The organism is Rahnella sp. EDr1-12, from assembly GCF_049206505.1.
Lineage (GTDB): Bacteria > Pseudomonadota > Gammaproteobacteria > Enterobacterales > Enterobacteriaceae > Rahnella > Rahnella rivi.
Map to the genome: position 1 here is coordinate 229,818 of NZ_JBLZNY010000003.1, position 230,686 is coordinate 460,503.

Below are 230,686 nucleotides of genomic sequence, written 5' to 3' on the forward strand. Positions count from 1 at the left end.
ACGTATAAGCAGTATCAAAAAATAAATAATCGTTTGGAGAATAACAATGTTGTTCGTTTCAGGGCCGTCCTTAACAGAAAGTCATACAGTGAAATCAGCCCGTAAGGGGAATAACCATTTAGGCAGGAAACTTTCGCTTTCCGTTATTGCCGTTTTTGTTTCCTCTTCGATCCATTCCGTGCAGGCTGCACCAACCGCCGCGCCGAAAGCCGCCGACGATACCGTGGTTGTCACCGGTCAGACGGGCAACGACACCGGCAGCACCGCGCAAGATTACAGCGTGCCGGTCACCACCGCAGGCACCAAAATGCTGCTGACGCAGCGCGATATTCCTCAGTCAGTCAGCATCATCAGCACACAGCGTATGCAGGATCAGCAGTTGCAAACGCTCGGCCAGGTACTCAATAACACCACCGGCATTACGCAAAACGTCGCGGATATGGATCGCCGCACGTATTACTCGCGCGGTTTTCTCATCGACAACTACATGACCGACGGTATTCCTACGGTGTTTGAGCCGCGCTGGAACCTGGGCGATGCCGAATCTGACACCGCGCTGTACGAACGTATCGAAGTGGTGCGCGGCGCAACCGGTCTGATGACCGGGCCGGGTAACCCTTCCGCGTCGGTAAACATGGTGCGTAAACACGCCGACAGCAAAGAATTCACCGGCAACGTTTCCGCCACCTACGGCAGCTGGAACAAACAGCGCTATGTTGCCGATCTGTCCACGCCATTGAGTGAATCGGGCAACGTGCGTGGCCGTCTGATCACCGGTTATCAGGACAATAACAGCTACGTCGAACGTTACGGCGCAACCAAAAAGTTCGTCTATGCCGCCGTGGATGCCGACGTGACCGATTCCACCCTGCTCTCCGCCGGTTACGAATTCCAGCAGACCGACGCCGACAGCCCGACCTGGGGCGGAATGCCGCGCTGGTACATTGACGGCAGCAAAACAAATTACCGTCGCGGGTTTAACTCCGCGCCGGACTGGGCCTACAACAATAAAGAAAGCAAAAAACTGTTCACCACCCTCAAACAGTCCTTTGATAACGGCTGGGTGGTGACGCTGAACGGCACGCATAATGAAACGCTGATCGACAGCAAACAGATGTATATCGACGGCTATTTCGATAAAACCACCGGCGCGGGCGTCTCTTCTTACGCCGGTTATCCGGTCGTGGGCGGCACCGGCTACAACACCGGTAAGCGTAAAGTGGATTCCGTGGATACGTTCGCCAGCGGCCCCTTTGAGCTGTTTGGACGCGAGCATGAGCTGATGACCGGTATCAGCTACAGCAAGCAGCAGAACACTTATTACAGCGCCTTCGCCAATATCTCCACGGAAGAGCTGGGTAATTTTAATAACTTTAACGGTCAGTTCCCGGAAACCGAATGGAGCCCGCGCAGCCTGTCGCAGGAAGACACCATTCGCCAGAAATCCGGCTATGTCGCCACCCGTCTTTCTCTCGCCGATCCGCTGCACCTGATCCTGGGGGCGCGTTACACCAACTGGAATTCACACACCCTGACGGACCAGATCGAGAAGAACAACATCACGCCTTACGCCGGTCTGGTGTATGACATCAGCGAAAACTGGTCAACCTACGCCAGCTACACATCGGTGTTCCAGCCGCAGACTTACCGCGATATCAATGGCGCGTACCTGTCGCCGGTCATCGGCAAAAACTACGAAGCCGGTGTGAAATCCGACTGGATGAACAGCCGTCTGACCACCTCGGTGTCAATTTTCCGCGCCGAACTGGATAACGTCGCCCAGGCCACAGGCCGTACCATTCCTGGCTCTACAGATGCCGCTTATGAAGGGAAAAACGGCACCGTCAGCCGTGGCGTGGAATTTGAAGTGAATGGCGCGGTGACCGACAACTGGCAGATGACCTTCGGCGGTACCCGTTATATTGCAGAAGATGAAAATGGCGAAGCGGTCAACCCGAACCTGCCGCGCACCCAGCTGAAGCTGTTTACAAGCTATCGTTTACCGATGTTGCAGGATCTGACGGTCGGTGGCGGTGTGAACTGGCAGACCCACGTCTGGGATGACGTCTCAGGCCCGGATGGCGATGGCACCCGTCATGCGGAACAAGGCAGTTATGCGCTGGTCAGCCTGTTCAGCCGCTATCAGGTCACCAAACAACTGTCGGTGCAGGCGAACGTCAACAACCTGTTTGATAAAGAGTACGACACCAGCGTGAATCAGTATGTGGTGTACGGCGAACCGCGTAACCTGTCGGTGACGGCGAACTACAGCTTCTGATAACACCAGGTAACATTACGGCGACCGGCAGCATCAATGTGGCGGTCGCCGACGTGTTGAAAATCCCTTTCCTGACTCCACCAGCCCCTCATCCCGATGTCCAATTTCTGCAAGTCTCCTTAATACTGTTCTGCTAAAAACTTCCGCAAAAACAGTGTGTGATGACTTTTTGTTAAGATAAATAGTTATTTATTACAACTTACTCACCAATATTACCCTGAGTAATATGTCATGTTTACAGTGATGGTTTTTAAATTTCTCGTGCATGCCTGAATTGATTAAATCTCATGCGGCCGCCATGAAATATTTTCGGTCCGTTAATGATATAGATATCATTAATAATTAATTAAATAACATAATCCGTGTAAATATAATTTACTCCGTTACTTAATGGACATCCCTATAATAAATAAAGAGTATTTCATGATCAGGAAAAATTCGTCTTAAAGGATAGCTTAAAAAGAATTTTATGGTAGTCTGTGCGGCCATGTAACGACCCTGGTGATTGTATTAAATCAGTTGATTCATCATGGTGATGCATATTAAATTATTTAGTAATTAATGAATAACTTCAGCATACCAGCGCTTCGTGAATGTGTTTGTCATTCACTACATCTGTATGTAAAAAAACTTTTTCCAGAAAATTGTTAGATCGTTAGATTTTAAAATGAATCCCCACCTGGCTCATTGCATGAGTCAAATAATGTCGGATAAATATATGAGCAATACACAGCATAAATTAGATAAAGCAAGGCCACCCCGCGTACAAATTACTTATGACGTGGATATTGGTGATGCACAAACCGTCAAGGAATTACCTCTGGTTATTGGCGTGATGGGCGATTTTAGTAAAACAAATGACTCCCTGCGTGAGCGCAAATTCCTCAACATTGATAAAGACAATTTCAGCGGCATCATGGCATCCATGAAGCCTGAAGCGGAGTTCCTGGTAGAGAGCGCTTTGCCTGAGCACGCCGGAAATCTGGCCGTGTCGCTGACGTTCAACAGCATTGAAGATTTTTCGCCGGACAACATTGCACGCCAGGTGGACCCGCTGCGCAAACTGATCGAACTGCGTGAGCAGCTGTGCGATTTGCGCAACCGCGCGGCCAGCAATGAACGCCTGAAAGAACAGCTTTCCGAGTTATTGCAGCAGCAAAATTTCACGTCGTTAAACCTCAGTGAAACGCAAGGAGAGCAGGAATGAGTGCTGAGCAAATTCTCAATGTGGCGGCCGGTTCTGCGCTGAGCGAAGATTATCTCGATAAAATCATTGATAACACCCAGGCCATTCGTCGCGAATCTGATCGCGGACGCATGAAGTCCCAGCTGAACAACTTCCTTGCCGAAGTGGTATCCGGCGCAGTCGTGGTATCGAGCGATCTCATCGGCAGCATCGAAGACCGTATCACGGCGATTGATGAGCTGCTCTCCAGCCAGATAAGCCTGATCATGCACGCACCAGAATTCCAGAGAAAGGAATCTTCCTGGCGTGGTCTGCACAAACTGGTGGAATCGAGCGTCACAGAAAATACCCAGGTGCGCCTGCTGCAGTGCACCAAACAAGATTTGATGAAAGACTTTAAATCCGCGTCGGATTTCGATCAGTCGATGCTGTTTAAATGCGTCTACGAAAGCGAGTACGGTACTTTCGGCGGCGTGCCTTTCTCCGCGTTTGTCGGCGATTTCCAGTTCGATAACACCCCGCAGGATATCGAACTGCTCGAGCAAATTTCCCACGTCGCTGCCGCTGCACATGCGCCATTCCTGAGTGCCATCGCGCCGGGCATGTTGTCGATGAACGACTTCTCCGACATGCCGCGCCCGCGCGATCTGGCAAAAATGTTCGACACCACGGATTACGCCCGCTGGCGTTCATTCCGCCAGACAGACGACAGCCGCTACATCGGCCTGACGCTGCCTGCGGTGCTGGGCCGTATGCCGTATGGCGCCAAAACTGTGCCGGTCGAGACATTCGGCTTCGAAGAGCAAATTCTGGAAAACGAAGTGGGCTCGGACTACCTGTGGATCAACTCCGCTTACGAATTAGCGGGCCGCATCGTCGACTCGTTCGAAGAGTACGGCTGGTGCGCCTCAATCCGTGGCGTGGAAGGCGGCGGCCTGGTCAATGCTCTGCCAACCTACCACTACGTGTCTGAAAGCGGTGAACGCGTCATGCAGTGCCCGACGCAGGTGGCCATTTCCGATCGCCGCGAGAAAGAATTGTCCGATCTTGGCTTCATTCCGCTGGTGCATTGTAAAGGCACTGACTATGCCGCGTTCTTCGCGGTGCAATCGGTCAACAAACCGCGCCTGTATAACTCGGATCAGGCAAACGCCAACGCACGTCTGTCCAGCCAGTTGCAGTACATCCTTGCAACGTCGCGTTTTGCTCACTACCTGAAATCTATCGTTCGCGACAAAGTCGGCAGCTTCATGTCACGCAGCGAATGCGAAGAATATTTGCAGAAATGGATCATGCAATACGTGGTCGCCTCTGATAACGCCGGGCCGGAAACCAAAGCCCGTTACCCGCTTCGTGAAGCGAGCGTTGAAGTGGTTGAAGTGCCTGGCTTCCCTGGCACATTCCGCGCGATTGCCTATTTGAAACCTCACTTCCAGCTGGAAGGTTTAAGTATGTCGCTACGTTTAGTCGCAGACTTGCCTGCGGCGGCCAACACGTAATTGTCATTTATAAAAGGAAATAAAAAATGGCGAAGTTAAAAGACTGTCAGTTCATCAAAATCACTATCGACGGCAAAGATGTTGCCGGTTCTTCCGAAGAGAAGAAATATAAAGGCTGGATGGAAGGTTTTTCCCCTGCGGGTCTGACCACCTATTCCGGGCCTGACGGCACCTATTTCGAGTCTTGCAGTGCTTCTATTCTGGTGACCAAAGAAACCAGCAATCTGTACGAGCAATACCTGAAACGCGGCTATAAAAAAATCGCGATCACTATTGTTCATCGTGGTTCAGATCAGTTCGACCAGGATTATGAAATTCAGCGTTCCGTTTATAACGACTGTAAGTTCAGCAGCCTGAGCTTTGATATGCGTGACAAGTTATTCATGAACCTGACATTCGGTTACGAAGGCATGGTTGAAGTCACCTTCAACGTGCCGAACGCGCTGGAATCCGGTCTGGATAAAATCGGGCCAATCAAATACGACATTCCTGAGAAAGCACTCAAGTAATCGTTATTTACAAAAAGCAGTGCGTAAGCACTGCTTTACTGACATGAGATTTCCAATGCCATCATTTTTACTTCGCCTCAGTGATAATCAGCCGCACATAGAAGAAGAAAATTACCGGAATGAAGACAAAAGCACCTGGCTAATGAACGAGCTTAAGATGCTTTTTTCTTCACGTTCGCGCTTTCCTGCCATTGAAAACATTCCACTGGTGAATGCATCAATTTTAAATTACGGCATCAATGAATCAGTTTCGCAGATTCAGGAAACCGATCGCCGGAAAATAGTCATTGAAGAACGGATTAAAAATACGTTGCAGCGCTTTGAGCCGCGATTAACTCAGGTGGAAATTATTACCAACACCAATAATCCCTCCAACGTCATATTTGAAATAAATGCATTTCATCAGGCATTGCCAATGAAATTCGCACTGGTCTGGGACGACTGTACGGGTAAGTTTTATTTCAATGAATAGGCTACTGTCGTATTACCAAAAAGAACTGACCTTTTTGAAACAGCATGGCAAAGCCTTCGCCAGCCGTTTTCCTAAAATCGCGCGCCGTCTCGGGATGATCGAAGGTGAGTCTGAAGACCCGCACGTCGAAAGAATCATCGAATCATTTGCGCTGTTAACCTCGCGCATTCATCAGCGCTTAGATGACGATATGCCAGAAGTCACCGAAGCATTGCTGACCGCCATCGCGCCGCAATTTTTGCGTGCCATGCCGTCAACCTGCATCGTGTCGGTTGAGCCTAACCGGCAAACCAGCGGCATTACCGATAAAAACACCATTGCCGCTGGGGCATCACTGTTTTCACGCCACATTGAAGACGTCGTGTGTCAGTTCCAGACAGTGTATCCGGTGGTGCTTTTGCCGCTGTCGGTAGACAAAGCCCGGCTGAACTTTAATGAAGAAGATCTTAACTGGCATCTGCACTTAGGTTTTCAGGTGTGGTCCGGCGCGGTGGTGGCGGGGGAATCTTTACGCCTGTTTCTGCACGGACCGAGTAACGCCGTGAATATCCTCTATACCCTGCTGTGCTCTGAAATCAGTCAGCTGCACGTCCATCAGGGCGAGGCATTTTACCCGCTGAAAAGCTCGGCGATAAGCCCGGCGGGTTTTACCCATGAGGAAGGATTGCTGGCACAAGATCCCCGCGTCGCGCCGATCCATGCGTTATTGCAGGACTATTTTTTCTTTCCACAAAAATTCTACTTTCTGGATATTCAGTTACCGGATTCTTTTCACGCCAGCGCCAATTCCCTGTTCAGTTTTGAAGTGGTATTTAACCGCACGCACCTCAACCAGCACCTGGAGAAGCTGGCGAAAATTATTGATGCCTCTTTCTTCAGGCTTAACTGCACTCCGGCCATCAACCTGTTCGCCCAGCGCGCAGAGCCGATCACCCTGACGGAAAACACCGCCGAATACCCGGTGATTCCCGACATCCGCCGTCAGCAGCAGATTGACGTCTGGGCGATCAACCACGTGTTTATTCAGAGTAAAGAAGATAACGAGAGAGTCTCGCTGCCCGTTCAGCCGCTGTTTGGCATCGACCATTCGCGCCTTGAAGGCGATGCGGGTATTTACTGGCAAAGTTTCCAGCGCGAAACCATGACTGCCAGCGGTGCCGGGCGGAAAGTGTTCATCGCCTTTGCGAACCGCAACACGCAGCCCGCCAGACCTGACGCCGACATAGTGACCCTCAGCCTGACCTGTACTAATCAGGCCATTCCGGGGCAGATGAAAAACGGTCATCCGGAGGGGGATTTTGACTCCGACCTGCCGCTGGCCGGGCTGAAGATCTGCGCGCTGAACCGCCCGACGCGGCCAATCTTGCCGCCGGACAAGAGCGCCCTGCGCTGGCGTCTGATTTCCCAGCTTTCCCTCAATCATATGCTGCTGAGCGGCAGTCAGGGCGTGCAGGTACTGCGTGAAACGCTGATGCTGTACAACTTCCATGACCTGCCGGCGATCACCCGTATTATCAATATGATCCTGCATCTTGACGTGCAGCCGGTCACCACCCGGCTGGTGGCGAATGATCCTCAAACGCTGGCGCGCGGGGTGTCGCTGACGCTGACCTTCACTCATGAGGCGATCAACGAACCGGAATACTACCTGATGTGCTGTTTTCTGGATCACTTCCTGGGGCTGTATGCGCCCGTCAACAGTTTCACCCGCGTCACCACCCAGATTGAAAACGAAGCGCATACCCGCCGTCTCTGGCCGGTGCGCGCAGGGAAACTGTCATGGATTTAACGCGCATCACCAGCCGGTTCAATTTTTATCAGCAGGTCAGAACGTTACTGCACAAGTTGCGGCACCGTAACGCGCCCGCAGACACGCCCTCCGCCGACTTGCTGGACGCCAGACTGCGGCTGATCTCAACACTCTCGCTGGAAGCACCGGCGGGGCAAATTGCCAGCATTGAACAGGAGACGCCGGAAGATCCGCTTCGCGTGACGGTGTGGCAGAACGGGATGACCGGTGCGCTGGGCGCGTTACCGACGGCCTACAGTGAATGGATGATCGAGCGTCATTATCGTTATGGCGACCACAGCGCAAAAGCGTTCCTTGATATGTTCGGCCACCGGCTTTACTGCCTGGATTATCTGGCCTGGCAAAAAAACCATTTATATGCCCGCGCCGAATCGGAAACGCAGCCGCCCTTACAACAGGCGACGCTGGCGCTGACCGGCCTGCTGACCTCGATGTCCGTTTCCGGCGGCGAAAACTACGCCCATTTGTTCTCCTCACCGGTGCGATCGCTGGTCAATCTCGAAGTCTGGCTCAGCCATTACTACGGCGTGCCTGTGCACATCACGCCTTTTACCGGCGGCTGGAAAACGGTCGATTCTGCCGAGCATTGCCAGCTGGGAAAACCGGGGCAAACGCTGGACACCGCGCCGATGATTGGCCGCGTGCGCTGGGAAGTGCAGTCACATTTTGACGTCACATTTGGCCCGATGGATCAGAACCAGTCGCAGCACTTTATCCCTCAGGGGAAGTTTTATCAGGAGATCTGGGGGCGCATTCAGGAGTACGTCGGGCCGGGTCTGGATTTCTCGATCCACCTCAGTATCAGCAGCCGCCACACCCTGCCCGTGCCGCTGGGCTCGGGGCAGCTCGGCCTGGGAATTTGTATTGGTCACCGCGACCCTGAGCAATTGCTCAAGGTTTGCCTGCCGGTCTACGCCGCATAACGTTGCATGCACTGCGCATTTCAAAAGGAAGATGAAAATGCTACTAACCGCAAAGCTCAAAGAAATGCAGAAAAATCATTTTCTGCACTGGAACGGCACCATCGCCTCTGACTTATTACTGCTTTCTTTGCAGGGCACGGAGTCTGTTTCCGCGCCTTTTTGCTATGAACTGCGTTCCATGACCGAAATGAATGAAAAAGGTCTGGCGGCGTTACAGGGCAAAGCGGTGTCATGCCAGATTGGCGACGGGAACCGCAACCTGCCCCAGCGCTACCTGCACGGTATTGTTACCCAGATCCAGCGTGGCCGGGATGCCAACAACCAGACAATCTGCATTCTCAAACTCGAACCTGCTTTTGCGCTGCTGCGCATGGGGCGCTCGATGCGCGTCTGGCAGAACATTTCGGTGCCAGATTTAGTCAAAAAACTGCTGGGTGAACACCAGATTAATCAGGTGGATGTGCAACTGGGCAGCACCTATCAGAAACGTGAATATTGCGTGCAGTACCGCGAGTCTGACTTCGATTTCATCAGCCGTCTGCTGGAAGAAGAAGGCATTTACTACTTCTTCAAACATCAGGCAGATAAACACACTCTGGTGCTGGCCGATCAGCCCGCCGGACATCCGGCCGCCAAAGCGGGCAGTCTGGCCTGGCATCATCAGGGCGATGTGCTGACCGGGGGTAACATTGACAGCTGGTCTTCCAGCTCGCATCTGATGCCCGCAGAAGTCGCGCTATCCGGCTACAACATGCAAAAAGCGGCCGGTGTGGCCGACAAATACGCATCAACGTTAAAGGGCCAGAGCGTTGATAATCTGAACTTTACTGACATCACGCCGTTTGCCGAACGCTCGCAGCTCACCAGCAAAGCCAGAATCGCGATGGAAGGGTTTGAGACGAATACCACGCTGTACGAGGCAACGGTCAACGCCCACTGGCTGAGCTGCGGCGAAGTTTTCACCCTCACCGGCCACCCGACTGACAACGACACTTACCGCGTCCAGTCGCTGAGCCTCGAGGCCAGCAACAATTTTGAAAGCGGCACCGGCGGTTATCGCTGTGACATTCACGCACTGCGCAACAGCGTGAAATGGCGGCCAGTCTGCACCCGCACACCGCCCGATATTGCCGGTGTGTTGATCGCCAAAGTGGTCGGCCCTTCTTCCGAGGAGATCCACACCGATGAATTCGGGCGCATCAAAATCCAGTTCCCGTGGGACAGCGAAAACAAAAACGACGATACCAGCTCGTGCTGGGTGCGCCTTTCCCAACCCTGGGCGGGCAGCAAATTTGGTTTTCAGTTTATTCCCCGCGTCGGCAGCGAAGTGCTGGTCAGTTTTATTCAGGGCAATCCGGATTTTCCGCTGGTCACCGGCTCCGTTTACAACGGCCAGAACAAACTGCCGTTCACTTTACCGGACGAGAAAACCGAATCCGGTTTCGCCTCACGCAGCACCAGCAAAGGTGGAATGGAAGACGGCCACCGCCTGAGTTTTAACGATAAAAAAGGTGAGGAAAAACTGACCATTACCGCGCAAAAGGATTTGTTGCTGACGGTAAAAAATGATGTCACCAGCGAGGTGAAGCATGAAGTCAAAAGCAAAATCGGCGCCAACCGCAACACCGAAATCACCAAAGGCGACGACACGCTGGTGCTGAAACAAGGATCGCTGCACATCACCCTCAACAAAGGCGATATGCAGCAAAAAATCACCGGCAACATGACCACCAGCCTGAGCAACGGCAACTACTCCCTCACGGCGACCGGCGGCAGCGGCAAGATCAAAACCGACAAAAGCTGCGTGATCGAATCCACGCAGTCTATCGAGCTGAAAGTCGGCTCGAACAAAATCGCGATTTCACCGAGTGGCATCACCATCAGCGGCACGATGATCAAAATCGAAGGGTCAGGCACCGCAGAACTGAAAGGCGCAATGACCACGGTGCAGGGAAGCGGCATGACGCAGATTAAGGGCGGCATCATCAACATTGGTTAAGGAGGCATCATGTCCGATTACGGTTATCCCCACAGTGCGGGGGCAGCGCACTGGCATCAGGATGCGCAGCAACACATCGCTGCCGGGCAGTGGGAAGAGGCGCTCACGCTGTGGGTTCAGCAGGCTTCGCCGCGCGCATTAAGCCTGTGGCTGATCCGCATTTTGCGCGGTTCAGCCCAACCGGCGGCGGCGTCACTGCTGGATGAAATGCAGCGCTGGTACGCCGAACCCGACGAGAAACTGCGCTGGCAGATTTTCCATCACGCCGACACGCTCGGTTTTGAAACGCCGGCGGGTGCGCTTGCGCTGTCGCTGTTCTGGTCGCAAGGCAGCATGAGCCCGGAAGGGCTGGAGCCGGTCTATCCGCAGCCCCATCTGAGCCCGGAAATGCGTCGCTGCGTCTTGCTGATGTTGGCCGCAGGCGACCCCGAAACACCGGCAGAAGGCACTCGCCAACTGCTGACTCAGTGGATCCATCAGGAGAAAGCCTAATGGCACAACCCGCAGCCCGCGTTTCAGATATGCACGTTTGCCCGATGGTCACGCCCGGATTACCGCCCATCCCCCATGTGGGTGGCCCGATCTTGCCGCCTGGCGTGCCCACCGTGTTGATCGGCGGAATGCCTGCCGCGACCGTGGGGTCAATGGCCGTTTGCGTAGGCCCGCCGGACAGCATCGTCATGGGCAGTTTCAAAGTCCTGATCGGTAAAAAGCCTGCCGCCCGCATGGGTGACAGCTGTGCCCACGGCGGCACAATCGTCATGGGTTGCCCGAAAGTACTCATCGGATAAATACGTTTTTATTGGATAAAAAAGCATGTCAGCCATTCAGCCAGAAGTAGCCGCTCTTCTGATGCCCGTCAGCCCGGAAAATCCGGCAGGCATCAACCTGGAGTATGAACAAATTTATGATGATATCCGCAAAGCGCGGGAGAGCGACCCGGACTACCTTCCGCAGGATGAATGGACGATTGCTGAACCGCGCCGCGCAGACTGGCACAAAGTGCGCACATTGTGCGTCACGGCACTGACGCAGCAGAGTAAAGATCTGCAGGTCAGTTGCTGGTTTGCCGAGGCGCTGACCCATCTGCAAGGCATTGAAGGCACGGAAACGGGCTTTCAGTTTCTCAGCGAATTCATCACCCACTTTTGGTTTCAGTGCTGGCCTGCGCTGGACGATGACGGCGCCACATTCCGCTATGGCAAGCTCAGCCGTCTTGATCGCGATATCAGCCAGGCGCTGTATGTCCGCCCGCTGCTCAGGCAGCCCGAGTCGGCGCTGGCGCACTGGCAGAAGGTGCTGGCGTTCGAGCACAAAATTTGCACCTGGCCGGATTCCCGTGACGACCTGATTGCCAAAGAAGGCGATCTGACCATGGAGAGTTTCGACAGTCTCGCGGCGACGTTTTCCTCGATTGAAATCAGTCAGCAGGATGAGATTCTGCAACGGTTGCAGCTCCAGCTCGACCGGCTGGAATCCTGCTATTTCTCGCTGAGCCAGGAAGAACCGCACGCGCTGTTTGCCCAGACCCGCCAGACGCTGAACGATCTGGCTGATTTCCTGCAACGTCTGGCACAGCGCGCCATTCCGCTGGCCAGCAACACCCTGAGCCTTAACTACGCGACACAACCCGAGGAAGAAGCGGCACCGGGTGAGGCATTTATTGCGCCCGTCAGCCGCCAGACGATGTCCAGAGACGTTGCCATCAGCCAGATGTTGTCTATCGCTCACTTCTTTCGCCAGACCGAACCTTCAAGCCCGGTGCCTTTTCTGATGGAACGTGCGGCGCGCTGGGCCAACATGACGCTCACCGAATGGCTGGAAGAGATGCTCACCGACAGCGGCAGCCTGCGGGAAATCAACAACGTGTTAAAAGGACAGCAAGAGTGAAAGCCTTAAGGACGACGTTATTACTCCTGACTCTCGGGCTGATGCTTTCGGGTTGCTCCGGCGATCAGACGAAAAGCGTCTCTGCGGAGCAGCAGGCGGCAAATCAGGTCACCGCGCCGTTTGCTCAGGGCGGGATCACCCTCAGTATTAACGCTGAACCCGGCCTGAATGCCTGGAACGAGATCGCCAACAGCTGCACGGTGTTGGTCATTCAGGCGCAAAAAGCCAGCTCGCTCAATAAGATCCTCTCAAATCCGGCCCAGCTAAAAAGCCTGTTTAACGGTGCCGGCGCCGAGGATGACATTCTGAAGGTTGACCGCTACGCCGCCATGCCCGGCCAGAAAACCACCCTGCACATCGATCGCAGCGAGAACACCCGCCAGGTCGCGATAGTCGCCGGCTACTATCCGTTCCCGAAAAAGCAGCACATGGCGATGGTCAGCATTCCGGTCACCCTGACCAGCACCGGCTGGTGGACTAAAAAGTGGACGGCAGAATTATCGCCGCTGGTCCTCGACGTCACGCTGGGCAGCCAGAGCATCACGCAGCTGATAAAGAATGCCTCACCGCAAGATCTGCAGCCGCAAACGGAACCTCAGGCCATCAAAACGCCGGACGACGCAGCCGCGAAGGGAGAGAAATAGAATGTATCCTGAACAACAGCAAATTTACTGGTACTCCGGGCTGTATCTGCAACCGCAGCATTTCCAGTCGGTGGATTTACATCACAGCTACATGCTGGCACAACAGCGCCAGCTGACGCAGCCGTGGAACGTCGGCGTGATCCAGTGCGATATCAATCCTGAAACGCTGGTGGATTTTTCTCTGAAAATCGACCACCTGCGTCTGATCCTGCCCTCCGGTTATTATCTGGAATATCCCGGTAACTGCCTGATTGAACCGCGTCAGTTCCGTGATGCCTGGAAGCAGCGCGAGAAACCCTTCACGCTGTGGCTGGCCTTGCGCCGCTTCGACCCCGGTCATCCGAACGTCAGCACAGGCACCAGCAGCCGCTGGATCAACCAAAGCGGCGATGGCGTGATGAAGGACGTTTATCACGACGGTCCTGAAAGTGCCGTGCCGCGCATCGCGTATAACGTGCGCATTCTGAGCGAGGAAGAGAAAGAAACCGCCGTCGACTGCGAATGTTTACCACTGCTGCAACTGCGCTATGACAACGACCGCGTCATGCTCGATCCGCGTTTCAGCCCGCCCGCTGTCACGCTGGCAGGCTCACCGGCGCTCAAAAATCTGCTGGAAGGGATACGCGCCGAACTCAGCAGCCGCGCCCATAAACTCGAAGAATACAAACGCCCGGAGCACCTGAGTGACATCGGCAAAAGCGCCGGTGACATCACACAGCTTCTGGCGATGCGCTCGTTAAACCGCGCGCTGCCGCTGCTCGAACATTATTGCCGCGCACCGGCCCTGCATCCGTGGCATATCTACGGACTGCTGATCCAGCTGGTGGGGGAGATTTCCTCCTTCAACGACATGTGCTCGTTTAATGGCGAATGGCATGATGGCGGCGCCGCCCTGCTGCCTTACGATCACTACCGTTTAATTGACTGTTTTAACAGTGTCAAAAAAACGCTGATCACCCTGCTCAACGGGCTGGCGCTGGAAGACAACACTTACGTCACGCTCAAACCTGATGACCAGAAGATTTACCGTGGCGAGTTGCTGACACCCAAAGCCCCGGCAGGCAGCAAGGTGCTGTTGCTGCTGCGTTCGGAAAAACTCGAATCCTGGCACGTTCAGTTCACCGGCGGCGGCGAGTTCAAAATCGCCAGCCAGGACGCCATCAGCGCGCTCATTCAGCACGCGTTACCCGGCATTTCCTCGCAATGGGAAAACCCGTCTCCGCGCGGCGTCCCCAACCGCAAAGACTCCTATTACTTCGTGCTGAACCAACATGAAAACGCCTGGAAACATGTTGAACAGCAGAAAAATATCGCTTTCTACTGGGCCGATGCGCCCGAAGATTTACAGGTACAACTGGTGTTCATGGTGCCATCACAATGAAACTGATCGACTGCTATTTACCGGTGTTTAAACTGGCCGCCCGCTTTGCCCATCAGCCCGAGCTTTTCGAGGATTACGGCACATTCCACGCGCTTTGCATCACCCTCCTCGAACAGGCGGTGCAGGAAGCGGAGCATCACGACATTTCAGATTTTGAACGGGATCAGGCGTTCTTCGCTGTGGTTGTCTGGCTGGATGAAACCGTGCTGTGTTCCACCCTGCCCTTCGCGCAGAACTGGCGCAGCGATCTGCTCCAACGCCGATATTTCCAGACCGCCATCGGCGGCGAGATGTTCTTTGCCCGGCTGAGCCATCTGAAAGAAGAGCATTTGCAGGCGCGACAGGTGTTTCTGTTCTGCCTGCAACACGGTTTTCACGGCAAATACAGCACCGGGCAGGAGCAACCGGCGCTGTCGGCGTTGATTGACAGCCAGCGGAGCCTGTGTTTGCCGCAGGAATGGCAGACATGGCCGAATGACGCAGAGATAACGCCGGTGATCCTGCGCAAACGCTCGCTCGCGTCGTCCTCAAAGAGCCGCATCATCCTTGCCGTGCTGGGTATCGCGTTGATTCACGCCACCTTGGTACTTCTTCAGACCCTTTATTTTTCATAAGAACGTATGCTGAAAAAATTATTCGTTTTCGCCGGATGGCTGCTGCTGTTGTGCCTGGTGTTTCTGTTTTGCTGCACCGTCGGGCTGTGGCTGGAATGGAGTACGGGCACCATTTTACTGGTCTGGCTGGGTGTGCTGGTGGCCGGAGTGCTGCTGTGGGGCGCACTCCTCTGGTTCACATTGCTGATCAAAGAGAAGAGAGTTAACCGTTTCTTCCAGAAGTTTCGCCTTTCCCGCCGGGAATACGTGCTGTTTGAGCACTGGAAATCCGGTGCGGCGGTGGTGAAACGCATTCAGCGCAAACGCCCGCCGATCCCCTGGTATCTGCTGCTGGGCGACCGCTGCGGCAAAACCTCTTTGCTGGCGGGTTCCGGTCTGCCGATGTTTTCAAACGACGCGGGGGATAACACCGTTGTCCCGACCTATACCCTGCGCTGGTGGTTTTTCCGCAACGTCTGTTTCCTCGATCTTTCCGGGAATTTCCTGACCGGCGCGCCTGCGTTCCAGCGCGCATGGGGAAAACTGGTTGGCTGGATGGCGAAAGTCCCCGCACCGGCAGGCGTGATGATTGGCCTGTCCGTGACCGATCTGATGAATGACGATATCAGCACGCTGCACGATAAAGCCCGCAAAATCCGTGCGCAAATCGAGCCGCTGATGCGCAAACTGAAACGTCAGTTGCCGCTGTATATCACCATCACCCAGTGCGACAAATTCCCGGCGTTCAGCCTGTGGACGCAACACCTTTCCGCCGAACAGCAACAACAGGTGCTGGGATATTACTGGCAGACGCCACCGGACATCGACGGCAAAGATGCTTCCACCCTGCTGCCGCTGGTTACCGCACTGAAAAACGGTTTCGATCTCGCCCGCCTCAGCATGGCCGGAACGCCGGTTGCGCCCGACGTGCGTGCGGCGCTGCTTGATTTCCCGGAAGCGTTTATCGGGCTGCAAAATCCGTTGCTGGTTTTCCTGGCATCGCTGTGTGAGCCCAACGCCTACTTCACCAATACCTCCCTTGGCGGCGTATGGTTTACGGCCAGCGAGCAGCAGGATAAAAACAAGAGTCGCCGTACCTCCTATTTTGTCCACGATTTGCTGATGCATTATCTGCCTGCGTTCAGCAGCACCCGCGACGTGCTCTGGCAGCACAATAAAAGAGTCCGCCTGATGGCCGGGCGTCTGTTGCTGCTCGGCTGTGTCATCGCTCTCGGCTACAGCGCGGTGAAAAGCGCCGGATTAATGCAGCGTAACTACGCCACGCTTTCCTCTGCGTCACTGGCAGAATTACTGGTCAAAAACGAAAGCCGCCACAACGCACCGCTGGTTTACCTGCCGTTTTCCACCGTACTCAATTACCAGCATCGGCTGATTGAACAGCGTCTGATGACCACGCTGCCGCCACAGGTTCTCAGCAGCGCGCAGATGATTTCAGGGTATCAGCAGGCGTTTATGGACGCTTCTGCACAGGCTCAGCGCCAGATGGTGCTTGATCTGGCGCACACCATCATCACCCGGCAGGACATGCGTGACAACGTCACCCTCGACGCGCTCAGCCGTCAACCGGCGATCCCAGATGCCCTGCGGCTCAACGCGCCAGATCCGGCGGCGACCGAACACGCACGGCTGGCGCAGGAGCGCTGGGTGATGCAACAGCCGATGAGCGCAGAGCACCTGGCTGCGCTGCACCGCCTGTTATCCACCCTGATCAATTACGATCAGTCGCTGGCATGGCTGGTGGCGCCGGCTGATTCACTGCCAGCGTTTCAGACCCGTGAATTCTGGCCGCAAACGCCGGATGAGGAGACGCTGTCAGGCATCTGGACACGTCAGGGCGAAGCGCAACTGACCGAATGGGTGGCGTTGATCAATCAGGCGGGTGGCCGGACAGAGGAACCGCTGCTCCGGCATTTCATGCAGACGTTACCGGTTCAGCGCCAGAACGCGTGGCGTGATCTGCTGCTTTCCGTGACCCCGTGGCTTCAAAACAGTGAGCCGCGTTCGCTGACGCAGAGCCAGCTGATTGCGCTAAGCCAGGGGCAGAGCCCTGGGATTAAATTCGCACAACGCATCGCCTTTGAACTCGACAACATCCCGGACAGCCATGCCCAGGTGTGGCTGAGTGAGCTGCGCCGGTTACAAAAACTTCCATCGCAGGCGGCGGTACACCCGACCCTGCAAAAAGTACAACGGGCCGATGCGAAACTGCGCGTAGGGCTGACGAAATGGTTACAAGGCGGATCTTCCGCCACGTCCGCCACGTCAGCGGTACCGCAAACCGCAGTGTGGCTGAAATGGCAGTCCGCGCTGACCGCCGCCACCGGTGAAGCACTCAATCAGGCGGCACTCAGCCCGGTGCTGACACAAGGGCTGTTCGCGACCCAGACCGATGCAAAAACTGTTAACCCGCTGGTCACCCTGTTCGCCAGTTTTGACCAGCTGCACAAAGCGATGCAAACGCACAGCGATGAAGCGGGCGTTGAAGCGGTCTGGACGCTGTATAAAAGCGATGCCAGTGCGCTGCTCTCCCACGCGCTGGCCCGTTCCGCCTGCTGGCTCAATGAACAGTGGCACAGCAAAATCATGTGGCCGATGAGTAAAAATGCCATCGGGCAGGATTACGCCTCCCAGCAAAGCCTGACCTGGCAGTATCTTGCCGACTTCGTGCGCGGGCCCGCCAAAGGGCTGCTGATCGTCAGCGATGAAGGGCCGCAGCCGGGTCAGTTCCGCGGTCAGACACTGCCGCTGAACGAAGAGTTTGTGCGGATCGCCCGCTATATGCTCAATCCTGAAGACGTGCTCGATGTTCCACAGCGCAAGAACACGCAGAACGCCGATCAGCTTTCCGTGCTGGACGACCAATTGCAGCAACTGACGCAGCAGAAAAAAGTGCTGGAGCAAAAACCTTACAGCCTCGCCATCGTCAGCGGCCCGGCAACCGTGCCGGAAGGCGCGCGCCTGATCCCAACCGGTGTCCGTCTTACGCTGGAATGCACGAACGGCAGCAAAGTGCTCGACAGCATGAACTTCGCCGAACAGGCCCAGTTCATCTGGTCTCCCGGCCAGTGCCAGACCGTCAACGTTGACGTGAAATTCCCCGCGTTCACCGCGTCTTATCGTTATACCGGAGACAGCGCGTGGCCTGATTTTCTCGAGAATTTCGCCCGTGGCGAAGCACTGCTTGATGCCCGGGATTTTGATGACAACGCAGATTCTCTGACCGCGCTGAACATCAAACATGTGCTGGTGCGCTTTAAACTGGCGGATCAGGCCATTTTGCAAAATGCCTGGGCGGGCTGGGCAAATGTTGCTGAGCAAGTGGACGCTCTCAACGAACAAAAACGGGCGCTGGAACAGCAGCAGCAAAACCAGACCCCCTCGGCAGCACTGCGCGGGCGCATGTCCGAGCTTCCGGAAAACGCGGCTGACTGCCGGTAATTGAATAAAAGGGATATTTATGAGCAGCTATTTAAAACGCATCGTTGACAAACTCACCCCGGAAAGCCGCAGCTGTCTGGATGCCGCCGTCAGTCAGGCGATTTCGCGCACCCACCATGAAGTGGACGTTGAGCATCTTTTGCTGGCGGTGATTGTCCAGCACAGCGATCTGATGGAAAGCCTGAATTTAGGCGCAGGTCTGGCGGCGGATGCCTTGCTGAGCGCCACCCAGCAGGCGCTGAACACCTTTCGCAGCGGCAACAGCCGCGCGCCGGTCTTTTCGACCGGGCTGGTTCAGTGGCTGGAAAAAGCCTGGCTGCACGCCAGCGCCAGCTGGGGACACACGCAGCTCGCCCCGGCCGCCCTGCTGGCCTGTCTGCTGGAAGAGAACACCGCACCGTCGTTAACCAGCGGCGTGCGTAAGGCGCTGAACTGCCAGCGGGATGCGGCGGAACAGCTGCTGCTTGACGCGTGCCACACCTGCGAAAATGCAGCGTCTCCGGCCACGCAGAGCAGCAACAGCGCACTCGGCAAATTTACCCGCAATCTGAGCGCTCAGGCCCGTAAGGGTGAACTGGATCCGGTGCTGGGGCGCGAAGCAGAAATACGTCAGATGATCGACATCCTGCTGCGTCGCCGTCAGAACAACCCTATTCTCACCGGCGAACCCGGTGTGGGGAAAACGGCGCTGGTGGAAGGTCTGGCGCTGCGTATCGCCGCTGGCAACGTGCCGGAGGTGCTCAGACAGATGGACGTGCTGACGCTGGATCTCGGTCTGTTACAGGCCGGTGCCAGCGTGAAGGGTGAATTTGAAAACCGTCTACAGGCGCTGATGAAAGAGATCGCCAGCGCGCCTCAGCCGGTCATTTTGTTTATCGATGAAGCCCATACGCTGATTGGCGCGGGCGGTCAGGCCGGACAAAACGACGCGGCAAACCTGCTGAAACCGGCGCTGGCGCGTGGTGAACTGCGCGTGGTGGCGGCGACAACGTGGGCGGAATACAAAAAGTATTTTGAGAAAGATGCCGCACTGACCCGCCGTTTCCAGCTGGTGCAGGTGGCTGAACCGGGTATCGACAGCGCCACAGCCATGCTGCGTGCCATTGCACCGGCCATGTCTCGCCACCACGGCGTGCAGATCCTCGAAAGTGCGATCCATGCCGCCGTCAATCTCTCCAGCCGCTATATCGCCGGGCGACAACTGCCGGACAAATCCGTCAGCCTGCTGGATACCGCCTGCGCCCGCGTGGCGGTGTCCCAGTCTCATCATCCGAAAGAGATCGAAGACATCAACGCCCTGCTCAGCAATCTGCATACCGAGCGCGAGGCCTTACAAAAGGAAGGACAGCACGATCAGCGGCTGGCGACGCTGGCGCTGCGGGAAACTGAGCTGCTGGCCGATCTCACCCATCTCCGGCCTCTGTGGGAACAGCAGAAGAGTCTGGTGCAGCAACTGCAACAAAGTCGTGATGAGAGTGCTATCGCCGCCTGGCGCAGGGAGCTGGCTGAGCTGCATGAGGCTCATGCGCTGGTGTTTGAATGCGTTGATGCCACCTGCATCGCCGATGTGGTTTCCGGCTGGACCGGTGTGCCACTTGGCCGCATGGTAGAAAAACAACAGCAACAGTTGGGCGAATTACTTCACCGCCTGGAGCAGCGGGTTATCGGCCAGCGCCACGCGCTCTCCACTATCGCCACACAAGTGCGCATCAGCCGCGCCAATCTGAACGATCCGCTGAAACCGACCGGGGTGTATATGCTGGCAGGTTCATCGGGTATCGGTAAAACCGAAACGGCGCTGGTGCTGGCAGATTTACTGTACGGCGGTGAGCAAAGTCTGGTGACCATTAACATGTCGGAATATCAGGAAGCGCACAGCGTGTCCGGCCTGAAAGGATCGCCGCCGGGCTATGTCGGTTACGGTCAGGGTGGCGTGCTGACCGAGGCGGTGAAACGCAATCCGTACAGCGTTGTGCTGCTCGATGAAGTGGAAAAGGCGCACCCGGACGTCATGGAGCTGTTTTATCAGGTATTCGATAAAGGGATGATTGAAGACGCGGAAGGTCAGTTAATCAACTTCCGTAACACGCTGATTATCATGACATCCAATCTGGCCAGCGCGAAAATCACCGCCGCCTGCGCCGAAGGGGAAACGTCGCCGGAAGCCCTGTGTACGCTGATCCGCCCGGAGTTCGAGCACGTGTTCCGCCCGGCATTGATGGGGCGCGTCACGCTGATCCCTTACCTGCCGCTGCAACCGAAAACGCTGGCGCAAATCATCAGGCTGAAGCTGGATCGCATCTGCCAGCGCTATCACGCCGCCAGCAACGGCGAGGTGCAACTGAGTTACAGCGAGAGCGTGGTGAGCTGGGTGGCAGAACTCTGTCAGGTGATGCAGAGCGGTGCCCGTGATATCGATCAGGCTCTGAACCGGCACATTCTGCCGTTGCTGACCGACACCCTGTTGCAGGATGAGAAACCCGTCCGGGGCGGCCTGAAGATTGGCGTCAGCAAGGATAAACTCGTGACATGGAGGGCTCATGACAAAAGTTAATTACAGCGTGACGCCGGGCGATGTGAAAATCAGCTGTCACGATCCCCGGCATCATCACGAGTTTTTACTGCTCAGTAACAGCGTAAACAGCTGGAAAGGCCACGTGCACGACCGGTCATGGTGGCTCACGCAGGAAAACCAGTGCCTGGAGATTTTTCAGCGCCACGGCTACGACCTGCAAAGCGGCGTCTGGTTTTGTCTGATCAGCTGCCAGCGCCACGGCTGGGCGGGTATGGCGAATGCCACACTGCTGCTGGCGGAAGGTTTTGGCAAGAAGCAGCGCCAGTGCTGGCCGCCGGTGGCCGCAACCGATCTGCGTCAGCAAATTATCGAATGGTATTCCACCCATGCTGCGACCAGCCTGTACGGTCTGCCGCTAAACAGCGCAGAAGTCGATACCCTTCAGCAACTTGAAGGGGCGGTGTCGATGATGCTGGAACATGCGCTGGCCCTGCAATCGCGCAGTCAGGCCCCCCTGCGCAATCTGCTCGACTATCTGCAATCGAGCCGACAAACGCTGCAAAAGCGCGCCCTGATGGCGAAACCGGCCGTGCCCGACGTCGCGCCTGCGCCGGTAACGCCTTCTGCAAGGGTGCCGGTGGTCAAACCGGCACCCTTGCCTGCGCCACGCCCATGGAAAGCCTGGCTTTGCGGCGGCGTCGTGGGCATTGCGGTCACGGTATGCGTGATGAGTACCCTGAACTGGCTGGCGCAACCCTCAGCGGCGATCCGCCTGAATGCGCTCTGGCCTGGGAATGCATTCTCGGCCCGCTGGCAAAATCATCACACCGAACTGAGTGCCACGTTGCCGGACATCAACAGCTGGGCGCTGGTGAACAACCAGCTAAACAGTGTCGAGCTGCGTTTGCTGGAAGCTGAACAAAAGCGCAAACCCTATATGACGATTTCTGAGCTGAAAACCGCGATATATCAGATGCGCCAGACACTCCAGCAGGGTGGCGAACCGGTGCAGGCGCAACTGGATGACCTGCAACGTAAGCTCGACAAACAGCAACCCGTCAGCAACGCCGAAATTAAACAAATTGCTGAACATCTCGAGGCGTTAAACAGCCGGTTAATACTTTTAACGAATAAACAGTAGCCGCACAGAAAAAATCACAACGTTTTGGAATCAATATGCCTGACCATTAACCCGGCGGGCATTTCCGTTTCCAAATCAAAGGAAATATCGAAAAATACATTCACCTGATGATATTCATTGAATAAGGGATATATTAAATGAAAAGATCGTTCCATCCTTATACCCGCCCTTCGGCGCTGCCTGTGAAATCAAAATTCATTACTGAACAGGTTAAAACCTTTCTGGAACCGCCTTACTTTCTTTCTGAAAACAGCAATAAGGGAAATGTTTATTTCCATTATACTAATGAAGCCGGTATGCAGGGTATCAGACGTGATAACGCTATTAACGCCAGTAATAAAAATGAACACGGCCAGCCCGCAGGTTTATGCCGGATCTATCTGACTGATATTGCGCCGGAATTGATGAGGCAGAACAGTGCCCGTTATGCCCCGCTTATTTTCGGAAACGCCCTGTATCAGTCGTGGCAAAATAAAATTCGTTATTGTTATGTTCTGAATCTTTCCGGGCTAAGCCCCGAAAAAGGGGACGGAGAACATATCTTTTACCTTAAAGATATCCCCTTCCTGCCGATACATTACAGACTCAATGGTCAGCTGATTAACAGAGTAATCGCCCGTAAAAATGTCGCAACAGGATTGGTCATATAAATGTGATGGAATTAATCCTGAAAAATGTACGGAGCAATATTTTGCTCCGTACATTGAGTATGCCCTTTCCACCGTGTTATTGAGGCAAACACGTGCCAGCCGCCGTATTCCGTGGGAAAAAATAACGCACTTTATTTCAGGTTTTGTTTAAAGAATGACGTCAGTTTTGCAAAAGGAATCAGATCGGTGCGGTCGTAGAGGTCAACATGACCCGCACCGGGTACGATAACTAACTCTTTCGGCTGACCGGCAAGTTTGTAGGCATCTTCACTGAATTCCCTGGAGTGCGCGTTTTCGCCGGTGATAAACAGCATTGGCCGCGGTGAAATCGTTTCGATATCGTTGAACGGATAAAAGTTCATAAACTTGACGTTGCTGGTCAGCGTCGGGTGCGTCGTCAGCGCAGGGGAAGATCCTTTAGGTGTGAATTCCCCGCGCGGCGTGCGGTAAAAATCGTAGAACTCTTTCGCCACCGGCGGCGTGTCCGCATCGATTTTATGCACTGTACCGCTGGTGTAGCGTATTTCTCCGCCGGTGAATTCGCTGTAACGCTGCTGCGCCGCCTGTTCAATAATGTCCTTACGCTGCGCCAGCGTGAGTGAATGATTGAGTGCGTGACGGTTCACCGCCCCCATGTCATACATGCTGACGGTAGCAATGGCCCGCATGCGCGGATCAATTTTCGCCGCGCTGATCACAAAGCTGCCGCTGCCGCAGATGCCCAGCGCGCCAATCCGGTTTCTGTCGATATCCGGGCGCGTACCGAGGTAATCCACTGCGGCGCTAAAATCTTCAGCGTAAATATCTGGCGCGACGGCGTTACGCGGCTTCCCTTCACTTTCGCCCCAGAAAGAGAGATCGATAGCCAGCGTCACAAAACCTTGTTCAGCCAGTTTCTGTGCGTAGAGATTGGAGCTTTGTTCTTTCACCGCCCCCATAGGATGCCCCACCACAATGGCCGGATATTTGGCATTCTTATCCCTGTCTTTTGGCATAAACAGATTTCCGGTGACCTCCATCTGATACTGATTTTTAAACGTCACCTTTTGCTGCGTCACTTTGTCGCTTTTGTAAAAGTTATCTGCGCCGCCAGACATATCGGCGCCGGTGGCGGCAAACGAGCTGATTAACAGCCCGACCAACATAGAAAAAATTTTCATCGAAATATCCTCAACAGGAGTGGTATGGGTTGGGCATCCGTTCGCCCGGTAAAAAGTGAATATGTCGTCAGTGTTGTGTGCGTGATGTAACAAATGTCAGACAGGCCGCCAGAGTCAGCAGAACGCCGCTGATGGCGAAGGTGGTTTGCCAGCCCGCAGAGTCAAAAGCCAGCCCTCCGGCGGTTGAGCCCAGCGCGATGGAAAGTTGCACCACCGCGACCATCAGCCCGCCGCCCGCTTCGGCGTTGTCGGGAAAGGTCCGTGCTACCCATGACCACCACCCGACCGGTGCCGCCGTCGCCACCAGCCCCCAAAGGCCCAGCAACGGCCCGACAATCCAGAGCCGGTGCCCCGTCAGCATCAGCATCACGGCAATGGCCGTCATCATCAGCGGGATCGCCATCAGCGTCAGATAAAAGCCTTTGCGCAGAAAAACACCGATGATCAGGGTGCCCATAAAACCGGCCATGCCGATGGTCAGCAAAATCAATGACAACGTGGAGACGTCAACCCGGGTCACCGTTTCAAGAAACGGGCGCAGGTAGGTAAAGAGCGCGAATTGCCCCATAAAGAAAAGCCCGCACGCCGCCATCCCGGTGGCAACCTGTGGTTTTCTGAGCAGGCGTAACACATTTCCGGCCTTTTTTTCTTCCGCCGCCGTTTTCATGGAAGGCAGGCTGACGCACTGCCAGATAAAGACCACCAGCGCGACCGGCACCAGACAAAAGAATGCGCCACGCCAGCCCATCACCGACCCCAGATAACTGCCGAGCGGTGCGGCGATCACCATCGCCAGCGCATTGCCGCCGTTGAATATCGCCAGGGCACGGGGCACCTGATCCCGTGGCACCAGCCGGATAGCCAGCGCCGCCGACATCGACCAGAAGCCGCCGATGACGACGCCAATCAGTGCGCGCCCAACCATGTAAGTCAGGTAATCAGGGGCCAGAGCTATTACCACGCCGGAAACAGCCATCAGGGTCGTCAGCCCTAAAAGCAGAATTTTTCGGTCAATATTTCCGGCCAGTGTTGAGATCAACAAACTGGTCAACACCGCCAGCGCACCGGAGATGGCGATCCCCTGCCCGGCCAGCCCCTCGCTGATACCCAGATCGCGGGAAACCGGTGACAGCAGGCTGACGGGCATAAACTCCGACGCAACCAGCGCAAATACGCACAGGGTAATCGCCCATACCCCGTTCCAGTGCGCGGCCCGATCTCGGTCAGGCAGCGCGTTTTCAACGGCAGATGTCACATTTCCTTCCTTTTTCAACGCTAAATGATGAATTTTTGGCAAGCCCCGCCCGGTTTTTATTCGCGGGAATAAAAACTGAGATAACATGAAGTTAAAGGGATAACGCCGGGCAAGTATTTCCTGTTTTGCGGACGTTATTGCTTGCCGGAAATTCTACAGGGCGGGTATATTCTTACTAGGTAATGAATCCTTAATGGGCTTATAAGCCCTGCTTATTAATAGAAGGACGGAAGCTGTGATGAAACGTAATTTCAATGATCTGATCGCTTTTATCACGGTCGCCCGTGAAGGGAGTTTTACCCGCGCTGCCGCGCTGCTCGGGGTCACGCAACCGGCGCTGAGCCAGACCATTACCGCTCTGGAAAATCAAATGGACATTCGCCTGCTCACGCGCACGACCAGAAATGTGTCGCCGACGGCGGCGGGAGAGAGGTTATTGCTGGCGATTGGCTCACACTTTGACGAGATTGAAGCCGGGCTGGATATGCTGACCGAGATGCGTGATAAACCGGCCGGCACCGTACGTATCACCTGCGGCCCGCACGTGCTTAAAACCCTGCTGATGCCAAAACTGTCGCCGTTATTACGCGAATACCCCGACATCCGGCTGGAATTTGATGCCAACCACGGCTTTCGTAATATCGTCGCCGATAAGTTTGACGCCGGTGTGCGCCTGGGTGACACCATCGATAAAGACATGATCGCCATGCCCGTCAGCCCCGCCTTGCGCATGGCGGCGGTGGCCTCCCCGGCGTATTTTGCTAAACATCCGCTGCCGCAGACGCCGCATGACCTGCTGCAACACAACTGCATGAATATGCGCCAGACCACGTCCGGCGGGCTTTATGTCTGGGAGTTTGATAACGAAGAGGGGCCGGTCAACGTGCGGGTGAACGGGCAACTGACCTTTAATACTTCCGCCCCTATGGTGGATGCGGCGCTGGCCGGTCTGGGCATTGCGTTTTTACCGGAAGAAGAGTTTGCGCCGCACATCGAAGAAGGCCGCCTGCTGCGGGTGCTCGATGCCTGGTGCCTGCCGTTTCCTGGTTACTACCTCTATTACCCCAGCAGAAAACAGCATTCACCGGCATTTTCGCTGGTGATGGCGGCGCTGAAACTGGACTGAGGGGCGCGTCACTGGCTCTCGCGCACGTTGATCACCTTACGCAGTTGCGCCACATCTTTCAGCGGAGGCAGCCCGAAAATGCGCGCATAGTCGCGGTTAAACTGCGGCACACTCCGGTAGCCCACTTCCTGAGCCACATAAGTGACGCTCTGCTGACGGCCTAAAAGCAGCGTTCGGGCATGGAGCAGCCGGACGCGTTTCTGATACTGCAACGGGCTCATGGCCGTTACCGCCTTGAAGTGCCGGTGAAACGCCGAAACGCTCATCGCCTCGCGCCCGGCCAGGGTTTCAACCACAAACTCTTCGGCAAAATGGTGCCTCAGCCACTGGATAGCGTTGCTGATCCTCGCCAGCATCGTACCCGGCGAGGCAATATCTCTGAGCATCCAGCCGTGGGGGCCTTTGAGAACATGATAAAGAATTTCGCGCTCATAGCCCGGCGCGAGAGCGGGAATGTCGTCAGGCGTTTTCATCAGACGCAGCATTCTCACCCAGGCATCAAGCAACTCCGGCGTGACTGACGCCACCGAGAACCCGCCTTCCGGCCTGCCCCTCATCTGCGAATGCGGTAAATCATCCAGCAAGGTGGCAACGCGCTGGGGGTCGATGGTCAGGCTCACGGCCAGATAAGGTTCGCCGGTCAATGCGGGGTGAACTGCGCCCACCGCCGGCAAATCCACAGACATGACAAAGTAAGAGGCGGGGTCGTAATTAAAGACCTTCTCCCCCACCGTCATGGTTTTACTTCCTCTGAGGATCAGGTTGATCATCGGCTCATAGACTGCGGCCAGCGCCGCCGCCGGGACTTTCCCCTGCACCATGGCAACGCGCGGGATCCCGGTTTCTGTTCGCCAGTTCCCGGCATGAGCGGCCAGTCCGCGCAGTTCATCAAGTTGGGATTGCAAATCCATATCCTGCCTCAGCGGTAAAGGGGTGCGGGGAGCTTAAAGCAGAAACAGGCAAGAATCGAGCAGGAACGCAGAAGCCTCAGCCGGTGCCTTTCTTTAGTCTTACTGCACACCCACACAACGAGAGTCAACATCATGAAAGTCATTCTAATCACGGGCGGAAGCACCGGCATCGGGGCAAGTACAGCAATTGAGTGCGCAGCAAAAGGAATGGGGGTGATACTGACCTGGCATCGCCACCCGGAAGCGGCGGACGAGGTGGTCAGGCAAATCGACGCCGCCGGAGGCAAAGCCGTGGCAATGCAGCTTGATGTTTCCCGTACACAGACGTTTGCTGCCTTTCGTACACAACTCGCGGCAGTGCTGGAAGATTTCTGGCAACGCCGTGATTTTGATGTGCTGATCAACAACGCCGGTTTTGGCCTGTTTAACCCGATTGAAACCGTGACTGAAAATGAGTTCGACAACCTGTTTAACGTCCATCTGAAAGGCCCGTTCTTCCTGACGCAGACACTGCTGCCGTTGCTCACTGATGGCGGCCACATTGTCAATGTGACCAGCGCCACCACACGCGTCACGACGTCCGGCGTTGCGCCTTATGCCGCCTTCAAAGGCGGGCTTGAGGTACTGACACGTTATATGGCGAAAGAGTTTGGCCCGCGTCGCATTCGCGCAAATTCGGTTTCGCCCGGCGCAATCCGGACCGGGCTGGGCGGTGGCCTCAACGATGAGCTGGAAACATTGCTGGCGTCACAAACCGCACTGGGCCGCGTCGGCGAACCGGAAGATGTAGGGAAGGCGATCGCAGGGTTGATTTCGGATGACAGCCGCTGGATCAATGCGCAGTCCATTGAAGTCGCCGGTGGCTACCACATTTAATGACTGAAAGAGATTCTATGCTCGATCACATTTTTGTTTCAGTGCGGGATGTTGACCGTTCGGTCAGGTTTTACACCGCCGCGCTGGCGCCGCTTGGCATCACCTCGCGGGTCGATTACGACGGCAAAGACGGGCCGCCGGGGCACCCTGATCTCACCGGTTTTGGCGCACATGGCCGGATATTTTTCTGGCTGCGGCAGGCAAAAGCCACCGGCGATGCCTCGCATATCGGCTTTGTCGCCAGCAGTAAGGCCATGGTGGATGAGGCGTACGCCGCCGCAATCAACGCCGGGGCGAAGGATAACGGCGCGCCGGGCGCACGTCTTTATTACGATCCGCGCTATTACGCCGCCGGTGTGGTCGATCCTGACGGCTATACCCTGGAGTTTGTCTACAAAAGCTGGCAGCACGACCTGCCCTGAAGGCGCGCACCGCTGACGTGGGGTCAGCGGTGACAACGGAGGTTCTCCTCCTGCACAAAATCGATAAATGCCCGCAACGGCGCAGGGATCAGACGGCGATCGTTGTAGTAAAGATAGGGCCCGGAAAACGACAGCCACCACGGCTGTAAGATGGGTTCCAGCTCACCGCTGGCAAAGGCGGGTTGCAGCCAGTCTTCAAACAGATAGAGAATGCCGCCGCCCGCTTTCGCGGTATCCACCGCCAGATCCACCGCGCCGCCGACGCTGACCACCAGCGGGCCGCTGACCTGTACGCTGAGATTTTCACCCTCCCGCTCAAACTCCCAGGCAGTCATGATGCCGCTGGCATAACGGCCACGCAGGCAGGCGTGCTTCATCAGATCACGCGGGTGGGCGGGTCTGCCATGACGATCGAGATAATCCGCAGACGCAGCGGCGGCAAAACGCTGACGGCGCGGGCCGATGGGGATCGCCACCACGTCCTGTTCGAGACATTCGTCATAGCGGATACCGGCATCGCAACCGTCGCGAAACACATCCTGCACATTGCTTTCGGCGATGATCTCCAGCTGGATATCCGGATAACGTCGCAAAAACGCCGGCACCAGCGCCGGAAGAATCAGGCGCGTGGCGCTGACCGGCACGTTAAGCCGCAGCGTGCCGCCCGGCGTGTTGCGATAACGATTGATGGCGTCCAGCGCGGCATCGACCTCATTCATGGCCGGTAACAGGCGTTCCATCAGCGCCCGGCCTGCTTCGGTCAGCACGACGGTGCGCGTGGTGCGATGAAACAGGCGGATGCCGAGTTGCTGTTCCGCACGGCGTACGGCATCACTCAGCCGGGAGGCATTGCTGCCGGTGACCCGCGCCGCTTCCCGAAATCCCCCGGCTTTCGCCACTTCCACCACGGCATGCAGCAGAGCGATGTCCATTGGCATTGTGCGTAACCTCGTACAGTTTGTCCTGATTTCACCGGATAGTTGCACAGCCAGTTGCCCGATACAATGAATGAACACACACAGGAGAACCCCCATGTCACAACCCTCAATGACTTATCGCCTCGGCGACCGTGAAGTTGGACGCTTAGGTTACGGCGCAATGCAACTGGCAGGCCCCGGTGTTTTTGGTCCGGTGAAAGATGAAGCGCGGGCGATTCAGGTGTTGAAAGACGCGGTTGCATCGGGCGTCAATCACATCGACACCAGCGACTTTTACGGCCCGCATGAAACCAACCGGCTGATCAAAAAGGCTTTGCATCCTTATCCCGATGACCTGTGCATCGTCACCAAAGTCGGCGCGCGGCGTGATGAAAAGGGGGGCTGGTTACCCGCATTTTCAGCACCGGAGCTGACCCGCGCGGTGGAAGATAACCTGCGCAATCTGGGGCTGGAGACAATGGACGTCGTTAACCTGCGCAGTATGCTCGACGTGTATAAGCCCGCGGAAGGTTCGCTGGAACCGCAGCTGGAGGCGCTGATCGCGTTAAAAGAGCGGGGGCTGATCCGCCACATCGGGCTGAGCAATGTGACTGCCAGACAAGTGGCCGATGCCCGCAAACTCACGCCGATCGCCTGTGTGCAGAACATGTACAATCTCGCCAACCGCAACGACGACGCGCTGGTGGATGAGCTGGCTGAACAGGGGATCGCCTGGGTGCCGTTTTTCCCGCTCGGGGGGTTCTCGCCTTTGCAGTCAACACAGCTTAATGAGGTGGCCGCTGAATTACAGGCCACGCCGATGCAGGTGGCGCTGGCATGGCTGCTCAGGCGTTCTCCTAATATCTTGCTGATCCCCGGCACCTCATCTTCACAGCATTTGCAGGAAAATCTGGACAGCGCGCGGCTGACCTTGTCGGATGAGGTGATGGCGAAACTCAACGAGATGAGCCGTTAACCCTGCCTTGCCAAAAAAAAGGCGCCTGCTGAGGGCGCCTTTGTTGTTACTGAGGGGAAATGTCGGTCAGACCGTGCCGGTACCGCCATCCGAACACCACACCTGTCCGGAGGTGTAGCTGCTTTCGCTGGAGGCTAACGCCACGTACATCCCGGCAATCTCGGCGGGCTGCCCCGGTCTGCCAAGCGGTGACTGCTCACCAAATTTTTCGACCTTTTCCTGCGGCTGGCCGCCGGAGGTTTGCAGAACGGTCCAGTACGGGCCGGGCGCAACGGCATTAACGCGAATACCGTCAGCGGCAAGCTGCTTCGCCAGACCTTTGGTGAAGGCGACAATCGACGCTTTGGTCTGTGAATAATCGAGCAGATTATCGCTCGGTAAAAATGCCTGAACCGAAGACGTATTAATGATTGCGCTGCCACGCGGCATATAGTCCAGCGCGGCTTTGGTGATCCAAAACATGGCATAGACGTTCGTTTTGAACGTGGCATCAAAGGCTTCGGTGGTCAGGTCTTTGATCGAATTACAGAACTGCTGACGCCCCGCATTGTTGACCAGCAGATCCAGCCCGCCGAGCTGTTCAGCCGCCTCTTTCACCAGCGTCTGACAGAATTTTTCCTCGCGGATATCGCCCGGTATCGTGACGATTTTCACCCCTTCCTTGCGCAGCAACGTCACCACATCTTGCGCATCCGGCTCTTCATCGGGCAGATAGTTTATCGCGACATCGGCCCCTTCACGGGCAAAGGCTATCGCCACCGCCCTGCCGATACCCGAGTCACCGCCGGTCACCAGCGCTTTACGCCCCTTCAGACGTGAACTGCCTTTATAAGAGGTTTCACCGTGATCGGGCACCGGGATCATCTTGCTTACCAGACCGGGGAACGGCTGCTTTTGCTGTTCAAACGGCGGTTTTGGAAAAGTGTCCACGTGCGGATCGTTAAGGGAAACGGGGATCGTTTTGTTGTTGTTCATACACAGGCTCCTTGTATAAAAACGAATGAAGGAACCCTAAAGGTAGAACAGATATGCCAGCCCATGTGTCATTAAGGATATTTCTGAGTCTGAGGCAGCCCTTGCCCGCCGCAGGGGAAACCCTTTCACTCATTTGCATTTCGACACAATTATTCGCCCCGCCTTACGGCCTGTTTCTCGTTATTATCCTGACCAGACTGAAAAGTACAGGCTTCGTTGCGACGACAAAGGACTGACGACGGACGTTATATTGATAGTTTTTAACGGGATATATTATGCGTTACTCAAAAATGATGATGTTGTCAGCTCTGGTTTTCTCCTCCGTGATGACGCTGTCGCACACCGCGTCTGCGGCGACCCCTTCTCATGAGATCAAATCGTTCTTCGATGACTCGACCGAATACAAACTGGGCGACACCGTGCCCGGTTTATACCGCACCAAGCCTTATGAAATTGTTGACTGGCAACAGCGCCACCTGCCCGCCCCTGACGCAGGCAGCCACTGGACCTACATCGCGGGCAATTACGCGATGATCACCGACACCGACGGCAAAATTCTCAAAGCCGAATCCGGCGATATCTACTTCCAGTAATACCATCGCCGGTTAAGCAAAAAGGGCGCGCTACCTCAGGTAACGCGCCCTTTTCTGTGTCATGCCGCCGTCAGGCTTAACGCTCACGCATGGCTTCGTTCATTTTGTTCAGCGGTTTCAGCAGATAATCAAGAATGCTTTTGTTGCCGGTTTTGATGTCCACCGTCGCGATCATACCGGGGAAAATATAAAACTTTTCATGATGCTTATTTTCCAGATAATTGGCGTTGGTCTTGATGTTCACGCGGTAATAATAAACGTCACGGCGGACCTCGTCCTGAATAGTGTCGGGCGAAATCGTGGTCACTTCTCCGTCAAAACTGCCGTAAATCGAATAGTCGTAGGCGGTGATTTTCACTTTGGCTTTCTGGCCGGGGTGAATAAACGCCACGTCGCGCGGTGAAATTTGTGCCTCCACCAGCATCTGATCGTCAATCGGCACCAGCGTCATCAGTTTGCCATTCGGCGGGATCACGCCGCCGACGGTGTTGACGTCAATGTTCTTCACAATGCCTTTAACCGGGGAGAAAAACTCCAGACGGTTCAGGGAATCTTTACGGCCTAAAACCACCGAGCGCTGGGTTTCGATTTCCGCATTGGCTTTCGCCAGCTCTTCGCCCGCCCGCACGTGATACTGAGTTTCCAGATCGGTGGCTTTGCTTTCCATTTCGTTGATCTGACGTTGCAGACGCAGCACCTCCACGTCGCTGGCCGCGCCCTGTTTCACCAGCGGCACGGTCATGCTCAGCTCGCGGCGGATCAGCGCCACGCCCTGCTTCAGCCCGGAAAGCTGTTTCTCCAGGCTGTTACGGCTGGAGTTGTACAGTTCAGTTTCTGATTTCACCAGCTCCGGTTCATCGTCAAGGTCGGCCGGAAACGTCAGCGGTGTGCCGTTGATCTGTGCGGTCAGGCGTGCCGCCGTCGCCAGCGCGGCGTGCAGGCGTGACTGGCTTTCCTGCACGCCGGACTCGGTTTTGGTGCGGTCGAGCTGCGCCAGACGCTGGCCGCGCTCCACCACTTCCCCTTCGCGCACGTCAATACTGTGAACGATACCGCCCTCCAGCGATTGCACGATCTGTTCGTGCGCCGAAGGAATGACTTTGCCGGTGCCGGTGGTGACTTCGTCGAGCGTGTAGAAATTCGCCCACAGCGTGAAGCACAACAGCATCAGCGCCAGGCTCCACACCAGCAGGGTCGAACGCGGCAAGGTATTTTCACTCAGTGGCCGGTGATGGCGTTTGTTTCCATTCATGATGTCATCTCCTTATTGACGGCTTTCGCGGCCTGGGCTGGCTGCCCTTTCGGTCTGAAATGTTTACTGAGGATCTCGTCTTTGCTGCCGTCGAGCGTGATGCGTCCGTTGTCCATCACGATAATCCTGTCCACCAGCTGCAACAGCGCCAGACGGTGGGTGGCGACCACCAGCGTTTTACCTTTACCCCACGCGGCCAGGTGAGTGATCAGATTCGCCTCGGAGATTTCATCCAGCCACGCGCTCGGTTCATCGAGCAGCAACACCTGCGGCTGCATGATGATGTGACGCGCCAATAACAGCGCCTGACGCTGGCCGCCGGAGAGGCCAACGCCGCCTTCGTGGATCAGGAAATTCAGGCCATTCTCTTTTTGCTGCACAAAGGTCAGCGCACCGCTCAACACCAGCGCCTGATGGATCTCGTCGTCCGTGGCCTGCGGTCTGCCCATGGTGATGTTGTCGCGCACCGAGCCGAAAAACAGTCTGGCGTGCTGATTGTGCAGCGCCACGTCACGGCGTAAATCCGCCGGATCGATCTGTTTGATGTTGACGTTATCCAGCACCACCTGCCCCTGCTGTACCTGCTGCATGCCGGCCAGCACCTGCAACAGCGTCGATTTACCGGCACCGTTTTTACCCAGCACGGCGATCTTCTCGCCCGGCCTGATGTGCAGGTTGTTCAGCGCCAGATTGGCTACTTTCTCTTCTTCGTCGTAATAGAACACCGCATCGTGCACCTGGTATTCACCGGCGATCTGCGCCTTATGCACCATTTTCTGCCCGTCTTCCTGATCGACAGGCCGCTGCATCAGTTCATCCAGCCCTTTACGCGCCACCTTGGCCTGCTGCCAGCGGGAGAGCACGCCGGAGATCTGCGCCAGCGGCGCGATAGTGCGGGAGGCGAGGATGGTCGTCCCCACCAGCGCACCGGTGGTCATGTCGCCGTTCATCACCAGATAACAGCCCACCAGCAGCACGATGGCGTAAACGATCGACTGCACTTCCTGCGTCCAGGTCATCAGCAGGCTGGTGAGAAAACGCTGACGCATACTGATGTCGGCGGAGACTTCGTTGCAGTGGTTCCACTGATTCTGAAAGCGCTGTTCAGCGCGCATCAGTTTGATGTCTTCCAGAGATTCCACCGCTTCCACCAGTGAGGCGTTTCTCACTGCGGATTCGCGCATGCCTTCGTTCGCCAGTCTCGCCAGCGGTTTTTGGATCAGTAACCCTGGGATCAGCAAAAGCGGGATCGCCAGCAGCACCACAAACACCAGCGGGCCGCCAATCATCCACAGAATGACCGTGAATAACAGGAAGAAAGGCAGGTCGGAAATCACGCTGATGGTGGTCGAGGTGATCAGTTCACGCACCGATTCCAGCTCACGGATTTGCGAAATAAAAGAACCGGTGGATTTGGAGCGGGCGCCGTTTTTAATGCGCAGCGCGCGGCCAAAAACGCGGTCGGAAATGCGCAAATCGGCGCGTTTCCCCACCACGTCAGAAATATGGACGCGCACCATGCGCATCACGAATTCAAACACAATGGCGATCATCACGCCGCCGAATAACACCCACAGCGTCGGCACCGACTGCGAGGGGACCACGCGGTCGTACACCTGCATGGAAAACAACATACCGGCCAGCGCCAGCACGTTGGCGATCATCGCCGCCACCATGATGTCGCCGTAGCGACGCCAGTCCTTCAGGGCCAGATCCCAGAACCAGTTCTTTTTGTACGGCTTGATGTAGTTATCAACGCGCGCATCCGGCAGGGCCTGCAAAGGGCGCAGCAGAGTGATGCTCTGCACCCGCGATAAAAGCTGTTCAGGGGTGAGCGTGGTTTCCAGCCCCTGATCCTCGGTGAACTGCACGGCGCACTGGCCGCTGGCGTCCAGATGCGTCACCACGCCCAGACGGCCATTGTCCAGCGTCAAAATAAACGGCACGGACATCGGGTCCAGATCGGCAGGATGGAATGAGCGGGTCACGCGCGCCAGCCCGAGTTTGTGCGCCATCTCATCAAGCACGCTGTCCTGCGGTGCGCCCATCTCCCAGGCGAGCGTGGCTTTCACATGCTCTTCTGAATAATCCAGACGATAGTGGCGGGCGACATCCAGCATGGCGCTCAGCCACGCGCTATACCCCTTTTGTTTCTCCGCCTGCGCGGCGCGGCCATCGAACGCCACGGCCTCCGGTGCGGTACTGCTTTTCTCTGACATGATCTCTTTATTCATCTGCATTGTTCCCTAATTCATTGTTCCTTCACGTTCATTCCAGAACATGAATATTGAGCGGGAGAAGCGGAGCAGAGGATCATCCCTCTGCCCCGCTGCTTTCCGGTTGCGGTTAGCCAACCACTAACTGATGGTTCGCCAGCAGCGTCGCCAGATCGGTGTGAACGTTGGTCAGCGTGGCGATGGTGGTCATCGACTGCGCTGTGCCGCTGCCATCCAGATCGACCTTAATGACGGTGTCGTTGCCTTCGGTGCTGACGCTCAGGTACTCCGCCAGATTGCCGACGCCAGCGCCCAGAGTGGCGACGCCGTTCACGTAGCTGGCATCTGCCGTACCGGTGTAACCGCTCGACTGCAACAGATCGCTCAGATCAAGTCGGTCGGTGTTCGCCGTGCCTTCCCATGTGCCGACCGTAAAGCCGTTGATGGTGTCGGCACCGTTACCGCCGGTGGCGTCAGCACTGTCGAGCAACTTGTACAGCAGCGTGTCGTGCCCGCCGTTGCCCAGGTTGAAGGTGTCGTTGCCGCCGCGCCCTTCGAACACGTTATCGCCCGCGCTGCCGGTGAACACGTCATCGAAGTTCGACCCGGCAATGCCTTCGATGTCTTTGAAGGTTGACGTGTTGAACCCGGTGTTCTGGGCATTGGTGTTGCTCAGATCCACGGTGACTCCGCTGGTGGCATTGCGGTAATCGACGATGTCCTGACCCCCGGTGGCGCTCCATGTCGCATGGTCTGACGTGGTGCTCCAGCCGCCGGAACCGTTGTAGATATAGGTGCCGCTTTCCGCGATAAACGTATCGTTGTAGCCGGTGCCGGTGAGGGTGCCGCTTTGTCCGCCGGTGGCGGCGTCCGCCGTTACCGAGTAGCTGCTGGTGCCATCGCCTGCGGTCAGGTCAGTCCAGGTGGCATTGGACGACACGCCGTTGATGTTGCGCACCAGCACCGCCGAATAGGTTTCATTCGGATCCAGCCCGTAGAAGTTCACCAGCGCCGAGGCGTCGTTAATCCCGATACCTGACTGGGCGTTGATGATCTGCGAGGCCACCAGTTCACCGGCTGAGTTGTACAGCTGAACGGTATTGCCGTAGAACACGTTCATCCCTTCGCCATCGAGAATGCGCAGGTGGATCGCCGTGCCGTCGGCAATGGTGCTGTTGTTGGCGATGTACACCACTTTGCCGTTAGCCTGCGACACCAGCAGATCCTGTGTTCCGTTCCAGTCGTAATCGAGGGTGGCAATCCCCGTGACGTTGACCAGTGCGGTGGCCAGCGTGCTGCTGCTCCAGTTGTTACCGGTGCCGTCATTCATAAACAGCGTGGCGGTCTGGCTGCCGGAATAGGTGCTGAACTTGATGATGTCCATATCACCGTCACCGTCCCAGTCCACGGCGGCGGAGAGATACCCGGCTGACGCCGCATTGGTCGTCGCCGCGCCCACCGCCGTTGGCGTGGTCAGCAGGGTGCCCTGCCCGCTGTTGTAATAAATCGCGCCGCCATAGTTGTACGTGCCGTTCGGGTTCAGACCGGAGGAAATGTACAAATCCATCAGGCCGTCGCCGTTGAAGTCCGCCCATGTCATCGACACCGCCGTGGTGGTGTCGGCCGCATTCGGCACAAAGACGTTGGCGATATTTTGGGTTTCTGTCAGCGTGCCGGTTCCGTTGTTGCTCACCACCGTCAGCGCATACGCGCCGTTGCGGTTGGTGTGCTGAACGATGTCCACGGTACCGTCGTTGTTGATATCCACGCCGGAGATTTCACGGTATGTCACCCCCGCCAGCCCTGCCGCGCCGTTGGTACCGTCCGCGGTCAGCACGCCGTTGTTATTGACCAGATACGTACGGGAGTCGCCGCCCGCATCGCCGTAGGCCAGATCCACCCAGCCATCGCCGGTTTTGTCGTAAGCAATCACGCCGCCGTACCAGATCAGCGTGCCGACAGCCTGCTGGCCGTAGGTGTAAGTGCCGTCCGGGTTCGCCGTCCATTTACCCTGGATGCTGCCGCCGTAGTTGGTTTCCGTCGCATAAATGTCTGACGTGCCGTTACGGTCGGTATCCGCCAGCGTATAACTCACCACAATGTTGCCGCGGGAGTTGGTCAGCGTGGTGCCGGTATAACTGTTCAGGTCGGTACTGGTGTAATCGGAGATACCGGTGACAATGTTCCACAAACCGTTAGCGTTCACGCTGAACGCCATCGCATTGGTGGTTGTTGCCCCTGCGGTAGTGGCCCAGCTGGTGTCCACGGCGGTTTCGGCATACACGATGATCGCGCTGGTGCTGATGCCCGCATCGTTACCGTTACCGGCGCTGCTTCTTACCTGCGCGGTCACGTCATAACTTGCCAGCCCCAGAGCGCCCGGCACCTGCAAATACCAGGTGTTGTTGAGCGGATCGACGACCACGGCACCGCCAGCTTCCGACGTGTAGGTCACGCCGTTGACCACCACCTGCACATACATGCCTTCGCCCAGCGCTTCGGACAAAGTCCCGCTGATGATCGGCGTGGTGTCCTGCGTAGATTCCGCTGTCACGGTGGCAATGGTGGTCGGAATGGACGTATCCACGGTCAGCGTAAAATCGGTGGATGACGTGGTGTTCCCTGCCAGATCCTGCGAAGTCGCGACGTAAACATAGGTGCCGTCAGCCAGCGCTGAATCCGAGAAGGTCCAGGCCAGACCGACCACCGTCGCGACGCCAACAAACACGCCGTTGCGGTAGATTTTCAGCACTTCACCATCGGCCAGCGCCTTGCTCAGCGTGCCGCTCAGCGTCGGTGCGGTTTCATCGGTGTAAGTGCCGGAACCGAAGGATCCCTGACGGTCGCCTTCGTCATCCGAATACTGAACGATGGTCGCTACCGCTTCCGGGTTCAGCGTGTCGATGACCACGGTCTGGCTGCCGATCGTGCCGATGTTGCCTGCCTGATCGATAACCCGGACCTGCACGTTATGATTGCCGTCGGTGAGCACGGTGCCGGTGGCGTCATAGCTCCATGACTGGCCGTTAACGATCACATCCGTCCAGGTGTTGCCGCCGTCGAGGCTGATTTGCGCCCTTTCGTCGGTCGCCAGCGTTGCGCTCAGTCTTCCCGTGAACGTCAGGGTATTGTCGCTGGTAATAAAGTCACTGGCGGAATCGCCGGTGTCAGTGCTGATCGCGCCAATGGTGATGAGTTGCGTCGGCGCGGTGGTGTCAATGGTCACCACCTGCTGCGCGGTCTGGCCAACGTTACCGGCCTGATCCACCACGCGAACCTGATACAGCGTCTGGCCGTCGGTCAGCGTGCGGCCATCCACGTAGCGCCAGGTGCTGCCCTGCAGCGTCACGGTGGTCCAGGTCGCGCCGTTATCAACACTGATTTGCACCACTTCGCCTGCGCCAAGTTCCGCGCCAATCGAACCGGTGACCGTCAGCGAGGTATCGCTGGTCACGAAGTCGCTGTCTGAAATACCGGTGTCCGTGCTGATGCTGTCGATGGTTACGGTTTTAGTGCTGTCCGGCGCAACGGTATCAACGGTAACCACTTTCGAGGTCACGCTGCCGACGTTACCCGCCGTGTCCACCACGCGGACGTTATAGGTGTAATCACCGTCCGTCAGCGTGCGGCCATCCACAAATGTCCAGCCGGTGCCGATGGTGGTCGCGTTCGACCAGGTCACACCGCCATCGAGACTGACCTGCACGAACTCGTCGGCAGCCAGCGCCGCGCCGAGCTTACCGGTGACGGTCAGCGCGGTGCTGCTGGTCACAAAGTCGGTGCTGCTCAGACCGGTATCCGGACTTATTGCATCAATACTGACGGTTTTGCTGCTGTCCGGTGCCGTGGTATCGATCGTGACCACCTGGCTGGCGGTCGCGCCGACGTTCCCGGCCAGATCGACCACGCGCATCTGGTAGTTGTAATCCCCGTCGGTCAGCGTACGGCCATCGATGTAGGTCCAGGTCAGGCCGCTGATGCTGACGTCTTGCCAGGTAGTGCCACCGTCGAGGCTGATTTGGGCATACTCATCCGCCCCCAGCGCCGCGCCAAGCGTGCCGCGCAGGTTAATGGTGGTGTCGCTGGTGATAAAGTCGCTGCTGCTCAGGCCGGTATCCTGCGAAATCGCATCGATACTGATGGTCTGGCTGGCGTCCGGTGCCAGGGTATCAATCACCACGGTCTGCGACGCCGTCGAACCGACGTTGCCCGCCGCATCAATCACCCGCACGTTATAGGTGTAACTGCCATCCGCCAGCGCGCTCCCCTGCGCATAGCGCCAGGTCGTGCCGGTCACGGTTAAGTCAGTCCAGGTCACCCCGCCATCCAGGCTGATTTGCGCGAATTCGTTGTTGCCCAGTGCCGCAGACAGCGTGCCGTTAAGCGTGATGGTGTTGTCGCTGGTCACGAAATCGCTGTTACTGCGGCCGGTATCATCGCTGATTGAATCCAGGGTGATGGTCATCGATGGCGCGGTGGTGTCTACCGCAATGTCGTGACTGGCCGCACCGACGTTGCCGATGCTGTTGGTGACCGACGCGGTGATGGTGTAATTCTCACCATCCGCCAGCGCGTTCACCGCATTGGCGCTGAGGTTCAGCGTCCAGTTCTGGTCGTTGCCGACCTGCGTGGTGTAGCTCTGGCCGTTCAGCGTCACCGTCACGATGGAACCTGCCGGTGCCGTTGAGGTCCCGGTAATCGCCAGCGGCCCGGCGTGTTCCGCCGCGCTGATCACGTCGTCCTGCGCGAAGGTGTTGATGGTGACTTCAGGCACCACACCGCTGAGGCTGACTGAAGAATCCGCCGCTGCCGGGTTCCCCGCCACATCCGTCACGGAAGCGCTGACGGTATAACTGCCGTCGGCCACACCGTTGAAATCTGCCGCAGGCACATTCACGCTCCACGTCCCTTCTGCGGTGACGGTGCCGTGGTATTCGCGGTTGTTGAAGGTCACGGTGACCGTCTGACCGGCTTCTGCCGACGTGGTGCCGCTGATGGTCTGACCCGCCTGCTGCTCGGTGGTGTTGATGATGTCATCACCGGCAATGGTGCTGATGGTCAGCGTCGGCGCAAGGGTATCGACAATCACTGACGCGCTCGCCGAGGCCGGGTTGCCCGCCACGTCCGTGGTGCTGGCGTTGACCGTCAGGGTGCCATCCTGCAAGGCTGCCACGTCGTCCTGCGGAACCTGCACCGACCAGGTGCCGTCGGCGTTAACCCGCGTGGTATAGGTGACACTGTTGAGCGTCACGCTCACCGTCTGACCGGCCTGCGCCGTGGAGGTGCCGCTCAGGGTTAATGGCTGCTCCAGCTCCGCCGCGTTCAGCATGCCGTCGGCGGTGATCGGGTTGATCAACAGCGCCGGTGCGGTGGTATCCACCAGCACGTCATGGCTGGCGCTGGCCGGATTACCCGCCGCATCCCGGGCGCTGGCGGTCACGGTGTAGTTACCGTCCGTCAGGCTGGCGACATCGGTCGCCGGAACGCTCAGCGTCCAGTCACCGTTGACATCCACCTGTGCGGTGTAGGTTTTGCCGTTCAGCACAACGGCGACTTCTGTGCCGGAAATCAGTTTTTCACTGCTGCCGGAAAGCGTCAGGCTGTTGCCGTGCTCCGCCGCATTGATGATGTCATCCTGCGCAATCGCATCGATGCTCAGGCTGACCGCATCGGTATTGACGGTGATCAGATGGCCGGTGCTGCCGGTATTGCCCGCGCTGTCGGTGATGCTCACCGTGAAGGTCGTTTCGCCGGAGGCCAGCGCGCTGATCACGCTCGCCGGTACGCCGACGCTCCAGTTGCCGCTGGCATCCACCACGGTGGTGTAGGTGTTGCCGTCAATCACCAGCGTCACCAGATTGCCCGCCTGCGTCCCGGTGCTGCCACCGGTGATCACCTGCGCCTGCGCATGTTCTGCGGTGTTCAGCACATCGTCACCGGCGACGGTGTTGACGGTGACCACCGGCGCAGTGACATCCACCAGCAGGGCGCTGTCGGTGCGGGTGCTGTTACCGGCGATATCGCTGACGCTGGCGCTGACGGTGTAAGTGCCGTCTGTGATCGCGCCCGCATCTGCCGCCGGTACCGTGGTGTTCCAGGTGCCGTCTGCCGCGACGTCGGCGGTGTAGGTTTTACCGTTAAGGGTAATCGTCACCTGCTGACCGGCTTCCGCATTTGTCGTCCCGCTCACTACCACGTCTGCGCCCGCTTCCGCGCTGTTCAGTACGTTGTCACCGGCGAGGGTGTTGATGGTCAGCGTTGGCGCGGAAGCATCCACTTCTGCGGTATTCGCCGCGCTGGCGCTGTTACCTGCCGCGTTGGTCACGCTGACGGTCGCCGTGGCGTCGCCGTCTTTCAGCGCCGCCATGTCTGCCGCCGGAACGGTCACGCTCCAGCTGCCGTCGTCGCCCACTTTGGCGGTGTAAATGTGACCGGCAAAGTTAACGGTCACGTCGCGACCGGCTTCGACGTTTTGCGTGGTGCCGCTCAGGGTCAGGTCTGCCGCTTTTTCCGCGGCGTTGATGATGTCGTCTACCGCGATGGTATCGACGGTGATCGCCACGCTGCTCAGATCAACGGTGATGTTTTGCGTAATGCTCACCGGATTGCCGGAGGCGTCCGCGCCGCTGACGGTGATCGCCAGCGGGCCCGCAGGCCAGTTCGCCACGTCCGCTGCCGGAATGGCCGCCGACCAGCTGCCGTTGGCCTTCAAGCTGGCGGAATAATCCACGCCGTTCACGGTCACGGTTACATTGCTGTTCGGTTCGAGATCGGTACTGGTGCCGCTGATGATCTGGTTTTGCTGGATTTCGATGCTGTTGACGATATCGTCACCGGCCACGGTATCCAGACGCAGGCCCGGCAGGTTGGCGTCGATAGCGATATCGCGATCTGCGCTGCCAGTATTTCCATGCTGGTTGGTCACGCTGGCGCTGACGGTCAGGTCACCGTCGCCGAACCCTTGCAGATCAGCCGATGGCACGCTGACGCTCCAGCTCAGATCTGCCTGGACTTTAGCTTCATACGTTTTGCCGCCGAGCGTGATAGTGACAGTGTCACCCTCTGCCGCGTTGGTGACGCGGCCGCTCAGGGTCTGGTCTGCCGCCGCTTCGGCAGCGTTGATCACGTCGTCGCCCGCCACTGCATTGATGGTGACGGATGGCAGCGAAGTATCGACCAGCAGGTTAGCGCTTTCGGTGATGTTGTTGCCGATATCGCTGTTGGCGCTGGCGGTCACGCTGTAGTTCGCCTCGCCCAGTGCCGCCAGTGCGCTGGCCGGAACCGTCAGGCTCCAGACGCCCGCCGCAATCTGCGCGGTATAGGTCACGCCGTTCAGCGTCACGGTAACCTGCGTGCCTTCGCTCAGGTTGGTGCCGGTGCCGGAAATCGTCAGGTCTTCACCTTTTTCAATGGTATTCAGCACGTTGTCCTGCGAAATCGCATCAATGCTCAGGCCCGGCAGGCCGGTGTCGACGGTGACATCATGCGTCTGAGAACCGGTGTTGCCTGCGCTGTCGGTGATGCTGACGCTGACGGTATAAGTGCCGTCAGAAATCCCGCTGATCACGCTGGCCGGTACGCCGACGCTCCAGTTACCGCTGGCGTCCACCACGGTGGTGTAGGTGTTGCCGTCAATCACCACTGTCACGGTGTTACCGCTGACCGTGCCGGTGCTGCCGCCGCTGATCACCTGCGCCTGAGCGTGTTCGCTGAGGTTAATGACATCGTCACCGGCGACGGTGTTGATGGTCACCACCGGCGCGGTGACATCCACCAGCAGCGAGCCTGTCGCGCCGGTGGTGTTACCGGCAATGTCGCTGACGCTGGCGCTGACGGTGTAAGTGCCGTCGGTGATCGCCCCCGCGTCTGCCGCCGGTACCGTGGTGCGCCAGGTGCCGTCTGCCGCGACGTCGGCGGTGTAGGTTTTTCCGTTAAGGGTAATCGTCACCTGCTGACCGGCTTCGGCGTTTGTCGTCCCGCTCAGCACCACGTCTGCGCCCGCTTCGGCGCTGTTCAGTACGTTGTCACCGGCGAGGGTATCGATGGTCAGCGTTGGCGCAGAGGTGTCCACTTCTGCGGTATTCGCCGCGCTCGCACTGTTGCCCGCCGCGTTGGTCACGCTGACGGTCGCCGTGGCGTCGCCGTCTTTCAGCGCGGCCATGTCCGCTGCCGGAACGGTGACGCTCCAGCTGCCGTCGTCTGCCACTTTGGCCGTGTAAATGTGACCGGCAAAGTTAACGGTCACGTCGCGACCGGCCTCAACGTTTTGCGTTGTGCCGCTCAGCGTCAGGTCTGCCGCTTTCTCCGCCGCGTTGATGATGTCATCAACCGCAATGGTATCGACGGTGATCGCCACGCTGCTCAGATCCACGGTGATGTTTTGCGTGATGGTCACCGGATTGCCGGAGGCATCCGCGCCGCTGACGGTGATTGCCAGCGGGCCCGCAGGCCAGTTCGCCACGTCCGCTGCCGGGATTGCCGCCGACCAGTTGCCGTTGGCCTGTACGCTTGCGGAATAATCCACGCCGTTCACGGTCACCGTCACAGTGCTGTTCGGTTCCAGATCGGTGCTGGTGCCGCTGATGATCTGGTTTTGCTGGACTTCGATGCTGTTGACGATGTCGTCACCGGCCACGGTATCCAGACGCAGGCCCGGCAGGTTGGCGTCGATAGCGATATCGCGCTCACCGTTGCCGGTATTTCCATGCTGGTTGGTCACGCTGGCGCTGACGGTCAGGTCACCGTCGCCGAACCCTTGCAGATCAGCCGATGGCACGCTGACGTTCCAGCTCAGATCTGCCTGGACTTTGGCTTCGTAGGTTTTGCCGCCGAGCGTGATGGTGACAGTGTCACCCTCTGCCGCGTTGGTAACGCGGCCACTCAGGGTCTGATCCGCCGCCGCTTCGGCAGCGTTGATCACGTCATCGCCCGCCACCGAATTGATGATCACGGATGGCAGCGAGGTATCGACCAGCACGTTGTGGGTGGTGCTGCCGGTGTTGCCCGCCGCGTCGGTGCTGGAGGCATTGAGGGTGTAGTTCGCTTCGCCGAGGTTTGCGACATCAGTTGCCGGAACGTCGAGCGTCCAGACGCCGCCGCTGACCTGGGTGCTGTACGCTTTGCCGTTAAGAGTCAGGGTGACGGTTGAACCGTCAGCGCCGTCGCTGGTGCCGCTGACGGTCAGCGCTTCGCCTTTTTCGATGGCGTTGATCACGTCGTCGGAGGCCACGGTGTTGATGGTCAGCACCGGTGCAGCGGTATCTACCGTCACATCGTGCGTGACGGAACCCGGATTGCCCGCCGCGTCTTGCGCGCTGGCGGTGATGGTGTAGCCGGTATCGTTCAGGGTGCTGACCACAGAGGCCGGAACGCCGACGCTCCAGTTGCCCGACGCATCCACCGCGGCGGTGTAGCTGTGGCCGTCGATCTCAACCGTCACCAACCCGCCCGCAGGCACGCCGGTGCTGCCGCCGGTGATCATCAGGTTTTGCTGATGCTCCTGCGCGTTGATCACGTCGTCGGCTGCCACGGTATTGATGGTCAGGGTTGGCGCGGTCACGTCAACCAGCAGCGAGCCGGTTGCGCCGGTGGTGTTACCGGCAACATCGCTGACGCTGGCGCTGACGGCATAAGTGCCGTCTGTGATCGCCCCCGCGTCTGCCGCCGGCACCGTGGTGTTCCAGGTGCCGTCTGCCGCGACTTCCGCGGTGTAGGTTTTGCCGTTAAGGGTAATCGTCACCTGCTGACCGGCTTCGGCGTTTGTCGTCCCGCTCAATACCACGTCTGCGCCCGCTTCCGCACTGTTGAGCACGTTGTCACCGGCGAGGGTGTCGATGGTCAGCGTTGGCGCGGCGGTGTCTACTTCCACAGTATTCGCCGCACTGGCGCTGTTGCCTGCCAGATTGGTGACGCTCACGGAAACGGTAGCGTCGCCGTCTTTCAGCGCCGCCATGTCTGCCGCCGGAACGGTCACGCTCCAGCTTCCGTCGTCGGCCACTTTGGCGGTGTAGGTATGACCGGCGAAAATCACCGTGACATTCTGACCGGCTTCAACGTTTTGCGTTGTGCCGTTCAGGGTCAGATCTGCCGCTTTTTCCGCCGCGTTGAGGATGTTGTCGGTGGTGACGGTGTCGATGGCGATCGCCACACCGGTCAGATCCACCGTGATGTCGTTAGAAATGGTGACATTGTTTCCGGCTGAGCTGGTGCCGCTGACGGAAACCGTCAGTGCGCCCGCAGGCCAGTTCGCCACGTCTGCCGCCGGAACGGCCGCTGACCAGCTGCCGCTGGCGCTCACATTCGCCCGATACTCCACGCCGTTGACCGTCACGATCACCGTGCTGCCTTCAGCGATACCGGTGCTGGTGCCGCTGATGATCTGGTTCTGGGTAATTTCAATGCTGTTGACGATATCGTCACCGGCAATGGTATCAATGCGTAAACCGGGGATCGCGGCGTCGATGGCAATATCACGCTCACCGGAACCGGTGTTGCCGCTGAGATTGGTCACCGTTGCGGAAACCGTCAGCGCGCCGTCGCCCATTGCCGCGAGATCGGCCGCCGGAACGGTCAGACTCCAGGTCAGGTCATTTTGTACTTCGGCGTGGTACGTCTTGCCGCCCACGGTGACCACCACCTGTTGCCCCGCTTCCGCATGGAGCACGCTGCCGCTGATCACCTGATCGGCGGTCACTTCGCTGGCGTTGATCACGTCATCACCGGCCACCACGTTGATGGTCACGGCCGGGCTGTCAGAAGAGGTTTGCAGCCCTTTGCTGACTGAACCGCTGTTGCCGTACTCGTCGGTGCCACGCACGCTCACCTGATACAACGCCTGTCCGAGGTTCGCCAGATCGCTGGCCGGAACGTCCGCACTCCACGCGCCGTTGGTCACGGTGCCCTGATAGTCCAGACCGTTAAGCGTGACGATAACCTGGGTGCCATCCGCCAGACCGGACACCGTACCGGTGATGGTCAGGGTGGTGAGCGCTTCGGTGGCATTAAGGATGTTGTCGCCACCGGCCATGTCATTGATGGTAAATACCGGCGCGGTCGTTTCGACGGTCACATCGCGGTTTGCAGAACCCGTGTTCCCGGCCACGTCCGTCGCCTGTGCGGTGATGGTGTAGCTGCCGTCGTTCAGACCGCTGATCACGTCCGCCGCAACGCCGACGCTCCAGTTGCCGCTGGCGTCGCTGACCGTACGGTAATCGACGTTATTGATGGTGACGATGACAACGCTGCCTGCCTCCACGCCGGAGACGGTGCCGCTGATCACCTGCGCCTGCGCATGTTCGCTGCTGTTAATGACGTTATCGCCCGCGACGGTGTTGATGGTCACGACCGGCGCGGTGAGATCTACCTGCGCGGTGCCTGTTGTCGATGCCGGGTTGCCCGCGATATCGCTGACCGAGGCGTTGATAGTGTAGCTGCCATCGCCCAGGCCGGAGAACACAGTGCCCGGTACGGTGGTGGACCAGGTGCCGTCTGCGGCAACCTGCGCAAGATAGGTATTGCCGCCGAGCGTAATGGTGACGGTCTGCCCGGTTTCAGCGGTGCTGGTGCCGGTCAGCGTGACGTCTGCATTGCCCGAAACGGCGGTCAGCACGTCGCTGCTGGTGACGGTATTAATGGTCACCACCGGCGCGGAAGCATCCACTTCTGCGGTATTCGCCGCGCTGGCGCTGTTGCCTGCCGCGTTGGTCACGCTGACGTTCGCCGTGGCGTCGCCATCTTTCAGCGCCGCCATGTCCGCTGCCGGAACGGTGACGCTCCAGCTGCCGTCGTCGGCCACTTTGGCCGTGTAAGTGTGACCGGCAAAGTTGACGGTCACGTCGCGACCGGCTTCAACGTTTTGCGTCGTGCCGTTCAGGGTCAGGTCTGCCGCTTTCTCCGCGGCGTTGATGATGTCATCCACCGCAATGGTATCGACGGTGATCGCCACGCTGCTCAGATCAACGGTGATGTTTTGCGTAATGCTCACCGGATTGCCGGAGGCGTCCGCGCCGCTGACGGTAATCGCCAGCGGGCCCGCAGGCCAGTTCGCCACGTCCACAGCCGGAATGGCCGCCGACCAGCTGCCGTTGGCCTTCACGCTGGCAGAATATTCCACGCCGTTCACGGTCACCGTCACAGTGCTGTTCGGTTCGAGATCGGTGCTGGTGCCGCTGATGATTTGGTTTTGGGTAATTTCGATGCTGTTGACGATGTCGTCACCGGCCACGGTATCCAGACGCAGGCCCGGCAGGTTGGCGTCGATGGCGATATCGCGCTCACCGTTGCCGGTGTTGCCGTGCTGGTTGGTCACGCTGGCGCTGACGGTCAGGTCGCCGTCGCCGAACCCTTGCAGGTCAGCGGATGGCACGCTGACGCTCCAGCTCAGATCTGCCTGCACTTTCGCTTCGTAGGTTTTGCCGCCGAGCGTGATGGTGACAGTGTCACCCTCTGCCGCGTTAGTGACGCGGCCGCTCAGGGTCTGGTCTGCCGCCGCTTCGGCAGCGTTGATCACGTCGTCGCCCGCCACCGCATTGATGATCACGGATGGCAGCGAAGTATCGACCAGCACGTTGTGCGCGGCGCTGCCGGTGTTGCCCGCCGCGTCGGTGCTTGAGGCGCTGAGGGTGTAGTTCGCTTCGCCGAGGTTTGCCACATCGACCGCCGGAACGTCCAGCGTCCAGACGCCGCCGCTGACCTGGGTGCTGTACGCTTTGCCGTTGAGGGTCAGGGTGACGGTTGATCCGTCCGCGCCGTCGCTGGTGCCGCTGACGGTGAGGGCTTCGCCTTTTTCGATGGCGTTGATCACATCATCAGAGGCCACGGTGTTGATGGTCAGCACCGGTGCAGCGGTATCCACCGTGAAATCGTGCGTGACGGAACCCGGATTGCCCGCCGCGTCTTGCGCGCTGGCAGTAATGGTGTAACCGGTATCGTTCAGGGTGCTGACGACTGAGGCCGGAACGCCGACGCTCCAGTTGCCCGACGCATCCACCGCGGCGGTGTAGCTGTGGCCGTCGATTTCAACCGTCACCAGCCCGCCCGCAGGCACGCCGGTGCTGCCGCCGGTGATCATCAGGTTTTGCTGATGCTCCTGCGCGTTGATCACGTCATCGGCTGCCACGGTGTTAATGGTCAGCGTTGGCGCAGTGACGTCCACCAGCAGCGAGCCGGTCGCGCCGGTGCTGTTACCGGCGATATCGCTGACGCTGGCGCTGACGGTGTAAGTGCCGTCAGTGATCGCCCCCGCGTCTGCCGCCGGTACCGTGGTGCGCCAGGTGCCGTCTGCCGCTACTTCCGCGGTGTAGGTTTTACCGTTAAGGGTAATCGTCACCTGCTGACCGGCTTCGGCGTTTGTCGTGCCGCTCAGCACCACGTCCGCGCCCGCTTCGGCGCTGTTGAGCACGTTGTCACCGGCGAGGGTGTCGATGGTCAGCGTTGGCGCGGAGGTGTCCACTTCTGCGGTATTCGCCGCGCTGGCGCTGTTACCTGCCGCGTTGGTCACGCTGACGGTCGCCGTGGCGTCGCCGTCTTTCAGCGCAGCCATGTCCGCTGCCGGAACGTTCACGCTCCAGCTGCCGTCGTCTGCCACTTTGGCCGTGTAAGTGTGCCCCGCAAAGTTGACGGTCACGTCGCGACCGGCTTCAACGTTTTGCGTTGTGCCGCTCAGGGTCAGGTCTGCGGCTTTCTCTGCCGCGTTGATGATGTCGTCCACCGCGATGGTATCGACGGTGATCGCCACGCTGCTCAGATCAACGGTGATGTTTTGCGTAATGGTCACCGGGTTACCGGAGGCGTCCGCGCCGCTGACGGTGATGGCAAGCTCGCCCGCAGGCCAGTTCGCCACGTCCGCAGCAGGGATTGCCGCCGACCAGCTGCCGTTGGCCTTCACGCTTGCAGAATAATCCACGCCGTTCACGGTCACCGTCACATTGCTGTTCGGTTCGAGATCGGTGCTGGTGCCGCTGATGATCTGGTTTTGCTGGATTTCGATGCTGTTGACGATGTCGTCACCGGCCACGGTATCCAGACGCAGCCCCGGCAGGTTGGCGTCGATGGCGATTTCGCGCTCACCGTTACCGGTGTTGCCGTGCTGGTTGGTCACGCTGGCGCTGACGGTCAGGTCGCCGTCGCCGAACCCTTGCAGATCAGCCGATGGCACGCTGACGCTCCAGCTCAGATCTGCCTGGACTTTAGCTTCATAGGTCTTGCCGCCGAGCGTGATAGTGACAGTGTCGCCCTCTGCCGCGTTGGTGACGCGGCCGCTCAGGGTTTGATCCGCCGCCGCTTCGGCGGCGTTGATGATATCGTCGCCCGCCACCGCATTGATGATCACGGATGGCAGCGAACTGTCCACCAGCACGTTGTGCGTGGTGCTGCCGGTGTTGCCCGCCGCGTCTGTGCTGGAGGCGTTCAGCGTATAGTTTGCTTCGCCGAGGTTTGCGACATCAGTTGCCGGAACGTCCAGCGTCCAGACGCCGCCGCTGACCTGGGTGCTGTACGCTTTGCCGTTGAGGGTCAGGGTGACGGTTGAACCGTCCGCGCCGTCGCTGGTGCCGCTGACGGTCAGCGCTTCGCCTTTTTCGATGGCGTTGATCACGTCGTCAGAGGCGACCGTGTTGATGGTCAGCACCGGTGCAGCGGTATCTACCGTCACATCGTGCGTGACGGAACCCGGATTACCCGCCGCGTCTTTCGCGCTGGCGGTGATGGTGTAGCCGGTATCATTCAGGGTGCTGACGACAGAGGCCGGAACGCCGACGCTCCAGTTGCCGTTCGCATCCACCGCGGCGGTGTAGCTGTGGCCGTCAATTTCAACCGTCACCAGCCCGCCCGCAGGCACGCCGGTGCTGCCGCCGGTGATCATCAGGTTTTGCTGATGCTCCTGCGCGTTGATCACGTCGTCGGCTGCCACGGTGTTGATGGTCAGCGTTGGCGCAGTGACGTCCACCAGCAGCGAGCCGGTTGCGCCGGTGGTGTTACCGGCGATATCGCTGACGCTGGCGCTGACGGTGTAAGTGCCGTCTGTGATCGCCCCCGCGTCTGCCGCCGGCACCGTGGTGCGCCAGGTGCCGTCTGCCGCGACTTCCGCGGTGTAGGTTTTGCCGTTAAGTGTCACCGTCACCTGCTGACCGGCTTCGGCGGTTGTCGTGCCGCTCACTACCACGTCTGCGCCCGCTTCGGCGCTGTTCAGTACGTTGTCACCGGCGATCACGTTAAGGCTCAGCGTTGGCGCGGCGGTGTCTACCGTCAGTTCCTGCGCCGCACTGGCGTTATTGCCCGCGACGTTGGTCACGCTGACGCTCACGCTGGTGTCGCCGTCTTTCAGATTTCTGATGTCGGCCGCCGCAACGGTGACGCTCCAGCTGCCGTCCGCCTGCACCGTCGTCTGATAGGTGCCGCCCGCGAAATTCACCGTCACCTGCTGACCGGCTTCGACATTTTGTGTGGTGCCGCTCAGCGTGACATCTGCCGCTTTTTCCGCGGCATTAAGGATGTTGTCCAGCGCGATGGTGTCGATGGCAATCGCCACGCTGCTGAGATCAACGGTGATGTTGTTGGCAATGCTGACGCTGTTGCCCGACGTGCTGGAGCCGGTCACGCTGATGTTCAGCTCGCCCGCTGGCCAGTTCGCCACGTCTGCCGCCGGAACGGCCGCTGACCAGCTGCCGCTGGCACTCACATTCGCCCGATACTCCACGCCGTTGACCGTCACGATCACCGTACTGCCTTCGGCAATGCCGGTGCTGGTGCCGCTGATGATCTGGTTTTGCTGAATTTCGATGCTGTTGACGATGTCATCGCCCGCAACGGTATCTATGCGCAAGCCCGGCAGACTGGCGTCAATGATGATTTCGCGCTCGCCGTTGCCTGTATTGCCATGCTGGTTGGTCACTGACGCGCTGACGGTCAGATTTCCGTCGCCAAGCGCCTGCCAGTCTGCCGCTGGCACGCTGACGCTCCAGCTCAGGTCGTCTGCGACGGTGGTCTGATAAGTGTGGCCGCCCACGGTGACGAGCACGGTATCGCCCGCCGCCGCATGGGTGACTTTCCCGCTGAGGATCTGGTCAGCGGTGATTTCTGTGGCGTTGATGATGTCATCGCCCGCGGTGACGTTCACCGTGACCTGCGGCAGCGCGGAATCCACCTGCACCTGATGCGATGCGCTACCGGTGTTTCCGGCCGCGTCGGTGCTGACGACGGTCAGGGTGTAATGGGCTTCGCCGAGTTTCGCCACATCGGACGCCGGAATGCTGACGGACCATTGGCCGCCGCTGACGCGGGTGGTGTAATCCACACCGTTGAGAGTCAGGGTGACGGAGGTGCCATCCGGGCTGCTGCTGGTACCGGTGACGGCCAGCGCTGCGCCTTTGGCTTCGGCGTTGATCACGTTTTCAATCGCGACGGTATCAATGGTCAGTTCCGGCAAATCGGAAGACAGTACGAGGGTCGAGGTCTGGCTGCCGGTATTGCCTGCTTTGTCGGTGATGCTGACGCTGACATCGTGGCTGCCGTCCGCCAGTGAACTGAACACGGACGCCGGTAAACCGATGCTCCATGAGCCATCCGCCGCCAGCGTTGTGGTGTAGGTCTGGCCGTTGATGACCAGCGTGACGGTGTCGCCCGCTTCCCCGCCGGTGCTGGTGCCGCTGACGATGTGCGCCTGCATTTGCTCCGTGCTGTTGAGGATGTTGTCACCGGCGATGGTATCGATGGTGACGACCGGCACGGTGGTGTCTACGCGGAAATCATGCGTGGTGGAAGTGCTGTTACCCGCCGCATCGCTGACGCTGGCGCTGAGGGTGACGTTGCCGTTCGCCAGTGCGCCTGCCTGCGCGGCCGGAACGCTCACGGACCAGTTGCCGTCTGCGCCAACGGTCGTGGTGTAGGTCTGGCCGTTCAGGTTGAGAGTGACGGTCTGACCGGCACCGGCATCCGAGGTGCCGCTGAGGATCAGGTCGCTGCCCGCTTCCGCCGCATTAAGAATGTCATCGCCCGCCAGCGTGCCGATGGTCAGCGACGGAGGGTGCGTATCCACCGTCAGCGTTGAGGCGGAAGTGATATTGTTACCGGCGCGATCCGCGCCGCTGACCTGCACGGTGTGAACGCCGTCAGCCAGAGCCTGCGCGTCTGCCGCCGGCACCTGCACGGACCAGGAGCCGTCTGCGCCCACGGTGGTCTGCCAGCTTGAGCCATTAAGGGAAACGGTCACCGTGGTGCCCGCCGCCAGGTTTTCGCTTTTACCGGAAAGCGTCACGTCGCTGCCTGCTTCGGCAGCGTTGAGCACGTTATCGCCCGCCATGGTGTCGATGCTCAGGGAGGCTTTGGCCGTGACAATGGTCAGGGTGATGGAGCCTGCGCTGGTGGTGGAACCGTTGCTTTCCTGTACCACCATGTAGGTATGCGAACCGGCAGACTGCGCGGCCAGTTGAGCGGTCCACTGCCCGTTTGCGTCAACCACGGTGGTGGCGATGATGTTACCGCTGGCATCCACAATGGCGATATCTGCCCCCGGATACCCGGTGCCGGTGAAGGTCGGACGCGTGTCGTCGGTCACCGCCTGATTCGCCAGAATGCCCTGGCTGTCGCCCTGCGTGTCGGTCACGAGGAACGTCGGCTGTGCCACTTCGACATCTTTGGTGTTATCGATGACTTTGGTTTTTTCGTCGGTGCCGCCGCTGTGACCCAGCAACGCGCCCGCCGCGCCCGCGCCCAGCACGCCGGCCAGCAGGTACGGCCATTCCACGGTCACTTCTGCCGTGCTGAGCATTAGGCTGCTCATGTCCGCCAGCGGGGTTTCCACCGCGGTGAGGGTAAATACCGGCGTATCATGAGGGGCAGTGGCGTCGGTGAAATTCACCTCGGTCATCTGCTGATTTTCATCCTGAAAGACCAGTTTATTCTCGTCTTTATCACCTATATTCTCGAAATATCCTACACAGCGAATAACCGAACCATCCTGCATATGAATAATCAGATCATTGCCGCTGCGTTCATAGCTGGCGACATTTTTCACTGCGTCATGAATAACGACCACACCGGATTCATTCATCGCGACGGATGTATTTCCTTCTGCGGTGAAAACATTTTTCAATGACGTTTTACGAGAGATAATATCCATGGTTTTGCTCATGATATTGTGTCCATTCCTTTTATATACCCAATAGGTGTTATTACAACGCCATTAACCTGGCATTGTTTTTCTGTCGGAACTGCAGGTTACTTTAAATCAGGCAGTGACTGACTCACGCCCTGGTTAATACCGAGTTGTGGCAATAAATCATTCATCGCCGTGGCGTAATTTATTTGCGAATACCAGCTGTCGTATCGGGCGCTGACCTGTGAAAACTGCGCCTGGAATACATCCTGTTCCACGCTGAGTAAGTCATTCAGGGTGCGCTGATTGAGCTTATATTCGTTTTTGTACACATCACGCGAGCGGACTGAATCCTGCAACTGATCAGCACTGGCCTGCAACTGCCCTTGTGCGCCAGCCCAGTTGGCATAAGCCACAGAGGCTTTTTGCAGTACATCCAGCTTGGCCTGATCGACCAGCGTGGCGGCAATGTTTTTATGCCCTTCCGCCTGGCTAACGCGGGCGGAAACCGCGCCTCCCTGGTAGAGCGGAGCATTCACGTGCAGCTGGATCTGATTATTCCAGTAAGGGTTATTGGTTGTTTCGTAACGGGTTCGACTGGCCTGTAAACTCAGGGTCGGTAAATAATCAGACTTGGCTTTATTCACTTCAAATGAGGCGGATTCTTGTTGCGCCTGCGCATATAACACGGACGGCACCCGCGAATAATTAATATTATCTGGCATGACCGGCGGATCTAAATTCACACCGGACACGGGCAGGTAATGATTTGCTTTCACGCCGGTCAGCGACGCTAATTGGGCTTTCGCCGCAGATAAGCTCGCCTGATATTGTTTCAGTGTTGAACGCATCCCGGAAATACGTGATTGCGCCTGCAACACATCCGAGCGGGTACTTAATCCGGCGTCGGCGCGCAAAGAAGACATTCGCCGGACTTCTTCGAGCGCATTAATATTATCCTGCACCGCCTGGGTCAGATCCTGATATTTCAGCACATCGAGATATGCCGTTGCCGTTTGTTCGGCGACGTCAGACAGTGTCGCCAGCAGTTTGTAGCGATAGCTTTCCTGCGCAGATTTTTGCTGGTGAATGCTGGCGTTGGTTTTGCCGAAATCGTAAACCAGCTGTGAGAGCGTCAGGCCGTAAGCCGCCGCATTGTTCAGACTGTTGAAGGAATCCTGCTGCGTCGAGTTACCGGTATTGGCGGTCAGCCCGATTTGCGGATACCACGCACTTTGCGCTTCGCGGATTTGCGCCTGACCAATCCCCATCTGATACGCCTGCTGGGTAACGGACGGGCTGCGTGAAAACGCCTGCAAAATGGCGGTTTTCAGATCCACCGAATCCATGCCTTTCATCGACGGCGCAGTGGCCCACTGTGGCGCTGTTTCTGAAACGGCGGCCTGTGTGATAAACGGCAGCGTCAGAAACAGAGTGAGCACGCTGCACTTTGTTACGACACTCTTAAGCATTTTTTTCATCTGACGCTCCTGTCGGTATCCTGTCGGAAACATCCTCGTGCCGCTGTCGCACTGTTTCCGAAACATCTCTTCCTTTTCACTTACGGCATCATTATTGCAATGTTCCTCACTCAGAAATAGTGGCTGAAAACCGTCGGAACGCTCTGAAACAATCGGAGGACACATTCACGCGGTGCGAAAAATCCTAAGTTTTGCATTCATCAGATGAATGAATTTACCTGTGATATCAGGGTGTTATTTTTCTCACAAAAAGATGTCGTGAAGTGACAAAAAGCACACTGAAATCAGGGGATTCGTTCACAATCGTCGGAAAAGCTTTACAAAAGTCAGGCAAATCCTAGGAATATTTGCGAAATCCTTACAAAGAAAATCACCAGAATTTGTCTTATACAGCGTGGCAGAAGGGTGAAATGAGAGAAAAGCGAACGATTATTCTGAATAATTCCTTAGGGTGTTTTGCCTGAATCACTTCAGGCAAAGGTGAAAAATCAGCAGAATAAAAAACGGCGGAATTGTTTAATGAAACTGATGTGTTGAAGGGGCATCTGCTCAGAGTTCGGCATTGCCGGGATTATCAAAACCCACACGCCCGATGAAGGGTAAACGCAGCGCCGGAGACTTAATATCAATGCCGAGATTTAGCCCTAACACATTGACCTCCACGCCCTCTTCCACGCCCATCGTGACGCCCAGAAGCCCCAGCACCGATACCTGAACGCCACGCCCCGACGGCGGTAAACCGATCGGATTGGTGATGCCGCGATAGTCTTTACCGATCGCATTAGACGGCATATCTAGCTTGAGATCCGGCACTTCACGGCCAATATGCGCCATAAAGGTGTTACTGTTCGGGCCCGGCCAGGCGTGATAGGTATGCGGATAAGGGTAATTTTTGATGGCCGCTTCGATCTGCGGGATCAGCGCCTGCGCTGACGCGCCCCGGTGATCGACCAGCTTTCTCGGCCTTGAACCAAACCAGTAGCCGTCAGGTATGGCGTAATTGCGGCGAACGACGTTGTCGCTGCCCCAGCTGACCACGTCGTAACGGGTAAAGGCGGTTTCCCCTTCACGTTTGAAAATAATCCACGGGTGGACGGCGACCAGCCCGCGCCATCCGTAAGTGGGTGCAACGTAAATCTGCACAATCGCGGTGTCTTTGAGCTTAACCGGATCGGGTGCAATCCCGGCGGAATCACGGCGTGCCGTTGACCAGTTTTGCACGGGTTCTTCTTTGGTCTGGGTCGCTTTGGCATAGCTGTATCCAAATGACAGCAGCAAAACACAGACAAAGACGAGGCTAAACCATTTAAGGGTGATCATGCTTTTTTCACCTGAGAGAATTGTTCGAAACCTCCACATTACGCACTGCGCCGGAGGGTGGCAATAACGCATGGCATTTGCGGGCGTTCAGGCGGGAGGGGGGGACGGGAATGTTGCGGGATGCGCGGCGGCGCGGGGTAAATCTGCACATAAAAAGAGGGAGATATCGCTATCTCCCTCCGGGTATAAATGACAACTGACTTAGCCGTTAATGACGCTGATGTGTAAACACCGGCTCAGGCTGAGTGCGGCGACCCAACATGCCCATCGCACCGGCCAGTACGGCTTCAACGATTAACATAAAGAAGGCGAACCAGCTGGCTTTCGCCGTGGCGGCGGCCGCTTTCTCGCCAGCTTCACGGGCTTTCTGCTCCGCCTGCTGTTTCAGTTCTTCGTATTTTGCCCGCGCCTGCTGATAGGTTTTCTCAGCCTGGCTGACAATCTGATCCACTTCCTGATCGCTTTTACCGGTACGCGCTTTGATGATATTTTTCAGCGCTTCGCGGTCAGCGGCCTGGAATGTCGCTTCATTACGGGAAATAAGGCCCTTAATAAAGTTGGTCAAATCAGTGTCGGCAGTTTGCGGATGATTCGCGGTGTCACCGGCCTGCGCCTGTGCATTATTGACTTCACCTTCCGCTTTATTTTGCAAGTTCTCCGGCTGTAATTCCGGTTTACCCGTCTGACGCAACGTGGTTTCAAGTTCATTCTGTAAACTGTCGAGGTTAATATTATTCTCGCCCAGTTTATCTTTTACCATCTGAGTCACCGGCGGCGCGGCGGCGGATATTCCGCTGCCTAACGTTTGCAACCCGGAACCCACCACGCTCATTGCGCCGCTCATGGCATTATTCACCACCACCAGCAGGAACCAGGCGCAAATCAGCGTATTGACGCCAAACATTAACAGACCATGCAGCGCCCCTTCGCGCTGGGCCAGACGGCCGCTGGCGTAAGCACCGGCCGCGATGGAGATCAACATACTGGCACCGGTCCAGATGGCCGCGCCCATACCCAGACCGTCCAGCGGATTTTGTTCTTTCAGCGGATCAATGGTACTGGCTCCGACCGCGGTACCTAATATGGACAACAGCAGATAAACCACCATTGAAATAATGACACCCGCGAATACCGCACTCCATGAAATACGTTTAAGGGGAACAGAATTTACCGGTTCAACCAGCGTATTATTGTAATGCCCTGGTGCAGGGTTAGGGTTTTCAATCATTTTGATATCTCCATTGGTTACCATACTTTTCATTAAAAAAAGCAAATAAGGTACGTTAAACTCCTGAGAACCACCGCAAAAGGCCATATTAAATATATAAACCTGACAGCAGCTTAAATAAGATTAGCCATAAAACGGGAAATTGCCTCTGTCGCACCGCGAATTCAACGTCCGTTTAAGTCAAATTCGTCAAAAACTCATTAAAAATCATTACCTGTTCGCAATGAAACTATTTTAATTATTTTATAAAACCGGTCGGTGCGTAAAACATGAAGACGTCAACCGCACACCGGGAAAATGGGACAGCAAGCCATTGCCGCCCCGCGGGCTCTGCCGCATACTGCCGCTAACATGACGAAAGGCTGAAAACGAATATCTGATATAACTCATTGAACATAAAGGATGAATATGACTAATTCTCAGAAAGCATTGATCATTGGCGCCTCGCGCGGTATCGGTTTAGGCGTGGTAAATGTTCTGGCAGAACGCGGCTGGCAGGTCACCGCGACGACGCGTGATGCGGTTCCTGCCGGCAGCCCGTCCTCTGCAGAGTGGCTGAAGCTGGACATCAATAAAGCTGATGAACGCAAGGCGGTGAAAGATGCGCTTTCAGACAGCACGTTCGACCTGATTTTTGTTAACGCAGGGGCATTCGGCCCGGATCATCAGGACGTCAATCAGGCAGATGATGAAGAGATCGTCAGGCTGTTTATGACCAACACGTTTTCCCCGGTGCGCTGCGCAACAGAATTGCTGCCTTTGCTGAAAGCGAAAACAGGTGTCATCGCGCTGATGACGTCTGAACTGGCCAGCCTGAATGAAAACGACGTCGCCACTTACCCGCTCTATTCCGCCAGCAAAGCGGCTTTGAATATGCTGACGCGTCCGCTGAAAGAAGAAACCGACAAGCAGGGTCAGACGCTTTTATCCGTGCATCCGGGCTGGGTGCAGACTGACATGGGTGGCGAAAATGCCACACTGACCATCTCTGAAAGCACCAACGGCATTGCTGATGTGTTCGAAAAATGGCGCGGCAAAGGCGGCCATCATTTTGTGGAATATTCCGGCCGCGAACTGCGCTGGTAAAGGTTCCCTCCTGTTTAAAACGGTAAACAACGGCCTCTGCGGAGGCCGTTTTGCATGGTGGCAACCCGCAGGCAGCACCGCCAAACCGCGCACAACAGCGTTGTTCACTTTGCGGGTTAAAGATTTGCCGCAGGTTTTGTGATAAATATACGACTCACCTTGTTTGTTAATTATTTGTATACACAATAATTGCCGGGCTAACGAGTCGTCACCGACCGCAGACCCGGCATCTCTCATTTTCTTCAGGGATTTGTCATGTCTGCTCTCTCCGGCCAGTCGGACTCACTGTTACAGCACCGCTCGTTTGTCGCTTTCTGGATCGCCCGTGCGGCATCCAGCTTCGGTTTCCAGATGCTTTCCATTGTGGTGAGCTGGCAGATTTACTCGATGACCGGCCGGGCGTTCGACCTCGGGCTGATCGGCCTGGTGCAATTTCTGCCGTCGGTGTTGCTGGCGCTGGTCGCCGGCCACGTTGCCGATCAGTTTGACCGCCGCCGCGTGGTGCTGCTCGGGCAAATTGCCGAGTGGGTCGCTATCGCCGCGCTGGCCTGGCTGACACTGACGCATCACGTAAATGAAGTGGTGATCCTCAGTTTGATTTTCATGATTTCCACGGCCAAAGCGATGGAAGCGCCGTCCCTGCAATCGATGTTGCCTGCGCTGGTGCCGCCGCATTTGCTGGCGCGCGCCATGGCGGCGAACAGCGTTTCCGGCCAGGCTGCGGCGATGGTCGGCCCTGCGCTCGGCGGCTTTTTGTATGTCGCGGGCGCCGGTGTCGCATACGCGGTGTGTGCCGCGCTGTATCTGTTGTCGATTGTGATGGTGAGCCGTTTACGTTACGAACATACGCCACCGCGCCGCGTACCCGCGACGTTCAAAACGCTTTTCGCCGGGATCGGGTTTATCCGCAACCGCCCCGACGTGCTGGGCGTCATTTCTCTGGATCTGTTTGCCGTGCTGCTCGGCGGCGCCACCGCCCTGCTGCCCATTTTCGCGCACGATATTCTGCATACGGGGCCGTGGGGATTAGGTTTGTTGCGCGGCGCGCCTGCGGTCGGTGGATTGATTGTCGGTTTCTGGCTCAGCCACCGGGCGCTTAACCGCAACGTCGGGAAAATCATGTTTGCCGCCGTCGCCGGTTTCGGTGCCGCGACGCTGGTGTTCGCATTTTCCACCTCGCTGTGGTTATCCATTCTGGCGCTGTTCGCCCTCGGCGGATTCGATATGGTGAGCATGGTGATCCGTGGCGCACTGGTGCAGCTCGACACGCCTGACGATATGCGCGGCCGCGTCAGCGCAGTCAATTCCATCTTCATCAACACTTCAAATCAGCTCGGCGAGTTTGAATCCGGCCTGATGGCGGCCTGGCTCGGCGCAGTGCCTGCCGCCGCCATCGGCGGTGTGGGTACGCTGATCGTGGTCGGCTTATGGATGACCTGGTTCCCCGGCCTGCGCAAACGGCAGAAGCTGGAAAACGAAGTGATTGCCGCATAAATGTATGGCGGGGATTTTCGTCACTGGAACAAATCCAAAATCCCCAATATACTCAACTCATTCATTCACCAACGTTATATAAGGAGGATTGCCATGCTGACCCGTGAAGTTTTTTTAATTTCACTCGTCCTTAGCGATCGTCACTGCTCAGGTATTTCCGGCACCGTGCCGCGATAACCCGCCTGAGCGAAGCTAACTGACAACCTGAGAACTTCCCTCCGGCTTACCGGTTATCGTCGGCGTTTCTGACGATGGGCATAGCTATGCCTGAAAACCTGAGTAAGCAACATGACAACATTATTGTCTGCACAATCCTTATCCTTTGATAACACCTTCGGCCCGCTGCTGGCTGAGATTTCCTTCGGCCTGAAAAAAGGCGACCGCATCGGGCTTATCGGACATAACGGCTGCGGTAAAAGTACCCTGCTGAAAATCCTCAGTGGCGATCTGGCCGCGTCTTCCGGCACGGTGACGCTCTCCGGCCAGTGTCTGATGGCGCGTATTGAACAGCATCTGCCGGCGGCGCTCGCCGGGGGTTCGCTGATTGACGCCGTGCTGAATCATCTGCCGGAAAGTCTGCATCAGCCGGAACGCTGGCAGGCAGAAGTGCTGCTTGCCACGCTGGGGTTTGACGAACCTGCCTGGGATCTGACCGCCGGCACGCTCAGCGGCGGCCAGCACACCCGCCTGCTGCTGGCGCGGGCGCTGATCCGCCAGCCGGATTTGCTGCTGCTCGATGAGCCGAGCAACCATCTGGATCTCCCCACCCTGTTGTGGCTTGAGCAGTTTCTGAAAAACTGGAGCGGCAGCTTTGTGCTCGTTTCCCATGACCGCAGCCTGCTGGATAACGTCACTAATGCCACCTGGGTCCTGCGCGATAAAACCCTGCAATTTATCCGTTTGCCTTGTACGCAGGCCCGTCTGGCGCTGGAGGAAAAAGACTGCGCTGACGCTTTGCGCCGCAAATCCGAGCAGAAGGAGATCGACCGCGTGGAAAAAAGCGCCAAACGGCTGGCGGTGTGGGGCAGCGTGTATGACAACGAAGGGCTGGCGCGCAAGGCCAAGCAGATGGAAAAACAGGCAGAACGGCTGAAGGACGATCAAACCGAGGTGACAGCCGGTAACCTGTGGAAATTGCGGCTAAACGGTGAAGCCTTACCGGCTGACCGCGTGCTGGCGATGTCCGGTTTGCAGGTACGCCCCGCGCCGGAGGCACCGGTGCTGTTTAAGCTGGAAGAGATGCGGGTGAAAAGTGGTGACCGTATTGCGCTGATCGGGCGCAATGGCTGCGGGAAATCATCACTTTTACATACGCTTTGGCAGGCGTTTATCCACTGGGATCCAGCCGTTCCCGGCGTGATTTTTCACCCCCGCGTGCGTACGGGTTATTACGATCAGAGCCTGCAACAGCTGCGTGACGACGACAGCCTGAGCGATGCGCTGGCACAGTTTGCTCCGCTGCTGGAGGAACAACGAAAAATGGCGCTGATCGGCGCCGGATTCCCGTACATCCGCCATCAGCAAAAGGTCAGCACGCTGAGCGGGGGCGAGCGTTCACGCCTGCTGTTTATCGGCCTGACGCTGGCGAACTACTCGTTGTTACTGCTCGATGAACCGACTAACCATCTGGATATGGAAGGCAAAGAAGAGCTGGCGGAAACGCTGAAAACCTTCAGTGGCGCAGTGCTGCTGGTGTCGCACGACCGGCGGTTGATTGAACAAAGCTGCAACCGGTTCTGGCTTATCGACAAACAGCGGCTCGAGGAGTGGCATGACCTTAAACCGGTTTACACAATGTTAGCAGGCGGGCCGCCGCCGGTTGCGTCGGCAGTCGTGAAGCAGACATCCGCAATACCGGTGCAGGTAACAGAAGAGGAACGCCTGCTGGCGATGCTGCTGGATCTGGAAAGTAAGCTGGAGGAAGACCGTGCGCGGAAGCCGAAACATCAGAAACCAGAGTTGCAAAGCCGCTGGCAGCAGCAAATCGCCGAGCTGAACGCCCTGCTGGATTTGACCTGACGATCGCAGTGCCGCAAGGACGCGGCCTTTATTTCTGGTGTATTCGTCCCTTTTTGTCAGGACGGTGCGCTTTAGAGAAGATTGTGTGCTAAAAAAACCTGTCAGCCTGAAAATCAGCCGGAGAGATTATGTTTAACGTACTGCGCGCCGCGCCTAAAACAACATTCGAATACGGCCCTTTTAAAATCAGACGTATGCGGCCAGGCCTTATTCTGCCGGACGCGGGGGATGAGGCATTCGGCCCGCTCAGCGTCATCGACCACGCCACGCTTGACGTGGGCACAATGGTCACCCTGCACGAACACAACAATGATGAAATTCTCAGCTACCTGTGGCGCGGATCGATGGTCCATGAAGACGCCGCAGGCCACCGCGTGGCGCTTTCGCCGAAAAAACTGATGATGATGAATGCCGGTAAAAGTATCTGGCATGAGGAATCCACCCCGCTCGTCGCGACGGAAATGTTGCAAATTTTTATCCGGCCGCGCAAAGCCAATTTAGAAAGCCGCGTTCAGTTTATGGAACGTCCGGAGGGTATCGGGGTGGATCACTGGACCATGCTGGCTGCGCCGGAAGGGATCAATTCGCCGCTGGAAATTCATCAGGCGGTGTACGTCTATGATATCCGGCTGGAGAAAGATTCCACCACCGCGATCCCGTCACATCCGGGTTTTGCCCAGTGGCTGTATGTCATGGACGGTGAAATTACTCTTGATGAGTACCGGCTTGAGAAAGGTGATGCGATCAGTGATGTCGCGAGTGGCCTGCCGGTGGCAAAAGCCAGCCGTGAATCGACGCTGGTCTGTTTTTTGGTGTTGCTCGGGGCAGAAGCCAGCCTGGCGGGAACCATCAGCGGAACATAAAAATCATATGGATTATATAATCACAGGATTTTGGGATTCAGAGATGCACCCGGACTTTTAATTATCACACCCCCTAAATAGAGAAAGCCCCAGTAATGAATCACCGGGGCTTTCAGGTTACTACCAAATTAATATTTAACATTCATCAACTTAATTACTTAACTCTACTTCTCATGATGCACATATTTTCACAGGATATATTTGTTACTGCTTTACTGCTGTCCTCCTAGAGTTTTATGGAATAAGCGTTCATCCTGCTAATTTCATTAAGGCATAACCTTAAGATTTGTCTTAATGAGTACATCGCCCTCGCGATATAGACTCTTTGATGCGTTGCCTTACTTTCTTCGCGACATTCTCGATTTCATACTTACGTACCCAAATCGCGAACATTACTCTTCATAACAAGGCCTTACATCATCGCGTTATGGTCCACATGATGCGATTACAGTATTCTACTTCAAGGCCTGACATCCTCTTCTCACGTGGCTTGGTATTTCAGCCCGGTGTTGAAGAACCCATACTAAATACATCGTGGCCTTCATCGCATTTATTTACAGCTCAATAACTTTGGTACTCACTACTCGGTAATACACGCCGGATAATAAATCTCTTAACCATCTCCTCTCCAGCGTTAAGTTCTAATCTACTCGTTATAAACTGCGTGTCAACACTGTATTTTAGTACAGGGTTAATCGACGTTCTGAATATTAAAAAATGTAATGAAATCTGTGATCTAAACCTTAATTTCCGATGAGGTTTCTAAGAATAATCACAGCAACCCGCCTGAGTTGTTTAATAAACAAGCAGATCGGTTAGGAACAGTACAAACGGGTGATCACACCTTTCTCATCAGACTCAATATTCAGACGTTCGGCGCGGTAATCCATCGTTACCGCCGTGTCTGGTGTGATGTTTCTCATCGGCTGCGCGAACCGCAGCGTATCAAGTGCCGAGGCCGGTTTGCCAATCAGATAACTGAAGGAACCCGCGCTGCAGGTGTCCGGCTGCTGCACGGTGGCGGCGTTTTTCGCGCGTTCATTCTTTACATCATCCTGATGGCTCTGACACCCCGTCAGGCCGATCGCGGCCAGCGCGCAGAGGGCAAGCATGTTTATCTTGATCATCATCGGGCTCTTCTTTCAAAAGTGAATCAATGTGCGCAGGTGCATAAGCGCGTAATGCCTTTTCAACAGACAGAACAGCTGCGAGCAACTGTCTTGTGTAATTCTGGGTAAAAAAAAAGCCCCCTTTAGCGAGCGGGTCATCAGCAGGCAGAGTCACGGCCCTGGCGGGCCGGCTACTGTTTCGGCAGCAGCGGGCAAGTTAATATTTTTTGGTGCCATATTTCCAGATAGCTCCACAAAAAAACCGGCTCACTGGCCGGTCTGCATTTGCAAAAACATCAGTACATATTAGCGCTAAATAACTCAGCGCTACCCTTAGGGTAGAGCACCTGGGTAATAAAGATACTAAGCTCGAAATTATTATCCCGGCAGGGATGTCATTTAAACGTGCCATAAATGTCTGTACTTGTGACAGTGCGCGCGTTGCCAGCTTCACCATTCAGAGGAAATGAAGCGAACAGGTGAACCGAACGCTATAAAGGGTTAGTACAGTTTTATTGAGGTGTTTCACCGTGAAAATGATCAACAGGCAAATACAGCTCAAACAGATGCAGAAGATAAAGGAATCAGAAGCTTCTTAAATCCGCAAACTGACGCACACTGTTAATAAAAACATGTTATTAAAAACAGTGTTGACACGTTACTAAAAATCCGTAAATTAGGTTTCAACAGCGATACGAAAGTGTATTTCTGTTAGTTTTAGTAAGATTGAATACGTTAGTTTAATAATTAATTTGGGTTAACGTAAGTTATAGTATTAAATGTAAGTAGATGTACCTGATGTACAGTCTGAAATACATGTAGTTGTGTTAATTGTAGTAATAGTTGTAGGCAAGTGTAATAAGTGTTAGTACAAACGCGATGATGTAAGGCTTTGTTTTTTATTGACTATGAGTTCGCGAAAGCAATGAGTGTCAGTAGTTTAACTATCGCGAAGGAAGTAAAGCCACGCATCAAAGAGTGTATATCGCGAAGGGGAAATGTACGAGTTGAAGTAGTTTGGCCTGACTTGGTTTTGTGTTCGTGTAAGTTGTCAGGTGGTTTTAAATCGATAAAGGAGGGAGTTATAGTTTTCAGTACCCAATGTTATCTGTAGTAACTTGTGCATTTAAAGCAGTACCAAATAGCAGTAAAAAGTAACGAAGTATATTAATGTTAAATCTTAAGTTAGCAGTACCTTAAAAGCCCTGACTCGTACAGTCAGGGCTTTTATTGTTTATGCATCAATAATGGATTCCCCCTGCCCTCATCCTGTTTCAGTGCTTCGACAGCTTAATTATTCACCGAAAATTAATCCTTGCATAAAAAATCAAACCAGGTCTATTATGACGGCATCGGTTTGGAACACAGACCTTATGAAAGCAGTTTTAGTAAAGCAGTCCTCATTTAAGCGTTATCCTAGATACCCTTCTTCATGAGCCTCCTCCTAAGTGCCCAATAAGTAAAACTCTGCAAAACAGGCCATCTTCGCTGCATAAGCGGCTCAAAAACGAAAGGAAGTATCTATGTCTAACAAAATGACTGGTTTAGTAAAATGGTTTAACCCTGAAAAAGGTTTCGGCTTCATCACTCCTGAAGACGGCAGCAAGGACGTGTTCGTACACTTCTCCGCCATTCAGAGCAGCGATTTTAAAACCTTAGACGAAGGCCAAAAAGTGGAGTTCTCTATCGAGAACGGCGCGAAAGGCCCTTCAGCTGCAAATGTTATCGCGCTGTAATTGCCGATAATTGCACTAACACTTACGGTAGCGATGAAGGCAACAGCCTGAGCAGATAAGTGAAAGTGATAAAAAACCCGCCCTGAGCGGGTTTTTTCATTTTAAGGCACTGTAAATACTCCAACAGCAGTAAAGAATGACGGTCGTTTACCCCAGCTGCTGGAGTGAAAAAATGAAGCCAAAGAGTGCGAAGCCAACAACCGTTACTGTCAGCAGAGCCAAGAGTAATTTCCAACCAAACACCTTCCCCTCCACACAGTCAGCCTGATAACCCCGAACGATATAAATAATATTTTTTCCATGGTCAACCTGGACAAGCGTCTGGAATCCACTCGATAACGTTTTCTGAAAACACTGATCAGCAACGGCTGAAGCCGTGTCTTCACGGGCGACGGGGCGCTGCGGCTCCAGGCAACTGTCTTGCGTGTGGCTATGAGACTGAGATTGGTGGTGGGTCTGCTTTGAGCGAGGAGCGGACATTTGAGTTATGTTTAAGCTATAAAAAAATTCAGGCTTAATGATTGTTCATACGTTAATTTATTTTTATATATAATTCTAAATAGGGTTTTAAATTCTTTTGAGGTGACTTTGTGCGCATTCGTCCATCATCGCGATTAATAATACTCTCGCCTGAAAATCACGTGCTGCTCTTTAACTTCGTTCATAAAGATGATGCTCTGAGTGGGAGATCCTACTGGGCAACCCCAGGGGGTGGGCTTGAACACAATGAATCTTTCGAGCAGGCTGCTTTGCGTGAGTTACTTGAAGAAACAGGTCTGAAAAGAAGTACTACGGGACCGCAAATAGCATCCAGAACCTTCCCAATGGTTTTGCCCAGTGAGGAGACTGTTCTTGCAGAAGAACGTTTCTTTATTATCAATACAGATGAATCAGATATCGACAGATCTGGGTGGAGTAGTAACGAAAAGAAAGTCATTCGCGATCATTATTGGTGGACAATAGAAGAACTCAGATGTACCAATGAAACAATCTTCCCATTGGATTTGATCCGTAACATTCTTGAAGGCAAGTTAACCGACTCGTTATCGCATAACGCCTCGCAATGTCCTTAACGTTCGCTTTTGGCACTCGGGAGACGCTCAGGCTCAGCATGATAAGAAAATGAAAAGGATATCGAAGATGAAAACAGTCGAATTTCTGCTGTACACCCTTAAACCCGGCACCGGGAAAGACTTCCACAGAATCATGACGGAGGAGAGTGCTCCGCTTCAACGTTCCGCGGGTATGGATATTATTTCTTTTGGTATATCCGCACATGACAACGACGCATACTATCTGATCAGAGCTTATAACAGCCTCTCCCAGCTCAAATCCTCTCAGGAATCTTTTTACAACAGTGAAGAATGGCGTCATGGCCCCCGGCAGGCCATTATCGATAGGATCAGCGTCAGCGTTAAATCGGTTCTCACGCTTAGCAACAGTGCAATTGAGAGTTTACGATCCCGTTAATTGTGCGGCTATGTACAATATAGCCGCGCAATCGACATTTTTTATTGCCTGCCATTAAATTCTCGCGCTATCTGGAAACAACCCTCCGTCTGTTCAATAAGGGCTGACCGCTCGTCACAACAAAATCTTTAAGTAGAACTTTTTAATACATGCCTGAGCTGTTCACTCCGTGTCTGCGGTATCTAACCGACAGCTATGCGCGTAAAGAGGACATTATGCTTACGCTTAAAGGGATACTGGCTTCATGCTATATTTACGTTAAAGCAATATAACGACTTTTTGGGAGAAATTATGTACGGACCAGATCCCGCTGATACACATCCAATGCAGGGTTTTCCACAGGTTTGTTTCATCAAAAACACCGTGACAAATCCCAACATCATTATCGGTGATTTTACTTATTATGATGACCCAGAGGACTCGCAAAACTTCGAGCGTAATGTTCTCTATCACTTTCCATTTATTGGTGACAAGCTGATCATCGGTAAGTTTTGCGCGATAGCAAAAGGTGTTCAGTTCATTATGAATGGGGCTAATCACAAAATTGATGGCTTCTCTACTTTTCCGTTTTATATCTTCGGAAACGGATGGGAAAAAAGCATGCCTCAACCCGGTGATTTACCCTACAAAGGTGATACGGTGATTGGTAATGATGTATGGATAGGTTATCAGGCGATGATTATGCCAGGCGTTAAGATCGGCAATGGAGCTATAATTTCAACGCGTTCAGTGGTTACTTCAGATGTCCCTCCATATACAGTTGTGGGCGGCAATCCCGCAAGAGTAATTAAGAAACGTTTTACTGATGATATTATTCTAGCTCTGGAAAAATTGGCGTGGTGGGAATGGCCTGTAGAACAAATTACACGAAAACTTACGGCAATAACGTCCGCTAATATTAAAGCATTGCTCGATGAATAGATTTTGCCGTTTAGCCTTTCCATATCAAAATGATGACTTGCGCATCGAGTCGGAGCAACTGCGCTACCGAAAATTGATCAAATGGCCCCGACTATCCAGCCTCATGGATTTTCCCCTGCTGGCTGGGCAACTTGAGCAATGCCTGGATATGCGCTTCCTGCGGCATGCCAATTTCGGAGCGCGCTTGCTCGAACCCGAGGCGTTGTCGTGCAATTCCAAAATCCGTCAATGGTTAGCACCTTGCGCCGACACTTTTGGATGGAACAGAAAAATGCAGCCGGAGTAGCGAGTATGGCGAAGCACCCTCTTCTATTTTGACTAATTCCAGGAAACTTCGAATGAAGAGACCCTATTCTCCTGGACGGTCACGAGTCAGATTTGCAGTAACCAGAGTCTTAATACTGGTCATGTCCGCTTCTGGCACAAAGCAGTCCACAACAACTAGTCTTAGCTACAAAGGACGATATTTTGTCAAATGTTGCGTATGGTTTTTCATTCTCGGGTGACTAATAGCCACCATTGCCATGATATGTTTCAGCTCCTAATACAAACTGAGTGCCGCAATGCTTACATACAAAATGATAATCAACGGGGAGCAGGTCAGCGAGGCCCGCAAGCGACGGCACGGCGCTCTGTGGCACACCTGCCAGATCGGGGTTTGACTTTGCATGACCACACATAACTGGGGTGGGTGGCGTAAACGGGCGAGACGGGAAGGAGCGAGGAGCCTGCGACTGTGACCCGGCGCAGCCTGATGCAGCCGGATGGGCATAAAGCCTTTCTGCTGTGGCCGCAGGCCGACTCCCCTATCATGTAATTAATGCTTTTAAATGTCTTAAACTAATATCATCAGCATCCATTTTAAGCTCATTACAAATAAGTATAGCTAAATCATATTCTCCCTTGTTTATCGGTACCTCATATTCACTTAGATGATCACAAACTGTTTCGAAGGCTAATCTCCTTTCACCATGATCTACATAATTCATTGCATCCTGAAGTAATTCATTATCTAAGCGATTCTTAAAAAGACTGCCAAAATATTTTATTTTTTCATCTAATTCAGTCATTTAATTACCTTGTGTTTTTTTATAGCTACTTGGCACTGGCGCATTATCAGGGAAAGCTGTAACAACCTTTCCTGTGGCTGGTTGATAAACAACCCTTACTCTTCTTACTCTCATTCCGTCTCTTACTTCATAAGAAACCCAGTTAGCAGGCTTACCTTTGCTAGTATAAGTGCCTCCGGTACCAGTTTGAGCGTTCCATTGAGTATTTGGTGATGTGGCAACGTCCGCTTCTGGCACAAAGCAGACATGCGGGCGTAAATGGTCCGCTTTGAGCGAGGAGCGGGCAACAAAAATAGAGCGGAAAGAGGGTAGGAAATCTCGCTGTTTTTTCAGGCCAGCCACCTGGTTCAGCTGGCCTTCATTTGAAACGTTGTTATATGGGAAGTGGTCAGGTCAGCGCGACCCTCACCTTTAGTCCAATAACGAGTGTGGCAAAAAACATTATGCAACCAGCGGTAATGAAAACACCTGTTACGCCGCTGAAACCAAAGAGTAATCCTCCCAACGCAGCACCCGCAGCAATTGAGGACTGAACTGCTGCGACTACCATGCCGCCAGCAGTTTCAGCCTGATCGGGAACGGATCGCGCTACCCAGTTTGACCACGCAACGGGTACACCACCAAATGCCATCCCCCATAACGCGACGAACAACATCAATCCTTTTTCCTCTAGTGGCAGCAAAATCATGCTTAATGCCGCTAAACCAACAAGCGCTGGCATGAGTATCAGGGTAAGACGCAGGCTTCTCTCCATCATCCACCCGGCCAGCAGCGTGCCAATAAAATTAGCGATGCCAAACCCAAGCAGTATCAAAGACAAACGATCCACATCCAGTTGGGCAATATTTTCCAGAGCCGGACGAATATAGGTAAACAGTGCATACTGACCCGTATGGGCAATCACACACCCCGTCATTCCCATCGCAATGCCTGGACGGCGGAGTAAATCCATGACAGAAGCCGTTATCATCATTTTACGCGGAGCCATTCCAGGAAGGGTAAACAGCTGAAAGAGCAGTGTCAGCACGCCTACTGCGGTTGCAGCGATAAAAGCACTACGCCAGCCATAAAGCCCCCCTAAATAGCTCCCCAGCGGGATCGAAACTACGGTACCGACAGCAATACCGCTAAAAATAACGGAGAGAGCACGCGGGACGCTTTTAGCTGGGACCAGCCGCATAGCTACGGCAGCAGCCAGACTCCAGAAGCCTCCCAGCGCGATGCCCAGCAAAATGCGCATGACTAACAGAACAGCCAGACTGGATGAAAGTGCGACAAGCAGGTTGGAGGCAATCATCAGCACGGTAAAACTAAGCAAAACATTTCGGCGATCATAATTACGCGTCAGGCGGGGAACCATCAGACCAGCAAACAGGGCCACCACAGCGGTTACCGTCACAGCCTGACCAGCAAGAGCTTCGGTCACACCGAGATCGGCAGCCATGGGTGTCAACAGGCTGGCAGGAAGATATTCTGCAGTCAGCAAGCCAAACACGCCCATAGTCAGTGAAATAACGGCCATCCATGCGGACTCTTTGGGTTCCGCACTCTTCAAACTCGCGGATACAGCTACAGTTGCTTCATTTCTCATAACACACTCTTCTTGGGGAAAAAATGACAACACCAAGTCTAGAGTTGAGCAGCTGGACGATCTATGATGCCACATCCTGATTTTTTACCCGAAACGCCGATTATGCCTGTGAATAAACATTTCGCCCTGTCATCCGAACTCATCAGTGAACTGCTGCTGGAAATGCGGCTGCGTGGTGTGCAGTATCGCCGTTTACAGACTGGCTCTGAGTTTGGCGTCGGTTTTAGCAACAGACCGGGACATGCCTATTTTCATTACATCGCTGTGGGTACTGCTCTGCTTCGCACAAACGACGGTACGTTGCACGAACTGAAAGCCGGAAGCATGGTATTCATGCCGCAGGGTGAGGATCATCAGCTTGTATCGGATGTCAGCTGTTCATTTCAACATATCGACACCTTAGGCTCTGCTCCCTTAGGTGAAGCCGTCAGCGGAATCAATACTTGCCCGAGTTCGCATCCGACACCCAGCACGGTTCTATTTTATGGCTGTATGGAGTTCGATCTCGGTGGAATGCAGGGTCTTGGTAAACTGATGCCGCAAGCCATAGTGGTTGAGGCAAATGAACAGATCTATCCGGGGCTGGTTCCCATTCTGGGCGCGATGAAATTTGAAATCTGTTCCGGACGCGCTGGCTTCGCGGGCATTCTGGCACGCCTCGCAGAAGTGGCGGCTGCCATGATTGTGCGAGGATGGATCGAAAACGGCAGTGAGAACGCCGCTGGCCTGATCGCTGCGTTACGTGATCCACGACTCGCCCGTGCAATTCTGGCCATTCATCGCGATACGGGTCGGGAGTGGTCTGTTGCCGAGCTTGCTGCCCAGTCGCATGTGTCACGTTCTGTTTTTGCTGAACGCTTCAAATCAATCATCGGCATACCTCCTCAGCGCTATGCAAGGGAGGTGCGAATGCGCATCGCAGGTCACTGGATTATTCACGAAAAGATCTCAATTGAGACTGTTGCTCTTCGCCTCGGCTATGCCTCACAGGCAGCGTTTAGCAGAGCTTTTAAGCGCATCAATGGATATCCGCCGGGCGCTATGCGTCAGCGACCAGCGCGAGGCGTTAATACAATAAATGAGTGAGTGTTGTCTTTATATTTATTGGACTCACTGTATGAGGCTGCTCACAACATTAAAAACTGAGCGGAAACGGCTTTTAACACTCAAGGTATCGTAATTTTCTTAATGTTCGCTTTTGGCACTCAGCAGACATTCAGACCCATCAAGATTCCTGCTTTGCTGGCGGAAGCAATTTTTTAGCTGCGTGAATGAGCTTTTCAATCTCTTCCAGAGGGATGCATCCTTCGTAGCAAGAAAAAGAGAACTCATGAGTGACATCGGAATAGAAGACTTCAGCAATTTGCCGGAGCGGGGATGTTCCAGCCTCAGAAAGTTCGAGGTACATACCATCACGGATGACATCGCTTCCACGGGTTAGATTGTATTGGATCTTAGCCATAAATTTAATTTTCCATTTCCCTATTAATGGGGCCTCTGTTCGAGCGCAATAAAACGTAAAACATACCCCAGAAGATAACTTGCACAGGTCCGCTGTGAACGAGAAGCGGACATTTGCATTCCCAGATCAGCACCTCTGGACTTAATAGGCGTTTGCGTTAAGCACCTCATCTGAAGCATCCATAATCCCTAGGAGTTTGTCTCCAATAGTGGACAATAAATCCACTATAGAGTATTTATATCAAATCATAATGGCAGGGCTCAATAGAGTTAATATGGATTCTTTACTTACATTTGTCATGCTGATTGCCGGAGGGGTTGCTCTGGTTATTCAGAACACGTTGATGGCCAAGATAAGTTACTCAGCATCAACAGTATTGATAGCTCTGGTGCTGAATTCTGCAGTAGGGCTTACCCTGCTCATTAGCTTACTTGCGGGAAAAACCGGTGTGACAGGGTTTTACGAGCTAATACAATCGTTCAGGGGCTGGATGCTACTTCCGGGCATTTTAGGTTCTTTTTTTGTATTTACTGGGATAACGGGTTATCAGAATATCGGTGCTTCGCGAACGATTGCGATACTGGTCGCCAGTCAGCTTGTCGCAGGTCTGGGATATGATATCTACCGCAGTGGTACAGAGAATTTAATTAAAAACGCACCAGCCATAATTGGAGCTGTGTTACTGGTTGCGGGCGCTTTTCTCGTTGCATCGCGCAAGTTCTGATCTCAAGCTTTGTCACCGGCACATCCCTGTGCCTTTTATTGCTTCTAATGTAGTGTTCTGTGAGTATTCGCTATCAGGGGAGTTCCCGTGTATCAAGGCGTAACTGCATAAACGTCAGGTCCAGCCAGCGGCCAAACTTGTTGCCTACCTCTGACATTCTGCCGGCCTCTGTGAAACCGAGTTTTTTATGAAGCTCGATTGAGGCTGAGTTTCCAGATTCAATGCCGGCCACCATGACGTGTTTCCCCTGATCGGCTGCAAGTTTGATCAGTTCTTCCATCAGTGCCTTACCTGCGCCACGCCCCCGGGCACTTTTATGCACATAAACAGAATGCTCAACGGTGTGGCGATAACCGTCCCACGGGCGCCAGTCGCCATATGAGGCATATCCCAGAACTGAATCGTTCGCATCAACAAATACGATGACGGGAAAGCCTGCATCACGACGGTCTTTCATCCATTTTATTCGGTTAAGAAAATCGACCTTATTTTCGTTCCAGATAGCCGTGGTATTAAGCACGGCATCGTTATAAATCTCAGCGATGGTTTCAGCATCGTGTTCTGTAGCAGTACGAATTTGCATAGTAGACACCCCGTCTTTCATTCACTAAAGTAGATAAACCGTACACTATTATACTTATCCATTATGTTAGATAAAATGTCCAGTAAAGAAGATGACTTGAACACTCGTATTGGCCTGAAGATAAAGTTTGAAAGAGAAAGACGGGGCTGGTCCCTGACCGATTTGGCAGCTAGCTCTGGCGTATCACGAGCGATGATTCATAAAATTGAGCGTGGTGAAAGCAGCCCAACAGCAACCCTGCTTGCGAGACTTTCTGGCGCTTACGACATGTCTATGTCCCAATTGCTTGCTGAAACGGAAGTTCGTACCGGAATGCTTGTCAGATATGAAAATCAGGCTGTATGGCAGGATCCTGAAACAGGCTACATCCGTCGCCATGCTTCACCAGGGCAGATCCCCGTAGACCTGGTTAGTATCGAGCTGCCTGCAAATACTGCCGTGCCTATGCCCGCCATCTCCTATCTTTCACGACGTCAGCTCATTTGGGTCATTGAGGGTAAGCTGACATTTGTCGAGGGCAGCACAACCTTTGAGATGCTACCGGGTGATTGTCTGGAGCTTGGTGATCCCGCTGACTGTATCTTCAGAAATGATACAGGTGACCTTTGCCGCTATGCCGTGATAGTTCTCAAGCCATCCTAATCACGAGCCTGAGAGCTGACTTTTTCATAGTTTGCGAAAAATTCATCAGGAGGTAATTCTTTAGCCTAACTGAGCATCCCATTTGAGCCTAATTTTGTAACCGTCGGAGTGATAGCCACGTTTCTGCAGGCACATAACAGTCCAGTTCGCGCAACGTCCGCTCCTGGCATTCAGCAGCCCAAAGGTATTTTATTGGGCTGCTATGAGCGATAAGCTGTTGTGCTAAATGACGCTTTCTAAGGAGCATGCAAATTATGTTCGACCATTCTACCCACCCCGACGTCGCCGAATGGTTTGCAAGGTTCGGTGTTGCCGAGGTGTTATATAGCGGGTGTTCCGTCGACCTAACCAACGAACCGCCTGAGCACTGGTTTTACAAGCGCAACAAGTTGCGGCCTGAAAGCCTGAAACTGGATTTGCGCATCCCATCTAACGGGAACTGGTTGGTCGACCTGTCGCGTCATGACAAGCTGTTCAACATTCAGTGGCGCCCAAATGATGACTTGCGCATCGAGTCGGAGCAACTGCGCTACCGAAAATTGATCAAATGGCCCCGACTATCCAGCCTCATGGATTTTCCCCTGCTGGCTGGGCAACTTGAGCAATGCCTGGATATGCGCTTCCTGCGGCATGCCAATTTCGGAGCGCGCTTGCTCGAACCCGAGGCGTTGTCGTGCAATTCCAAAATCCGTCAATGGTTAGCACCCTGCGCCGACACTTTTGGATGGAACAGAAAAAAGCAGCCGGAGTAGCGATTATGGCGAAGCACCCTCATTTATTTTGACTAATTCCAGAAAACTTCGAATGAAGATGCCCTATTCTCCTGGACGGTCACGAGTCAGATTTGCAGTAACCAGAGTCTTAATACTGGTCATATCCGCTTCTGGCACGAAGCAGACATCCGGGCGTAAATGGTCCGCTTTGAGCGAGGAGCGGACCTTACGCATCCCTGATAACATTGGCTCTGTGTAGTGGGAATTGAACTTTGCGATTCATTGCGAATTCCCTACCGCCATTGCAGCCAGCCTGATTCACCGTAACCTTTGGATTACTAACCCTAATTAATCTGTCCATTGTTTCCGTAGTAATGAAAAAACATGATGTTAGAAACCGGATTCATGGCCATAAATCACGGTCTTGTTCCCCTCAAAGTAATCGTATGAGGTCTTTATGCTGATAGCGCAGGTTTCAGACATTCACGCCTCAAACCAAAATGATCACCTGTTTCGGTTCGACCAGGTACTGAACTGGCTTGCGCATCTGCAACCGGACGTACTGGTACTTACAGGTGATCTAACGGATGGGCATTGGCAGGAAGGATATAAACAGATAGCTGACCGCCTGAATCAGCAAAATTACCCTTCATTGATCCTGCCCGGTAACTCAGACGACCGCAGTCTGATGCGTTCGGTTTGGGGTGAGAACCGATGGTTGCACAATGCCCAAGGAGAGGCCTTGCACTTAATCCATAACACAAGTGATCTTCGCCTGATTGGTTTAGATTCGACGATTGATTATAAGGATTACGGCAGTGTGACTGACCATCTGGAATGGTTGGATAATCAACTTAGCGACACAGGCGGCACTCCGTCATTGCTGTTTATGCACCATCACGTATTTGCATCTGGTATACCGACGCTTGATGAAACGATGTGCAGAGGTCTAACAGAAATGGAAGATTTGATTAGACGCGCCCCGGCCAGACTACTCGCCATTTCTACAGGCCATGTCCACAGACCAATCGCGGGTACGTTGGCAGGCATACCGGCCTACATTTGTGGCTCCGTCTGCCCGGCTAATCCTGTCTGGTTTGGAACAGTAAACGTTCCTCCTGTGAATGATCCGCCAGCGTTGATGATTCACCGCTACGTCAGTAACTCTTTTACCAGCCATCACGTTTGCGTTTAATTAGCATTCAGAAAACGCATAGACCTTATAGAAAACGACATGCTCCCCAGTGATCAACACATAATGTTCCGAGAGAGCAATATCCTCCTTTGGCACTGAGTTGCCTAAAGGGCTTCGACTGTTAGAGCCAATAGCAAACGTTACTGCCTTGGGCTACAACCAATTTTAAAGCCAAGCTGAAAAGGCTGGCAGATGGCAAATCCGAGCTGTCCGCGCTAATCTCACTGGCGACATAAGCATTGGGTCTATCACTTTTGAAAGGGTATAGGGAATGGCGGAAGAAATCAGTCTTGAGGTATGTGAAGATTCAGATGCAGCGAAATTGCTGCCAATTTAAGAAGGGCTAAATGAATTTAACGATCTTATGACGGGTATAAACGATCGTAAACCCCTTTCTGTCTTAGTAAAATCAACCAGCACGGGTAAGGTCCTTGGCGGAATGCAAGGGCGGTCTTCACTGGGACTCCTGTTTATTGATCTTTTTTATCTTCCACCAGAGTTGCGAAAAATGGGGATAGGTTCAGACATCCTCCATCGCTTTGAAGATGAAGGACGAAAAAGAGGCTGCTCTGCTGCGTTTCTCTATACAATTAGCTTTCAGGCTCCTGATTTTTATAAAAAGTACGGCTGGGAAGAGTTTGGGCGTATTGACAGTAAACCGGAAGGAATAAGCCGTATTTTTATGAAAAAATCATTATAGGACATATTGAATTTTGTCTAATATACGAACGGTGAGTTCAAAGAAAAATGAATCCCAACAGGTCATCTAGAATCTTAAGTATTATTTGCTACAAAATAGACGTCCTTTTCGCTTATAGCAACCTCAGGATAAAGGCTGTCGGTTAAAGTGCTCACTTTACAGTCCAAAAAGTGTCATTGATATCGAGGATAGGGTCAAACTGAAGCGATTCCCGTTGATTTCATATCAGACAAAAATCAACGGACCGGCAGCTCATCGGATAAAAACACATCTACAGCAAGTACATCAAAGGCAACATTTTCTGATAAAAACTGAATGCTGAAATGTCTGAACTTCGGCGATTCATGACTCGACACAAGACTCCACGTTTTCAAGTTGTCTCTCAGCCACTCTGAATCTGCAAACTCCGTCAACTTACCAAGCTTAAACTCACTTGGAACACTATCTAACTCAAAAAGAGAGCCTCCAGGGAACGGCCCCCGGATGAAACATCGCACATAGTTGAATGTAATTTCCCGCCTTAAAGCCAGTACCACCTCTTCGTTATCAACTAAAATCTCTTTTTCATAATCAATATCGAGTATTACATCTAGTCCAACGGAGTGGAACGATACCCTTGACTCACCATATCCTGGTAGCCACTCGTAGGGATCCATTATCAATCTGGGCTGACCTTTCTTCATGAAAACACCTAGTTGGTTGCTCTGCGCCTTTCAACGGCAATTTGTTAATTTTAACTGAATCTGCTACCAGAACATTTAAATAATGGCATGAAATTCTGCTCCTGGCATTCAGCAGCCCAAAAGGATTTTATTGGCCTGCTTAGAGCGATAAGCTCTTTGTGCTAAATGACGCTTTCTAAGGAGCATGCAAAATATGTTCGACCATTCTACCCATCCCGACGTCGCCGAATGGTTTGCAAGGTTCGGTGTTGCCGAGGTGTCATATAGCGGGTGTTCCGTCGACCTAACCAACGAACCGCCTGAGCACTGGTTTTACAAGCGCAACAAGTTGCGGCCTGAAAGCCTGAAACTGGATTTGCGCATTCCATCTAACGGGAACTGGTTGGTCGACCTGTCGCGTCATGACAAGCTGTTAAACATTCAGTGGCGCCCAAATGATGACTTGCGCATCGAGTCGGAGCAACTGCGCTACCGAAAATTGATCAAATGGCCCCGACTATCCAGCCTCATGGATTTTCCCCTGCTGGCTGGGCAACTTGAGCAATGCCTGGATATGCGCTTCCTGCGGCATGCCAATTTCGGAGCGCGCTTGCTCGAACCCGAGGCGCTGTCGTGCAATTCCAAAATCCGTCAATGGTTAGCGCCCTGCGCCGACACTTTTGGATGGAACAGAAAAATGCAGCCGGAGTAGCGAGTACGGCGAAGCACCCTCTTCTATTTTGACTAATTCCAGGAAACTTCGAATGAAGGGGCACTATTCTCCTGGACGGTCACGAATCAGATTTGGAGTAACTAGAGTCTTAATACTGGTCATGTCCGCTTCTGGCACTTATCGGACAGACTGACCGAGTTGAAGGTCCGTTGTGAGCGAGAAGCGGAGGCAAATTTCTCATTGGCACACTACTCACAACAGATGTATCTTATTAAAAAGAAAAAGTGATATTCAACGATTTATTTAATTATTATCAGTTAGGTTTAAAAAGGAGTTTTTGTGGCTTTATATAACATTTCCAACAAAACATTGATACCTTTAGAGAGAACTACGTTTTCTATTGAAGGGTTGCAAGAGCGTTATGATTTGCAAGAGGCAATTAAAAATAACATCACCATATTAGCACCTGATTGTCTTGTCATCGCCGAAGAATTTTCTGATTGGGAAGATAGTCGTCGAAGGATCGACATATTAGCTATTGATAAACAGGCAAACCTTGTAGTAATAGAGTTGAAACGTGACGATATTGGTGCTCATATGGAGCTCCAAGCATTGAGATATGCGGCGATGATATCTACTATGAGTTTTTCTAAGGCATGTGAATATTATCAGCTCTACCTTCATAAAAACAATATTGATATCGATGCTAAAGAAAAAATACTAGACTTTGTTGAACTTCAAGATACGGAGCTTGTCGACTTTGGAAAAGATATAAGAGTCATATTGGCATCGGCTGGATTTAGTAAGGAACTTACTACTACGGCAATTTGGTTAAGGGATAAAGGCGTTGATATTAGCTGCGTGAAAATAACACCTTATAATTTCAAAGGTGAAATTTTAATCAATGCAGAGCAGATAATACCAGTCCCGGAGCTGAACGAATACCAAGTTAGATTCAGAGAGAAGCGCATAGAGCAAATTGCCAGCTCTAAAAAATCAGAGAGGGATTATTCAAGTTATAGATATAAAGGACTTGTCCTAAACAAAAGAAATCTTGCTTTAGAAATTTTTACTGATTGGATAGATAAGAATAATCCTGCTAACTTCGATGAGCTGAGAAAAAAATTATTTGGAGTCATAAAAAACCGTACGATAGCTCTAGCTGAATGTATTAGTGATGAGAGAAAAAATCGATACCACATGAATGACGATGATCTGATTGAGCTCGAATCAGGTGAAGTAATAGTAATATCCAATCAATGGGGTATAGGTAACATTGAACGAGTTTTAGACTTTTTTAGTAAAGATGGCTTTGTTGTCGAAAAAATTGAGGTCGAATAGAAATAATAATCCTTTTATTTTTAGTATAAAAATCTGAGAGATGTTCTACTCTAAATTTATTAATGCATTATAGTGTCAATAACGTCCGCTTCTGGCACAGAGCGGACTTTACTAACTTCATTCGGCTCGTTAAGCACACTTACAGTGCTATTGATGTTTTATCCTGATGTAACATATTGGACTCAATAGATTATTTTTATTTGAACGAGGCATCCCATTTTTCTCCCTTCCTGATTATTGAATTTATAATGGTGATGATTTTGCGCATGCAGGCTACCAGTGCGAGCTTTTGGGGTTTTCCAGCGGTAAGCAGGCGTTGATAGAACATTTTAGTGGCGGGATTAAACTGCGTTGCCACAAGAGCCGCCATGTAAAGCGTTGCCCTAACACCGTCCCTGCAACCCAACATTGTTCATCTGCCTCGCTTTTTCCCTGAATCCCGGTTCAGTTGGCGGCGACGGACGACCATGCCGGTGAGTAAGGCGCGCGATTCATCCGGCAGCTCACGGAGTGTTGTCTTTCGTACCAGTGAACTAGTTCACGGTGTACAACATGGCTCATTTGCACTATATTGTCGCGCTTAAGGTCAGAGTCGCAGAATAATCACGCGCTTTCTGACGTCCTTTACCATCTCTTCTTTTACAGCAATTCGTTATATGAATCGTGATAAAAGCCACGCGAGGATCCGCACTATGGCGACGCTTTCCAGGGAAGCCCCACTCCGTTCCGTCTTTGGCGGTGCAATGATTATCGGCGGAACCATCATCGGTGCCGGGATGTTTTCGCTGCCGGTGGTGATGTCCGGCGCCTGGTTCTTCTGGTCGGTCGCCGCACTGGTTTTCACCTGGTTTTGCATGTTGCATTCCGGGTTGATGATCCTCGAGGCCAACCTCAATTACCCGATCGGCTCCAGTTTTAATACCGTAACCCGCGATCTGCTCGGTAAAGGCTGGAACCGGCTGAACGGCATCACCATCGCCTTCGTGCTGTACATTCTGACTTACGCTTATATCTCGGCCAGCGGCTCGGTTATCCAGCATACGATGCGTGAAATGTCTGTGAGCTTTTCGCCGCGTCTGGGCGGAATGCTGACCGCACTGGCCGTCGCGTTTATCGTCTGGCTGAGCACCCGTGCGGTCAGCCGGATGACCGCCATCGTGCTCGGCGCAAAAATCATCGCGTTCTTCCTGACCTTCGGCAGCCTGTTGTGGCACATCAGGCCGGTCAATTTACTCAACAGCGTGGAACTCCATCCGAGTTATATGCCCTATGTGCTGGCGACGCTGCCGTTTTGTCTGGCGTCGTTTGGCTATCACGGCAATGTTCCGAGCCTGATGAAGTATTACGGCAAGAACCCGCAGGTGATCAAAAAATGTCTGCTGCTCGGCACGCTGATGGCGCTCGGGCTGTATGTGATCTGGATGCTGGGGACCATGGGCAATATTCCGCGTCCGGATTTTATCGGTATCGCTGAGCGCGGCGGCAATATTGATGTGCTGGTGCAGTCACTGAGCCAGATCCTCAACAGCGAAGGCCTGGATTTACTGCTGACGATTTTCTCGAATTTCGCCGTCGCCTGCTCTTTCCTTGGCGTCACGCTCGGGTTATTCGATTATCTGGCGGATTTATTCAAGTTTGACGACAGCAAAACCGGACGTTTCAAAACGGCGCTGGTCACCTTCATTCCGCCGATGATTGGCGGCGTGATTTACCCGGACGGCTTCATTTATGCCATCGGTTTCGCCGGGCTGGCGGCCACGGTGTGGGCGGTGATCGTGCCTGCGCTGATGGCGCGAAAATCGCGTAAACGCTTTGGCAGCCCGCTGTATCGGGTCTGGGGCGGGAATAAAATGATTGTGCTGGTGCTGCTGTTCGGGGTACTCAACGCGGTGGTGCATATTCTGTCGAGCGTGAATCTGTTGCCGGTATACCGGTAATGCGCAGGCACCCGTTCCTGATGCGGTGTCGGGAACGGGTTCGTCTCAGGCGGGGAGAGAATCCGGGTGCCGCCAGTGCAGCCGGGGGGCTAAGTAGCAGCGGAGTTCTTCAGGCTGCTGTTCATTGATAAGACCGATCACCACGTCAAAGCAGTGCATCGCCAGCTCGCGGCAATCCTGTGCCACGGTGTCGATTTTCACTGACAACGAATCATAAAGATAATGGTCATCGAAACTGCACAGGTGAATGTCACTCTCGAGCAGTTTGTGCTGGCTCATATAACGCAACACCCCCTCCATCAGGCCGCACGAGGCAACATACAACGCTTTGGGCGGACGCCCCAGACGCGCACAGAGATTTGCAAACATCTCATAGCCGGAGCTCGGATGATAATTGCCGTACATGATCCACTCAGGCTGGAGGCTGACACCGGCACGTTCAAGGCCCAGCTGATAACCCGCCAGACGGTCACGCGTCGGGGAAATTCGCGGCTGCCCGCCGAGAAAATAAAACTCATCGGCATGGTTTTTTGCCACGCGGGCGACCAGTTCAGCGGAGGATTCGATCGCTTCGCACACCACCAGCGGCAGCTGCGTGTCCTGCATGTGGCGGTCAAAAAGCACCACCGGCAACTGCTGACTGATTTTGACGTATTCGGCGTCGTTGAGCATGCTTGAGGCGACGATCAGCCCATCCACCTGGCGCTGGATCAGGTTATTCACCACCATGGTTTCCTGACTGGTATTTTCATCGGTACAGGCGATCAGCAACTGCATACCGTTCTCGCGACACAAGGTTTCCAGCTCGTTTGAGCAGGCTGCGAAGCCATAGTTGGTCATTTCCGGCACCACCAGCCCCAGCGTGTAACTGCGCGCCGCGTTGAGTGAACGGGCGTGAATGCTCGGCTGATAATGTTGCTCAGCGGCCACCGCGAGCACGCGATCGCGCGTGACATCGGAAATGCGAAACTTTTTGCTGTGTCCGTTGAGCACCTGGCTGGCAGTCGATTTCGACACGCCAGCCAGTTCGGCTATGCCGCTGATAGTAATGCGTTTGGTCTTTTTCACTGCGCCATATTCTGTTGTCCGGAAAGACGTTTAGTCTATCACGCAATCCGTCAACGACCAGTAACGCAGCGCAATCTGCTGTGCCCCGCTGAAGGTCAGTTGCGCCGGTAACGCAGGAAAATAGCGCGACGACATCACCGCCTCTCCGTCATTGATGAAAATTTCAACGGATGAACTGTCGCACAACAGCGTCAGGGAGCGTAACGCGCCGCGCCAGACGCGCTGCTCCTGCTCGCCGCTGCGACGGTTTTTACGCGTCAGACGCAGCCATTCCCCGTCCCAGGCCAGTTGCAGATTTCCGCCCAAATCCGCGGCAAACGGCCCGGAGGTGTCGATTTCCACCTCCGCACGGCTGATGGTCCACACCGGCGCGTCCTGCGCGATGCCCCGCCACGCCTGCACTTCACCGCGTAACTGGCGCAGTTCACGCGCCGGGCGCTGAATAAGCCTGCCGTCTTCCAGCGTCAGTTCGCGCGGGCAGGTCATGGTGTGGATCCAGCCCTGCGCGACGGTCGGCTGATAAAACTCATCGCCGTCGGGAATGCCCATCCAGCCGATCAGCAAACGGCGGCCATCGTCGGTCTGAGTGGTTTGCGGGGCATAAAATTCAAAGCCGAGATCCAGCTCGCGGAACTCGCCATGCGCCAGCGTCCCATGGGCGTAATCGAGCTGCCCGACGAAATACCCGGACTGGAACGTATTCAGATAGCGATCGGCCTGTGCAGGCAGCCCCTGCGGACAGCAGACCAGCACGTCGCTGCCGGACAAACGGAACAGATCCGGGCATTCCCACATATACCCAAACTCGCCCAGCCCGTTCAGGCCGGAACCGGCGATTTCACCCAGCGATTCCCATGACAGCAAATCTTCAGAGCGCAGCAGCAGGATTTTGCCTTGCAGGCTGAGATCCTGCGCGCCCAGCACCATGTACCAGCGGCCTTCGTGCTGCCAGACTTTAGGGTCGCGCACATGGCCGGTGTAACCGGCGGGTAAATCCAGCACCGGCCCGGTTTTCTCAAACTCGCCGCGCACGTTTTCACGCGCCAGGCACTGAAACGTGGTGCGACTGCCGTCCGGGTATTTCACATTGCCGGTGTAGATCAGCGTCAGCTGACCGTTGTCCGTGACAGCTGAACCGGAATAACAGCCGTGCGACTCGTACTCTTCTGCCGGTGCCAGCGCCAGCGGCTCATGCTGCCAGTGCAGTAGATCCGCTGAGCTCCAGTGCCCCCAGAATTTTGCCCCGTGCGCGCAGGCCAGCGGATTCCATTGATAGAAAAGATGGTAGCGGCCGTTGTGCTGCACAAAACCGTTGGGATCGTTGAGCAGACCGACCGGCGGCGCGAGGTGCCAGCCGGGACGGTAAGGGTCGGCTGCGGCCTTCACCTGCCCCGCCACCACGCTGCACAACGCCTGTTTCAGCAAACTCACTTCCGACATTATTCACTCTCCGTTTTGTATTTCAGCAGCAGGGAAAGCAGGAATGCGCTGCCGAAAGCAATCACTAAGCCGATCAGGTAGCTGACCATCGAACTGGCCTGCACAATCGCCAGCCCCGGAATACCGGTCAGGCCGACGGCGGTCATGTTGACGTGCATCGCCACCACCCATGCCCCGCCGAGCGCACCGCCGGCTAAGGCGGCAATGAACGGTTTCATAAAGCGCAGGTTGATACCAAAAATGGCCGCTTCGGTAATGCCCAACATAGCCGAGAATGCCGAAGGAATGGCGATCGCTTTAATTTTCGCATCACGGGTTTTGAAGTACACCGCCAGACAGGCACCGCCCTGCGCCACGTTAGCCATCGACCAGATCGGCAACAGGAAATTCACGCCGATGTTCGGGTTGCCCAGCAGCCCGGCTTCAATGGCATGGAAGCTGTGGTGGATCCCGGTGATAACAATCACCGAATACAGCCCGCCAAAGATAAGCCCCGCGACCCAGCCCGCATGGGTGATCAGCGTGCTGAGAATAAAGGAAATGCCATCACCCAGCGCACGGCCTGCCGGGCCGATGATCAGGAAAGCGATAAAACCGGAGATAATCACCGTCAGGAAAGGCGTCAGGATCAGATCGAGCGCGTCGGGAATGACTTTCCGCAAACGTTTTTCGATGAAGCTCATAAACCAGACCGCCAGCAGCACCGGGAACACCGTGCCCTGGTAGCCGATCATCGCAATTTCCAGACCGAAGAAATTCATGGTGTGGAAACCGCTGGCAACGCCCCAGGCATTGGTCAGCGCCGGATGGGTGAGAATGCCGCCCAGCGTGGCGCCGAGGAACGGGTTACCGCCGAATTCACGCGCCGCGGTGAACCCGATCAGGATCGGCAGAATGATAAACGCCGCCGAACTGAACATGTCGAGCATGATAAAAATCGCGCTGTCCGGGTTGGCCCAGCCGTAGGTTTTCACCATACCGAGCAGCCCCATCAGCAGGCCGGAGGCGACGATGGCCGGAATGATCGGCACGAAGATATTCGACAGCACGCGCGCGATGCGCTGGAACGGATTGAGCTTTTGCGCCGCAATGTTGGCCGCTTCGGATTTGCTGGATTCGCCAATCCCCGCCACTTTAATAAACTCGGCGTGAACCTTGTTCACCAGACCGGTGCCGAAAATGACCTGAATCTGACCCGCATTGCTGAAACAGCCTTTCACGCCTTCGACTTTTTCGATGGCGCTTTTGTTGACCAGACTGTCATCCACCAGCACCAGGCGCAGACGCGTGGCGCAGTGTGCCGCGCTGGCAATATTGTCTTTGCCTCCCAGTAACGGAAGCAGTTCAGTCGCGATTGCATTGATATTCATAATGTTCCTTGTATTACCCTGAACGATAACGCCCGATGTGCTCAGGCGTATCATGGTGATTCACACCCTGCTTTTTAGAACCAGGTTTCCATCTGGATGCCGAAATTCCACTGGCCGCCGGAGGTGAAGCCGTCCGTCCCGAACGAGTCGCTGGAAGAGTAGCTGTCCAGTTTGTGGCTCCAGTCCATGTAACTGGCGAAGAAACGGATTTCAGGACGGCTGAGCATATCGCTGATATCCCCCACTTTAAACGTCGGCGCGAAGGTCAGTTTGTAGAATCCGCCTTTCACTTTGTTGTTATTCTGATAGCCCTGCGGATCGAGATCCATGTACTGATAGCTGCCTTCATAGGCCAGTTCAAAGTTTTCGGTGATCTGCTGGATAAGACGGGTGTTAAAGGTCAGCCACTGATAATCATCGCCGGAGACGTAACGGTCTTTGCTCTGCTGCGCAAGGATCGCCGGAGCGATGTTCCAGTTTTTACTCAGCGGCGTGATGCCGTAAGTGGCCAGACGTACGGTACTGGCATCGTCGGTCAGATGGCCGTCCGAGCCCAGCGCTTTCACTTCTGCCCCTAAACCGTGACCGTACAACAGCGCTGTTTTGGATGTCCCTTCGCGCAGGCCGTAGAAGCTGTCGCCGTGGTAGGCCAGCAGGGTATGGAAGCCGGTATCCGCTGCGTTGGTGACGCCCTGTGTCCCGGTGTTTTCGCGATCCTGATTGTTTTTGGCACGCAGCCCGCTGACCATCCACTGGAACGGCCCGGCGAAGTTATTCGCCGTGACGATGTAGTTCTCAATGCGGGTGTCGTCATTGCTGTTGTTGTTATCGTCCAGATCGTCGAAGTTGCGCCCGTAAAGCGAGAAGTTACTTTTCAGGTTATCGCCCCACTTCACGTCATAAATCCCGCCGCCGGTGCCCGCGAGGAAAATGACGTCGGAATCGAGCCAGTGAATATCAAAGTTATCGCGGTCAAAGCGTTTACCCGCCCACAGCGTGGAGTCTTTCCACGGACCGGTGAACGTCGGCAGCGAACCCAGTTCCACAAACGCCTGACGAATATTCAGATCGCTGGTCGCGCCGGTCCAGTCGTTATAGCTGCGCTGGCCGTCGGCAAGCATCACCTTATAACGTGAGGTGGCGCCGCTGGCCATGGTCTGGTTGTGTTCCAGATTCAGCTCAACGTAGGTGTTGTTTTCGTTACCCAGACGGCCGACCGCGCCCCCGGTTTGTCCGGCTGGCGTCACGTAAGGGCCGCTTTCCGTCGAGGTGGCGGAATCATTCATGATCACGCCGGAACGGGCGTAACCGGTGAATTTAAACCCGCTGTTATCGCTGCTGCTGGTTTTGGTATTACTGGCTAACGTTTCGGTGCGTTTTGCCACATCCGCCGTTTGCTGCTGGGTAATTTCCGCCGTCTTCGCCACCTGACGGGTTTGCTGCTCGTTGCTGGCGGTGCGTGTTTCCAGCTGCTTCACCTGCTGTTCTGCCTGCGTTGCGCGGGCTTCGGCCTTGGCGGCGCGGCTTTCAGCCTGTTGCAAACGTTTTTCCATGGCGTTGAAGCGGGCTTCAATCGCACTGGCGGAAATATCGGCCCCCTGAGCCGCAGAAGAAAGAATAAGTCCAATAGCAACAGCAAGATAGCGAGGTTTCATCATCATTTTTATCCCTCAGAAGAAATGTAATTATTATGGGGAAAACTGTTTAGCTAAATTGCTAAACTGGTTTTCCTGAGCACAATAAGCACTCCCCCTGCCTTTAGGCAACGAAGTTCGCCAGTCTTGTAGTGGAATTGTGATCTTGCTGGCAAATCGTCACTGAATCCTAATAATTCATTTGTGCTTGATTAGCTAAACCGGTTCTTCTACTTTATCGACAGATGATTATCAGGATGAGAAAAAGGGAATGAAGATGAATAAGCGGGTTTGGGTATTGGGCGATGCCGTGGTGGATTTGATCCCCGAAGAAGATGGCCGTTTACTGAAGTGCCCCGGCGGCGCGCCGGCCAACGTGGCGGTCGGCATCAGCCGTCTTGGCGGAAACAGCGGTTTTATTGGCCGCGTGGGCAACGATCCTTTCGGTGCATTTTTGCGTAGAACGCTGGACGACGAAGCGGTGAACACCGACTTTATGCACCGCGATCCGCACCACCGGACCTCCACCGTGGTGGTGGAAAACGATGCTGACGGCGAACGATCGTTTACGTTTATGGTGCGCCCGAGCGCCGATCTGTTTCTGCAATCTGTCGATATTCCTGCGTTTTCCGCCGGAGAGTTTTTGCACCTGTGCTCAATTTCACTTTCCGCTGAACCTTCGCGTTCTTCCGCTTTTTTAGCCATGGCGCAGATGAAAGCGGCAGGCGGTCAGGTCAGCTTTGATCCGAATATCCGTCACGATTTATGGCCGGATGAAAATGCACTGCGCGAATGCCTCGACCAGGCACTGTCGCTGGCAGACGTGATCAAAGTGTCTGAGGATGAACTCGCGTATCTGACCGGCGAATCGCTGCTGTCAGAAGGCATTTTGCGGCTTTGTCAGCGCCACGATCCGGCGTTATTGCTGGTCACTCAGGGAAAAGACGGCGTGTCGGTGTACCGCAAACAGGATGCCTCGCTGATGCAGTATCCCGCGCCGAAAGTGCAGGCCGTCGATACCACCGGCGCGGGCGATGCGTTTGTTGCCGGGCTGCTGGCGGGACTGGCACAGCACGGCCCGCAACCGTCACCCGAGGCGTGGCACGCCATTATCCGTCAGGCGCTCACCTGCGGCGCGCTGGCCACCACCGCACGCGGCGCAATGACGGCGCTGCCGGATGCGCAGGCGCTGGCCGCCTTTAGGGATCAGGCGTTTTAAACATGTCATCTGGCGTATAAAAAAAACGGCGCAACCGCGATGGCTGCGCCGTTTCTCTCTTAACCTCCTGTTTTATTTCAGTTCCGGCCAGTAGTCTTTATTGGCTTCGATCAGATCATCCAGAATGGCTTTGGCGACAGACGCGCTCGGGACGGTTTTCGACAGCGTGATCGCCTGCCACAGCTTCAGGTAGGATTTCTCCACCCAGGCTTCGACCACCAGTTTTTCCACCGCCACCTGCTGGCCTATCAATCCTTGCTGGAACAGGGGGATCTTACCGACCGTCAGCGGTTCCGGCCCGCTGCTGCCGACAAGACACGGAATTTCGACCATCGCTTGCGGATCGACATTGGTGATAGCCCCCTCGTTCGGCACAATCAGCAGCATTCTTGCCTGCGTGTTGAACGCGATGGCCGTCGCCAGATCGACGATGTAAGACGCGTGTTCATCGATTTCCAGTTCACCGGCGGACGATTTCCCGGCCTGAGTAATGGCGGCGCAGGCGCTGAACACATGTTTTTCGCGATGCTCCATCACCTCATTGGCGCGGGTATGGTCAGGGTTGGAATGCGCGACGACGTAATCCGGGTAGAGGTAATATTTTAAATAGGTGTTCGGGAAAGTGGACGGATCCAGCGCCCAGACATCTTTGGCTTTGGCGAAGGTGTCATTCCAGCTGGCTTCGCTTGCCTGTTCACCGGTGTGAGGAACATAGCCATATTTCGCCACATGTTCGCGGATTTTGGGCATCAGATCGTTGCCATGTGCGTCTTCGATTGATGTCCACCAGCCGAAGTGATTCAGCCCGTAATAGCGCACGCGCATCTCTTTGCGGGATTTCAGCCCGGCAATCTCCGCCATGCGCCCTTCAATGCCGATAGGCATATCGCAGATGTTGAGAATTTTGGCCTGCGGGCGCAAACGGCGCGTCGCTTCCGCCACAATGGCGGCCGGATTGGAATAGTTGAGCATCCAGGCATCCGGTGAATACTTTTCCATGTAATCGACGATTTCCAGCACGCCGCCGATTGAGCGCATCCCGTAGGCGATCCCGCCCGGCCCGCAGGTTTCCTGTCCGACCACCCCGTGACGCAGCGGGATTTTTTCATCCTTTTCACGCATCGGGTATTTACCGACGCGGATGTGCGCCATCACGAAATCGACATCCGTGAATGCCGCACGGGGATCGGTGGTGTAGCTGAACTCAATCTCCGGCGCCTGCTCTTTGAGGATCACCTTGCACGCTTCGGCGACAATCTCCTGACGTGCGCCATCATTGTCATAAAATTTGATGGCCCGCAGCGGGAATCTCTCCTGATTCGCCAGTAACATCAGAACGATACCCGGTGTAAAAGTGCTGCCACCGCCTGCCACAACGACTGAGAATTTCTTCATCATACTGCCTCCGTAAGGGATGTTTCTGTCGGGGAACGCGCCCCGGATGTGGATGATTGTGTGAAAGCGTCTTGCTTCATCAGCGTCTCTATCTGGTCGCGCACCTGAGGAACGTGCAGACCCACGATGACCTGAATGGCGTTGCCACGCCGCACTACGCCGTGTGCGCCGAGGGCTTTAAAGATGTCGTCACTTTGCGTCAGCGCCATATCGCCCAGCGTGATACGCAGCCGCGTCGCGCAGTTGTTGAGGTCGATAACATTGCCGTGACCGCCGAGCGCCTGCAGATACCCGGCGGCCTGACCCTGTGAGGAAGACGGGGCCGTGCGGTCGCCGGTCTTTTTCTGCGCCTGATAATCGGCTTTGCTGTAGAGCTTGATTTCGCTGTCTTCGCGCCCCGGCGTTTTCAGGTTCAGGCGCAGGATCACCGTGCGGAACACCAGGAACCAGATGCCGGTAAACACCAGCCCGATACCGATTTGAGTGAATATCATTGCCGCGTGATTGTGGAACATCGGGATCCAGTTTTGCGGCAGGAAAGAATCGAGCAGGCCGCCGCCCATGTTGCCGACCACGCCGGCCATGTACATCAGCGTCGCCAGCGTGGCGGCCAGTAATGCATGGAGCGCAAACAGCAGCGGAGAAATAAACAGGAAGGTAAATTCCAGCGGTTCAGTGATGCCGACCAGCACGGCCGTGAGCGTTGCCGGGATCAGCAGCCCCGCCACTTTCACGCGGTTTTGCGGTGCGGCGGTGGCATAGATCGCCATCGCAACCCCCATCGACCCGAAGACTTTTGAGTTACCGAACAGCGCAAAGCCGCCCTGCGGGAACAGGGTTTTCAGCGGTTCGGTGCTTTGGCTGAAGGCCTGCAAATGTTCAGCCCAGTAAACCTGAATGCCGCCCTCGATCGCCGCCGGGCCAAAGACAAAGGGACCGTAGACGAAGTGATGCAAACCGGTCGGGATCAGAATGCGTTCGAGGAAGGTGTAAACCCAGACGCCCAGCGAACCGGAAACCAGCATGAAATGCTGCATCGAGAGAATACCGCTCTGCACTTTCGGCCACAGCAGCAGGGTCAGCCACGCGCAGGGGATCATCAGCAGGAAACCAATAATCACCACGAAGGAGCTGCCCTGAAAAATACCGAGGAAGACGGGAAGTTGTTTATCAAAAAAATGATTGTGTATTGAGGTAACAAGACCGGAAATAATAATCGCACCAATTATGCTGGTATCGAGTGTTTTAATTCCGGCAATCATCGCCAGCCCACTTTGCCCGCCGGGCTCAACGTTGAAATTAACGCCGAAATAATCTCCCCAGGTTAATCCCATGGCATTAATTAAATAATTCCAGGTCATAAAACTGACCAGCGCCGCCAGACAGGCACGGCCTTGTGCCTGTTTCGCCAGCCCGATAGGCAGGCCGATGGCGAAAATCAGCGGCATATTGCGAAACACCGTCCAGCCGCCTTCCTCAATAATATGAACAACTTGAGCGAAAAGGTTATCAGGGGTGGTGAGCGTTTCTCCCATGAACATCGGGTTTTGAAGCATAATCGCGATGCCCACCACCATTCCCGCAAACGGAAACAGTAATACCGGCGTAAACATCGCACCGCCAAAACGTTGGATTTGACTGAGCATATATAATCCTCATTTTACTTCGGGGTCAGAGTTTTTTATTAAAATGTTTTTAATGACGTTTTTTATTTTCTGATCAGAGAGTAGGAATAATGAAAAATAAGATCGCAAAATGATTAATCGTTTCGTGATCGCATTCATGCTTTTTCTGCAGGTGAAGTGATCTACTTTTCAGGCTTTTTCTATACACTGAAATTAGCGGGTCTTAAAACCCCGCAAGGCCAGAACAGGTTATTGAGGATTTACAGGGGCGTAACCGGCTTTCAAGGCCCGGCTACGGAGATTCGCGCACGGAGAAAGAGGTCTGCCGGTGATCTACAAAACGCTTGCTGAACGCTTAAGAATTCGCATTAATTCTGCCGATTTTGGCATCGGTGATGCTTTACCCAGCGAAAAAAAGCTGGCAACGGAGTTTGGCGTCTCGCGCATGACGCTGCGTAAAGCGGTGGACTTGCTGATCGAATGGGGGCTGGTGCGGCGCTGTCACGGTAGCGGAACCTTCGTCGCGCAAAAAGATGTCCAGCATGAAACGCGCGGGCTGATGGGGTTTTGTGAACTGATGAAACAGCTGGGCCGCCCGACGGTGAGCGAAGTGCTGGAGTTTAAGATCATGGGCGCGCCCCCGGCCATCGCCAGCCAGCTGCGCATCAAAACCGATGAGCGCATCTACTATTCGCGCCGCCTGCGGTCAGTAGAGGGCAAACCACTGGTGCTGGAAGACAGTTACATGCCTGGCCGTTTATTTGGCAATCTTTCGGTGAAGCATCTTGAAGGCTCTAAATTTTCCTACATTGAAGACGAATGCCATATCTGCATTGCCGGAAACTATGAAAGCTTCAGCCCGATCCTCGCCGACAGTACCGTCGCCGCCCTGTTTCACATCGCCGAAGGCACGCCGCTGCTGCGCCTGACGTCGCTGTCTTACAGCGATACCGGCGATTACATCAATTACTCAGTGATGATCCGCAACGCCAACGAATACCATGTGGACTACCATTTGCAGCGCAACAAATCCTGTACCGGTCACATACGGCCAGCCTGAGAGGTCAGCACTGTCGGAAGCGGATGTGGGGAAAGTCATAATGCGCGGTTTGGCTGAGACGTCATCAGGAAAAAAAGGGGAGATCAGAGAGGGAGCGGAAAATAGAATCTGAAGGGGCATCGTCACGCAGCCTGCTCTGCGTAGGGAGACAACAGGCCGCGATCTTCGGTAAGGTCGTTAACGTTACGCTTTGTTCACTGAAACAATTTCTTTAATGAAGGTGAAGTTAGAATCGCCGTGGTCAGTTTTAACCGTTGGATAAATTCTTTCTCCTTTCTTCACAAAGCCAGTGACTTCGTGGGTTGAGCCGTTCTTGACAGTAAAACTATCGCCAACACTGATCGAACTTTCGACTTCGCTCATAACAATCCTTAACTCGTGGTGCATGGAACTTCAAAAAACCAGGGTACGTCTTAATGCATGGTGCGGGTCGATGGTAGGCCTTTATGTGCCAGGTAGCCAGCGGTGTAGTCATAAAACCGCCAGCTCCGGTGTATCAGCGGGTTATTTCAGATCAGTATTGGCGTTCAGCGGTTCGCCGGTGGCGTAGAACTGGCCGCCTGCGATGTAGTGCAAACTGCGCAGCGACGGATCGGCTTCTTCGAAATGCCAGTGTCCGTTTTTGAACACGCGGGTGTCCGCCCAGGCACCGACAATCTCGCCGATAAACAGATCATGCGCCTGCTGGTTATGAGGCTCCGGGATCAGCTTACAGGCCAGCCACGCAGTGCAACCGGCGACGAAAGGTAAATCCCCCTGGCCTGCCATTCGAAACAGCTCAGTGCCGCAATTCGCCAGTTTATCCGGGTCATTGCGCAGCGTACGGTTACCCAGATCGTAGGTCATTTGCAGTTGCGCGACCGTGGGCACCTGAATCACGAAGTATCCGCTCTGTTCGATAAGCTCGCGCGTTCTGGCGATCTTATCCAGCACCACGGTCAGTTTTGCCGGTCTGAAATCCAGACCACACACCCACGAGGCAGACATCACGTTGTCCACGCCATCGTGATGCGCAGATACCAGCGCGGTCGTGCCGTGGTTAATCAGACGGTAGGCTTTTTCCAGTTCAACGGGAGCAAATTGTGGGGTCATTGGCGTTTCTCATAAAAAATGTCCGGCGTGCAGCATCGCAAAACTTCCGCCGGAACACTATTCATTCGGTGCGCTGTCAGGGATTTGAGGCGGCCTGACGCGGTTTGACCGCCTTGCGCAGCAGATGCACCGTCAGCGCCAGCAGGAAAATCAGCGCCTGAATCAACACGATGGTCGGGCCGGTCGCGGCATCAATATAAAAACTGATAAAGGTGCCGGACACCGCCGCCAGCAGTGACGCGGTGACCGCCACCGCCATCATTTTCGGCAGGGTTTTACACAGCAGAAAGGCGGTGATGCCGGGGGTGATCAGCATCGCCACCACCAGCACCACGCCGACCGCCTGCAACGCGGCAACAATGGTCAGCGCCAGCAGACACAGCAGCGCATAGTGGTAAAAACGCACCGGCAGCCCGATAACCTTCGCCTGTACCGGGTCAAAACAAAACAGCATCAGGTCTTTGAATTTGATGATAATCGCCAGGGTGACGATAAACGCGATGATCAGCGTTTGCAGCATTTCGCTGTCGGTGACGCCGAGCACGTTACCGAACAGAATATGGCTGAGATGCTGCTCGGTATTCACCCGCGAGAACAGCACCAGTCCGGCGGCGAACATGCCGGAAAACACGATGCCCATCACCGAATCTTCTTTTACACGGCAATGCTCCTTGATGAAACCGGTGGCGACTGCACAAAACAGGCCGGAACCGAACGCGCCGATCACCAGCGGGATCCCCGCCAGATAGGCCAGCACCACGCCGGGCAGCACCGCGTGAGAGATGGCGTCGCCCATCAGCGACCAGCCTTTGAGCACCAAAAAACAGGAAAATATCGCGCAGACCACGCTGGTGGCCGCGGCGGTGAGCAACGCGCGTTGCATAAAGTCGAAGCTCATCGGCTCCATCAGCACATCCATCCAGGCCATCATGCGCGGCTCCCTGAACGTTTAAGACGGAAATGATTCGCCAGCCAGCCGTGTTTCGGTGCGAACAAAAATGCCAGCAGGAAAACGGTGGTTTGCAGACAGACGATCACCCCGCCGGTGGCACCGTCGAGGTAATAACTGAGCCATGCGCCCACCGCGCTGGTTACCGCGCCGATCATCACTGAGATAATCAGCAGGTGCGAAAAGCGGTCGGACAGCAGATACGCCGTCGCGCCGGGGGTGATCACCATGGCGATCACTAAAATCGCACCGACGGTCTGGAGCGCCGCCACGCTGCACGCGCTGAAAATGGTGAAGAAAATCACTTTCAGCCACAGCGGAGAAAGGCCGACCGAGCGCGCGTGCGCTTCATCGAAAAAGACCGCCAGCAGGTCGCGCCAGATGACACACAGCACCAGAAGGGAAATGCCGACGATGATTTGCACCTGCAAAATGTCGGCGTCGTCGATGCCTAAAATGTTGCCGAACAGGATCGACTGCACGTTGACGGAGGTCGGGTTCAGGGACACCAGCAGCAAGCCGAGGGCGAAGAAGGTGGAAAAAACAAAGCCAATGATGGCGTCTTCACGCAGTTTGGTGAAATGGCGTAGCAGCGTCATGGACAGCGCGGCCAGAATGCCGGTGCCAAAGGCACCAATGGCGTAAGGGAAGCCCAGCGCATACGCGCCCGCCACGCCCGGCACCACGGAATGCGATAACGCATCGCCCATCAGCGACCAGCCCTTGAGCATCAGGTACGCGGACAAAAACGCACACACCGCGCCCACCCCCGCACTGACCCAGATGGCTTTCACCATATAGTTGTAATGAAACGGCTCAAGCAGCAGGTCAATCATTTCACCCGCCTTATCGGTGACAGGGTTTCTGGCATCGCGGCCGTTTCCTGCGGGACTAAATAGCCGATATTGCGCAGTGCGCCGCCGAACGTATTCTCAAGATTCGGATGGGTGAAGGTGGTGTCAAGTGGCCCGGCGGCGATCACCGTCCGGTTGATCAACACCACGCGGTCGCAGAAATCCGGCACGCTGGCGATGTTGTGGGTCGACACCAGGATCAGATGCCCCTCTTCACGCAGCTGGCGCAGCAGATCGATAATGGCGTTTTCTGTTTTGATATCCACGCCGGTAAACGGCTCGTCAAGCAACATCACGCGCCCTTGTTGTGCCAGCGCACGGGCAAGAAACACCCGTTTTTTCTGACCACCGGAAAGCTCGCCGATCTGACGCTGTGCCAGATCGGTCAGGCCAACACGCGCCAGCGCCGACGCCACCTGTTTTTTATCTTCCTGCGAGGGAATTCGCAGAAATGACATTTTGCCGTAGCGCCCCATCATCACCACATCACGCACCAGCACCGGAAAGTTCCAGTCCACGTCTTCAGATTGCGGCACGTAAGCGATCAGATTCTGCTTCAGGGCTTTGCTGACGTTCAGGCCATCAAGCGTCACGCTGCCGTGCGTCGGGCGAATAATGCCCATGATGGTTTTGAACAGGGTCGATTTGCCGCTGCCGTTGACGCCCAGCAGCGCGCAAATCGATCCGCCGCTCAGGCGGAACGACGCATTCTCTATGGCGGTGTGACCATTGTTGTAGGTCACCGAAATGTTATCAACGTCGAGATGCAGCGCGGTATCACTCATTGGCCGAATCCTTGCGCAATGGTGCCGACCGTGACTTTCAGCAAATCAATGTAGGTCGGTACCGGGCCATCCGCCGCAGACAGGGAATCGACATACAGCACACCGCCATATTTCGCGCCTGTCTCTTTGCTCACCTGTTTGGCCGGTTTATCCGAGATGGTGCTTTCGCTGAACACCACCGGGATGTTTTGCTGGCGCACCAGGTCGATCAGTTTTTTCACCTGCTGCGGCGTGCCCTGCTCTTCGGCGTTGATCGGCCACAGATAGGCTTCTTTCAAATCATAATCTTTCGCCAGATAGCTGAACGCGCCCTCGCTGGTGACTAACCAGCGCTGCTGAGCCGGAATTTTTGCCAGACGTTCGCGCAGCGGCGCATCCAGCCGGGTGATTTTTTCGGCATAGCTTTTGGCATTACGGTCGTAGGTCGCGGCGTTCTCAGGGTCGTATTTCACCAGCGCGGCGCGGATATTCTCCACGTACACCAGCGCATTTTTCGCCGACATCCACGCGTGCGGATTTGGGTTGCCGAGATAAGGCCCTTCCTGGATCGGCAGCGGCGCGATGCCGTCGGTGACGGTCGCGGACGGCACATTTTTGATGTTGGCAAAGAAGCGCCCGAACCAGCGTTCGAGGTTAAATCCGTTCCACAGGATCAGATCGGCAGACTGCGTTTTTACGATGTCACGCGGCGTCGGCTGATAATCGTGAATTTCCGCACCGGGTTTGGTGATGGACTCCACCGTGGCGGCATCACCGGCAACGTTCTGCGCGATGTCTTGGATCACCGTGAAGGTCGTCACCACTTTAAACTTTTTTTTGTCTTTCTCCGCCGCCGTTGCATTGCCGGTGATCAGCGCCACGACCATGCCGATCAGCATCAGCCGTAAACGGAACGGCGACTGACTGAATAGTTTTACAATGTTTTGTCCATTTCCCATGAATTTTCTCCTGTCACTCTGTCCGGCTGTCGGCGGTTTATTATTCAGGTATAGCATAGGCTATACTCCATAGCCAAGGCAAAGTTCGCAGAAATTGGTAGATATGTGTTGTTGGTTTACAATGCGGTTCGTTGTCGCGCAAAGCGGCGGCGGTAAGAAACCGTTGAGCAAGAAAGAGGCAGGCGCAGTGAAAGATAAAAAATTAAATCCGTTGCTGGATGTTGAAGAACACGCTCAGGGTTTTTTACAGGTGCGCGAGGCGCACCGACGGGAACTGATGGATGATTACGTTGAACTGATTTCCGATCTGATCCGCGAGTTTGGCGAAGCGCGTCAGGTGGATCTGGCTGCTCGTCTGGGCGTTTCGCAACCCACCGTGGCGAAAACCCTGAAGCGTCTGGCGAATGCCGGGCTGGTTCATCAGTTGCCTTATCGCGGCACCTTCCTCACGCCGGAAGGCGAGAAACTGGCGGCGGAAAACCGCGAGCGTCACAATGTGGTGGAAGCGTTCTTCATTGCGCTGGGCATCAGTGCCGAAACCGCACGGCTGGATGCCGAAGGCGTCGAGCATCACGTGAGTGATGAAACACTTGAGGCGTTCCGGCGCTTTACCGCAAGTCAGAAATCCTCGTCCTGACCCTGAAGGTTTGCCCCCGTCAACAGGGGCATTCCTTCGATACATTACGCCATTACCACTGATACCCTACCCCGACGGCGGCGCCCATTTCCCCCTGCGAGTTGCTGCTGCCGGACATTTTGGTCACCCATCTGCCATTTTCAGAAATAGTGGACACCCCCAGCGCGACGGAGGACTGATCCTGATACGTCCCTCCCCCCATGCTCACCATACTGGCGCCCGGCGCGTAAGGCTGCGGCAGACTGGCCATCGCCATGGCCCCGGCGATACCGGCACTCAGCTTGTCATTATTGTCATCCACCAGATTTTTCAACGCGCCGAACTTGTTATCCGTGTATTGGTTGGCCTGGGTGACGCCCGATGTTAACTGGCGAACGTTGACCGCATCGGTACCGCGGGTGCCTGTCGCCACGTTAGTTATCTGACGCTCAGCTCCCGCAGAACCTACCGATACCGAGTTGGCGCGATCGGCAAGGGAATCCGCCCCCAGCGCAACGGAATTTGCGGCAGAAGCGCGGGCATTCGAGCCGAGGGCGGTACTGTTATCCCCGGACGCGACGGCGCCGGCGCCCCCGGCAGTGGCCTCTTTGCCGCTGGTTACAGGTTTCGCACGTTTGCTGGTATTGCTGACCTGGAACATGCCCTCTGTCCCGCTGGCGATATTATTCACCCCGGCAGAAACCGCGCTGAGCTGGGCATAATTCACCGCGTCGCTGTCCTGTGTGCCTGCCGCAACGTTAGTGAGGGTGGTCGGGTCGCCGGACAGCGTGATTTTGCTGTAATTGGTCGTGCCGTCGCTGTTGAGATCATATTTGACGGAAAGCGTATCCAGACTCGCCATGCCGCCGTTGATGTTGTTTATCGCATCCGTCACCGCGTACAGCTGGGATCCGTTGACGGCGTCGGTGCTGGTGACGTTGATCTGCCCGGCGGCCACATTCGTGATGGTGCGTTCCGTGCCGGTATCGCCGACGCTGACCGTTCCCACCGGCGAGCTGCCTGCAAAAACATAGTCTTTCCCCTGAAGGGTGATGCCGGAAGTGGCGACCGTCGCCTGTGTTTTTGCGCCATCGCCCAGCGCCACGCTGTTCGCGGTGCCCGCCTGTGCTCCGTTACCGATAGCGACCGCGTTGGTTGCGCTGGCGGCAGCACTCTGCCCTATCGCCACGGCGTCCGCCCCCGTCGCCGAGGAATCAGCACCGGTTGAATTGGCGTGGGTGTATTTCGTGCCGCTGCTGTAGATGCTGTTAATACTGTTATTGGTTTCGGTCAGCTGAGAGAAGTTCACTGCATCGCTCGGCGCGGAGCCGTCCGCCACGTTGGTCAATATTGTCCCGCCGGTGTGGGTGCTGCTGTTATAGGCGCTGCCACCTGTCGTCATGCGGTTGTAGTTCACTGAACCGTCGGCGTTGGTGTCATATTTCAACGCATGGTTATCCAGATCGGTGAAGCTGAGATTCAGATTCTCAATGGCCTGATTGGTGGCAAATAGTTGCGAACCGTTCACACCGTCGGTGCTGTCTGAACTCAGCCGCCCGGCCGCCATGCGGGTCAGCGTGCGCTCGCTGCCGAGCGCGCCAAGGCTCACTGTGCCTGCGGGCGCCCCTGCGGCGAAAACATAATCCTTCCCGCGGATCTTCGTGCCAGTTGTCGCCACTACCGGAGACGTTACCGCACCCGCACCGAGGGCCACACTGTTGTTGATTGAGGCGGTCGCACCATAGCCAAAAGCAAGAGAGGAGGTGCCGGATGCCAGTGACTGCGCACCCAACGCCACCGCCGCCTGGCCGCTGGCTGACGCACGCCAGCCAAACACTGCCGATCCGGTGCCGCTGGCGCTGGCCCCCGAACCGAAGGCCATGGTCGAGGAGGCTGTCGCACTGGCGGTATCGCCGAGCGCAATCGAAGACACACCCGTGGCTGAGGCCGCGTTGCCAATCACAACCTGATTAGCATTCGCGCCGGCAACGCTGTAGCTGCCGGTGGCATCGCCGCCGATAACCACGCTGCCTTTTGACGAACTCACCGTGGCATTTTTACCGATAGCCACGCCATTGCCTGAACTGGCATCGACGGTCGCACCCGCACCGGTGGCCAGCGAATACGCCCCCTTCGCACCATCATTGTTGTAGTTCGCTCCCGCCGTGCCGCCATCATTCACGCTGGAATAATGCGTTTTGACTTTCGTCACTGAATCATTGAGCTGATCAACGTTGACCGCATCACCGCCACTGGTGCCCGCAGCGACATTGGTGATCCGCGTTCCTCCGCTTTTGGTCGTACTGCTGTACGTTGTTCCGCCTAACGTGATGTTGTTGTAGTCAAAGGATCCGTCCGGGTTGGTATCGTATTGCACATCGCTGCCGGTGACGGCCTGCAGTTGCAGGAGGCTAAGCCCGTCGGTGGCTCGTTTGCCCGCAGCCACCTTATCTGCAGATTCCGCACCCCCTGTTGCCTGAACGGCACCCTGCGCATTGGCCGGTAAAGATATCAGCGTCGCGGCCACGATACCCGTCAGGCCACTTATCCGTTTTATCTTTTGCCCTGCCAACTCCCCCGTGACGAACCGGACTTTCGATGCAAAATTCCAGGTCAGACGAGATATTTTAATCATTTCAACTCCCTTTGTGGCTCCATGCCATGAGTAGTGTGTACAGATCATTTGCAGCGGATAAGGCCGCTGCGGCCCAAGGCGGGCATATTTCAATGCCGGTATTTACTGAACGATGAAATAATTAACGCCTGAATGCCGTTAACGTTTTTACAAACATCTCTCTCCGACATTCAGTCATGCAATAACGGCTTCACTCCTGAATTCAATGAAATAAAAAAATGAAAAATACAAAATTCACAATGCATTGATTTTATTGAACTTAACAGCAATAACACTCAGAGAATTAAAACGGATTTCAGGAGAAGCGATTATGCTATCAGACAATTTTTAAAAAGGTAAACCCGAAAAAATCAATTTTAAATTACCTGCCGTAACGCTTTAATAATATAACTTACGCAGGTAATTAAATTGTAAAATCGTTTATTTTTGATTTACACCAGTTATTATTCAGGAAATAAAATGCTTTATGAGCCGGATATTTAAGAGCGAACTTTAAGCGAGGAAAATACCGGTGAATGGCCTTCACTTTCGCTATCTTTGCGGGCGGTTGAAAGGGAGAGGGTTTTATTGCAGCGAACGTCAGTATTTCGCGTTTCCGGAATTTTTTACACACAATTGCTGACGCATCCTTGTCCTGTTCCCCCTAATTCCACGCCAACCTTTCCGCTGGCAGCAGAGTATCTTTAGCCTCAGGAGAAGTGGCTTTTTTTTACGACTCCGCGCAACGGGTTTTCTATCTCAGAGGTGGTTATGAAGAGGCTGCTGTTGTTGATGCTGACCGCTGGCGTACTGATGTCCGTCAGTTCAGCGTCGTTCGCCTATGGCTATTACGGACAAGGTTATTATGGACACGGCTATTATGGGCATGGCTATTACCGGCACGGTGGCTATGGCCGTGGCTGGTATGGTCCGAACGTGGTGATCGGCATCCCGCCGCCGGTCTATTATCCGCCGCCGCCAGTGGTCTATGTTGCGCCTGCGCAACCACAGACTTACGTTGAGAAAACGCCAAACTATGCGTATTACTGCCAGAATCCGGCGGGCTATTACCCGCGCGTTCCCGCTTGTCCGCGGGGATGGATGAAAGTGGTAGTGGGCGATTCAGCACCCCGTTAACAGGTAATAAAAGTGATGAACAGGTTTACTCCGGTGGCAATGCTCGCCCTGGCCGCAGCGCTGACGGGCTGCGTTTCGCCCCCTACCCGGCCTGATGTAATGGTGCTGCCGGGCACCGGTAAAAGTTATCAGTCGTTCCGGATGGATGAAATGTCCTGCCGCAACGCCGCTTACGGCAGTGTTAACGGCGGCGCAGAAACCGCCAGTAATAATGCGGCGGGCACGGCGGCGGCAGGGACGGTGGTCGGTGCAGCGGCAGGTGCTTTGCTCGGCGCCGCCTCCGGTCATGCCGGACCGGGAGCATTGATCGGCGCGGGCAGCGGATTACTGATCGGCAGCGCCATGGGCAGCAACAGCGCCGGTGCCAGCAGCGGCGATTTGCAAGATCAGTACGACACGGTTTACACCCAGTGCATGTATGCCAAAGGCAACAAAGTGCCGGTTGACGCCGGTTACAGTGATAATCAGTATTCCCCGCCGCAGTCGCCGGTACCGCCGGATTACAACCCGGCGCCTCAGGAGGACAGCGGCGTGCCACCTGATTACGTCCCCTGACCGCTCAGGTTCACTGACACACTGTAAACACCGCTTAAAGGCTGCCCGCTTCCGGCAGCCTTATTTCATTACTGGCCGCACACTGGCTATATTTGCACCGCTCTGAGAAATGAACCAAAAGACCCCTGGCTGATACGTTGATTTCAATCAACGGGAGGGGATATATCTTTGTAAGGTTTGTCTGCTTATGTAGGAATATTCTAGTATTCAATAAAGATTTGCAAAATAATCCGACGCCAATAATATATTTCATTCACTGTCATTTAAAATTCTTTTATTTTCAACCTGTTGCGAAATTATTTTTGAAACATTTAATGACATTTATATAATGTTTTAAATTCACTTACATTGACGGTAGGAATAATACTATATATTATAAATGCCAGAATGATGGATGAATATAACGGAGGTAAACCATCAGAGTCACAACCCGTTTATCAAATGGAATTTTTTTAATTTAAAGGAATGAATTAATGTTGCGGATTGCAATTATTGACTCATGCACGTTGACTTTTTTGGGATTGGAGAATGTCTTCTCTCTGATTAACACATCAAAGAGCATTATTTTTAATCAAATCAGCGCAGAATACGCCTTAGATAAGAATAGCCAGAAATTCGATATTTACATTATCGAACCCGGCGCAGTGAGTTTTGAATACGACATAGACAAGTTTATTTATAACTTAAAAACGAACACCAAAGAAGACTGCAAGATAATCATTCTTAGCGATAATGTTATTGTTAACAGCCGGTTGTCAGACTTTCACCTGTGCAAAAACAATGCATTATCTAAAGTGTTTTTCTTTTTCGATAGCCTGCTGACGGGGAAATATGAATCTATATTGCCTTTCATTGAGGACTTCATTCTGACGAAAAATGAAGCGATTTTACTGCGGTGTTTGTCGAAGAACGCTAAGATGAAAAATATCGAGAAAATCACCGCAATACCGGCCTCAAATCTCTATTACTACAAATACAGCGCCATGAAGAAGTTAAAACTGAAGAGTACAAAAGAGTTGTTCAACTACCTAAATAAAGTGCTCAACCACTCCATCTGACGCCACCCCCTCTCTGCCCGTGCAGTGAGGGTCCTCATCACACCCTCATCCTCACGCCCTTTCTCCGGTTACTGCATCAGGTATTTATAAAGCTCAATCGAGTTTTTCAGCCCCAGCTTTTTCATCGCATTTCTTTTATGCGTGCTGACCGTCTTAACGCTGCGTCCGAGTTTACAGGCAATGGTGGCGTTGCTTTTCATTTGCTGTATGGCACTCAGCACTTGCCATTCCATCTCGGTTAAATGCTTTTTCGCCGCGCGGGTAAAATCATTATCTTTCTGTTTGAGGAACGGGCTCACCGCCATGTGATAGTTAAGGTCGGTCACGCCGGTGATCAACATTTTTCTGAGAATAGAAAAATCTTCCTGCTCGGAGATGATCATATCTACCTGAAGTTCTGCCAGTAAACTGAGCTTCTCGGCTTTTTCTATTTTGGTCATGACAATAATTTGTGGCGGGGTGTAATAAAAGCTCAGCCTGCGCAAAAACTTTATGGCGGCATCAAAGTTTGAGGACTCTTCTTTCACTTCCAGAATAATAAAACCCACGCTCATTCCAGGCCCTGAACGAAAGAATTCCGTTAATGATGAATAAGATCGCGGCTTCACTTTTGCTTCTTTAAGAATGTGCGAAATCGCCAGCATTTCATAATGGCCGGAATGGATTATCACTGTGTCTTTCATAAATTGTTCCATTAAAAATAAACTGCAATATCAGTAATACCTTCCGCCCGCCGCGCCATGCAGGGTTGCGTAAGCGATATATAAACTGTGTTTGCCCTTCCCTGTTAAACCTTAACTAAACCAGAACCCCTTATGCGTTCTCTTTGCTGACACATTACGACATAATATGTCAGTGCCTTATTTTACTGCCTTAGGATAATTCTCTCAACGCAACAATCATAATTCTCAGTCTTAACATTGTCGAGAGCCCGTACCGGCAGAGAGCGCAATTCAGAATATTAAGAAATTTTCGCGATAATCTACAAAAAAGCCCTGCCCGCAGAATTAAAAACCGCAAAACAGAAAACGAAAGGTGAATAATGCCAGCAGGAAGGCTGTTCTGACAGATATAGTGCCTGGGGGGATTGTTGAGGAATTATTATTGCAGTCTGATTGACATTTACATGCTGAAAATAAAAGGCGTTTAAATTTAACTTGCCATTTACACTATGTCACAACACATAAACATTCTCACTGCATTCGAGCAGGCTGACTAAGAATTTTCGCGTTTTTTTCGCGAAATTTCTAATTAGTGAGATCTATAAGATTTTCCGCACGAATCGCTCACGCACAACCACGCCAGAGGGCCGTTGGCCGCTGACGTGGCTGCATGGGCTGGTCAGCCGTGATTAACGTCAAATGGCGCACGGCCATTCAGCCAGTCATCAATCACCTTCAGCACGCCCTCTTCCCGGTTGGATGGCGCACGGTATTTGGCAGCCGCTTTTGCCGGTTCAGAGGCGTTTTCCATCGCGAAACCGTATCCGGCGTAGCTGAGCATTTCCAGGTCGTTCCCGCTGTCACCGAAGGTCATCACTTCTTCATCGCGAATGTCATAACGCTGCTGGATTTTCTTCAGGCCGTTCGCTTTATGATTACCGGTAATGATCAGGTCAATCGATCCGTGGCCGCTGGTGACCGGCGCAACAATGCTGCCGAGTTGCTGGGTGATTTCCCCCATCAGCGGATACACGTCATCTTCCACATAGCTGAGCGCAAATTTAAAAATAGTGTCATCGATGTGCGCGTAGGTCGGCACTTTGCTCAGACGGTGGTAGTAATGGCTCATGCGACGGATGAACTCTTCATCGGTGCCCTCGAGCACGTAAGCCCCTTTTCTGCCGCAGACAAGGTTATTGATGCCTGGCGTGCGGCCAATCCATTGCAGGACCTGAGAGACTTGTTCACGCTCCAGGCTGGCGCAATACAGCTCCTGCTTTTTATCGACCACGTAAGCGCCACCTTCGGCGACATAGGCGATCTGGTCATCCAGCTCATCAAAGAAGGATTTCAGCTGGTAATACTGGTTGCCGCTGGCAACCACGAATTTGATACGGCGACGCAATAATTCCTGATACTGCTCGCTAAAACGCGCCTGGTTATATTCGCTATATTCATTCAGGAACGTGCCATCCATGTCGACGGCGATAAGTTTTACGGCCATTGCAGCTCCTACAGGGTCAGATGATAAAAGGCGAAAACAGAAAAAAAGCGGGCGTTTTACGACCCGCCCGCGGTTCAGTGTGACTCAGTTATCCCAAAATCATTAATATTTTAATTTGTACGCGCCGAAGGTGATGATCAGGAAAGCCGCCGCGACGCCAGAGAATGCCACGTACAGGCTTGAGAGATGCGCGATAAACCCGATCAGCGCCGGGCCGCCGAGCACGCCGAGATAACCCAGCGTCGCCACCATCGCCACCGACATATTGACCGGCATGACTTTCTCCTGCCCTGCGAGGGTGATCAGCACCGGCACGATATTCGCCGCACCAATGCCCACCAGCGCAAAACCACACAGTGGCAGGATCCAGCCCGGTAACAGCACCACCATCAGATAACCGGCAATGCCCAAAATGCCGCCCACCACCAGCACACGTTTACGCCCCAGCGCGCTGACGATGGCGTCGCCGGTCATGCGCATCAGCGACATTGCGACAGCAAAGACGGCAAAACCCCAGCCCGCATGTTCCAGTGCCAGACCACGTTCGCGCGTCAGGAATACGCCGCCCCAGTCAAGTACCGCGCCTTCGGCCATAAAGCAGATCATGGCCATCACCGCCATCAGTACCAGGCGGAAGTTAGGCCGTGGTTTGGCTTTTCCTTCAACGTGCTCTTCCTCGTGCGCGCCAAACGGCAACAGGCCACGACAGGAGTACGCGGTCACGATAATCACCAGTGCGATGGCGTAAAACGTACTGCCGAGCGGTGAAACGCCCGAGCTCAGCAGTAACGAACCGCCGCCGGCTCCGGCGATACAGCCGACGCTCCATAAGCAGTGAAAACCGGACATCAGCGGCTTATCCGCGGCCTGCTCGACCAGCGTTCCCTGCACGTTCACCGAGACATCTGCCAGCCCGATGCCCATGCCGAAAATGAACAGGCTCACCGCCAGCAGCCAGATGTCGCTAAACAACGCCAGCAGCGGCAGCATCAGGCAATACAAAATGACCGAGGCGATGATCACCCCCCGGCAGCCAAACCGGCCAATCAGCCGTCCGGATCCCAGCATGGAGAGTAACGAACCGGCGCCGAGGCACAGCAACAGCAGGCCGAGATCCCCTGCTTCCGAATGCGTGCGTAACTGCGCGTAGGGCACCAGCGCGGCCCAAAGTCCCATCGCCATGCCGGTGACAAAAAAGATTGAGCGGGTAGCGACCCGTTTGGCCGGGCTCCCGATGTGGTCAGGCGTATCAGGTAGTTCAGATGAGAGTGACAAAAGGCGTTCTCCGACGGTCAGATGAGTTATTAAAAGTCTTTTAATAAGTGCCGAGTATATTGGCGTCCGGAAACTAAAGTCAATGCGCGCCGGTCTGCGTGCTGAAGGCGACGTGACGGTTATAGTTGTTTAACGTCAGTTCGGTGATGCCTTGCAAATAATCCTGACGCATCGACGGCCTGTACACCAGTTCAGGCATATGCTCCTGTGGAATGTGCTGGTGGCAGCGCGCGAGTAATTCCGGGATGAGCGCCTGGCTGATTTTCGGGCCGGACAGCGCGATAGTCATTGGGTTGATGATCGCCGCCAGCGAGACAATGACTTTTGACATTTCGTCGGCCACCGGCAGTTTATCCATCCCGCTGAACGGCAGATTAGACACTTCACCGGCAAACTGGCTGGCGCCCTGCAAGACCTGCCCGTTGATCACCATGCCACAACCGAGGCAAGGCACTTCCGGTTTGAAAATATAGGCCACCGGCGCAGTGACTCCGGCGCAGCTGCTGCGGTAAAAACCGTAGGCGGTGTAGTTCATGTCATTGTCCACCTGCACATAAATAGCGAAACGCTCGCGCAGCTCCTGCTCCACCGGCACACCGGCGAAGGCGCTGATGTCGCAGGTCGCGACCTGCCCTTTCACCACCACCCCCGGCAACCCCAGCCCCAGCGCGGTGATGTTCGGATACTGCGCCAGGATACCGGCGACAAGGTGATAAAACCCCTGCCGGTCCTGCGGCAGAAACCGCTCTTCACCCTGCGCCAGACATCCGCCAATGGCAGTATTCACGGTCCAGACGATCTGTGCGGCGGCGTCACTTCCCTGCACATAAATACTCAGCACCGAGAAATAATCCGGGTTGTACGCATACCGCTGCGCAGGGCGGCCACCGCGCGACACCTCACGTTCCAGCGCCAGCACTTCACGGCTGCCGCTCAGTTCATTCAGCACGGTGCCGCAGGTGGCGACGCTCAGCCCCGTCGCGACCGCCAGCTCAGCTTTGGTCGCAGAGCCCAGTGATTTCAAAGCATGGGTGACCAGCACCACATTATTGATTTTCATTTCACGGGTTGTACGGTTGAGCGGAGTAAACATATGGCCTCGGGCAGACAGGTAAGAATGGCGGGTAATTTAGCACAAAGTGGAACCGGTAAGCGCCTGCGGTTACCCCATGTTCAGCACGCGTCGGGTGAGTTCTGTTTCGGCCACACCTTCGTCATGCCCGTCGGTAAAACAGGCACCGGTCACCGCTTCGCGCAGATCCGGGAAGTGGTAGACAGCATTCACGCATGACGGCCCGCCGCCAGAATGCCCCACAGACCGCCCGCTCTCGCCCATTGCGCCGCTCATCAGCCCCAGCGCGTAACCGCATTCGGTCCATGGCCGCCCTGCAAGGGCACCGCCGAGAAGACGGGTCACCTGCATGTCGGCCAGCGACGCCGCGTTCAGCAGATTGCCGCTGAATAACCCGTGCAACAGTCTGGCCGCGTCGCGCACATTGCCGGTCAGGCAGCCGTGATACACCCAGCCCGGATGGTAAGTGCCGGCGGCGGCGCAGTGAAGCCGGGCGAACTGTTCGCGGGTGGCGGCAAGGGTTATGCTGGTCAGCCCGAGCGGTGTCGTGATGAAGTCAGCCACCAGTTGGGCAAAACTCCGTCCTGAGGCGGCTTCGATGTGTTCCCTCGCCAACATGTAGCCGACATTGGAATAAGACCAGCCCTCGCCTGGCGCAAACAGCATGCCGTTGGCTAACGTGGCACTGAGTAGCCTGTCGCGTGACCAGGGTTGATCACCGGGAGCCACCGCGTCGTGATAAGCCTTCAGTGCGCCGTAATCCGGCAATCCGGCGGTGTGACTGAGCAGTTGGCGCAGCGTGTAAGCCTCGCCGTCAATCCCTCTGTCCAGATCCACCGCGCCGTTTTCACGCAGCTTCAGCGCACAAATCGCGATCGCGGTTTTGGTGAAGCTCCAGTAAGGAAAGCGGGCATCGGCATCGCCTTCGCTCCTTTCCTCACCCGAGGCGGAAATACAATAAGAATGGAATTCAGGCATGACTGACCTCATGGCATGAAAGAAAACGGGCGCTGATGAAAGCGCCCGTCGGGTTACAATACTTTACTCAAAAATTCACGTGTTCGCGGATTTTCCGGCGCGGTAAACAGTTGCTCAGGCGGCCCCTGTTCCTGAATCACGCCCTGATCGATAAACACCACGCGGTCGGCCACTTCACGGGCGAAGCCCATTTCGTGCGTGACGATCACCATCGTCATGCCTTCCAGCGCCAGCTGTTTCATTACCGCCAGCACTTCACCCACCAGTTCCGGATCCAGCGCAGACGTCGGTTCATCGAAAAGAATGATCGACGGTTCCATCGCCAGCGCACGGGCAATCGCCACGCGCTGTTGCTGGCCGCCGGACAAACTGGAAGGCCAGGCGTCGATTTTGTCGATCAGCCCGACTTTTTGCAGCAGCTTTTCGGCACGCATGACCGCTTCGGCTTTCGACAACCCTTTCAGCGACATTGGCGCCATGATCAGGTTTTCCAGCACGGTCATGTGCGGGAACAGATTAAAGCGCTGAAACACCATGCCCACGCCGGAACGCAGCGTATTCAGATTGGTTTTCGGATCATGCACCGCAAAACCGTTCACCACCACTTCACCGCCGTTGGGCTTTTCCAAGGCGTTCAGACAGCGCAGGAAGGTGCTTTTGCCGGAGCCGGAAGGCCCGATAATGCACACCACTTCTTTCTCTGCGATGTCACAGGAAATGCCGCGCAACACGTGCGTTTCGCCAAACTGTTTCTGTAAATCCTTAACGTGAATCACTTTTGCCAAACCTCTTTTCCATGTGTTGAACCAGCAGCGAGAGCAGGAAAGTCAGCACCCAGTAAACCAGTGAAATGGTCAGGTAGGGTTCCCAGTAGGTGGCGTAAGCGCCGGAAACGGTACGTGCGGCGTAAGCCAGATCGGCCAGGCCAATCGCCGAAGCCAGCGAGGAATCTTTTACAATCGCGATGGCGTTATTCCCCAGCGGCGGCAGAATGCGGCGGAATGCCTGCGGCAAAATCACTTTGCGCATGGTTTTGCCCCAGCCCATCCCCAGCGCACGGGATGCTTCCATCTGACCGTTGTCGATAGACTGAATACCCGCACGGAAAATCTCGGAGACATAGGCTCCGGCGTTCAGGGTGATCGCCACCACGCAGGATAAAAACGCGCCGTAATCAGACCGTAATGCGCGGGCAAACTCCGAAGACATCAGGCCGTTAGCGACCAGAATGCCGTCACGCGGATTGATAAACAGCGGCACCAGCGCAAAGTGAACCACCATGATCTGCACAAACAGCGGCGTACCGCGAAACGCACTGACGTAAATGCGCACCGGCCATTGCACGGCAAAGCGCAGAATGTGTTTCCACGGGCCGTCGTCGGCGCGCGCCATGCGGCCGAGGCCCAGCAGCAACCCCCAACTGGTGCCTAAAATGACGCAAATAATGGTGCATTTGATGGTCATCAGCGCGCCCTCGACAAACAGCGGCGCGTATTCTGAGATTATCTCCCAGCGAAATCCGGTCATACCTGTCCTTGTTCAGGGGCGTATTACCGCCCCTGATTAACGTTGTTCGTGTTGAAAATATTATTGAGCGGGAAGCGTTGGAACGTTCTTATCAAACCAGGTTTCGTAGATTTTCGCGTAGGTGCCGTCAGCCACGATTTTCTTCAAACCGGCGTTAATTTTACCCAGCAACTCGGTGTTGTCTTTCGCCACCGCAATACCGAAATACTGACGCTCAAACTTGCTGTCCGGCACCAGTTTCAGGGCTTTTTCAGGATGAGATTTGATGTAGTACTTCACCACGCCCACGTCGCCGACGGCTGCGCCGATGCCGTCTTCCGCCAGTTCCTGCAACATCAGCGGCGTGTTATCAAAACGTTTGATGTCGGTGCTATTTTTGCCCAGCGTGTCGGACACCACGATATCCCCGGTGCTGGAGTTCACCACGCCCACTTTCTGGCCTTTCAGCGCGGCAACGGAATCCACTTTAGAATCCACAGGCACCACGATGGACTGTTCGGCCGGGAAGTAAGGCGCGGAAAAATCGACCATCGCTTTACGTTTGTCGGTGATGGTGATGCCGGAAATGATGATGTCGCGGTCGCCGGAATTCAGCGTAGCGAAAATACCTTCCCACGGCGTGTTCACCAGTTTGATGTCAAAGTTTTCCGCTTTGGCAATGGCTTTGATGATGTCGATATCAAAACCTTCCAGCTGTTTCTGGCTGTTTTCATATTCGAACGGACGGTAAGTGCCGCCGGAACCGACAACGTAGGTCGTTTGTGCGGCAAAGGCTGATGTGATTAAAGAAGAAAGCAGACACCCGGTGAGAATTAAGGACTTAAGCATGGTCACTCCTGTGTAATTGTGTTTTTATGCATATAATTTGCATAAAAATACACAAATTGACGAAGCGCTTCAACTTAAAGTTGTGTGGCGGTTACAAACTGAAGAGAAGATTGTTCCGAGTTCCCCGTCATCGCATTCATCTCAATCCTCAGATCGGGTATATTGATACGCAGATCACAAAAATCCCTCAAAGGAAGATACCGAACTATGAGTTATCGTTTTACCCTTGCTGCCGTTGCAGCCGTTTTTGCCCTCACAGGATGCGCAAAACCGAAAACCGCCGAACAGGCACCGGCTTTCGATTTCGGCTCGACGCGGGTAACCGTGACGCATATCCCGACGAAAACCGATGATGGCACCAAACTTTACGTGACCGTGGATGACAAAGACGCCGGAGCGCTGGGCGTCGGCGAGTCTCTGGAGGTCAAACTGCCTGAGGGCAAACATAAAGTGGGCGGCTATGCCCGTTCGCTGATTGGCCGCGTGTCGATTTCCCCTGTCGACGTCACAACATCCAGCGATGTGATTAGCCATGTCACCTATTCTGTGGCGGATCTCAAACCCACCTTCTTAGTGCGTGCCGCTACACCGGTGCCAAAACCTAAGTCAGAATCCATTCCGGCAGAACCTGTGCCTTCACTGCCGAATATCCAAATGGAAGCCCCGGCAGCCGCTGAGCAAACACAAGCGGCAACGCCAGCCACACCAGCGACCACTGAGCAAACTCAGGCGGCAACGCCAGCTACACCGGCTGCCACTGAGCAAACTCAGGCCGCAACGCCAGCTACACCGGCGACCACTGAGCAAACTCAGGCGGCAACGCCAGCCGCACCGGCGACCACTGAGCAAACGCAGGCGACAACGCCAGCCGCACCGGTCACCACTGAGCAAACGCAAACTGCGACGCCAGCCGCACCGGTTACCAATGAGCAGGCGAAAACCTCACAGGAATCTGCCACGCAGGACGTCACAAACCTGACGCAAACCCCGCAGGCGTAGCCCTCTTATCACCGCGTATTCAGCCTGAATACGCGGTGATAGCCGTCAGAATTTCACCACAGCCCCCAGCTCGATCACCCGGTTCGGCGGAATATGGAATTGCTCCGGCGCGCGCAGCGAGTTGCGCTGCAACACCTGGAACAGTTTACCCCGCGCTTTCAGATACCACGGACGCGGATCGCCGAGAATAAAGGTATCGCGGGACATAAAGAATGACGTTTCGTTCATGGTACATTTCAGCCCTTCCAGCCCGCAGCGATACAAAATATCCTCTACGTTAGGTTTTTCACGCCAGCCATAATTGGCGATCACCCGCCAGAATGTCGGTGAAAGCTGTTCAATGTTCACGCGTCTCACGTTGTGCACATAAGGCACATCCGCCGTGATCATGGTCAGCAAAATCACCCGCTCATGCAGGATCTTGTTATGTTTGAGATTGTGCAGTAACACCAGCGGAACCTCGTACAACCCGCGCGACATCACCACGGCGGTGCCGGGCACCCGTTTCGGCGGCGCCTTTTCCAGCGAGGTGATCAGGGCTTCCAGCGCTTCCGGATCCTGACGCAACCGGCGCAACAACCGCGAACGCTCCGTTTTCCAGGTCAGCATAATCAGCAAAATGGTCAGGCCGATCACCACCGGCAGCCAGCCGCCGGAGAACAGTTTTGTCAGGTTCGCGGCAAACAAGGGTACGTCAATCAGCAGCATCAGCGTCATCACCAGCCCGCCAGCCCAGGTTTTCCATCCCCAGTTTTTCACCATCACAATCCCAATCAGCAAAGAGGTGATGACCATGGTACCGGTGACCACAATCCCGTAGGCCGAAGCCAGATTGCTCGAATGTTTAAAGCTGAGAATGGCGATCAGCACCGCGACGTAAAGCAGCCAGTTGACCACCGGGATGTAAATCTGTCCGGATTCGACGTCAGAGGTATAGATGATGCGCATCGGAGGCAGATACCCCATGCGCACAGCCTGACGCGTCAGGGAGAACACGCCGGAAATCACCGCCTGCGAGGCAATCACCGTCGCCAGCGTCGCCAGCACCAGCAGCGGGATCAGCGCCCAGCCGGGCGCCAGAAGGAAAAAAGGATTCTGGATAGCGTCAGGGTGGCTGAGCAGCAACGCGCCCTGACCGAAATAATTCATCACCAGCGACGGGCCAACCAGCACAACCCACGCGATGCGGATCGGTTTCTTACCAAAATGCCCCATATCCGCGTACAAGGCTTCGCCGCCGGTCACCGACAGCACCACCATGCCCAGCGCGAAGAACGACACCGTTTTGAATTCGACAAAAAAATGCAGCGCCCAGTAAGGGTTCAGCGCCTGCAACACGTCCGGGTTACGCATAATCCCGCCGATCCCCAATATCGCCAGCACCACAAACCACACCACCATCACCGGCGCAAAGATTTTCCCCACGCTGCCGGTGCCGTTTTTCTGAATGAAGAACAACAGCGTCAGCACCGCAACGGCCGCCGGAATGATAAAGCGATCGAAAGACGGCGCAATAAGCTCCAGCCCTTCAATGGCGGAAAGTACGGAGATCGCGGGCGTAATGACGCCGTCGCCATAAAAGAAACTGCCGCCGACCAGGCCGAGAAACATAATGACCGGCACCCAGCGCGGATTCAGGTGACGCACCGCCAGCGACATCAGCGTAAGGATCCCGCCTTCCCCGTCGTTATCTGCGCGCATCACAAAGCTGATGTATTTCACTGACACCACCAGCATCAGCAACCAGAAAATCAGCGACAAAAATCCGAACAGCGAACTTTGCGTCAGCGTGATCCCGGACTGTCCGGTCAGACATTCGCGCAAGGTATAAAGCGGGCTGGTACCAATATCACCATAAACGACACCGATGCAGGCGGTCGTCGCGCTGAGCAGCGACGACTTATTTTGTATGTGTTTCATGCGTCTTCGCCATGTGTTGGGGAAGCCTTTGCGGCCCCATTCACGCAGTATAGATGCTGGTGTGGATTTGCCCTGCTGCGGGCAGAAAAATGCCCATAACTCACAGAAAGAAGCGGATTTTTTCAGCGCAAAGCGTGACCGTGTTTGGTGTTTTGACAAGAATGTGTCTATTACTTTAATGCCGTTACCCTGCGGGGTGACATTGTTTGTCCGTCCTTATCGCCCAATGTCTGAGGTCAATCCCATGGTGAGCGAGAAAAGAAAACCGCCAACAATCAATTTGCCGCTGTGGAAAAGGCGTGAGGAGATGGTTGCCTACGCGCTCTCAAAAAGTGTGCCCTGGTTTGCGTTCATCAACTTCAGTTTTGCGGTCATCGTTCTGTGCCGCAGCCAGATTTTCGGCCATGCCGATGCCGCCGTTCCCCCGGTACCCGCCTCTGTGCTGGACATCATCGACATCACCATGGGCGTGGTGATCGCCCTGGCGGCGGGCAGCCTCGGCGTCGTCTTTATCGGGGAAAAGCGGCTGACGTCGTTACGGTGTCTTTTGTTCGATCTGGTGTTCCTGCTGACGGGGGCAATCTGGGCATACAGCTGCTACTACTTTGTCACCTTATGGCAGTTGCCGGTGTCGTATCCGCTGGTCATCATTCTGATCCTCACGGCACTGTCAGCACTCTACTTTTATCCCCGCGGATTATTGCTGTACGCCACTCCGCTGTGGTTATCCGCGTTACTGTCCAACATCAGTCTGTATTCAGATCTTAATTTGCGGTTTTTCGTTATCTGGTGTCTTTTCTCGCTGATTCTGATTTACGGGCGTCATATTTTGCAGCACTGGTTCGACGAAAACTGGCAACGCCATCAGGATAATCTGGTGCTGATCTCTTATCTGGACTCGCTGGCCAGCCAGGATCCGCTGACCGAAACCGCCAACCGGCGCGGAATGGAAAGCCATCTGGACATGGCGGTAGCTCAGCGTTTGCCGTTTGCGCTGATCATGCTGGATGTCGATTATTTCAAACGCTACAACGATCACTACGGGCATCAGGCCGGCGATCACTGTCTGGTGGCGATCGCCCGCGCGCTGAAAGACGCCGTGCGCACCCCGAAAGATCTGGTCGCACGCTATGGCGGGGAAGAGTTTCTGGTTCTGCTGCCAGGCGCATCCGTTGAGGAAGCCATCGCCGTGGCTGAACGTATTCGCGCCAAAATCAGCGAGCAGGCCATGCCTCACGCGCAATCAGAGGTGAGCGAACACGTCACCGTCAGCATGGGTGTGACCGGTTATGATCAGGGAAAACGCGTTGACGAACTGATTGCCGCCGCCGATGCCGCGCTCTACCGGGCAAAAGAACAGGGCCGCAACCGCTGGTGCCAGTAAGCAGCGTTGATTTTGCAGATTCAGACGAAGGGAAAACCGGACGCAGGAAAAAATCTTTCCCACCCGTCAGCGGCTCATCCGTCACCCACCGCTGCCTCCTGCTCAAAATAAGACCCGCTGCATAATTAAGCGGGCGCGTAAATTATTATGATAACTCACGTTTTTCCTCCTCAACCACCAATACCCTTGCAGTTTTGAAGCCTTTTCATACAAATATAGCCTGTGCTAACATTCTTAACGCATGCTATAACTGATTGAATATTATGGTTTTTTTATTTTATCTTCTGTGGCAAACTGCACGCCTCTTTTAATAAGGCGCCTTTTGTTCGACGAAAGGCCTGACTGGTCTGTTTTATGCAATTTTATACGGTCGTTATTCTGGCGTTCGGCATGTCGATGGATGCGTTTGCTGCGGCAATCGGTAAAGGCGCATCCCTGCACCGCCCGCCGCTGAAAGAAGCGTTACGCACCGGGATTATTTTTGGCGTGATTGAAGCCATTACGCCAGTGATCGGATGGGCCATTGGCCTTGCAGCCACACAGTTCATCATGGAGTGGGATCATTGGGTCGCGTTCACCCTGCTGTTGGTGCTGGGCAGCCGTATGATTATGCAGGGATTTAAGAAAGACACCGGCGAAGAGACAGAGATACCGCACCGTCACGGATTCTGGCTGCTGGTCACCACCGCCATTGCCACCAGCCTCGATGCGATGGCCGTGGGCGTCGGCCTCGCCTTCCTGCAGGTTAACATCCTGGTGATGGCGCTCGCCATCGGTGCCGCCACCACCATCATGGCCACCTCAGGCATGTTGCTGGGCCGTTTTTTAGGGGCTGCCATCGGAAAATGGGCCGAAGTGCTGGGTGGCGTTGTGCTGATAGGCATCGGCACATCCATCCTGGTCGAACACCTCGGGCTGCTGAACTGATCGTTCAGAACGCCAGCTGAAGACATGAAAAAAGGGAACTCCGGTTCCCTTTTTTGCGTTTTACGCCTGCTCAGATCCTGTCAGCTTTTCGCCGCGGTCACCGGCAACACCGACCCTTTGAACGTTTCACTGATGAACTGCGCCACCTGCGGCGATTGCAGGTCTTTCGCCAGTTGCTTAATCCGTGGATCGTTTTGCAGTTTCTCCGTGGTCACCAGAATATTGGCATACGGGTTGCCCTGCGCTTTCTCCAGACCCAGCGCATCCTTCGCCGGGCTCAGCCCCGCTTCCAGCGCAAAGTTACCGTTAATCACCGCCAGATCAACGTCCGGCAAAGAACGCGGGATCTGCGGGGATTCCACTTCCAGAATTTTCAGGTTCTTCGGGTTAGTGGCAATGTCGCGCGGCGTGGCCTGATTTTTAGCCGGATCGTTAAAGCCGGCCTTCAGCGTGATAAGCCCCTGGCTTTGCAATAAATACAACGCGCGGCTCAGATTGGTTTCGTTGTTAGGCACGGCGACGGTGCCGTTTTGCGGCACATCCGCATAGCTTTTATGACGGCTGGAATAGACGCCCAGCGGCTCGATGTGAACCTGCGCCGCCACGACAAACTTCACCTTCAGCGCCTTTTCCTGTGACAGCAAATACGGCACATGCTGGAAATAATTAGCGTCGATATCGCCATGCGCCAGCAGTTCGTTAGGGTTCAGTCCGCTGGGAATTTCGATCACTTTCAGATTCAGGCCGGGGTCAATTTTCTGCACATACTCCAGAATTTCGGCGTGCGGCACGGCATCAGCCTGCACCCGCAACGGCTCCGCGGCCCAGGCCGAAACGGAAGAAAGTAACAACGCCACAGCCGACAAACGCCCGGCAATGGAAACGGGGGCAGAAAACGGCAGAACAAGATTTTTCAGCATAAGCATTCCCTTCAGATAAGCCTTTAGAATAAGTGTGATGGCGGCTTTTCGCCCCGACGGGCGCACCCCAGACACACCTATGCTGACACATCCGTACAGCGTTACTTATGCGCATTTCTCTCTTGGATATCTGGAAAATTGAGATGCCACTGAGGCTGCCGTTTCACCGCCCCGCGCCGCGCACCAGCGATCCGGCGCCAATCTCACCGATGGTCTTCGCCCCGGTCAACGTCATCGCTACACGCATCTCCTTTTCAATCAGGTTAAGCAAATTAATCACTCCCGCCTCGCCCGCTGCGGCCAGCGCATACACAAAAGCACGACCAAGCAGCACGCTGTCTGCGCCGAGCGCGATCATGCGCACCACGTCCAGACCGGTGCGGATGCCGGAATCCGCGAGAATCGTGATGTCACCTTTCACCGCATCGGCGATGGCGGGCAGCGCGTGGGCGGTGGAGAGCACACCGTCGAGCTGGCGGCCACCGTGGTTGGACACCACAATGCCGTCAGCGCCGAATTTCACCGCGTCTCTGGCATCTTCCGGGTCCAGAATGCCTTTAATGATCATCGGGCCTTTCCAGAACTCGCGGATCCACTCCAGATCTTTCCATGAAATGGAAGGGTCAAAGTTCGCCCCGAGCCAGCCGATATAATCTTCCAGCGTGGTCGGTTTCCCGCGATAGGCGGAAACATTACCGAGGTCATGCGGCTTGCCGTTCAGGCCGACATCCCACGCCCATTGCGGGTGCATCACCGCCTGCAACATACGACGGGCGGCCGCGTTCGGGCCGCTCATGCCGGAATGGGCATCACGGTAACGTGCGCCCGGCACCGGCATATCCACGGTAAACACCAGCGTGTTGACACCTGCCGCCTGCGCGCGCTCCAGCGCATTGCGCATAAATCCGCGATCTTTCAGCACGTAAAGCTGGAACCACATTGGCCGGTCGATAGCCGGCGCAACCTCTTCAATCGGGCAAACGGAAACGGTGGAAAGGGTGAAGGGAATGCCTTTTTTCGCCGCCGCGCGCGCGGCCTGCACTTCACCGCGACGGGCATACATACCGGTCAGACCGACGGGTGCCAGGATCACCGGCATCGCCAGTTTTTCACCAAACAGCTGCGTCTCAAGGCTCAGATCTGACATGTTTTTCAGGACGCGCTGACGCAGGGCGATATCAGCCAGATCGGCGGTGTTACGTCTGAGCGTATGCTCGTTGTAAGCCCCCCCGTCGATGTAGTGAAACAGAAATGGCGGCAACTTACTTTTTGCCGCCGCGCGGTAGTCCGTCGATGCTGAAATGATCATGATGTTTTCTCGTTGTCTTGCGCTCTTTTTAGCGGCGCTGTAGGGGTGTCAGAAGTGTAGTTGATAAACACAACCCCTGAGAAAACAATGACAACGAATGCGGGTGTTTTTAAGGTCAGAAATACTGCGGGGTGAAGGAGAAGTTTACCGGCAGGAAATATGGGGAATTGGAGCGAAATATGAGTGCGCCACTAACGGCGCATTTTTCGGGCGATCCTGATAATCAGAAAGTACCCCGCCAAAGAGAACAGCATCGAGCATGCGATCCAGGTCAAAACCCACAAATCATCAAAATTTTCCTGATTTACATCACCATACGTCCATTCTGCAAAACTATTGGCCGTATCCAAACTGATAAATGTAGCGGGAGCAATAAGCATGGCTCCGGTGCAGAACAGGAGAACCAGGAGTGCAGACTTAGCTACCCAGCGCACAAGTGTCAGCATGGCGAAATCCACCGTAAACGACTTCTATATATCCATATGCCATGAGATCTTTCATGCAGGGCACTTCCATCAGCCTGGTATGCAGCAGCGCATTTCTCAGCTTGGCGAAATCTGAATTGTTGGCCAGTGTTATACAACCGTCAGAGAGTATCCCAGGGTGCAGGCGAAAGTGCTCTCGCTTAACGCCTTCAATCCAGGTCATATCGTCTATGCTCCGGTCATCAGGATAGAGTGCAAACCACTCTGAACGTCTAAACTCCGCGCCACTGTGATATTTGTTATAACTGTCTTTTACCCACGCGACTTTTTTTGAAAAAAAACCACCGCCCCCTCTTTCAACAACCCAATATCGGCCCGTGGGTATTGGTCCATTTCCTGCAATTTTTCCGCACCCTCCGCGATTGCGATAGGCCCCATTCCCTGAAAATGCCATGAACGTCCCCACACCACTGACACTAAGGGGGGAATAATCGGCATCGTTGATCACAAATTTCCCTTGTATAGCCATGAAAACTCCTTGTGAAATTTAGCTAAAAGAAAAACACGGTAATCACACCACAAAAAACAGGCACTTAAAATGCTTTATTTGATAATAAACTTCTGAAAAGTCAATATATTACAACATCCACTAATTGCCCAAAATGGCATTAAGGGCATAACGTAAAGCTCGTTTTTTTTAAGGAAATGACAACCATGCCAATACCCGCTTATATGTGGCTCTGCAATGACGGTGGTGCTGCTATTAAAGGTTCTGTGGATGTTGCAAATCGGGAGGGAAGTATTGAGATCATCGGTTTCAGCCACGGTCTGAATATTCCCGTCGACAGCCGTAGCGGCAGTATTACCGGAACCCGCACCCACTCTCCGATGATGCTTGAAAAAGATTTCGATTCATCGAGCCCTTATTTGTATAAAGCAGTCGCTAAAGGACAAACGTTAAAGTCCGCTGAAATCCGCTGGTATCGCATTAATGATGCCGGCAGGTAAGAGGCTTATTTTATTATGACGCTTGAGGGGGTGAAGATTACCGGCGTAAATCCGGGCATGCCCAACGTGAGAATGTCCGGAAATTCGCAGCTTAATCAGGGGTTCGGGGGCCGATGATGTAAAAAACCACTCTAACAAAGTAATTATATGAAATATGGGTATTTATTTGGCAATTCACTATTAATAGAATTCCTCCTCTCCGAATGGCTGAAAACCGGAGCTGTTTTAAGATCGGAGGCATTCCGGATACGTTCCAGCTTCTGGGAACTTAATCGACGTGATGCGTGGGATAATCTATATAACCTGCATCTCGCCCGGTATAGAACGTATCTTTATCAGGAATAGCTATCGGCCACCCATTTTTCATGCGTTTAACGAGATCTGGATTGGCTATGAAAGGACGCCCAAATGCAATTAAGTCGGCAAACCCCTCTCTGAGTGCCATTTCTGCACGCGCCTGTGTATAGCTGCCTGCGACGATAAGAGTTCCCTCGTAGGCCTCACGAAACTTTGTTAGAAAACCAGCAGGAATGGCCTGAGCTCCGAGAGATTCCTGATCGCTCAAATGCACATATGCGAGATGTCGACGACGCAGTTCGATACCTAAAGATAACCAGGTATCCTGCTCATCATCAAAGCTATGCATATCCTGCAGGCGGCCAAAGGGTGCAATACGGATACCTGTCAGATGACTCCCGATGGCTGCAGAGATAGCATCCACAGTTTCCAGCGTAAACCGCAGACGATTGGCAATATTACCGCCATAACGATCTGTTCTGTCGTTAAGTCCACCATTGATAAATTGCTCGAAGATGTAGCCGTTAGCTGCGTGGATCTCCACTCCGTCAAAACCCGCCTCGATGGCATTTTTAGCTGCCTGAACGAAATCCTGTGTCACCCGCGGGACTTCATCCGTTGCTAATGCGCGGGGCTGGCTGTGAAATACGCGTACAGACTGACAGTTATCACCAGGAATGTGAGTGGTGCAGCCTTCTGCAACGCGTGAGACGGAGCTGACCGGGGCCTGCCCATCAGGCTGGTGAGCAATGTGTGAGGAACGTCCTACGTGCCAAAGCTGGATGAATATTTTCCCACCCTGCGCATGTACTGCCTCTGTCACCTTTTTCCATCCCTCTATCTGTTCGTCAGTGTAAATTCCCGGCGTGTAAGCCTGTCCACGGCCTTCCATTGAAACAGGTGAACCTTCGGAAACAATTAAACCTGCTGTTGCGCGCTGGCGATAGTAGGTGACCATACTGTCAGTGGGAACAAGGTCATAGGCCCGCGATCGGGTCATTGGTGCCATAACGACACGATTATTAAGCTTTATTCCATTCATTGTATAGATATTCAGCAACTCACTCATTCTGTCTCCTGACGCCATTTCATGGTAAAAATCTGTTAGCAACGATCTTATCCTTATTTAAAGGCCATGATTACCTGGGCAAAAAGCCCCTCAGTGTTGAGATAAAGGAACCAATATTTGTGACGGCACAACTCAATGGCGTACAGGAATTTACTGAAGTTGTCAGAAAAGGCAGTTTCGTTGCTGCAGCTGAGGGTTTAGGCGTGACGCGCTCTGCACTCAGTAAAAGCATCAAGCGTCTGGAAATCCGCCTGGGGGTTCGCTTACTCAACCGCAGTACGCGAAGCCTGTCGCTGACGCCGGAAGGTGAGATCTATTTCAATCGCTGCACTGCTGCTCTGGATATGATTTCAGATGCTGAAAGCATAATAGAGGCGGGGATAGTGGAGCCGTCTGGACTGATGCGGCTGACGGTTCCCGTGGCCTTTGGGCATCTTTTCATTATGCCCTTACTCAATATCATGGCGTTAAAATACCGGACCCTGAACATCGAAGTTGATTTCAGTGATCGGGTTCGCGACCCGGCGACAGACGGCTTTGACCTCGCGCTGAGGCTTGGTCCCCTGCCTGACTCAGGTGATTTGGTTGCCACCCGCCTTGGCGAGCAAAAGCTTATCATTTGCGCCTCTGAGGGATATCTGGAACGAGCAGGCACCCCCATTGATCTTCGTGAGCTTTCATCACACAGATGCATTTCAGGGTTACCGTCAGACGGGCAAACTTACTGGCTAATCCGGGGCAAAGAGGGACACGTTGTAAGGCATGTTGTTTCCTCAGCCTACCGTTTTAATAATGGTCAAGCCATGCTGGAAGCGGCTATTGCCGGATGTGGGGTGACGCAACTTCCTGACTGGTTATGTGGTGATGCCATCAAAAAGGGGCAGCTTCGTGCAATTCTACCCACATTTCAGGCACCGCCCACCCCCATTTCTGCAATGTGGCCCAGGACCCACACGGTCCTTCCTAAAGTGAGAGCCTTGATTGAAGAACTGAAAAAAGAGTTGCCGGCACGCTTGTCGACCGCGCAGCGTTCATCTGTTGCGCGGTAATGCAGTATCAATGCCGGATACATCGTCTGTTGAAAGCCAGCCAGGATTATATTCGCTCCAGCAAATTGACCACTGGTTGTGAGCGTCTTTTTCCATTCCAACCCGGTAATGCGCGCCGTAGATTTTGCGACCCACTGAATCATGCGTCTTCTCGGCAATAACCCGGCCTATTATCAGGAAGGCCGACTGGCGATCTGGGTGGACACATACTTTCAGAGGTTTACCAAAATGCTGCATCCAGGGCCACGGAAGCCGGAAGGCTTTCATGGCGGCAATGATATTTCGTCTCCCGGAGATATAGCCCAGGGGGGTAAAGTTACCCGCGGCGTTTTCACTAAAGCATGTGCTGAAAAGTGTGAAATCTGCCTGGTCCAGCGCCCACGCGTAGCGATACCAGATATCGATCACCTCCTGTTCGTCACCCGTAGCACGGTGGTTTTCTGGCACAATATGCCAGGGAGCATCAAGTTCACTGATAATGGCGACTGGCGGAAATCCCTGATGCCAGCCGGACTCTTCAGCCGGTAGCTGCCATCCCGATAACAACTGTCTTGCACCTGAGGTCCAGTGTATCTGGAGGTGAAGGGTATGGATCACAGGTTGGGCTTCATCTGTGCCAGCCCTCATCACGACCGTCCCCCCGAACCGTACCGGGTTATGACGTCCGGAACCTGTGCGCGAAGCCTGTCCGTGCAGGTATGCACTGGCGACGTAATCTTTATCGTTCCTGCGCTCAACGGTGTTTGTCAGCGTAACGGACACGTTGTCCAGGTCAGCAAAGTCATTTTGCAAAAGGGCGGTGACATTTTCACGGCCGGAAACGGTTCCACGATGACTGCTGACTAATCTGACCGAGGGGGCCAGCCATTGGCTATTGTCGGAGCAAGCGTTACCGGACCAGGCTTCACAAAACGTATTCAGGCTCTGCACCGAAGAATGAAATAAACAGTTCATTTATTACCCTGCATTTATTCAGAAGGAAACTCGGGTAACACAAATTCTGCCATTTCAGCCATCACCTCGGCTGCTGGCCGTGTCAGCGGTTTCAGATTTAACGCAACGTGGTTTACTCCCTGGCGCTCCTGCTCCTTCCATAGCTTTATCAGCGCATTGCGGCCGACGGTGATGCCATTCATCAATCTGCGAAGCGGCGCGTCAGGGTTAGCATCCAGGTCAAAAAAGGTGGCATAGCCATAAGGTCTGAAACGATTGTCGTCGTAACCGCCACGCCAGAATTCAAGCAGTTCCGGGAGCGTTGAGAAATCACTCAGATGCCATATCCATCCGTCGCTTTCCTCTGCTATCCAGCTCAGGTCCTGCCGTGCTCGACCAACCACAATCATTGGAATGCGGGATTTAAAGGGTTTGGGAATAAGATCAAGGTTGCCTGAAAGCTTGCCGTAGTACGCCGTTTCAGCCACCGGGAAGGACGTCTCACAGACGGTTTTTATCAGACCAAACGCCTCGCGATAACGTTCGGCCCGGTTATCGTAATCGGCACCAAACGCAGGATATTCAACAGCGCGATCCCCGCTGGATAGCCCCAGCAAAAGGCGTCCACCACTTAGCTGGTCCACTGAGGCTGCCTGCTTGGCCAATATAATCGGGTCCCTCAGGGGTAACACCATACCGGTGGTACCCAGCGTTATGCGTGTGGTTTGAGAGGCAAGGAATCCGAGGTAGACCATGGGGTCAAGCATCTGTCCTGTGTCACCAAACTGTGGATCATAAAAGGGCACATCTCTCATCCACAGAGCGGAAAAACCGGCGTCATCAGCAAATTGTGCCAGCGCCTGATGATCCTGCAGGGTCGGAAAAGGCGAATCCGGATAACCTTCAAGCGGCATAATAAAGCCAAATGTCAGACTACCCGGGCGGAATACGCGCTTATATGCGCTATGTGAGGCAAGATCCGACGGATAGGTTGGTTGTGTCTGTAGAGGGGGCATTTACACTCCTGACGGGCGCAGTCAGCTGCGCCCGTTATTTAGTCAATCATCAATGATGATTACTTCGCTGCATCACGTAGAGCCTTTTCAATAAAGGCGACTGAACTCTCAAGCGCCTGTACCGCTTCTGGCTGCAACGTGGAGAAGAAATGCCAGGCGTGGAACATGCCCGGCCAGACTTCCAGATTTACGCGTACGCGGTTATCACCCAGATGAGTTGCCAGACGCATCGCGTCGGTCAGCATCAGTTCGTTTTCACCTATCTGAACGAGCACCGGCGGCAGGCCCGTTACATCAGCAAACACCGGTGATGCCATTGGATGGTTAGGCAATGCATCGCCGAGGAACGTACGTGCGAGAAAATCAAGACCTGCTTTGGTGTTTAGAGGATCAAGGCCTTCTCTGTTGGTCATAGAGACACCCGTGTGCTCAAGGTTAGCCCAGGGTGAAATAGCGACCCCGCCGGCTGGAAGCGGCAGGCCCTTGTTGCGTGCCGCAACCATAACGGTAACCACCATCGCGCCGCCCGCAGACTCACCCGCCAGCACGATTTTGCTGGCGTCAAAGCCCTGTTCAATCAACCACTCATATGCACGAACGGTATCGGTAACGGGCGTAGGGAAAGGATACTCCGGTGCCAGTCGGTAATCTGGCATGTAAACCCGTGCGCCCAGCATGCTGGCATAGTTGCCACCAATACCGTGATAGCCAGCAGATTCACCGACAATGTATGCCCCACCGTGGATGTACATAACGATGGCATCGGTTTTTAGATTTTCAGGAGTCACCAGCGTTCCCGGCACTCCCCCCATATCGACCTCAGTAAAGCCAACACCTGCGGGTGCAGGATTTTTAGCCAACATACGGGTATAGGCGTCACGCACTTCACTCATTGGCGTTACGGTATCTTCACCCGTAAGGATTGGTCCCAGACCGGCCAGGCTTTCTGACCATTCTTTTACGGCTTTCTTAGTTTGTTGATTCATCATCGGTATTCCTGTTTGTATTTGCGTTAAAGTGGAACAGGAATATATAATATACCAACATTTGGGGAATGTGCTTCCCATATAAGGGTACAACAACGCCCGTATTGGATGAGAAAAATATAGTATGGAGATCAACAGCATTGGTGATATCGCCGCGTTCGTCGCGGCTGTAAAAGCCGGGAGTTACACACACGCCGCAAGTTCCCTTGGGCTTACACGTTCTGCGATTGGTAAAAGTATCGTCCGGCTCGAAACGCGTATGGGGGTTCGTCTTCTTAACCGTACCACCCGAAGTCTGAGTCTCACCGATGAAGGGAGGGTCATGTTTGATCGTTGCCGCCAGATACTCGAGGACCTGGAAGAGGTCGATGCCGCCATGGCCATGCGCAGGGGTAAGCCAACGGGGACTCTCCGGCTGAGTGCGCCGCTTTCTTTTGGGCAGCGACATATCCTTCCCATTCTGGATATTTATCTGAAAAAGTGGCCGGAAATTCGTGCCGAAGTGTCCTTTAGCGACAGGTTTGTTGACCTGATAGAGGAAGGCTTTGATATTGCCATTCGTATAGGTGAACCTCGCGATGACTCACGTATTCTTACCCGCACGATTGCTTCGCAGCATATTGTCACTTGTGCATCCCCTGAATACTTATCTTCACGGGGCGTTCCGGAAACACCCGCAGACTTAACCAGGCATGACACTATTTTTCTTCTGAGTGCAGAAAAGAGACGCAGCTGGCGGTTTGCGACTCCGGAAGGCACTTTTGTTTATGAAGGGCCCGGGCGACTAAACCTCGACAATTCGGAAGCCATGCGGACGTCGGCAATTTCCGGATTTGGTATCGTTCACTTACCGACCTATTTGCTAGGGGAGGATTTGCGTAGCGGTAAGCTGATACCTGTGCTTGAGGAGTTTCCTTTCCCTCCGGAACCTATTCGGCTCATTTATCCCAGTAAACGACATTTATCACCGCGAATTCGGGCCTTTATTGACCTGCTTGTCGAAAGCTGGGAGCAAGGATTACCCTGGGAATAATGCTTTGATAATAAACTCATTATTTTTAACTTGAACCAGAAAATCACGATCCAGAAGCGCCGGTCGTTAAAGCTTAACAATTCAAGCATTATCGCAGGCGGGGGACAGGACAGACCGCCCTGGTACGATTAACGTCATTCTGATTTTTCTCGTTCGGAAGACGAAACAGGACTGCGTAATACGATGGGATATTATGAGAGTCTGATACACCGCGAAATTCGCGCGGTATGAAAGCGAATTGTCATTGGGGGATCATGGAAGACCTATCCTGTTGGAGGCACAGTAAGTGATGATGAACTCCATGATTTGAGCCTGTGGCTGAAGAAAGTTTTGGCTTAGTCAGATTGCACTTGTAGTGGTTTACTGAAACTGCCCACAATGGATGTTGACCAAATTCAGTAAACGACTACAAGTGCGTAGAAACCTGTCAGACGGTGTTAACTTTATGCTAACGCCGACATGACCGACGCGCTATCGACGTACTGCTCCATGGTCATAATTTTCCCATCCTCAAGGCGATAAAGGTGCGCAAATGATGCCGTCATCGCCTTGCCGGTTATTTTATAAACGCCGGAGTAAATCCCAAAAGCAGCAACATAGTTACCGTCAGCAAGAAACGTATGCGTCTTTGCCTGATAGTCTGTCCACTCAGTTGCCAGTCGCTGAAATACGTTAGCGATTATCTCTTCTGCACCGGTGTAAGTCCCTGCATAGGGGAACCCAGCCGCTTCAGTCCATGTCGCATTGGGGGACAGGACAGCAAGCAGGTTCTTTCCATTTTCTTCAGAGGTACCTTCATAAGTCGCGCGTATAATTTCCACATTACTCTTCATTATTCTATCCCCAACTCATTTCGCCCTTGGCGACTTTTGCACCAATTTGTAAAGCGACACTCATGCCAGAATCAGGATAACGTTTTGTCATGGCTGCAATCAGTTCGCTACTGTCGCTGGCCAGACTTAGCTCGTTCTCAAAAGCCAGAAGATAGTCGCGGGTATAGGTTATTGCTGAAATATCGGTAGCACCCTCAGGTAACATATGCCCTGCGATGACCGTAGTGGGATGTCTGGATGCCATGGTGTCCAGATTTTTTATCCAAAGTGCGCGACCCTCTGGACCTTGAGTGTCGGCGGTCCACACATGGGTACCAGAGAACACCAGTACACCGCCAAAAATGGCGTTAAGCGAAGGTACCCAGAGATAACGACGGTTAGCGAGGCCATCAGCATCAATAATTTCGAGGGCCTGGCCTTCGAGAGATAACGCATCCTCGTCAAATACCTCGGGCATAACGATGTCTGACAACGTTTGCGGGCCGTTGTCCTGGAGTTGTGGGCCCCACACTGCCAGTTTCTTATCAACACTTTTCTTAATGGCATCGATTGTCGACGATGCGGCAACGACACGAGCTTCCGGAAAGGCTGCTCTTACCGGACCGAGGCTAAAGTAGTAATCAGGGTCGCTTTGGCTAATATAGATTGTGGTCAGCTTTTTACCTGTTTTCTGGATAGCCTCTGCCAGCAGTCTGCCATCGGCGAGCGTAAAACCACCGTCAATAAGTACGGCTTCCTTATCGCCAGAGATCAGCACTGGCGAGCGATAAAAACCGTGCTCGCCGGCAGGAAAATGTGTCCAACTCAGGGGAATGTCCCTCCCTGCATCAGGGACGTTGGTTTGTAGTGTCATCGTATTTTTCGCCTTCTGTTAAAGTGGTAATTAGGTGAGCATTGCTTTCACCAGACGTTATGAATCCACTAACTGACGTACCAATTCATGAGGGTTTGAAAACAATATGCTTGAGTTTAGCATCCAGCGCTTTGAGCCGGATTCGGCAATAAAAGTGGGAACGCCGCGTGCGCCAAATTCCCGCATTAATCGTTTCGCACGCTCAGTACGAGTATGGTTTGCTTCGAGCAAGTCTGCTGCAGGATCCAACACTTTCTTCGCCGCATTTTCCAGACCCTGAGAACTTAACACACCCGCAAGAACCGACAATGACGTGACGTCAAGCCCCTCAACATAACGAGCGTGTTGTATTGCTTTCAGCGCTTCAATTTCCCGCGAAGGGTTTGACAGTGATACTGCAGTAATCGCAAGCGTGGCTGAACCACTGTCAAATTTTTTCTGCTGGCCATGAAGCACTTTTTCGCGATAAATCTCGGAAAAAGGCTGCCCGGTGATATTAGAAATTCGCTGGTCGTTTTCCCATGCAAAAGCAGCAAATTCATTGTTCATGGGACGTGCGCCGGCATCTGAAAACAGGCCGGTTGGCATGAACTCAAGTTTAATGCCCGGAATGTCATTTAGTTCAGTAAGCACAGGTGACGCGCCGTAGCACCAACCGCAAAGCGGATCGAATAAGTAATTAAGAATCATGTTCACAGGTGCCCCCTATTTTTAAAAGTAACTCATCATAGAAAACTTTTATTGGATATTAAATACATCCATGGTAAACAGCTTGTCATCTAAAAACATACAATTGGAATGCGGTAGTGAGAAAACTGGGAAATATCAGACGCCTTGCCTACTTTGTCTCCGTGGTTGAGGCTGGCTCATTTACTGCAGCTGCCGAGCGTTTGGGTATAACTAAAGCGGTAGTCAGTCATCAGGTCGCGCGTCTTGAAGAGGAGTTGAACACCACTCTTCTTATCCGTACTACTCGTACCATTCGCTTAACGGATGCGGGAAAAGTCTTTTATGAGCACTGTGCGTCTATTCTACGTGAAACAGAGGAAGCCTTTGCAGAGTTAGACGCACTGGTGGCAGAGCCTTCTGGGACATTGAGGCTGACAGCGCCTTTTGACTATGGGATCAGCGTCGTCGTTCCAGCTATCACGGCATTCAGTCAGCGCTATCCAGACTGCAAAGTTGATGCCGTGATAAGTGATAACAAGTTTGATATCGTGGACAAAGATATAGAAATAGCCATCCGTGTGGGCTGGTTAGACGACTCACATTTGCAGGCAAGGAAAATCGGGCACTTCCGGCAGTTGCTGATAGCCCCGCGCAATATGCAGCCGCAGGTAGAAAAAATTAATAAACCACAAGATATCAAACCACTGCCTTTTATAGCCAATACAGCTCTGCGTGAACCTTCTCAGTGGCATTTCACGCTGAATGGATCGGATCAACAAAGTGTCAACGTTCAGCCCTCGATATTCATTAATAACACACTGGCGGTCCGTGAAGCGGTGAGAGAAGGTGCTGGCATCTCTGTGTTGCCGGATTACGTTGTCAGTGATGATCTTATTTCTGGCCGCTTAATTCAGGTGCTCCCAGAATGGGAACTACCTTCAGGTGAGATTCATGCAGTTTTTCCCGCATCTCGATTTCGCCCGACAAAGGTTCGCTCATTTTTAAATATATTGATGGAGAAAGATAAAGAGCGCTGATTGTGCTTATCTTTTGCATGCCAGCTTAGATTCAGGAATACGCAGCATACCGGTCATCGTGGCAATTTCAGCAAACGTAGACGTGTTTTCTTCCACGAAGATGGCAATACCAGGTCATCAAGGCTGAGCGCTCGTAAGGGAGGAGTCTTCCTCAGACGACGTGGTCGATTTCCGGGAAATTAGCATTCATAATAACATCTTTATTTTCCTTTAATATTGAGTTTACGTTTGAATTTTTCGCATTCAATTTCCGGCCATCATGCATAGATGGGCCCGGATGATAATTTTTTCCGTCTATATTATTTAGTATTTTATGCTCCGACCCATGATTTTGGCTGGCTCCTTCCCGCGAAATACGCCGATAAAGCAATACACGCACTTAAAACACTGCACAAACAAAGATAGGCATTCAGGGCTGTTTCCTGGGGGAAATGATCCATCATCACACTCAGCGAAAACGGCAGCCAGTTACCCACGTATCCCACAATGTAAAGAAGGTTTATCAGGTGGTGCCGCTGACTCTGTCTGGCGACCACATTAACGATAGTGGCGGCACCGACCAGTATTGCCCCATAGGCGAATCCTTCGAGCATCACGGCTATGAAAAGAAGGAAGGGATCCGTTGTGTATACACTGCAGAGGACGAGCAAAACCGCAGAAAGTTGGGTAACAATTCCGATTTTCAGCGACGAATAATGGTGTTTTTTTCTCATCACTATCTGGGTGATACCTGCAACCAGCAGGAATACCGACAGTGAATAGCTTACCAGCTGCACGCTGGTAACATTGAAGTAGGTGCGGGCGAGGGTGGGTCCCTGGGACATAAACGTGGACGCCATCGCCCATGAAAGAAATATGGCCATGCAGCAGACGATGACGTCCCGGAAAGAGAGTACCTTATGACCTTGAGCTTTGATATTTTTCCGTTCACCGGTTACGGGTGTACTGTGCCTGTTAATCATCAGACGACTGCCCCTGATCGCAAATACTGACGCTGTAACCAGAATAAAAAGAATTACGTAGGGAGCCTTAAGTACATAAAAACCGCGATGCACGATTTCCCCCGTAATTAATGGGCCAATAGCCTGTCCAAGGATCAACGAGGCAGAAGCCGTCAATGCCGCAGTATTACTTACTTCCGTATCAAATAATTTAATCAGCGAGCGGTTAATATAGGCCATTAAAATACCTGAACCCAGACCGGTAACAAAACGGCCTAGGATAAGTATCATAAAGTTATCTGCAAGCATCATCAGTAGTGATGACAGCAAAACGCAGGCCAGACCTGCATACAGGGGTTTTGTATACAGCTCAGGCCTGATGTTAACCCTGGCGGTAAATGCAAGCGCTAAAAGGACTCCAGCCGCGTAGACGCCAAAAACCGCCATTATTTGAGAAGCGCTGAAACCATATAAACTGATGTATACGGGATAGAGAGGAGTGGGAAGACTGCTGCTCAGCATGCCGGAAAAGAAAGCCATGGCCAGTGCCATCCCTGCATGCGATGTTTGTTTGTCTGACATAGTAATATCTTCTGTCCTGGGAAATGGATTCGTTCTGTAAAAATCCATAAAACAGTAACACGATCCCTTAGCGATGGGATTCGAGCAGCAGGAATACCCACTGTGACGTATTTTCACAGTGAGTATTTAAATATGACCTTGGGGACAAGTAGTAAGGGGCTGGCTGAAAATTCAAATGCTCCAGGGATGCAGGGCTATCTGTTTTTCCATGAATTCAATAAAACAGCGGATGCGCGGGCTGAGATGCTGCCTTTTCGCGTAAATTATATAGAGCGGCTCTCTGACAGGAGACTGGAATGCCTTCAAAAGCGGTATTAATCTTCCTTCTCTGATATCCCGGTGAACGTGAAAGTCAGCCAGGCGGACGATACCTTCTCCCTGAATAGCCAGATCTCGCAGCAAATCGCCCTGCGACAGTGAGGCAACCGGTTTAACTGGGAATATAATGCTCTGATTGTCTTCGGTGAATACCCACTGGTTCCAGTGGCTATCGAAATTAAAGTGGAAACAGCGATGCTCCATCAACTCACGGGGATGGGAGGGTATCCCGTACCTGGTGATGTAGGCCGGCGAAGCGCAGGTAATCCACTGACTCTCACCGATACGACGGGCGATACGGGAAGAACTCGCAAGTACACCACCATAAATGGCGAGATCCAGCCCTTTATCAAAGTCATCCCGGTAAACCGGCCCCGTTTCAATATCAACGTCGAGGTCGGGGTAGGCGTCAATAAACGCGGGCAACCATGGAAGGATATGATAACGGGCGAAGGTGGTCATGGTACGGATTTTCAGCTGCCCGCTGATGCGTGATGGCATATCTTCTGCCAGTGAATCAGCCTCAGACATTGCGTCAACGACTGCCCGGGCACTGTTAAGATAAACGTGCCCCTCTTCGGTCAGCGTTAACGTTCTCGTCCCGCGATGAAAGAGCCTTACCTGTAATCTCGCCTCCAGCCGGCTGATGAGTTTACTCATTGCTGAAGGCGTCAATCCGTTTGCCCGCGCGGCGGCAGAAAAATTGCCGTATTCATACGCCCATATAAATGCAAGCAACTGATTATAATTATCCATTATGTCCCGGGTTATTTATGTGAAGATGTTTAGAGCTTCCGAGGCAGGAACCTGAAAAATTTTCATTTGTAGCGTCTGACCATCAGGAACGGCGCTGATGACTTTTCAACCGAAAGTAAGTTGCCCGAGAAATGCCGGTTTTCTCCATCACCAGCTTAATGGGAGTATCAAGGTGAATAAGTTCCAGAGCCATTCCCGATCTTTGATGAGGTTTTCGCCCAAACTTAACTCCTGCCGCCATCGCGACCACTCTGCCCTCGTTGGTACGCTCTAATATTCGTTCGCGTTCCGCCTCTGCAACAGCGGCAAGGATCTGAATCACCATTTTCCCCATCGTGCCTTCAGTACTCAGTCCATTCTCCAAAAATCGAATGGCTATTCCCTTTTTATAGCAAGCATCAACAATGTGGATCATATCTGCGGTATTGCGGCCAAGCCGGTCCATTTTGGTACAAATGATGATGTCGTCTTTTTCCGCTCGGGCAAGTAGCCGTTGTAGTCCTTCGCGTTCGTCCGTGGCTCCCGACATCATATCAGTAAAAATTCGATCATCTCTGACACCTACAGATTTCAGCTCTGTGATCTGCGCCGTCAGTTTCTGATGGCTGGTTGATACTCTTGCATATCCCAGTAATGCCATATTGGTCTCACAAATCGATATTGATACTGCGTAGTATCATAAGGCATAAATCACGATTTTTGATACTCATGTTTGAAGTCGTTTTGAGAGGTATCAAAACTTATAATATTTGAGATGGTAAAAAAAAGAACAGAACTCCCGTTTACGAAAGGATGCGCAATGAGTGATGACTTTCTTACCAGCGAACAGACAGAAAACTACGGTCGCTATGTGGCAGACCCAAATGAGGTTCAGCTGGCTCGGTATTTTCATCTGGATGAGCGTGACCTTGCTTTTATTAATCAGCGACGGGGAAAACATAACCGGCTGGGGATTGCACTTCAGCTGACTACGGCGCGCTTTCTGGGAACGTTTCTTCCTGATCCCCTTCAAATTCCCTCATTCATCCGTTTTTACATTGCGGCACAGTTGAACATCAGCCGACCAGAGATCCTTTCCCGGTATGCAGAAAGAGAAAATACCCGCTGGGAGCATCAGGGGCTTATCAAGCTCTATTATGATTATCATGATTTTGGTGATTTCCCCTGGTCATTCCGACTGAAGCGTTTGCTCTATACTCGCGCCTGGCTCAGCAATGAGCGTCCAGGTCTGCTGTTTGATTTTGCTACCGCATGGTTGCTGCAAAATAAGATCCTGCTACCCGCAGCCTCGACTCTGACAAGGCTGATTGGCGAAGTACGCGAACGGGCAAGTCGACGATTATGGCGAAGGCTGGCTTTGTTGCCTGACAGCTGGCAGAAAACACAACTGGACGGTTTACTTGAAATACCTGAAGGGCAGCGTATATCGGTGCTGGAGGAGATGCGAAAAGGTCCTGTCACTATCAGTGGGCCGTCATTTACAGACGCCCTGGAGCGATATACCCGACTGCGTAGCATGGAGTTTTCCCGGCTGAATTTCTCCGGTCTGCCTGCCATCCAGCTGCGGAATTTGGCCCGTTATGCCGGAATGGCTTCGGTGAAATACATTTCAAGAATGCCTGACGAACGGCGACTGGCCGTGCTTACTGCGTTTGTGAAAGCACAGGAAATTTCGGCGCTTGACGAGGCCGTGGATGTGCTGGATATGCTTATTCTGGATATCACGCGTTCTGCAAAAAATATCGGGCAGAAAAAGCGGCTCAGAACCCTAAAAGATCTTGATCGTGCCGCGCTATTACTGGCACGGGCATGCACGTTATTACTTGATGAGAACACCGATGAAGCAGCTCTGCGGCAGGCTATTTTTCGCCGCATACCAAAGGACAAACTGGCTGAATCCGTCGGCAAGGTAAATGAGCTGGCGCGCCCGCAAGATACTCATTTTCAGAATGAAATGGTGGAACAATATGGACGGGTGAAGCGCTTCCTGCCCGCGATGTTGCGTGACTTACACTTTCAGGCCGCCCCAGCCGGGGAGCACACGTTGTCAGCAATCCATTATCTGGCCGAACTGAGTGGCTCAAAAAAGCGAATTCTCGACGATGCACCAGAGCAAATCATTTCCGGCCCCTGGAAACGTCTGGTCTACGACAGAGATGGTAGGATTCTACGAGCGGGTTACTCGTTGTGCCTTCTCGAGCGCCTTCAGGATTCTTTGCGCCGTCGTGATCTCTGGCTGGAGAACAGTGACCGGTGGGGGGACCCGCGTCAAAAATTGCTTCAGGGAGCTGAATGGCAGGCACAACGCATCCCGGTATGTCGGGCGCTGGGTCATCCATCAGACGGAACTAAAGCAGCAGAACAACTGGCTACGCGGCTTGATGACACATGGAAATCAGTGGCTTCACGTTTTGCCTGCAACGCAGCGGTCAGCATAAGCAATGAAGGTAAGCATCCCTCACTGACGATTAGCAATCTGGATAAACTGGATGAGCCACCGGCACTGATACAATTGAATCGTCGGGTAAGAGAACTGATCCCTCCGGTTGATCTGACTGAGCTGTTGCTTGAAATAGATGCCCGAACCGGTTTTACCCGCGAATTCAGCCACGTCAGTGAATCAGGTGCTCGGGCGCAGGATCTCCAGGTCAGTCTGTGCGCAACACTGCTGGCAGAAGCCTGCAATATAGGGCATGAACCCCTGATAAAGCATAATATTCCCGCGCTTACTCGCCATCGTCTGAGCTGGGTTAAACAAAATTATCTCAGGGCAGAAACGCTGGTCAGCGCTAATGCACGGCTGGTTGATTTCAGTCCACGCTGCCGCTCGCGGGGTACTGGGGAGGTGGTGAGGTTGCCTCCGCAGATGGTATGCGTTTTGTCACACCGGTTAAAACGGTTAATTCCGGACCAAATCGTAAATACTTTGGTTCAGGACGCGGTATCACCTGGTACAACTTCGTCTCCGATCAGTACTCCGGTTTCCATGGCATTGTGGTTCCCGGTACGCTTCGTGATTCCATCTTTGTACTGGAAGGGCTTCTGGAGCAGCAGACCGGGCTGAATCCGGTAGAAATTATGACGGACACGGCAGGATCCAGCGATATCATTTTTGGCCTGTTCTGGTTACTGGGCTACCAGTTTTCCCCTCGTCTGGCCGATGCAGGCGGGGCGATATTCTGGCGGGCAGATAAAACGGCACATTATGGTGCCCTGAATGAGCTGGCCCGGGGATGTGTTGAACTGTCAAAAATAGAATCCCAATGGGATGAAATGATGCGAATGGCGGGCTCACTGAAGCTTGGGACCATCCATGCATCAGAGCTTATTCGTTCACTGTTGAAAAGTAGCCGACCATCTGGTCTGGCTCAGGCGATTATGGAAGTGGGCCGGGTCAACAAGACGTTGTATCTTCTCAACTATATCGATGATGAGGATTACCGGCGTCGGATCCTCACTCAGCTCAACCGGGGAGAAGGACGCCATGCAGTGGCTCGAGCCATTTGCTACGGACAACGTGGTGAAATTAGAAAACGCTACCGTGAAGGGCAGGAAGATCAACTCGGTGCTCTGGGTCTGGTGACCAATGCGGTTGTGCTGTGGAACACACTTTACATGCAGGAGGCGTTGTCACATCTTCGCAAATCGGGGGAAACACCTGAAGAGGAGCATCTGGCAAGATTATCGCCGCTGATACATGGCCATATAAATATGCTGGGGCATTATACGTTTTCGTTACCGGAAGATATTCTGAAGGGCGAGTTAAGACCGTTAAATTTCAATACAAACAATGAATTAAACTCTTAGCGTGGTTTTTTACATCATTGGACCTCGAACCCCAATCACGTGGAATCGGTATCACTGATGTACAACAAAATTACCTGGCACTACGTCGACGGCAATGTGAAGTACACCGATGAATGGAATGTCCGGTCATGAAAAATGTGGGGTTCGCGCCCCACTTTCACCGCACAATACACATCGGTTTCCCCGACGCGGGTTCGGGATAAATTTGCGCGTCGATATCGAACACCTGCGACAGAAGAGCCGGTGTCATGAGCTGTTCCGGTGTGCCCTGCGCGATAATGTTACCTGCGACCATCATCACCAGATAATCACAGTAACGGCTGGCCTGATTCAGGTCATGCAGCACCGCCACCAGCGTTTTTCCCTGCTGATTCTGGCTGCGCAGCAGGTTCATCAGCTCAACCTGATGGCTGATATCAAGATAAGTGGTCGGCTCGTCGAGCAGCATCAGCGGCGTGTCCTGCGCCAGTACCATCGCCAGAAACGCACGCTGACGCTGCCCACCAGACAGCTCGCTGACCCGCTTTTCGGCAAGATCCGTGATGTTCGTTTCCTGCATCGCCCGTTCGACGGCGGCATTATCCTGCTGCCCCAGCCTTCCCCACATATTTAGCCAGGGGCTGCGTCCATAACCCACCAGTTCACGCACGCTGATGCCTTCCGGCGCACTATGCTGCTGCGGCAGTAACGCCAGTTTGCGCGCCAGCTGGCGGCCAGGCAGCGCGGATAACGCTTCCCCGCCGAGATACAGGGTGCCGGATGCCGGGGTCAGCAGGCGTGAAAAGCATTTCAACAGCGTGGATTTACCGCAGCCGTTCGGGCCGATCAGCGCGGTGATCTTCCCGGCCGGAAGGGTCAGCGACAGGCCGTTAAGGATGTTTTTTTTGCCGTAACCGGCAGTCAGATTGTCTGCACTGAGTTGCATAATCAGCGGGTTCTCATTAATAACCAGAAGAAATACGGCGCACCAATCACCGCCGTTAATACGCCCGCGGGCAGTTCCAGCGGCGGGTGCAGGGTTCGCGCCAGCACATCCGCCAGCAGTAAAATCAGCGCCCCCACCAGCAGGGACGCGGGGATCAGCACACGGTGGCGGCCGCCCACCAGCTGGCGGGTCAGGTGCGGGGCGACCAGGCCGATAAAGCCCACCGGCCCGCACGCCGCAACGCTTATCGCCGCCAGCGCCACCGCCAGCAACAGCACCCACCGCTGCACGCGGGATACGCGAATACCCAGCGTCGCGGCACTGTCATCGCCGAGCGCCAGCACATCCAGATCGCGGCAAAACCACAGGCTCAGCGGCAGCAGAAGCAGCAACCACGGCGCGACGATCTCAACGAAATTCCAGCCACGTCCCCACAGGCTGCCGGTCAGCCACAGCAGCGCGCTGTTGATCTCCATCGGGCGAGACAGCATCAGGTAATCGGTCAGGCTGGCGTAAAAGGCGGTCAGCGCCACGCCCGTTAATGCCAGCCGCAACGGCGCAGAGCGCCCGGACACCAGCCTCAGCAGCACAAAGGCCGCAATCCCCCCGGCAAATGCCAGCGGCGGCAGCCACATGACAGAGAGCGAAGGCAGCAACATCAGCGCCCCCACCGAGGCTAATCCGGCGGCATGATTGACGCCGAGAATGTCCGGCGAGGCCAACGGATTGCGGATAACTCCCTGCACCAGCACGCCGGAAAGCGCCAGCGCTGCACCGATCAGTATTGCCAGCAGCGCGCGCGGCAGCCGGTACTCCGTCAGCGGAAAATGGTTGCTGTCAGCAGGTGAAAGCGCGAGGCGCATCTGTTCAAACGTCAGCGTGTGGGTGCCGTAGCGCAGGGACATCACGAAGGTCAGCAGCAGCAGCGCGCTGAGGATGAGGAATACCGTCAGCTGGCGGATCATGTGCGCGTCCTCACCAGCCAGACGAAGAACGGCGCGCCGATCAGCGCCAGCACCACGCCCGCCGGTAGCTCGCCCGGCCACGCCAGAAAACGTGCCAGTAAATCGGCCAGCAGCATCAGCGTGGCACCAAAGATCATGCACAGCGGCAACATACGGCGCAGGTCGTAGCCAATCCAGTAACGGGAAATGTGCGGCACCAGCAGGCCGATAAACGCCAGCGGTCCGGCGACGCTCACGCAGGCACCGACCAGCAGCAACACCATCAGATTAAGGGTCAGACGCAGACGCGGCAGGTTGACACCCAGCGTCTGCGCGCTGTCATCGCTGACCTGCAACAGGTTCAGGCGGCTGGCGAGCAGCAACACCCACGGCGCGATGATGGCGGTGAACGGAAACAGATGCCAGAACTCCGGCCAGCGGGCGTGCGCCACACCGCCGGCCAGCCAGCTGAGAATGCCGTAAGCGTGGTCTTCGGAGAGGATCAGCGTGGCTTTTGCCAGCGCGGCGCACAGCGCAGATACCGCCACACCCGCGAGGATCAACCGGCTGCGATCCCCGGCCTGTTGCCAGCCGCCGCCCATCAGCATGACGGCACCCCAGCTGACGCCGCCGCCAACTGCGGCCACCAGCGCGATGCTGAAACCGGAGAACAGCTGCGGGCTGAGCGCGCTGACCACCACCATCGCCAGCGATGCGCCCGCGTTAATGCCAAACAGCGAAGGCGACGCCAGCGGATTACGGGTCAGGGTTTGCAGCAAACTGCCCGCCAGCGCCAGACTCGCGCCCAGCAGCATCGCCACCAGACTGCGCGGCAGGCGCAGGTTCAGCACCAGCGCCTGTGCAAGGGAAACCGGCGGGCCGGGCAGCAAGGCGCGCAACGATTCCAGCGCGCCAATGGGCACCGCAGAACGGCAAAAAAGCGTCAGCCAGAAGCTGACGCTCAGAACGAGCAGAGGCAGCGTCCAGCGCCACCCCGCAAACAGGCGTTTCACTGCCATCATGGTGCGGTGTTAAGCGCCTGATGATGCAGGATCTGCACCGTGTCGCTGGCGATCTGTTCGGCGGCAAACAAGCCGCGCATCCGCGCCCAGACGTTGCTGTCCACCGACGCCACCTGTTTTTGCTGCGCGGCTTTCATCATCTGCCACAGCGGATCCTGCTGCCACTGGCGCACGATACTTTCCTGACGGTAATGCGCGACGATTAGCCAGTCAGGGTTGATCGCCAGCAGTTGCTCGAAGCTGATGTTCGCCAGCGGCTGCTGGTTCACCGGCTCCGGCACCTTCAGGCCGAGCGAGGTCAGCACGCTGCCGGTGTAGGAATCCCGCGAATGCAGGTTGAACTGCTGCTCGCGCGAGGTGCCAAACACCACCTGCGTGCCTTGTGGCAACTGCGCGGCAAACGCCTGCATACGCTGATGATGTTCCGTCAGACGTTGCTGCATTAGCGCATCTTTGCCCAGCACCTTGCCGATGATCGCCGCCGATTCCAGATTCTCGCGGTAGGTTTCGTTACGGGATTTCAGCAGCAGCGTTGGCGCAATGCCTTTCAGCGCGGCGTAAATGCCGCTGTGGCGGCTGCTGTCGGCGATGATCAGGTCCGGTTTCAGGGCGGCAATCGCCTCAAGGCTGGGCTGCGATCGCGTGCCGACCGATTGCCACACGCCGATGCGCTGACGCACCTGCGGCAAAATGCGGTCCGCATCGTTATCGTCGGCCACGCCGACCGGGCTGACATCCATCACCGCCAGCGCGTCCACAAAGGACAACTCCAGCACCACCACACGTTTTGGCGTGGGATCCAGGGTAAAGCTGCCCTGCTGATCCGTGACCGTCACGGCCTGGGCGCTACCCAGTGAAAAACATAAGCCAATAAAAAGCGCAAAGCGGGAGAAGAAAGACATAAAACCTCTGTGCGGTTAACAGGAAAAACCGGGCGCAGCGGCGCTACGCCCGGCGGGCATGGAACAATCAGAACTTCAGGGAACCCTGCATATACAAGGTGCGCGGCTGACCGGCATACAACCCTTTGTTGTTGTCGTCATAGGCGCGGGTGAAATATTCGTGGTCGAAGATGTTCTTCACGCCGAAGGCCAGATTCAGGTTCGCCATGTCTGCGCCAAACTGATAACCGGCGCGTGCGCCCCACAGCATGAAACCGGGAATGCGGCCGGTGCTGCCATCGGCACTTTCCTCAACGGTGTTAGCGTTGTCAGCAAACTGGCCGGACTGGTATTCGCTGTTGACGTTGAAGAACCAGTTACCCGGCGTGTAATCCAGCCCCAGCGTGCCTTTGCTTTTTGGCGAGAACGGCACCTGATTGCCGTGCGTATCGCCCTCTTCGCGGATCACCGCGTTGACGTAGGCATAGCTGGCGTAGGCAGAAACATTCTCCAGTGTCGGGGACAACTCTGACAGGTCGTAACGGATCTGGCTCTCCAGCCCGGTGTGACGGGTTTTACCGCGCGCCGTCACGCTGTCGGTGGTCTGGTTGGAGTCGTACTGATTGTTGAAGTTGATCAGGAACAGGCCGACTTCCGCTTTCACAATGCTGTTATCAAAGCGCGTGCCCAGTTCCCAGGTGCGGGCTTTTTCCGGCTCGATATTGCCGCTGTCCACCGCTTTGCCAATCTGGCTGTACTGCACGGTGCCGAAAGATCCTTCGGTGTTGCCGTAAATATTCCAGGCATCGTTCAGGTGATACACCACATTCAGCGCGGGCAGCGGCGCGTTGTAGCTGATTTCCTGCTTGGTGCCTTTGATGTAGTTATTCTGATACGACTGAATATGTTCGTAGCGCATCCCCGGCGTGATGGTCCAGTCGCCGACGTCGATACGGTCATCGACGTAAAATGCGTTAGCCTGCGTGCCGGACTGGGTATCGCGATCGTACGGGCTGTCGCCGGTCGGCAGGACGCCGGATTTGGCCGGGCTGTAATAGCGCAGTTCGTGGGTGGATTCGCTGACGTAGCGGTAACCTACGCCCACTTCATGCGCCGTCTGGCCGAGGTTGAAGCTCTGGCTGTAGCGCGGTTCAATGCCGCGTACCCAATACTGGCGCGGCGAAAGGGTCAGGTTTTTGCCCTGATCGAGATAGCCGCTGCGCAGGGTGTAGGTGTAGAAGCTCTGGATATTGAATTTATGCTGCTGATCCGGCTGATACTGATAGCCAAAACTCGCCAGCTGGCGGCGTCCCCAGAATTCATCGTAAGGGCGCGTGGACTGAAAACGGTTGGCGTTGTAATCGGCGCGGGACAAACCGCCCGGCATTTCAGCGCGGCCTTCGTAATATTGCAGCAGGCTGTTAAAGGTGTGGACGTCATTGGGCGCGTAACGGGTTTTCAGCATCACGTCGTCGATTTTGGTCGCACTGTGTTCACGCCAGTCGCTGCCGCGCGTGCCGGAATACAATAACGCGCCGCCGAGGCCGTTATCCGCCGTGCCGCCAATCATCAGGTTACCGGTGCCTTTCGGGTCGTTCTGGCTGGAGGTCGGGCTGTAAGTGCCTTCCGTTCCGGCTTCGATGCCGAAATCTTTCGGAATGGCGCGGGTGACGAAGTTCACCACGCCGCCGACGCTTTGCGGCCCGTAACGCACCGCGCCGCCGCCGCGCACCACATCCACCGCGTCCATGTTACCGAGCGAAACCGGCGCAAGGGAAAGCTGCGGCTGGCCGTAAGGCGCAAACGGCACCGGAATGCCGTCCATCAGCACAGTGGAACGGCTGGCGAGGCGCGGGTTCAGCCCGCGGATACCAAAATTCATCGCCATATCATGGCTGCCGGTGCCGTTATTTTCCGGCGCATTCACGCCCGGAATGCGGTTCATCACTTCACGCACCGTCGTCGCGCCGGTTTTGACAAAATCCTCACGGCGGATCACGTCGCGCGCACCGCCATGTTCAAAAACGTCGTTTTCACGCGCATCAGCCAGCCAGTCGCCGACCACGGTCAGGGATTCCGGCTCCTGAACCGGCGCCGAAATGGCCGCCAGCGTAAACGCATTGTTACCCAATGATCGGGCTTCCAGCCCGCTGTCTGCCAGCAGCGCCGTCAGGCCGTCATTGAGGGTGTAATTTCCCTGTAAACCCTTGCTGTGCTTGCCGCGCGTCAGCGAAGAATCCACCGACAGCGTGATCCCCGCCTTTGCCGCAAACTGATTGAGTGCGGTATCAAGATTGCCTGCCGCAATCTGATAGGGTGCAGACTGAACCGCCGCGGCCGCAGGCAGCGCGGTGATCAGCGCAGCAGGAAGGATCGCGCAGTGAATGGCCATCGCCAGTGGTGTTGTGTTGCCAAAAGAACGCAGAACGCGTGAGCGTGAAATGGACATACCCTCTCCAGATTTTATGTTTTTGCTGTGTGTTTTTTTCAGTGCTGCATAGGAGTCGGATGAGAATGCAAAAGGGACAATCGCGAATGCGATTATTTATCATTTTTATTTGCAGGCGGTATTACGGCAGCATTACGCGGGCACCACGTTCACCCAATAGCGGGTCAGGGTGTGGATCCTGACGGGTAACGTGCGCGAAAGAATGTTGAGGACCGCGTCGGTGTCGTTGAGCGGGAAAGTGCCGCTGATGCGCAGATTTGCAACAGCCGGGTCGCAGCTCAGATGGCCGTGACGGTAACGCGCCAGTTCAGCCACCACTTCCGCCAGAGGCCGGTCGCTGACGCTCAGCACGCCTTTGCTCCAGCTGCCCGCTCCGCCCGAAAGAGCCGTCACCTCGCCAAATGCGCTGGCGGTAAAACGGACGGTTTGCCCTTCGCTGACCTGCAAGCGCTGGCCCGGCAGCGTGATTTCCACCGCGTGTTTCAGCACGGTCAGGCGGGTCGCGTCATCAAACTGGCGGACGATAAATTCTGTGCCGAGGGCGCGCAGCATGCCCTGCTGCGTTTGCACCAGGAAAGGCCGCGAGGCGGGCTGCGTATCCTGCGCGGTGATGATGCTGATTTCGCCCTGATGCAGGCGGATCAGCCTCTCTTGCGGCGTAAAACGGATATCGGCGGCGCTGGCGGTGTTAAGCGAAAGTTGGGAGCCGTCTTGCAGACGCAGGGTTTTGATTTCGCCGGTGGCGGTGCGCGCATCCGCCAGCAGCCCTTGTCCGGCGGGCGTCTGCCACGCTTTCCAGCTGCCGCCCAGCCCGAGCAGCACCAGCAAACCTTTCAGCACGCGGCGGCGGGTGACCTCCGACTGCTGGCGCGCATGATTCAGCGTCTGATAACTGAAGCGGCCCGGCATGCTGTGCAACTGACCCTGTAAGGATTCCACCCGCTGCCACGCCCAGCGATGGTCTTCGTGCTGCGCCAGCCACCGTTGCCATTTCTGATTTTGTTGCGGCGTCACCTCGCCCGAGCACAAGGTGGCGAACCACTGCGCGGCCATTTTCAGCGCCAGACGCTGATTATCGGTAAGGGAGGAGGTCATTGCGCTCAGCCATGTTCCAGGCTGAACAGCAGACAATGCTCAGTGGCTTTCGCCATGTACTTTTTGACCGAACTGACCGAAACGTTCAGACGCCGGGCGATCACCGGATAGGTCAGCCCTTCCAGCTGGGAGAGCAGAAAAGCCTGACGCACTTTTTCGCCCAGGCCATCGAGCATCGTATCGATCTGTTGCAGGGTTTCGAGCAGGCACTGGCGCTGTTCCGGCGATGGCATATGCGCTTCCGGCATCAGCGCCAGCATGTCGAGATAAGCGCGTTCCAGCGCGTTACGGCGGAAAAAATCCACCATCACCCGGCGGGCAATGGTGCAGAGAAAAGATTTAGGTTCGCGAATTTCCTGCGCACTGTCGCCGGTCAGGACGCGCATAAAGGTGTCCTGCGCCAGATCGTCGGCGTCATTGGCCGACCCCAGTTTTAACCGGAGCCAGTTTTTCAGCCAGCGGTGGTGCGAGCTGTAGAGCGCTTCAAACGCGCGGGCGGGCGATACGGCAGCGTTGATGGACATAGAAAGTTACATAACCAGACCAGAAATTCACCATCGGATAATAATTGATAATAGTTATCATTACAATCGAGGATCCTGCGCCTTTTCCCGTCGGGTCTGCGCAAATGTGAAAAGAAAACCGACATCCCGCGCATTAACACACTAAGCTTGGAGGAGACACGCGTTACCGGTGCCTGTTCCGATATGCCTCCCTGCCCCTGACCTCTTTATCTCACTATGTGAACTCTTATCGCAGCTCAGGCAACTGCCTTCTCGGGTCCGCATAAGGAATGTTGACGTGAAAAATGCTGTCTTCAGTTGGTTCAAAAGTAAAGGAGCACCACCTGTATCACCGGCCACCCGACGTCATCGCGCCAGCGCGCTTGAACAGTCCACGCCGATCCGTGCCGAGCTTTTTTCGGCAGACCAGATGGAACGCTACGGCGGAAAACTGGCCCTCTCGCATAAGTTATCCAAGAAGAAACTCCCCTACTATCTGCTCAAACGCCTCGATGACAATGAGAAGGTCCTGACCCGCAGCTGTCTGATCCTCAGCAGTGGCGAAAAAGCCAGTATCACCCCCGCCGGTGAATGGCTGCTGGATAACTACTATCTGATCGAAGAACAAATCCGCGTGGTGCGTCAGCTGTTGCCGAAAAACTTCGGCAAGGGTTTGCCCTCGCTGGGATCACCGCATTTTTGCCCGCGCATTTACGACATCGCCACCGAGGTGGTCAGCCACAGCGACGGCCTGTGGGACATTAAAACCCTGACCCGTTTTCTCTCCACTTATCAGAGTGTCAGGCCGCTGACGCTGGGTGAACTGTGGGCGTTTCCGGGGATGTTGCGTCTGGCGCTGATAGAGAATCTGCGCCGCGTGAGCATTGAAGTCGCCAACGCTCAGAAAGAACGCAATCTGGCGGATTTCTGGGTCAATAAATTGCAGGACAGCGCCGAAAACGATCCGGCCAGTCAGATCATTGTGATTGCCGATATGGCGCGCACCAATCCGCCGCGAACCAGTGCGTTTGTCGCCGAACTGGTTCGCCGCCTGCAGGGCCACGGATCCATGCTGGCGCTGCCGCTGACCTGGGTGGAACAACGTCTGAGCGAAGTCGGCCTGACGCAGCGCGAAGTCATCGACAAATTCAATCAGCAACTGGCGGCAAATCAGCTTTCCGTCAGTAACAGCATCATGGGGTTACGCCAGCTCACCGAAATGGACTGGGCGGATTTCGCCGAAAATCTCAGCGTGGTGGAGAAAATCCTGCGCGGCGATCCGGCCGGCATTTACGCCACCATGCATTTCGACACACGTGACAATTACCGCCATCAGATTGAACGGCTTTCGCGTAACTCCCGTCATGATGAAGCCGCCGTTGCGGCCCGCGCCGTGGCGCTGGCGCAGCAGGCCGGCGGCACTTATCAGCAGCAACACGTCGGGTATTATCTGATTGGCCCCGGCCGACCGGTGCTGGAAAAAGAGTTGCAGGTGCGCTTTTCGCTGCTTAACCGCGCGCGCGCCAAACTCAGCCAGACGCCGCTGCTGTCGTGGCTGGGCAGTTTGTTACTGGTCACCACCGCCGTCACCGCCGATGCGTTGTACCGCTCCGGCCATCCGGGCAATAACTGGCTGTGGTGGGCATTGCTGGTGCCGGTAATGCTGGTCGCCAGCCAGTTTGCCCTTAATCTGCTCAGTGAAATCACCACCCGCAGCCGCACGCCGCAGCCGTTGCCGCGTCTGGAATTTGTTGGCGGCATTCCTGAAAGCGCCAGCACGCTGGTGGTGATCCCCTGCCTGCTTGGCAGCCGTAAAAATATCGACGCACTGATCAACAGCCTCGAAGTCTGTTATCTCGGCAACGTGTTGCCGAATCTGAATTTCGCGCTGCTCAGCGATTTTCACGACAGCGAGGAGCCGCACAGTGAGGACAACGATACCCTGCTGGTGTATGCCCGACAGAAAATCCAGCAGCTGAACAGACGTTACACCGTCACGCAAGGCGCGCTTTTCACTTTGCTGCACCGTGACAGCGAAAAGAATGCTGCTCAGGGCGTGTGGATGGGTTATGAACGCAAACGCGGCAAACTCAACGCGCTTAATCTCTGGTTACGCGGCCATGGCGAACCGTTTTCGCTGATCGAAGGCAGCACGCAGGCGCATTTGCAGCAGGTGAAGTACGTGATCACGCTCGACAGCGACACCGTCCTGCCGCGTGCCACGGCGCATCAGTTAGTGGCGGCGATGGCCCATCCGCTGAACCATCCGGTGTACGACGAACAGCGTCATCTGGTGGTGTCCGGTTACGCCATTCTCCAGCCGCGTCTGGCGGAAGAGATCCCCGCCAACGGCCAGGGGCGCTATGCCGCTTTGTGCAGCAGCGTGCCGGGCAATGATCCTTACTCGTTGATGTCGTCAGACATTTATCAGGATTTGTTCGGCGAAGGCTCATTTGTCGGCAAGGGGATTTACGATGTTGATATGTTTATCCGCGCCAACGAAAACACCTGCCCGGAAAATCTGGTGCTCAGCCACGATCTGCTGGAAGGCTGTTACGCCCGTTCCGGCATGCTCAGCGATGTCGTGCTTTACGAGCAATATCCCGACCATTATCTGGCCGACGTGGCGCGTAAAACCCGCTGGATCCGTGGCGACTGGCAACTGCTGAACTGGCTGCGTTTTCGTGTCCGTCAGGAGGACGGGCAGCGCTGCCGCAATCCGCTGACCACCCTTTCGCGCTGGAAATTGTTTGATAACCTGCGCCGCAGTCTGGTCGCGCCGGCCTTTTTGGTGATCATCTTTTGCACCGTAGCGCTGGTGCCAAACAAAATGTACTGGTTTGGATTTATCGCCGCGATGCTGCTGTTCCCGGTGCTGGTCGCGCTGGTGCTGGATTTACTCAATAAAGGCCCGCGCCGTTCGCTGCTCCCCCATCTGAAAAGCGTGGCCTCCGCCACTCTCAGCCGCCTGTCGCGCATTTTCGTGACGCTGATGACGCTGCCGCATGAAGCGGTTTACTCGGTGCAGGCGATTTTACTGACGCTGTGGCGGCTGAACGTCAGCCACCGTAAGTTGCACGAATGGGCCAGCGTCAACGTCAGTGAGAAAAGCCGCGCGCAGTCGCCGGAATATTTCTACCGCCGCATGTGGGCAAACCCGCTGGCCGGGATTGCGCTGGTGATGTTGCCCGCGCTGACCCATTCTTCGCTGGTCTGGGCGGCGCTGCCACTCGGCATTCTCTGGTTCCTCGGGCCGCGCGTCATGTGCTGGCTGAGCCAGCCCGCGTCACGTCCGGCACCCGATCTGGACGCACAGCAGCGTATTTTCCTGCGTCAGGCGGCACGTCAGACCTGGTCATTCTTTGAGACATTCGTCAATGAGCAGGAAAACTGGCTGCCGCCGGATAACTTTCAGGAAATCCCGCAGCCGGTGGTGGCCCATCGCACCTCGCCGACCAATATCGGCCTTTCTTTGCTGGCCAACATTACCGCCTGGGATTTCGGCTACATCACGCAGGGCGAGGTGTTACTGCGCACCAGCCAGACGCTGGATACGCTGGATAAACTCGAGCATTATCGCGGCCACCTTTATAACTGGTACGACACGCGCACGCTGGAACCGCTCAACCCGCGCTACATTTCCAGCGTAGACAGCGGCAACTTCGCCGGACATCTGCTGACCCTGAGCACCGGCCTGCACCTGTGGCGTGTGCAACCTGCGGTCAACCTTCCGCAATGGCTGACCGGCCTGGAAGACACGCTGTATCTGGCCGAAAATAAAAACGGCGCGGCCGCCATGGCAAAACTGCGCGAGAGCTGGACGCAGGCCAGTACGGCGCAGGGCGAGGAGATCTTTGTTCACCTGCGGGCCATGCGGGCGCTGATCGCCACCTCGTCGGAAGGTTATCTGCCACGGCTGGCGGAACAGCTGGATGCCGGGCTGGCCGAGTGGTCCGCGTTTTATGGCTGGCTGTCGCCAGAGGCCTGCAACGAGCCTCTGCCTTCGCTGTTATGGCTGGCGCAGCAGGATGCCCTGAGCTCGCCGCAACTTTCCCGCGCCATCGGGCTGGCGCGTCAGCGTCTGGACATTATCGGTGAGCTGGAACAACGGCTGAACGATCACGCGCACATGGATTTCCGCTTCCTGTACGACAACAACACCCATTTGCTGACCGTCGGTTACAACTGCGATGTGCATAAAATGGACAGCGGAAAATACGATCTGCTGCCGTCTGAAATTCGCCTGACCAACTATGTGACCATTGCCACCAACCAGCTGCCGCAAAAAAGCTGGTTCGCGCTGGGCCGGTTATTCACCGTGATCGACAAACAGCCTTCACTGATGTCGTGGAGCGGGTCGATGTTTGAATACCTGATGCCGCAGCTGGTGATGCCCGCTTATCCCGATACGCTGCTGGTACAAATGTGCCAGACCGCCGTTGACCGACAAATCGCCTGGGGCAAGGAGAACAACGTGCCGTGGGGGATTTCGGAGTCGGCGTACGCGGCCTTTGATCTCAACCAAAATTACCAGTATCACGCCTTTGGGGTACCCGGCCTCGGGCTTAAGCGCGGGCTGGGCGAAGACATGGTGGTCGCGCCTTACGCCACCATGATGGCGCTGATGTTCCGTCCGCAGGAGGCTTGCCTCAATCTGGTCGAACTGGAAAACTGCGGCGCGCGCGGCGAATACGGCTTTTACGACGCGCTCGATTACAGCCCGTCGCGGCTGGTTCGCGGGCAGATTTACATCGTGGTGCGTTCTTACATGGCGCACCATCAGGGGATGGGATTCCTCGCGCTGGCGAACGTGTTGCTCGATTCCCCGATGCCTGCGCGCTTTGCGGCGAATGCGGCATTCCAGTCCGCCCGCCTGCTGTTGCAGGAACGCGTGCCGGATGCGGTCGAACTTTACAGCCCGCGCCGTCACTTTGAGTCACACGACAGCACGCTGCAAAAGGTCAACGTCGAACTGCGCGAATTCACCGACGTGGACAGCCCGACGCCGGAAGTTCAGCTGCTCTCCAACACGAATTATCACCTGATGGTGACGCAGGCTGGCGGCAGCGTCAGCCGCTGGAAAGATCTGACGTTAACCCGCTGGCGGGAAGATGCGACGCGGGATCATCGCGGCATATTCTGCTACCTGAGCGATCCGGCCACCGGTGAAATCTCCAGCAATACCTGGCAGCCCGCAGGCAAACAAAAAGGCACTTATCACGCGGTGCTGACAGACTCCGGGGCGGAGTTCACCCGTACACAGGGTTCTCTGACCCTGAAAACGCACATCGTGGTGTCACCGGAAGACGACGTGGAAATCCGCCGTATGACGATCACGCACCACGGACGTCGTCCGCGTACGGTGGAAATCACCACCTATGCGGAAGTGGTACTGGCTCCGGCGGCCAACGATGCCACCCATCCGGCGTTCAGCAACCTGTTTGTGCAAACCGAACTGGTGCCTGCGCAGGAAGGGATTTTGTGCCACCGCCGCCCGCGCGAGCCGGACGAGCATTGCCCGTGGATGTTCCACATGATGGCGATCCACGGTCCGGTCGAACGGGAAACCTCGTTCGAAACCGATCGCGCGGCCTTTATCGGTCGCGGCCACACCGCGGCGCATCCGCAGGCGTTGCAACAGCCCGGCAAACTCAGTAACAGCGCCGGTGCGGTGCTAGACCCCGTTCTGGCTATCCGCCAGCGTATCCGCCTGAAACCCGGCGTGCCGGTGGTGGTCGATATGGTGTATGGCATCGGCGACACCCGCCTGCAAAGCCTGGCGCTGCTGGAAAAATACCGCGACCACCATATTGCTGATCGGGTATTCGAAATCGCCTGGTCGCACAGTCAGGTCGTTCTGCGCCAGCTCAACGCCACCGAAGATGACGCCGGGCTGTTTAACCGTCTGGCCGGTGCGTTGCTGTTCGCCAGCCAGGAAATGCGCGGTGATGCTCAGACCATTATCCATAACCGGCGCGGGCAGTCCGGCCTGTGGGGGCTTTCGCTGTCGGGCGATCTGCCGATCGTGCTGCTCACCCTCTCCAGCAGCGAAAACATCAATCTGGTGAAACTGCTGATCCGCGCGCACAACTACTGGCGGCTGAAAGGCCTGAAAGTCGATTTGGTGCTGCTCTCCAACGATCCGGGCGGTTATCAGCAGGCGCTGCAAAACCAGATCCTCGGCCTGGTGGCTTCCGGCGCGGGCTCCAGCCAGACCGATATTCCGGGCGGGATATTTGTGCGTAACGGCGAGCAGATCTCGCAGGAAGACCGCACGCTGCTGATGAGCGTGGCGCGGGTGGTGATCGACGACCGTCACGGTCCGCTGACCGATCAGCTTAACCAGCGGATGCAAATGCCGCACGCTTCCCAGCAGGCCCTGCTGCCGGTTCGCAGCGACGATGACATCAGCCCGGTGGCCGCAGAACCGCGTTGCCTGACCTATTTCAACGGCACCGGCGGATTCTCCCCTGATGGCCGTGAATATCAGATCCTGCTCAACGAAGGGCAAAACACCCCGGCGCCGTGGTCAAACGTGCTGGCGAACGCCGATTTTGGCACGGTGATTTCAGAAAGCGGTCAGGCGTATACCTGGTATGAAAACGCCCACGAATACCGTTTAACGCCGTGGGAAAATGACCCGGTCAGCGACAGTTCCGGCGAAGCGTTTTATTTGCGTGACGAAGAGAGCGGCAGCGTCTGGTCACCGGCATCGTTGCCGGTGCGCGGCGCGGGCGGTTATGTCACGCGGCACGGTTTTGGTTACAGCGTGTTCGAACACACCGAACGCGGGATCGCCAGCGAAATGACGGTGCTGGTCGCCGAACATGCGCCGGTGAAACTGATCATGCTCACCCTGACCAACGTCTCCGGCCGCCCGCGCAGGCTGTCGGTCACCGGTTATGTGGAATGGGTGATGGCCGATCTGCGCACCAAATCCGCCATGCACATCGTCACCTCGCAGGCGCGTGTGACGCAGGGCTGCGGCGTGCTGGCGACCAACCATTACACCAGCAACGGCGGCGAACGCACGGCCTTCTTCGCGGTGACCGGCGCACACTGTTCGGTCAGTGGCGATCGCCGTGAGTTCTTTGGCCGTGCCGGTTCACCGGCCTCTCCGGCGGCCATGAAAAACCAGCGGCTCTCCGACCGCACAGGCGCAGCGATGGATCCGTGCGGCGCGGTGCAGTCGGCGACCACGCTCATCGACGGTGATCAGCGCACCTTTACCTTCGTGCTGGGTCTGGGGCAAAACGCCAATGACGCCGAAGCGCTGATCCGCCAGTTCTTGCAGGAAGGCGAGGCGCAGGCCGAACTGGATCGCGTGCATCAGCACTGGCATCAGGTACTGGATAAAATTCAGGTCACCACGCCGGATCCGTCGGTGAATTTACTCGCCAACGGCTGGCTGATTTATCAGACCTTAGCCAGCCGGATCCTGGCGCGCAGCGGCTATTATCAGTCGGGCGGCGCGTTCGGTTTCCGCGATCAGCTTCAGGACACGCTGGCGCTCACCCACGCCGCACCGCAGCGCATGCGCGAGCAGATCCTGCTGTGCGCCTCGCGGCAGTTTGTTGAAGGCGACGTCCAGCACTGGTGGCATCCGCCAACCGGCAATGGCGTGCGCACGCGCTGCTCAGATGATTATCTGTGGCTGCCGCTGGCCATCAGCCATTACATCTCGGTGACCGGCGATCACGACATCGCGGAGCAGCAAATTCCGTATCTCGAAGCACGTTTGCTGGCCGCCGGTGAAGAGTCTTTCTATGAGTTGCCGGTGGTCAGTTCAACGCACGAAACCCTCTGGCAGCACGGGGTTCGCGCACTGAAACACGGCCTGAAAATGGGGCAACACGGCCTGCCGCTGATGGGCGCGGGCGACTGGAACGATGGCATGAATCTGGTCGGCCTTGGCGGTCGCGGTGAAAGCGTCTGGCTGGGCTTCTTCCTGTATGACGTGCTGCAACGCTACGGCGCACTGGCAGAAGAACGCCATGACGAAGACACCGCAGCGCTGTGCCGCGAACAGTCGGCACTGCTGAAACACAATCTGAACGAACACGCCTGGGACGGCGACTGGTATCTGCGCGGCTACTTCGACAGCGGCGAAACCCTGGGCTCACATCTGAATGACGAATGTCAGATAGACGCTATCGCCCAGAGCTGGTCTGTGCTTTCCGGTGCAGGTACGCCGGAACGCACCGCCAGCGCCATGCATTCGGTCGATCAACGGCTGGTGGATAACGACGCCGGATTGATCAAACTGCTGACGCCGCCGTTCGACGGCAACGGCCCGAACCCAGGCTATATCCGGGGTTATCTGCCAGGCGTGCGCGAAAACGGCGGGCAATATACTCACGGTGCGATTTGGGCGGTGATGGCCTTCGCCAAACAGGGCAATATCGAACGGGCATGGGAGCTGATGTCGATGATCAACCCGATCAATCACAGCCTCAGCGCCAGCGACGTCAGCCGTTATAAAGCCGAACCTTATGTGATTTCCGCCGATATTTACTCGGTGGATCCGCACAGCGGACGCGGCGGCTGGAGCTGGTACACCGGCTCGGCAGGCTGGACGTATCGTCTGATCACCGAAGCCCTGCTCGGCATCACCCGCCACGGCGACGCGATCGCCATTCACAGCCATCTGCCCGCCGCCTGGCCGGAGATCACCGTCTCTTATCAGCAGGGCAGCAGCCATTATCAGATCACCGTGCGCCGCAGCACCGGCGAATACCGCGTACTGCTCGACGGCCAGGTTCTGGAAAATGACCGAATTCCGCTGGTGGATGACGGGGCTGAGCATCAGGTGGAGGTGGAACTGGGCAGTTAGCTCATACCGATACTCTCAGAGGCCCCGCACTGCGGGGCTTTTCTTTTTTCCACACAAGCTAAGCCAATAAAGTCCGTCGCGCGGGCATCGTTCTGCTGTTAGGTTGAGAAAAAACCGAGGAGAACACCATGAGCACACTTCCTGTCGCCGTCATTACCGGCGGAACCAGCGGTATCGGGCTGGCGATTGTTCATAATCTGGCACGTGACCATCGGGTCTTTGCGCTGGGGCGGAATAAAGAGAGCCTGCTGGCGTTGCGGCTGATTGAAAACGTAGACGCGGTGGAAATCGATTTACTGGATTTTACCGCCATTGAACACTTTATCCGCGAGCTGCCGCAGATTGATGTGCTGGTCCATTCGGCGGCAATCTCCAAACCCCTGCGTGTTGAAAACGCCACCCCGGAGGACTGGCAGCAGCAATTTTCCATTAACGTATTTGCGCCTGCACAATTCACCCGGCTGGCGCTGCCCGCGCTGAGAAAACAGGAAGGTCAGGTGGTGTTTATCGGTTCGGGTTCGGGCACGAAAGCCGACGGCGGAAATACGGTGTACTGCGCATCGAAATTTGCCCTGAATGCGCTGGCACATGCTCTCCGGCAGGAAGAAAGCGAACATGGCGTGCGCGTATCCACCGTCGCGCCGGGGCCTACGGATACGCCGATGAACCGCAAAACCCGCGAAAGTCAGGGAGATTTTGCGGCCATCGATCCGCGGGATTACAGCATACCCGAATCGGTTGCTGCGGCAGTGCGTCTGGTGGTCAGTGCCAGTGACGATACTCAAATTACCGATATCGCCGTCAGGCCGCGGCGGGATAAAGCCAAACGCTGACACTGCTTGAATAATGCGCCGGGCCGGCGTGCTGGCGCATAGCTTTACAATAATAACGTCAGTCCGTAATATCCCCCCGTCTTATCTTTTTGACCTGCCTTATATTTATCAGCACGCCCGCTTCAGGGATATTCCTCATGAATATGCCAGGAAGAATACTTTATTTATATATAGCCAAAAGAATACATATAAAGTTTTTATTAAAGGAGTAATAAAAATGCGCAAACACACGCTGTTATTAATGGTTCTTTTCTCCCTGCCCCTTTTAAACCCGGCCAGTGCAATCACTATCAAACCGGGTGAATGGGCAGTCGCCAATGTCACCGGCACGCTGGGTAAAATCTGCGTATCCCCGACAGAATCACTCCTTCTTAAAACGATTAATCGAAACGTTAAATTTAAGGATAGCAATTGCGAAAATTACTATACAAATAACACCGCGCACCGGGTAGTTGTTAAGAGAACCTGTATTCTAAAAGGGGTGAAATCATCCGCGACGGTTGTCATGACTGAAATTAATGAAAATAAATTCCACGTCAAAGCCCAGGCACAAAAAGATAAAAATAACCACACCACATTCAGAGGCGGCTCAGGCGTTATACGGTTCACGTCAAACAAATGTTCTTAATCTGAAATAATCCCTTTCCGGCATTCTGACTTAAGCCCGGTTAGCGACACACTCGTCTGATCACGGCAGGGGATCCCGCGGCGCGGCGAAACGCACTCCTTGATGCAGATCATCGAAAGCGTGGTTTTGATTTGATCGAATGATAATCATTATCGTTTAATGCTCACCGATACTTGATTCTTCAGGAGAAGAAGAACCCTATGAGCTTAGACCTCACGCGCTTTTATGCTGCCGAACAGGGGTTGCCGTTTCCCGACCGCCGGGCGGTGATGCCCTGGCGGCCACAGCAACCCGTCGCGCCTCAGGATATTCCCGCGCAGTGGCAGGCGCTGTGTCAGCAGACACTTGCGGCCAATAAGCGTCTGGTATATCTGCATATTCCCTTCTGTGCCACGCACTGCACATTCTGCGGGTTCTATAAGAACAAACTCGAAGCAGAGGCGACGGCGCAATACTGCGATTATCTGATCCGCGAAATCGAACAGGAAGCTGGCTCGCCGCTGCATCAGTCCGCCCCGGTTCATGCGGTCTATTTTGGCGGCGGCACGCCCACGGCGCTGAGCGCGACACAGTTGCACCGCATCATCAGCGCGCTGCGACGCCTCCTTCCGCTGGCGCCGGACTGCGAAATCACCGTCGAGGGGCGCATTCTCAACTTTGACGATGAGAGAATCGATGCCTGTCTGGAAGCCGGTGCCAACCGTTTTTCCATCGGCATTCAGACGTTCGATACCCGCATCCGCCAGCGGATGGGCCGTCGCGCCAACCGCGAGGAGGCGATCCACTTCCTGCAAAAACTGGGCGAACGCGACCGCGCCGCGGTGGTGTGCGACCTGATGTTTGGCCTGCCGGCGCAGACGCCCGCCTCATGGCGTGAGGATTTACAGATTGTGCGTGATTTACCGCTCGACGGCGTCGATCTTTATGCGCTGAACCTGTTGCCTTCTACGCCACTGGGCAAAGCGGTTGAAAATCACCGCGTCACCTTGCCCGATGTCGCAATGCGCCGGGATTTTTATCTTGAAGGCGAAGCCTTTCTGGCGCGCGATGGCTGGCATCAGATCAGCAACAGCCACTGGGCGCGCACCACGCGGGAGCGCAATCTGTACAATCTGCTGATCAAACAGGGCGCAGATTGCCTGGCATTTGGCAGCGGCGCGGGCGGCAATCTGGGCGGTCAGTCGTACATGACGGCACGCAGTCTGGAGGCGTGGTATCAGCAACTGGATGCCGGGCAGAAACCGATCATGATGATGACCGCCGGTGCCTCTGACGAGCAGCGCTGGCGTCTCGATTTACAAGGCGGCATCGAAGCAGGCCGCTACGATTTAAGCCGCATCGTTGAAGACCCGCTTCCCCTCGAACCTTTATTAGAGCAATGGCAGCAATGCGGCCTGATGAACCGTCACGGCGCACGCTTTGATCTCACCCCCGCCGGACGTTTCTGGGCCAGCAATATGTTGCAGGCGCTGCAAGATCTGATCCCACAACTGACTTTACGGAGTGCCGCCCATGCACACGGATAAACTGCAAACCCTGATCGACTTTTTAGCCACACAACCCGATGGCACCGTGGAAGATATTGCCCGCGAATATGGCATCGCGCCGCTGAACGTGATCCAAAATTTACCGGGAAGTTATCTGTTTTCAGGCGCACATTTCGACACGGTGTGGGACAGCATCACGCAATGGGGCGAGGTGACGACGCTGGTCAACAATGATGACCTGATCCTCGAATTTCACGGTGCGCTGCCGACCGGCACACACCGCCACGGCTATTTTAATCTGCGTGGCAAACAGGGGCTGAGCGGGCATATCCGCGCGACACATTGCCAGCATATCGCGCTGGTCGAACGGCCATTTATGGGAATGAGCACAGCAAGCGTCTGGTTTTTAAACGCTGCCGGTTATGCGATGCTCAAGGTTTTCGTGGGACGCGACAGCCACCGCCAGCTTTTGAACGATCAGCTGACGGCGTTTCGCGCGCTTCCCGCCATGCTGGCTGAAAGAGAGAGTGTAATTTGACGACTTTGCTGATTTTTGGCGCCGGCAGCGGCGTCGGTGCAGAACTGGCTGCCTTATGTGTGCAAGAGCGCCCGCTGGTGGCGCTGATTCGCCAACCTGAACAGGCAAACGCCTTACGCCAGGCGGGCGTCACGGTGATTGAAGGCGATGCGCTTAACCCGCAGGACGTCTTGCTGGTCTGCCAGACCGCCGGGCCGCAGGCGCAGATTGTCTCCACGCTGGGCGGGAAACACGCTGATTATCACGCCAACCGGCTGATCATCGATACCGCCGAACAGACCGGTATCCGCCAGATGGTGCTGGTCACCTCCATCGGCTGCGGCGACAGCTGGTCTACCCTGTCTGACCGTGCAAAACAGGCGTTCGGGCAGGCGGTGCGGGAGAAATCGCTGGCGGAAAGCTGGCTGCAAACCAGTACGCTGCAAGGGTGCATCCTGCGCCCCGGTGGCCTGACGGATGGCGAAGCGACCGGCCAGGCGCAACGGCTGGAAACCGAAGCCCACGGGCGCGTTCGCCGAAGTGACGTCGCGTTGCACATTCAGCAACTGCTCAATAGCGGCGAGGGATGGGGTAAAATTTACGCCCTGATCGATCCGTCGCTGGCGGGTGCCCGGTTCTGAGAAGATGCCCCTGACGGGGCATTTTTTTCAGGCAGATAACACCTGCATCAGATAGTTTTTGTCACGCAGGCCGACGTCGGGATGCTGAATGAGCAGCGCCCGTAATGCTGTTTTTTGGTGCGCCGTCGGCTCAGTGTAAAAGCGGTTTAAGCGCGTCGTCCATTTTGCCAGCGCCTGTCTCATCGGCTCACGTTCAGCATTCCCGGCTTGCATCAGCATAAATTGCAGACCTTCCCACAACCCGAGGCGAGCGGATAATGGCAGATAGAGCCCGAGATGTTCAGCTGATGGCGCGGCCGCCTGACTGCGTAAAATCTCCTCCAGCGTCAGGAAAAACTTGCGTTTTGCATACTGCCTGCAGGCCCGTTTCGCCACGGAATAAGCCGGGTACGACATCGCCTCAAGCAACAATTCCCTGGCATTTTCCTGCAAATGTTCAACGGCAATGTCCAACGCCGTTTTGTACAGCGCGGTACTGTCGCTTTTCAGGCAATCCAGGGCCAGCGCCAGCACATCCTCATATTTCTGCTCATCCAGCGCCCTGAGTGCCACGCACCGGCGGGACAGGTTCTGAGTCGCATCGTTAAACACCGCCAGACTGTGCGCCACGGGGGAATGACCGCGTTCAGTCAGCACTCTGGCCGCACGTTTGCGCACCAGTTCGTTGTTATCATGCAACAGCGTCAGCAGCATCGTGACGGGCACGTCAGCGTTTTCATCCATCACAACAGCAAGTGCCACCTGCCTGACCGGCGCATAGCGGTCTTTAAGCAGCGTCAGCAGATCTTGTTCGTTCCGCCTTCCGGACTGAACAAGCCAGGCGCGGGTGGCGATCAGTCTGACAGACGGATTTTTATGACCCTGCGTGCGTTCAAAAATAACGTCCACCGTAAACAGTTGCTGTTCCAGCATCAGGCCAAGCACCAGTCTGGCGACATCCGGTTTGGCTGAGTTCAGGCCTTCCATCAAAACGGCGTTATTCTCTGGCCGGACGAGAAAGCGGTGAATTTCTTCCAGCAGCCGTGCATGGTCATCACGCTGGCTGCTAAGTAACTTGCCGAATTCAGGCAGACACTCCACCAGCCATCGGGCACCTTGCGGATCCATAAACTGCCGGATGCTCTGGCGTGCGGCATCACGCACCTGACTCACCCAGTCATTCGCCCGCCTGATGATTGCCGGCAATGCCTCTCCGGCTTTCATTCTTCCCAGACAGAGCACCGCCCGCTGGCGAAGATGCCCGTTATAGTGGCGGGTCAGGCATTCCAGCCGTTTCAGAGGGTCCGCTTCACGGGCATAAGCGTTATCCCAGTTAGCCGGATCGCTCATCAGCGCCTCGATTTGCTGTAATAAATAGTATTCCGTTGCCACCGCTGATCTCCTTTCCTGCCTGATTCAGTCCATCACTGTTTTCGAATACCTTACGGATAATGCTAAAGAGATGCCATAACGTTGAGTATGAAGGTATATCTGAGTATGAATACTCTGCATTGATCGCTCTCTAGCCCGCAATACAAAAAGCCGCTCATTCTCCTGAGCGGCTTTTGATTGACTTAACCGGTCACTCAATCTTTTGTCGCAAACTTCAGCAATACCACGCCGGAAAAAATCAGCAGCGCGGCGACGACCCGCAGCGGGCTCAGGCTTTCGCCAAACAGGGTCACGCCGAGGATAAAAGCGCCCACCGCACCGATGCCGACCCAGACGGTGTAAGACGTGCCGAGCGGCAGGGTTTTCATGGCAACAGAGAGCAGCGCGAAGCTGAGCAGCATAAAGACGATGGTGATAATACTGGGAACAAGGCGGCTGAAACCGTGAGATTCTTTCATTGCCACCGACCAGATCACTTCGAAAATCCCCGCGAAAAACAAATATACCCAGGCCATAACCTGTCCTTTTTACTGTGCCAGGGTCGTCCCTGAAGAGTAATGCCGAATCTCTGGTCGTCCAGTCAGCGTTGTGAGAGAAAATTATAACGCAGAGTTTCACACCGGCACAGAAAACTGGAAACACGCGCCGCGCTGTGGCTCTTCAATCAGCCGGATATCGCTGCCGTGCAGTTGCAGAATGCGGCGCACAATCATCAGCCCGAGCCCGCCTGCCCGGTGTTTATTGGCACTGAGGATCGACGGCCTTACAAACAGGCTGTCTTTCAGCTCCGCCGCAATGCCCGGCCCGGAGTCTTTCAGTTGCACCATCACCTGCCCTTCACTCTTCCACAGTTTGATTTCGATAGTGCCGCCTTGCGGCGTGTGGCGGATGGCGTTATCCAGCAGATTGGTCAGCACGCGCTCGATCATACCCAGATCGGCATTCACCAGCGGAATGCCCGGCGTGATATCTGCCAGCAGTTTTTGCCCGCGCGTTTCGGTCGCCAGTTCGAATTTCTGGAAGACGTCCTGCACCAGCTCGCACAGGGAGAACGGCTCTTTCTGCGGCTTCACCACGCCATATTCCAGACGGGCCAGTTCGAATAACTCCTGCGCCAGACGCCCGACTTTTTTACTCTGCGTCAGGGCAATGTTGAGATAACGCTGCCGGTCTTCGTTGCTCAGGTGGTCCGATTTTACTGACAGCGTTTCCAGATAACCGTGCAACGAGGTCAGCGGCGTGCGCAAATCGTGGGAAATATTGGCGATAAACTCACGGCGCTGTTGATCCTGCACCATCAGGCTTTGCCATTGCTGATCGATACGTTTTGCCAGCGCGACAAACGCCAGTTGCAACTGCGCCACTTCATCGCGCGGCGCACCGGCCGGCGGTTCACTTTTCGCCAGTGCCTGAATGGCGGCCATACCGCCGCTGTCAAGACGGGCGATCTGTTGCGTCAGTTTACGCACCGGACGCGTCACCCAGCGGAATGCCAGCGCACCGGCCAGCAGACCAAACAGCGCCACCAGCCCCATCGAGCGCAGCGCCAGATAAATGGCCGACTGATATTGTGCGTCGCTGGTCAGCGCGGTGTATTCATCACCCAGCAGGACAATGTACACGTAGCCTTTGGTCACGCCGTCCACCTGCAACGGCGCGGCGCTGAACACCTGACGGGTTTGCGGATCACGCGGGTTGTCGCCGTACACCGGCATTTTCGCGCCCTGCAACAGCGCGGTGACCGGTTTCAGATCGATTTTTTGCTGTTGCAGCCGCCCCGCGGGCGCGGCATTACCGACGATGTTGCCGTTGTTATCGAGCAGATACACTTCGACGCTCGGATTCACCGCCATCAGCTGGTTGAACAGCGAATGCACCGCTTTCGGATCCCAGTCGCCCTGGCTGAGCAGCGGATTATTGGCGGCGATCTGCGTGGCAAGATTGGCCGACAAACGCTGGATCACCGCCTGACTGTACTGATTGCTCGAGCGCACCTGCATATAGCCGGAAAGCGCGCAGCAGGCGATCAGCAGCAAGGTAAATACCAGTGTCAGTCTTTGTGCCAGCGTGAGATTTTTCATGATTTACCCTTGCGCCTCCTCAACGGAAGACGCGAATTTATAGCCTTTGCCCCACACGGTCAGAATACGTTCCGGCTCGGCCGGATTGGTTTCTATCTTGATGCGCAGCCGGTTAATGTGGGTGTTCACCGTATGCTCATACCCTTCGTGCTCGTAGCCCCAGACCTGATTCAGCAGGCTGAGGCGGGAGAACACTTTGCCGGGATTTTTGGCGAAGAAATACAGCAGATCAAACTCACGCGGCGTCAGCTCCACCGGCTGATGATTGAGCATCACTTCGCGCGCGATCGGGTCAATCGCCAGCCCGGAGAAACTCAGCGTGCCCGCATCCATCTTCATATTGCGGCTCATGGCTTCCTGACGGCGGAACAGCGCCTTGACCCGCGCCACCAGTTCGAGCATGGAAAAGGGTTTTGCCAGATAGTCGTCAGCCCCCAGTTCCAGCCCCAGCACGCGGTGTACTTCACTGGAGCGCGCACTGATGATGATGATCGGCGTGTAACGCGTCATGTTGCGGGCACGGCGACAAATCTCCAGGCCGTCAACGCCCGGCAGCATCAGATCGAGGATCAGGGCATCCCAACCGCCTTTTTCCAGCAGCGCCACACCCAGATTGCCGTCAGCGGCGTGGGTAATTTCATAGCCTTCATCACGCAGATGCAGACTGAGTAAATCCGCAATATCACCGTCGTCTTCGACAATCAGGATCTTCTTCGTTTTATCCATTTTTTCTCAACCCTTGCTTCCAATCTCTTCCCTGAGTCTACACAAGCGAATGCCTCAGAGTTATCACATTTAATTTAACTTTGCGTGAGGTCTTCGGGAACAAATCCGCCGGATACTGATGACATCAACAGGGCAGATGGCGGGCAGACATCATGACAACACACACAACTTTACCTCCGGCGGTGAAACCATCCCCGGTCACGGTTCATCCTTTATGGCTGCGCCTGACGCACTGGCTGAACGCGCTGGCGGTGCTGATTATGGTGACCAGTGGCTGGCAGATTTATAACGCTTCACCGCTGTTTGATTTTGATTTCCCCTCCACCGTGACGCTCGGCGGCTGGCTGGGCGGCGCGATTCAGTGGCATTTCGCCGGTATGTGGCTGTTTGGTTTTAACGGATTGTTTTACCTGCTGATGAATATTTTCACCGGCCGCCTGAAACAGAAATTCTGGCCGCTGACCCCGCGCGGTATTTTCAACGATTTGCGGGCGGCGCTTCGCGGCACGCTGTCACACAGCGATTTACGCCACTACAACATGGTGCAGCGCGCTGCCTATGTGTTCGTGATGTTTGACGGCATTGTGCTGGTGCTTTCCGGGCTGGTGGTGTGGAAATCGGTGCAGTTTCCGCTGCTGCGCGAACTGATGGGCGGCTTCGATACCGCGCGTTACGTGCATTTTCTGGCGATGGCCTCGCTGGTGGGATTTGTGGTGCTGCATGTAGTGATGGTGGCGCTGGTGCCAAAAACGCTGATCGCCATGATCCGCGGACGTTAAGGAAAACCCGATGAAAAACATCATCAAAAAAAGTATCAGCCAGATTTTTAGCCCGTCGGACAGCGAAGCCATTGTGCAGGAAGCGCAGAAACAGATTATCCGTCAACTGGATGCGCCCTCGCGTCGCCTGTTTTTACAGCGCGGACTGACCCTCGGCGGCGTGGCGATGCTGACCGGTTGCGACATCAGCGATAACGCCAGCATGGAAAACGCGCTCGGTAAGATTTCGGGCTTTAACGACCGCGTACAGGGCTGGCTGTTCGGTTCGACGCGTCTCGCGCCGGTGTATGCCGAATCGATGATCACCCGTCCGTTTCCGTTTAATGCGTTTTACGCCGAAGACGACGCACCGGAAGTCGACGGCAACGCTTATCGTCTGAAAATCGCCGGTCTGGCGCTGGATAAACGCGAATGGTCACTGCCAACGCTGTACAAGATGGCGCAGGTCAGCCAGGTCACGCGCCACATTTGTGTTGAAGGCTGGAGCGCGATCGGTAAATGGGGCGGCGTGCCGTTCGGGGATTTTCTCCGCCTGATTGGGGCAGATCTCACGGCAGAATATGTCAACTTTAAATGCGCAGATCAGTATTACACCAGCATTGATATGGCGACGGCGCTGCATCCGCAAACCCTGCTGGCGCTGACTTATGACGGGCAGATCCTGCCACGAAAATACGGTTTCCCGATGAAACTGAGAATGCCAACAAAGCTGGGTTACAAAAACCCCAAGCATATAGAAGTGATTGAAATAACGAACACATTCACCGGTGGCTACTGGGAAGATCAGGGCTACAACTGGTTCGGCGGAAGCTGAACACGCCATACAAAACCTTTGTCTCTTAAAACCTGAAAGAAGGAATGACCATGAAAAAATTAACCGTAATGATGATGTCTGCTTGTCTGATGATGGGTGCGGTCAGCACCACTTATGCCGCTGATGCCATGGCGAAAAAAGACACCATGGGCCACATGTCGAAAGACTGCATGAAAAAAGACAGCATGAGTAAAAATACCATGGCGAAAGACAGCATGGGCAAAGACTGCATGTCCAAAGATCACATGAAAAAAGACAGTATGTCGAAAGACTCTATGTCGAAGGACAGTATGTCCAAAGACAACATGTCTAAAGATGCAATGAAAAAAGAGCCGTCCGGCCAGTAATCCGGCTCCCGCTGCCTGAACCTCAGGCATAAAAAAACGCCTCCGTCTGTTACAGCGGAGGCGTTTTGCTTTGTCTTAGCGGAGCAAAAAATCGTTATTTCGCGGCAGTGGAAGCCAGACGGATCTGAATATCGTTATCGAGATTATTCACCCAGTGATTATATCCGCGGTGGATTTCACCCTTCTCTGCCAGCAGATTAGAACTGCTCACATAATTAATGGTGTAGCTGTTTTGGGTGTAATTAACGCGGATATTCGCCACGTGATCACGGTTGTTCAGACGACCATTGATCACGCCAGGTCCGCCAGCAGTCATGATCCAGCCACGGTTTAATCCGGCGCTCATGATCGCGGTTTTAATCTGGTCTTCCGAATTATGCGTGGTAATGGTGGTGTGTGGCGTTAATACCGGTTCAGTACGCGAGCAGCCTGCCAGTGAAAAAATGCACACCAGCCCAATAAGTAACTTACTTGTAGATTTCATGTAAACCTTTTGAATTTATCATTGGCGATAAGAGACTGAAAAGTCGCCACAATATACGCCATTGGCTGAAAGGTGTCATGACATGCGCCGGTTGAGTTTAGGGGATATTTTGCGTAGTATACGAAACATATATGATTCGTATACTGCCGAGGTCGCCCGATGGGTATCATTAAGATTTCAGAACTGATGCATGAAAATCTGCGTATCGCCAGTCTGGCCTATACGCGTTCGATGAATGCGCAGGCGGAACACTGGATGAAAATAGGCATGCTGATGGAAACCCATCCGGACATGACGCACAGTGAAATTTCGCGGCTGCTGGTGCAATGCAGTCTGGAGTCGGATGAAAACACCGGCAGTATCCGCACGCTGTTAAACGTGGGTGGCACACACAGGAAGGCAAGCAATGAATAGTGGTTTAGACAGCAGGTATTTCGTTAATAACAACCGGATGATCAAAACCCCGGAAGGCATCGATAAAGCCCGCATCGCCGGAAAACTGGCCGCCCGCGTGCTGCACATGATCACCCCTTACGTCGTACCGGGTGTCACCACCAATGAGCTGGACCGCATTTGCCACGATTTTATCGTGGATGAACTGCAGGCGATCCCGGCCAACATTGGTTATCAGGGCTATCAGAAGACCGTCTGCACTTCCATTAATCATGTGATTTGCCACGGCATTCCTTCCGACAAGGCGCTGAAAAAAGGCGATATCGTCAATATTGACGTGGCGCTGATCAAAGACGGCTGGTACGGCGACACCAGCCGCATGTATTACGCCGGTGAGCCCTCCATTATGGCGCGCCGTCTGGTGGACACCACGTTTGAAGCAATGATGGCCGGTATTGAGGTGGTGCGCCCTGGCGCGACGCTGGGCGATGTCGGCTTTGCCATCGCCGCCGTGGCGCACCGCGAAGGCTTCTCCATTGTGGAAGAGTATTGCGGTCACGGTATCGGCATGGGTTATCACGAAGATCCGCAGGTGCTGCATTACGGCGAGAAAAACCGCGGGCTGGTGCTTCAGGAAGGCATGCTGTTTACCATCGAGCCGATGCTCAATGCCGGTAAGAAGCAGAACAAAGTGCTGGGCGATGGCTGGACGGTCGTGACCAAAGATCACTCGTTGTCGGCGCAATGGGAACATATGATTGCGGTGACGAAAACGGGCTATGAGATCCTGACGCCGTGGCCTGAAGAGAATTAATGCTCTGATACTACAACGCCTCCGTCCGGAGGCGTTTTGCTTTCTGGCGCGCGGTTTAGCTGCGCTCAATGTCTTTTGTCGCGCGATCTAACGCATCGACAATTTTAAATAACGTATCCTGCCCGACAGGGCCTTTCGCCAGCCGCAGGTTTAACGCCATGCGGAGATTATTAATGGCCCGCTGCATTTCCGGAATACTGCGGTTATTCGATAATATCGCCAGCGAATGCAGTTTGCCGGTTACCGCATTCAGTAATTCGCCCTGCTGTGCCAGCGATTCGGCCCCTTCTGCGGTGATGGTATATTGTTTCTTCCCGCCCTCTTCCTGAGAAGAACAGATTAACGCCTGCTCTTCCAGAAAAGTCAGATTGGGATAAATAATACTGGCGCTCGGTGTGTATTCGCCCTTGGCTAATTCCTCGATTGCCTTAATCAATTCATAACCATGCGCCGGACGCTGCTTTAGAAAATGCAGCATTAATAACCGGATGTCTCCGGTTTCAAACATTCTTTCGCGACGATGTTTATTCATCAGCATTATTTATTGTGCCAGTAAGCCACGCAGCGTACATAGGCTGGATCGCATTTTTGAGTGACGGTGAAATAGTCGTTCAGCGCTTTCACCCGTTTGCCTTCGCCGGTGGCCCAGATATAAAAATCATTGTCCGGCAGCGACAGGCTTTTGACTTTCTGCATCAGGGCATCGGTTTCAAGATCGTCGCTGTCTTCTGCGCCAATGATCCACTCAACGCTGACGTCTTTTTCGTCTTCAAGATAGCGCACACAGCTGGCGTCTCTGGCTTTCACCAGCACGGTGATTTTCGCGCCTGTCGCGGCCTGTTTCAGCTCACTCAGGCGGCGTTTCAGCGCCGGAAGACCGGTTTCATCACACACGTACAATTGCCACTGATAATCCATCGGAATGATCAACGAACCGCGCGGACCGCCGATAATCAGCTTATCGCCGGGCTTCGCGCCCTCCGCCCACTCACTGGCGACACCGCCGTCGTGAAGGTAAAAATCGAGCGTTAACTCGTTGGCCTGCGCATCAAAATGCAGCGGCGTGTATTCGCGGTTAAGCGGACGCGGCCCCTCACCCCACACAATGCCCTCTTCGGTGGCCACCGGCGGCGTGACCACATCCCCCTGGCTGGCAGGGAAAAACAGTTTGATGTGATCATCAAAGCCACGGGAGGTAAAACCTTTCAGATCTTCTCCGCCGAGGACAATCCGCTTAAAGCAGCCTGCAAGATTTTCAGTGCGCTTCACGGTGAGATCACGAAAAGCCAGCTCGTTTTTAACGCGAACCGGCAAGTTGGCGGCAGGTAAATCAGTGCGATGTTGTTCCATGTTCTTCTCTCTTTCAGGGAATCAGTTGCCGTGAAAGATATATCTTAGGAATGTTTTACGCAAGTACCTTACCGCACGCCACCCCGTAAAAACATATCGACGGCGTTCACTACCAGCTGGCGGATCTCGGCAATCTGTAGCGGTTCCGGGTTTTGCTGGTAGATGCGCATATTGGTTTCAGCGGTCACCAGCGCCAGGAATTGCTGCGCGCGCAGGTGCGGATCGGCCTGCGCCAGTTGCCCTTTTTCCATCGCCACCGTCATGAACGCGGCCAGCGCCCCGATGGATTCGCGCGGGCCTGAATCATGGAACAGCGTGCCGATGTCCGAATGCCCGGATTCCGCGATCACCATGCGGTATACCGCCAGCGCGGTGCTGTCGTTGGTCAGCACCAGCAACATGCGTTCACCAAAACGCGTCAGCACGTTTTCTAAATTCAGATCGGCAAAAGCCACGTCCAGCCCGTCAACCGCTTCGGCAAGATGCCCGGTCGTAAAAGCTTTCACCACCGCGACCAGCAGCGCCTCTTTCGAGGGGAAATAACTGTAAAGCGTGGCTTTGGAACCGCCGAGGCGTCTGGCGAGTTCGTTCATTGACGCACGCTCGTAGCCCATTTCCTGAAACAACTTTGCGGCAGCTTCGACGATCGCTTCCCTGCGGGCTTCGGTACGAACTTTCATCTTCCCTCCTGAGACATTTTCCGGCACCGGCAAAGGGAGAATCGCCGCCGCCGGGCGCTAAACTGTACGGTACAGTTCTTGTATACCTTCACTCTAACTGCGGGTTTAGGGGTTGTAAAGCCAGCCTGAAACGCCCCTTGCGGCGTACGAAGTGCAAAGATTCCGTTAAGAAACGCATTTATCTTTATCATTTTGTTGATAACAATTATCAGTATCATTATCATTCGCACCAACGCCAAAATGGGTATCGCTAAAAATAAACCCATATTTTATAAGGACAAAGGCTTTCTCAGGAAGAGAATCACCAGTGCGTCTTAGAATTTGCAGGGCAGTTTTGTTGAGCAGAACTTAAAAAATCAGTGCAGGACTAAAAACACATGTTCAAATCCTTTTCACAGCAGGGTTTGGTGAAAAACGTCGTTTTTATGGGGACGATTCTCACCACCACTTTTAACGTACACGCAGCGGAAGCCGTAAAAGACACCACCGATCTGGCACAAAACCAGACCTCTTCTGAAGTGACCAAGAAGAAACCTGTGCGTACCGCGCAGGATTTGGCGCAGAGCAACGAAGAAGTCATGACGGTTACCGAGACGCTGCCGGATAAAAAACCGGGCTCGAAAACCACCCTCACCGCCGCCGACATGCAGAAAAAAGGCGGTAAAGATTTCGGTACGATCATGCGTTATGAACCGCTGATCAGCGCAACGGGTTCCAGCGGCGGTTCCGGTAACGGCAAAAGCGGCTTTGACCGCGCCGGCTACACCGGCTACAACATTCGTGGTCTGGAAAGCAACCGCGTGAGCATCGACGTCGACGGCATTCCGCAGCCCAGCGCCACTGGCCGCGCCTACGCCAGCCGCGCCGGTCTGGGTACGTTCGGCATTGGCCGTGACTACATCGATCCGTACATGTACGGTCAGGTGGATATTGAATCCGGTGCCACCTCGGCTGAGCGCGCCAACACCTCCATCGGCGGTGCCGTCTCCTTCCTGCCTAAATCCGCAGACGATTATCTGCGTCCGGGCAAAGAAACCTACTTCGGTTACCAGTCAGATTACAGCTCCTCCGATCGCTCATGGCACAACGGCATCACTGCCGCCGCCGGCGACCAGGAACTGCGCGGGCTGGTGGCGATCAGCCGTCGTGACGGTCAGGAAACCCGTAACAACAGCGATACGCATGACGCGTATCCGGCCAACTGGCACTCCAACGCGATTATGACCTCCGGGATCTGGCAGCCAAACGATGAACACAAATTCACCGGTACGCTGGATTACTACGAAAAAGTTAACCACACCCATTACGATGCGTGGAACAGCGCAGGCAGCGCCGTGCTGGGCACCGCACAGCAGCAAAGTAACACCCGCCGCTGGGGCGTGAGCCTGAAAGACGAATGGACGCCGTTTAACGATTTCGCTGACGCCGTGGTTTCCAAAGTCTATTACCAGTACACGCAGGCGCACGACAACACCTACATGCCGAACGCCAGCAAGCAGATGATGAACGTCTATTCCAACTATGACGTCAACACCTACGGCGCGGAAACCAGCTGGCTGAAAACCCTTGGCCGCCATGAGCTGAGCGCCGGGATCAACGGTCGCGTATCCAATACCGAACGTCCGTTCCGCGAAAGCCCTGAGCAGAGCATTTACACCACCACCATGCAGCCGGAAGCCAACAGCCGCAGCTACATTCTGGGCGGCTTCCTGCAAGACACCATGAAGTTTGACCTCGATGGTCATAACTTCTCGGTGATCCCTGCGGTGCGCGTGGCGTATCAGAACACCAAATCGACAGACCTGTCTGACCTGTCCAACAATGTGGTGTCGGAAGATTCCGTCTCCACTCTGTACGGCAAAGCCAATACGGATACACAGGTTCTGCCTTCTCTGGCGTTCACTTATGATCTGACGCCAAAACTGATGACCTATCTGCAATACAAACGCGGCGCACAGTTCCCGGATGCCAGCCAGCTTTACGGCTCATGGAACCTCGGTTCGTCTTACGCGGGCGCTGCGCAGTATGCGTTGATCGGTAATACCGATCTGAAAACCGAAACCAGCAACAACTTTGAGTGGGGCGTGAAAGGGGAAGCCACGCAAGGCGTGAGCTTCAAAACCTCCGTGTTCTACAACACCTACAAGAACTTCATCGCCAACACCCGCTACACCCGCGCGGCCAATGGCAACATGTTCACCAACGTGCCCTCCAACATTTATACGATTTATCAGGCTGAAAACCGCGATAAAGCGTACATCTACGGCGGCGAGCTGAGCACCAAAATTGACTACGGCACCTGGTTCAGCGATGTGAATGGCCTGAGCACCACCTTCGCCCTGGGTTACGCGAAGGGTCAGTCCAAGTCCAGCTACGCAGGCGACAAATACGTCGATCTCGACAGCGTTCCGCCAATGAAACTGGTGGCAGGCGTGGCGTGGGATGACCCGTCCGGCGTGTACGGCACCGCGCTGACGGCGACCTTCGTGAAAGGCAAAAAAGCCGAATCTACTAACCGTCAGAGCTACACCAACAGCGGCACGCCAATCGCCGATTCCACGGTGGAGTACATGAACGTGCCGGGCTACGGCATGGTAGATGCGACGGCGTACTGGCAGGTGGCGAAGAACGTGAAAATCAACGGTGGCGTGTACAACCTCACCGATCGTAAATACTGGGATTATCTGAGCAGCCGTACGCTGACAGACACCACCAATCAGGATGCTTACAACAAAGCGCTGGCCGTGATGCCAGGCCGTAACTTCCAGCTGGGCGTTAACGTCGATTTCTAAACGATAATTCCACACGGTAAAAATCAGGGGCGTCATGTGCAAACATGGCGCCTTTTTTGTTATCCGTATGAAACCTGTCGGCGCGCACGTTTCGCCCAATGCTGAAACGTCAGAATAGGCGTTTTCCTTTTTTACCTTGAGAGATTACATGGAATTAATCAGAAAACCCGTCGCACTGGCCCTCGCCCTGCTGCTGTTACCCCTCACGGTTTCGGCGACCACGACCCTGCGCTATACCGATCACGAACCGGCGGGCGCGATGCGTACCCGCTTTATTGAAGACGTACTTTTTCCGGCGATAGAAAAAGAATCTCAGGGTCGCCTGAAAATTGAAGCCCATTGGGGCGGTGAACTCTCCACCGGTTACGACGCGCTGCGCACCGTCGGCGAAGGTAAAACGGCTGATATCGGCATAGTGGTGCCGGAATACGCCGCTAAACAGTTACCGCTGCATCAGATATTTAAAAGCTTTCCGGTCGGGCCTTCAGGCGCTCAGCAGATCGCGTTTTTCCGCCGCGTATTTGCTGAAATCCCCACCTTCAGCGCGGAGCTTAAAAAAGAAAATGTGGTGAACCTCTTCTCTGCGACCGGCTATCCGGTGGCATTTTTCAGCACGCATCCGCTGAAAAATCTGGAAGACATCACCGGCACCACGTGGCGTTCAGCCAGTTTCTGGCATCAGGATTTCCTGCGCAATGCGGGCGCAAAACCGGTGACCATGCCGTGGGGCGCACAGACGGTTAACGCCTTTAAGACCGGCGCGCTGGACGGCATTATGGTCAACGTCGACAGCGGTTATGATCTCAACATTCACCAGATGGCGCCGGACGTTTTAGTCTCAAAAGAGCTGTGGCTCGGGCATGTGTATCTGCTGGTGATGAACCAGAACGTCTGGAACGGTCTGGCGCAGGAAGATAAAGACGCCCTCACCCGCGCCGCCAACACCGCGTACCAAACCGCGGGCTCAGTGACGGACAGTCACTTTGAAACGCAGCTCGAAGCGCTGCGAAAACAGGGGGCGAAGGTACGCGTTCTGCAACACAGCGAAGTGGCGCACTGGCAACAGGTGACGCGTTATCGGGAGATTCAGGCCGACTGGGTGATCAGGCAGGAAGTATCAGGCGTGAAAGACGCCGGTCCGGCGATGCAACAGGTCACTGACATCATGACGCAGGCGATGAAGTAAATTGTGGCGAATGTCAGACAGAGGCGTTTGCTCCGCCCCTGTCTGATGTCTTTTTACCCGCCGCTAACCGGTTGAATCACCGGATTTCCTGCGCGATCCTGCAAGACTTCCACCTCCACGCCGTAGATCTGCGCGATAAGCTCTGCCGTCACGACGTCACGCGGTTTACCTGCGGCCTGAATTTTCCCCTGCGCGACCACCAGTAAATTGTCGGCATACTGGCAGGCCAGATTGAGATCGTGCAGCACAATCACCGTCACCCAGACACGCGCACGGGTTTCGCGACGCACCAGATTGAGCAACGACATCTGATGTTTCAGATCCAGCGCGCTGACCGGCTCGTCCAGCAGCATGACGTCGGGTTCGCGCATCATCACCTGGGCAAACAGCGCCATCTGCCGCTGCCCGCCGCTCAGCGAGGCGATTTCACGCCCGGCAAGATGCGCAATGCCCGCCTGCTCCAGTCGCTGCATCGCGGCGTCGAGCGTTTCATCATCAATGTGCAGCGCCAGTTTGCCGAGCCGCCCGAGCACCACCACTTCCAGCACCGTCAGGTCGATATCGGCGGTGGTGTCCTGAGGAAGATAGGCTATCGCATCACGCCAGCCGTGCAGCGATTTCCCCCGCACTTTGCCGGGCGAGAGTGTGCGTTCGCCGCAGCGGATCTGCCCTTGCGCCAGCGCCAGTTCGCCAAACATGGCGTTGAGCAGCGTGGTTTTACCGGTGCCGTTCGGGCCAATGATCACATGGATTTTACCGGCTTCCAGATGCGTGCTGACCCCGCCAATGATCGTGCGTCCCTGCCGGTGAATATTCACATTGTCGAGCCACATCATAGGGTTCTCCTGCGCGGTGCGAAGATAAGCCACAACAGGAACGGCACGCCGACAATCGCCGTCACGATACCCACGGGGAATAACGCCCCCGGCACAATCGACTTCGACAACACCGATGCCGCCGAGAGCATCAGCGCCCCGGCGAGCACCGACATCGGCATTGAGAAGCGCTGATCTTCGCCCACCATCATGCGGGCGATGTGCGGCGCGACCAGCCCGATAAAGCCTATCACCCCCACAAAACTGGTCGCCGTCGCGGTCATCACCGCCACGATGATCAGGATTTTCATCCGCAGCCGCCGGACGTTAACGCCCAGACTCAGCGCGCGCATTTCCCCCATGCGCAGCGCCGCCAGTTTCCACGAATCCGCCATCAGCAACAGGCAGCACACCAGGGTGGTGACCGCGGTCAGCGCCAGCGTCGGCCAGGTTGCTTTGGTCAGGCTGCCGAACAGCCAGAATAAGATCTGCTGCGAAAGCTCGGGCGACGACAAAAACTGAATCAGCGACAACAGTGACTGGAACAAAAACAGCAGGGCAATACCGCCGAGAATGATGGTTTCGGTTCTGACCGTACGCATTGACGCCAGCATGAACAGAAACAGCGCGGCGATCATCGAAAAGATAAACGCGCCAATCGGCACGGAAATCATCGGGTTCAGCCCGAAACCGCCAAATGCCAGGCTCAGTGCCGCGCCAAACCCGGCCGCAGCGGCCATGCCGAGCGTGTACGGGCTGGCCATCGGATTGTTGAGCAGCGTCTGCATCTGCGCGCCGCCCGCGCCTAAAGCCGCACCGACCACTAACGCCATCAGCGCCATCGGCAAACGGAACTCGCGCACGATGGCGTCGGTCATCGCCGCCCGTTCGCCAATGCCGGTCAGCGAGCGGATGACTTCGGAAGGCGACAACATCGACGGGCCGGTGGCAATATCAAACACCAGGCTGACGGCGGTTAACAGCACAAAAAGCAGAACGTAGCGCCAGCGTTTACGTTCACGCGCGCGGTGAGCGGAAATCGCTTCGCTCCGTCCGGTGGAAATGGTCATCAAAATCCCCTGTCAGAAAACGCAAGAAGCGCTGCTCAGTGGCAGCGCCCCGGTATCACACCCCCTCAGGATCAGTCTTTCAGACCGACCACAAACGTGCCTTGCGGGGTGACAGGGAGATATTTTTTGTAGAAGTTCAGGTAGTTCGCCAGCGGATCCATATCTTTGAACTGCGCCGGATAGAGTTGTTTCGCCATGTACTGCACCATCGCGAAATCAGAGAGGGTACGGGACGCGCCCTGATAAACGCCGTACAACTGGCCGTTTTTGATTGCCGGTAATTCAGCCCAGCCGCGACGGTTTTCAAAGCCTTTCAGCTTCTCACGCGCTTCGGCTTTACTAATGCCCACGCCCATCGGCAGGGCTGACGGATTTTTATTGTTTTCACGCCCTGAAATGAAGATCACATCCGGTTTTGACGCCAGCACCTGCTCCGGGTTGATCGGCCCCCACCACTCAACAAACGGCGCAGCGATGTTGTCGCCGCCCGCCACGGTAGCCATCGCGCCCCACATATTTTTACCGTAGGTGAACGAATACTCTTCCGGCCCTTTGTTTCCGAATTCCACATACACTTTCGGCTTAGGTTTACCGGAGGCGGCGATGCGATCGGCCACCTCTTTCAGGGAAGAGGCATACAAATCCGCCATTTCACTGGCGCGCGCTTCCTGCCCGGTCAGCGTGCCCAGTACGCGGGTTGAGGCCACATGGCGCTCAACGGTTTGCGCGTTGTAATCGATGACCACCACCGGAATGCCCTGCTTCTCGATGCGCGCCACGTCGGCGCCCAGCGCTTTAAACTGCCAGTCGGCCAGCACCAGCAAATCCGGGTTCAGACTCAGCACTTTTTCTACCGAGAAACTCTGCGCTTCAACTTCGCCCACGTCAGGGATGTCTTTCAGCGACGGACGATGTGCAACGTGCATCTGCCAGTTTGCCGGCACCCAGCCTTCCCACGCTTCGCGTGAAATCCCGACAACCGAGTCGTAGGCCTTTTCCCCGCCAACGGACATGTAATCTTCAAAATAAAAACCCACCACCACGCGCTTGGCGGGGAGATCGACTTTTACCTGACGTCCGATCACGTCGGTAAGGGTTTTGATTTCTGCCAGAGCAGAAGCACTGAGGCTCAGCGTCGCGAATGACAGCGCGCAGGCCAGCGAGCGCAGGGTAAGAGTGTGTGCAGCCATGAAGTTCAGTTTCCCAGGGTAAGTAAATCAAGTTGAATGAAAATTATTATCAATTACGTCTGACGCTTTTATTTACACAAATAAACATTTTCTTTCAAGTGATTTAACACAGCCTGCGTGGAAATCCGTGCATAACTGAACCGGGGTGTACATTTTCTTGACAGCGGAAAAGTCTTACTTCATAAATATACCGTACCGTACGGTTTTGATGTGAAAACAAACCGATGTCCCGCTGCGACTCCTGACAGAAGGTAAGACGAATGTCTGCGTTAACGAACGGCTATTCTTTGGCAGCCTTGATTTCTTTAGCTTTTCTCACCGGGTGCGCGAGCACCCAGCCTGTGCCCTACACCGGGGTCACCTCTTCCTCCCGGATGAAACCTGATACGCAGGATGAATCCGGCCACATTTCATACCGCTACAGCATCCCGACGGACTGGAATAAATACTCCAGAGCGATCCTCGATCCGGTGGTGATTTATCAGGGGCCGGATGCCCAGTTTGATGATGTTTCCGCCGAACAGAAGCAGGCGCTGGCGGACTATATGCACCAGGCATTTGGCAAAAGTGTCGGTCAGCATTTCCCGCTGACGCAGACAAAGACGCCCGGCACCTTGCGCATCCGCCTGACGCTGACCGGAGCCGAAACCACCACGCCGGTGCTGGGCACGTTCTCCCGTTTCGATCTGATGGGCGGGCCGTACAACATCGTTCAGTCCGTCCGGGGTAAACAGGGCTCGTTCACCGGCTCGGTGAGCTACGCGGTGGAAATTTACGATGCAACGTCTGACCAGCTGCTCAGCGCTTACATCGCCAAACAGTATCCGAACTCGCTGAACATCGGCGCGAGCTGGGGTGCGCTGAGCGCGGCTGAAACCGGCCTCGACATTGGCGCCGAACAGCTGCAAGAACAGCTGAAATAAACGGGACGCAGAATGAAAATCTACCCGCAGCAGGTCATTTGCAAACACTGCGACAGCCTGTATACCCGGCAATCCGTGCGGTCCGGCGAGGCCGCGCGGTGTCAGCGCTGCCATGCCGTGCTGTACCGGGGAAGCTGGCTGAGTCTGGAACAGTGGCTGGCATTAACGGTGACGGCGGCGGTGTTTTTTATCATCGCCAATCTGTTTCCGGTGCTGGAAATTCAGTTTCACGGTCAGTCGCAGGCGACGACCTTAGCGGAAACCACGGTGGCGCTGGCGCACAGTTACGCCTCGCCGCTGGCTATTCCGCTGGCGTTGCTGATTATCGTTTGTCCGTGCCTGCAAATCCTGCTGCTGGGCTGGGTGCTGTGGCACGCCTGCCGGAATAAAACCGCACCGGGCTTCGCGCCCGTCATGCGTTTACTGGCCGGGCTTGCGCCGTGGAGCATGGCGGAAGTGGCGCTGCTCAGCATTCTGATCGCCGCCATCAAACTCTCCGGGCTGGTGCACATCACCACCGGCCCCGGCACCTGGGCGCTGCTCGGGTTATGCCTGTTACTCCCGGTAATCAATCATCAGGATTTTCATTCGCTGTGGAGACTGAAAACCCTGAAAGAGAAGCGCGGATGAAGCCGGTCAGACAGGCGTTATCTGCGGGTCTGGTGCGCTGCCCTGTCTGCGGGCTGGTGTGTGAGCATGTGCAGGCGGTGCAGGATCTGCCCTGCCCGCGCTGTAACACGCCGCTGCACCCCCGCCACCCGGAGAGTCTGTCGCAAACCTGGGTGCTGCTGCTGACCGGTCTGCTGCTGTACCTGCCCGCCAATTTTTTGCCGGTGATGTACAACAGCTTTGCCGGTCACGGCGGGGAGAGCACGATTCTTGGCGGAATCTCAGGATTCTGGAATTCCGGTGATTACGCCATCGCGGCGATCATTTTTGTCGCCAGCGTCGTTGTGCCCTGCGCCAAATTTCTGATCCTCGGCGGGCTGCTGATCGCGGCTAAAAGGCCGCAGACCGGCGGCCAGCGTTTTCGATCCCGCCTGTTCCGCCTGACGGAACATGTCGGTTACTGGTCAATGCTCGACGTCATGGTGGTGGCGATCATCGCCGCGCTGGTGCAGTTCCCCGGTTTCAGCACCGCCGAACCCCGCATCGGCATTGTTTTTTTTGGCGCAGTGGTGATGTTCACTCTGCTGGCCGCACTGACGTTCGACCCGCGTCTGCTTTGGGAAAATAAAAAGAATGACTGACCACGACTCACCCCCGCCTGAGATCCTGCCGCGCCGCTGGCGTCCTTCGCTTATCTGGCTGGTGCCGGGGATCGCCGCGTTCACCGGCCTGTTTTTGCTGATGCAGCTCTGGATGTCCGCCGGGCCGGAAGTCTCCATTACCTTTCAGACAGCCAGCGGATTACAGGCCGGTAAAACCGAAGTGAAATACAAAGACGTCACCGTCGGGCTGGTGAAATCCATTGTGTTAAGCCCTGACAGCCAGCGCGTTCTGGTCACGGTATCGCTGATGAAGAATGCTCAAAATCTGGCGAAAGCCGACACCCGTTTCTGGGTGGTTCGCCCGCGCGTCGGTATGGGCGGCATATCAGGCATTGATACGTTGCTGTCGGGCGCTTACATCAGTCTCGACACCGGCACCTCTGAGAAATCCGGCAGTCTTTTTCAGGGGCTGGAATCGCCGCCGACGGTGATAAACGGCATGCCCGGCAAACAGTTTGAAGTGGTGGCCGACGATCTGGGTTCGCTGGATATCGGCTCGGCGGTCTATTACCGGCGGATACCGGTTGGCCGCGTCTCTTCTTACGCGCTACGCCCGGACGGCAAGGGCGTGAGTGTGAATATTTTCATTGATGCCCCCTACGACCGTTTTGTCACGCCATCCACCCGTTTCTGGAATGCCAGCGGCGTCGATTTATCATTGAATTCCGACGGGTTACAGCTGAAAACCCAGACACTGGCCTCGGTGATAGCAGGCGGGATCGCGTTTGCCAATCCGCCGGAAAGTGGCGCGCCTCTCCCCTCCGGCGGCCACAGCGTCTTTCATCTGGCAGACGATCAGGTTTCGGCGATGGCCCCGCAGGACGGCCCACCGCAAATCCTTCAGCTGCGTTTTCAGCAGTCCTTACGCGGGATGCAAACCGGCGCGCCGGTGGAGTTTTCCAGCGTGAAGCTTGGCAAAGTGACGGCGATCGACCTGGATTTCGAACCGGCGGGCTCACGCTTTATTTCGGTGGTCACGCTCGAGGTCTACCCGAACCGTTTAGGCCGCGTGCTGCAAAAGCTGCCTAAACCGCAGAAAGATGGCGATAAACAGGCCGCCTTTTTCCTGCGCGATCTGGTGCAGCATGGCCTGCGGGCACAGGCGCGTACCGGCAATTTACTGACCGGCCAGTTGTATATTTCCCTCGATTTTGTTCCCGGTGCCGCGCCGGTGCCTTTCGATCTCAACGCCCGCCCTTTGCGCATTCCGACGCTGAACGGTGGCTTCGACCATTTGCAGGAACAGCTCGCCACCATCATCGGCAAAGTGTCGAAAATGCCCATTGAGTCGATAGGCAATAATCTCAACGCCACGCTGGGCAATCTCAATCAGACGCTGATTCAGGTGAACGGCCAGGTGTTGCCGCAAACCACGCAAACCTTGCGCCAGCTGGATCAAACAATGAAAGTCGCGCAGGCGCTGCTGGCGGCGGACTCTCCGCTCTTCAGCACGCTGGCCGAATTCCAGCGCACGCTCTATTCCCTGCGCACACTGACCGGTTTACTGACGCGTCAGCCGCAGGCTTTGTTGACCGGCAGACAGAATGACCCGAAGGAACACCCATGAAACTTACCGCTGCTGTAAACACCGCCTGCGCCCTGCTGCTACTCAGCGGTTGTGCCTCCTCCACGCCGCCGCACTATTACACGCTGGTGACCGCCGCCGACAGCGCACCGCCCGCCGTGGCCGCCGCGCCGTTCGTGATCCGCATTCACCCGGTGACAGTGCCGGAACAGCTGAATCAGCCGCAACTGGTCACACGCAAAGGCGACGGCGAAATGGTGATGTCCGACGACGCCCTGTGGGCCTCGCCGCTGCCGGACGAAATGCGCAGCGCGCTTACCGGCCAGCTGGAACGTTTGCTTAATACCACCGAAATCAGCGGGCTGACGCCGCCGCAGGATAAACCGGTGGTCGGCATCAGCGTGGCGGTTCAGCGTTTCGATGCCTGGCCGGGAAACCGCGCCAGCATTGCCCTCACCTGGCGGCTGAGTTTTGCGGCAGGATCCGCCGAAGAACAGCTCCTCACCTGCCGCACACAACATCAGCAAACGACGCGGGGAGGCGATGCCGGACTGGTCAGCGCGCAACAGTCGCTGATGCGCGAGGTGGCACAAGACATGGCAGAGAGCATAAGAATGCGCCAGTGCCGCTGACGAAAGAAAATCACAAAACCTTTTGCATCAAATTGATACATTTTGTTATGTTATCACATATCAGATGATCAGCAGCGAAAGACGGATTGACGGGAATGACAGCAGACAGGATGAAAAATGGCCGACCGGTGCTTGCGGTTGAAGGGCTGACGCTGTGGATCGCCGGGGAAAAACGCATCGACGATCTCAGCTTTCACGTGAACGCGGGTGAACGCGTTTGTCTGCTGGGTGCCTCCGGTTGCGGAAAATCGCTGACCGCCAAAAGTATCACCGGCGTTCCCCCTGCGGGGGCAAAAATCAGCGGCAGCATCCGCGTCAACGACGTGGAAGTCTGCGGAAAACACCCGGTGGCACGCCCTCTGGCAGGCCGCGTAGCAACGGTGTTTCAGGACTCTTCCACCGCCCTTAACCCGCTGATGACGCTGGGCAAACAGTTGCGCCTCGCCCTGCCCGCAGCCAGAGAAAGTGATATCAGCGCCATGCTCGGTGCCGTCGGGCTGGGTGATATCCCGCATTTTTCGGCCCGTTATCCGGCGGAGCTTTCCGGCGGCCAGCGCCAGCGCTTATGTATCGCGCTGGCGATGCAATCTTCCTCCTCATTGCTGGTTGCCGACGAACCCACCACTGCCCTCGATGTGCTGACCCAGCAACGGGTTTTAGACGTGATGCGCAACGCCTGCGAGGTTCGCGCGCTGCTGTTTATCACTCACGACGTGGCGGTTGCTGCACAACTTTGTCAGCATGCACTGGTGATGGAAAACGGCAGGCTGGTGGAATCCGCGCCCATGGCGCAGTTACTGCGCCACCCGCAACACCCTTACACTCAACGTCTGGTTCACGCCGCGAAACAGGCTGCGCTACTGCATTCTCCCGCCGTCTCCGCCTGCGGAGTGGCGGTCTGATGAATTCTCCCCTGCATCTGGTGACTGAGCCTTTTCTGCATCTGCACAACGTCAGCCGTCATATCGCGCTGCCGCGCTCCTTCTGGCGTGCCATAAGGCAGGCACCGGTTGAACGCAACACGCTGTTTTCGCATTTATCGCTGCGCATTGGCCGCCATGAGCGCGTCGGGCTGGTGGGTGCCTCCGGTTGCGGGAAATCTTCATTACTGAAAATTATGCTGGCGATGGAAGCGCCGGACAGCGGCGAGGTTTTCTGTCACGGCGTGCCGGTTCGTCCCGGTTCTGCCCGCTCGCTGCGCGATTTCCGGCGTTGCGTTCAATACATTCCGCAGGATCCGGCGGGGTCGTTACCGCCGGACCACACCGTCGGTCAGATCGTGGCACAACCGCTCAGGCGCCTCGGCGCGGGCGAGCCGGTCATGCCGCGGGTGCGGGAAGTGATGGCGCAGGTCGGGCTGAGTGATACCCTGCTTGAACGCAAAGCGGGGGCGCTCTCCGGCGGGCAGGCGCAGCGTGTGGCGATTGCCCGGGCACTCGCCATCCGCCCTGAATTTTTGCTTGCCGACGAGCCGGTCAGCGGGCTTGATTTGCCGCTGCGCGCGCAAATCAAACACCTTCTGCAACAGGTGACACAGCAAAATGGCATGGGTCTGATGATGGTGACGCACGATATATCGATGGTCGCCGGGCTGTGTGAACGCCTGCTGGTGATGCATGATGGCCAGATCATTGAAGACCGCGCCACACAGGATATTCTGCATTCGCCGCACCACCCGCATACCCGCCAGCTGTTGCAGGCGATCCCACATTTACCTTTGACCGTTAATGGATAACCGGATGTTCACCCGATCACTTTCGCGCACTGGCGCACCCTGGCCTCCGTTGCTGCTCGGCAGTAATCTGGTGTTTAACATCGGCTTTTACGCGGTGGTGCCGTTTCTAGCCATTTTCCTGCGCGATGACATGTTGCTTTCCGGCTGGGCGATCGGCCTGGTGCTCGGCCTGCGAACGTTTTCACAGCAGGGAATGTTTCTGCTCGGCGGCGCGCTGTCCGATCGTTTCGGCGCACGGGTGGTGATTCTGTGCGGCTGCGTGGTGCGTATCGCCGGTTATCTGCTGCTCGGGCTTTCCGACACGCTGACGCCGGTGATCATCGGTGCCTGTCTGACCGGCATCGGCGGCGCGCTGTTTTCGCCGTCCATCGAGGCCTTGCTGGCGCAGGCCGGAACGCACAGTGAGAAAGCGGGAAAACGCAGCCGGGCAGAATGGTTCGCGCTTTCGGCGGTGTGCGCAGAACTGGGCGCGGTGCTCGGCCCGTTACTCGGATCACTGCTTTCCGGCTATGGTTTTCAGCCGGTGGCGCTGGCCGGTTCGGGGCTGTTTTTACTGGCGCTGGTGGTGCTGTTTTTCACCCTGCCCGCCGCGCCGCAACGCGCTGCCGGACTGAACATTGTGCCCTGGTGGCAGACGTTCCGTCAGCCGCGGTTTGTGGCTTTCATTGTGGCTTACAGCGCTTACCTGTTCAGCTATAACCAGCTGTATCTGGCGCTGCCGGTGGAATTGCGCCGCTCAGGCGGCAGCGAGCAAGATCTCGGGCCGTTGTTTGTGCTGGCCTCGGTTCTGGTGATCGTTCTGCAAATGCCGCTGGCACGATTTTCCCGCCGCATGGGCGCACGGATTATCCTGCCCGCCGGTTTTCTGCTGCTGTCTTCGGCCTTCGCCGCCGTCGCGATGTTTGCCTGGACGGTGCCGCCGGAAGGCTGGCTGCGGCTGCTGCCCTCGGTGTTACTGATCACGCTGCTGACCGTCGGGCAGATGCTGATAGTGCCGGTGGGGATGGATCTCATTCCGCGCTTTGCCGGGCAACATAATCTCGGCGCCCATTATGGCGCACTCTCCTCCATGGGCGGCATTGCCGTGCTGGCGGGAAATTTCCTGCTCGGCGGCCTGCTCGATGACGCGCTGGTGCCTTCCCCCGGCGCGGTGATCCCGTGGCTGGCGCTGGCTGCCGTTCCGTTTTTAAGCGCGCTGGCGATGTGGCGAATCTGCCGCCAGCTGCCTCCTCCTGTAATCTGACAAGGAACTTCTGATGTCTCTGTTACGCATAAGCCCGCTGGCCGGGCTGCTTTTTGCTGCACTTTTACTGACCGGCTGCTTCAATGAAGCCGATAAAACCACCGAAAAAAGCGGCGATGCGCGCCTGCGTCTGGCGATGTTACAGCCGCCGCGCTCCGGCCTGACGCCGCTGAGCGACGACGCGTTCAAGCTCTCCCGCTGGAGCACTGCAGAAACGCTGGTGATACTCGATAAACTCGGCGAAGCCCGGCCTGCGCTGGCCACCCGCTGGCAGCAGACCGGCGAAAACAGCTGGCGGTTTGAGTTGCGCCCTGACGTAAAATTCCACGATGGCACCGCGCTGGACGCTGCTACCGTGGTCAACGCCCTGACCGTCGCCGCACACGCCGCGCCTAAACCGCGCATTCTCGATGGCGTGCAGCTGACCGCCATGGCCGACGGCGAACATGCCGTGATCGTCACTACCGCGCAGCCGGATCCGCTTCTGCCACAGCGTTTATCCAGCCCGCAGCTGGCGGTGCTATCGCAGAAAGCCTACAGCGCCAGCGGCGTGGTGGACCCGCGCCACACCGGTTCCGGCCCGTTCGAACTGGTGCAGGTGAACGGCACCAGCAGCGCACGGCTGGAGCGTTTCGACGGATACTGGGGTGAAAAAGCCAAAGCCAGCGGCATCGACGTCAGTTTCGTCCCGGACGGCACCGCTCGCGGCGCGGCCCTGCGCACCGGCACGGCAGACATCGCCGAAGCCATTCCGGTGTCGCAGGCACCGCTGCTTGACCAGCACCTCATTCACGAAGTGCCGATGCCGCGCACCAATACGTTGTATCTCAATACGCGGCTGGGTGTGATGCAGGATCCGGCGCTGCGTGCCGCCGTGCGTGAAGCGCTTAACCGCCAGCAACTGGTGGATAACGTCTACGAAAAACGCGCCGACGTTGCACAGGGGTTACTCGGCCCGGCGTTGCCCTGGGCCGCACAGCTGCGTCAGCCGGTGAATTATCCGGTCGCCGCCCGCAAACCGGCCGGTGAAACGATCACGCTGGCCACTTTCAGCGATCGCGCTGAACTGCCGGAAGTGGCGGTGTACCTGGCGCAACAGCTGACGGCGGCAGGTTTCACCGTCAGACAGGTTGTGCGTGAGTATTCGCAAATTGAAACCGACGCGCTGGCCGGTAAATTCGACGCCTTTATTTTATCGCGGGCAACGGTGCTCGATTCCGGTGACCCGGTGGCCTATATGTACAGCGATTTTGCCTGTAAAGGGTCGTTCAACATCGCGCAACTTTGCCGCCCGGAAATCGACAAGGCGCTGCAACAGGCCGCCGTTATTCCGGCGGGCGGGGAACGCCGCCAGGCGATCATGCAGGCTGAAAACCTGATCCTCGCGACCGATGCCGCCATTCCGATGTTGCACGAGCGCGTGATTCAGGGCGAAGCGGCGGATGTGCGCAGTGCCGTGCGCGATCCGCGTGAACGCACGCTGATTAACGCCGCCACGCAGCGCGGGGTTCAGGCCGACTGATGAGCGAGTCCTTGTATTGCCGCACCTGCGCGGGCGTGAGCCGTTTTCGTCAGCGCCAGCCCGGCGGAGCGCTGTTACCGCTGATCTCACGCCTGCTGACGCTGGCGGCCATCGTGGTACTGATCGGCCTGCTGCCGTGGCTTTCCGGTACGGATCCCGCGTTCTCGCTGCTGCGCGCACGCTCCGGCGATCAGGAAGCCACCGCGGAAACCCTTAATGCCATCCGTTTGTCGCTCGGGCTGGATCAGGGGCCGTGGCACGCGCTGGCCCACTGGCTGGGCGGCCTGCTGCGCGGTGATGCAGGGCTTTCGTGGATTTCAGGCCTGCCGGTTTTACCCGGCATGTTGCGGGCGACCGGCGTGTCGCTGACGCTGATGGCCTGTTCGGCGCTGGTGGCGCTGGTCATCGCGCTGCTGCTGTGTGCCGGCACCCTGAGGCGCGGATTGCAGGGCGGCACGCCGCGCCCGGCCGGTTTTCTGGCCGCGATGCTGACCGCGATGCCCGAGTTTTTACTGGCTTCGCTGTTGCTGATTACCGGCGCGGTCTGGCTGCCACTTTTTTCGCCTTACGGCTGGCAGGGCTGGCATTACGCCGTACTGCCGTCGCTGGCGCTGGGGCTGCCTGCGGGAGGCTATCTTGGCCGTATTTATTCCGATGCGCTGACCGGTACGTTCGGCGAAAGCTGGATTACGACCTGGAGCGTGCTGGGGATCAAACGTCGTCATACGGCGCGCGCAGTGATCCTGCGTTCGCTGCCGGGTGTGATGCCGTTAACCGGTCTGGTGCTGGTGGCACTCACCGGCGGCGCGGTCGCCGTTGAGAAAGTGTTCGCGATCCCCGGCATCGGGCGCGCCACGCTGGGCGCCGCTGCCGCCGGAGATTTACCGGCGTTGCAAACCGGCGTGCTGATCCTGCTGCTGCTGGCCTCGGTGATCGGCATGCTGGCGGGCGGGGCTCGGCGACTGTTGCTTGGCCGGGCCCTGACGCTCGGTGCCGTCCCGGTGCCCGCGCAGGCCGCCCCCGCACACCGGCAAAGGGTGTGGATCCCGCTGGTCTGTCTGGGCCTTCTGCTGCTGATGGTCCTGGCCGGTTACGGACGCGATCCGCTGTCGTCTGACTATGTGCGGTTACAGCCGCCGTCATTTGGGCTGCCTTTTGGGGCGGATGCCATGGGGCGCGATCTTCTCGCCCGCGTCGCCCACGGAACGCTGAATACCTGTTTACAGGCGCTGGTGGTTTCGCTGATTTGTCTGGCGATTGGCGTCATCGTGGGGGCATTTCCCCGCGCGATGACCGGCCCCACTGAAGTCACCAACGCACTGCCGCCGGTGATCGCCGGGCTGGTGGTCGCCGCGTTGAACGGGCCGACCGCAACCGGCGCGATCGTCGCCGTGACCGCCGTCAGCTGGGCACCGCTTGCCGCGCACACAGCGGCACTGGTGGCAGAAATTCAGGCACGTCCTTATATGAAAATGCTGCCGGTGGTGGGCGTCGGTGCAGTGCGTCGCACCCTGTTTTACGTGCTGCCTGCCCTTTCAGGCCCTCTGGTGCGCCATGCCATGTTGCGGCTGCCGGGCATTGCGCTGGCGCTGGCCTCTCTCGGCTTTCTCGGCCTCGGCGCACCGCCGCCGGTTCCCGAATGGGGGCGCGTGCTGGCCGAAGGAATGCCTTACATCGAACGTGCAGGCTGGAGCGTTTTCGCCCCTGCTGCCGCGCTGGCGGTGCTGTCGGTGATGGCGGTGACGCTGAGCAGCCTGAGGTGGAAAAAATCATCAATGGCACACTGAATCGTTATCTGAAAGGCTAAATCGCGCTAAGCTGTCGCCTCGAATTTTAAGGGGTGACAGGAAATGGATCCGCGTAAACCGCTGGACGGATTTGCCAGCAGCGTGATGGTGGTGTTGTGTGTTATTTGGGGCGTGCAGCAGGTGGCGATCAAAAGCGCTGCGGCAGATATCACGCCGTTATTACAGGTTGCGCTGCGTTCCGGGATCGCCGGGCTGGCGGTGCTGATGTTGCTGCTGGTGCGCCAGCGTAAAGTGCCGTTCAGCGCGGACAATCTTGGCCCCGGTTTGCTGGTCGGCCTGCTTTTTTCCATCGAATTCATGTTCGTCGCCGAGGGGTTGCGGTTCACCACCGCCGCGCACATGGCGGTATTTCTCTACACCGCGCCGATATTTGCCGCGCTCGGGCTGCATTTTCTGGTGCCTGAAGAGCGGCTGAGCGGGCTGCAATGGTCGGGCGTCGGCGTGACATTCCTTGGTGTGATGGTGGCGTTTCTGTTTGGGGGTCATGCTTCGAACTCGCCGCAGGCCAGCAACATGCTGCTCGGCGATTTCTTCGGCCTGCTGGCCGGTGCGTTCTGGGGGATGACTACTCTGGTGGTACGCCGCAGCAAACTCTCTTCCGGCAGTGCGACCATGACGTTGTTCTACCAGCTGGCCGGAGCCTTCGTGCTGCTCGGCGGGCTGGCATTACTGACCGGCCAGACGCAATTTCGCCTCACCCCGGTGTCGGTCAGCAGTATGCTTTTCCAGACGCTGGTCGTCACCTTCGCCAGCTATCTCGCGTGGTTCAGCCTGATGCGCCGCTATCACGCTTCACGGCTGGGGATCTTGTCCTTTATGACGCCGGTTTTCGGTATTCTCGCGGGGGTAGTTTTCCTGCATGAGCCGCTGAAAGTGAACTTCATTCTTGGTGCAATGCTTATCATGCTCGGCATCCTGACCGTCAGCGCCGACAGCATTCTCAGGCAATGGGTAGCGCGGCGGCGCAGATAGGTTTTGGCGGCGGTGAAACTTAGGGCCCGTTGATCTCACAGCATGCGTGAGATCAACATTCTTTTAAACATTCACCTCTCTAATCAGTCATCGGCTGATGACGCTTGACACTCAACCTTCTCTGTTGAGATAACACCCTGAAAATAAAAATTGTACATATTTTGACATGACTTATTTCAGGACAAACAACATGAGAAGATTACCCGTTTACCTTCTGCTCGATACGTCAGGCTCCATGACAGGAGAACCGATTGAAGCGGTGAAAAATGGCGTTCAGACGCTGCTTTCCACCCTGCGCCAGGATCCTTATGCTCTTGAAACAGCCTATGTTTCCGTGATTACCTTCGACTCTTCTGCCAGACAAGCCGTTCCGCTGACCGATCTTCTTAACTTTAAACTTCCGGACCTGGTCGCCAGCGGCACCACGGCGCTGGGAGAAGCACTTTCCCTCACCGCTCGCCGTATCAATGATGAAGTTCAGAAAACCACCGCTGAAACCAAAGGGGACTGGCGACCGCTGGTCTTCATCATGACCGATGGCTCACCGACCGATGACTGGCGCAAAGGTGTCAGTGATTTCAAAGCGGCCAGAACCGGCGTAGTGGTAGCCTGCGCAGCCGGGCATTCGGCTGAAACCAAGGTTTTGCAGGAGATCACCGAAATCGTACTCCAGCTCGATACCGCCGATTCCACCTCGATCAAAGCCTTCTTTAAGTGGGTATCTGCCAGTATTTCAGTGGGCAGCCAGAAAGTGGAATCCGGCAAGAAAGAGGTTATCGGGCTGGACGACTTACCCCCACCACCACCGGAAGTTAACGTCGTTTTGTAGAAATAATCAGGAGGTTTCTATGACAGTCAGTTTGAGCAAAGGACAAGGCGTAAGCCTGAAAAAAAATGAGCACGACTTATCCTCAGTCACCATTGGTTTAGGCTGGGATATCAACGAAGAGAAAAAGGGATTTTTGGGCGGATTGCTGGGTAAAAAAGACCCTGAGTATGATCTCGATGTGGTGGCGTTTCTGTGTAATGCACAGGGCAAAGTCACCGATCTGGGGAAAACTGAAAACGGCAAACCGACGCTGGTCGATGGCGATATCATTTTCTTCAACAGCATGCGCCACAAGTCCGGCCAAATCTGGCTGACCGGAGACAACCGAACCGGTGCAGGCGACGGTGATGACGAGCAGATCATCGTTAAACTGAACACCCTGGATCCTAAGTACGACAAAATTGTGTTTATCGTGCAGATTTACAACGGCGTCCAGCTGAACCAGCATTTCGGCAAAGTGAAGAATGCGTTCATCCGCGCCGTCGACGCCAAAAACATCGAAATGGCCCGCTTTGACCTTTCAGGGGGAGCCGCCTTTACAGGACGTCGGTCAATGCTTTTCGCTGAACTGGTGCGCGAGAGCAACGGCTGGAAACTGACTGCGGTCGGAGAACCTTCTGATTCGGATACTTTTGTCTCACATCTGAAGGGCTATATGTAATATGAGAAGGCTCCCCGTTTATCTGCTGATCGATACCTCCGGCTCAATGCGTGGTGAATCTATTCACGCGGTTAACGTCGGAATTCAGGCGATGTTGAGCGCGCTGCGTCAGGATCCTTATGCGCTGGAAAGTGCACATATCTCCATCATTACTTATGACAACGAGGCGCGTGAGTTCATACCGCTCACTGCACTGGAGGACTTTCAGTTCACTGATATTGTGGTTCCTGCCGCGGGCGGTACCTTCACGGGAGCCGCGCTGGAATGCCTGATTCAGTGCGTAGACCGCGATATCAAACGTTCAGAGGGTGATCAAAAAGGCGACTGGCGTCCTCTGGTCTTTCTGATGACCGACGGCACACCTTCTGATGCGTGGGCCTATGGTGAAGCGATTAAAGAGATAAAAAAACGCACGTTTGGTTCCATTATCGCGTGCGCGGTGGGGCCAAAAGCCAGACATGAGCCTTTGAAACAATTGACCTCTCAGATTGTGGCGCTGGAGACGCTGGATTCCACCGCCTTCTCCGGTTTCTTCAAATGGGTATCAGCCAGTGTGGCTTCCGGTAGCAGCAGCGCTGGCGTCAACACAGGTACGGATAATCTCCCGCCTCCCCCACCTGAGATTCAGCTGGTTCTGTAGTCCGATGGCAAAGTGCAGACATTCTGTACTTTGCCTTTTTTATCGCTTCCTCAGGCGCGGCAACTTGTGTGTCTGTGCCGGAAAAGGATGTTGCTATGAGAAGACTGCCCATTTTCTTCATCCTCGACTGCTCTGAGTCCATGGTCGGAGAAAATCTGAAAAAAATGAATGATGGTCTGCAGATGATCGTCAACGACCTGAAAAAAGATCCCCACGCCCTCGAAACTGCCTGGGTATCCGTCATTGCCTTCGCAGGTGTGGCAAAAACCATTGTTCCGCTGGTGGAGGCCGCATCATTTTATCCCCCTCGTTTGCCCGTAGGCGGGGGTACCAGCCTCGGCAGCGCACTGCGTGAACTGACGCGCCAGATTGACAGCCAGGTTCGAAAAACCACCCAGGAACGTAAAGGCGACTGGAAACCGGTGGTGTATCTGCTCACTGATGGCAGACCAACTGATGATGTGACCCCTGAAATCAAACGCTGGAATGAGCACTACGCCCGCAAGGTCAACCTCATCGCCATTGGCCTCGGGCCTTCGGCCGATCTGAACGTGCTTCAACAGCTCACTGAAAATGTCCTGTTATTTACAGATGCCCGTGAAGGCGATTTCACCCAGTTTATCAAGTGGATCACGGCATCTGTTTCCGCGCACAGCCGCAGCGTGGGTGAAGAGGCGCCGCCTCTGCTGAACAACACGGATTATATTGTCCGGCTGGCGAAAGATGATGTGGCGAGAGCCTATGATGAAAACTGCGTCACGTTGACCGGCCGTTGCAGCCGCTCCCGCCGCCCTTATCTCATGAAATATGAACGCCCGGACATCAATCTCTCCACCCTCAATTTCAAACTGAACATCAACAGCTTTAATCTCGCCGGATGCTTCCCGATTGATGAGGATTATTTTGAATGGAGCGATGAAACCGCGTCTTCGCTACAGGTCAATACCAGCGAACTGAATGGCGTTCCGGGCTGCCCGCACTGCGGGAACTCCAGCGCGTTTGCCGCCTGTAGCTGCGGGAAATTGCTGTGTATCAACGGTCCCGATGATGTGATCTGTCCGTGGTGTGCCAAAGCGCTTTCATTCAGTGACGATAACGGACACTGTGATTTTGATGTTAACCGGGGAAGAGGCTGATGGAGATCAATGCCAATTTACATCAGAAAGTGCTGTCACAAATCATTGAGACTCACGCACTGACATTGTCAGACGCGCGGCGCGTGGCGCTGTGCGAGGATGCAGAACTGCAGGCGGCATTTGAGCATTTCGTGAGTCTGGTGAGTGAGAAAGCGCAAAGGGATCACTCAGCGCATGAACCCTCAGTCATGGAAGACGAAATGAGAGAGATGCCAGAGGTGACACAACCACTGGAACAGGAGCCCGCCAGCGATATCCTTTCATCGCCTGAACCGGAACTTCCTCCGACAGAAGAGACAAAAACCGCTTCGCCGGTGTCCGTCCCTGAAGAAACGTGGAAACAGGCGCCTTTTCCGTCGTTCGATCAGGAAGAAAACCCGCCGCCCGTGACGGCTAAACCGGTATTAAAACCCGGTCAGGTGCCTTCGGATGCCGACAGGCTAACAGTGACGCCGGTGTTATCTGCGGTATCGGTGGCGAGAATTAACATTGCGAATGCCCGCGCCGGGTCACTTTTCCATTCTGAAATTGACATCACCTTGGATAACGGCGAAAAAGCCACGATTCAGGATGTCTCTTTTTCACAAGATATCGGGCTTACCTTCGATCCCCTGACGTCTTCGCTTCAGGGCACACCAGCCGCCAGTGGTGACCACGAGATTATCGTCACCTGGTCCGCCGGCGATGCCCAATCTCATGCTCAAAAGGTGTTATTTATTGTGAACCCGGATCCGCGCAGTCTCTGGAAAATCATCGATCCGCCGGCTGACGATAAATATTTCAAAGCCAATGTGGATCATCATCAGCTGGACGACAACGGTATCCGCATCGCCGCCGCCAGCCGACGCGGACGTTCGCATGAGCATGTCGGATCTTTTCGTGATGATGATTTTTTCATCTCCCACTGTGCAGACCCTGGCTGGAGCATCATGCTGGTCGCCGACGGGGCGGGCAGCGCGAAGAATTCCCGCGAGGGCTCACGCATTGTCACCGAAACCGTGGGCAAACAGTTGACACAGTATCTCGGGGGGGAGCGTGGCCGCGAGTTAAAAGAACGGGTGCTGAACTGGAGCGCTGAGGATCAGCAGGTCATTGGCGCTGACTTCATTAAACAGTTTCATCAGGCCTCGAAAATGGCCGTCAATAACATCAACAATGCCTCTATTTCGACAGAGGAACCCGTGAAATCCTACTCCACCACTCTGCTGGCGACGGTGACACTCAGAACAGGTGCCGAACTTTTTGCCGCCTCTTTCTGGATGGGTGATGGCGCGATCGCAGCTTATGGCCCGGCGGGAAAAGTCCGTGTTCTGGGTACACCCGACAGCGGTGAATATGCCGGGCAAACGCGGTTCCTCGACCTGGAAGCGTTACAGGATGCTGAATTCAGTAAACGTATCCGCATCGGTAAGTGGCCGGACATCTCACATTTGATCCTGATGACCGACGGTATTTCCGACCCCTATTTTGAAACCGATAATGGGTTGCTGAAAGCCGAAAAATGGGATGCGCTGATCGCTGAAATCGCACCGTCATTGGACGGGACAGGCAATACGGCGGAGCAGCTGGCTGAATGGCTGAACTTCTTTTCTCCCGGCAACCACGATGACCGCACGATCATTGTTTACTGGTGATTAACGATGGCAAATATTATTACGTGTACAACCCGGGATGGAAAAACCATCCAGTACGTTGACGAAATTATTGGTTCCGGGTCGATGAAAGACGTGTATTTCTCACCGGATAAATCTTACGTGGTGGCATTTTATAAGAAGACCCCATCGGCTCAGGCTAAAGAACGCATTGATATGATCACCGGGCGTTACCGGGAGAGCATTTTTGAACAATCAGGCGGTGACTACTGGAAAGGCTTATTCTGCTGGCCAACCAGCGTGGTCGAATCTCAGGGCAAAATCGGGGTAGTGGTGCCCACTTATCAGAATCATTTTTTCTTCAAATACGGCTCTAAAAATAATGATTTCCTGGGTATTAAAGGCCGTGAAAAAGAGGGTAAATGGTTTGCCAGTGCCAACAATCAGAGCAAGTTTTTGGATCCCCGCGAGCGAGGGAACATCCTCAATTATCTCAAGGTCTGTCTGCTGCTGACCAGGGCGGTCAGAAGAATGCATGCGGCGGGTTTATGTCACAGCGATCTGAGTTATAAAAACGTTCTGATTGATCCCGAGCAAGGGCACGCCTGCGTCATTGATATCGACGGGCTGGTTGTGCCAGGGAAATATCCTCCCGACGTAGTGGGAACGCCAGATTTCATTGCGCCAGAAGTGGTGAAAACCAGCCATCTGGAGAAAGACGATAATCAGAGATTCTTACCCAGCATCTCGACCGATCGTCATGCCCTTTCGGTACTGATCTACATGTATCTTTTTTACCGCCATCCTTTACGTGGTGGAAAGATCCACGATATGGATGACGAAATGCGCGACGAGTCGCTGTCCATGGGTGAAAAAGCGCTGTTCATTGAACACCCGACAGATCACAGTAATGCGGTTAAACTCAGTCAGGTGAGCCCTTCTTCTTTACCCTGGGCGGATCCTCAGCAAATCCCGTACACCATTATGGGCCCTTACCTTACGCCTTTGTTTGAAAAGGCCTTTATCGACGGCCTGCACGTACCGGCTAAACGCCCGACCGCCGATGAATGGGAAACTGCGCTGGTGAAAACAGTGGATCTTATCCAGCCCTGCCTGAACCCCGCCTGCGAGCAGAAATGGTATGTTTTCTCAGGGAAAACCCAGCCCGTTTGCCCTTACTGCGCGACACCCTTCAAAGGAAAGTTGCCGATCCTGAATTTATACTCTTCCCGCAAGGCAGGCAGTTACCGACCGGACGATCACCGCCTGATGGTGTGGAGCGGCCAGTCTCTTTTTGCCTGGCACGTTAACCGGCTGATTGCCCCAAACGAAAGAACATCCGACGCGCAAAAAAAACGTGTCGGTTACTTTGTTTTTCACCATGATCAGTGGTGGCTTGTGAACGAAGGGATAACCGGTCTGATGTCGTTGCCCGACAAAAAGAATATCCCCATCGGTGATAAAATCGCCCTGAATGACGGTACTCAGTTTGTTCTCTCTGCCGAAGAGGGCGGAAGACTGGTGGTGGTTCAGTTGGTGTCGGGCTGAGTAAGGTCAATGACGCGGCAGTGAATTGTCTTTCATGCAGAGGGTAAATGAGAGGCTTCACTGCCGTTTTTTTGGTGGGATCATCGCCAGGATTCTGGCGAAGTTACGGCAATCGGTCCGCTTGTCGCTGCAATCCATCGAAGATAGCGCTACTGATTTTTTCGGGAAAATCATCAGGCAACAGAGATTTCACCTCTTCGATCACAGGTCCCGTCTGTTCTTTCAGCTCCGCCATCATGCGAACGATGTTTTCACCCGGATAATCCACGCGTTGAGCCATTGAGACAAAATGCCGCGGGAGAATTCTACTCCAGTGAAAATGCCGGTTACTGCCTTGCAAGGCCATTGCCATCTTCGCTTTTTTCGCCGGGATACCCAGCGGATGCATCAGAGGATATGCCGACATAACATCATAAAGTGGCGTCATCCGGTAAGCACTGCCCGGCTCAATGTAGAGGCTGAAATTCTTGGCATGGCCGTCAATGGCCGCCAGCATCCAGAACAGGATCTGGCTTTTAAAGAAGGTGTCGCGATCTTTTGCCACCTGCTGAGAACCGAGCAACAGCTTCATTGCCGATGCAATACCGGGTCCACCGTCCGACTCATATTTGAGCGCAGGCGCGACACCCAGTGCCTGACAAAAATCCTCCTGCGGCAAACGCATCAACCATGACGCATCCTGCGACCAGCGGCGGTCGAACCTTTCAACGATAAGTACCTTTTGGGCGCCGAAACGCGCAATCTCTGCACGCGCCACCGGAAATCCAAATTTTTCGGCAATCTTCAGGCACAACCATTCATTTTCAACGCTCTCACTCAAATCGATACCATTGTTAGCGATATATCCGATGGGCAGTTTAAGAATATGGCTGGTCGGTGTACTCCCCTGAGGGCGATGCCACTGGTTGCGATACCACAACAACGCAGTTTTCTCCTGAGCTCCGGCAATGGAAATACGGAAATCGTCGATTTCGGCCCCCATGCCTAACGGAGCTTCTTTATAGCCCTTTAGCAGTTGCTCGATCTCTGTATCACTCAAAGGCTGGGCATGGATTTCAGTCACCGGCGAAACCGGTTCACCTTCCGGATACAACTGGATTGCACCCACACAATCACTGCCGATTCGGGAGAGGAGATCAAAGGGTTGCCTGGTGGGGATATGAAAACGTGCCTGAATTCGATTTCGGATGTGTTCGTTGTCGGGGAGAAGATTATCAAAAAAGTTGTACACCACAGAACCACGGAATTTGGCTACCTGCAGCGGCAATGAAAGTGAAATAGCACGAGAGCCGGCACGTTCCAGCCAGCTTTCATGATAGACAAATGACATTTCCCCGCCGCCTGCTTTTTCTAACGTACCCACAATGATGCCGTTCAACGCGAGCGTTAACTTATCCATGTATCACCACTCCTGATCCCAGGTCGTTTTATCCTGTGGATTACTGTTCCTTGGTGTTATTTGCAGTTCCAAATCCAGCGCTGCTAATAATTTAAACAGAGTTTCCAGCCGGGTACCGTCCGGGTAGTTTTCAAATTCTGAAACGGTAGATTGCTTAAGTCCTATCGTTTCTGCTGTTTTACTCTGGCTCAGTTTACGCTTTTTGCGCTCATTCCGGAGGGCATTGGCCAACATTTTTGTCGAAGTTATGTTCATTTTATCCTCCATGGCGGATTTTTTTAGTATATCCCCTAAAAGGGATAAATCAATTTCTATCCTCCAGGGCGGATAAAAAATTAATATCCCCTGCAAGGGATAGAAGTCATCAATTGCCCTCCCCGCCGCCGCATGTTCAAATATCGTTTTTGCGATCTCACAGAAGCGCCGATGAAGAAAAGTGAATTTATCGCTCAGGATTTACTGAGCAAAATTTATCAGCACAGCGGATCCCTGCCGGAAAAGTTGCCGCCGGAGCGTCAGCTGGCGGAAGAATATGGGGTGTCGCGCTTTACGGTGCGCAAGGCGCTGGAAAAACTGGTGAGTATTGGCGCGGTGCATATTGTGCAGGGCTCGGGGATTTACATTAACCCCGGCGTCAGCAGCAATCCGCTGGTATATAACTCGATCACCGAAAAGAAATTCGCTGAGATCAGTTTCAAAATGCTCGAGCTGCACAAGCGGCGGCCGGACAAAGAAGAGCAGCAGGTTTTCGATCTGACTGCGGATGATTTTATCTGGGCGTTCACCCGTTTGCGGCGCATCAGCCAGCGTAACGTACAGATTGAATATTCGCGTATGCCGGCCAGTGAATTTGGCGATCTGAATCAGAAGACCATTGAACACTCTATCCAGCAATATGTGCTGAGCAAGGGCTATGCGATTTCACATTCTCTCACCCGCTATCAGGCGGTGACAGTCAGCAAAGAACAGGCACACATCCTGGGATGCAAAAAAGGCATTGCCGCCATGCACATTACCAACAGAGGCATTTTGCAGGGCGGCAAGGTTTACGCGTTCAGCGACATTATCGATATCGATTATTCCTGCACCTACGTTATCCCGTTTAATCAGGACAATCTGGCCTTCCGCCAGACTTAAGGTGTATGGATCACGCCGTCCGGCAGGCGGCTTTGCGTCCATTCGTGCGGCCGGTACACCACCGGAAACTCTGCGGCGGCCTCACGGTTAAAGCCCACGCCAATCCCCGCGTCTTCTCCCGGATAAAAATAGCCGTTTTCAGGCATCTGCGCGCCGGGGAAAACCTGCTGCGTGTTGGCCGGATACGCCACAAACTCCTGGATAGCCGCGTTGTGCAGATGAATATTCAGGTGCGTATTCACGGCGGCGCCAATCGGGGTCATGTCCGGCGGGCAATGCCACGCCAGGCGCACGCCAAAACTCTGGCAGAAATGCGCCAGTTTTAATGCCGGTGTGATGCCGCCGATTTGCGAAACGTGGCAGCGGATAAAATCGATCCGGCGGTTGATAATCAGATCTTTCCATTCAGCCGGATTATTGAATAACTCGCCGGTCGCCAGCGGTACGGCGGTCTGGCTGCGGATCTGCGCCAGCCATTCGTTCTGATCCGGCGGCAGAATATCTTCGATAAAGTAAGGCCGGTACTGTTCCACCGCTTTGGCGAACTGCACCGCCTGTTGCGGGAACAGCCGTTCGTGAACGTCATGCAGAATGTGGAACTGATGACCGTATTTTTCACGCAGCGCTTTGAACATCGCCAGCGTGTTGTCGATGTACTGATCCTGATCGTAATACGCCCCCGCGGTCGGTTCACGGGTACTGTGAAAATCACGCGCATTGCCGCCGTAGAAGCCCAACTGACAGCGGATATGCCGGTAACCTTCGGCCAGTAAACGGTCCACCTGAGCGAACAGTTCTTCCAGCGTTTCACCTGCTGCATGGCTGTAGGCCGTCACCGCATCTTTCGATTTACCGCCAAACAGATGATACAGCGGCATGTTTGCCAGCTTGCCTTTGATATCCCACAGCGCCATATCGATGCCCGCAATGGCGTTGTTGATCACCGGCCCGTTTCGCCAGTAAGCGTTCACCATCATCATCTGCCATAAATCTTCGATGTGATTGGCATCGCGCCCCATTAGCAGCGGTTTGAGGTATTCATCCACCATCAGTTTGACCGCCAGCGGGCGCTGCTGGAACGTCGCGCAGCCCAGGCCGAAAACGCCACGATCCGTTTCAATTCTGACCACCACTAAATTATGGCGATCCGGGCGTGTTATCTGACATTCGATATTGGTAATCAGCACAGGCTGCATGATAAATCCTTAATAAAGACCGTGATCCGTTTTAAAAAAAAGGCGGCGGGAATATTCGTACTTGGGTTATTTCAGCGTATTTTTAGCCTGCTTGTAAACCTTAAATTGAGGCTTTTATTTTGGTTTAAAAGCACAGCTGAATATCACTAAAAAACAGACCAATTTGACTGACACGCACGAAAATGGTGCCTTGCAGTGAAGTTTTGTGATGAAGATCCTGTTTTATTGGTTTGTTTTTAAAAAGGCGCGTCATTACACTCCCCTTCCATCTAACAATGAATAATTAATTTGTCGTCGCGGGGTTCAGGGTGAATACAGAAATAATGCATTCAGTGATTAAACTGGTGGGCGGTGCAGAAAATATCAATAAAGTCTGGCATTGCATGACCCGTCTGCGTTTTGATTTACACGACGAAAATAAAGTGGCCTGGGAGGAAATTAAAAACCTGCCCGGCGTGCTCGGTGCGCAAAGTCAGAGCGATCAGGTACAGATCATCATCGGACCCAGGGTGAATATCTGGTACGAGGCCATTGTCTCGCAGCTGGATCCGGTGAGCGTTAACGGCGATCCGGCAACAGGAAATGTTTCCACAAAAGGACGAAAAAGCCTGGTGTCGATGTTCATGGATACCGTCTCCGGCGTGTTCGGCCCGATCGTACCGGCCATTGCGGGCGCGGGGATGATCAAAGGTTTGCTGGCCGGACTCATCGCCCTGAAAGTGATATCGGCCAAAAGCGAAACGGTGATGATCATCGATTTGATCGCCAGCGGCGTGTTTTACTTCCTGCCATTTTTCCTCGCCGTTTCTGCGGCGAAGATCTTTAAAACCAATGAGTATCTGGCTGCCGCCGTGGCCGCCTGTCTGATGTATCCGACGTTGATGGACGCGGCGAAAGCGCTCGCCAGCCATACCTCCGGGGCACCCACCGCGCTGTACTTCATGGATGTGCTGCCGGTGTCTGTCTTCAACTATTCGGCGAGCGTGATCCCGGTGATTTTCTCGGTGCTGGCGCTGAGTTACATCCACCGCTGGGTGGATAAAATCATGCCGGACGTGCTGAAAACCGTATTTACCCCGACGCTGACCCTGTTTATCGCCGCGCTGGTGTCGCTGACGCTGATTGGTCCGGCGGGGATTTACCTCGGCAAGTTGCTGGCGTTTGGCATTCAGGGATTGTTCGACGTGTCGGCAGTGTTTGCCGGATTTATCGTCGGCGCGATCCGCCCGGTGGCGATCCTCACCGGGATGCATCACGCGATGACGCCGATTGCCTTGCAGAACTTCACCGACCAGGGCTGGGACATGCTGATGCCGATGATGTTTATGGCCAACATGGCGATTGCGGGATCGACCTTTGCGATTTACTTCCACGTTAAAACCCGCGAACAGAAATCCGTGGTGCTCTCTGCGGCGATTTCCGGCCTGCTGGGGATCACCGAACCGGCGCTGTTCGGCGTGCTGACGCGCTACAAAAAAGCCTTTATCGCCACCACCATCAGCAGTTCCGTGGCGTCGGCGTTTATCGCGTTCTTCGGCGTGCGGTTGTACGGCTATATTCTGTCGAGCATTTTCAGTCTGCCCGCTTATATCGGCCCGTACTTTATCTACATTCTGATGGGTGTGGTGCTGTCGCTGGGGCTGTCGTTTACGCTGACCTATCTGATGGTGGTCAAAAATAAAGGCACCGAACAAAGGGTGCCTCTGGTAAATCAAACGCGCTGAGACGTGTCAGGCCGCTGTCTTTGAATGCGTAATCTCAGACAGCGGTTCGTTCTCAATCAGATTGGTCAGCCGGCCAATATTTTCAATTTCCACTTCAATTTTGTCATTCTCATGCAGGAACAACGGCGGAACGCGGGTTTTGCCAACGCCGCCCGGTGAACCGGTCATGATCACATCGCCCGGCGAAAGCTGGGTAAAGGTGCTGATGTAGGCGATGATTTGCGGAATGGTATGGATCATATTGGCGGTGGTATCGTCCTGCACCAGCCGGTCGTTCAGCCAGGTTTTGATGCTCAGATTTTGCGGATCACCCACTTCGTCCGGCGTCACCATCCACGGGCCAAACGCGCCCGTTGACGGCCAGTTTTTACCGGCGGTGTACCATTTATGCTGCCAGTCACGCACCGAGCCATCCATATAGCAGCTATAACCGGCGATATAATCCAGCGCGTCTTCGGCGGAAATGTTGCGGCCGGTACGGCCGATAATGATCGCCAGTTCGCCTTCATAATCAAACTGCTCTGAAGAAGCCGGTTTGATGATGGTGCCGTTGTGGCCGACCTGAGAATCGGCAAAGCGGATAAACAGCGTGGGGGCCGGATTCGTTTCGTTAAACTCTTTGCGCTTTTCCGCGTAGTTCATGCCCACGCCGAAAATTTTGCCCGGACGGTCGATAACCGGCAGGAAGCTGATGTCGTTCAGCTGAAGATCCGCTGGCAGCTCAACGTAGCGTTGCAGCTCCTCAGGAGAATGGCGTGCCATGAATTCGTTAATATCCCGGCATCCTGAGTGGCTGCCGACGTCGACAATCCCCTGTGCCTGAAAGATGCCGAAGCTTTTGGTGTGGTCTTTATTGATGGTGAAATTAACAATTTTCATAGATGCACTTAGATTCTTATTTTACTTAAAACAGGTAAATTCGCTGGCGTTCGTGTTGCGAAAACGGCTTGCCCGTCGCAACGTTGGCGTGATTATTGACCCTGCCTCTCATGCCTTCTACTATATTTTATTATCAAATCGATGAATTTCAGGAATCAATGTTAAATAACAGAGACTTAGAGTATTTTGTAACGGCCGCAGAGATAATGAATTTGAGACTTGCGTCACAAAATTTAAATATAACTCAGCCTGCACTTTCGAAATCCATCACCCGTTTAGAGAAAGAACTGAACATCAAACTGTTCAAACGGGCAGGTCGCGGGCTGGAGCTGACCGAAGCGGGGCGGGTGCTTTATCAGCGTGGTTTAGCGCTGCAAAGTTCCTATCTTGAGCTTGGGGAAATCATGAATGAACTGAGCAGCGGCGCGGGCGGCATCGTTCGCGTGGGCGTCTCCGGTTCTGCCACGCAATTCTTACTGCCTGAAATCTGCAAAATGCTGCAATCGCAGGTGCCGAATATGAAACTGGAAATCCAGATCGGCATGAACGACGTGCTTTTTACCTTGCTGGAACGTCATGCGATCGATGTGATCATCGGGCCACTGGTCAATTACGACAGCCCGGTGGTGCAGTTGCCGGTGACCGCAGACCGGGTGATCGTCGCCGCCTCACGCGACCATCCGCTGGCCGGTAAACCCGCCAGCCTGCGTGAACTGAGCCGCTATGGCTGGATATTACCGGCGAAAACCGTCTCGATGCGTCAGTGGCTGGATAAAATGTTCTATGAAAATCACTGCCCGCCACCGGACGTTAAAGTGGAAATCAGTTCACTGGCCTCGGTGCCGGGGCTGATCGCGAAAAGCGGATTGCTGAGCTTTTTGTCGGAGAACATTCTGGTGGAAGAAGAATTTCTGTCGCGGCTGATCCGTATCGATAACGATCAGTTAGTGATGGAACGCCGGGTGGGCATCACCTGGCTGGAAGGCGCATTTCTCTCCCCCGCCACGCAAAAGGTGATCGACGTGACCAAAAGCGTCGGGCAAAAAATGCAGATGGAAGCCCGCCGGATCCTGGAAGACTGAATACCGGCGGGTAAGGGTTTACACCAGATGACAAGCCACGCGGTGACCGTTTTCCACTTCACGTAACGCCGGAATTGCCTCCCGGCAACGGGCTATGGCGTGCGGGCAACGGGTGTGGAAACGACAACCGGCGGGCGGTTTTGACGGATCCGGAATTTCCCCGCTGACCATCGCCACCGGTTCACTGTCAGGATCAAGCGTCGGCACCGCCGCCAGCAGCGCCTGCGTATAAGGATGCAGAGGCTGGCGAAACAGCGCATCGCGGCTGGCCGTTTCCACTAACTGGCCGAGATACATCACCGCCACGTCATCACACAGGTGTTCCACCACCCCGAGATCGTGCGAGATAAAAAGAAATGTCACGCCGTGATCGTCACGTAAATCCGAGAACAAATTGATGATCTGCGCCTGAATTGACACGTCTAGCGCGGAAATCGGTTCATCGGCAATAATGAAATCCGGTTGCAGGATCAGCGCGCGGGCGATGCCGATACGCTGGCGCTGCCCGCCGGAGAACTCGTGCGGGAAGCGGTTGTAATGTAGCGGCGACAGGCCGCAAATTTTCATCACCTCCGTCACTTTCCCGTGCAGTTGCGCCCGCGTACACAGCTTATGTTCCAGCATCGCTTCGCCGATGGCATCACCAATGCGGATGCGCGGGTTAAGCGAACTGTAGGGATCCTGAAACACCAGCTGGATTTTCGGGCGCAGCGCTTTCAGTTGTTTCGGCTTCAGGCCGTGCAGGTCTTCACCACGAAACTTCACGCTGCCCGCCGTTTTGTCATACAGCCCCAGCAGGGTCCGCCCGACGGTGGTTTTGCCACTGCCAGATTCACCCACCAGTCCAAAAATCGTGCCTTTGCGGATGTTAAAACTGACGCCATCCACGGCGCGCAGTTGCCCGGTTTCCTGACCGAACACGCCGTCGCGGATCGGGAAATACTTTTTCAGGCCATCCACTTCAATCAGATAGTCAGCGTTCATGGCTGCAGCTCCCTGTTTTTCGTCTCACCTGGCGTACTCAGCCCGCTGTAAAAACACGCCGCCTGCCTGAACTGCCCTTCCAGCGGCGGAATGCCCTGACGGCATCTTTCCGTGGCGCGGGAACAACGCTCGGTAAATGCGCAGTAAGGCGGAAGCGCGGCCAGATCCGGCACCTGACCGGGAATAGAGTACAAACGGCGGCGGCGCTCGCCCGGCGTCGGTCGGGAAGCGATCAGCCCCTGCGTGTAAGGGTGCAGCGGATTGCGCAGCACTTGTGCGGTCGCGCCCTGCTCGACAATTTTACCGGCGTACATCACCACCACGTGATCGGCCATCTGCGCGATCACGCCCAAATCGTGGGTGATCAGCATCAGCGCCATATGGTTTTTTTGCGCCTGTTCACGCAGTAAGCGCAGGATCTGCGCCTGCACGGTGACGTCCAGCGCGGTGGTCGGTTCATCGGCGATCAGCAACTGCGGCTTACAGCTCAGCGCCATCGCAATCATGATGCGCTGCAACATGCCGCCGGAAAGCTGATGCGGATAACTTTTCATCAGGCTTTCCGCCCGCGCCAGCCCGACGTTGCTGATCATCTGCGTTGCCTGTGCCCAGGCTGATTTCGGTGATTCACCGAGATGGCGGATAAGCGGCTCGACCAGCTGTTCACCGAGAGTCAGCACCGGGTTCAGTGCCGTCATCGGCTCCTGGAAGATCATCGCCAGCTCATTGCCGCGTAAATCGGCCATCTGCGAAGGCCGCAGTTTGAGTAAGTCGCGCCCCTGAAAAAGGATCTCGCCGCCATCGATACGCGCAGCCTGTGGCGGTAACAGCCCCATCAGCGACATCGCCGTGACGCTTTTTCCGCAACCGGATTCACCGACAATGCCGACCGTCTGACCGGGCTGAACGTCAAACGTCACATCCTGCACGGCGCGCACGCGACCCTGATCGCTGGAAAATGACAGGGAAAGCTGGTTAAAACGGATTAACGGTGACGTCATTTTTTGCTCCGTTTCAGTTTAGGATCGAGCGCGTCACGCAGGCCATCGCCCAGCACGTTAATCGCAATCACCGTAATAAAGATCGCCACACCCGGCGGCATCCATAGCCACGGACGGCGCTGGAAATCGATCAGGCTGTTGGCCGCATCCATCATATTTCCCCACGACGGCGTTGGCGGCACCACGCCCAGCCCCAGATAACTGAGCGCAGATTCGCTGAGAATGGCGTTTGCCACGGCCATCGTCGCCATCACCACCAGAATGGGTACGGTATTCGGCAACAAATGGCCGAACAGGCGACGGCGCGGGGACAGGCCGAGCACCTGCGTCGCCAGCATGAAATCGCGTTCGCGCAGGGAGAGAATTTGCCCGCGCACCAGACGCGCCAGTTTCGGCCATTCAAGCAAACTGAGCATGACGATCACCATGTACACGCGGGAATCCGGCGAAAAATCCATTTCAGACAGCATCGCGCCCATCACGATCAGCAGCGGCAGGCTGGGAATGGTCATCACCAGATCGGCAAACCGCATGATGATCTTATCGGTGATACCGCCGACATAGCCGGATACCGCGCCCATCAGATACCCGAGCGTGACGGAAAGCAGCATGGTTAACATGCCGATAATCAGTGAGATACGCCCCGCCAGCAGCAATCGCGTATAGACATCGCGCCCGAGGAAATCGGTGCCCAGCCAGTGCTCTGCATTGGGCGCTTTGTTGATCATCAGCGCGTCCGTGGCGTCATCCTGCCAGGGAGAATAGTAAGGGCCCACTATGCACCAGATCGCCATCACCAGCAGCAGAACCAGACAAAACATCGCCAGACGGTTCTGGCGCAACGCCCGCCACGCCTGCCGCCACGGTGACGGTGTCACCTGGGCCAGCACCGGAATGTGCGCTTCGCGCAGGCGGCGTTGGGTTGAGAATAAAGAGCCAAACATCACGACCTCACACGAATGCGCGGGTCAGCCCACGCATACAGCACGTCGGCAATCAGATTGCCAAGAATGGTTAATACCGCCAGAAACAGGGTGAATCCCATCAGAACCGGGTAATCACGCGCCGCCAGCGAATCAATATGAATGTGCCCTGCCCCCGGCCAGTTAAAGACTTTTTCAGTGATAAGCGCCCCGGAAAACAGCCCCGGCAGCTCAAACCCCAGCAAGGTGATAATCGGCAGCAGCGCATTTCTCAGCGCGTGCTTCAGGATAACGGTGCGCTCACGCAACCCTTTGGCGCGTGCAGTACGGATGAAATCCATGCGCACCACGTCCAGCATGCTGGCGCGGAAATAACGCGTCAGGCTGCCCGCCTGCAGCATCACCAGGGCCACGACCGGTAACACCAGATGCGCGGCCACCTGCATCACCCACGCCCAGCCTGTGGCATCACTGCCGGTATTGGTCATGCCGCCCACCGGCAACCAGTGCAGATCAACGGCGAACCATTTGATCAGCAGCAGGCAAAGGAAAAACGTCGGGAAGGACATCGCGGCGAAGATAACCACGCTCACCACGTGATCGAACAAAGAATACGGCTTCATCGCCGAGACAATGCCGACCGCCAGCGCGATCCCCCAGTACAACACCATCGCAATGGCCGCGAGCAGGAAGGAATTCCAGATATACTGGTTCAGCAGTTGGCTGACGGGGATCTGATATTGCAGCGAAAAGCCCAGATCGCCGCGCAGCAGATTGCCCAGCCAGTGCAGATAGCGGCTGAGCAACGGTTGATCCAGGCCGTATAAGGCTTTCAGTTCAGCTGCACGTTGCGCGGTCAGCGTGATATTGCCATCGATAAAATCGCCCGGCGTTTTGGCAAACAGCATGAAGATGAGCAGCGAAGCGAGGAACAACATCGGAATGGTTTGAAGCAAACGACGCAGAATGAAATTTCTCATGACTTTCTCATTGAAGCTGCCGGAATAGCCCGGCAGCGTCGTTATTTCTGATTATTTGACGATTTTGACGTCCGGCAGACTGCCGGTCAGGCCGTTATAGATATCCGGTTTAAAACCGGTCACGCGGGCGCTGCTGGCGGAAAGGATTTTACGGTTGCCGAGCAGGATCACCGGCGGATCGTTTGCCAGGACTTTGTACAGCTCGTGGTAGATCGGCTTTCGCTTTTCGATATCCAGCGTGGCGTTCCCTTCGTTGATCAGCTTATCGACCTGAGGGTTGTTGTAACCCGATTCAGTCGCCTCGGTGCTGTAGTAATCCCACACGCCATCGTGCGGATCGTTAAGCGTGCTGGTGCTGAACGACGCCAGATCGTAGTTGCCCGCTTTACGCTGTGACATCAGGGCATTGAAGTCCACCACCTGCGGTTTCAGCAGGACGCCAATCTTCTGATAGTCTTCTTTCGCAATCGGGATCAGCGCATCATTGAGCACTTTTTTGCTGACCAGCAGCGTCAGTTCGAGACGTTTACCGTCTTTCACGCGGATCCCGTCACCGCCGACTTTCCAGCCCGCTTCATCCAGTAATTTCTTCGCCTGTGCCGGATCGAATTTGTACGGGTTCACGCCGTCAGTGTTGTACGCCCAGGAGATCGGCGCGATCGGCTCAACCGCCACGGTGCCGTAACCCTGATACACCACGTCGATCAATTTCTGCCGATCCAGCCCGTAAATCAGTGCCTGACGCACTTTCACATCCTGCAAAGCCGGGCGACGGACGTTAAATTCAATCTTGCTGTAATCGCTGGATCCGTACAGGTTGATGTTGGCGAAGCCGAGCATTTTCAGCTGTTCGATATCATCCGGACGGGAAGTGAACGCGTCATAATCGGTATCGCCGGTCTGGAACAGCTGGAAGTTAGTTGACGGATTCGTCACACGATAGATAAAGCGGGGCGTTGGCGGCACGCCGCGATAGTAGTTGGCGTTGGCGTGGAAGCGGATCTCCTGCCCCGGAATGTATTTGTCATACACATACGGGCCGTTGCCCAGCGGTTTGCCGTGCAGCGTGCGCAGCGTATCGAGATTTCCGCGCTGATAGCCTTTGCCGTAATAGGCTTTGGAGAGCACCGGTCCGCCGATTTTTTGCAGCGTGGTGGCGCCCGGTTGCGTGGTGGTGACCTGCAACGTCAGCGGATCCACCACTTTCAGGCCGCTCACGCTGTCAGCTTTGCCCTGTTTGTATTCATCACCTCCGGCAATGTGTGCCAGCGTGATATCGGTATCACCGTCGTATTTCGGGTCATACAGCACCGTCAGCGTAAACGCGACGTCTTCGGCGGTCAGCGGCGAACCATCGCTGAACTTCAGATCCGGGCGCAGTTTAATGGTGTAGGTTTTGCCATCCGGGCTGACGGTCCAGCTCTGCGCCAGACCTGGAACCAGTTTGCCCTGGCTGTCCCAGTCGATCAGACGGGCGAAAATCACGTTCGTGACGTTTTCATCCCAGCCATTAACGAAGAAGTACGGGTTAAAAATCCCCTGAGGTTCGGAGATCCCGGCGATCACCGTGTCCGTGCGCAGTTTCGCCGCCGCAGGCACCTGGCTGGCATCGGTGGCCGGGGTGATGCCTTCTTTTAAAACATCATCAGCGAATGCGAAAGAGGACAGCATCACGGCGCTGGCCAGCAATGCAATTTTAAAAGAAGCAGTACGGCGCGCGCGTGTTGCGGCTGGCGCGAGTGCAGAGCGTAATAACGTAGCCAAAAGAGATCCCTCATCATGAGTGTGCAAACGGTTTACAAAACATGACAAAGAGTAAGGATGCGATTTGGCCTTGTCTAACAACGAAATAGTATGCCTTATAGCTTTTACAAAGCTTGCTGTTAAAGCCACCAAAACGGGTAATGTGGAAAGATTTCCTGATATCACCCAGTAAGCACTCACTCACTTATTAGGGCTTGCAGTATGCGGATCGGCCTCCTGCCCGCCTGTATTTTTTCCAAAGAAAAACGGCGTATCTTCATCAGATACGCCGTTGGTTTTTATTTATTGTTAAAGCAATCAGGCAGCGGCTTTCTTGCTGCGGGCGCTGACCTCGGCGAGGATCTCTTTTTGCTTGTTCTTCTCGCCGATCATCTTGTACCAGCCAGATAACTTGCGCAGATCCGGCAGCGTGGCCTTCTCTTCCACATCGTACGCGCTGAGTTTATCGCGATACTCTTCAAAGATGGCGATACAACGGCGTGCCCACTCACCTTCCAGCGCAGAGCCTGCCACGGCCCGCGGACGGCGTGGTAAGCGCGGACGCAGCGGTTTGCTGGCTTCTGGCGCGGACTCATCCACATACGCGAACTTGATCGATACTACGGTTCTGCCCTGCTTGACCGGCTCCCAGACGACGGAGATGTCGGTGTTGGCGTTGATCCGGTTGATCGTCGGTTCAAGCAGCTTCTGGCGGAAGTCACGATAGTCCTCGTATTTGCCCGCCAAACCGGCCTTCTCGCGCATCCAGTTGAGATCCAGGGTCACTTCGATGGCTTTGCCGCTGCGACGCCCGTAGAGGTTCTTGGCTTTGATTAACCACCCGTAGAGTCGCACGGAGAACGGCGTATCCAGTTTGGCGATGTTCGCAAAATTCAGTTTGGTAAAAGATTCTTTAAGTTCATACAGATACGGCGCAACGTCCTGGCCGAACCGCAACACCACTGCACTGTGATCGTCACTACTCACATACTCGAGACGTGAGAACCAGGATAACTGGACGGTGCGAACCTTGCCGGTTTTGACATCGGGTTTGTAGATCGTCACCGGTTTTTTCATCAGGCTTTCCGCCGCTTCACGCAGCTGCCGGTGGCTGCTGGTCGGGTTCACCCCGTAGATCCGCTGATAATCCTGCGGGAAGAGGCGATACAACGTGTCTGGTTGCGGTTTCCTGCTATCAATTTGAGCCAGAGCCAGGTTCAGCAGGCGCATTTCATCCAGAGTGACGCTGTAAGCGCCTTCCAGAAGATCGTTCCCCTGAACTACGGTCAGTTTATTCAGTTCCATGTAGCAGGATCCATAGGTGGAAAGTAGGTAAATTATTCCACATAAAAAATGCCGACGTAAAGTAAAAACAGGGGTTATTTATTCATTTAATTTCAATTAATTAGCAAAGGATCCGAAAAGCGTGATCAGGAAAAATCTCCACATATTGATTTCAGAACAGGCAAGGATCCTTTTTTTAACATGTTGGATCATCACTCTTTTTACAGGAAATAACTCCACATAAGCACACGTCGGTCAACCCGCCAGATCCCCGAGACTTTACGCCCCAACACCTGAAATCCGCCCCGTGACTACAGATAATCTTTCCACATTAGCGTTTGCTCAGGTGAATAATCGTACGAAATCAATGTGTGACCCGTCTCTCACTTCATACAGCCCCGGCGGATCGCCCTCCTCCCTCCCCTGAACAGGAAAAAACTCCACATATGCGTCGTCGTGGGATCAGATAATCTTTCCACATGTATGGCACAGCGATCATCAGACAAGGAAATGTCTCCACATTTGGCGATTCCGGGGATCACAGGAAAAGTTTCCACATAAAGACTGTGAAGGGATCAGGAAATCTTTCCACCTGTCTGATAAAACCGGCGCTGGGGAGCACGCTGTTCAGCACTCATTGCGCGTGAATGATCAGATAATGTCTCCACATATCTTCGTGTGACATTGTCACTTATAATCTAACCCATTGATTTATATGAGGTGAGAAATACGCGAGTGATTAACACATGCGGGTTAAGATCAGATAATCCTTCCACATATGGTCCGGCAGGGATCAGATAATCTTTCCACATATGCTCATTTGCTGTGAAAAATCTGATGCCGATCCCCTGCCGCTGCCGGTAATGGGATCCAAAAGTGACATAAAAAGGGTAACGTGACGCTGTCACAGGAAATTATTCCACATATGCGGGATTGTGCGGGGATCAGGAAATGTGTCCACCTTTGAGGAAAAACGCTTTCTGGCAGTCAGTTAGCCGGAGAAACGTTAGAATGAGCGTACGCACACCTGCCACAGCAAGATATCAACAGAAAATCTCTCCACGCTTATAATTATCTGATCCCTAAAGAAATTATCCACAGGAAAAAACTCTACATTGATCATGAAAAGGATCCACATCTAACAGGAACGATCTCCACCGCAGACAGGAAAACTCTCCACGATAGCGCTTGTAACCTGCTAATTTATATAGTGAAAAACATGTCTTAAAGAGAAAGATCTAAACTTAAAAAAGAAACAAAAGACTATGTGATCTTTGGATCTTCTAAACCGTGCAAAGGGGCTTCAGGAAAGGATAAGGCGGAAGGGAAAGTGTCATTCTGTCAGTGGGTTGAGAGAGGTTCTGCCAGAACGGATCTTGTCGCAGACCCGCTCCGGCATAAATCTTCAGATCACGAACGTTCGTTATTGATAAGCCAGCCCTGGATTAATTCCGTCAGCACGTCTTTCATTTCACGATCTTGCAGGAAACAGCTGGTCTTAAACCGGCGATGTAACTCTTCATCGATATTGGTTTGCAGTTTTTTCACTGAAGCGGGTGGCTTTGCTACGGCGTCCAGTGCGGTAGTCAGCTGTCTGTGCTGCCCAAGTTTCATTTTCATTTCAACAACTCCGTGATTTCTTTGGTCATAATTTCTATCTCACCCTTTGCGTTACCATCTGTCGTATCGAAAACGGTACCGCCATCCATCATGGTGCGAATGTAAACCTGGCGCTGAGTGGTGCCGGTGCGTAATGCAGGCACGCCAGTGTCAGCGATGGATGCTTTAAGGACTTCCAGCATTTTTGCCGAGGCGACTTTTTTGGTGATCAGGAAACGAGCAATGACGGGCTGAAGGTTTTCACGGGCTTCAACGACGGCCAGGATTGCGCCACAAGCTGCAAAATCTAAAGGTGACGGTGTCACGGGGATCAGCACTAAATCACTGACCATCACCGCAGCCGATGAGATTGCAGAAATTGCCGCTGCCCCGTCAATGACGACGTAATCATATTCCTTCAACTGCTTACGTACGGTATAGACTTCTTTCTCAGATGCTGCTTCGGCCAGATCGAACTGACATTTGCTATCATCGTACCAGTTACTGATGCTTCCCTGTGGGTCGGTATCGACCATCACGACCTTATGACCTTGTCTTGCAAGACAGGTAGCAATGTTAATGGAGGTCGTGGTCTTCCCTACCCCGCCCTTCCCGTTCAGGAAGGAAATAATTTTCGCTGCCATAACATCCTCTTGATGAAGCGTCGGTAAGTTGCTTGCATCCTAAAATGCTAAGATTTCAGGATTCAAAAATATTATAATCATAGGATTCTGAGATTTACTAATCCATGAATCACAGGATTGAGATGATACTATAAGGTTTGTATCCAGGGATTACAATATTTAAGGATTATCGAATTGTACCATCTCGTGATTACAGGATTATAGAATTCGAAGGTTTGCGCTCACGCGTAAGGTTGAAAAGAGATTTGTTGTTATCACAGGTGGCAAAGATTTTATGATGCAAGGATTTCAGAATCACAAAATCTCAGGATGAGATAATGCCACAATTCTCGGATGTTGAATGTGATCAGGAGTCTCCTTACTGTCACAGGCTATTATGTCCTAACCTCTAAAAATAGTCTGGACAGACAAAACGGAACCATTACGCTCTCACTATCTCACTATCTCACTATCTCACTATCTCACTATCTCACTATCTCACTATCTCACTATCTCACTATCTCACTATCTCACTATCTCACTATCTCACTATCCTGTGATTATTGAATGGCAGGATTCTTGAAGTGTGAGGATTCATTTATCCTGAGGTTTTATGATTCTGTGATTCCGCGCTCATTGAATCCAACAGCCTGTAATCTTGTGCTTTCATTCTTATGGGATGCCAGGATTGGGTTATCATATGATTCTGTGAGTAGCCTATCCTGGGTTTACAGCACATAAGAATCCTAAGATTTCAGGATTCAGGAATGCAGGGATACAGGGAATCACATGATAGTCAGGATGGCAGGATTCCGTCGCTACGTGATAATCCGGGGATTATAACATCCTGAGCACCAGTTTGATTATGAGATTCCAGGATGCTGATACCATCGCGTTAAACATAACCTCGAACGTAATCATGAGATTATATGATTATTCAATAATCCTGAAATCTTGGGATTGTTGCGTGATTATGAGATTTCAGGATTCTCATTACTTATGCATATCTGTATGTAATATATATATATTTATATTATCTGGTGTTGGAATTCAATGATCCTGGGATTTATTGAGGATTATAATATCCTGGGATGCAGTTCTGTGATTACAGAATCATGAGATTATTTTGCAGGTATGTTGGGATTACGGGATTCAGGGATTTAATCTCGGGATTTCAGAATCCTGTAACCAGATCGATGGTAGTATCCGGGGATGTGATGATTCTGTAAGTAAATCCCGAGATAATATCATCCTGAGATGATAGGATTTAAAGGTGTTTGAAAACGGTGGATTCAATAATCAAAGGATTCCAGGAGCATGGAATTAACATGGTTACAGAATTACAGAATTACAGAATTACAGAATTACAGAATTACAGAATTACAGAATTACAGGATGTTGAGATGTTGAGATGTTGAGATGTTGAGATGTTGAGATGTTGAGATGTTGAGATTATAGAGGTATCGGGATGATACCTCTATGGAATTAATGCGTGATGACATCAAGAGCACGAAGGTGCTCGGGTTGCCATGAAAGCATAACCTCAGTTCCCGGCTGCCATTCCGGACGCAACGTGGCGGCAGAAAGTTTCACCATGAAATTATCTTGTCCTGCCACTTCTGTGATCATACGGACGTGATCGCCTAAATAGATAAACTGTTTGATTCTTGCTTTGACCGTTTCCATGCCCGGCTGATGATCATTTACGGTGATGCGTTCAGGCCGAATCGATAGCAGGATTTTTCTGCCTGGCGAACTTGGGCGAATTTTGACTGCCCGTAACTCAGTGCCGTCATCAAGTGATGCGCGGTAAAAAATACCTTCTGCTGATGTATGCGTGGCGAGCAGGCTGTTATTTTCACCGATGAATTGCGCGACAAAAGCATTATCAGGTTTCTCATAAATTACGCTCGGGCTGTCCATCTGCTGGATAACGCCGTCATTAAACACCGCCACCCGGTCTGACATCGTCATCGCTTCACTCTGATCATGCGTGACATACACGATAGTGAGATCGAGCATGTGGTGCAGTTGCTTAATCTCCATCTGCATGTGTTCACGCAATTGTTTATCCAGCGCGCCAAGTGGCTCATCCATCAGAACCAACTTTGGTTCAAATACCAGCGCGCGGGCCAGCGCCACACGCTGCTGCTGACCGCCGGACATTTGCGCCGGATAGCGGTCAGCCAGGGGTTTCAGTTTGACCATATCCAGAATGCGGTCGACTTTCTCTTTGATGTCAGATTTGTTCAGACGGCGAATGGTCAGCGGAAACGCCAGGTTTTCAGCCACTGTCATGTGCGGAAACAGCGCATAATTCTGGAAAACCATACCGATATCGCGCTGGTGGGGCGGCAAGTTGTGCAAGGGCTTGTCTCGCAGAAGAATTTCACCCTGGGTCGGTGTTTCAAAACCAGCGAGCATCATCAGGCTGGTGGTTTTGCCCGATCCCGACGGGCCCAGCAAGGTGAGAAACTCACCCTCGTGAACATCGAGATTGAGGTTTTTAACCACCAGTTTATCGCCATCGTAGCTCTTCTTGATATTTTTGAAGCTCACATACGTTCTCATCACAGACACTCCACAGATAAAAATACGCGATTACGCGACAGCAGAAACCGGCATGGATTGTGCATAAAACATCCTCTGAAGGATCGTTTGCGCGGTGTTATTAAAAATCTTTACCACCCGTATCTGAGCCAAACAAGTCATTTCTGACAAATTAGCGCAAAAAAATAGCCTGAGAGAAATCTCGCAGGATTATGAATTTTATTGCTATTTTTAAAATGTGAATACTTTTTGCTAGCACGTTCACAACGACGTTATGCAGGATCAGGCAAGTTTGCGTCCGGTTCAGTTTTCACCTTCTCACCATGCCGGGTTGCACCTTGTCGTTGCAGCCTGCGCTTAAGACAGTCAACGATGTGTGCGAAAGCAGGCCCGATGTCCTCTTCCGGAACGCACCCGTAGCCCAGCAGCAGACCCCGCCGCGGAGCGGGGCGCAGGTAGTAGGCGGAGAGCGGTCGGGTGAGCACATTTTTTTGTTCCAGTTCGGCGCTTAAGGCCACATCGTCAATCGCGTCGGGCAGTGAAAGGATCAGATGCAGCCCGGCGTTACTGTTTTCACACACAAATTCCGGACCTAGTTCCTGTTCGATCAGGCGGGTCAGGGCGCTGCGACGTTTACCGTAAATCAGCCGCATCCGGCGGATATGGGCGGCGTAATGTCCATCACTGATAAATTCGGCGAGTGTCAGCTGCGTTAACCCGTTGCCGCCACGGTATAACTCGGAATGCGCGATTTTAAGGCGCGATGCCAGAGGGCGGGGCAAAACCACATAGCTGATGCGCATGGCGGGATACAGCGTTTTACTGAAAGTGCCGATATAAATCACTGGCGCATCACTGCTTAGCCCCTGCAGCGCAGGGATCGGGCTGCCGGAATAACGGAACTCACTGTCGTAATCATCTTCCACGATCCAGCTTCCCTGCTGCGCCGCCATTGCGAGAATCTTCTGTCGACGCGCCAGGCTCATCACCGAACCCAGCGGATAGTGATGTGACGGTGTCACGCATATCAGCTTCGGCGCACGGCTTTCCGGCGCGGATTCCGGCGGATTCATGCCGTTCTCGTCCACCTCAACCGGGTGCGTTTCCACACCATTCACCGACAATACGTTACGAATCCCCCAGTAACTCGGCTCTTCAATCCAGGCCACATCGCCGGGATCGCACAGCATTTTCGCCAGTAAATCCAGCGCCTGATGCGTCCCTGCGGTGATGAGGATCTGGTCCGGTGTGCAGTCGACTGAGCGTGCGACGCGCAGGTAGTCGGCCAGCGCCTGCTGCAAGGGCGGGCAGCCACCGTGGCGGGAGTAGGTGAGAAACTCAGGATGCAGCCGGCGGCTGAGGCGGTTTTGCAATTTTCGCCAGACATCATGCGGGAACTGAGTAACATCCGGCACGCCGGGCATGAACGCGCCCCACTGGTGCGAGGCTACGCCGGTTCGCGTCAGCAGTTGCGACCCCCGCCGGGAGAGCGTGACGTGGCTGCGAACCGGTGAACATTGGGTCGCCGTTTTATCGGCAATGACGCCGTCTTTCGGTAAATCGGCGGTGACGAACGTCCCGCTGCCTGTCCGGGTCTGAATATATCCCTCAGCCTGCAGTTGTTCATAAGCGGCGAGCACCGTATTACGCGAAATATCCAGTTCTTTAGCAAGGTCACGGGAGGCAGGAAGACGGCTGCCGGGGCTGATGCTGCCATCGAAGATAGCCTGTTGTAATGCCTGATAAACCCGCTTATTCAGGGTGCCGGGTAAGGCCGCTGAAATGCTGTTTAGCCGTTGCAAAATGAGGTCAGAAAGCAGAGAGCGCAAAAGTGGATCCTCGAAATAAACAGAACTGGTTCTGGATTATAGGGCCGCTGACAGGATAAAAAACAAGGGCGGATAACAAATTTCACATGTCCTTTACCCGTAACCTACAAAATATCAGCCTTCAGGCAGGAGCAAGAGATGAGTCACAGCGAACTGGAAAAACGCCGTAAAGAAGCGACACCGCGCGGTGTCGGCGTCATGTGTGATTTCTACGCAGCGAAAGCAGAAAATGCCACGCTGTGGGATGAAGAGGGCAGGGAGTACATCGATTTTACAGCGGGGATCGCCGTGCTCAATACCGGCCATCGTCACCCGAAAATTGTGGATGCCATCCGCAAACAGCTCGATCAGTTTACGCATACGGCCTATCAGATTGTGCCTTACGCCAGCTTTGTCACGCTGGCAGAGCGCATCAACGCCATTTCTCCGGTGGCTGGAAAAGCCAAAACCACCTTTTTCTCCACCGGCGCTGAAGCGGTAGAAAACGCGGTGAAGATTGCCCGCGCAGCCACCGGCCGCCCTGGCATCATTACGTTCTCCGGCGCGTTTCATGGCCGCACCCTGCTGACGATGGCGCTGACCGGAAAAGTGGTGCCGTACAAAGTGGGCTTCGGGCCTTTCCCGGCGTCAGTATTCCACGCGCAGTTCCCCAATGCGCAGCACGGTGTTAGCACAGAAGCGGCGCTGGAGAGCATCGAACGTATTTTCCGCAGTGACATCAGCCCGCAGCAGGTCGCCGCGATAGTGTTTGAACCGGTACAGGGCGAGGGCGGTTTCAACATCGCGCCGGAAGAATTCGTCAAAGGATTGCGCGCGCTGTGCGACCGTCACGGCATCGTGCTGATCGCCGACGAAGTGCAAAGCGGCTTTGCGCGCACCGGCAAAATGTTTGCGATGGAATATTACGGCGACGCTAAACCGGATTTAGTCACCATGGCGAAAAGCCTGGGTGGCGGGATGCCGATTTCCGGTGTCACCGGCCGGGCTGAGCTGATGGATGCGCCTGAACCCGGCGGCCTCGGCGGGACCTATGCCGGTAACCCGCTGGCGGTGGCGTCTGCGCTGGCGGTGCTGGATATCATCGAAGAAGAAAAGTTGTGCGATCGTGCTAACCGTCTCGGTGCTGAACTGGTTGAGGTGCTGGAAAAAGCCAAAGCCAGCTGCCCGGCGCTGGTGGACGTGCGTGCCCGCGGCTCCATGGTGGCGGCTGAATTTAACGATCCGGCCACAGGAAAACCTTCGCCTGAACTGACCAAACAGTATCTGCGCAAAGCGCTGGATGCCGGTTTACTGATGCTGAGCTGCGGCGTACACGGTAACGTGATCCGTTTCCTGTATCCGCTGACCATTCCCGACGCTCAGTTCAAAGCCGCACTGGCGATTTTGTCCCGCGTACTGGCTGAATGAGGGAACCTATGCAACTGAAACATCACAGGTTGCTGCGCCAGCAATGCCTGATCAACGGCGACTGGCTGGACAGCGAAAACGGCGAACGTGAAGACGTCATCAATCCGGCCACCGGCGCGGTGATCGCCAGCGTGCCGCAAATTACCCCGGCGCAAACGGCGCAGGCGATTGTTTACGCAGAGCAGGCGCAGGTCGGCTGGCGTGAAAAAACCGGCAAACAGCGCGCCGCGCTGATGCAGAAATGGGCGCAACTGATGGTGGAGCACGCCGACGATCTGGCCGCGTTGCTGACCGCAGAACAGGGCAAATCCCTTGCCGAGGCGCGGGGTGAAATCGTCTACGCCGCGTCGTTTATCGAATGGTTTGCTGAGGAGGCGAAGCGCATCGAAGGCAGCGTGCTGGCACCTGTTCAGGCCTCGCAACGTATGCTGGTGCTGAAACAGCCGATTGGCGTGTGCGCGGCGATCACTCCGTGGAATTTCCCGGCGGCGATGATCACCCGTAAAGCCGCACCGGCGCTGGCAGCAGGCTGCGCGATGATCGTCAAACCGGCGGAACAGACGCCGCTGAGCGCGCTGGCGCTCGGACAACTGGCGATTGAGGCGGGTATTCCGGCCGGTGTGTTGCAGGTGATCACCGGTTCAGCGCGCGATGTCGGCAAAGTGCTGTGCGACAGCCCGGTGGTGCGCAAACTTAGCTTTACCGGTTCGACGGAAGTGGGGCGCATTCTGATGGCGCAAAGCGCGCAGACGGTGAAGAAACTCTCGCTTGAGCTTGGCGGAAATGCACCCTTTATCGTCTTCGATGACGCCAATCTGGAGCGCGCCGTGGCGGGGATCATGGCGTCGAAATTCCGCAACAGCGGGCAAACCTGCGTCTGCGCCAACCGTATTTATGTCCAGCAGGGGATTTACCCTGCGCTGGTCGCCAGGCTGGTGGAAGAAGTGCAAAAGCTGAAGGTCGGCGACGGCACTGAAACCGGCGTTACGCAAGGCCCGCTTATCGATCATGATGCGATTGCGAAAGTGCGGGAACACATTGCTGATGCCTTGTCGCAAGGTGCCACGCTGCTCACCGGCGGCGAACCGCACGCGCTGGGCGGAACCTTCTTCCAGCCGACGGTGATCGGCAATGTGACATCAGCGATGAAATTTGCCCGTGAAGAAACCTTCGGCCCGGTCTCGCCGGTGTTCAGTTTTACTGACGAAGCGCAGGCTGTGGCGATGGCTAACGATACGGAGTTCGGGCTGGCTGCTTATCTTTTCACCCGTGACGCGGCGCGCCAGTGGCGGGTTCCGGAAGCGCTGGAATATGGCATGGTCGGCATTAATACCGGTCTGATTTCAAACGAAGTCGCACCGTTCGGGGGGATCAAACAGTCCGGGCTGGGGGGTGAGGGGTCACGTCACGGCATGGACGATTATCTGGAAATGAAATATCTGTGCATCGAGCTGGCGGAGTAATCCGTCACCCCGACGCAGATAATGGTTCAGATAACGTGCAGTGATGCACACAAGCTGTGCAAGGTTTAACAATAAAAAGAAACTGAGTGGTCATGAGGCGCAAAAAAAATACAAATTGCCTCAACAAAGCCTGTCCGTACGGCATTGCGCCTCGCGCGTAAGGCCGCACGGGCGGACTCCACAGGAATGGCATGGTTTATGCTTCATCATAAAATATGATGCATCATATTTTAACACGCCGTTTACTTTAGCGCTTTCCGCACTTTTTAAGTTAACCAGGAGTCACAGCATGTTTAAGAAGATTGCACTGACCACTCTCCTCGCCGGTATGTTTTTTCAGGCTCAGGCCGAATCTCTGACCGTGATCTCATTTGGCGGCCTGAATAAGGACGCGCAGGATAAAGCGTTTTACAAACCCTTCGCCGCTGCCGGAAAGGGCACCATCGAACCGGGCGAATATAACGGTGAAATGGCGCGCATTCGTGCCATGGTCGAAACCGGACAGGTCGGCTGGGATGTGGTGGAAGTCGAAAGCCCGGAGCTTATCCGCGGCTGTGATGAAGGTCTGTTTGAACCTCTGGACTGGAACAAACTCGGCGATAAAACACAGTACGTCCCGGGCGCGGTCACCGAATGCGGCGCGGGTATCTTCCTGTGGTCAACGGTACTGACTTATGACGCCAGCAAACTGAAAAAAGCGCCAACCAGCTGGGCGGATTTCTGGGATGTGAAAGATTTTCCGGGTAAACGCGCACTGCGCAAAAGTGCCAAATTTACGCTGGAAATTGCGCTGCTGGCCGACGGCGTCAAACGCGCAGACATCTATAACGTGCTGGCCACCCCGGCCGGTGTGGAACGTGCCTTCAAAAAACTCGACCAAATCAAACCCAATATTCAGTGGTGGGAATCCGGTGCTCAGCCGTTGCAGTGGCTGGTGTCCGGCGATGTGGTCATGAGCTCGGCCTATAATGGCCGCGTCAGCGCCGCACAGGCTGAAGGGCATGACTTCAAAATGGTCTGGGAAAACAGCCTGTACGACCTCGACAGCTGGGCGATCGTCAAAGGCTCGAAACACAAAGAGCTGGCCGAACAGTTTATCGCCTTTGCCAACAAGCCTGAGAATCAGAAAGTCTTTGCCGAAACCATTCCTTACGGCCCGACTGAAAAATCCGTCACCGGCATGATCGATGCAAAATACGCGCAGAATCTTCCGACGGCTGAGAAAAACCTGGCAGGCGCATTGCAGGTGGATACTCAGTTCTGGATCGAGCACGGAGAAGATCTCGAGCAACGGTTCAACGCCTGGGCTGCGAAGTAACTCCCCTTCATTTATCGGGCTGAACCGGCGAGACTCGCTGCCGTGATTCGGCCCGCACTCTCTTGTGCTCAGCACCTGTGAAACACGACATCAGAACACCCGCTGCGGGAGAAAAATATGAGCCAAACCGACATGCTGACCACACCGGTGCCGGACGCCGGGACATCGGGCCCGACCCTGCGTCAGCGCCTGCGAAAAACAGAGGCCGCTTACACCCGCCGCTCTTTACTGCTGATTGCACCATTACTGCTGTTTGTGATCGTCAGCTTTCTGTTTCCGATTGCGTCGATTTTAGTGAAAAGCGTCACCAACCCCGAACTGGGGGACACCCTGCCGGGCACGGTGACACAGTTATCACGCTGGGATGGCAACAGCGTGCCCGACGAAGCGACATTCAACGCCCTGGTGTCTGATCTGCGCAACGCCCGCAGCAGCGGACAAATGGCGGCGATTGCCAAACGTTTAAGCTACGAAGATAACCGCTACCGCAGCCTGATCACCGGCACGTTACGTCATGTACCGGCAGGCAGCACCGCGGTGCGCGAAACGTTAATCCAGAGCCTGCCTTTGTGGGGCGAAGTCAGCACCTGGCAGACCCTCCGGCGTGCGGCAAAACCCGTCACCTCTCTCTATTTGTTGTCAGCGTTTGACCGCAAGGTCGATGTCGATACCGGTCATATCGTTGCGCTGCCTGCGGATCAGGCGCTGTACGTCAATGTGCTGCTCAGAACACTGTGGATGGCGCTGGTCGTGACGCTGTGCTGCGTGCTGCTCGGGTATCCGCTGGCCTACTGGCTGGCAAAACAGCCCGCCGGGCGCGCCAATTTACTGATGATTTTGGTGCTGCTGCCGTTCTGGACGTCGCTGATTGTGCGCACCGCCAGCTGGATTGTGCTGTTGCAATCCGGCGGGCTTATCAACCGCGCACTGCTTGGCACCGGCATTATCGATCAGCCGCTGGTCATGGTTTTTAACCGGCTGGGCGTTTACATCTCGATGACCCACATCATGCTGCCGTTTATCGTGCTGCCTTTATATGCCGTGATGAAAGGCATTTCACCTAACTATGTGCGGGCGGCGATTTCGCTGGGCGCGCATCCGTTTTCTGCTTTCTGGCGGGTGTATGTGCCGCAAACCTATGCCGGTGTCACCGCAGGCGCATTGCTGGTGTTTATGATGGCGATTGGTTACTACATCACTCCCGCGCTGCTCGGCGGGCCGGGCGATCAGATGGTCAGCTACTTTGTGGCATTCTTTACCAACAGCACGATGAACTGGGGAATGGCCGCGGCGCTGGGCACACAGTTGCTGGTGATTGTGGTGTTGCTGTACATCGTTTATATCCGCGTCACGCGCACCAAAGCGGAAGTTGCCGCGCATTAAAGGAGCCCGAAAATGAAACATCAAATGAGACAGAAAGGGGCGTTGTTACTGCGTTTATGGCGCTGGTTTTTCAACTTCTACAGCGCGGCGATCCTGCTGTTTCTGATTGTGCCGGTGCTGATCATCGTGCCGCTGTCGTTTAATGCCGGGTCTTTTCTCAGCTATCCGCTCACCGGATTTTCGCTGCGCTGGTATCACACCTTTTTTCATTCGGATGAATGGCTGAGTTCGCTGGGGAACAGTCTGCTGATTGCGCCGCTGGCGACCCTTCTGGCGACGGTGCTGGGCGTTCTGGCCTCGGTCGGGCTGGTGCGCGGTGAGTTTCGCGGTAAATCACTGGTGATGGCTGTCCTGATTTCGCCGATGATTGCGCCGGTGGTGATCATCGCGGTCGGCATGTTCTTCTTTTTTGCACGTATTTCGCTGCTCAACAGCTACCTCGGACTGGTGCTGGCCCACGCCATGCTCGGCGTGCCTTTTGTGGTGATCACCGTCACGGCGATTCTCAAAAACTACGACCGTAATCTCTCGCGGGCCGCAGCCAGTCTGGGGGCTTCGCCGCTGACCGTGTTCCGCAAAGTGACCCTGCCGCTCATCGCCCCCGGCGTGTTCTCCGGTGCGCTGTTTGCGTTTGCCGCGTCGTTCGATGAAGTGGTGGTGACACTGTTCCTCGCCAGCCCGCGCCAGAGAACGCTCCCTATCCAGATGTTCGCCGGTATCCGCGAAAATCTCGATCCGACCATAGCGGCTGCGGCGTCACTGATGGTAGGCGCCTCACTGATTTTACTGGTGGTGATGGAACTGCTGCGCCGTCGCGGCGAACGTCTGCGTCACTCCGGCGCCACGCATTAAGCCACTTTTTCATCAGAGGACTTTACAGGTCCTCTTTTTTTGATTATTCCTGATGCATCAAATATCAAAAGCAACCGAGGCAATCACCATGACCGAAAAAAAGACATTGTTACTGACTGGCGCGAGCCGGGGTATCGGGCACGCGACGGTCAAACATTTTTACGCGGCGGGCTGGCGGATTTTTACGGCCTCGCGCCAGAACTGGGTGGATGAATGTCCGTGGGCAGAAGGTTTTCTGAACCATATTCATCTGGATCTGGAAGATATCGACAGCGTGCAGAATGCCCTGCCGATGATCAAAGAACGTCTCGGAGGCAGGCTGGATGCGCTGGTAGACAACGCCGGTATGTCACCCAAAACGGCCACCGGCGGTCGCCTCGGCGTGCTCGACAGTGATTACGCCACCTGGCTGAAAGTGTTTAACGTCAATCTTTTCTCCACCGCAATGCTGGCCACCGGCCTGTTCGATGAGCTGAAAGCGGCGCAGGGCAGCATCATCAATGTCACCTCGATTGCCGGCAGCAAAGTGCATCCGTTTGCCGGTGTGGCTTACGCCTGTTCTAAAGCGGCGCTCTCGACGCTGACCCGCGAGATGGCGCACGAGTTCGGGCCTCACGGCGTGCGCGTAAACGCTATCGCACCCGGCGAAATTGATACCTCCATCCTCTCGCCCGGCACACAAGAGATTGTGGAACGCAGCGTGCCGTTGCAGCGTCTGGGCAAAGCGGAGGAAGTGGCGTCACTGATCTATTTCCTCTGCACCTCCGGCGCTTCTTACGTCAACGGGGCGGAGATCCACGTCAACGGCGGTCAACATGTCTGAGACGTCTTCATTGCTGACCACAGAAGTCCCGCGCGTAACGCCGTTGCAGGCAGAGAAAATTGCGGTGCAGGTTTACGGGCTGGAAGGCACGGCGGAGATCCTCGGCGGCGAACGCGACAGCAATTTTTGCCTGACCACGCTTTCAGGCCGGGCGTACATGCTGCGTTTTGTTAACCCGGCGGAAGTGCCTGCCGAAGTGGATTTTCAGACGGCCATCCTCAGCCATCTGGCGCTGCGCGACAGCGCGTTGCCGGTTCCCCGGTTGCAGGAGAGCCGCGGTGGAGAGCTCACGCCACAGGTGAACGTCAGCGGGCAAAATCTCACCCTGCGCGCGGTCAGTTATCTGCCGGGCACGGCGCAGTATCAGGTACCGCGATCCAAAAAACTGATGCAGGTGCTGGGCGATACGCTGGCGCGTCTGGATATCGCACTGAGTGATTTTGAACATGCGGGCGCGCACCGCAATTTGCTGTGGGATATCACAGATCTGTCACGGATGCAGGGCTGGGTGGCGCACCTGACTGACGCGGAGCAACGCCGCACAATCGCGCGGGTGCTGCAAACGCATCAGCAAAAGGTGGTTCCTGCCAGCCCTTTGCTGCGCAGACAGGTGATCCACAACGATTTGAACACGCACAACGTGCTGGTGTGCAGCGCCGATGCGCAGCGGATCGCCGGTATCATCGATTTCGGCGATGCCCTTCACGCTCCACTTATCAATGAACTGGCGACCGCTCTGGCCTATCAGCTGGACAGCAACGGGGACGACCTTTTTTTGTATTGCCGCCCGCTGATTGCTGCCTACACCGCCCGGCAGCCGCTGACCGACGCTGAACTTCAGCTGTTGCCGGAACTGGTGGCATCGCGGCTGGCGCTGAGTTTGCTGATCGCTCAGCACCGTGCGGTACTTTATCCGCTGAACCGTGACTATATTCTGCGCAATCAGACGCACGCGTGGCGCAGCCTTTCACGGCTGATGCAACAACCCTTCTCGCAGACAGACGCGATTTTCCGTCAGTCCTGCACTTCATCACTGGTGTAACGGGAGGCCAGCGGATGCTGACTCAGCAACAGGTTTCAGAAGGCCGCCAGCAGTGGCTTGGCGGCGGTTATCGTTTGTTTTATCAGGAGCCGCTGCACGTGGTGCGTGCAGAAGGTGTCTGGCTGTATGACAGCGAAGGCCGTCGGTATCTCGATGCGTATAATAACGTGGCGTCGGTGGGGCATTGTCATCCGGCGGTGGTTGAGGCGATTGCGGCACAGGCCGCGCAGCTCAACACACATACCCGCTATCTGAGCGATGCCATCGTCGAGTTTGCCGAAGATTTTCTGACCGAGTTTCCGCCAGAGTTGCGCAGCCTGACCATGACCTGCACCGGCAGCGAAGCCAACGATCTGGCGCTGCGCGTTGCACGCCTGGTCACCGGCGGGCAGGGCATTCTGGTGACCCGCTGGGCGTATCACGGCGTCACCAGCGCGCTGGCTGAGCTGTCGCCTTCGCTCGGCGAAGGATTTATGCAGGGAAACACTGTCTGGCTGATTGACGCACCTGACACCTTCCGTCATCCGGGCGCGTTCGGCGCGGGTGTGGAAAGGGCGCTGGAGGAAATGAAGCAGGCAGGCGTAAAACCGGCGGCGCTGCTGCTGGACACCATTTTTTCCAGCGACGGAATATTCAGTCCGCCGCCGCAGGAGATACAGCGCGCTGTGGCACAGGTGCGCGCCGCCGGAGGATTATTCATCGCCGACGAGGTCCAGCCGGGGTTTGGCCGCACCGGCAGTTCGCGCTGGGGATTTGCCCGCTACGGCGTGCTTCCCGATCTGGTCAGCCTCGGCAAACCGATGGGTAACGGGCATCCGGTGGCCGGACTGGTTGGCCGACCGGAACTGTTCGCGGAGTTTGGCCGTCGCCAGCGTTATTTCAATACCTTCGGCGGCAATCCGGTGTCATGCCGGGCGGCGCATGCGGTTTTGCAGGTGTTACGGCGTGAGGCGTTGCAGCAAAACGCGCAGACAACCGGCGCATTGTTGCGTGAAGGATTGCAAAAACTGGCAGCGCGTTATCCGGTGATCGGCGATGTGCGCGGCGAGGGGCTGTTCATCGGCGTGGAACTGGTGAGCGATCAGCGCAACACCCCGGCACCGGAACAGGCCGCGTACGTGGTCAACGCGATGCGGCGTAAACAGATTTTAATCAGCGCTACCGGCCCGTCGGCCAACGTACTGAAAATACGCCCGCCGCTGGTCTTTCAGCCGGAGCACGCGGCGCTGCTGCTGGAAACGCTGGCAGAGGTCCTCGGGGAAGCCGTCCATGATCCTGCGCAATAAGTCGCCTTTGCAACGTTCGGGAAAAGTTAAAATGGATGAGTTCATCAACTCATTCATTATTTTCTGTGCGGGATCTGTCTCAAAAAATATCTGAGATGAAAATAATAATTCCATTATTTTCTGTATAATAACTTCTCCGGAATAGTTAATGAAGTATTCCTTATTCAGTTTTTCTTATTTAGCTATATGTTTTAGCTATGTTGCCAATGAATAAAAATAATTGTGTGAATGTATATTTTTAAAAGGAGAGAGAAATGTCTGTTCAGGAGTTTAATCGTTTTCGCTGCCGTCAGTCCGAATTACAAACTCAGGGGGGATTTTGCTGCGGGCTCAGTGTGGCTCTGGTGTCGCATATTCTTGATTGCGCTGACGGGGAAGACACATTCCTGACGCCCAGGCAAGTATTTGATTACGCTGAGGAGTATCTGAGTGCGGTACGGGCGTCGGGGAATATTTTAGATAATACCGTCCCACCAGGGTTTCAGGATTTTCGTCAAAGAATTTTTCATCTGCAAAGCCAATATTCGCGATGTATTCTTCCCGAGAAACCCTTTGTAAGGGGATGTGGTCTGGTATTACTGGTTTTATCTGTCGGAGAAATTAACAAGCGCAGAGATAATTGCGCCTATTTAAAACGCAGCACATATCCGATGAATCATATGGGCATCGCATTTTATGGTACCGGCGATGAAATCTTTATTTTCGATCCAAATACAGGCGGAATGATAATTCGCTGGAATGAGGATGTGTTTACGCCAACGGTGATCCACGCTGTCGATAATGGTTTGCAGAAAATGTACAAAATGTATGACCGTTTACAGGGTACGCGTACCGCCAATGTGGTGCTCACAGGAATGCTTTCCGAGCACCACATGCCTTACGGAGATCTGTTGTAACCGCTAAATCAGCTCGCTGATCGCGGTGCTGTTACTCAAACCCTTCACGACTGGCCGCCAGGAATTCGACCATTTTCTGGCTGCCGTCGAGAATATCTTCCTGAATCGCCCGCTTCGTCGCCGCGCCATCACCTTTACGCAACGCCAGCAAAATCTCCTGATGATGCTCGATAGCCATACGCTGGGAAAAATGGGCGTAAGCCTGAGCAATCAACGGGCCGGTGCGCATCCATAAGCTGTCGATAAAATTACTCAGCAACGGCATCCGCGCACTTTCTGCCAGCATCAGATGAAACTCGCTGTTGAGGCGCAGGGCTTCGGGTAAATCTTCGTTGCTGATGGCGTTGCGGTTGGCCTCAATGTTTTGCGTAATGCGCGCTAACTCATAGCCGGTCACCGACTGCGCCGCTTTCTCCGCGCCGAGGCCTTCGAGCTCGAGGCGCAACGTACGAATTTCATGATATTGCTGCTCATCAAGCTGCGGCACGCGGATATCTTTTGGCGTGCGCATTTCCAGCGCCTGCTCTTTTGCCAGCTGTAAAATCGCATCACGCACCGGCGTGACGCTGGTGCCCACCTGCTCAGCCAGTTCGCGGATGCGCAGACGATCGTTAGGTTTCAGACGGCCGGTAATCAGGGCTTCGCGCAGCGTGGCATACACGCTGCTGCCCAGGTAGGCGTGGTTAATCGAGCTGATGGGATAATTCAAATGTTCACCGTAGCAATAGAGTGCGCGCACCCGGAATAGAGGAGAAACCGTCGGCGATGAGTATACAACATGATGCATCAAATGTGATGGATGTGAGGCAGCTTCTGCCTCATCACCTATTTACTGCGGATTTGCCCCAGTTTCATTTTCACCCGCTCAGGCATTTCTTCCAGATTATCCTCACGTAAACCCATTACGACGTTATATCCCATCAGTAACCAAGGGTCGCCGAGACGTGGCAACGGAGCCAGTTCCATGGGAATAGTGAGTGTCAGGCTGGCGTCATAATCACACCCCAGGTACACGCGTAGTAGTGTAAACACATCCTCCCGCAGTTGGCCGCCGGGTAACCAGCTTTTGGCTTCCGCCGGATCTTCTGTAAACATCTCCACGCCAATGCAGTAGTTGGCATCGGATGACATGCTGCCAAGTACCAGATGATCCCCCAGCCGTTGTTGTTCTGAAAAAGAGAACCTTGCCCGTTTTCCGGCGGGCATCCGCGTGACCTTATGCGGTTTAACAATGACGCGAGTGTTGGGAGCCTGCGTGCGGATCACGCTGACTATGCCTTCCGCTGTGCGGGTGGTTCTGACCAGCGGTTGAAGTAACGCCAGTAACCGCGAGGCGGGCACGTCGCCGCTGTCGGTGATGCCGGTCAGGGCCATCAGGCTGCGCGACGTTTTGTCTGTACCGCCGTCTTCAAAGGTGGCGGGATAATTGTACTTTCGCCAGATGCGGTAGAACTGCGTCATCATCCGATGGTTGAAGATGTCTAAAAAGGCTTCCATCGCTTCATGGCCTTCGCGCCGCTGGGTGATGTCATCGATATAACTGGTCGGGAGCGGCGAATCCACGCCGTACAGTCCCATAAAGGTGGTGCGCACCGTCGGCGGCGCGTCCGGGCGTTCCGCATTCGTCTCCACCGCTTTTAGCTCGCTGACCGGAAAACCCATCCCCGGATGCGGACGAAAACGCACCGCGTCGTTTTTCGGCGAAAAGGTGCTGCCGATCGGTTTGTTATCCGAGAGCTGTTTCTCCAGCAGCTGGCAGAAACGGTAGAAGTTAAACGCATGCGCCCGGTCGTTGCCTTCACTGTCTTGCCAGAATTCTTTCAGGCGCTTTTCGTTATCTTTCATCATCAGAATAAAATCCGGGTTAAGCGTCGTTCCGGCCATGCCCATTGTGTCCCGGACTGACTGAGCGTCACCGTCAGCTGAATGAACCGGCGGATATCGGCGTACTGGGTGTAGAACTGCTCCAGAATTTCGCAAAACAGCAGGGCATCGCCCGAACCACAGAACTGATGTTCATCCAATGTCACGCGGATGGCCACGCCGTGCCAGCCTTCGGCAGGGTAGTGAGACGGCTTATATTCAACGTGCGTAATGCCCGCAATACGCCGCGCGTTGTCCGGGTCATGCGTCCAGTCCAGCAGGCTGAGCGCGTGACGCAGCGTGTCGATTTCCATCAGACCGGCGATGGCCTGCGGATGCAGCAGAGACAGCACCTGCCACTGATAAAGTTCAGCGGTCGGCGGGTAATGCGGCATAGTGGGACGCAAGCGGGTTGAACACTTCAGTTCAAGATTACCCAGGGCGGTTTCGCCGTCGAAAACGCTCTCCTGCAACGCCATGCGCGGCCAGGCGCCGTTGGTGCAGGTCATGTTCAGCCGCATTTTCAGGCCATTCTGCTCTTCATGAGTGCGTCCCCCGAGCATTAGAATGGTCTCGTTCAGTCCGGACGTTCCGCGGTACATGCGGGTGTGGTAATAGCGGTCAGGCCAGTTTTTCTTATACTGGAGCATCCCGCCTTTTTGACGAAACTGGCTGTAGGGCACGTAGCTGAATTCAGCGTTGTCTTCGGCGACCTCTGCCACGTCATTGACCGCATAAATCTCGGTATGGCCGTCGCTGAGCCGGTGCGGCCGCAGGCGGTAATCGCTGACCGCGGTGGTTACGCTCAGCGGCTGGGCCAGCAGGCGGAACAGGTTAATCACCGGCACACAGTGCATGCGGATGGCGTCCGGCGGCACGGCCAGATCGTATGGCCAGCGTTCGCTGAGCGTCACCTCGATATCAAAGGATGTGGTGTCCGGCGGGAAGGTCAGGGCCTCGAGCCCGCGCAGCTGCATAAAGAAATAACGCGCCGGTGAAGTGAAATATTCCAGCCACGGGCGCACCTCGCCGCACAGTGCCGGGCTGTCGCTCTCCGGCCAAAGCGAGGCGTCGTTTTCTGCCTGCCAGCGCGGCAAAAATTGCACGTCCACCGGCGTCAGCTCGGTCGATTCCTGCCAGAACCGCACATTCACCCGTTTCACCTGACGGCTGAGGGCCAGATACAGCGCAGACTGCAGCACGCGGTCGCCGTTGAGATACAGGCTGATGTTCTGCCAGTCGGCGGGGCGAATTTCAATCAGTGCGGGAAGTGAGAATCGCAGCCGTAGTGCCTGCTGGCCTTCCTGCAGGGTGAATAACGAGACGGTTTCCAGCGAAAATGGATGGATTTCCAGATCCCGTACTGTGCGATACGCACAACGCTTGCGATCATTGCCGAGCTGTTGTGTAAAGAGCTCGCTTTCAGCGGGCAGCAGCTCTTTCCGCACATGCAGATCCGGCGCGGCCGGTGTCAGTTCGACGATGGCCGTGGAGGGCAGGGTGCGGTTAATCACCGGCAGCAGATGCGAAAGCAGCGGCTCGGTCAGATCGGGAATGTCATCGTCAATCTTCTGCCGCAGTTTGGCCATCATCAGCGAAAAACCCTGAAACAGCCGTTCGACGGAGTCATCGCGGGGTACCGGAGTGCCGTCCAGGCCTAAAGCACGTCCCAGCTCCGGGAATTCTTTCGCAAACTCCAGCCCGGCTTCCTTCAGATAGCGCATTTCGCCGTCAAAATATTTTAAGAAATTGTCTTCCATTACTGACTTTTCCTGAGCTGCAGCCGGTTGTCATTGAGCTCAACGATCCGGTCTTTACTGTCATCGAGGTCATTACGTTCGAGAACCAGCCGCCAGGTGTTGTTTGTGACATCCGGTGCCATAAAGAGGGCCACCACGGCGACAAACTTTGCGTCGGCATGCAGCGGCACGGCCACCGTCGCCTCTGCGTCCGGCATCACCTGGACAACCTGCCGGTCGAGCAGGTCTGTGGCCAGCACGGTGTTGTCCTGCCTGAGCAGGGCGGTATAACTGGCCGTATCAAAGGTTTTACGGTCTTTGAGCTGATAAACGCGCACCACCGTCGGCAGCGCCTCGCCGCCTTCATTGCTGTTGAGCGCGGCGCGGGAGGTCAGCTTCAGATGCAAGATGTCTATTTTACGGTAGAGCACGGCATCTGCGACCGCAGAAGCGCCGTTTCCCACGCGCTGCGTCAGGCCGCAGCTGCTTATCAGTAAGGGCAGTAATAACAGCACGGTGCCGCGTCTTACTCGCTGGAAATTATTGGGCGTCATGGCGCGTTGTGTCCTCCGCATTGTCCGTGGCCATGCCCGGAGAGGTAAATATTTGGGCCGGCAGTTTAAAGCGGCGCAGGGCGAGCAGTTCCAGCGGGCCGCCGCCGCTTTGAGTGCGTAACACCACGTTCAGCGTCTCTTTGGTGGCGGTTTGCCAGCTCAGGCGATAGCGGCTGCTGTCGAGCTGTTCAACCTGCGCCTTATCGAGTAAACGCAGCCAGGCCCAGCCGCCGTCCGCCTGAAAATAGCTCTGGAAGGTGTCGGCGCTTTTCCCTGATGCCGCGACCGGTGAGTACGTCAGGGACACCTGCGGGTGTAAGCTTGCGGCGTCTGGCCAGCGTAACGTCTGCCAGCCCGGCAGCTGGTTAAAGTACTTCAGGGTGGCGTCGTCTATCTGCAGGTCAGTTTCTACCACGTTGCGGGTTGGGCGGATCTGCAGCTCAAAGGTCACGCCGGGTTTACCCTGCGGGAAGACGCGGCGGCCGAGCTGGCTAAGCTGGTTAACCGCGCTGAGGAAGTCCGGGTTGATACTCATTCCCTGGGTGTTGAGCGGATTAGGTACCCAGCTGTCACCCTGTTTTTCCAGCACGCCGGCCAGTTGCTGGGTAATAAACTGGTCAATCAGGCCGGTATCCGGCGTCAGGTAGTGAGCCAGCTGGGTGAAGTCGGCGTCGTTTTTGGTGTTATCGAACGGGTAACGTCCGGCAAATTCCGCCTGCCACGGATTCTGCACCTGTACCTGCCATGCATTGTTGATCCCGTGCTGCGCCGGAGCCATCACGCCGTTCCACGCCTGTTCCAGCGGCTGAATAAACGCGGCATCGGCAAAGCTGCTCCACTCTCCGCCAAGGCTGGCCGCCAGAAGCTGTGCGTAGTGGCGCCCCTGCGACAGCGTGGTGTCAACGTTGCTGAAGGCAGATTTGACCAGGCTTTGTGCCATCGCCTGCGGGTCGGAGGCATTGGCCACCTGCATCAGCTGTAATCGCGTTTGTGACACCTGCAGCAGGTAGTTGCTGAGGGAAACGCCGGCGGTGTTTTGCGTAGTCTGCGTTTCACCTGCCGCCGGGCTCTCCGGCGGTAACACGGCCAGCAGCGGGGCGAAGGTCTCGCTCAGCACGCGGGTCGGGTCATTGCGCCCGCCGGCAAATCCGGCGTCCGGCGTGGTTTTCGACACCAGTTTTTGCGCCGATTTCAGCAGGGAATCCCCCATCGCTTCGCGGTGCTGGCCGGCGGCGCCCTGATAACGCAGGGTGCGGCTCAGGGCCAGCAGCGGCGACTGACGGGCATCGGCCAGCTGGGTCAGCTGATCGAGGGAGGTGCTCAGCGAGTCGCTGGTGTTCCAGCGGATGCTGTTGAGGAAATTAAGCCAGGCACTGGTGTAATCGGCAAAGTAGCGTTCGGTCAGGCGGAACTGCAGCTGGTCTTTGGTCAGGAGCTGCTGTTCGCCTTTATCATCCAGCACCCAGTCAGAGGTGACGTGGCGTGCCGCCGCCGCTTTATCAATCGCGTCGCTGACCTCTCCCTCCCAGGCTTCACGGGTGAACATGCCGGGCAGGGTGTTATCGGTGGAGAACAGCTGACCGCCAGCAGACTCTCCAAGCAGGCTGTCGAGCGTGACGTCGGCATAGTGCGGCGACACGCTCAGCAACACCTGCTGATACAACGCGTTTTCGCTGTTACTGATGCCTTTCTGGCTGCGCAGGATGGTACGCACGTTGGCAACCAACTGGTCATCGGCAGGCAGCTTCCACTGCGGATGGCGCGGCAGCTGCTGCAGGTAAAAGCCGAGCAGCTTGTCCGAACGGGCCAGCCATTCTCCGGGCGCCACGCCGCCCGGCGCCGTCCACAGAGGAGACAGCACCGGCTGCATAAAGGCTGGGTCGGCGTGTTCAGGATGCAGCAGCATCAGGTAGGCTTTCAGTTGCTGATAGGCCACTTTCCCGGCCAGACGTCGTTCGGCAGAGCCCGGCGGCATGGACACAAACTCCTGCAGCCGGTCTTTCAGCGCGTCAACCACCGGCGTTATCAGCAGTGCCTGACTTTGCCGTGTATAGGCGGGCCACAGTGCGTTGATCACCGCATCGCGCTGATCGAGGCCAAAGCGGTGCAGCCACGGCGAGCCGTTTTGTTGCCACCACAGCAGGCGGTCAATGTTGTCCTGCAGGGCGACGCTGCGGGTCAGCGTGTCGGACATCGGGGCCGGCGTGCGGGTCGCCTGCAGCAGCGCCTGGCTGTCGGCGATAAGCGTGCGGTTGGCACAGGCAGATATTCCCATGCCGAGCACCCACAGCCCCGCCAGCATCAGCGTGCCGATGGCCAGCTTGTCACCAGTGGACAGATGGTCGCGGCGACCCTGCTGCGTCCGGCTTTGCGCGATAACGCCGTTCCAGGCGGGGGATAAATAGCAGGCGTGGGAGTGTTGCTGAACAGAAGCCGATTCAGGGGCAGCAGGCATAAAGAAGATGCCGCCGGCCAGCACGCGCTGATGCTCACCGAGCCACGGCTGAAAACGCTGCCTGAGCAACGCGCCGGTGTGGTGTTTCAGATCCCCTGACAGCTGCAGCAGCCAGGCCCAGTGTTTTTTCTCGTTCAGCTGCGCAATGCCCTGTGGAATGAGCGTGGCGGCAAGCTGACTGAGCTGGTCATCAAGTGAGACCGGCGTGCCAGCCGGCCAGTGACAGCCGATACTCTGCACCGGGCGGTCGTCCTGTTCCCACTGCGGTTCACTCAGGCACACGCCAAACACCGGCGGACGCCAGCTGAGGGTGCGCCCGAGCGCGATAAACTGCCGATAGACGGCGTCGCTGTTGTCCGCTGGCAGCGTCTGATTAGGCACCGGCTGCCTAGTCCACTGGTATTGTGGTTCAGCCGTCACATCGGTGACCCACAGCACGGCATTAAAGGCGCGGCGTCCGCGCATGTCGCGCAGCTGCGTCACGGCGGCCAAATCCAGCGCATCGGCCTCACCACACCAGATAAGGACGGCATTCTGGCTTTCCTGCCAGAACGCCTGCGTCAGGCCGGGGGCGATTTTCTCCACCACCGCCGCCTCACCGGTGACCAAAAGCCACGGCTGTTCGTGCTTCCAGTGCCAGCCATAGCGGTGACGCAGGGTGAAACGCAGGGTATCAAACGCCGTGATGCGCGCGTCGTCCTGTGCCTCGGGCGGGCGGTTAAAATCGAGCAATTCCAAGGCGAAGGCGTAGCGGGCCAGCAGAAAATAGCCCAGCAGGATGACGCCGGTTGCCCACCAGGCCACGCTGTGGGTGAGGGTTTCCCCGTCCGCGTTCAGCCACAAGAGGCTCAGTGCCAGGGCGAGCATCACCACCAGCATCAGATGAAGGCTTTTAGTCATGACGTTGTTGTTCCAGCAGG

Annotated in this window: 185 protein-coding genes and 5 pseudogenes (1 of these 190 running past the window's edge); 97 read left to right on the forward strand and 93 right to left on the reverse strand. The window is 55.1% G+C overall.

Annotated elements, in window-relative coordinates; translation table 11 throughout:
• Positions 1–46: 46 nt before the first annotated feature.
• The 18 genes from fhuE (at position 47) to ACO0U8_RS15005 (ending at position 22,949) form a co-directional block, all read left to right on the forward strand.
• Entirely contained in the window at positions 47–2,278 is a 2,232-nt protein-coding gene (fhuE, locus tag ACO0U8_RS14920; RefSeq protein WP_217203706.1) for a ferric-rhodotorulic acid/ferric-coprogen receptor FhuE, read from the forward strand.
• 718 nt (positions 2,279–2,996) lie between these two features.
• Positions 2,997–3,485, forward strand: a complete 489-nt coding sequence (gene tssB, locus ACO0U8_RS14925) for a type VI secretion system contractile sheath small subunit (protein ID WP_136375139.1) — start codon at positions 2,997–2,999, stop codon at positions 3,483–3,485.
• Positions 3,482–4,963 carry a type VI secretion system contractile sheath large subunit gene (gene tssC, locus ACO0U8_RS14930; protein WP_217204288.1) on the forward strand — a complete coding sequence of 494 codons (1,482 nt, stop codon included), beginning with the start codon at positions 3,482–3,484 and terminating at the stop codon, positions 4,961–4,963. The genes tssB and tssC overlap by 4 nt, the downstream gene beginning before the upstream one ends.
• A 26-nt stretch (positions 4,964–4,989) precedes the next feature.
• Positions 4,990–5,472: a hypothetical protein gene (locus tag ACO0U8_RS14935; protein ID WP_056772552.1), complete on the forward strand. Its 483-nt coding sequence runs from the start codon at positions 4,990–4,992 to the stop codon at positions 5,470–5,472.
• Positions 5,473–5,527: 55 nt separating this feature from the next.
• A complete protein-coding gene (locus ACO0U8_RS14940; RefSeq protein WP_056772556.1) occupies positions 5,528–5,944 on the forward strand; it encodes a GPW/gp25 family protein in 417 nt (138 codons plus the stop codon).
• Positions 5,937–7,733, forward strand: a complete 1,797-nt coding sequence (tssF, locus tag ACO0U8_RS14945; RefSeq protein ID WP_122096616.1) for a type VI secretion system baseplate subunit TssF — start codon at positions 5,937–5,939, stop codon at positions 7,731–7,733. Before ACO0U8_RS14940 ends, tssF (ACO0U8_RS14945) begins: the two co-directional genes overlap by 8 nt.
• The gene (gene tssG / locus ACO0U8_RS14950; protein WP_421671109.1) at positions 7,724–8,677 is read left to right on the forward strand and encodes a type VI secretion system baseplate subunit TssG; all 954 of its coding nucleotides are present in this window, start codon (positions 7,724–7,726) and stop codon (positions 8,675–8,677) included. The genes tssF (ACO0U8_RS14945) and tssG (ACO0U8_RS14950) overlap by 10 nt, the downstream gene beginning before the upstream one ends.
• Before the next feature lie 37 nt (positions 8,678–8,714).
• The gene (locus ACO0U8_RS14955; protein WP_136375133.1) at positions 8,715–10,676 is read left to right on the forward strand and encodes a type VI secretion system Vgr family protein; all 1,962 of its coding nucleotides are present in this window, start codon (positions 8,715–8,717) and stop codon (positions 10,674–10,676) included.
• 9 nt (positions 10,677–10,685) lie between these two features.
• Positions 10,686–11,168 carry a DUF6931 family protein gene (locus ACO0U8_RS14960; RefSeq protein WP_421671110.1) on the forward strand — a complete coding sequence of 161 codons (483 nt, stop codon included), beginning with the start codon at positions 10,686–10,688 and terminating at the stop codon, positions 11,166–11,168.
• Complete coding sequence (locus tag ACO0U8_RS14965; protein WP_056772571.1) at positions 11,168–11,467, forward strand: PAAR domain-containing protein; 300 nt, start codon at positions 11,168–11,170, stop codon at positions 11,465–11,467. The genes ACO0U8_RS14960 and ACO0U8_RS14965 overlap by 1 nt, the downstream gene beginning before the upstream one ends.
• Before the next feature lie 25 nt (positions 11,468–11,492).
• A complete protein-coding gene (gene tssA / locus ACO0U8_RS14970) occupies positions 11,493–12,566 on the forward strand; it encodes a type VI secretion system protein TssA (RefSeq protein ID WP_217204293.1) in 1,074 nt (357 codons plus the stop codon).
• Positions 12,563–13,210 (forward strand): type VI secretion system lipoprotein TssJ, encoded by a 648-nt coding sequence (tssJ, locus tag ACO0U8_RS14975; protein WP_421671111.1) that lies wholly within the window; start codon positions 12,563–12,565, stop codon positions 13,208–13,210. The genes tssA and tssJ (ACO0U8_RS14975) overlap by 4 nt, the downstream gene beginning before the upstream one ends.
• Before the next feature lies 1 nt (position 13,211).
• Positions 13,212–14,591, forward strand: coding sequence for a type VI secretion system baseplate subunit TssK (gene tssK, locus ACO0U8_RS14980; protein ID WP_421671112.1), 1,380 nt, complete (start codon positions 13,212–13,214; stop codon positions 14,589–14,591).
• Positions 14,588–15,205 carry a DotU family type IV/VI secretion system protein gene (locus ACO0U8_RS14985; protein WP_421671113.1) on the forward strand — a complete coding sequence of 206 codons (618 nt, stop codon included), beginning with the start codon at positions 14,588–14,590 and terminating at the stop codon, positions 15,203–15,205. The genes tssK and ACO0U8_RS14985 overlap by 4 nt, the downstream gene beginning before the upstream one ends.
• 6 nt (positions 15,206–15,211) lie before the next feature.
• Positions 15,212–18,643 carry a type VI secretion protein IcmF/TssM N-terminal domain-containing protein gene (locus ACO0U8_RS14990; RefSeq protein WP_421671114.1) on the forward strand — a complete coding sequence of 1,144 codons (3,432 nt, stop codon included), beginning with the start codon at positions 15,212–15,214 and terminating at the stop codon, positions 18,641–18,643.
• Positions 18,644–18,662: 19 nt separating this feature from the next.
• Positions 18,663–21,197: a type VI secretion system ATPase TssH gene (tssH, locus tag ACO0U8_RS14995; RefSeq protein ID WP_421671115.1), complete on the forward strand. Its 2,535-nt coding sequence runs from the start codon at positions 18,663–18,665 to the stop codon at positions 21,195–21,197.
• Positions 21,184–22,299, forward strand: coding sequence for a VasL domain-containing protein (locus ACO0U8_RS15000; RefSeq protein WP_421671116.1), 1,116 nt, complete (start codon positions 21,184–21,186; stop codon positions 22,297–22,299). Before tssH ends, ACO0U8_RS15000 begins: the two co-directional genes overlap by 14 nt.
• 137 nt (positions 22,300–22,436) lie before the next feature.
• Positions 22,437–22,949 (forward strand): hypothetical protein, encoded by a 513-nt coding sequence (locus ACO0U8_RS15005; protein ID WP_421671117.1) that lies wholly within the window; start codon positions 22,437–22,439, stop codon positions 22,947–22,949.
• A gap of 131 nt (positions 22,950–23,080) precedes the next feature.
• On the opposite strand, the gene ACO0U8_RS15010 is transcribed toward ACO0U8_RS15005, so the two are convergent.
• Together ACO0U8_RS15010 and ACO0U8_RS15015 are read right to left on the reverse strand one after the other, a co-directional pair.
• Positions 23,081–24,109 (reverse strand): alpha/beta hydrolase, encoded by a 1,029-nt coding sequence (locus ACO0U8_RS15010; RefSeq protein WP_390976452.1) that lies wholly within the window; start codon positions 24,107–24,109, stop codon positions 23,081–23,083.
• A gap of 67 nt (positions 24,110–24,176) precedes the next feature.
• A complete protein-coding gene (locus ACO0U8_RS15015; RefSeq protein ID WP_421671118.1) occupies positions 24,177–25,364 on the reverse strand; it encodes an MFS transporter in 1,188 nt (395 codons plus the stop codon).
• Between the two features lie 238 nt (positions 25,365–25,602).
• Between ACO0U8_RS15015 and ACO0U8_RS15020 the strand changes: the two genes are divergently transcribed.
• Complete coding sequence (locus tag ACO0U8_RS15020) at positions 25,603–26,490, forward strand: LysR family transcriptional regulator (RefSeq protein WP_056772602.1); 888 nt, start codon at positions 25,603–25,605, stop codon at positions 26,488–26,490.
• Positions 26,491–26,498: 8 nt separating this feature from the next.
• Here ACO0U8_RS15020 and ACO0U8_RS15025 read toward each other — a convergent pair whose 3' ends face one another.
• Entirely contained in the window at positions 26,499–27,401 is a 903-nt protein-coding gene (locus ACO0U8_RS15025; RefSeq protein ID WP_056772605.1) for an AraC family transcriptional regulator, read from the reverse strand.
• A 132-nt stretch (positions 27,402–27,533) separates the two neighbouring features.
• Between ACO0U8_RS15025 and ACO0U8_RS15030 the strand changes: the two genes are divergently transcribed.
• Both ACO0U8_RS15030 and ACO0U8_RS15035 read left to right on the forward strand, forming a co-directional pair.
• On the forward strand, positions 27,534–28,277 hold the full coding sequence (locus ACO0U8_RS15030) for an SDR family NAD(P)-dependent oxidoreductase (protein ID WP_421671119.1): 744 nt from the start codon (positions 27,534–27,536) through the stop codon (positions 28,275–28,277).
• A 17-nt stretch (positions 28,278–28,294) separates the two neighbouring features.
• On the forward strand, positions 28,295–28,699 hold the full coding sequence (locus ACO0U8_RS15035; protein ID WP_056772611.1) for a VOC family protein: 405 nt from the start codon (positions 28,295–28,297) through the stop codon (positions 28,697–28,699).
• Between the two features lie 23 nt (positions 28,700–28,722).
• On the opposite strand, the gene ACO0U8_RS15040 is transcribed toward ACO0U8_RS15035, so the two are convergent.
• Positions 28,723–29,637: a LysR substrate-binding domain-containing protein gene (locus ACO0U8_RS15040; RefSeq protein WP_122096599.1), complete on the reverse strand. Its 915-nt coding sequence runs from the start codon at positions 29,635–29,637 to the stop codon at positions 28,723–28,725.
• Positions 29,638–29,731: 94 nt separating this feature from the next.
• Here ACO0U8_RS15040 and ACO0U8_RS15045 point away from each other — a divergent pair, with 94 nt between their 5' ends.
• A complete protein-coding gene (locus ACO0U8_RS15045; RefSeq protein ID WP_421671120.1) occupies positions 29,732–30,592 on the forward strand; it encodes an aldo/keto reductase family oxidoreductase in 861 nt (286 codons plus the stop codon).
• A 66-nt stretch (positions 30,593–30,658) separates the two neighbouring features.
• On the opposite strand, the gene ACO0U8_RS15050 is transcribed toward ACO0U8_RS15045, so the two are convergent.
• Positions 30,659–31,567, reverse strand: coding sequence for an SDR family oxidoreductase (locus ACO0U8_RS15050; RefSeq protein ID WP_056772623.1), 909 nt, complete (start codon positions 31,565–31,567; stop codon positions 30,659–30,661).
• Positions 31,568–31,842: 275 nt separating this feature from the next.
• On the opposite strand from ACO0U8_RS15050, the gene ACO0U8_RS15055 reads away from it, so the two are divergent.
• Entirely contained in the window at positions 31,843–32,160 is a 318-nt protein-coding gene (locus ACO0U8_RS15055) for an RcnB family protein (protein WP_056772628.1), read from the forward strand.
• A 76-nt stretch (positions 32,161–32,236) separates the two neighbouring features.
• Here ACO0U8_RS15055 and ACO0U8_RS15060 read toward each other — a convergent pair whose 3' ends face one another.
• From ACO0U8_RS15060 to ACO0U8_RS15085, 6 genes are all read right to left on the reverse strand, one after another.
• Entirely contained in the window at positions 32,237–33,412 is a 1,176-nt protein-coding gene (locus ACO0U8_RS15060; protein ID WP_122096596.1) for an HlyD family type I secretion periplasmic adaptor subunit, read from the reverse strand.
• A complete protein-coding gene (locus tag ACO0U8_RS15065; protein ID WP_421671121.1) occupies positions 33,409–35,646 on the reverse strand; it encodes a type I secretion system permease/ATPase in 2,238 nt (745 codons plus the stop codon). Before ACO0U8_RS15065 ends, ACO0U8_RS15060 begins: the two co-directional genes overlap by 4 nt.
• Before the next feature lie 112 nt (positions 35,647–35,758).
• On the reverse strand, positions 35,759–53,755 hold the full coding sequence (locus tag ACO0U8_RS15070) for an Ig-like domain-containing protein (RefSeq protein WP_421671122.1): 17,997 nt from the start codon (positions 53,753–53,755) through the stop codon (positions 35,759–35,761).
• A gap of 86 nt (positions 53,756–53,841) precedes the next feature.
• Entirely contained in the window at positions 53,842–55,200 is a 1,359-nt protein-coding gene (locus tag ACO0U8_RS15075) for a TolC family outer membrane protein (RefSeq protein ID WP_082465701.1), read from the reverse strand.
• Positions 55,201–55,749: 549 nt separating this feature from the next.
• Complete coding sequence (locus tag ACO0U8_RS15080; RefSeq protein WP_056772644.1) at positions 55,750–56,520, reverse strand: DUF3750 domain-containing protein; 771 nt, start codon at positions 56,518–56,520, stop codon at positions 55,750–55,752.
• A gap of 208 nt (positions 56,521–56,728) precedes the next feature.
• Complete coding sequence (locus ACO0U8_RS15085; RefSeq protein WP_235533401.1) at positions 56,729–57,748, reverse strand: hypothetical protein; 1,020 nt, start codon at positions 57,746–57,748, stop codon at positions 56,729–56,731.
• Positions 57,749–58,156: 408 nt separating this feature from the next.
• Here ACO0U8_RS15085 and ACO0U8_RS15090 point away from each other — a divergent pair, with 408 nt between their 5' ends.
• The 4 genes from ACO0U8_RS15090 (at position 58,157) to ACO0U8_RS15105 (ending at position 63,210) form a co-directional block, all read left to right on the forward strand.
• Positions 58,157–58,834 carry an SDR family oxidoreductase gene (locus ACO0U8_RS15090; RefSeq protein ID WP_122096594.1) on the forward strand — a complete coding sequence of 226 codons (678 nt, stop codon included), beginning with the start codon at positions 58,157–58,159 and terminating at the stop codon, positions 58,832–58,834.
• A 255-nt stretch (positions 58,835–59,089) separates the two neighbouring features.
• Complete coding sequence (locus ACO0U8_RS15095) at positions 59,090–60,328, forward strand: MFS transporter (protein ID WP_122096593.1); 1,239 nt, start codon at positions 59,090–59,092, stop codon at positions 60,326–60,328.
• 288 nt (positions 60,329–60,616) lie between these two features.
• A complete protein-coding gene (locus ACO0U8_RS15100; RefSeq protein ID WP_421671123.1) occupies positions 60,617–62,347 on the forward strand; it encodes an ABC-F family ATP-binding cassette domain-containing protein in 1,731 nt (576 codons plus the stop codon).
• Positions 62,348–62,475: 128 nt separating this feature from the next.
• Positions 62,476–63,210, forward strand: a complete 735-nt coding sequence (locus tag ACO0U8_RS15105; RefSeq protein WP_421671124.1) for a pirin family protein — start codon at positions 62,476–62,478, stop codon at positions 63,208–63,210.
• A gap of 815 nt (positions 63,211–64,025) precedes the next feature.
• On the opposite strand, the gene ACO0U8_RS15110 is transcribed toward ACO0U8_RS15105, so the two are convergent.
• On the reverse strand, positions 64,026–64,340 hold the full coding sequence (locus tag ACO0U8_RS15110) for an I78 family peptidase inhibitor (protein WP_056779361.1): 315 nt from the start codon (positions 64,338–64,340) through the stop codon (positions 64,026–64,028).
• 1,502 nt (positions 64,341–65,842) lie between these two features.
• On the opposite strand from ACO0U8_RS15110, the gene cspE reads away from it, so the two are divergent.
• The 4 genes from cspE (at position 65,843) to ACO0U8_RS15130 (ending at position 68,446) form a co-directional block, all read left to right on the forward strand.
• Complete coding sequence (cspE, locus tag ACO0U8_RS15115) at positions 65,843–66,055, forward strand: transcription antiterminator/RNA stability regulator CspE (protein ID WP_056779359.1); 213 nt, start codon at positions 65,843–65,845, stop codon at positions 66,053–66,055.
• 590 nt (positions 66,056–66,645) lie between these two features.
• Positions 66,646–67,128: an NUDIX hydrolase gene (locus ACO0U8_RS15120; protein WP_421671125.1), complete on the forward strand. Its 483-nt coding sequence runs from the start codon at positions 66,646–66,648 to the stop codon at positions 67,126–67,128.
• 67 nt (positions 67,129–67,195) lie between these two features.
• Positions 67,196–67,525: an NIPSNAP family protein gene (locus tag ACO0U8_RS15125; RefSeq protein ID WP_421671126.1), complete on the forward strand. Its 330-nt coding sequence runs from the start codon at positions 67,196–67,198 to the stop codon at positions 67,523–67,525.
• A 291-nt stretch (positions 67,526–67,816) separates the two neighbouring features.
• Positions 67,817–68,446, forward strand: a complete 630-nt coding sequence (locus ACO0U8_RS15130) for a Vat family streptogramin A O-acetyltransferase (protein ID WP_421671127.1) — start codon at positions 67,817–67,819, stop codon at positions 68,444–68,446.
• 809 nt (positions 68,447–69,255) lie between these two features.
• Here the strand turns inward: ACO0U8_RS15130 and ACO0U8_RS15135 are convergent.
• Genes ACO0U8_RS15135 through ACO0U8_RS15145 form a run of 3 tightly spaced genes read right to left on the reverse strand, consistent with a single transcriptional unit; the run spans position 69,256 to position 71,107 of the window.
• Positions 69,256–69,516: a MafI family immunity protein gene (locus ACO0U8_RS15135; RefSeq protein WP_421671128.1), complete on the reverse strand. Its 261-nt coding sequence runs from the start codon at positions 69,514–69,516 to the stop codon at positions 69,256–69,258.
• Positions 69,517–69,858, reverse strand: coding sequence for a hypothetical protein (locus tag ACO0U8_RS15140; RefSeq protein ID WP_421671129.1), 342 nt, complete (start codon positions 69,856–69,858; stop codon positions 69,517–69,519).
• A gap of 46 nt (positions 69,859–69,904) precedes the next feature.
• On the reverse strand, positions 69,905–71,107 hold the full coding sequence (locus ACO0U8_RS15145; protein WP_390975915.1) for an MFS transporter: 1,203 nt from the start codon (positions 71,105–71,107) through the stop codon (positions 69,905–69,907).
• A gap of 63 nt (positions 71,108–71,170) precedes the next feature.
• Between ACO0U8_RS15145 and ACO0U8_RS15150 the strand changes: the two genes are divergently transcribed.
• A complete protein-coding gene (locus tag ACO0U8_RS15150) occupies positions 71,171–72,193 on the forward strand; it encodes an AraC family transcriptional regulator (RefSeq protein WP_421671130.1) in 1,023 nt (340 codons plus the stop codon).
• A 139-nt stretch (positions 72,194–72,332) separates the two neighbouring features.
• On the opposite strand, the gene ACO0U8_RS15155 is transcribed toward ACO0U8_RS15150, so the two are convergent.
• Positions 72,333–72,569, reverse strand: coding sequence for a hypothetical protein (locus tag ACO0U8_RS15155; protein ID WP_056775009.1), 237 nt, complete (start codon positions 72,567–72,569; stop codon positions 72,333–72,335).
• A 274-nt stretch (positions 72,570–72,843) separates the two neighbouring features.
• On the opposite strand from ACO0U8_RS15155, the gene ACO0U8_RS15160 reads away from it, so the two are divergent.
• Positions 72,844–73,293 carry a DMT family transporter gene (locus ACO0U8_RS15160; protein WP_136374652.1) on the forward strand — a complete coding sequence of 150 codons (450 nt, stop codon included), beginning with the start codon at positions 72,844–72,846 and terminating at the stop codon, positions 73,291–73,293.
• A gap of 73 nt (positions 73,294–73,366) precedes the next feature.
• Here ACO0U8_RS15160 and ACO0U8_RS15165 read toward each other — a convergent pair whose 3' ends face one another.
• The gene (locus ACO0U8_RS15165; protein WP_056775012.1) at positions 73,367–73,876 is read right to left on the reverse strand and encodes a GNAT family N-acetyltransferase; all 510 of its coding nucleotides are present in this window, start codon (positions 73,874–73,876) and stop codon (positions 73,367–73,369) included.
• 63 nt (positions 73,877–73,939) lie between these two features.
• Here ACO0U8_RS15165 and ACO0U8_RS15170 point away from each other — a divergent pair, with 63 nt between their 5' ends.
• From ACO0U8_RS15170 to ACO0U8_RS15185, 4 genes and pseudogenes are all read left to right on the forward strand, one after another.
• The gene (locus ACO0U8_RS15170) at positions 73,940–74,518 is read left to right on the forward strand and encodes a helix-turn-helix domain-containing protein (RefSeq protein WP_421671131.1); all 579 of its coding nucleotides are present in this window, start codon (positions 73,940–73,942) and stop codon (positions 74,516–74,518) included.
• A 254-nt stretch (positions 74,519–74,772) separates the two neighbouring features.
• On the forward strand, positions 74,773–75,270 hold the full coding sequence (locus tag ACO0U8_RS15175) for a hypothetical protein (RefSeq protein WP_421671132.1): 498 nt from the start codon (positions 74,773–74,775) through the stop codon (positions 75,268–75,270).
• 418 nt (positions 75,271–75,688) lie between these two features.
• Entirely contained in the window at positions 75,689–76,426 is a 738-nt protein-coding gene (locus tag ACO0U8_RS15180; protein WP_217204324.1) for a metallophosphoesterase, read from the forward strand.
• Positions 76,427–76,697: 271 nt separating this feature from the next.
• A pseudogene (locus ACO0U8_RS15185) lies at positions 76,698–77,126 on the forward strand (GNAT family N-acetyltransferase).
• A 236-nt stretch (positions 77,127–77,362) separates the two neighbouring features.
• Here ACO0U8_RS15185 and ACO0U8_RS15190 read toward each other — a convergent pair.
• A complete protein-coding gene (locus ACO0U8_RS15190) occupies positions 77,363–77,809 on the reverse strand; it encodes a hypothetical protein (protein WP_056775032.1) in 447 nt (148 codons plus the stop codon).
• A gap of 193 nt (positions 77,810–78,002) precedes the next feature.
• Here ACO0U8_RS15190 and ACO0U8_RS15195 point away from each other — a divergent pair, with 193 nt between their 5' ends.
• The gene (locus tag ACO0U8_RS15195; RefSeq protein WP_421671133.1) at positions 78,003–78,500 is read left to right on the forward strand and encodes a hypothetical protein; all 498 of its coding nucleotides are present in this window, start codon (positions 78,003–78,005) and stop codon (positions 78,498–78,500) included.
• 300 nt (positions 78,501–78,800) lie between these two features.
• The gene (locus ACO0U8_RS15200; RefSeq protein WP_056775037.1) at positions 78,801–79,802 is read left to right on the forward strand and encodes a hypothetical protein; all 1,002 of its coding nucleotides are present in this window, start codon (positions 78,801–78,803) and stop codon (positions 79,800–79,802) included.
• A 196-nt stretch (positions 79,803–79,998) separates the two neighbouring features.
• Here the strand turns inward: ACO0U8_RS15200 and ACO0U8_RS15205 are convergent.
• Positions 79,999–80,313: pseudogene (locus tag ACO0U8_RS15205) on the reverse strand (transposase); the annotation flags it as partial.
• 181 nt (positions 80,314–80,494) lie between these two features.
• On the opposite strand from ACO0U8_RS15205, the gene mtr reads away from it, so the two are divergent.
• Positions 80,495–81,739 (forward strand): tryptophan permease, encoded by a 1,245-nt coding sequence (mtr, locus tag ACO0U8_RS15210; RefSeq protein ID WP_122096915.1) that lies wholly within the window; start codon positions 80,495–80,497, stop codon positions 81,737–81,739.
• Positions 81,740–81,784: 45 nt separating this feature from the next.
• Here mtr and ACO0U8_RS15215 read toward each other — a convergent pair whose 3' ends face one another.
• The 4 genes from ACO0U8_RS15215 to ACO0U8_RS15230 all read right to left on the reverse strand — a co-directional run bounded on the left by ACO0U8_RS15215 (position 81,785) and on the right by ACO0U8_RS15230 (position 87,278).
• Positions 81,785–82,807 carry a substrate-binding domain-containing protein gene (locus tag ACO0U8_RS15215; RefSeq protein WP_056775046.1) on the reverse strand — a complete coding sequence of 341 codons (1,023 nt, stop codon included), beginning with the start codon at positions 82,805–82,807 and terminating at the stop codon, positions 81,785–81,787.
• Between the two features lie 30 nt (positions 82,808–82,837).
• On the reverse strand, positions 82,838–84,247 hold the full coding sequence (locus ACO0U8_RS15220; RefSeq protein ID WP_421671134.1) for a sucrose-6-phosphate hydrolase: 1,410 nt from the start codon (positions 84,245–84,247) through the stop codon (positions 82,838–82,840).
• On the reverse strand, positions 84,247–85,617 hold the full coding sequence (locus ACO0U8_RS15225) for a sucrose-specific PTS transporter subunit IIBC (RefSeq protein WP_122096912.1): 1,371 nt from the start codon (positions 85,615–85,617) through the stop codon (positions 84,247–84,249). Before ACO0U8_RS15225 ends, ACO0U8_RS15220 begins: the two co-directional genes overlap by 1 nt.
• Before the next feature lie 74 nt (positions 85,618–85,691).
• Positions 85,692–87,278: a carbohydrate porin gene (locus ACO0U8_RS15230; RefSeq protein WP_056775053.1), complete on the reverse strand. Its 1,587-nt coding sequence runs from the start codon at positions 87,276–87,278 to the stop codon at positions 85,692–85,694.
• Positions 87,279–87,528: 250 nt separating this feature from the next.
• On the opposite strand from ACO0U8_RS15230, the gene ACO0U8_RS15235 reads away from it, so the two are divergent.
• Positions 87,529–88,470: an aminoimidazole riboside kinase gene (locus ACO0U8_RS15235; protein ID WP_421671135.1), complete on the forward strand. Its 942-nt coding sequence runs from the start codon at positions 87,529–87,531 to the stop codon at positions 88,468–88,470.
• Between the two features lie 72 nt (positions 88,471–88,542).
• On the opposite strand, the gene ACO0U8_RS15240 is transcribed toward ACO0U8_RS15235, so the two are convergent.
• Complete coding sequence (locus ACO0U8_RS15240; RefSeq protein ID WP_122096967.1) at positions 88,543–89,865, reverse strand: 6-phospho-alpha-glucosidase; 1,323 nt, start codon at positions 89,863–89,865, stop codon at positions 88,543–88,545.
• On the reverse strand, positions 89,865–91,511 hold the full coding sequence (locus tag ACO0U8_RS15245; protein WP_421671136.1) for an alpha-glucoside-specific PTS transporter subunit IIBC: 1,647 nt from the start codon (positions 91,509–91,511) through the stop codon (positions 89,865–89,867). The genes ACO0U8_RS15240 and ACO0U8_RS15245 overlap by 1 nt, the downstream gene beginning before the upstream one ends.
• Positions 91,512–91,818: 307 nt before the next feature.
• Between ACO0U8_RS15245 and ACO0U8_RS15250 the strand changes: the two genes are divergently transcribed.
• Positions 91,819–92,550: a GntR family transcriptional regulator gene (locus ACO0U8_RS15250; protein WP_056775062.1), complete on the forward strand. Its 732-nt coding sequence runs from the start codon at positions 91,819–91,821 to the stop codon at positions 92,548–92,550.
• Positions 92,551–92,733: 183 nt separating this feature from the next.
• Here the strand turns inward: ACO0U8_RS15250 and ACO0U8_RS15255 are convergent, their stop codons facing one another.
• The 6 genes from ACO0U8_RS15255 to ACO0U8_RS15280 form a co-directional block, all read right to left on the reverse strand.
• On the reverse strand, positions 92,734–92,913 hold the full coding sequence (locus tag ACO0U8_RS15255; RefSeq protein WP_056775066.1) for a hypothetical protein: 180 nt from the start codon (positions 92,911–92,913) through the stop codon (positions 92,734–92,736).
• A gap of 141 nt (positions 92,914–93,054) precedes the next feature.
• The gene (locus ACO0U8_RS15260; RefSeq protein ID WP_421671137.1) at positions 93,055–93,642 is read right to left on the reverse strand and encodes a flavin reductase family protein; all 588 of its coding nucleotides are present in this window, start codon (positions 93,640–93,642) and stop codon (positions 93,055–93,057) included.
• A gap of 76 nt (positions 93,643–93,718) precedes the next feature.
• Positions 93,719–94,573, reverse strand: coding sequence for a metal ABC transporter permease (locus ACO0U8_RS15265; protein WP_122096909.1), 855 nt, complete (start codon positions 94,571–94,573; stop codon positions 93,719–93,721).
• A complete protein-coding gene (locus ACO0U8_RS15270) occupies positions 94,570–95,427 on the reverse strand; it encodes a metal ABC transporter permease (RefSeq protein WP_056775072.1) in 858 nt (285 codons plus the stop codon). Before ACO0U8_RS15270 ends, ACO0U8_RS15265 begins: the two co-directional genes overlap by 4 nt.
• Positions 95,424–96,230 carry a metal ABC transporter ATP-binding protein gene (locus tag ACO0U8_RS15275; protein WP_136377398.1) on the reverse strand — a complete coding sequence of 269 codons (807 nt, stop codon included), beginning with the start codon at positions 96,228–96,230 and terminating at the stop codon, positions 95,424–95,426. The genes ACO0U8_RS15270 and ACO0U8_RS15275 overlap by 4 nt, the downstream gene beginning before the upstream one ends.
• Positions 96,227–97,168 carry a metal ABC transporter substrate-binding protein gene (locus ACO0U8_RS15280; RefSeq protein WP_421671138.1) on the reverse strand — a complete coding sequence of 314 codons (942 nt, stop codon included), beginning with the start codon at positions 97,166–97,168 and terminating at the stop codon, positions 96,227–96,229. Before ACO0U8_RS15280 ends, ACO0U8_RS15275 begins: the two co-directional genes overlap by 4 nt.
• 187 nt (positions 97,169–97,355) lie before the next feature.
• Here ACO0U8_RS15280 and mntR point away from each other — a divergent pair, with 187 nt between their 5' ends.
• Positions 97,356–97,805 carry a manganese-binding transcriptional regulator MntR gene (gene mntR, locus ACO0U8_RS15285; protein ID WP_122096966.1) on the forward strand — a complete coding sequence of 150 codons (450 nt, stop codon included), beginning with the start codon at positions 97,356–97,358 and terminating at the stop codon, positions 97,803–97,805.
• Between the two features lie 52 nt (positions 97,806–97,857).
• On the opposite strand, the gene ACO0U8_RS15290 is transcribed toward mntR, so the two are convergent.
• On the reverse strand, positions 97,858–100,419 hold the full coding sequence (locus tag ACO0U8_RS15290) for a YadA family autotransporter adhesin (RefSeq protein WP_421671139.1): 2,562 nt from the start codon (positions 100,417–100,419) through the stop codon (positions 97,858–97,860).
• 750 nt (positions 100,420–101,169) lie between these two features.
• On the opposite strand from ACO0U8_RS15290, the gene ACO0U8_RS15295 reads away from it, so the two are divergent.
• The 3 genes from ACO0U8_RS15295 to ACO0U8_RS15305 all read left to right on the forward strand — a co-directional run bounded on the left by ACO0U8_RS15295 (position 101,170) and on the right by ACO0U8_RS15305 (position 103,148).
• Entirely contained in the window at positions 101,170–101,535 is a 366-nt protein-coding gene (locus tag ACO0U8_RS15295; RefSeq protein WP_056775083.1) for a hypothetical protein, read from the forward strand.
• A 15-nt stretch (positions 101,536–101,550) separates the two neighbouring features.
• Positions 101,551–102,090, forward strand: a complete 540-nt coding sequence (locus tag ACO0U8_RS15300) for a glycine zipper family protein (protein WP_056775086.1) — start codon at positions 101,551–101,553, stop codon at positions 102,088–102,090.
• Positions 102,091–102,563: 473 nt separating this feature from the next.
• Positions 102,564–103,148 (forward strand): helix-turn-helix transcriptional regulator, encoded by a 585-nt coding sequence (locus ACO0U8_RS15305; RefSeq protein ID WP_056775089.1) that lies wholly within the window; start codon positions 102,564–102,566, stop codon positions 103,146–103,148.
• A 68-nt stretch (positions 103,149–103,216) separates the two neighbouring features.
• Here the strand turns inward: ACO0U8_RS15305 and ACO0U8_RS15310 are convergent, their stop codons facing one another.
• From ACO0U8_RS15310 to ACO0U8_RS15345, 8 genes are all read right to left on the reverse strand, one after another.
• Positions 103,217–103,702, reverse strand: coding sequence for a helix-turn-helix transcriptional regulator (locus ACO0U8_RS15310; RefSeq protein ID WP_162997903.1), 486 nt, complete (start codon positions 103,700–103,702; stop codon positions 103,217–103,219).
• 787 nt (positions 103,703–104,489) lie between these two features.
• Complete coding sequence (locus ACO0U8_RS15315) at positions 104,490–105,314, reverse strand: Cof-type HAD-IIB family hydrolase (protein ID WP_056775095.1); 825 nt, start codon at positions 105,312–105,314, stop codon at positions 104,490–104,492.
• Positions 105,315–105,416: 102 nt separating this feature from the next.
• Positions 105,417–106,589 (reverse strand): MFS transporter, encoded by a 1,173-nt coding sequence (locus ACO0U8_RS15320; protein WP_056775098.1) that lies wholly within the window; start codon positions 106,587–106,589, stop codon positions 105,417–105,419.
• A 79-nt stretch (positions 106,590–106,668) separates the two neighbouring features.
• Entirely contained in the window at positions 106,669–107,682 is a 1,014-nt protein-coding gene (locus ACO0U8_RS15325; RefSeq protein ID WP_421671140.1) for an ROK family protein, read from the reverse strand.
• Between the two features lie 69 nt (positions 107,683–107,751).
• Complete coding sequence (locus ACO0U8_RS15330; RefSeq protein ID WP_421671141.1) at positions 107,752–108,639, reverse strand: serine hydrolase domain-containing protein; 888 nt, start codon at positions 108,637–108,639, stop codon at positions 107,752–107,754.
• Between the two features lie 53 nt (positions 108,640–108,692).
• A complete protein-coding gene (locus ACO0U8_RS15335) occupies positions 108,693–109,415 on the reverse strand; it encodes an amino acid ABC transporter ATP-binding protein (protein WP_421671285.1) in 723 nt (240 codons plus the stop codon).
• The gene (locus tag ACO0U8_RS15340) at positions 109,402–110,166 is read right to left on the reverse strand and encodes an amino acid ABC transporter permease (RefSeq protein ID WP_056775108.1); all 765 of its coding nucleotides are present in this window, start codon (positions 110,164–110,166) and stop codon (positions 109,402–109,404) included. Before ACO0U8_RS15340 ends, ACO0U8_RS15335 begins: the two co-directional genes overlap by 14 nt.
• A 60-nt stretch (positions 110,167–110,226) precedes the next feature.
• The gene (locus tag ACO0U8_RS15345) at positions 110,227–110,994 is read right to left on the reverse strand and encodes a basic amino acid ABC transporter substrate-binding protein (protein ID WP_122096901.1); all 768 of its coding nucleotides are present in this window, start codon (positions 110,992–110,994) and stop codon (positions 110,227–110,229) included.
• A gap of 207 nt (positions 110,995–111,201) precedes the next feature.
• On the opposite strand from ACO0U8_RS15345, the gene ACO0U8_RS15350 reads away from it, so the two are divergent.
• On the forward strand, positions 111,202–111,993 hold the full coding sequence (locus ACO0U8_RS15350; protein WP_421671142.1) for a hypothetical protein: 792 nt from the start codon (positions 111,202–111,204) through the stop codon (positions 111,991–111,993).
• A gap of 45 nt (positions 111,994–112,038) precedes the next feature.
• Here the strand turns inward: ACO0U8_RS15350 and kup are convergent, their stop codons facing one another.
• Positions 112,039–113,913: a low affinity potassium transporter Kup gene (kup, locus tag ACO0U8_RS15355; protein WP_421671143.1), complete on the reverse strand. Its 1,875-nt coding sequence runs from the start codon at positions 113,911–113,913 to the stop codon at positions 112,039–112,041.
• A gap of 307 nt (positions 113,914–114,220) precedes the next feature.
• Between kup and ACO0U8_RS15360 the strand changes: the two genes are divergently transcribed.
• Both ACO0U8_RS15360 and mntP read left to right on the forward strand, forming a co-directional pair.
• On the forward strand, positions 114,221–115,297 hold the full coding sequence (locus tag ACO0U8_RS15360; RefSeq protein WP_421671144.1) for a membrane-associated sensor domain-containing protein: 1,077 nt from the start codon (positions 114,221–114,223) through the stop codon (positions 115,295–115,297).
• A gap of 354 nt (positions 115,298–115,651) precedes the next feature.
• Positions 115,652–116,224, forward strand: a complete 573-nt coding sequence (gene mntP, locus ACO0U8_RS15365) for a manganese efflux pump MntP (protein WP_056775123.1) — start codon at positions 115,652–115,654, stop codon at positions 116,222–116,224.
• An 80-nt stretch (positions 116,225–116,304) separates the two neighbouring features.
• On the opposite strand, the gene ACO0U8_RS15370 is transcribed toward mntP, so the two are convergent.
• The 4 genes from ACO0U8_RS15370 to ACO0U8_RS15385 form a co-directional block, all read right to left on the reverse strand.
• A complete protein-coding gene (locus ACO0U8_RS15370) occupies positions 116,305–117,144 on the reverse strand; it encodes a MetQ/NlpA family ABC transporter substrate-binding protein (protein WP_421671145.1) in 840 nt (279 codons plus the stop codon).
• Positions 117,145–117,307: 163 nt separating this feature from the next.
• The gene (gene lldD, locus ACO0U8_RS15375) at positions 117,308–118,453 is read right to left on the reverse strand and encodes an FMN-dependent L-lactate dehydrogenase LldD (RefSeq protein ID WP_390975954.1); all 1,146 of its coding nucleotides are present in this window, start codon (positions 118,451–118,453) and stop codon (positions 117,308–117,310) included.
• A 191-nt stretch (positions 118,454–118,644) separates the two neighbouring features.
• Positions 118,645–118,899, reverse strand: a complete 255-nt coding sequence (locus ACO0U8_RS15380) for a hypothetical protein (protein ID WP_421671146.1) — start codon at positions 118,897–118,899, stop codon at positions 118,645–118,647.
• Entirely contained in the window at positions 118,871–119,407 is a 537-nt protein-coding gene (locus ACO0U8_RS15385) for a DUF2778 domain-containing protein (RefSeq protein ID WP_421671147.1), read from the reverse strand. The genes ACO0U8_RS15380 and ACO0U8_RS15385 overlap by 29 nt, the downstream gene beginning before the upstream one ends.
• A 185-nt stretch (positions 119,408–119,592) precedes the next feature.
• Between ACO0U8_RS15385 and ACO0U8_RS15390 the strand changes: the two are divergent.
• A pseudogene (locus ACO0U8_RS15390) lies at positions 119,593–119,982 on the forward strand (Hcp family type VI secretion system effector); the annotation flags it as partial.
• Positions 119,983–120,154: 172 nt separating this feature from the next.
• Here ACO0U8_RS15390 and ACO0U8_RS15395 read toward each other — a convergent pair.
• Positions 120,155–121,252, reverse strand: coding sequence for an alkene reductase (locus ACO0U8_RS15395; RefSeq protein WP_133625280.1), 1,098 nt, complete (start codon positions 121,250–121,252; stop codon positions 120,155–120,157).
• A gap of 119 nt (positions 121,253–121,371) precedes the next feature.
• Here ACO0U8_RS15395 and ACO0U8_RS15400 point away from each other — a divergent pair, with 119 nt between their 5' ends.
• A complete protein-coding gene (locus tag ACO0U8_RS15400) occupies positions 121,372–122,301 on the forward strand; it encodes a LysR family transcriptional regulator (RefSeq protein ID WP_379671678.1) in 930 nt (309 codons plus the stop codon).
• Here ACO0U8_RS15400 and ACO0U8_RS15405 read toward each other — a convergent pair.
• From ACO0U8_RS15405 to ACO0U8_RS15415, 3 genes are read right to left on the reverse strand one after another with little or no spacing between them, the layout of a single operon-like run.
• The gene (locus ACO0U8_RS15405; protein ID WP_421671148.1) at positions 122,284–123,255 is read right to left on the reverse strand and encodes a nuclear transport factor 2 family protein; all 972 of its coding nucleotides are present in this window, start codon (positions 123,253–123,255) and stop codon (positions 122,284–122,286) included. The two genes, ACO0U8_RS15400 and ACO0U8_RS15405, sit on opposite strands and share 18 nt — an antisense overlap.
• Before the next feature lie 14 nt (positions 123,256–123,269).
• Positions 123,270–124,250: a TIGR03571 family LLM class oxidoreductase gene (locus ACO0U8_RS15410; protein WP_339484453.1), complete on the reverse strand. Its 981-nt coding sequence runs from the start codon at positions 124,248–124,250 to the stop codon at positions 123,270–123,272.
• Positions 124,251–124,309: 59 nt separating this feature from the next.
• Positions 124,310–125,239 (reverse strand): alpha/beta hydrolase, encoded by a 930-nt coding sequence (locus ACO0U8_RS15415; protein WP_112288739.1) that lies wholly within the window; start codon positions 125,237–125,239, stop codon positions 124,310–124,312.
• 121 nt (positions 125,240–125,360) lie between these two features.
• On the opposite strand from ACO0U8_RS15415, the gene ACO0U8_RS15420 reads away from it, so the two are divergent.
• Positions 125,361–126,269, forward strand: a complete 909-nt coding sequence (locus ACO0U8_RS15420; RefSeq protein ID WP_421671149.1) for a LysR family transcriptional regulator — start codon at positions 125,361–125,363, stop codon at positions 126,267–126,269.
• A gap of 443 nt (positions 126,270–126,712) precedes the next feature.
• Here the strand turns inward: ACO0U8_RS15420 and ACO0U8_RS15425 are convergent, their stop codons facing one another.
• From ACO0U8_RS15425 to ACO0U8_RS15435, 3 genes are read right to left on the reverse strand one after another with little or no spacing between them, the layout of a single operon-like run.
• Complete coding sequence (locus tag ACO0U8_RS15425) at positions 126,713–127,102, reverse strand: nuclear transport factor 2 family protein (protein WP_133625271.1); 390 nt, start codon at positions 127,100–127,102, stop codon at positions 126,713–126,715.
• A gap of 4 nt (positions 127,103–127,106) precedes the next feature.
• Positions 127,107–127,955 carry an MBL fold metallo-hydrolase gene (locus ACO0U8_RS15430; RefSeq protein ID WP_421671150.1) on the reverse strand — a complete coding sequence of 283 codons (849 nt, stop codon included), beginning with the start codon at positions 127,953–127,955 and terminating at the stop codon, positions 127,107–127,109.
• Between the two features lie 57 nt (positions 127,956–128,012).
• On the reverse strand, positions 128,013–128,645 hold the full coding sequence (locus ACO0U8_RS15435) for a DsbA family protein (protein WP_421671286.1): 633 nt from the start codon (positions 128,643–128,645) through the stop codon (positions 128,013–128,015).
• 116 nt (positions 128,646–128,761) lie between these two features.
• Here ACO0U8_RS15435 and ACO0U8_RS15440 point away from each other — a divergent pair, with 116 nt between their 5' ends.
• A complete protein-coding gene (locus ACO0U8_RS15440) occupies positions 128,762–129,661 on the forward strand; it encodes a LysR substrate-binding domain-containing protein (RefSeq protein WP_166643229.1) in 900 nt (299 codons plus the stop codon).
• Between the two features lie 311 nt (positions 129,662–129,972).
• On the opposite strand, the gene ACO0U8_RS15445 is transcribed toward ACO0U8_RS15440, so the two are convergent.
• From ACO0U8_RS15445 to ACO0U8_RS15455, 3 genes are all read right to left on the reverse strand, one after another.
• A complete protein-coding gene (locus tag ACO0U8_RS15445; RefSeq protein ID WP_421671151.1) occupies positions 129,973–131,184 on the reverse strand; it encodes an MFS transporter in 1,212 nt (403 codons plus the stop codon).
• Positions 131,185–131,355: 171 nt separating this feature from the next.
• Positions 131,356–132,258 (reverse strand): LysR family transcriptional regulator, encoded by a 903-nt coding sequence (locus ACO0U8_RS15450; RefSeq protein ID WP_133625267.1) that lies wholly within the window; start codon positions 132,256–132,258, stop codon positions 131,356–131,358.
• An 82-nt stretch (positions 132,259–132,340) separates the two neighbouring features.
• Positions 132,341–132,898, reverse strand: coding sequence for a recombinase family protein (locus tag ACO0U8_RS15455; RefSeq protein ID WP_133625266.1), 558 nt, complete (start codon positions 132,896–132,898; stop codon positions 132,341–132,343).
• Between the two features lie 159 nt (positions 132,899–133,057).
• On the opposite strand from ACO0U8_RS15455, the pseudogene ACO0U8_RS15460 reads away from it, so the two are divergent.
• Together ACO0U8_RS15460 and ACO0U8_RS15465 are read left to right on the forward strand one after the other, a co-directional pair.
• A pseudogene (locus tag ACO0U8_RS15460) lies at positions 133,058–136,065 on the forward strand (Tn3 family transposase).
• Positions 136,066–136,089: 24 nt separating this feature from the next.
• A pseudogene (locus ACO0U8_RS15465) lies at positions 136,090–136,197 on the forward strand (type VI secretion system tube protein Hcp); the annotation flags it as partial.
• A gap of 25 nt (positions 136,198–136,222) precedes the next feature.
• Here the strand turns inward: ACO0U8_RS15465 and fecE are convergent.
• The 7 genes from fecE to fecI all read right to left on the reverse strand — a co-directional run bounded on the left by fecE (position 136,223) and on the right by fecI (position 143,905).
• On the reverse strand, positions 136,223–136,990 hold the full coding sequence (fecE, locus tag ACO0U8_RS15470) for a Fe(3+) dicitrate ABC transporter ATP-binding protein FecE (protein ID WP_421671152.1): 768 nt from the start codon (positions 136,988–136,990) through the stop codon (positions 136,223–136,225).
• Between the two features lie 2 nt (positions 136,991–136,992).
• Positions 136,993–137,955 carry a Fe(3+) dicitrate ABC transporter permease subunit FecD gene (gene fecD / locus ACO0U8_RS15475; protein ID WP_421671153.1) on the reverse strand — a complete coding sequence of 321 codons (963 nt, stop codon included), beginning with the start codon at positions 137,953–137,955 and terminating at the stop codon, positions 136,993–136,995.
• Entirely contained in the window at positions 137,952–138,956 is a 1,005-nt protein-coding gene (fecC, locus tag ACO0U8_RS15480) for an iron-dicitrate ABC transporter permease FecC (protein WP_421671154.1), read from the reverse strand. Before fecC ends, fecD begins: the two co-directional genes overlap by 4 nt.
• Positions 138,953–139,858: a Fe(3+) dicitrate ABC transporter substrate-binding protein FecB gene (locus ACO0U8_RS15485; RefSeq protein WP_421671155.1), complete on the reverse strand. Its 906-nt coding sequence runs from the start codon at positions 139,856–139,858 to the stop codon at positions 138,953–138,955. The genes fecC and ACO0U8_RS15485 overlap by 4 nt, the downstream gene beginning before the upstream one ends.
• A gap of 67 nt (positions 139,859–139,925) precedes the next feature.
• On the reverse strand, positions 139,926–142,286 hold the full coding sequence (fecA, locus tag ACO0U8_RS15490) for a TonB-dependent Fe(3+) dicitrate receptor FecA (RefSeq protein WP_421671156.1): 2,361 nt from the start codon (positions 142,284–142,286) through the stop codon (positions 139,926–139,928).
• Positions 142,287–142,418: 132 nt separating this feature from the next.
• Complete coding sequence (gene fecR, locus ACO0U8_RS15495; RefSeq protein ID WP_421671157.1) at positions 142,419–143,381, reverse strand: ferric citrate uptake sigma factor regulator FecR; 963 nt, start codon at positions 143,379–143,381, stop codon at positions 142,419–142,421.
• 5 nt (positions 143,382–143,386) lie between these two features.
• Positions 143,387–143,905, reverse strand: a complete 519-nt coding sequence (gene fecI / locus ACO0U8_RS15500) for a ferric citrate uptake sigma factor FecI (RefSeq protein WP_217204353.1) — start codon at positions 143,903–143,905, stop codon at positions 143,387–143,389.
• Positions 143,906–144,182: 277 nt separating this feature from the next.
• On the opposite strand from fecI, the gene ACO0U8_RS15505 reads away from it, so the two are divergent.
• The 6 genes from ACO0U8_RS15505 to ACO0U8_RS15530 all read left to right on the forward strand — a co-directional run bounded on the left by ACO0U8_RS15505 (position 144,183) and on the right by ACO0U8_RS15530 (position 156,823).
• Positions 144,183–152,717 (forward strand): GH36-type glycosyl hydrolase domain-containing protein, encoded by an 8,535-nt coding sequence (locus ACO0U8_RS15505; protein WP_421671158.1) that lies wholly within the window; start codon positions 144,183–144,185, stop codon positions 152,715–152,717.
• A gap of 128 nt (positions 152,718–152,845) precedes the next feature.
• The gene (locus ACO0U8_RS15510; protein WP_421671159.1) at positions 152,846–153,550 is read left to right on the forward strand and encodes an SDR family oxidoreductase; all 705 of its coding nucleotides are present in this window, start codon (positions 152,846–152,848) and stop codon (positions 153,548–153,550) included.
• 217 nt (positions 153,551–153,767) lie between these two features.
• Positions 153,768–154,178, forward strand: coding sequence for a hypothetical protein (locus ACO0U8_RS15515; RefSeq protein ID WP_056779525.1), 411 nt, complete (start codon positions 153,768–153,770; stop codon positions 154,176–154,178).
• A 200-nt stretch (positions 154,179–154,378) separates the two neighbouring features.
• Positions 154,379–155,704 (forward strand): heme anaerobic degradation radical SAM methyltransferase ChuW/HutW, encoded by a 1,326-nt coding sequence (gene hutW / locus ACO0U8_RS15520; protein WP_421671160.1) that lies wholly within the window; start codon positions 154,379–154,381, stop codon positions 155,702–155,704.
• Positions 155,691–156,203, forward strand: coding sequence for a heme utilization cystosolic carrier protein HutX (gene hutX / locus ACO0U8_RS15525; RefSeq protein WP_421671161.1), 513 nt, complete (start codon positions 155,691–155,693; stop codon positions 156,201–156,203). The genes hutW and hutX overlap by 14 nt, the downstream gene beginning before the upstream one ends.
• Positions 156,200–156,823 (forward strand): NAD(P)H-binding protein, encoded by a 624-nt coding sequence (locus ACO0U8_RS15530; protein ID WP_421671162.1) that lies wholly within the window; start codon positions 156,200–156,202, stop codon positions 156,821–156,823. The genes hutX and ACO0U8_RS15530 overlap by 4 nt, the downstream gene beginning before the upstream one ends.
• 27 nt (positions 156,824–156,850) lie before the next feature.
• Here ACO0U8_RS15530 and ACO0U8_RS15535 read toward each other — a convergent pair whose 3' ends face one another.
• The 4 genes from ACO0U8_RS15535 to ACO0U8_RS15550 form a co-directional block, all read right to left on the reverse strand.
• Entirely contained in the window at positions 156,851–158,194 is a 1,344-nt protein-coding gene (locus ACO0U8_RS15535; protein WP_421671163.1) for a hypothetical protein, read from the reverse strand.
• A 194-nt stretch (positions 158,195–158,388) separates the two neighbouring features.
• Positions 158,389–158,709 (reverse strand): DMT family transporter, encoded by a 321-nt coding sequence (locus ACO0U8_RS15540; RefSeq protein ID WP_421671164.1) that lies wholly within the window; start codon positions 158,707–158,709, stop codon positions 158,389–158,391.
• Positions 158,710–158,808: 99 nt separating this feature from the next.
• Positions 158,809–160,275 carry a sensor histidine kinase gene (locus ACO0U8_RS15545; RefSeq protein WP_056779543.1) on the reverse strand — a complete coding sequence of 489 codons (1,467 nt, stop codon included), beginning with the start codon at positions 160,273–160,275 and terminating at the stop codon, positions 158,809–158,811.
• A 3-nt stretch (positions 160,276–160,278) separates the two neighbouring features.
• The gene (locus tag ACO0U8_RS15550; RefSeq protein WP_136376720.1) at positions 160,279–161,001 is read right to left on the reverse strand and encodes a response regulator transcription factor; all 723 of its coding nucleotides are present in this window, start codon (positions 160,999–161,001) and stop codon (positions 160,279–160,281) included.
• A gap of 152 nt (positions 161,002–161,153) precedes the next feature.
• Between ACO0U8_RS15550 and ACO0U8_RS15555 the strand changes: the two genes are divergently transcribed.
• The 3 genes from ACO0U8_RS15555 to ACO0U8_RS15565 are packed head-to-tail and all read left to right on the forward strand — an operon-like array spanning position 161,154 to position 162,941.
• Positions 161,154–161,780 carry a cytochrome b/b6 domain-containing protein gene (locus tag ACO0U8_RS15555; RefSeq protein WP_421671165.1) on the forward strand — a complete coding sequence of 209 codons (627 nt, stop codon included), beginning with the start codon at positions 161,154–161,156 and terminating at the stop codon, positions 161,778–161,780.
• Positions 161,781–161,790: 10 nt separating this feature from the next.
• The gene (locus tag ACO0U8_RS15560; protein ID WP_421671166.1) at positions 161,791–162,594 is read left to right on the forward strand and encodes a molybdopterin-dependent oxidoreductase; all 804 of its coding nucleotides are present in this window, start codon (positions 161,791–161,793) and stop codon (positions 162,592–162,594) included.
• Positions 162,595–162,644: 50 nt separating this feature from the next.
• Positions 162,645–162,941, forward strand: a complete 297-nt coding sequence (locus ACO0U8_RS15565; RefSeq protein ID WP_183849300.1) for a pentapeptide MXKDX repeat protein — start codon at positions 162,645–162,647, stop codon at positions 162,939–162,941.
• Between the two features lie 94 nt (positions 162,942–163,035).
• Here the strand turns inward: ACO0U8_RS15565 and ACO0U8_RS15570 are convergent, their stop codons facing one another.
• A complete protein-coding gene (locus tag ACO0U8_RS15570) occupies positions 163,036–163,425 on the reverse strand; it encodes a hypothetical protein (RefSeq protein WP_056779557.1) in 390 nt (129 codons plus the stop codon).
• 159 nt (positions 163,426–163,584) lie between these two features.
• Between ACO0U8_RS15570 and ACO0U8_RS15575 the strand changes: the two genes are divergently transcribed.
• Positions 163,585–163,839, forward strand: a complete 255-nt coding sequence (locus tag ACO0U8_RS15575; protein WP_056779560.1) for a ParD-like family protein — start codon at positions 163,585–163,587, stop codon at positions 163,837–163,839.
• Positions 163,832–164,632 carry a type I methionyl aminopeptidase gene (gene map / locus ACO0U8_RS15580; RefSeq protein ID WP_056779562.1) on the forward strand — a complete coding sequence of 267 codons (801 nt, stop codon included), beginning with the start codon at positions 163,832–163,834 and terminating at the stop codon, positions 164,630–164,632. Before ACO0U8_RS15575 ends, map begins: the two co-directional genes overlap by 8 nt.
• Before the next feature lie 55 nt (positions 164,633–164,687).
• On the opposite strand, the gene ACO0U8_RS15585 is transcribed toward map, so the two are convergent.
• The 3 genes from ACO0U8_RS15585 to ACO0U8_RS15595 form a co-directional block, all read right to left on the reverse strand.
• On the reverse strand, positions 164,688–165,170 hold the full coding sequence (locus tag ACO0U8_RS15585) for a PadR family transcriptional regulator (RefSeq protein ID WP_421671167.1): 483 nt from the start codon (positions 165,168–165,170) through the stop codon (positions 164,688–164,690).
• Complete coding sequence (locus tag ACO0U8_RS15590; protein WP_136376717.1) at positions 165,170–165,982, reverse strand: siderophore-interacting protein; 813 nt, start codon at positions 165,980–165,982, stop codon at positions 165,170–165,172. The genes ACO0U8_RS15585 and ACO0U8_RS15590 overlap by 1 nt, the downstream gene beginning before the upstream one ends.
• A 68-nt stretch (positions 165,983–166,050) precedes the next feature.
• Entirely contained in the window at positions 166,051–166,662 is a 612-nt protein-coding gene (locus tag ACO0U8_RS15595) for a TetR/AcrR family transcriptional regulator (RefSeq protein ID WP_421671168.1), read from the reverse strand.
• Positions 166,663–167,039: 377 nt separating this feature from the next.
• On the opposite strand from ACO0U8_RS15595, the gene ACO0U8_RS15600 reads away from it, so the two are divergent.
• Both ACO0U8_RS15600 and dctP read left to right on the forward strand, forming a co-directional pair.
• A complete protein-coding gene (locus ACO0U8_RS15600) occupies positions 167,040–169,454 on the forward strand; it encodes a TonB-dependent receptor domain-containing protein (RefSeq protein WP_421671169.1) in 2,415 nt (804 codons plus the stop codon).
• Positions 169,455–169,602: 148 nt separating this feature from the next.
• A complete protein-coding gene (gene dctP / locus ACO0U8_RS15605) occupies positions 169,603–170,640 on the forward strand; it encodes a TRAP transporter substrate-binding protein DctP (RefSeq protein ID WP_421671170.1) in 1,038 nt (345 codons plus the stop codon).
• A gap of 53 nt (positions 170,641–170,693) precedes the next feature.
• On the opposite strand, the gene ACO0U8_RS15610 is transcribed toward dctP, so the two are convergent.
• The 3 genes from ACO0U8_RS15610 to ACO0U8_RS15620 all read right to left on the reverse strand — a co-directional run bounded on the left by ACO0U8_RS15610 (position 170,694) and on the right by ACO0U8_RS15620 (position 173,715).
• Positions 170,694–171,476 carry an ABC transporter ATP-binding protein gene (locus ACO0U8_RS15610; protein ID WP_421671171.1) on the reverse strand — a complete coding sequence of 261 codons (783 nt, stop codon included), beginning with the start codon at positions 171,474–171,476 and terminating at the stop codon, positions 170,694–170,696.
• Positions 171,473–172,525 carry a FecCD family ABC transporter permease gene (locus ACO0U8_RS15615; protein ID WP_056779587.1) on the reverse strand — a complete coding sequence of 351 codons (1,053 nt, stop codon included), beginning with the start codon at positions 172,523–172,525 and terminating at the stop codon, positions 171,473–171,475. The genes ACO0U8_RS15610 and ACO0U8_RS15615 overlap by 4 nt, the downstream gene beginning before the upstream one ends.
• A gap of 71 nt (positions 172,526–172,596) precedes the next feature.
• Positions 172,597–173,715 (reverse strand): ABC transporter substrate-binding protein, encoded by a 1,119-nt coding sequence (locus tag ACO0U8_RS15620; RefSeq protein ID WP_421671172.1) that lies wholly within the window; start codon positions 173,713–173,715, stop codon positions 172,597–172,599.
• A 260-nt stretch (positions 173,716–173,975) separates the two neighbouring features.
• Between ACO0U8_RS15620 and ACO0U8_RS15625 the strand changes: the two genes are divergently transcribed.
• The 17 genes from ACO0U8_RS15625 to ACO0U8_RS15705 all read left to right on the forward strand — a co-directional run bounded on the left by ACO0U8_RS15625 (position 173,976) and on the right by ACO0U8_RS15705 (position 191,752).
• Positions 173,976–174,638: a DUF3313 domain-containing protein gene (locus ACO0U8_RS15625; protein WP_421671173.1), complete on the forward strand. Its 663-nt coding sequence runs from the start codon at positions 173,976–173,978 to the stop codon at positions 174,636–174,638.
• Positions 174,639–174,650: 12 nt separating this feature from the next.
• Complete coding sequence (locus ACO0U8_RS15630; RefSeq protein WP_421671174.1) at positions 174,651–175,268, forward strand: paraquat-inducible protein A; 618 nt, start codon at positions 174,651–174,653, stop codon at positions 175,266–175,268.
• A complete protein-coding gene (locus ACO0U8_RS15635; RefSeq protein WP_421671175.1) occupies positions 175,265–175,888 on the forward strand; it encodes a paraquat-inducible protein A in 624 nt (207 codons plus the stop codon). Before ACO0U8_RS15630 ends, ACO0U8_RS15635 begins: the two co-directional genes overlap by 4 nt.
• A complete protein-coding gene (locus tag ACO0U8_RS15640) occupies positions 175,881–177,476 on the forward strand; it encodes an intermembrane transport protein PqiB (protein ID WP_421671176.1) in 1,596 nt (531 codons plus the stop codon). The genes ACO0U8_RS15635 and ACO0U8_RS15640 overlap by 8 nt, the downstream gene beginning before the upstream one ends.
• Positions 177,473–178,066 (forward strand): PqiC family protein, encoded by a 594-nt coding sequence (locus ACO0U8_RS15645; protein ID WP_421671177.1) that lies wholly within the window; start codon positions 177,473–177,475, stop codon positions 178,064–178,066. Before ACO0U8_RS15640 ends, ACO0U8_RS15645 begins: the two co-directional genes overlap by 4 nt.
• 110 nt (positions 178,067–178,176) lie before the next feature.
• Complete coding sequence (locus tag ACO0U8_RS15650) at positions 178,177–178,968, forward strand: ATP-binding cassette domain-containing protein (protein WP_421671178.1); 792 nt, start codon at positions 178,177–178,179, stop codon at positions 178,966–178,968.
• Positions 178,968–179,801, forward strand: a complete 834-nt coding sequence (locus ACO0U8_RS15655) for an ABC transporter ATP-binding protein (protein ID WP_421671179.1) — start codon at positions 178,968–178,970, stop codon at positions 179,799–179,801. Before ACO0U8_RS15650 ends, ACO0U8_RS15655 begins: the two co-directional genes overlap by 1 nt.
• 4 nt (positions 179,802–179,805) lie before the next feature.
• Entirely contained in the window at positions 179,806–181,044 is a 1,239-nt protein-coding gene (locus ACO0U8_RS15660; RefSeq protein ID WP_421671180.1) for an MFS transporter, read from the forward strand.
• A gap of 13 nt (positions 181,045–181,057) precedes the next feature.
• Positions 181,058–182,566, forward strand: coding sequence for an ABC transporter substrate-binding protein (locus ACO0U8_RS15665; RefSeq protein ID WP_421671181.1), 1,509 nt, complete (start codon positions 181,058–181,060; stop codon positions 182,564–182,566).
• A complete protein-coding gene (locus tag ACO0U8_RS15670; RefSeq protein ID WP_421671182.1) occupies positions 182,566–184,353 on the forward strand; it encodes an ABC transporter permease subunit in 1,788 nt (595 codons plus the stop codon). The genes ACO0U8_RS15665 and ACO0U8_RS15670 overlap by 1 nt, the downstream gene beginning before the upstream one ends.
• Positions 184,354–184,416: 63 nt before the next feature.
• Positions 184,417–185,346: a DMT family transporter gene (locus ACO0U8_RS15675; RefSeq protein ID WP_122096862.1), complete on the forward strand. Its 930-nt coding sequence runs from the start codon at positions 184,417–184,419 to the stop codon at positions 185,344–185,346.
• A 190-nt stretch (positions 185,347–185,536) separates the two neighbouring features.
• Positions 185,537–186,175, forward strand: a complete 639-nt coding sequence (locus tag ACO0U8_RS15680) for a vWA domain-containing protein (RefSeq protein ID WP_217204370.1) — start codon at positions 185,537–185,539, stop codon at positions 186,173–186,175.
• 19 nt (positions 186,176–186,194) lie between these two features.
• On the forward strand, positions 186,195–186,836 hold the full coding sequence (locus tag ACO0U8_RS15685) for a TerD family protein (RefSeq protein WP_056779631.1): 642 nt from the start codon (positions 186,195–186,197) through the stop codon (positions 186,834–186,836).
• Between the two features lies 1 nt (position 186,837).
• On the forward strand, positions 186,838–187,476 hold the full coding sequence (locus ACO0U8_RS15690; protein WP_136376911.1) for a vWA domain-containing protein: 639 nt from the start codon (positions 186,838–186,840) through the stop codon (positions 187,474–187,476).
• A gap of 95 nt (positions 187,477–187,571) precedes the next feature.
• Positions 187,572–188,612 carry a TerY-C metal binding domain-containing protein gene (locus tag ACO0U8_RS15695; protein WP_217204371.1) on the forward strand — a complete coding sequence of 347 codons (1,041 nt, stop codon included), beginning with the start codon at positions 187,572–187,574 and terminating at the stop codon, positions 188,610–188,612.
• On the forward strand, positions 188,612–190,246 hold the full coding sequence (locus ACO0U8_RS15700; protein WP_217204372.1) for a PP2C family serine/threonine-protein phosphatase: 1,635 nt from the start codon (positions 188,612–188,614) through the stop codon (positions 190,244–190,246). Before ACO0U8_RS15695 ends, ACO0U8_RS15700 begins: the two co-directional genes overlap by 1 nt.
• Before the next feature lie 6 nt (positions 190,247–190,252).
• Positions 190,253–191,752, forward strand: coding sequence for a helix-hairpin-helix domain-containing protein (locus ACO0U8_RS15705; protein WP_056779640.1), 1,500 nt, complete (start codon positions 190,253–190,255; stop codon positions 191,750–191,752).
• A gap of 103 nt (positions 191,753–191,855) precedes the next feature.
• Here ACO0U8_RS15705 and ACO0U8_RS15710 read toward each other — a convergent pair whose 3' ends face one another.
• Both ACO0U8_RS15710 and ACO0U8_RS15715 read right to left on the reverse strand, forming a co-directional pair.
• On the reverse strand, positions 191,856–193,151 hold the full coding sequence (locus tag ACO0U8_RS15710) for a type II toxin-antitoxin system HipA family toxin (protein WP_217204373.1): 1,296 nt from the start codon (positions 193,149–193,151) through the stop codon (positions 191,856–191,858).
• 3 nt (positions 193,152–193,154) lie between these two features.
• Positions 193,155–193,406 (reverse strand): helix-turn-helix domain-containing protein, encoded by a 252-nt coding sequence (locus ACO0U8_RS15715; protein ID WP_056779646.1) that lies wholly within the window; start codon positions 193,404–193,406, stop codon positions 193,155–193,157.
• A gap of 171 nt (positions 193,407–193,577) precedes the next feature.
• Here ACO0U8_RS15715 and ACO0U8_RS15720 point away from each other — a divergent pair, with 171 nt between their 5' ends.
• Positions 193,578–194,288, forward strand: coding sequence for a GntR family transcriptional regulator (locus ACO0U8_RS15720; RefSeq protein ID WP_056780134.1), 711 nt, complete (start codon positions 193,578–193,580; stop codon positions 194,286–194,288).
• Here ACO0U8_RS15720 and ACO0U8_RS15725 read toward each other — a convergent pair.
• Positions 194,285–195,484: an enolase C-terminal domain-like protein gene (locus ACO0U8_RS15725; RefSeq protein WP_421671183.1), complete on the reverse strand. Its 1,200-nt coding sequence runs from the start codon at positions 195,482–195,484 to the stop codon at positions 194,285–194,287. The two genes, ACO0U8_RS15720 and ACO0U8_RS15725, sit on opposite strands and share 4 nt — an antisense overlap.
• 323 nt (positions 195,485–195,807) lie before the next feature.
• On the opposite strand from ACO0U8_RS15725, the gene ACO0U8_RS15730 reads away from it, so the two are divergent.
• Positions 195,808–197,208, forward strand: a complete 1,401-nt coding sequence (locus ACO0U8_RS15730; RefSeq protein WP_421671184.1) for a PTS transporter subunit EIIC — start codon at positions 195,808–195,810, stop codon at positions 197,206–197,208.
• 6 nt (positions 197,209–197,214) lie between these two features.
• On the opposite strand, the gene ACO0U8_RS15735 is transcribed toward ACO0U8_RS15730, so the two are convergent.
• On the reverse strand, positions 197,215–198,087 hold the full coding sequence (locus ACO0U8_RS15735) for a fumarylacetoacetate hydrolase family protein (RefSeq protein ID WP_421671185.1): 873 nt from the start codon (positions 198,085–198,087) through the stop codon (positions 197,215–197,217).
• A 158-nt stretch (positions 198,088–198,245) separates the two neighbouring features.
• Between ACO0U8_RS15735 and ACO0U8_RS15740 the strand changes: the two genes are divergently transcribed.
• On the forward strand, positions 198,246–199,169 hold the full coding sequence (locus ACO0U8_RS15740; protein WP_183849351.1) for a LysR family transcriptional regulator: 924 nt from the start codon (positions 198,246–198,248) through the stop codon (positions 199,167–199,169).
• 18 nt (positions 199,170–199,187) lie between these two features.
• Here the strand turns inward: ACO0U8_RS15740 and ACO0U8_RS15745 are convergent, their stop codons facing one another.
• The 10 genes from ACO0U8_RS15745 to ACO0U8_RS15790 form a co-directional block, all read right to left on the reverse strand.
• Positions 199,188–200,153 (reverse strand): ABC transporter ATP-binding protein, encoded by a 966-nt coding sequence (locus ACO0U8_RS15745; RefSeq protein WP_056779662.1) that lies wholly within the window; start codon positions 200,151–200,153, stop codon positions 199,188–199,190.
• Positions 200,150–201,154, reverse strand: a complete 1,005-nt coding sequence (locus ACO0U8_RS15750) for an ABC transporter ATP-binding protein (protein ID WP_421671186.1) — start codon at positions 201,152–201,154, stop codon at positions 200,150–200,152. The genes ACO0U8_RS15745 and ACO0U8_RS15750 overlap by 4 nt, the downstream gene beginning before the upstream one ends.
• Complete coding sequence (opp4C, locus tag ACO0U8_RS15755) at positions 201,151–202,098, reverse strand: oligopeptide ABC transporter permease (RefSeq protein WP_421671187.1); 948 nt, start codon at positions 202,096–202,098, stop codon at positions 201,151–201,153. Before opp4C ends, ACO0U8_RS15750 begins: the two co-directional genes overlap by 4 nt.
• Positions 202,098–203,057 carry an ABC transporter permease gene (locus ACO0U8_RS15760; RefSeq protein WP_421671188.1) on the reverse strand — a complete coding sequence of 320 codons (960 nt, stop codon included), beginning with the start codon at positions 203,055–203,057 and terminating at the stop codon, positions 202,098–202,100. The genes opp4C and ACO0U8_RS15760 overlap by 1 nt, the downstream gene beginning before the upstream one ends.
• A 51-nt stretch (positions 203,058–203,108) precedes the next feature.
• Positions 203,109–204,728: an ABC transporter substrate-binding protein gene (locus ACO0U8_RS15765; protein ID WP_240993983.1), complete on the reverse strand. Its 1,620-nt coding sequence runs from the start codon at positions 204,726–204,728 to the stop codon at positions 203,109–203,111.
• A 390-nt stretch (positions 204,729–205,118) separates the two neighbouring features.
• The gene (locus ACO0U8_RS15770; protein ID WP_056779676.1) at positions 205,119–206,105 is read right to left on the reverse strand and encodes a replication initiation protein; all 987 of its coding nucleotides are present in this window, start codon (positions 206,103–206,105) and stop codon (positions 205,119–205,121) included.
• Positions 206,106–207,494: 1,389 nt separating this feature from the next.
• Positions 207,495–207,704 (reverse strand): plasmid partition protein ParG, encoded by a 210-nt coding sequence (locus ACO0U8_RS15775; RefSeq protein ID WP_056779680.1) that lies wholly within the window; start codon positions 207,702–207,704, stop codon positions 207,495–207,497.
• On the reverse strand, positions 207,701–208,327 hold the full coding sequence (gene parA / locus ACO0U8_RS15780; protein WP_056779683.1) for a ParA family partition ATPase: 627 nt from the start codon (positions 208,325–208,327) through the stop codon (positions 207,701–207,703). Before parA ends, ACO0U8_RS15775 begins: the two co-directional genes overlap by 4 nt.
• Positions 208,328–209,791: 1,464 nt before the next feature.
• Positions 209,792–210,877: an ABC transporter ATP-binding protein gene (locus ACO0U8_RS15785; RefSeq protein ID WP_136375820.1), complete on the reverse strand. Its 1,086-nt coding sequence runs from the start codon at positions 210,875–210,877 to the stop codon at positions 209,792–209,794.
• 251 nt (positions 210,878–211,128) lie between these two features.
• The gene (locus tag ACO0U8_RS15790) at positions 211,129–212,685 is read right to left on the reverse strand and encodes a PLP-dependent aminotransferase family protein (RefSeq protein WP_421671189.1); all 1,557 of its coding nucleotides are present in this window, start codon (positions 212,683–212,685) and stop codon (positions 211,129–211,131) included.
• 138 nt (positions 212,686–212,823) lie between these two features.
• Here ACO0U8_RS15790 and ACO0U8_RS15795 point away from each other — a divergent pair, with 138 nt between their 5' ends.
• The 9 genes from ACO0U8_RS15795 (at position 212,824) to ACO0U8_RS15835 (ending at position 223,155) form a co-directional block, all read left to right on the forward strand.
• Positions 212,824–214,092, forward strand: a complete 1,269-nt coding sequence (locus ACO0U8_RS15795) for a 4-aminobutyrate--2-oxoglutarate transaminase (RefSeq protein WP_136375818.1) — start codon at positions 212,824–212,826, stop codon at positions 214,090–214,092.
• A gap of 8 nt (positions 214,093–214,100) precedes the next feature.
• A complete protein-coding gene (locus tag ACO0U8_RS15800) occupies positions 214,101–215,555 on the forward strand; it encodes an NAD-dependent succinate-semialdehyde dehydrogenase (RefSeq protein ID WP_421671190.1) in 1,455 nt (484 codons plus the stop codon).
• 289 nt (positions 215,556–215,844) lie between these two features.
• A complete protein-coding gene (locus ACO0U8_RS15805; protein WP_421671191.1) occupies positions 215,845–216,873 on the forward strand; it encodes an extracellular solute-binding protein in 1,029 nt (342 codons plus the stop codon).
• Positions 216,874–216,990: 117 nt separating this feature from the next.
• A complete protein-coding gene (locus ACO0U8_RS15810) occupies positions 216,991–218,256 on the forward strand; it encodes an ABC transporter permease (protein WP_122096853.1) in 1,266 nt (421 codons plus the stop codon).
• A gap of 24 nt (positions 218,257–218,280) precedes the next feature.
• Positions 218,281–219,108, forward strand: coding sequence for an ABC transporter permease (locus tag ACO0U8_RS15815; RefSeq protein ID WP_056780139.1), 828 nt, complete (start codon positions 218,281–218,283; stop codon positions 219,106–219,108).
• A gap of 88 nt (positions 219,109–219,196) precedes the next feature.
• A complete protein-coding gene (locus ACO0U8_RS15820; protein ID WP_056779705.1) occupies positions 219,197–219,931 on the forward strand; it encodes an SDR family NAD(P)-dependent oxidoreductase in 735 nt (244 codons plus the stop codon).
• On the forward strand, positions 219,924–220,973 hold the full coding sequence (locus tag ACO0U8_RS15825) for a phosphotransferase (protein WP_421671192.1): 1,050 nt from the start codon (positions 219,924–219,926) through the stop codon (positions 220,971–220,973). The genes ACO0U8_RS15820 and ACO0U8_RS15825 overlap by 8 nt, the downstream gene beginning before the upstream one ends.
• 14 nt (positions 220,974–220,987) lie before the next feature.
• Complete coding sequence (locus ACO0U8_RS15830) at positions 220,988–222,259, forward strand: aspartate aminotransferase family protein (protein WP_421671193.1); 1,272 nt, start codon at positions 220,988–220,990, stop codon at positions 222,257–222,259.
• A 254-nt stretch (positions 222,260–222,513) separates the two neighbouring features.
• Complete coding sequence (locus tag ACO0U8_RS15835; protein ID WP_421671194.1) at positions 222,514–223,155, forward strand: hypothetical protein; 642 nt, start codon at positions 222,514–222,516, stop codon at positions 223,153–223,155.
• A 31-nt stretch (positions 223,156–223,186) separates the two neighbouring features.
• Here ACO0U8_RS15835 and ACO0U8_RS15840 read toward each other — a convergent pair whose 3' ends face one another.
• From ACO0U8_RS15840 to ACO0U8_RS15865, 6 genes are all read right to left on the reverse strand, one after another.
• A complete protein-coding gene (locus ACO0U8_RS15840) occupies positions 223,187–223,864 on the reverse strand; it encodes a GntR family transcriptional regulator (protein WP_421671195.1) in 678 nt (225 codons plus the stop codon).
• 116 nt (positions 223,865–223,980) lie between these two features.
• Entirely contained in the window at positions 223,981–225,039 is a 1,059-nt protein-coding gene (gene tssG / locus ACO0U8_RS15845; RefSeq protein WP_217204386.1) for a type VI secretion system baseplate subunit TssG, read from the reverse strand.
• Positions 225,003–226,778, reverse strand: coding sequence for a type VI secretion system baseplate subunit TssF (gene tssF, locus ACO0U8_RS15850; protein WP_421671196.1), 1,776 nt, complete (start codon positions 226,776–226,778; stop codon positions 225,003–225,005). Before tssF (ACO0U8_RS15850) ends, tssG (ACO0U8_RS15845) begins: the two co-directional genes overlap by 37 nt.
• Positions 226,778–227,311, reverse strand: a complete 534-nt coding sequence (gene tssJ / locus ACO0U8_RS15855) for a type VI secretion system lipoprotein TssJ (RefSeq protein WP_414071970.1) — start codon at positions 227,309–227,311, stop codon at positions 226,778–226,780. The genes tssF (ACO0U8_RS15850) and tssJ (ACO0U8_RS15855) overlap by 1 nt, the downstream gene beginning before the upstream one ends.
• The gene (locus ACO0U8_RS15860) at positions 227,298–230,666 is read right to left on the reverse strand and encodes an ImcF-related family protein (RefSeq protein WP_421671197.1); all 3,369 of its coding nucleotides are present in this window, start codon (positions 230,664–230,666) and stop codon (positions 227,298–227,300) included. The genes tssJ (ACO0U8_RS15855) and ACO0U8_RS15860 overlap by 14 nt, the downstream gene beginning before the upstream one ends.
• A protein-coding gene (locus tag ACO0U8_RS15865; RefSeq protein ID WP_421671198.1) for a hypothetical protein crosses the window boundary here: on the reverse strand, positions 230,659–230,686 show its final stretch. It continues 1,388 nt past the right edge of the window; only the last 28 of its 1,416 coding nucleotides appear in the window; the start codon falls outside the window, past its right edge; it ends in the stop codon at positions 230,659–230,661. Before ACO0U8_RS15865 ends, ACO0U8_RS15860 begins: the two co-directional genes overlap by 8 nt.

Excerpts from the sequence above, each read along its gene's own strand:
- fhuE (WP_217203706.1), top strand. The coding sequence starts at position 47 with ATGTTGTTCGTTTCAGGGCCGTCCTTAACAGAAAGTCATACAGTGAAA.
- tssB (WP_136375139.1), top strand. The coding sequence starts at position 2,997 with ATGAGCAATACACAGCATAAATTAGATAAAGCAAGGCCACCCCGCGTA.
- tssC (WP_217204288.1), top strand. The coding sequence starts at position 3,482 with ATGAGTGCTGAGCAAATTCTCAATGTGGCGGCCGGTTCTGCGCTGAGC.
- ACO0U8_RS14935 (WP_056772552.1), top strand. The coding sequence starts at position 4,990 with ATGGCGAAGTTAAAAGACTGTCAGTTCATCAAAATCACTATCGACGGC.
- ACO0U8_RS14940 (WP_056772556.1), top strand. The coding sequence starts at position 5,528 with ATGCCATCATTTTTACTTCGCCTCAGTGATAATCAGCCGCACATAGAA.
- tssF (WP_122096616.1), top strand. The coding sequence starts at position 5,937 with ATGAATAGGCTACTGTCGTATTACCAAAAAGAACTGACCTTTTTGAAA.
- tssG (WP_421671109.1), top strand. The coding sequence starts at position 7,724 with ATGGATTTAACGCGCATCACCAGCCGGTTCAATTTTTATCAGCAGGTC.
- ACO0U8_RS14955 (WP_136375133.1), top strand. The coding sequence starts at position 8,715 with ATGCTACTAACCGCAAAGCTCAAAGAAATGCAGAAAAATCATTTTCTG.
- ACO0U8_RS14960 (WP_421671110.1), top strand. The coding sequence starts at position 10,686 with ATGTCCGATTACGGTTATCCCCACAGTGCGGGGGCAGCGCACTGGCAT.
- ACO0U8_RS14965 (WP_056772571.1), top strand. The coding sequence starts at position 11,168 with ATGGCACAACCCGCAGCCCGCGTTTCAGATATGCACGTTTGCCCGATG.
- tssA (WP_217204293.1), top strand. The coding sequence starts at position 11,493 with ATGTCAGCCATTCAGCCAGAAGTAGCCGCTCTTCTGATGCCCGTCAGC.
- tssK (WP_421671112.1), top strand. The coding sequence starts at position 13,212 with ATGTATCCTGAACAACAGCAAATTTACTGGTACTCCGGGCTGTATCTG.
- ACO0U8_RS14985 (WP_421671113.1), top strand. The coding sequence starts at position 14,588 with ATGAAACTGATCGACTGCTATTTACCGGTGTTTAAACTGGCCGCCCGC.
- ACO0U8_RS14990 (WP_421671114.1), top strand. The coding sequence starts at position 15,212 with ATGCTGAAAAAATTATTCGTTTTCGCCGGATGGCTGCTGCTGTTGTGC.
- tssH (WP_421671115.1), top strand. The coding sequence starts at position 18,663 with ATGAGCAGCTATTTAAAACGCATCGTTGACAAACTCACCCCGGAAAGC.
- ACO0U8_RS15000 (WP_421671116.1), top strand. The coding sequence starts at position 21,184 with ATGACAAAAGTTAATTACAGCGTGACGCCGGGCGATGTGAAAATCAGC.
- ACO0U8_RS15005 (WP_421671117.1), top strand. The coding sequence starts at position 22,437 with ATGAAAAGATCGTTCCATCCTTATACCCGCCCTTCGGCGCTGCCTGTG.
- ACO0U8_RS15010 (WP_390976452.1), bottom strand. The coding sequence starts at position 24,109 with ATGAAAATTTTTTCTATGTTGGTCGGGCTGTTAATCAGCTCGTTTGCC.
- ACO0U8_RS15020 (WP_056772602.1), top strand. The coding sequence starts at position 25,603 with ATGAAACGTAATTTCAATGATCTGATCGCTTTTATCACGGTCGCCCGT.
- ACO0U8_RS15025 (WP_056772605.1), bottom strand. The coding sequence starts at position 27,401 with ATGGATTTGCAATCCCAACTTGATGAACTGCGCGGACTGGCCGCTCAT.
- ACO0U8_RS15030 (WP_421671119.1), top strand. The coding sequence starts at position 27,534 with ATGAAAGTCATTCTAATCACGGGCGGAAGCACCGGCATCGGGGCAAGT.
- ACO0U8_RS15035 (WP_056772611.1), top strand. The coding sequence starts at position 28,295 with ATGCTCGATCACATTTTTGTTTCAGTGCGGGATGTTGACCGTTCGGTC.
- ACO0U8_RS15040 (WP_122096599.1), bottom strand. The coding sequence starts at position 29,637 with ATGCCAATGGACATCGCTCTGCTGCATGCCGTGGTGGAAGTGGCGAAA.
- ACO0U8_RS15045 (WP_421671120.1), top strand. The coding sequence starts at position 29,732 with ATGTCACAACCCTCAATGACTTATCGCCTCGGCGACCGTGAAGTTGGA.
- ACO0U8_RS15050 (WP_056772623.1), bottom strand. The coding sequence starts at position 31,567 with ATGAACAACAACAAAACGATCCCCGTTTCCCTTAACGATCCGCACGTG.
- ACO0U8_RS15055 (WP_056772628.1), top strand. The coding sequence starts at position 31,843 with ATGCGTTACTCAAAAATGATGATGTTGTCAGCTCTGGTTTTCTCCTCC.
- ACO0U8_RS15060 (WP_122096596.1), bottom strand. The coding sequence starts at position 33,412 with ATGAATGGAAACAAACGCCATCACCGGCCACTGAGTGAAAATACCTTG.
- ACO0U8_RS15065 (WP_421671121.1), bottom strand. The coding sequence starts at position 35,646 with ATGAATAAAGAGATCATGTCAGAGAAAAGCAGTACCGCACCGGAGGCC.
- ACO0U8_RS15070 (WP_421671122.1), bottom strand. The coding sequence starts at position 53,755 with ATGAGCAAAACCATGGATATTATCTCTCGTAAAACGTCATTGAAAAAT.
- ACO0U8_RS15075 (WP_082465701.1), bottom strand. The coding sequence starts at position 55,200 with ATGAAAAAAATGCTTAAGAGTGTCGTAACAAAGTGCAGCGTGCTCACT.
- ACO0U8_RS15080 (WP_056772644.1), bottom strand. The coding sequence starts at position 56,520 with ATGATCACCCTTAAATGGTTTAGCCTCGTCTTTGTCTGTGTTTTGCTG.
- ACO0U8_RS15085 (WP_235533401.1), bottom strand. The coding sequence starts at position 57,748 with ATGATTGAAAACCCTAACCCTGCACCAGGGCATTACAATAATACGCTG.
- ACO0U8_RS15090 (WP_122096594.1), top strand. The coding sequence starts at position 58,157 with ATGACTAATTCTCAGAAAGCATTGATCATTGGCGCCTCGCGCGGTATC.
- ACO0U8_RS15095 (WP_122096593.1), top strand. The coding sequence starts at position 59,090 with ATGTCTGCTCTCTCCGGCCAGTCGGACTCACTGTTACAGCACCGCTCG.
- ACO0U8_RS15100 (WP_421671123.1), top strand. The coding sequence starts at position 60,617 with ATGACAACATTATTGTCTGCACAATCCTTATCCTTTGATAACACCTTC.
- ACO0U8_RS15105 (WP_421671124.1), top strand. The coding sequence starts at position 62,476 with ATGTTTAACGTACTGCGCGCCGCGCCTAAAACAACATTCGAATACGGC.
- ACO0U8_RS15110 (WP_056779361.1), bottom strand. The coding sequence starts at position 64,340 with ATGATGATCAAGATAAACATGCTTGCCCTCTGCGCGCTGGCCGCGATC.
- cspE (WP_056779359.1), top strand. The coding sequence starts at position 65,843 with ATGTCTAACAAAATGACTGGTTTAGTAAAATGGTTTAACCCTGAAAAA.
- ACO0U8_RS15125 (WP_421671126.1), top strand. The coding sequence starts at position 67,196 with ATGAAAACAGTCGAATTTCTGCTGTACACCCTTAAACCCGGCACCGGG.
- ACO0U8_RS15130 (WP_421671127.1), top strand. The coding sequence starts at position 67,817 with ATGTACGGACCAGATCCCGCTGATACACATCCAATGCAGGGTTTTCCA.
- ACO0U8_RS15135 (WP_421671128.1), bottom strand. The coding sequence starts at position 69,516 with ATGACTGAATTAGATGAAAAAATAAAATATTTTGGCAGTCTTTTTAAG.
- ACO0U8_RS15145 (WP_390975915.1), bottom strand. The coding sequence starts at position 71,107 with ATGAGAAATGAAGCAACTGTAGCTGTATCCGCGAGTTTGAAGAGTGCG.
- ACO0U8_RS15150 (WP_421671130.1), top strand. The coding sequence starts at position 71,171 with ATGATGCCACATCCTGATTTTTTACCCGAAACGCCGATTATGCCTGTG.
- ACO0U8_RS15155 (WP_056775009.1), bottom strand. The coding sequence starts at position 72,569 with ATGGCTAAGATCCAATACAATCTAACCCGTGGAAGCGATGTCATCCGT.
- ACO0U8_RS15160 (WP_136374652.1), top strand. The coding sequence starts at position 72,844 with ATGGATTCTTTACTTACATTTGTCATGCTGATTGCCGGAGGGGTTGCT.
- ACO0U8_RS15165 (WP_056775012.1), bottom strand. The coding sequence starts at position 73,876 with ATGCAAATTCGTACTGCTACAGAACACGATGCTGAAACCATCGCTGAG.
- ACO0U8_RS15170 (WP_421671131.1), top strand. The coding sequence starts at position 73,940 with ATGTTAGATAAAATGTCCAGTAAAGAAGATGACTTGAACACTCGTATT.
- ACO0U8_RS15175 (WP_421671132.1), top strand. The coding sequence starts at position 74,773 with ATGTTCGACCATTCTACCCACCCCGACGTCGCCGAATGGTTTGCAAGG.
- ACO0U8_RS15180 (WP_217204324.1), top strand. The coding sequence starts at position 75,689 with ATGCTGATAGCGCAGGTTTCAGACATTCACGCCTCAAACCAAAATGAT.
- ACO0U8_RS15190 (WP_056775032.1), bottom strand. The coding sequence starts at position 77,809 with ATGAAGAAAGGTCAGCCCAGATTGATAATGGATCCCTACGAGTGGCTA.
- ACO0U8_RS15195 (WP_421671133.1), top strand. The coding sequence starts at position 78,003 with ATGTTCGACCATTCTACCCATCCCGACGTCGCCGAATGGTTTGCAAGG.
- mtr (WP_122096915.1), top strand. The coding sequence starts at position 80,495 with ATGGCGACGCTTTCCAGGGAAGCCCCACTCCGTTCCGTCTTTGGCGGT.
- ACO0U8_RS15220 (WP_421671134.1), bottom strand. The coding sequence starts at position 84,247 with ATGTCGGAAGTGAGTTTGCTGAAACAGGCGTTGTGCAGCGTGGTGGCG.
- ACO0U8_RS15225 (WP_122096912.1), bottom strand. The coding sequence starts at position 85,617 with ATGAATATCAATGCAATCGCGACTGAACTGCTTCCGTTACTGGGAGGC.
- ACO0U8_RS15230 (WP_056775053.1), bottom strand. The coding sequence starts at position 87,278 with ATGATGATGAAACCTCGCTATCTTGCTGTTGCTATTGGACTTATTCTT.
- ACO0U8_RS15235 (WP_421671135.1), top strand. The coding sequence starts at position 87,529 with ATGAATAAGCGGGTTTGGGTATTGGGCGATGCCGTGGTGGATTTGATC.
- ACO0U8_RS15240 (WP_122096967.1), bottom strand. The coding sequence starts at position 89,865 with ATGAAGAAATTCTCAGTCGTTGTGGCAGGCGGTGGCAGCACTTTTACA.
- ACO0U8_RS15245 (WP_421671136.1), bottom strand. The coding sequence starts at position 91,511 with ATGCTCAGTCAAATCCAACGTTTTGGCGGTGCGATGTTTACGCCGGTA.
- ACO0U8_RS15255 (WP_056775066.1), bottom strand. The coding sequence starts at position 92,913 with ATGAGCGAAGTCGAAAGTTCGATCAGTGTTGGCGATAGTTTTACTGTC.
- ACO0U8_RS15260 (WP_421671137.1), bottom strand. The coding sequence starts at position 93,642 with ATGACCCCACAATTTGCTCCCGTTGAACTGGAAAAAGCCTACCGTCTG.
- ACO0U8_RS15265 (WP_122096909.1), bottom strand. The coding sequence starts at position 94,573 with ATGATGGCCTGGATGGATGTGCTGATGGAGCCGATGAGCTTCGACTTT.
- ACO0U8_RS15270 (WP_056775072.1), bottom strand. The coding sequence starts at position 95,427 with ATGATTGACCTGCTGCTTGAGCCGTTTCATTACAACTATATGGTGAAA.
- ACO0U8_RS15275 (WP_136377398.1), bottom strand. The coding sequence starts at position 96,230 with ATGAGTGATACCGCGCTGCATCTCGACGTTGATAACATTTCGGTGACC.
- ACO0U8_RS15280 (WP_421671138.1), bottom strand. The coding sequence starts at position 97,168 with ATGGGAAATGGACAAAACATTGTAAAACTATTCAGTCAGTCGCCGTTC.
- ACO0U8_RS15290 (WP_421671139.1), bottom strand. The coding sequence starts at position 100,419 with ATGATTAAAATATCTCGTCTGACCTGGAATTTTGCATCGAAAGTCCGG.
- ACO0U8_RS15295 (WP_056775083.1), top strand. The coding sequence starts at position 101,170 with ATGAAGAGGCTGCTGTTGTTGATGCTGACCGCTGGCGTACTGATGTCC.
- ACO0U8_RS15300 (WP_056775086.1), top strand. The coding sequence starts at position 101,551 with ATGAACAGGTTTACTCCGGTGGCAATGCTCGCCCTGGCCGCAGCGCTG.
- ACO0U8_RS15305 (WP_056775089.1), top strand. The coding sequence starts at position 102,564 with ATGTTGCGGATTGCAATTATTGACTCATGCACGTTGACTTTTTTGGGA.
- ACO0U8_RS15310 (WP_162997903.1), bottom strand. The coding sequence starts at position 103,702 with ATGAGCGTGGGTTTTATTATTCTGGAAGTGAAAGAAGAGTCCTCAAAC.
- ACO0U8_RS15315 (WP_056775095.1), bottom strand. The coding sequence starts at position 105,314 with ATGGCCGTAAAACTTATCGCCGTCGACATGGATGGCACGTTCCTGAAT.
- ACO0U8_RS15325 (WP_421671140.1), bottom strand. The coding sequence starts at position 107,682 with ATGTTTACTCCGCTCAACCGTACAACCCGTGAAATGAAAATCAATAAT.
- ACO0U8_RS15330 (WP_421671141.1), bottom strand. The coding sequence starts at position 108,639 with ATGCCTGAATTCCATTCTTATTGTATTTCCGCCTCGGGTGAGGAAAGG.
- ACO0U8_RS15340 (WP_056775108.1), bottom strand. The coding sequence starts at position 110,166 with ATGACCGGATTTCGCTGGGAGATAATCTCAGAATACGCGCCGCTGTTT.
- ACO0U8_RS15345 (WP_122096901.1), bottom strand. The coding sequence starts at position 110,994 with ATGCTTAAGTCCTTAATTCTCACCGGGTGTCTGCTTTCTTCTTTAATC.
- ACO0U8_RS15350 (WP_421671142.1), top strand. The coding sequence starts at position 111,202 with ATGAGTTATCGTTTTACCCTTGCTGCCGTTGCAGCCGTTTTTGCCCTC.
- kup (WP_421671143.1), bottom strand. The coding sequence starts at position 113,913 with ATGAAACACATACAAAATAAGTCGTCGCTGCTCAGCGCGACGACCGCC.
- ACO0U8_RS15360 (WP_421671144.1), top strand. The coding sequence starts at position 114,221 with ATGGTTGCCTACGCGCTCTCAAAAAGTGTGCCCTGGTTTGCGTTCATC.
- mntP (WP_056775123.1), top strand. The coding sequence starts at position 115,652 with ATGCAATTTTATACGGTCGTTATTCTGGCGTTCGGCATGTCGATGGAT.
- ACO0U8_RS15370 (WP_421671145.1), bottom strand. The coding sequence starts at position 117,144 with ATGCTGAAAAATCTTGTTCTGCCGTTTTCTGCCCCCGTTTCCATTGCC.
- lldD (WP_390975954.1), bottom strand. The coding sequence starts at position 118,453 with ATGATCATTTCAGCATCGACGGACTACCGCGCGGCGGCAAAAAGTAAG.
- ACO0U8_RS15380 (WP_421671146.1), bottom strand. The coding sequence starts at position 118,899 with ATGCTGACACTTGTGCGCTGGGTAGCTAAGTCTGCACTCCTGGTTCTC.
- ACO0U8_RS15385 (WP_421671147.1), bottom strand. The coding sequence starts at position 119,407 with ATGGCTATACAAGGGAAATTTGTGATCAACGATGCCGATTATTCCCCC.
- ACO0U8_RS15395 (WP_133625280.1), bottom strand. The coding sequence starts at position 121,252 with ATGAGTGAGTTGCTGAATATCTATACAATGAATGGAATAAAGCTTAAT.
- ACO0U8_RS15405 (WP_421671148.1), bottom strand. The coding sequence starts at position 123,255 with ATGAACTGTTTATTTCATTCTTCGGTGCAGAGCCTGAATACGTTTTGT.
- ACO0U8_RS15410 (WP_339484453.1), bottom strand. The coding sequence starts at position 124,250 with ATGCCCCCTCTACAGACACAACCAACCTATCCGTCGGATCTTGCCTCA.
- ACO0U8_RS15415 (WP_112288739.1), bottom strand. The coding sequence starts at position 125,239 with ATGATGAATCAACAAACTAAGAAAGCCGTAAAAGAATGGTCAGAAAGC.
- ACO0U8_RS15420 (WP_421671149.1), top strand. The coding sequence starts at position 125,361 with ATGGAGATCAACAGCATTGGTGATATCGCCGCGTTCGTCGCGGCTGTA.
- ACO0U8_RS15425 (WP_133625271.1), bottom strand. The coding sequence starts at position 127,102 with ATGAAGAGTAATGTGGAAATTATACGCGCGACTTATGAAGGTACCTCT.
- ACO0U8_RS15430 (WP_421671150.1), bottom strand. The coding sequence starts at position 127,955 with ATGACACTACAAACCAACGTCCCTGATGCAGGGAGGGACATTCCCCTG.
- ACO0U8_RS15435 (WP_421671286.1), bottom strand. The coding sequence starts at position 128,645 with ATGATTCTTAATTACTTATTCGATCCGCTTTGCGGTTGGTGCTACGGC.
- ACO0U8_RS15445 (WP_421671151.1), bottom strand. The coding sequence starts at position 131,184 with ATGTCAGACAAACAAACATCGCATGCAGGGATGGCACTGGCCATGGCT.
- ACO0U8_RS15450 (WP_133625267.1), bottom strand. The coding sequence starts at position 132,258 with ATGGATAATTATAATCAGTTGCTTGCATTTATATGGGCGTATGAATAC.
- ACO0U8_RS15455 (WP_133625266.1), bottom strand. The coding sequence starts at position 132,898 with ATGGCATTACTGGGATATGCAAGAGTATCAACCAGCCATCAGAAACTG.
- fecE (WP_421671152.1), bottom strand. The coding sequence starts at position 136,990 with ATGCAACTCAGTGCAGACAATCTGACTGCCGGTTACGGCAAAAAAAAC.
- fecD (WP_421671153.1), bottom strand. The coding sequence starts at position 137,955 with ATGATCCGCCAGCTGACGGTATTCCTCATCCTCAGCGCGCTGCTGCTG.
- fecC (WP_421671154.1), bottom strand. The coding sequence starts at position 138,956 with ATGATGGCAGTGAAACGCCTGTTTGCGGGGTGGCGCTGGACGCTGCCT.
- ACO0U8_RS15485 (WP_421671155.1), bottom strand. The coding sequence starts at position 139,858 with ATGTCTTTCTTCTCCCGCTTTGCGCTTTTTATTGGCTTATGTTTTTCA.
- fecA (WP_421671156.1), bottom strand. The coding sequence starts at position 142,286 with ATGTCCATTTCACGCTCACGCGTTCTGCGTTCTTTTGGCAACACAACA.
- fecR (WP_421671157.1), bottom strand. The coding sequence starts at position 143,381 with ATGACCTCCTCCCTTACCGATAATCAGCGTCTGGCGCTGAAAATGGCC.
- fecI (WP_217204353.1), bottom strand. The coding sequence starts at position 143,905 with ATGTCCATCAACGCTGCCGTATCGCCCGCCCGCGCGTTTGAAGCGCTC.
- ACO0U8_RS15510 (WP_421671159.1), top strand. The coding sequence starts at position 152,846 with ATGAGCACACTTCCTGTCGCCGTCATTACCGGCGGAACCAGCGGTATC.
- ACO0U8_RS15515 (WP_056779525.1), top strand. The coding sequence starts at position 153,768 with ATGCGCAAACACACGCTGTTATTAATGGTTCTTTTCTCCCTGCCCCTT.
- hutW (WP_421671160.1), top strand. The coding sequence starts at position 154,379 with ATGAGCTTAGACCTCACGCGCTTTTATGCTGCCGAACAGGGGTTGCCG.
- hutX (WP_421671161.1), top strand. The coding sequence starts at position 155,691 with ATGCACACGGATAAACTGCAAACCCTGATCGACTTTTTAGCCACACAA.
- ACO0U8_RS15540 (WP_421671164.1), bottom strand. The coding sequence starts at position 158,709 with ATGGCCTGGGTATATTTGTTTTTCGCGGGGATTTTCGAAGTGATCTGG.
- ACO0U8_RS15545 (WP_056779543.1), bottom strand. The coding sequence starts at position 160,275 with ATGAAAAATCTCACGCTGGCACAAAGACTGACACTGGTATTTACCTTG.
- ACO0U8_RS15550 (WP_136376720.1), bottom strand. The coding sequence starts at position 161,001 with ATGGATAAAACGAAGAAGATCCTGATTGTCGAAGACGACGGTGATATT.
- ACO0U8_RS15555 (WP_421671165.1), top strand. The coding sequence starts at position 161,154 with ATGACAACACACACAACTTTACCTCCGGCGGTGAAACCATCCCCGGTC.
- ACO0U8_RS15560 (WP_421671166.1), top strand. The coding sequence starts at position 161,791 with ATGAAAAACATCATCAAAAAAAGTATCAGCCAGATTTTTAGCCCGTCG.
- ACO0U8_RS15565 (WP_183849300.1), top strand. The coding sequence starts at position 162,645 with ATGAAAAAATTAACCGTAATGATGATGTCTGCTTGTCTGATGATGGGT.
- ACO0U8_RS15570 (WP_056779557.1), bottom strand. The coding sequence starts at position 163,425 with ATGAAATCTACAAGTAAGTTACTTATTGGGCTGGTGTGCATTTTTTCA.
- ACO0U8_RS15575 (WP_056779560.1), top strand. The coding sequence starts at position 163,585 with ATGGGTATCATTAAGATTTCAGAACTGATGCATGAAAATCTGCGTATC.
- map (WP_056779562.1), top strand. The coding sequence starts at position 163,832 with ATGAATAGTGGTTTAGACAGCAGGTATTTCGTTAATAACAACCGGATG.
- ACO0U8_RS15585 (WP_421671167.1), bottom strand. The coding sequence starts at position 165,170 with ATGCTGATGAATAAACATCGTCGCGAAAGAATGTTTGAAACCGGAGAC.
- ACO0U8_RS15590 (WP_136376717.1), bottom strand. The coding sequence starts at position 165,982 with ATGGAACAACATCGCACTGATTTACCTGCCGCCAACTTGCCGGTTCGC.
- ACO0U8_RS15595 (WP_421671168.1), bottom strand. The coding sequence starts at position 166,662 with ATGAAAGTTCGTACCGAAGCCCGCAGGGAAGCGATCGTCGAAGCTGCC.
- ACO0U8_RS15600 (WP_421671169.1), top strand. The coding sequence starts at position 167,040 with ATGTTCAAATCCTTTTCACAGCAGGGTTTGGTGAAAAACGTCGTTTTT.
- dctP (WP_421671170.1), top strand. The coding sequence starts at position 169,603 with ATGGAATTAATCAGAAAACCCGTCGCACTGGCCCTCGCCCTGCTGCTG.
- ACO0U8_RS15610 (WP_421671171.1), bottom strand. The coding sequence starts at position 171,476 with ATGATGTGGCTCGACAATGTGAATATTCACCGGCAGGGACGCACGATC.
- ACO0U8_RS15615 (WP_056779587.1), bottom strand. The coding sequence starts at position 172,525 with ATGACCATTTCCACCGGACGGAGCGAAGCGATTTCCGCTCACCGCGCG.
- ACO0U8_RS15620 (WP_421671172.1), bottom strand. The coding sequence starts at position 173,715 with ATGGCTGCACACACTCTTACCCTGCGCTCGCTGGCCTGCGCGCTGTCA.
- ACO0U8_RS15625 (WP_421671173.1), top strand. The coding sequence starts at position 173,976 with ATGTCTGCGTTAACGAACGGCTATTCTTTGGCAGCCTTGATTTCTTTA.
- ACO0U8_RS15630 (WP_421671174.1), top strand. The coding sequence starts at position 174,651 with ATGAAAATCTACCCGCAGCAGGTCATTTGCAAACACTGCGACAGCCTG.
- ACO0U8_RS15635 (WP_421671175.1), top strand. The coding sequence starts at position 175,265 with ATGAAGCCGGTCAGACAGGCGTTATCTGCGGGTCTGGTGCGCTGCCCT.
- ACO0U8_RS15640 (WP_421671176.1), top strand. The coding sequence starts at position 175,881 with ATGACTGACCACGACTCACCCCCGCCTGAGATCCTGCCGCGCCGCTGG.
- ACO0U8_RS15645 (WP_421671177.1), top strand. The coding sequence starts at position 177,473 with ATGAAACTTACCGCTGCTGTAAACACCGCCTGCGCCCTGCTGCTACTC.
- ACO0U8_RS15650 (WP_421671178.1), top strand. The coding sequence starts at position 178,177 with ATGAAAAATGGCCGACCGGTGCTTGCGGTTGAAGGGCTGACGCTGTGG.
- ACO0U8_RS15655 (WP_421671179.1), top strand. The coding sequence starts at position 178,968 with ATGAATTCTCCCCTGCATCTGGTGACTGAGCCTTTTCTGCATCTGCAC.
- ACO0U8_RS15660 (WP_421671180.1), top strand. The coding sequence starts at position 179,806 with ATGTTCACCCGATCACTTTCGCGCACTGGCGCACCCTGGCCTCCGTTG.
- ACO0U8_RS15665 (WP_421671181.1), top strand. The coding sequence starts at position 181,058 with ATGTCTCTGTTACGCATAAGCCCGCTGGCCGGGCTGCTTTTTGCTGCA.
- ACO0U8_RS15670 (WP_421671182.1), top strand. The coding sequence starts at position 182,566 with ATGAGCGAGTCCTTGTATTGCCGCACCTGCGCGGGCGTGAGCCGTTTT.
- ACO0U8_RS15675 (WP_122096862.1), top strand. The coding sequence starts at position 184,417 with ATGGATCCGCGTAAACCGCTGGACGGATTTGCCAGCAGCGTGATGGTG.
- ACO0U8_RS15680 (WP_217204370.1), top strand. The coding sequence starts at position 185,537 with ATGAGAAGATTACCCGTTTACCTTCTGCTCGATACGTCAGGCTCCATG.
- ACO0U8_RS15685 (WP_056779631.1), top strand. The coding sequence starts at position 186,195 with ATGACAGTCAGTTTGAGCAAAGGACAAGGCGTAAGCCTGAAAAAAAAT.
- ACO0U8_RS15690 (WP_136376911.1), top strand. The coding sequence starts at position 186,838 with ATGAGAAGGCTCCCCGTTTATCTGCTGATCGATACCTCCGGCTCAATG.
- ACO0U8_RS15695 (WP_217204371.1), top strand. The coding sequence starts at position 187,572 with ATGAGAAGACTGCCCATTTTCTTCATCCTCGACTGCTCTGAGTCCATG.
- ACO0U8_RS15700 (WP_217204372.1), top strand. The coding sequence starts at position 188,612 with ATGGAGATCAATGCCAATTTACATCAGAAAGTGCTGTCACAAATCATT.
- ACO0U8_RS15705 (WP_056779640.1), top strand. The coding sequence starts at position 190,253 with ATGGCAAATATTATTACGTGTACAACCCGGGATGGAAAAACCATCCAG.
- ACO0U8_RS15710 (WP_217204373.1), bottom strand. The coding sequence starts at position 193,151 with ATGGATAAGTTAACGCTCGCGTTGAACGGCATCATTGTGGGTACGTTA.
- ACO0U8_RS15715 (WP_056779646.1), bottom strand. The coding sequence starts at position 193,406 with ATGAACATAACTTCGACAAAAATGTTGGCCAATGCCCTCCGGAATGAG.
- ACO0U8_RS15720 (WP_056780134.1), top strand. The coding sequence starts at position 193,578 with ATGAAGAAAAGTGAATTTATCGCTCAGGATTTACTGAGCAAAATTTAT.
- ACO0U8_RS15725 (WP_421671183.1), bottom strand. The coding sequence starts at position 195,484 with ATGCAGCCTGTGCTGATTACCAATATCGAATGTCAGATAACACGCCCG.
- ACO0U8_RS15730 (WP_421671184.1), top strand. The coding sequence starts at position 195,808 with ATGCATTCAGTGATTAAACTGGTGGGCGGTGCAGAAAATATCAATAAA.
- ACO0U8_RS15735 (WP_421671185.1), bottom strand. The coding sequence starts at position 198,087 with ATGAAAATTGTTAATTTCACCATCAATAAAGACCACACCAAAAGCTTC.
- ACO0U8_RS15740 (WP_183849351.1), top strand. The coding sequence starts at position 198,246 with ATGTTAAATAACAGAGACTTAGAGTATTTTGTAACGGCCGCAGAGATA.
- ACO0U8_RS15745 (WP_056779662.1), bottom strand. The coding sequence starts at position 200,153 with ATGAACGCTGACTATCTGATTGAAGTGGATGGCCTGAAAAAGTATTTC.
- ACO0U8_RS15750 (WP_421671186.1), bottom strand. The coding sequence starts at position 201,154 with ATGACGTCACCGTTAATCCGTTTTAACCAGCTTTCCCTGTCATTTTCC.
- opp4C (WP_421671187.1), bottom strand. The coding sequence starts at position 202,098 with ATGTTTGGCTCTTTATTCTCAACCCAACGCCGCCTGCGCGAAGCGCAC.
- ACO0U8_RS15760 (WP_421671188.1), bottom strand. The coding sequence starts at position 203,057 with ATGAGAAATTTCATTCTGCGTCGTTTGCTTCAAACCATTCCGATGTTG.
- ACO0U8_RS15765 (WP_240993983.1), bottom strand. The coding sequence starts at position 204,728 with ATGCTGTCCTCTTTCGCATTCGCTGATGATGTTTTAAAAGAAGGCATC.
- ACO0U8_RS15770 (WP_056779676.1), bottom strand. The coding sequence starts at position 206,105 with ATGGAACTGAATAAACTGACCGTAGTTCAGGGGAACGATCTTCTGGAA.
- ACO0U8_RS15775 (WP_056779680.1), bottom strand. The coding sequence starts at position 207,704 with ATGAAAATGAAACTTGGGCAGCACAGACAGCTGACTACCGCACTGGAC.
- parA (WP_056779683.1), bottom strand. The coding sequence starts at position 208,327 with ATGGCAGCGAAAATTATTTCCTTCCTGAACGGGAAGGGCGGGGTAGGG.
- ACO0U8_RS15785 (WP_136375820.1), bottom strand. The coding sequence starts at position 210,877 with ATGAGAACGTATGTGAGCTTCAAAAATATCAAGAAGAGCTACGATGGC.
- ACO0U8_RS15795 (WP_136375818.1), top strand. The coding sequence starts at position 212,824 with ATGAGTCACAGCGAACTGGAAAAACGCCGTAAAGAAGCGACACCGCGC.
- ACO0U8_RS15800 (WP_421671190.1), top strand. The coding sequence starts at position 214,101 with ATGCAACTGAAACATCACAGGTTGCTGCGCCAGCAATGCCTGATCAAC.
- ACO0U8_RS15805 (WP_421671191.1), top strand. The coding sequence starts at position 215,845 with ATGTTTAAGAAGATTGCACTGACCACTCTCCTCGCCGGTATGTTTTTT.
- ACO0U8_RS15810 (WP_122096853.1), top strand. The coding sequence starts at position 216,991 with ATGAGCCAAACCGACATGCTGACCACACCGGTGCCGGACGCCGGGACA.
- ACO0U8_RS15815 (WP_056780139.1), top strand. The coding sequence starts at position 218,281 with ATGAGACAGAAAGGGGCGTTGTTACTGCGTTTATGGCGCTGGTTTTTC.
- ACO0U8_RS15820 (WP_056779705.1), top strand. The coding sequence starts at position 219,197 with ATGACCGAAAAAAAGACATTGTTACTGACTGGCGCGAGCCGGGGTATC.
- ACO0U8_RS15825 (WP_421671192.1), top strand. The coding sequence starts at position 219,924 with ATGTCTGAGACGTCTTCATTGCTGACCACAGAAGTCCCGCGCGTAACG.
- ACO0U8_RS15830 (WP_421671193.1), top strand. The coding sequence starts at position 220,988 with ATGCTGACTCAGCAACAGGTTTCAGAAGGCCGCCAGCAGTGGCTTGGC.
- ACO0U8_RS15835 (WP_421671194.1), top strand. The coding sequence starts at position 222,514 with ATGTCTGTTCAGGAGTTTAATCGTTTTCGCTGCCGTCAGTCCGAATTA.
- tssG (WP_217204386.1), bottom strand. The coding sequence starts at position 225,039 with ATGGCCGGAACGACGCTTAACCCGGATTTTATTCTGATGATGAAAGAT.
- tssF (WP_421671196.1), bottom strand. The coding sequence starts at position 226,778 with ATGGAAGACAATTTCTTAAAATATTTTGACGGCGAAATGCGCTATCTG.
- tssJ (WP_414071970.1), bottom strand. The coding sequence starts at position 227,311 with ATGACGCCCAATAATTTCCAGCGAGTAAGACGCGGCACCGTGCTGTTA.
- ACO0U8_RS15860 (WP_421671197.1), bottom strand. The coding sequence starts at position 230,666 with ATGACTAAAAGCCTTCATCTGATGCTGGTGGTGATGCTCGCCCTGGCA.